The organism is Rhodococcus sp. D-6 (assembly GCF_040256695.1).
Lineage (GTDB): Bacteria > Actinomycetota > Actinomycetes > Mycobacteriales > Mycobacteriaceae > Rhodococcus > Rhodococcus pyridinivorans.
The window spans coordinates 4760847-4991532 of sequence record NZ_CP132970.1 but is presented as its reverse complement, the minus strand read 5'-3'; the positions used below and the strand labels follow the sequence as shown (position 1 = coordinate 4991532).

Annotated in this window: 209 protein-coding genes, 4 tRNA genes, 3 rRNA genes, 1 other RNA gene, 5 pseudogenes and 1 riboswitch (2 of these 223 only partly in view); of the genes and pseudogenes, 82 read left to right on the top strand and 140 right to left on the bottom strand. The window is 67.5% G+C overall.

From position 1 onward, the window contains the following. On the bottom strand, positions 1 to 51 hold the 5' end (the start) of the coding sequence (locus RBB84_RS23510; RefSeq protein WP_006550489.1) for a PaaI family thioesterase. 513 nt of this gene lie to the left of the window's left edge; only the first 51 of its 564 coding nucleotides appear in the window; the start codon lies at positions 49 to 51; its stop codon lies off the left edge, out of view. Between the two features lie 93 nt (positions 52 to 144). On the opposite strand from RBB84_RS23510, the gene disA reads away from it, so the two are divergent. Further along, positions 145 to 1227, top strand: a complete 1083-nt coding sequence (gene disA / locus RBB84_RS23505) for a DNA integrity scanning diadenylate cyclase DisA (RefSeq protein ID WP_006550490.1) — start codon at positions 145 to 147, stop codon at positions 1225 to 1227. A 23-nt stretch (positions 1228 to 1250) separates the two neighbouring features. Here disA and RBB84_RS23500 read toward each other — a convergent pair whose 3' ends face one another. Both RBB84_RS23500 and RBB84_RS23495 read right to left on the bottom strand, forming a co-directional pair. Continuing rightward, the gene (locus tag RBB84_RS23500; RefSeq protein ID WP_064256751.1) at positions 1251 to 1997 is read right to left on the bottom strand and encodes a lipase chaperone; all 747 of its coding nucleotides are present in this window, start codon (positions 1995 to 1997) and stop codon (positions 1251 to 1253) included. A gap of 101 nt (positions 1998 to 2098) precedes the next feature. Continuing rightward, complete coding sequence (locus RBB84_RS23495; RefSeq protein ID WP_019290184.1) at positions 2099 to 2728, bottom strand: carbonic anhydrase; 630 nt, start codon at positions 2726 to 2728, stop codon at positions 2099 to 2101. A gap of 93 nt (positions 2729 to 2821) precedes the next feature. Between RBB84_RS23495 and RBB84_RS23490 the strand changes: the two genes are divergently transcribed. Further along, positions 2822 to 3706 (top strand): A/G-specific adenine glycosylase, encoded by an 885-nt coding sequence (locus RBB84_RS23490; RefSeq protein WP_064256750.1) that lies wholly within the window; start codon positions 2822 to 2824, stop codon positions 3704 to 3706. Here RBB84_RS23490 and RBB84_RS23485 read toward each other — a convergent pair. Continuing rightward, a complete protein-coding gene (locus tag RBB84_RS23485; RefSeq protein WP_064256749.1) occupies positions 3703 to 4458 on the bottom strand; it encodes an alpha/beta hydrolase in 756 nt (251 codons plus the stop codon). The genes RBB84_RS23490 and RBB84_RS23485 overlap by 4 nt on opposite strands. A gap of 33 nt (positions 4459 to 4491) precedes the next feature. Between RBB84_RS23485 and RBB84_RS23480 the strand changes: the two genes are divergently transcribed. Both RBB84_RS23480 and RBB84_RS23475 read left to right on the top strand, forming a co-directional pair. Next, positions 4492 to 4797, top strand: a complete 306-nt coding sequence (locus RBB84_RS23480; RefSeq protein ID WP_006550495.1) for an antibiotic biosynthesis monooxygenase — start codon at positions 4492 to 4494, stop codon at positions 4795 to 4797. Position 4798: 1 nt separating this feature from the next. Further along, a complete protein-coding gene (locus RBB84_RS23475) occupies positions 4799 to 5329 on the top strand; it encodes a DUF1990 domain-containing protein (protein ID WP_006550496.1) in 531 nt (176 codons plus the stop codon). Here the strand turns inward: RBB84_RS23475 and RBB84_RS23470 are convergent. The 4 genes from RBB84_RS23470 to RBB84_RS23455 form a co-directional block, all read right to left on the bottom strand. Continuing rightward, a complete protein-coding gene (locus RBB84_RS23470; RefSeq protein ID WP_024102852.1) occupies positions 5319 to 6005 on the bottom strand; it encodes a DsbA family oxidoreductase in 687 nt (228 codons plus the stop codon). The two genes, RBB84_RS23475 and RBB84_RS23470, sit on opposite strands and share 11 nt — an antisense overlap. 59 nt (positions 6006 to 6064) lie before the next feature. Next, positions 6065 to 6505 carry an OsmC family protein gene (locus RBB84_RS23465; RefSeq protein WP_006550498.1) on the bottom strand — a complete coding sequence of 147 codons (441 nt, stop codon included), beginning with the start codon at positions 6503 to 6505 and terminating at the stop codon, positions 6065 to 6067. A 302-nt stretch (positions 6506 to 6807) separates the two neighbouring features. Continuing rightward, positions 6808 to 6969 carry a hypothetical protein gene (locus RBB84_RS23460; RefSeq protein ID WP_156666115.1) on the bottom strand — a complete coding sequence of 54 codons (162 nt, stop codon included), beginning with the start codon at positions 6967 to 6969 and terminating at the stop codon, positions 6808 to 6810. A 27-nt stretch (positions 6970 to 6996) separates the two neighbouring features. After that, the gene (locus RBB84_RS23455; protein WP_156666114.1) at positions 6997 to 7239 is read right to left on the bottom strand and encodes a hypothetical protein; all 243 of its coding nucleotides are present in this window, start codon (positions 7237 to 7239) and stop codon (positions 6997 to 6999) included. Positions 7240 to 7358: 119 nt separating this feature from the next. On the opposite strand from RBB84_RS23455, the gene RBB84_RS23450 reads away from it, so the two are divergent. Then, positions 7359 to 7985 carry a TetR family transcriptional regulator gene (locus RBB84_RS23450; protein WP_064256747.1) on the top strand — a complete coding sequence of 209 codons (627 nt, stop codon included), beginning with the start codon at positions 7359 to 7361 and terminating at the stop codon, positions 7983 to 7985. Positions 7986 to 8047: 62 nt separating this feature from the next. Here the strand turns inward: RBB84_RS23450 and RBB84_RS23445 are convergent, their stop codons facing one another. From RBB84_RS23445 to dacB, 21 genes are all read right to left on the bottom strand, one after another. Continuing rightward, positions 8048 to 8692 carry an MBL fold metallo-hydrolase gene (locus RBB84_RS23445; RefSeq protein WP_064256746.1) on the bottom strand — a complete coding sequence of 215 codons (645 nt, stop codon included), beginning with the start codon at positions 8690 to 8692 and terminating at the stop codon, positions 8048 to 8050. 178 nt (positions 8693 to 8870) lie between these two features. After that, a complete protein-coding gene (locus RBB84_RS23440) occupies positions 8871 to 11414 on the bottom strand; it encodes an ATP-dependent Clp protease ATP-binding subunit (protein ID WP_064256745.1) in 2544 nt (847 codons plus the stop codon). Positions 11415 to 11684: 270 nt separating this feature from the next. Further along, a complete protein-coding gene (locus RBB84_RS23435; RefSeq protein WP_033096931.1) occupies positions 11685 to 13115 on the bottom strand; it encodes a phospholipase D-like domain-containing protein in 1431 nt (476 codons plus the stop codon). A gap of 149 nt (positions 13116 to 13264) precedes the next feature. Beyond that, entirely contained in the window at positions 13265 to 13624 is a 360-nt protein-coding gene (locus tag RBB84_RS23430) for an Lsr2 family protein (protein WP_064256744.1), read from the bottom strand. Between the two features lie 94 nt (positions 13625 to 13718). After that, positions 13719 to 15230, bottom strand: a complete 1512-nt coding sequence (gene lysS, locus RBB84_RS23425) for a lysine--tRNA ligase (RefSeq protein ID WP_019290193.1) — start codon at positions 15228 to 15230, stop codon at positions 13719 to 13721. 53 nt (positions 15231 to 15283) lie between these two features. Further along, positions 15284 to 15769: a rhodanese-like domain-containing protein gene (locus RBB84_RS23420; RefSeq protein WP_064256743.1), complete on the bottom strand. Its 486-nt coding sequence runs from the start codon at positions 15767 to 15769 to the stop codon at positions 15284 to 15286. A 93-nt stretch (positions 15770 to 15862) separates the two neighbouring features. Then, the gene (locus RBB84_RS23415) at positions 15863 to 16696 is read right to left on the bottom strand and encodes a type III pantothenate kinase (RefSeq protein ID WP_064256742.1); all 834 of its coding nucleotides are present in this window, start codon (positions 16694 to 16696) and stop codon (positions 15863 to 15865) included. 2 nt (positions 16697 to 16698) lie between these two features. Continuing rightward, the gene (panD, locus tag RBB84_RS23410) at positions 16699 to 17136 is read right to left on the bottom strand and encodes an aspartate 1-decarboxylase (protein WP_006550510.1); all 438 of its coding nucleotides are present in this window, start codon (positions 17134 to 17136) and stop codon (positions 16699 to 16701) included. A gap of 44 nt (positions 17137 to 17180) precedes the next feature. After that, complete coding sequence (gene panC / locus RBB84_RS23405) at positions 17181 to 18119, bottom strand: pantoate--beta-alanine ligase (protein ID WP_006550511.1); 939 nt, start codon at positions 18117 to 18119, stop codon at positions 17181 to 17183. Continuing rightward, positions 18112 to 19047, bottom strand: coding sequence for a DUF2520 domain-containing protein (locus tag RBB84_RS23400; protein ID WP_024102843.1), 936 nt, complete (start codon positions 19045 to 19047; stop codon positions 18112 to 18114). Before RBB84_RS23400 ends, panC begins: the two co-directional genes overlap by 8 nt. Before the next feature lie 159 nt (positions 19048 to 19206). Continuing rightward, entirely contained in the window at positions 19207 to 20343 is a 1137-nt protein-coding gene (locus tag RBB84_RS23395; protein WP_231912056.1) for a DUF6779 domain-containing protein, read from the bottom strand. Positions 20344 to 20417: 74 nt separating this feature from the next. Continuing rightward, complete coding sequence (locus tag RBB84_RS23390; protein WP_019290198.1) at positions 20418 to 20894, bottom strand: DUF3180 domain-containing protein; 477 nt, start codon at positions 20892 to 20894, stop codon at positions 20418 to 20420. Further along, positions 20888 to 21430 carry a 2-amino-4-hydroxy-6-hydroxymethyldihydropteridine diphosphokinase gene (folK, locus tag RBB84_RS23385; protein WP_024102841.1) on the bottom strand — a complete coding sequence of 181 codons (543 nt, stop codon included), beginning with the start codon at positions 21428 to 21430 and terminating at the stop codon, positions 20888 to 20890. The genes RBB84_RS23390 and folK overlap by 7 nt, the downstream gene beginning before the upstream one ends. Beyond that, on the bottom strand, positions 21430 to 21810 hold the full coding sequence (gene folB, locus RBB84_RS23380; protein ID WP_064256740.1) for a dihydroneopterin aldolase: 381 nt from the start codon (positions 21808 to 21810) through the stop codon (positions 21430 to 21432). The genes folK and folB overlap by 1 nt, the downstream gene beginning before the upstream one ends. Then, positions 21807 to 22628, bottom strand: coding sequence for a dihydropteroate synthase (gene folP, locus RBB84_RS23375; RefSeq protein WP_197481870.1), 822 nt, complete (start codon positions 22626 to 22628; stop codon positions 21807 to 21809). The genes folB and folP overlap by 4 nt, the downstream gene beginning before the upstream one ends. 32 nt (positions 22629 to 22660) lie before the next feature. Continuing rightward, on the bottom strand, positions 22661 to 23296 hold the full coding sequence (gene folE / locus RBB84_RS23370; RefSeq protein ID WP_231912058.1) for a GTP cyclohydrolase I FolE: 636 nt from the start codon (positions 23294 to 23296) through the stop codon (positions 22661 to 22663). Positions 23297 to 23396: 100 nt separating this feature from the next. Continuing rightward, complete coding sequence (ftsH, locus tag RBB84_RS23365; RefSeq protein ID WP_064256738.1) at positions 23397 to 25955, bottom strand: ATP-dependent zinc metalloprotease FtsH; 2559 nt, start codon at positions 25953 to 25955, stop codon at positions 23397 to 23399. Between the two features lie 251 nt (positions 25956 to 26206). After that, on the bottom strand, positions 26207 to 26761 hold the full coding sequence (gene hpt, locus RBB84_RS23360; protein WP_006550520.1) for a hypoxanthine phosphoribosyltransferase: 555 nt from the start codon (positions 26759 to 26761) through the stop codon (positions 26207 to 26209). Positions 26762 to 26773: 12 nt separating this feature from the next. Next, complete coding sequence (tilS, locus tag RBB84_RS23355) at positions 26774 to 27823, bottom strand: tRNA lysidine(34) synthetase TilS (RefSeq protein ID WP_064256737.1); 1050 nt, start codon at positions 27821 to 27823, stop codon at positions 26774 to 26776. After that, entirely contained in the window at positions 27799 to 28848 is a 1050-nt protein-coding gene (locus RBB84_RS23350) for a zinc-dependent metalloprotease (protein ID WP_033096982.1), read from the bottom strand. The genes tilS and RBB84_RS23350 overlap by 25 nt, the downstream gene beginning before the upstream one ends. Then, positions 28845 to 30188 carry a D-alanyl-D-alanine carboxypeptidase/D-alanyl-D-alanine-endopeptidase gene (dacB, locus tag RBB84_RS23345; protein WP_019290202.1) on the bottom strand — a complete coding sequence of 448 codons (1344 nt, stop codon included), beginning with the start codon at positions 30186 to 30188 and terminating at the stop codon, positions 28845 to 28847. The genes RBB84_RS23350 and dacB overlap by 4 nt, the downstream gene beginning before the upstream one ends. Before the next feature lie 262 nt (positions 30189 to 30450). Here dacB and RBB84_RS23340 point away from each other — a divergent pair, with 262 nt between their 5' ends. Next, positions 30451 to 30942 (top strand): inorganic diphosphatase, encoded by a 492-nt coding sequence (locus tag RBB84_RS23340; protein ID WP_006550524.1) that lies wholly within the window; start codon positions 30451 to 30453, stop codon positions 30940 to 30942. Between the two features lie 68 nt (positions 30943 to 31010). Here the strand turns inward: RBB84_RS23340 and RBB84_RS23335 are convergent, their stop codons facing one another. Beyond that, on the bottom strand, positions 31011 to 31841 hold the full coding sequence (locus tag RBB84_RS23335) for a crotonase/enoyl-CoA hydratase family protein (RefSeq protein WP_033096936.1): 831 nt from the start codon (positions 31839 to 31841) through the stop codon (positions 31011 to 31013). 117 nt (positions 31842 to 31958) lie between these two features. Here RBB84_RS23335 and RBB84_RS23330 point away from each other — a divergent pair, with 117 nt between their 5' ends. From RBB84_RS23330 to RBB84_RS23320, 3 genes are all read left to right on the top strand, one after another. Further along, on the top strand, positions 31959 to 33026 hold the full coding sequence (locus RBB84_RS23330) for a transposase (protein ID WP_231912055.1): 1068 nt from the start codon (positions 31959 to 31961) through the stop codon (positions 33024 to 33026). A gap of 245 nt (positions 33027 to 33271) precedes the next feature. Then, positions 33272 to 33745 (top strand): YbaK/EbsC family protein, encoded by a 474-nt coding sequence (locus RBB84_RS23325; RefSeq protein ID WP_064256736.1) that lies wholly within the window; start codon positions 33272 to 33274, stop codon positions 33743 to 33745. Between the two features lie 218 nt (positions 33746 to 33963). Continuing rightward, on the top strand, positions 33964 to 34494 hold the full coding sequence (locus tag RBB84_RS23320) for a winged helix-turn-helix domain-containing protein (protein WP_064256735.1): 531 nt from the start codon (positions 33964 to 33966) through the stop codon (positions 34492 to 34494). Positions 34495 to 34556: 62 nt separating this feature from the next. Here RBB84_RS23320 and RBB84_RS23315 read toward each other — a convergent pair whose 3' ends face one another. Both RBB84_RS23315 and RBB84_RS23310 read right to left on the bottom strand, forming a co-directional pair. Beyond that, the gene (locus RBB84_RS23315; protein WP_082921070.1) at positions 34557 to 35174 is read right to left on the bottom strand and encodes an LLM class flavin-dependent oxidoreductase; all 618 of its coding nucleotides are present in this window, start codon (positions 35172 to 35174) and stop codon (positions 34557 to 34559) included. A 208-nt stretch (positions 35175 to 35382) separates the two neighbouring features. Then, positions 35383 to 36696: an aminotransferase class V-fold PLP-dependent enzyme gene (locus RBB84_RS23310; RefSeq protein ID WP_039957820.1), complete on the bottom strand. Its 1314-nt coding sequence runs from the start codon at positions 36694 to 36696 to the stop codon at positions 35383 to 35385. 68 nt (positions 36697 to 36764) lie between these two features. Continuing rightward, positions 36765 to 36882: riboswitch (SAM riboswitch) on the bottom strand. A gap of 165 nt (positions 36883 to 37047) precedes the next feature. On the opposite strand from RBB84_RS23310, the gene RBB84_RS23305 reads away from it, so the two are divergent. After that, positions 37048 to 40953, top strand: a complete 3906-nt coding sequence (locus tag RBB84_RS23305) for a Pls/PosA family non-ribosomal peptide synthetase (RefSeq protein WP_350246922.1) — start codon at positions 37048 to 37050, stop codon at positions 40951 to 40953. Continuing rightward, entirely contained in the window at positions 40920 to 42299 is a 1380-nt protein-coding gene (locus tag RBB84_RS23300; protein WP_024102830.1) for a M1 family metallopeptidase, read from the top strand. Before RBB84_RS23305 ends, RBB84_RS23300 begins: the two co-directional genes overlap by 34 nt. On the opposite strand, the gene RBB84_RS23295 is transcribed toward RBB84_RS23300, so the two are convergent. From RBB84_RS23295 to RBB84_RS23265, 7 genes are all read right to left on the bottom strand, one after another. Beyond that, positions 42296 to 42853 (bottom strand): putative immunity protein, encoded by a 558-nt coding sequence (locus RBB84_RS23295; protein ID WP_231912054.1) that lies wholly within the window; start codon positions 42851 to 42853, stop codon positions 42296 to 42298. The genes RBB84_RS23300 and RBB84_RS23295 overlap by 4 nt on opposite strands. A gap of 116 nt (positions 42854 to 42969) precedes the next feature. Next, positions 42970 to 43086 (bottom strand): 5S ribosomal RNA (gene rrf, locus RBB84_RS23290). 109 nt (positions 43087 to 43195) lie between these two features. Beyond that, a 23S ribosomal RNA gene (locus RBB84_RS23285) occupies positions 43196 to 46331 on the bottom strand. A 302-nt stretch (positions 46332 to 46633) separates the two neighbouring features. Continuing rightward, a 16S ribosomal RNA gene (locus RBB84_RS23280) occupies positions 46634 to 48155 on the bottom strand. Together the 16S, 23S and 5S rRNA genes form the textbook arrangement of a ribosomal RNA operon. Positions 48156 to 48650: 495 nt before the next feature. Beyond that, complete coding sequence (locus RBB84_RS23275) at positions 48651 to 48848, bottom strand: hypothetical protein (protein ID WP_006552400.1); 198 nt, start codon at positions 48846 to 48848, stop codon at positions 48651 to 48653. A 265-nt stretch (positions 48849 to 49113) separates the two neighbouring features. Then, positions 49114 to 49189, bottom strand: a tRNA-Thr gene (locus RBB84_RS23270). Between the two features lie 62 nt (positions 49190 to 49251). Continuing rightward, positions 49252 to 50439 (bottom strand): DNA polymerase III subunit delta', encoded by a 1188-nt coding sequence (locus RBB84_RS23265; protein WP_064256725.1) that lies wholly within the window; start codon positions 50437 to 50439, stop codon positions 49252 to 49254. A gap of 91 nt (positions 50440 to 50530) precedes the next feature. Between RBB84_RS23265 and RBB84_RS23260 the strand changes: the two genes are divergently transcribed. Then, positions 50531 to 50923 carry a VOC family protein gene (locus tag RBB84_RS23260; protein WP_064256732.1) on the top strand — a complete coding sequence of 131 codons (393 nt, stop codon included), beginning with the start codon at positions 50531 to 50533 and terminating at the stop codon, positions 50921 to 50923. On the opposite strand, the gene RBB84_RS23255 is transcribed toward RBB84_RS23260, so the two are convergent. The 4 genes from RBB84_RS23255 to RBB84_RS23240 form a co-directional block, all read right to left on the bottom strand. Beyond that, positions 50860 to 51594, bottom strand: coding sequence for a helix-turn-helix domain-containing protein (locus RBB84_RS23255; RefSeq protein WP_064256724.1), 735 nt, complete (start codon positions 51592 to 51594; stop codon positions 50860 to 50862). The genes RBB84_RS23260 and RBB84_RS23255 overlap by 64 nt on opposite strands. 35 nt (positions 51595 to 51629) lie before the next feature. Then, complete coding sequence (topA, locus tag RBB84_RS23250) at positions 51630 to 54614, bottom strand: type I DNA topoisomerase (RefSeq protein WP_064256723.1); 2985 nt, start codon at positions 54612 to 54614, stop codon at positions 51630 to 51632. Positions 54615 to 54707: 93 nt separating this feature from the next. Next, positions 54708 to 55313: a hypothetical protein gene (locus RBB84_RS23245; RefSeq protein ID WP_064256722.1), complete on the bottom strand. Its 606-nt coding sequence runs from the start codon at positions 55311 to 55313 to the stop codon at positions 54708 to 54710. 162 nt (positions 55314 to 55475) lie between these two features. Continuing rightward, positions 55476 to 55679 carry a cold-shock protein gene (locus tag RBB84_RS23240; protein WP_003935252.1) on the bottom strand — a complete coding sequence of 68 codons (204 nt, stop codon included), beginning with the start codon at positions 55677 to 55679 and terminating at the stop codon, positions 55476 to 55478. A gap of 435 nt (positions 55680 to 56114) precedes the next feature. On the opposite strand from RBB84_RS23240, the gene RBB84_RS23235 reads away from it, so the two are divergent. After that, on the top strand, positions 56115 to 58463 hold the full coding sequence (locus RBB84_RS23235) for a DEAD/DEAH box helicase (RefSeq protein WP_064256721.1): 2349 nt from the start codon (positions 56115 to 56117) through the stop codon (positions 58461 to 58463). 164 nt (positions 58464 to 58627) lie between these two features. On the opposite strand, the gene RBB84_RS23230 is transcribed toward RBB84_RS23235, so the two are convergent. From RBB84_RS23230 to ssd, 7 genes are all read right to left on the bottom strand, one after another. Then, positions 58628 to 58987: an Rv3654c family TadE-like protein gene (locus RBB84_RS23230; protein ID WP_064256720.1), complete on the bottom strand. Its 360-nt coding sequence runs from the start codon at positions 58985 to 58987 to the stop codon at positions 58628 to 58630. After that, on the bottom strand, positions 58984 to 59358 hold the full coding sequence (locus RBB84_RS23225) for a TadE family type IV pilus minor pilin (protein WP_350246916.1): 375 nt from the start codon (positions 59356 to 59358) through the stop codon (positions 58984 to 58986). Before RBB84_RS23225 ends, RBB84_RS23230 begins: the two co-directional genes overlap by 4 nt. A gap of 9 nt (positions 59359 to 59367) precedes the next feature. Next, on the bottom strand, positions 59368 to 59505 hold the full coding sequence (locus RBB84_RS23220; protein WP_228045087.1) for a DUF4244 domain-containing protein: 138 nt from the start codon (positions 59503 to 59505) through the stop codon (positions 59368 to 59370). Between the two features lie 127 nt (positions 59506 to 59632). Next, positions 59633 to 60208 (bottom strand): type II secretion system F family protein, encoded by a 576-nt coding sequence (locus tag RBB84_RS23215; RefSeq protein WP_041803541.1) that lies wholly within the window; start codon positions 60206 to 60208, stop codon positions 59633 to 59635. Continuing rightward, positions 60205 to 61002 (bottom strand): type II secretion system F family protein, encoded by a 798-nt coding sequence (locus RBB84_RS23210; RefSeq protein ID WP_064256719.1) that lies wholly within the window; start codon positions 61000 to 61002, stop codon positions 60205 to 60207. The genes RBB84_RS23215 and RBB84_RS23210 overlap by 4 nt, the downstream gene beginning before the upstream one ends. Next, entirely contained in the window at positions 60999 to 62171 is a 1173-nt protein-coding gene (locus RBB84_RS23205) for a TadA family conjugal transfer-associated ATPase (RefSeq protein ID WP_024102820.1), read from the bottom strand. The genes RBB84_RS23210 and RBB84_RS23205 overlap by 4 nt, the downstream gene beginning before the upstream one ends. Beyond that, a complete protein-coding gene (gene ssd / locus RBB84_RS23200; protein WP_064061132.1) occupies positions 62168 to 63238 on the bottom strand; it encodes a septum site-determining protein Ssd in 1071 nt (356 codons plus the stop codon). The genes RBB84_RS23205 and ssd overlap by 4 nt, the downstream gene beginning before the upstream one ends. 364 nt (positions 63239 to 63602) lie before the next feature. Here ssd and RBB84_RS23195 point away from each other — a divergent pair, with 364 nt between their 5' ends. Continuing rightward, a complete protein-coding gene (locus RBB84_RS23195) occupies positions 63603 to 64436 on the top strand; it encodes an HAD-IB family hydrolase (RefSeq protein WP_041803954.1) in 834 nt (277 codons plus the stop codon). 448 nt (positions 64437 to 64884) lie between these two features. On the opposite strand, the gene RBB84_RS23190 is transcribed toward RBB84_RS23195, so the two are convergent. After that, positions 64885 to 65634: a hypothetical protein gene (locus RBB84_RS23190; protein ID WP_033097956.1), complete on the bottom strand. Its 750-nt coding sequence runs from the start codon at positions 65632 to 65634 to the stop codon at positions 64885 to 64887. Between the two features lie 198 nt (positions 65635 to 65832). Between RBB84_RS23190 and acs the strand changes: the two genes are divergently transcribed. Continuing rightward, positions 65833 to 67764, top strand: a complete 1932-nt coding sequence (gene acs, locus RBB84_RS23185; RefSeq protein ID WP_064256718.1) for an acetate--CoA ligase — start codon at positions 65833 to 65835, stop codon at positions 67762 to 67764. 55 nt (positions 67765 to 67819) lie between these two features. Here acs and RBB84_RS23180 read toward each other — a convergent pair whose 3' ends face one another. Beyond that, positions 67820 to 69190: an MFS transporter gene (locus RBB84_RS23180; protein ID WP_006552417.1), complete on the bottom strand. Its 1371-nt coding sequence runs from the start codon at positions 69188 to 69190 to the stop codon at positions 67820 to 67822. 200 nt (positions 69191 to 69390) lie between these two features. Between RBB84_RS23180 and nhaA the strand changes: the two genes are divergently transcribed. From nhaA to RBB84_RS23165, 3 genes are read left to right on the top strand one after another with little or no spacing between them, the layout of a single operon-like run. Then, on the top strand, positions 69391 to 70617 hold the full coding sequence (gene nhaA / locus RBB84_RS23175) for a Na+/H+ antiporter NhaA (RefSeq protein ID WP_041803540.1): 1227 nt from the start codon (positions 69391 to 69393) through the stop codon (positions 70615 to 70617). Then, complete coding sequence (locus RBB84_RS23170) at positions 70617 to 71132, top strand: phage holin family protein (RefSeq protein WP_006552419.1); 516 nt, start codon at positions 70617 to 70619, stop codon at positions 71130 to 71132. Before nhaA ends, RBB84_RS23170 begins: the two co-directional genes overlap by 1 nt. Before the next feature lie 16 nt (positions 71133 to 71148). Beyond that, a complete protein-coding gene (locus RBB84_RS23165; RefSeq protein ID WP_024102813.1) occupies positions 71149 to 72084 on the top strand; it encodes an alpha/beta hydrolase in 936 nt (311 codons plus the stop codon). 27 nt (positions 72085 to 72111) lie between these two features. Here RBB84_RS23165 and RBB84_RS23160 read toward each other — a convergent pair whose 3' ends face one another. From RBB84_RS23160 to nth, 4 genes are read right to left on the bottom strand one after another with little or no spacing between them, the layout of a single operon-like run. After that, the gene (locus RBB84_RS23160) at positions 72112 to 73299 is read right to left on the bottom strand and encodes a MarP family serine protease (RefSeq protein ID WP_006552421.1); all 1188 of its coding nucleotides are present in this window, start codon (positions 73297 to 73299) and stop codon (positions 72112 to 72114) included. After that, the gene (locus RBB84_RS23155) at positions 73296 to 73994 is read right to left on the bottom strand and encodes a CoA pyrophosphatase (protein ID WP_006552422.1); all 699 of its coding nucleotides are present in this window, start codon (positions 73992 to 73994) and stop codon (positions 73296 to 73298) included. Before RBB84_RS23155 ends, RBB84_RS23160 begins: the two co-directional genes overlap by 4 nt. After that, complete coding sequence (locus RBB84_RS23150) at positions 73991 to 74662, bottom strand: TlpA disulfide reductase family protein (RefSeq protein ID WP_006552423.1); 672 nt, start codon at positions 74660 to 74662, stop codon at positions 73991 to 73993. The genes RBB84_RS23155 and RBB84_RS23150 overlap by 4 nt, the downstream gene beginning before the upstream one ends. A 4-nt stretch (positions 74663 to 74666) precedes the next feature. Continuing rightward, entirely contained in the window at positions 74667 to 75461 is a 795-nt protein-coding gene (nth, locus tag RBB84_RS23145) for an endonuclease III (protein ID WP_064256717.1), read from the bottom strand. A 72-nt stretch (positions 75462 to 75533) separates the two neighbouring features. Here nth and RBB84_RS23140 point away from each other — a divergent pair, with 72 nt between their 5' ends. Together RBB84_RS23140 and RBB84_RS23135 are read left to right on the top strand one after the other, a co-directional pair. Then, the gene (locus RBB84_RS23140) at positions 75534 to 75806 is read left to right on the top strand and encodes a hypothetical protein (RefSeq protein WP_033097906.1); all 273 of its coding nucleotides are present in this window, start codon (positions 75534 to 75536) and stop codon (positions 75804 to 75806) included. A gap of 191 nt (positions 75807 to 75997) precedes the next feature. Then, the gene (locus RBB84_RS23135) at positions 75998 to 76672 is read left to right on the top strand and encodes a Crp/Fnr family transcriptional regulator (protein ID WP_016934470.1); all 675 of its coding nucleotides are present in this window, start codon (positions 75998 to 76000) and stop codon (positions 76670 to 76672) included. Positions 76673 to 76793: 121 nt separating this feature from the next. Here RBB84_RS23135 and RBB84_RS23130 read toward each other — a convergent pair whose 3' ends face one another. The 3 genes from RBB84_RS23130 to RBB84_RS23120 are packed head-to-tail and all read right to left on the bottom strand — an operon-like array spanning position 76794 to position 78273. Then, a complete protein-coding gene (locus RBB84_RS23130) occupies positions 76794 to 77582 on the bottom strand; it encodes an MBL fold metallo-hydrolase (RefSeq protein WP_064256715.1) in 789 nt (262 codons plus the stop codon). 58 nt (positions 77583 to 77640) lie between these two features. Next, positions 77641 to 78105, bottom strand: coding sequence for a RidA family protein (locus RBB84_RS23125; RefSeq protein WP_064256714.1), 465 nt, complete (start codon positions 78103 to 78105; stop codon positions 77641 to 77643). Between the two features lie 3 nt (positions 78106 to 78108). Then, the gene (locus RBB84_RS23120; RefSeq protein ID WP_006552429.1) at positions 78109 to 78273 is read right to left on the bottom strand and encodes a DUF4177 domain-containing protein; all 165 of its coding nucleotides are present in this window, start codon (positions 78271 to 78273) and stop codon (positions 78109 to 78111) included. 53 nt (positions 78274 to 78326) lie between these two features. On the opposite strand from RBB84_RS23120, the gene RBB84_RS23115 reads away from it, so the two are divergent. Both RBB84_RS23115 and RBB84_RS23110 read left to right on the top strand, forming a co-directional pair. After that, on the top strand, positions 78327 to 79340 hold the full coding sequence (locus RBB84_RS23115) for an ArsA-related P-loop ATPase (RefSeq protein WP_037217256.1): 1014 nt from the start codon (positions 78327 to 78329) through the stop codon (positions 79338 to 79340). Next, a complete protein-coding gene (locus tag RBB84_RS23110; protein ID WP_006552431.1) occupies positions 79337 to 80467 on the top strand; it encodes an ArsA family ATPase in 1131 nt (376 codons plus the stop codon). The genes RBB84_RS23115 and RBB84_RS23110 overlap by 4 nt, the downstream gene beginning before the upstream one ends. A gap of 49 nt (positions 80468 to 80516) precedes the next feature. Here RBB84_RS23110 and RBB84_RS23105 read toward each other — a convergent pair whose 3' ends face one another. Further along, positions 80517 to 80840: a WhiB family transcriptional regulator gene (locus RBB84_RS23105; RefSeq protein WP_006552432.1), complete on the bottom strand. Its 324-nt coding sequence runs from the start codon at positions 80838 to 80840 to the stop codon at positions 80517 to 80519. A gap of 293 nt (positions 80841 to 81133) precedes the next feature. On the opposite strand from RBB84_RS23105, the gene RBB84_RS23100 reads away from it, so the two are divergent. After that, positions 81134 to 83560, top strand: a complete 2427-nt coding sequence (locus tag RBB84_RS23100; RefSeq protein WP_064256713.1) for a transglycosylase domain-containing protein — start codon at positions 81134 to 81136, stop codon at positions 83558 to 83560. 23 nt (positions 83561 to 83583) lie between these two features. Here RBB84_RS23100 and RBB84_RS23095 read toward each other — a convergent pair whose 3' ends face one another. After that, complete coding sequence (locus RBB84_RS23095) at positions 83584 to 84060, bottom strand: GatB/YqeY domain-containing protein (protein WP_006552434.1); 477 nt, start codon at positions 84058 to 84060, stop codon at positions 83584 to 83586. Between the two features lie 66 nt (positions 84061 to 84126). Here RBB84_RS23095 and RBB84_RS23090 point away from each other — a divergent pair, with 66 nt between their 5' ends. The 4 genes from RBB84_RS23090 (at position 84127) to RBB84_RS23075 (ending at position 88215) form a co-directional block, all read left to right on the top strand. Then, entirely contained in the window at positions 84127 to 85080 is a 954-nt protein-coding gene (locus tag RBB84_RS23090; protein WP_006552435.1) for a metallophosphoesterase, read from the top strand. 54 nt (positions 85081 to 85134) lie between these two features. Further along, positions 85135 to 85208: transfer RNA gene (locus tag RBB84_RS23085), tRNA-Pro, on the top strand. Positions 85209 to 85539: 331 nt separating this feature from the next. Further along, positions 85540 to 86061, top strand: coding sequence for a YdcF family protein (locus RBB84_RS23080; RefSeq protein ID WP_064256712.1), 522 nt, complete (start codon positions 85540 to 85542; stop codon positions 86059 to 86061). A 135-nt stretch (positions 86062 to 86196) separates the two neighbouring features. Further along, positions 86197 to 88215, top strand: coding sequence for a TerD family protein (locus RBB84_RS23075; RefSeq protein WP_064256731.1), 2019 nt, complete (start codon positions 86197 to 86199; stop codon positions 88213 to 88215). Between the two features lie 19 nt (positions 88216 to 88234). Here the strand turns inward: RBB84_RS23075 and RBB84_RS23070 are convergent, their stop codons facing one another. The 12 genes from RBB84_RS23070 to RBB84_RS23015 all read right to left on the bottom strand — a co-directional run bounded on the left by RBB84_RS23070 (position 88235) and on the right by RBB84_RS23015 (position 100963). Next, on the bottom strand, positions 88235 to 89983 hold the full coding sequence (locus tag RBB84_RS23070; RefSeq protein ID WP_064256711.1) for a cholesterol oxidase substrate-binding domain-containing protein: 1749 nt from the start codon (positions 89981 to 89983) through the stop codon (positions 88235 to 88237). 76 nt (positions 89984 to 90059) lie between these two features. Continuing rightward, positions 90060 to 90893: a metal-dependent hydrolase gene (locus RBB84_RS23065; RefSeq protein WP_024102807.1), complete on the bottom strand. Its 834-nt coding sequence runs from the start codon at positions 90891 to 90893 to the stop codon at positions 90060 to 90062. A 331-nt stretch (positions 90894 to 91224) separates the two neighbouring features. Next, the gene (locus RBB84_RS23060; RefSeq protein ID WP_019290231.1) at positions 91225 to 92685 is read right to left on the bottom strand and encodes a catalase; all 1461 of its coding nucleotides are present in this window, start codon (positions 92683 to 92685) and stop codon (positions 91225 to 91227) included. 94 nt (positions 92686 to 92779) lie between these two features. Continuing rightward, on the bottom strand, positions 92780 to 93214 hold the full coding sequence (locus RBB84_RS23055) for a Fur family transcriptional regulator (protein WP_024102806.1): 435 nt from the start codon (positions 93212 to 93214) through the stop codon (positions 92780 to 92782). A 186-nt stretch (positions 93215 to 93400) separates the two neighbouring features. Then, the gene (locus RBB84_RS23050; protein WP_064256710.1) at positions 93401 to 93610 is read right to left on the bottom strand and encodes an SDR family NAD(P)-dependent oxidoreductase; all 210 of its coding nucleotides are present in this window, start codon (positions 93608 to 93610) and stop codon (positions 93401 to 93403) included. Positions 93611 to 93715: 105 nt separating this feature from the next. Continuing rightward, positions 93716 to 94348 (bottom strand): hypothetical protein, encoded by a 633-nt coding sequence (locus RBB84_RS23045; RefSeq protein ID WP_024102804.1) that lies wholly within the window; start codon positions 94346 to 94348, stop codon positions 93716 to 93718. Continuing rightward, positions 94341 to 96053 carry a GMC family oxidoreductase gene (locus RBB84_RS23040; RefSeq protein ID WP_064256730.1) on the bottom strand — a complete coding sequence of 571 codons (1713 nt, stop codon included), beginning with the start codon at positions 96051 to 96053 and terminating at the stop codon, positions 94341 to 94343. The genes RBB84_RS23045 and RBB84_RS23040 overlap by 8 nt, the downstream gene beginning before the upstream one ends. Positions 96054 to 96079: 26 nt before the next feature. Then, positions 96080 to 97585 carry an NAD(P)/FAD-dependent oxidoreductase gene (locus RBB84_RS23035; protein ID WP_064256709.1) on the bottom strand — a complete coding sequence of 502 codons (1506 nt, stop codon included), beginning with the start codon at positions 97583 to 97585 and terminating at the stop codon, positions 96080 to 96082. Beyond that, positions 97582 to 98160, bottom strand: a complete 579-nt coding sequence (locus RBB84_RS23030) for a TetR/AcrR family transcriptional regulator (RefSeq protein WP_064061142.1) — start codon at positions 98158 to 98160, stop codon at positions 97582 to 97584. The genes RBB84_RS23035 and RBB84_RS23030 overlap by 4 nt, the downstream gene beginning before the upstream one ends. 143 nt (positions 98161 to 98303) lie before the next feature. Continuing rightward, a complete protein-coding gene (locus RBB84_RS23025; protein WP_016693204.1) occupies positions 98304 to 99287 on the bottom strand; it encodes an aspartate-semialdehyde dehydrogenase in 984 nt (327 codons plus the stop codon). A gap of 80 nt (positions 99288 to 99367) precedes the next feature. Continuing rightward, complete coding sequence (locus RBB84_RS23020; protein WP_064256708.1) at positions 99368 to 100633, bottom strand: aspartate kinase; 1266 nt, start codon at positions 100631 to 100633, stop codon at positions 99368 to 99370. Between the two features lie 78 nt (positions 100634 to 100711). After that, complete coding sequence (locus RBB84_RS23015; protein WP_064256707.1) at positions 100712 to 100963, bottom strand: DUF4185 domain-containing protein; 252 nt, start codon at positions 100961 to 100963, stop codon at positions 100712 to 100714. Positions 100964 to 101428: 465 nt separating this feature from the next. On the opposite strand from RBB84_RS23015, the gene leuA reads away from it, so the two are divergent. Both leuA and RBB84_RS23005 read left to right on the top strand, forming a co-directional pair. Then, the gene (leuA, locus tag RBB84_RS23010) at positions 101429 to 103240 is read left to right on the top strand and encodes a 2-isopropylmalate synthase (protein WP_064256706.1); all 1812 of its coding nucleotides are present in this window, start codon (positions 101429 to 101431) and stop codon (positions 103238 to 103240) included. 233 nt (positions 103241 to 103473) lie between these two features. Then, entirely contained in the window at positions 103474 to 103848 is a 375-nt protein-coding gene (locus RBB84_RS23005; RefSeq protein ID WP_006552449.1) for an SHOCT domain-containing protein, read from the top strand. A 22-nt stretch (positions 103849 to 103870) separates the two neighbouring features. On the opposite strand, the gene RBB84_RS23000 is transcribed toward RBB84_RS23005, so the two are convergent. Then, a complete protein-coding gene (locus tag RBB84_RS23000; RefSeq protein ID WP_064256705.1) occupies positions 103871 to 104767 on the bottom strand; it encodes a LysR family transcriptional regulator in 897 nt (298 codons plus the stop codon). 72 nt (positions 104768 to 104839) lie between these two features. On the opposite strand from RBB84_RS23000, the gene RBB84_RS22995 reads away from it, so the two are divergent. From RBB84_RS22995 to RBB84_RS22985, 3 genes are read left to right on the top strand one after another with little or no spacing between them, the layout of a single operon-like run. Next, the gene (locus tag RBB84_RS22995) at positions 104840 to 105877 is read left to right on the top strand and encodes an EamA family transporter (RefSeq protein WP_064256704.1); all 1038 of its coding nucleotides are present in this window, start codon (positions 104840 to 104842) and stop codon (positions 105875 to 105877) included. After that, positions 105772 to 107025: a Mur ligase family protein gene (locus RBB84_RS22990; protein WP_024102795.1), complete on the top strand. Its 1254-nt coding sequence runs from the start codon at positions 105772 to 105774 to the stop codon at positions 107023 to 107025. Before RBB84_RS22995 ends, RBB84_RS22990 begins: the two co-directional genes overlap by 106 nt. Continuing rightward, positions 107018 to 107728 carry a glutamine amidotransferase gene (locus tag RBB84_RS22985; protein ID WP_006552453.1) on the top strand — a complete coding sequence of 237 codons (711 nt, stop codon included), beginning with the start codon at positions 107018 to 107020 and terminating at the stop codon, positions 107726 to 107728. The genes RBB84_RS22990 and RBB84_RS22985 overlap by 8 nt, the downstream gene beginning before the upstream one ends. A gap of 4 nt (positions 107729 to 107732) precedes the next feature. On the opposite strand, the gene RBB84_RS22980 is transcribed toward RBB84_RS22985, so the two are convergent. The 4 genes and pseudogenes from RBB84_RS22980 to RBB84_RS22965 all read right to left on the bottom strand — a co-directional run bounded on the left by RBB84_RS22980 (position 107733) and on the right by RBB84_RS22965 (position 109529). After that, on the bottom strand, positions 107733 to 107984 hold the full coding sequence (locus RBB84_RS22980; RefSeq protein ID WP_033097918.1) for a hypothetical protein: 252 nt from the start codon (positions 107982 to 107984) through the stop codon (positions 107733 to 107735). Continuing rightward, a pseudogene (locus tag RBB84_RS22975) lies at positions 107876 to 108187 on the bottom strand (alpha/beta fold hydrolase); the annotation flags it as partial. The pseudogene RBB84_RS22975 and the gene RBB84_RS22980, both read right to left, overlap by 109 nt. A 215-nt stretch (positions 108188 to 108402) precedes the next feature. Continuing rightward, entirely contained in the window at positions 108403 to 108873 is a 471-nt protein-coding gene (locus RBB84_RS22970; protein ID WP_064256703.1) for a rhodanese-like domain-containing protein, read from the bottom strand. Further along, positions 108870 to 109529 (bottom strand): TetR/AcrR family transcriptional regulator, encoded by a 660-nt coding sequence (locus RBB84_RS22965; protein ID WP_024102792.1) that lies wholly within the window; start codon positions 109527 to 109529, stop codon positions 108870 to 108872. The genes RBB84_RS22970 and RBB84_RS22965 overlap by 4 nt, the downstream gene beginning before the upstream one ends. Before the next feature lie 232 nt (positions 109530 to 109761). On the opposite strand from RBB84_RS22965, the gene RBB84_RS22960 reads away from it, so the two are divergent. Further along, positions 109762 to 110697, top strand: coding sequence for a metal-dependent hydrolase (locus tag RBB84_RS22960; RefSeq protein ID WP_064256702.1), 936 nt, complete (start codon positions 109762 to 109764; stop codon positions 110695 to 110697). Then, the gene (locus RBB84_RS22955) at positions 110697 to 111845 is read left to right on the top strand and encodes a hypothetical protein (RefSeq protein ID WP_064256701.1); all 1149 of its coding nucleotides are present in this window, start codon (positions 110697 to 110699) and stop codon (positions 111843 to 111845) included. Before RBB84_RS22960 ends, RBB84_RS22955 begins: the two co-directional genes overlap by 1 nt. 210 nt (positions 111846 to 112055) lie before the next feature. On the opposite strand, the gene fadD5 is transcribed toward RBB84_RS22955, so the two are convergent. The 3 genes from fadD5 to RBB84_RS22940 form a co-directional block, all read right to left on the bottom strand. Beyond that, the gene (gene fadD5 / locus RBB84_RS22950; RefSeq protein ID WP_064256700.1) at positions 112056 to 113654 is read right to left on the bottom strand and encodes a fatty-acid--CoA ligase FadD5; all 1599 of its coding nucleotides are present in this window, start codon (positions 113652 to 113654) and stop codon (positions 112056 to 112058) included. A gap of 306 nt (positions 113655 to 113960) precedes the next feature. Beyond that, a complete protein-coding gene (locus tag RBB84_RS22945; RefSeq protein ID WP_064256699.1) occupies positions 113961 to 114740 on the bottom strand; it encodes an enoyl-CoA hydratase in 780 nt (259 codons plus the stop codon). Further along, entirely contained in the window at positions 114737 to 115726 is a 990-nt protein-coding gene (locus RBB84_RS22940; protein WP_082921068.1) for a nitronate monooxygenase family protein, read from the bottom strand. Before RBB84_RS22940 ends, RBB84_RS22945 begins: the two co-directional genes overlap by 4 nt. Before the next feature lie 254 nt (positions 115727 to 115980). On the opposite strand from RBB84_RS22940, the gene RBB84_RS22935 reads away from it, so the two are divergent. The 3 genes from RBB84_RS22935 to RBB84_RS22925 are packed head-to-tail and all read left to right on the top strand — an operon-like array spanning position 115981 to position 118504. Next, the gene (locus RBB84_RS22935) at positions 115981 to 117258 is read left to right on the top strand and encodes a TetR/AcrR family transcriptional regulator (protein WP_064256698.1); all 1278 of its coding nucleotides are present in this window, start codon (positions 115981 to 115983) and stop codon (positions 117256 to 117258) included. Next, on the top strand, positions 117255 to 118031 hold the full coding sequence (locus tag RBB84_RS22930) for a zinc-binding dehydrogenase (protein WP_064256697.1): 777 nt from the start codon (positions 117255 to 117257) through the stop codon (positions 118029 to 118031). The genes RBB84_RS22935 and RBB84_RS22930 overlap by 4 nt, the downstream gene beginning before the upstream one ends. Beyond that, positions 118028 to 118504 carry a DUF4334 domain-containing protein gene (locus RBB84_RS22925; protein WP_064256696.1) on the top strand — a complete coding sequence of 159 codons (477 nt, stop codon included), beginning with the start codon at positions 118028 to 118030 and terminating at the stop codon, positions 118502 to 118504. Before RBB84_RS22930 ends, RBB84_RS22925 begins: the two co-directional genes overlap by 4 nt. Before the next feature lie 66 nt (positions 118505 to 118570). Here RBB84_RS22925 and RBB84_RS22920 read toward each other — a convergent pair whose 3' ends face one another. Together RBB84_RS22920 and RBB84_RS22915 are read right to left on the bottom strand one after the other, a co-directional pair. Further along, the gene (locus tag RBB84_RS22920; RefSeq protein ID WP_064256695.1) at positions 118571 to 119428 is read right to left on the bottom strand and encodes an oxygenase MpaB family protein; all 858 of its coding nucleotides are present in this window, start codon (positions 119426 to 119428) and stop codon (positions 118571 to 118573) included. Between the two features lie 80 nt (positions 119429 to 119508). Continuing rightward, positions 119509 to 120129, bottom strand: a complete 621-nt coding sequence (locus tag RBB84_RS22915) for a GntR family transcriptional regulator (RefSeq protein WP_231912052.1) — start codon at positions 120127 to 120129, stop codon at positions 119509 to 119511. 259 nt (positions 120130 to 120388) lie between these two features. On the opposite strand from RBB84_RS22915, the gene RBB84_RS22910 reads away from it, so the two are divergent. Beyond that, positions 120389 to 121924 carry an aldehyde dehydrogenase family protein gene (locus tag RBB84_RS22910; protein ID WP_064256693.1) on the top strand — a complete coding sequence of 512 codons (1536 nt, stop codon included), beginning with the start codon at positions 120389 to 120391 and terminating at the stop codon, positions 121922 to 121924. A 4-nt stretch (positions 121925 to 121928) separates the two neighbouring features. After that, positions 121929 to 122894, top strand: a complete 966-nt coding sequence (locus tag RBB84_RS22905; RefSeq protein ID WP_064256692.1) for an oxygenase MpaB family protein — start codon at positions 121929 to 121931, stop codon at positions 122892 to 122894. 98 nt (positions 122895 to 122992) lie between these two features. Here RBB84_RS22905 and RBB84_RS22900 read toward each other — a convergent pair whose 3' ends face one another. From RBB84_RS22900 to RBB84_RS22880, 5 genes are all read right to left on the bottom strand, one after another. Further along, positions 122993 to 124489 (bottom strand): MFS transporter, encoded by a 1497-nt coding sequence (locus RBB84_RS22900; RefSeq protein ID WP_228044831.1) that lies wholly within the window; start codon positions 124487 to 124489, stop codon positions 122993 to 122995. 96 nt (positions 124490 to 124585) lie between these two features. Continuing rightward, positions 124586 to 125185, bottom strand: coding sequence for a TetR family transcriptional regulator (locus tag RBB84_RS22895; RefSeq protein WP_006552470.1), 600 nt, complete (start codon positions 125183 to 125185; stop codon positions 124586 to 124588). Next, a complete protein-coding gene (gene recR / locus RBB84_RS22890; RefSeq protein WP_016693177.1) occupies positions 125182 to 125790 on the bottom strand; it encodes a recombination mediator RecR in 609 nt (202 codons plus the stop codon). Before recR ends, RBB84_RS22895 begins: the two co-directional genes overlap by 4 nt. A gap of 9 nt (positions 125791 to 125799) precedes the next feature. Continuing rightward, positions 125800 to 126123, bottom strand: coding sequence for a YbaB/EbfC family nucleoid-associated protein (locus RBB84_RS22885; RefSeq protein WP_019290262.1), 324 nt, complete (start codon positions 126121 to 126123; stop codon positions 125800 to 125802). Between the two features lie 104 nt (positions 126124 to 126227). Next, positions 126228 to 126662, bottom strand: a complete 435-nt coding sequence (locus tag RBB84_RS22880; protein WP_026061346.1) for an SRPBCC family protein — start codon at positions 126660 to 126662, stop codon at positions 126228 to 126230. A 148-nt stretch (positions 126663 to 126810) separates the two neighbouring features. Here RBB84_RS22880 and RBB84_RS22875 point away from each other — a divergent pair, with 148 nt between their 5' ends. Both RBB84_RS22875 and RBB84_RS22870 read left to right on the top strand, forming a co-directional pair. Further along, positions 126811 to 128271, top strand: a complete 1461-nt coding sequence (locus RBB84_RS22875) for an FAD-binding oxidoreductase (RefSeq protein WP_064256691.1) — start codon at positions 126811 to 126813, stop codon at positions 128269 to 128271. Beyond that, positions 128268 to 129575 (top strand): class I SAM-dependent methyltransferase, encoded by a 1308-nt coding sequence (locus tag RBB84_RS22870; protein ID WP_064256690.1) that lies wholly within the window; start codon positions 128268 to 128270, stop codon positions 129573 to 129575. Before RBB84_RS22875 ends, RBB84_RS22870 begins: the two co-directional genes overlap by 4 nt. Positions 129576 to 129668: 93 nt before the next feature. Here RBB84_RS22870 and RBB84_RS22865 read toward each other — a convergent pair whose 3' ends face one another. The 4 genes and pseudogenes from RBB84_RS22865 to RBB84_RS22850 all read right to left on the bottom strand — a co-directional run. Further along, on the bottom strand, positions 129669 to 131804 hold the full coding sequence (locus tag RBB84_RS22865; RefSeq protein ID WP_037217286.1) for a 3-hydroxyacyl-CoA dehydrogenase NAD-binding domain-containing protein: 2136 nt from the start codon (positions 131802 to 131804) through the stop codon (positions 129669 to 129671). 35 nt (positions 131805 to 131839) lie between these two features. Next, on the bottom strand, positions 131840 to 133054 hold the full coding sequence (locus RBB84_RS22860) for an acetyl-CoA C-acetyltransferase (RefSeq protein ID WP_006552477.1): 1215 nt from the start codon (positions 133052 to 133054) through the stop codon (positions 131840 to 131842). A gap of 322 nt (positions 133055 to 133376) precedes the next feature. Beyond that, positions 133377 to 133583 (bottom strand): annotated as a pseudogene (locus RBB84_RS22855) (HAD family hydrolase); the annotation flags it as partial. Positions 133584 to 133654: 71 nt separating this feature from the next. Beyond that, positions 133655 to 134607: pseudogene (locus RBB84_RS22850) on the bottom strand (FAD-dependent oxidoreductase); the annotation flags it as partial. A gap of 64 nt (positions 134608 to 134671) precedes the next feature. On the opposite strand from RBB84_RS22850, the gene RBB84_RS22845 reads away from it, so the two are divergent. Next, entirely contained in the window at positions 134672 to 135388 is a 717-nt protein-coding gene (locus RBB84_RS22845; RefSeq protein ID WP_064256689.1) for a GntR family transcriptional regulator, read from the top strand. A gap of 8 nt (positions 135389 to 135396) precedes the next feature. On the opposite strand, the gene RBB84_RS22840 is transcribed toward RBB84_RS22845, so the two are convergent. The 3 genes from RBB84_RS22840 to RBB84_RS22830 all read right to left on the bottom strand — a co-directional run bounded on the left by RBB84_RS22840 (position 135397) and on the right by RBB84_RS22830 (position 138741). Further along, a complete protein-coding gene (locus RBB84_RS22840) occupies positions 135397 to 136047 on the bottom strand; it encodes a response regulator transcription factor (RefSeq protein ID WP_024102773.1) in 651 nt (216 codons plus the stop codon). Then, the gene (locus RBB84_RS22835; protein WP_064256688.1) at positions 136044 to 137975 is read right to left on the bottom strand and encodes a histidine kinase; all 1932 of its coding nucleotides are present in this window, start codon (positions 137973 to 137975) and stop codon (positions 136044 to 136046) included. Before RBB84_RS22835 ends, RBB84_RS22840 begins: the two co-directional genes overlap by 4 nt. A 70-nt stretch (positions 137976 to 138045) precedes the next feature. Further along, the gene (locus RBB84_RS22830; protein WP_019290270.1) at positions 138046 to 138741 is read right to left on the bottom strand and encodes a hypothetical protein; all 696 of its coding nucleotides are present in this window, start codon (positions 138739 to 138741) and stop codon (positions 138046 to 138048) included. A gap of 624 nt (positions 138742 to 139365) precedes the next feature. Here RBB84_RS22830 and RBB84_RS22825 point away from each other — a divergent pair. Continuing rightward, on the top strand, positions 139366 to 140964 hold the full coding sequence (locus RBB84_RS22825) for an FUSC family protein (RefSeq protein ID WP_064256687.1): 1599 nt from the start codon (positions 139366 to 139368) through the stop codon (positions 140962 to 140964). A 40-nt stretch (positions 140965 to 141004) separates the two neighbouring features. On the opposite strand, the gene RBB84_RS22820 is transcribed toward RBB84_RS22825, so the two are convergent. Further along, a complete protein-coding gene (locus RBB84_RS22820) occupies positions 141005 to 142591 on the bottom strand; it encodes a hypothetical protein (RefSeq protein ID WP_024102770.1) in 1587 nt (528 codons plus the stop codon). Positions 142592 to 142918: 327 nt separating this feature from the next. Here RBB84_RS22820 and RBB84_RS22815 point away from each other — a divergent pair, with 327 nt between their 5' ends. Next, entirely contained in the window at positions 142919 to 144391 is a 1473-nt protein-coding gene (locus RBB84_RS22815) for an MFS transporter (protein WP_082921067.1), read from the top strand. On the opposite strand, the gene RBB84_RS22810 is transcribed toward RBB84_RS22815, so the two are convergent. Beyond that, positions 144378 to 146030: a helix-turn-helix domain-containing protein gene (locus RBB84_RS22810; protein WP_064256686.1), complete on the bottom strand. Its 1653-nt coding sequence runs from the start codon at positions 146028 to 146030 to the stop codon at positions 144378 to 144380. The genes RBB84_RS22815 and RBB84_RS22810 overlap by 14 nt on opposite strands. Before the next feature lie 328 nt (positions 146031 to 146358). On the opposite strand from RBB84_RS22810, the gene RBB84_RS22805 reads away from it, so the two are divergent. The 8 genes from RBB84_RS22805 (at position 146359) to RBB84_RS22770 (ending at position 153125) form a co-directional block, all read left to right on the top strand. After that, positions 146359 to 146808, top strand: coding sequence for a heme-binding protein (locus RBB84_RS22805; protein WP_006552488.1), 450 nt, complete (start codon positions 146359 to 146361; stop codon positions 146806 to 146808). 40 nt (positions 146809 to 146848) lie between these two features. Next, the gene (locus tag RBB84_RS22800) at positions 146849 to 147568 is read left to right on the top strand and encodes an iron-containing redox enzyme family protein (protein ID WP_006552489.1); all 720 of its coding nucleotides are present in this window, start codon (positions 146849 to 146851) and stop codon (positions 147566 to 147568) included. Between the two features lie 84 nt (positions 147569 to 147652). Next, positions 147653 to 148039 carry a Rieske 2Fe-2S domain-containing protein gene (locus tag RBB84_RS22795; RefSeq protein WP_050993526.1) on the top strand — a complete coding sequence of 129 codons (387 nt, stop codon included), beginning with the start codon at positions 147653 to 147655 and terminating at the stop codon, positions 148037 to 148039. After that, complete coding sequence (locus RBB84_RS22790; protein WP_064256727.1) at positions 148036 to 149262, top strand: FAD-dependent oxidoreductase; 1227 nt, start codon at positions 148036 to 148038, stop codon at positions 149260 to 149262. The genes RBB84_RS22795 and RBB84_RS22790 overlap by 4 nt, the downstream gene beginning before the upstream one ends. Then, complete coding sequence (locus RBB84_RS22785) at positions 149259 to 150713, top strand: aldehyde dehydrogenase family protein (protein ID WP_064256685.1); 1455 nt, start codon at positions 149259 to 149261, stop codon at positions 150711 to 150713. Before RBB84_RS22790 ends, RBB84_RS22785 begins: the two co-directional genes overlap by 4 nt. A gap of 39 nt (positions 150714 to 150752) precedes the next feature. Beyond that, on the top strand, positions 150753 to 151109 hold the full coding sequence (locus RBB84_RS22780; protein ID WP_006552493.1) for a non-heme iron oxygenase ferredoxin subunit: 357 nt from the start codon (positions 150753 to 150755) through the stop codon (positions 151107 to 151109). After that, positions 151106 to 152704, top strand: a complete 1599-nt coding sequence (locus RBB84_RS22775; protein ID WP_064256684.1) for a gamma-glutamyltransferase — start codon at positions 151106 to 151108, stop codon at positions 152702 to 152704. Before RBB84_RS22780 ends, RBB84_RS22775 begins: the two co-directional genes overlap by 4 nt. Further along, entirely contained in the window at positions 152694 to 153125 is a 432-nt protein-coding gene (locus RBB84_RS22770; RefSeq protein ID WP_082921066.1) for a RidA family protein, read from the top strand. Before RBB84_RS22775 ends, RBB84_RS22770 begins: the two co-directional genes overlap by 11 nt. A gap of 99 nt (positions 153126 to 153224) precedes the next feature. On the opposite strand, the gene RBB84_RS22765 is transcribed toward RBB84_RS22770, so the two are convergent. Together RBB84_RS22765 and RBB84_RS22760 are read right to left on the bottom strand one after the other, a co-directional pair. Then, positions 153225 to 153803 carry a DUF2231 domain-containing protein gene (locus tag RBB84_RS22765; protein ID WP_064256682.1) on the bottom strand — a complete coding sequence of 193 codons (579 nt, stop codon included), beginning with the start codon at positions 153801 to 153803 and terminating at the stop codon, positions 153225 to 153227. A gap of 71 nt (positions 153804 to 153874) precedes the next feature. Then, a complete protein-coding gene (locus RBB84_RS22760; protein ID WP_350246898.1) occupies positions 153875 to 156127 on the bottom strand; it encodes a DNA polymerase III subunit gamma and tau in 2253 nt (750 codons plus the stop codon). 131 nt (positions 156128 to 156258) lie between these two features. Between RBB84_RS22760 and RBB84_RS22755 the strand changes: the two genes are divergently transcribed. Beyond that, positions 156259 to 156903, top strand: coding sequence for a PadR family transcriptional regulator (locus RBB84_RS22755; RefSeq protein ID WP_006552498.1), 645 nt, complete (start codon positions 156259 to 156261; stop codon positions 156901 to 156903). Positions 156904 to 156907: 4 nt separating this feature from the next. Here the strand turns inward: RBB84_RS22755 and RBB84_RS22750 are convergent, their stop codons facing one another. Then, the gene (locus RBB84_RS22750; protein ID WP_006552499.1) at positions 156908 to 157597 is read right to left on the bottom strand and encodes a GntR family transcriptional regulator; all 690 of its coding nucleotides are present in this window, start codon (positions 157595 to 157597) and stop codon (positions 156908 to 156910) included. A 124-nt stretch (positions 157598 to 157721) separates the two neighbouring features. Here RBB84_RS22750 and RBB84_RS22745 point away from each other — a divergent pair, with 124 nt between their 5' ends. Genes RBB84_RS22745 through RBB84_RS22735 form a run of 3 tightly spaced genes read left to right on the top strand, consistent with a single transcriptional unit; the run spans position 157722 to position 160629 of the window. Beyond that, a complete protein-coding gene (locus RBB84_RS22745) occupies positions 157722 to 158618 on the top strand; it encodes a rhodanese-like domain-containing protein (RefSeq protein ID WP_024102759.1) in 897 nt (298 codons plus the stop codon). 59 nt (positions 158619 to 158677) lie between these two features. Beyond that, positions 158678 to 159523 carry a hydroxyethylthiazole kinase gene (gene thiM, locus RBB84_RS22740; protein ID WP_064256681.1) on the top strand — a complete coding sequence of 282 codons (846 nt, stop codon included), beginning with the start codon at positions 158678 to 158680 and terminating at the stop codon, positions 159521 to 159523. Then, positions 159523 to 160629 (top strand): LLM class flavin-dependent oxidoreductase, encoded by a 1107-nt coding sequence (locus RBB84_RS22735; protein WP_064256680.1) that lies wholly within the window; start codon positions 159523 to 159525, stop codon positions 160627 to 160629. The genes thiM and RBB84_RS22735 overlap by 1 nt, the downstream gene beginning before the upstream one ends. A 21-nt stretch (positions 160630 to 160650) precedes the next feature. Here RBB84_RS22735 and RBB84_RS22730 read toward each other — a convergent pair whose 3' ends face one another. The 5 genes from RBB84_RS22730 to ffs all read right to left on the bottom strand — a co-directional run bounded on the left by RBB84_RS22730 (position 160651) and on the right by ffs (position 165193). Next, a complete protein-coding gene (locus RBB84_RS22730) occupies positions 160651 to 161427 on the bottom strand; it encodes a trypsin-like peptidase domain-containing protein (protein ID WP_006552503.1) in 777 nt (258 codons plus the stop codon). Further along, positions 161424 to 161996: an HhH-GPD-type base excision DNA repair protein gene (locus RBB84_RS22725; RefSeq protein WP_006552504.1), complete on the bottom strand. Its 573-nt coding sequence runs from the start codon at positions 161994 to 161996 to the stop codon at positions 161424 to 161426. The genes RBB84_RS22730 and RBB84_RS22725 overlap by 4 nt, the downstream gene beginning before the upstream one ends. Positions 161997 to 162018: 22 nt before the next feature. Beyond that, the gene (locus tag RBB84_RS22720; RefSeq protein ID WP_231912051.1) at positions 162019 to 163368 is read right to left on the bottom strand and encodes a hypothetical protein; all 1350 of its coding nucleotides are present in this window, start codon (positions 163366 to 163368) and stop codon (positions 162019 to 162021) included. A gap of 390 nt (positions 163369 to 163758) precedes the next feature. Further along, complete coding sequence (locus tag RBB84_RS22715) at positions 163759 to 165051, bottom strand: aminotransferase class I/II-fold pyridoxal phosphate-dependent enzyme (protein ID WP_006552506.1); 1293 nt, start codon at positions 165049 to 165051, stop codon at positions 163759 to 163761. Between the two features lie 47 nt (positions 165052 to 165098). Further along, positions 165099 to 165193: signal recognition particle sRNA small type (gene ffs, locus RBB84_RS22710), an RNA gene on the bottom strand. 117 nt (positions 165194 to 165310) lie between these two features. Between ffs and RBB84_RS22705 the strand changes: the two genes are divergently transcribed. Continuing rightward, positions 165311 to 165398, top strand: a tRNA-Ser gene (locus tag RBB84_RS22705). An 85-nt stretch (positions 165399 to 165483) separates the two neighbouring features. After that, positions 165484 to 165747: a hypothetical protein gene (locus tag RBB84_RS22700; RefSeq protein WP_006552507.1), complete on the top strand. Its 264-nt coding sequence runs from the start codon at positions 165484 to 165486 to the stop codon at positions 165745 to 165747. Positions 165748 to 165770: 23 nt separating this feature from the next. Here RBB84_RS22700 and RBB84_RS22695 read toward each other — a convergent pair whose 3' ends face one another. Then, the gene (locus RBB84_RS22695) at positions 165771 to 166814 is read right to left on the bottom strand and encodes a DUF1524 domain-containing protein (RefSeq protein ID WP_082921069.1); all 1044 of its coding nucleotides are present in this window, start codon (positions 166812 to 166814) and stop codon (positions 165771 to 165773) included. Between the two features lie 138 nt (positions 166815 to 166952). Here RBB84_RS22695 and RBB84_RS22690 point away from each other — a divergent pair, with 138 nt between their 5' ends. Together RBB84_RS22690 and RBB84_RS22685 are read left to right on the top strand one after the other, a co-directional pair. Beyond that, positions 166953 to 167618, top strand: a complete 666-nt coding sequence (locus tag RBB84_RS22690; protein ID WP_064256677.1) for a YoaK family protein — start codon at positions 166953 to 166955, stop codon at positions 167616 to 167618. A gap of 53 nt (positions 167619 to 167671) precedes the next feature. Then, on the top strand, positions 167672 to 168256 hold the full coding sequence (locus tag RBB84_RS22685; RefSeq protein ID WP_024102753.1) for a TetR/AcrR family transcriptional regulator: 585 nt from the start codon (positions 167672 to 167674) through the stop codon (positions 168254 to 168256). Positions 168257 to 168309: 53 nt separating this feature from the next. Here the strand turns inward: RBB84_RS22685 and RBB84_RS22680 are convergent, their stop codons facing one another. Both RBB84_RS22680 and RBB84_RS22675 read right to left on the bottom strand, forming a co-directional pair. Further along, on the bottom strand, positions 168310 to 169047 hold the full coding sequence (locus RBB84_RS22680; RefSeq protein ID WP_064256676.1) for a 3-hydroxybutyrate dehydrogenase: 738 nt from the start codon (positions 169045 to 169047) through the stop codon (positions 168310 to 168312). Continuing rightward, the gene (locus RBB84_RS22675; RefSeq protein WP_064256675.1) at positions 169044 to 170432 is read right to left on the bottom strand and encodes an MFS transporter; all 1389 of its coding nucleotides are present in this window, start codon (positions 170430 to 170432) and stop codon (positions 169044 to 169046) included. The genes RBB84_RS22680 and RBB84_RS22675 overlap by 4 nt, the downstream gene beginning before the upstream one ends. Before the next feature lie 123 nt (positions 170433 to 170555). Between RBB84_RS22675 and RBB84_RS22670 the strand changes: the two genes are divergently transcribed. From RBB84_RS22670 to RBB84_RS22645, 6 genes are all read left to right on the top strand, one after another. Beyond that, the gene (locus tag RBB84_RS22670; protein ID WP_006552513.1) at positions 170556 to 171455 is read left to right on the top strand and encodes a LysR family transcriptional regulator; all 900 of its coding nucleotides are present in this window, start codon (positions 170556 to 170558) and stop codon (positions 171453 to 171455) included. A gap of 9 nt (positions 171456 to 171464) precedes the next feature. Continuing rightward, positions 171465 to 172397 (top strand): tRNA glutamyl-Q(34) synthetase GluQRS, encoded by a 933-nt coding sequence (gluQRS, locus tag RBB84_RS22665; RefSeq protein ID WP_033097942.1) that lies wholly within the window; start codon positions 171465 to 171467, stop codon positions 172395 to 172397. Between the two features lie 86 nt (positions 172398 to 172483). Next, positions 172484 to 173410: a hypothetical protein gene (locus RBB84_RS22660; protein WP_006552514.1), complete on the top strand. Its 927-nt coding sequence runs from the start codon at positions 172484 to 172486 to the stop codon at positions 173408 to 173410. A gap of 110 nt (positions 173411 to 173520) precedes the next feature. Continuing rightward, positions 173521 to 174273 (top strand): RDD family protein, encoded by a 753-nt coding sequence (locus RBB84_RS22655; RefSeq protein ID WP_064256674.1) that lies wholly within the window; start codon positions 173521 to 173523, stop codon positions 174271 to 174273. A 235-nt stretch (positions 174274 to 174508) separates the two neighbouring features. Continuing rightward, a complete protein-coding gene (locus RBB84_RS22650) occupies positions 174509 to 175330 on the top strand; it encodes a hypothetical protein (protein WP_350246893.1) in 822 nt (273 codons plus the stop codon). A 305-nt stretch (positions 175331 to 175635) separates the two neighbouring features. After that, the gene (locus RBB84_RS22645) at positions 175636 to 176295 is read left to right on the top strand and encodes a hypothetical protein (protein ID WP_350246891.1); all 660 of its coding nucleotides are present in this window, start codon (positions 175636 to 175638) and stop codon (positions 176293 to 176295) included. 188 nt (positions 176296 to 176483) lie between these two features. Here the strand turns inward: RBB84_RS22645 and RBB84_RS22640 are convergent, their stop codons facing one another. Further along, complete coding sequence (locus tag RBB84_RS22640; protein ID WP_064257808.1) at positions 176484 to 177329, bottom strand: hypothetical protein; 846 nt, start codon at positions 177327 to 177329, stop codon at positions 176484 to 176486. Then, complete coding sequence (locus tag RBB84_RS22635; RefSeq protein WP_064257809.1) at positions 177326 to 178000, bottom strand: NYN domain-containing protein; 675 nt, start codon at positions 177998 to 178000, stop codon at positions 177326 to 177328. The genes RBB84_RS22640 and RBB84_RS22635 overlap by 4 nt, the downstream gene beginning before the upstream one ends. 855 nt (positions 178001 to 178855) lie before the next feature. Here RBB84_RS22635 and RBB84_RS22630 point away from each other — a divergent pair. Further along, complete coding sequence (locus RBB84_RS22630; protein ID WP_350246889.1) at positions 178856 to 180865, top strand: DUF499 domain-containing protein; 2010 nt, start codon at positions 178856 to 178858, stop codon at positions 180863 to 180865. Positions 180866 to 181104: 239 nt separating this feature from the next. Here RBB84_RS22630 and RBB84_RS22625 read toward each other — a convergent pair whose 3' ends face one another. The 7 genes and pseudogenes from RBB84_RS22625 to RBB84_RS22595 all read right to left on the bottom strand — a co-directional run bounded on the left by RBB84_RS22625 (position 181105) and on the right by RBB84_RS22595 (position 188563). Continuing rightward, the gene (locus RBB84_RS22625; RefSeq protein ID WP_350246887.1) at positions 181105 to 181611 is read right to left on the bottom strand and encodes a hypothetical protein; all 507 of its coding nucleotides are present in this window, start codon (positions 181609 to 181611) and stop codon (positions 181105 to 181107) included. A 35-nt stretch (positions 181612 to 181646) separates the two neighbouring features. Further along, entirely contained in the window at positions 181647 to 182006 is a 360-nt protein-coding gene (locus RBB84_RS22620; protein WP_039584627.1) for a hypothetical protein, read from the bottom strand. A 213-nt stretch (positions 182007 to 182219) separates the two neighbouring features. Further along, a complete protein-coding gene (locus tag RBB84_RS22615; RefSeq protein ID WP_350246885.1) occupies positions 182220 to 183233 on the bottom strand; it encodes a hypothetical protein in 1014 nt (337 codons plus the stop codon). Continuing rightward, positions 183230 to 184344: pseudogene (locus RBB84_RS22610) on the bottom strand (tyrosine-type recombinase/integrase). The gene RBB84_RS22615 and the pseudogene RBB84_RS22610 overlap by 4 nt, the downstream one beginning before the upstream one ends. A gap of 335 nt (positions 184345 to 184679) precedes the next feature. Further along, positions 184680 to 186014 carry a hypothetical protein gene (locus tag RBB84_RS22605; RefSeq protein ID WP_331712479.1) on the bottom strand — a complete coding sequence of 445 codons (1335 nt, stop codon included), beginning with the start codon at positions 186012 to 186014 and terminating at the stop codon, positions 184680 to 184682. Positions 186015 to 186362: 348 nt separating this feature from the next. Further along, on the bottom strand, positions 186363 to 187142 hold the full coding sequence (locus tag RBB84_RS22600) for a hypothetical protein (protein ID WP_156666234.1): 780 nt from the start codon (positions 187140 to 187142) through the stop codon (positions 186363 to 186365). Positions 187143 to 187612: 470 nt separating this feature from the next. Beyond that, positions 187613 to 188563, bottom strand: coding sequence for a hypothetical protein (locus RBB84_RS22595; RefSeq protein WP_156666235.1), 951 nt, complete (start codon positions 188561 to 188563; stop codon positions 187613 to 187615). 927 nt (positions 188564 to 189490) lie between these two features. Between RBB84_RS22595 and RBB84_RS22590 the strand changes: the two genes are divergently transcribed. The 3 genes from RBB84_RS22590 to RBB84_RS22580 all read left to right on the top strand — a co-directional run bounded on the left by RBB84_RS22590 (position 189491) and on the right by RBB84_RS22580 (position 193170). Continuing rightward, complete coding sequence (locus RBB84_RS22590; RefSeq protein ID WP_231912115.1) at positions 189491 to 190891, top strand: glycosyltransferase 87 family protein; 1401 nt, start codon at positions 189491 to 189493, stop codon at positions 190889 to 190891. A 5-nt stretch (positions 190892 to 190896) separates the two neighbouring features. Further along, positions 190897 to 192150, top strand: a complete 1254-nt coding sequence (locus RBB84_RS22585) for a glycosyltransferase family 87 protein (protein ID WP_156666236.1) — start codon at positions 190897 to 190899, stop codon at positions 192148 to 192150. Positions 192151 to 192315: 165 nt separating this feature from the next. After that, positions 192316 to 193170 carry a class I SAM-dependent methyltransferase gene (locus tag RBB84_RS22580; RefSeq protein ID WP_033098618.1) on the top strand — a complete coding sequence of 285 codons (855 nt, stop codon included), beginning with the start codon at positions 192316 to 192318 and terminating at the stop codon, positions 193168 to 193170. 19 nt (positions 193171 to 193189) lie between these two features. Here RBB84_RS22580 and RBB84_RS22575 read toward each other — a convergent pair whose 3' ends face one another. Both RBB84_RS22575 and RBB84_RS22570 read right to left on the bottom strand, forming a co-directional pair. After that, entirely contained in the window at positions 193190 to 195079 is a 1890-nt protein-coding gene (locus RBB84_RS22575) for a glycosyltransferase (protein ID WP_064257467.1), read from the bottom strand. 314 nt (positions 195080 to 195393) lie between these two features. Further along, positions 195394 to 195642: a hypothetical protein gene (locus RBB84_RS22570; RefSeq protein ID WP_064257468.1), complete on the bottom strand. Its 249-nt coding sequence runs from the start codon at positions 195640 to 195642 to the stop codon at positions 195394 to 195396. Between the two features lie 307 nt (positions 195643 to 195949). Between RBB84_RS22570 and RBB84_RS22565 the strand changes: the two genes are divergently transcribed. Next, complete coding sequence (locus RBB84_RS22565; protein ID WP_350246883.1) at positions 195950 to 196852, top strand: hypothetical protein; 903 nt, start codon at positions 195950 to 195952, stop codon at positions 196850 to 196852. Positions 196853 to 196887: 35 nt separating this feature from the next. On the opposite strand, the gene RBB84_RS22560 is transcribed toward RBB84_RS22565, so the two are convergent. Then, entirely contained in the window at positions 196888 to 198141 is a 1254-nt protein-coding gene (locus RBB84_RS22560; RefSeq protein ID WP_350246341.1) for an IS256 family transposase, read from the bottom strand. Positions 198142 to 198311: 170 nt separating this feature from the next. On the opposite strand from RBB84_RS22560, the gene RBB84_RS22555 reads away from it, so the two are divergent. After that, positions 198312 to 198956 (top strand): hypothetical protein, encoded by a 645-nt coding sequence (locus RBB84_RS22555; RefSeq protein WP_197481930.1) that lies wholly within the window; start codon positions 198312 to 198314, stop codon positions 198954 to 198956. A gap of 69 nt (positions 198957 to 199025) precedes the next feature. Here RBB84_RS22555 and RBB84_RS22550 read toward each other — a convergent pair whose 3' ends face one another. Beyond that, entirely contained in the window at positions 199026 to 199817 is a 792-nt protein-coding gene (locus tag RBB84_RS22550) for a hypothetical protein (protein ID WP_350246881.1), read from the bottom strand. 431 nt (positions 199818 to 200248) lie between these two features. Between RBB84_RS22550 and RBB84_RS22545 the strand changes: the two genes are divergently transcribed. After that, positions 200249 to 201028, top strand: coding sequence for a hypothetical protein (locus RBB84_RS22545; RefSeq protein WP_156666238.1), 780 nt, complete (start codon positions 200249 to 200251; stop codon positions 201026 to 201028). A gap of 805 nt (positions 201029 to 201833) precedes the next feature. On the opposite strand, the pseudogene RBB84_RS22540 reads toward RBB84_RS22545, so the two are convergent. After that, positions 201834 to 202865 (bottom strand): annotated as a pseudogene (locus RBB84_RS22540) (hypothetical protein). Between the two features lie 5 nt (positions 202866 to 202870). Next, positions 202871 to 204049, bottom strand: a complete 1179-nt coding sequence (locus RBB84_RS22535; protein ID WP_350247715.1) for a tyrosine-type recombinase/integrase — start codon at positions 204047 to 204049, stop codon at positions 202871 to 202873. Between the two features lie 547 nt (positions 204050 to 204596). Here RBB84_RS22535 and RBB84_RS22530 point away from each other — a divergent pair. Continuing rightward, the gene (locus RBB84_RS22530) at positions 204597 to 205268 is read left to right on the top strand and encodes a queuosine precursor transporter (RefSeq protein WP_228045077.1); all 672 of its coding nucleotides are present in this window, start codon (positions 204597 to 204599) and stop codon (positions 205266 to 205268) included. A gap of 19 nt (positions 205269 to 205287) precedes the next feature. On the opposite strand, the gene tgt is transcribed toward RBB84_RS22530, so the two are convergent. The 3 genes from tgt to RBB84_RS22515 all read right to left on the bottom strand — a co-directional run bounded on the left by tgt (position 205288) and on the right by RBB84_RS22515 (position 210686). After that, positions 205288 to 206547 (bottom strand): tRNA guanosine(34) transglycosylase Tgt, encoded by a 1260-nt coding sequence (gene tgt, locus RBB84_RS22525; RefSeq protein WP_197481899.1) that lies wholly within the window; start codon positions 206545 to 206547, stop codon positions 205288 to 205290. Beyond that, positions 206544 to 207704 (bottom strand): MFS transporter, encoded by a 1161-nt coding sequence (locus RBB84_RS22520; RefSeq protein WP_230792121.1) that lies wholly within the window; start codon positions 207702 to 207704, stop codon positions 206544 to 206546. Before RBB84_RS22520 ends, tgt begins: the two co-directional genes overlap by 4 nt. Positions 207705 to 207944: 240 nt before the next feature. Next, positions 207945 to 210686, bottom strand: a complete 2742-nt coding sequence (locus RBB84_RS22515) for a calcium-translocating P-type ATPase, PMCA-type (protein ID WP_019290301.1) — start codon at positions 210684 to 210686, stop codon at positions 207945 to 207947. Between the two features lie 148 nt (positions 210687 to 210834). Between RBB84_RS22515 and RBB84_RS22510 the strand changes: the two genes are divergently transcribed. Continuing rightward, positions 210835 to 211254, top strand: coding sequence for a pyridoxamine 5'-phosphate oxidase family protein (locus RBB84_RS22510; RefSeq protein ID WP_006552520.1), 420 nt, complete (start codon positions 210835 to 210837; stop codon positions 211252 to 211254). 36 nt (positions 211255 to 211290) lie between these two features. Further along, a complete protein-coding gene (locus RBB84_RS22505) occupies positions 211291 to 212157 on the top strand; it encodes a cation diffusion facilitator family transporter (RefSeq protein ID WP_170318520.1) in 867 nt (288 codons plus the stop codon). A gap of 4 nt (positions 212158 to 212161) precedes the next feature. Here RBB84_RS22505 and RBB84_RS22500 read toward each other — a convergent pair whose 3' ends face one another. Then, on the bottom strand, positions 212162 to 212764 hold the full coding sequence (locus RBB84_RS22500; RefSeq protein ID WP_006552522.1) for a LysE/ArgO family amino acid transporter: 603 nt from the start codon (positions 212762 to 212764) through the stop codon (positions 212162 to 212164). A gap of 72 nt (positions 212765 to 212836) precedes the next feature. On the opposite strand from RBB84_RS22500, the gene RBB84_RS22495 reads away from it, so the two are divergent. After that, the gene (locus RBB84_RS22495) at positions 212837 to 213718 is read left to right on the top strand and encodes a LysR family transcriptional regulator ArgP (protein ID WP_024102747.1); all 882 of its coding nucleotides are present in this window, start codon (positions 212837 to 212839) and stop codon (positions 213716 to 213718) included. A gap of 80 nt (positions 213719 to 213798) precedes the next feature. On the opposite strand, the gene RBB84_RS22490 is transcribed toward RBB84_RS22495, so the two are convergent. The 6 genes from RBB84_RS22490 to RBB84_RS22465 all read right to left on the bottom strand — a co-directional run bounded on the left by RBB84_RS22490 (position 213799) and on the right by RBB84_RS22465 (position 222273). Then, positions 213799 to 214836 (bottom strand): helix-turn-helix domain-containing protein, encoded by a 1038-nt coding sequence (locus tag RBB84_RS22490; RefSeq protein ID WP_039958153.1) that lies wholly within the window; start codon positions 214834 to 214836, stop codon positions 213799 to 213801. 170 nt (positions 214837 to 215006) lie between these two features. Next, on the bottom strand, positions 215007 to 216896 hold the full coding sequence (locus RBB84_RS22485) for an ABC transporter ATP-binding protein (RefSeq protein ID WP_064257243.1): 1890 nt from the start codon (positions 216894 to 216896) through the stop codon (positions 215007 to 215009). After that, a complete protein-coding gene (locus tag RBB84_RS22480; RefSeq protein WP_006552526.1) occupies positions 216893 to 218620 on the bottom strand; it encodes an ABC transporter ATP-binding protein in 1728 nt (575 codons plus the stop codon). Before RBB84_RS22480 ends, RBB84_RS22485 begins: the two co-directional genes overlap by 4 nt. Before the next feature lie 94 nt (positions 218621 to 218714). After that, complete coding sequence (locus RBB84_RS22475; protein WP_064257244.1) at positions 218715 to 221051, bottom strand: MMPL family transporter; 2337 nt, start codon at positions 221049 to 221051, stop codon at positions 218715 to 218717. Positions 221052 to 221118: 67 nt separating this feature from the next. Continuing rightward, positions 221119 to 221712, bottom strand: a complete 594-nt coding sequence (locus RBB84_RS22470; protein WP_006552528.1) for a TetR family transcriptional regulator — start codon at positions 221710 to 221712, stop codon at positions 221119 to 221121. Positions 221713 to 221808: 96 nt separating this feature from the next. Then, positions 221809 to 222273: an Rrf2 family transcriptional regulator gene (locus tag RBB84_RS22465; protein ID WP_006552529.1), complete on the bottom strand. Its 465-nt coding sequence runs from the start codon at positions 222271 to 222273 to the stop codon at positions 221809 to 221811. A gap of 197 nt (positions 222274 to 222470) precedes the next feature. On the opposite strand from RBB84_RS22465, the gene RBB84_RS22460 reads away from it, so the two are divergent. Beyond that, on the top strand, positions 222471 to 223418 hold the full coding sequence (locus RBB84_RS22460; protein WP_064257245.1) for a sterol desaturase family protein: 948 nt from the start codon (positions 222471 to 222473) through the stop codon (positions 223416 to 223418). Here the strand turns inward: RBB84_RS22460 and RBB84_RS22455 are convergent. Both RBB84_RS22455 and RBB84_RS22450 read right to left on the bottom strand, forming a co-directional pair. Next, the gene (locus tag RBB84_RS22455) at positions 223399 to 224085 is read right to left on the bottom strand and encodes a YceI family protein (protein WP_006552531.1); all 687 of its coding nucleotides are present in this window, start codon (positions 224083 to 224085) and stop codon (positions 223399 to 223401) included. The genes RBB84_RS22460 and RBB84_RS22455 overlap by 20 nt on opposite strands. 38 nt (positions 224086 to 224123) lie before the next feature. Next, positions 224124 to 225665, bottom strand: coding sequence for an MFS transporter (locus RBB84_RS22450; RefSeq protein ID WP_156666169.1), 1542 nt, complete (start codon positions 225663 to 225665; stop codon positions 224124 to 224126). 98 nt (positions 225666 to 225763) lie between these two features. On the opposite strand from RBB84_RS22450, the gene RBB84_RS22445 reads away from it, so the two are divergent. Next, positions 225764 to 226306, top strand: a complete 543-nt coding sequence (locus RBB84_RS22445; protein ID WP_064257246.1) for a TetR/AcrR family transcriptional regulator — start codon at positions 225764 to 225766, stop codon at positions 226304 to 226306. A 63-nt stretch (positions 226307 to 226369) separates the two neighbouring features. On the opposite strand, the gene RBB84_RS22440 is transcribed toward RBB84_RS22445, so the two are convergent. After that, the gene (locus tag RBB84_RS22440) at positions 226370 to 226864 is read right to left on the bottom strand and encodes a metallophosphoesterase (protein WP_006552534.1); all 495 of its coding nucleotides are present in this window, start codon (positions 226862 to 226864) and stop codon (positions 226370 to 226372) included. A gap of 77 nt (positions 226865 to 226941) precedes the next feature. Between RBB84_RS22440 and RBB84_RS22435 the strand changes: the two genes are divergently transcribed. Further along, a complete protein-coding gene (locus RBB84_RS22435; RefSeq protein WP_006552535.1) occupies positions 226942 to 227739 on the top strand; it encodes an SDR family oxidoreductase in 798 nt (265 codons plus the stop codon). 69 nt (positions 227740 to 227808) lie between these two features. Further along, positions 227809 to 228429 (top strand): hypothetical protein, encoded by a 621-nt coding sequence (locus RBB84_RS22430; protein ID WP_350246877.1) that lies wholly within the window; start codon positions 227809 to 227811, stop codon positions 228427 to 228429. On the opposite strand, the gene RBB84_RS22425 is transcribed toward RBB84_RS22430, so the two are convergent. From RBB84_RS22425 to RBB84_RS22410, 4 genes are all read right to left on the bottom strand, one after another. Continuing rightward, the gene (locus tag RBB84_RS22425) at positions 228383 to 229036 is read right to left on the bottom strand and encodes an alpha/beta hydrolase (RefSeq protein ID WP_231912097.1); all 654 of its coding nucleotides are present in this window, start codon (positions 229034 to 229036) and stop codon (positions 228383 to 228385) included. The genes RBB84_RS22430 and RBB84_RS22425 overlap by 47 nt on opposite strands. A gap of 401 nt (positions 229037 to 229437) precedes the next feature. Continuing rightward, positions 229438 to 229528, bottom strand: a tRNA-Ser gene (locus tag RBB84_RS22420). A 46-nt stretch (positions 229529 to 229574) separates the two neighbouring features. Then, complete coding sequence (locus RBB84_RS22415; RefSeq protein ID WP_006552538.1) at positions 229575 to 230051, bottom strand: nucleoside deaminase; 477 nt, start codon at positions 230049 to 230051, stop codon at positions 229575 to 229577. Further along, on the bottom strand, positions 230052 to 230612 hold the full coding sequence (locus RBB84_RS22410) for a tRNA adenosine deaminase-associated protein (protein WP_024102735.1): 561 nt from the start codon (positions 230610 to 230612) through the stop codon (positions 230052 to 230054). A gap of 66 nt (positions 230613 to 230678) precedes the next feature. Between RBB84_RS22410 and RBB84_RS22405 the strand changes: the two genes are divergently transcribed. Then, positions 230679 to 230686 carry the beginning of a prephenate dehydrogenase gene (locus RBB84_RS22405; protein WP_019290313.1) on the top strand. 937 nt of this gene lie beyond the right edge of the window, so only the first 8 of its 945 coding nucleotides appear in the window; it begins with the start codon at positions 230679 to 230681; its stop codon lies beyond the right edge, outside the window.

Sequence of the window (230686 nt, the reverse complement as noted above, 5' to 3'; positions counted from 1 at the left end):
CGGCAGATCGGGAACGACGAGGTCGTCGGGCAAAGTCCAGGTGCTGCGCATAAGCAAGTAATGTAGTTGCGCGGTCGGGGCGCCGATCCACGAGTCCGCGCATTGTGACGACGACCGCAGACCGCACAGGGGAAGGAAGTCCAGATGACCGAGTCGGCGCCGGCATCGACGCTGAGCGACACCATCGCTCGTCTGGCGCCCGGCACCGCGCTACGCGACGGTCTCGAACGCATCCTCCGCGGCCGCACGGGCGGCCTGATCGTCCTCGGTTTCGACGACAAGGTCGCCGAGCTGTGCGACGGCGGTTTCGAACTCGACGTCGAGTTCGCCCCCACCCGACTTCGGGAGCTGTCGAAGATGGACGGCGCCGTGGTCGTGTCCACCGACGGTTCGCGCATCGTGCGTGCCAACGTGCAACTCGTGCCCGATCCGAGCATCCCCACCGTGGAGTCCGGCACCCGGCACCGCGCCGCGGAACGCACCGCAATCCAGACCGGATATCCGGTGGTTTCGGTCAGCCAGTCGATGAGCATCGTCAGCGTGTACGTCGACGGTCGCCGCCACGTCATCAACGACTCCGCGACCATCCTGTCCCGGGCCAACCAGGCCGTCGCGACACTCGAGCGCTACAAGGCCCGCCTCGACGAGGTGACCCGGCAGTTGTCCGTGGTCGAGATCGAGGACATCGTCACGCTGCGCGACGCGCTCACCGTGGCGCAGCGGCTCGAGATGATGCACCGCCTGTCCGTGGAGATCGAGCAGGACGTGCTCGAACTCGGGACCGACGGTCGCCAGCTGGCCCTCCAGCTCGAAGAACTCGTCGGCGACAACCAGCTCGCCCGGCAGCTCATCGTGCGGGACTATCTTGCGGGCGAGCACGTCCCCACCCAGCAGGAGGTCGAGCAGGCGCTCGAGCGTCTCGCACACCTGACCGACGTCGACCTGCTCGACCTGACGAGCCTCGCCCGCGCCTTCGGCTATTCGGGCACCATCGAGGCCCTCGACACCTCGATGAGTCCCCGCGGTTATCGCGTGCTCCATCGGGTGCCGCGCCTGCAGGCCCGGCAGATCAACCGGCTCGTAGGTGCGTTCGGCACACTGCAGGGCCTGCTCGCGGCCACCGCTGCCGATCTGCAGGCGGTCGACGGGGTCGGCGCCCTGTGGGCCCGGTACATCCGCGAGGGACTGTCGCGGCTCGCCGAAGCCGCGATCAACCACTACGACTGAACAACTACCGGACGAGCAGCAGGTCAGGGCGTGATGTTGAACGGCTCGGGCGCGCTGCGCAGGCCGCCGAGCTGCCCGACCACGGTGTATGCGCCGGGACCGACCGGTTCGCGCGGCGCCTGGCAGCCGGGCTCGGAGGTCGTCGCCGACCACTTGACGGAATAGGCGGCCTGGTCGCCCGGAGCGAGCGACCGGATGTCGGCGGTCGATTCGGGGAAGCAGTCGGTGTTCGCCCAGAGTCGCTCGTTGCCGTCGAGGCTGTAGACGAGCACCTGCTGAAGGCCCGCACCGAGGTCGCGTTCGCACTGCGACGTGCCGATGTTGGTGATGACGATCGTGAAATCGGGTTCGGAACCGACCCTGTAGTTCGGCTCGTCCGCCGTCACCCGCACGGCGAGCGACTGATCGGAGCACTGCCCCGGCGGAACCGTAGCAGCGGAGGTGGTGGCGGACGTGGACGTGTTGTCCTCGTCGTCCGCGTCCTCCGAGGCCGAATCCCCTGCACTACGCGTCCCGGACGAACCCGAGGATCCACCGCTCCGGGTGGTGCTCGCGGACGCCGCGTCGGCGGACGCATCGGCCGCCGTCGTGGTGGCGGAGGTCGTCACCTCCGCTGCTGCGGGTTCGGGATTCTGATCGGGGTCGTCGCCGCCGGTCAGCGCCACTACGAGCCAGATGACCAGAGCCAGCACGACCACCGAGACTCCGATCGCGAGAATGCGTCGTCGCCAGTAGATCTCGGGGGGCAGAGGACCGGTCGGTTCAAGCACGCCCCCCACGGTATGTGTCACAGGCTGCGCACGGCTACACCGCCGTCGGCGTGTCGCTGTGACCTGCAGTCACATCGTTGTGACCGCAGGTGCACCCGTCTTCAGTTGTCGGAGACCTCGCCGATGTCTCCGAAGTGGCCCCGCAGACTCACCTTGCCGTCCTCGAGCTTGTAGGTGACCCCCACGATGGCGCAGCGGCCGTCGGCGATGCGGTCGGCGATGATCCGCGAACGATCCGTGAGCAGCTTGCCCGTCTCGACGACGTGGCGCCCCTCGAGTTCGTCGACGGTGGACAGACCCTCGGCCCTGCCCATGAGGATCGAGGGAGCGACACGCTCGACGAGGCTGCGGATGTGGCCGCCCGGCACCGTGCCCTTGTCGAGGGCATCGATGGTCGCCGCCACGGCACCACAGCTGTCGTGACCGAGGATGACGATGAGCGGAACGTTGAGGATGTCGACTGCGTACTCGATGGAACCGAGGACGGAACTGTCGATGACGTGACCCGCGGTGCGGACCACGAACATGTCGCCGAGCCCCTGGTCGAAGATGATCTCTGCGGCGACGCGGGAGTCTCCGCAGCCGAACAGCACGGCGGTGGGGTGCTGGCCGTTGACGAGTTCGGCGCGACGATCGATTCCCTGGCTCGGGTGCAGCGGCGTGTCGCTGACGAAACGATGATTACCCTCGGTCAGGGCTTTCCAGGCGGAGATGGGATTGGAGTTCGGCATGCGTACATTATTCACCTGCGCACATGTCCGATTTCGTTCGACATCTCCTCAGCGGATCCCCACACCCGACCCCGTGACCGGAGGAGACCCGAGATGTCCGTGGACGCACCGTCGTTGCTGCGCTGGTATGCCGCGCAGGCGCGCGACCTGCCGTGGCGCCGCGACGGGGTGACGGGCTGGCAGATCCTCATGTCCGAGGTCATGCTGCAGCAGACGCCGGTCGCCCGGGTCGCTCCGATCTGGGAGGAGTGGGTGCGGCGCTGGCCCGTGCCGTCCGCGATGGCCGCCTCGAGCCAGGCCGAGGTGCTGCGGGCGTGGGGCAAGCTCGGCTATCCGCGCCGCGCGCTGCGCCTGCACGAGTGCGCCGGCGTACTCGCCGCCGAGCACGACAACCGGGTTCCCGAGGACGTCGACGTCCTGCTGACCCTGCCCGGCGTCGGCGCCTACACCGCCCGCGCCGTGGCGTGCTTCGCATACGGGCAGCGTGTGCCGGTGGTGGACACGAACGTGCGTCGTGTCGTCGCCCGCGCCGTCCACGGTCGGGCGGAGCCAGGAAACCCTTCGACCACAAGGGATCTCGCCGACGTCGAGGCTATCCTTCCGCGTCAGCGTGCACGTGCGGCGACCTTCTCCGCCGCGCTGATGGAACTCGGTGCGACCGTGTGCACCGCTCGCACGCCCGACTGCGGACGCTGCCCGCTGCCCGAGTGCGCATGGGTACAGGCCGGGCGGCCCGCCCACGACGGACCACCCCGGAAGGTGCAGAAGTTCGCCGGCACCGACCGGCAGGTGCGCGGCCGGTTGATGGCGGTGCTGCGCGAGAGCAGCGTCCCGGTGGAGCGTCCCGTCCTCGACAGCGTGTGGACCACGGATCCGGGTCAGCGCGACCGCGCCCTGCATTCACTGCTCGTGGACGGTCTCGTCGAGCAGACCGACGACGGCCGGTTCGCGCTCGCCGGCGAGGGGTCGGTGTCCTAGAGTCGACTGCCCGACAGCGACTGCGTCGTCAGGAAGCGCTCCACGGCGGCACGGAACTCGTCGGGCCGGTCGTCGTGCACGAGATGCCCGGCGCCGTCGACGAGGACGTGGTCGGTGCCGGGTCGCGTCGCCATCCGCCGCATCTGCCCCTCGGGGGTGATGGTGAACTCGCCTTCGAGCAGCAGCGCGGGCACGCGGATCGAGTTCCACTCGTCCCAGAAGTGCCGCGACCCCCACTCTTCCGAGATGTCGCGGAAGGTCTCGACCTCGCCGTGCAGATACCAGCCGTCATCGCGGCGGACGAACGAGTCGAGGAAGTAGCGACCCGCGACGGGCCCGAAGAAGTCGAACACCGCATCCCCGGTGGGGAACGGTTGCGGCCACTGCGCGATCATCGCCGCCCAGTTCGCGGCCGTGCGTCCCCGGAAGTCGGGCGCCATGTCCTCGAGCACCAGCGCGGTGACCCGCTCGGGATGGGTCGCAGCGAAGCACCACGCGTGCAGGGCACCCATCGAATGCCCGATCACGACGAGCGGTTCGGTGATCCCGGTGAGATGGGTTTCGAGATCGGCGACGAACGCCTCGGTGGTGAGTTCGTCGGGAGCGGGACGACCGTGACCGGCGGCGTCGAAGGTGTACACGTGTCCGTGTTCGCGCAGCCACGGCACGTGACGACGCCACGTGCGGGCGCTGCCCATGAGACCGTGCAACAGCAGGATGGGTCGTCCGGTTCCGCCCTCGTCGTGCAACACAATCGACCAAGTTAGCGGAGTAGGCTCTCGCGCATGGCAGTCGTGAAGATCAACGCAATCGAAGTTCCCGAAGGCGCCGGCCCCGAGCTGGAGAAGCGATTCGCCAATCGGGCGCACACCGTCGACAACTCCCCCGGCTTCCTGGGCTTCCAGCTGCTCCGCCCCACCGCGGGCGAGAACCGGTACTTCGTGGTGACTCAGTGGGAGTCCGAGGAGGACTTCGCCGCGTGGCGCGACGGCGACGCACGTGCTGCCCACGCGGGTGAGGCGAAGAAGCCCGTCGCGACCGGCGCATCGCTGCTCGAGTTCGAGGTCGTCCTCGACGTCAAGAAGTCCTGAGATGTCCGCGTCCGGCGGGTCCGGGCGTGAGTTCACCTATGCGGAGGTGGGAGCGAGCCTGCGTGCCTTCCGGGACGAGGCACCGCTCCCCTCCGGTTATCGACATCTGAGGGTCGAGAGCGAACTGGGCCGCGGCGACACCGTGTTCGAGGTCGCCGCGGCCCAGTTGTTCTCGTGGGACATGCACCGCGGCGCGGGCATACGGATCCCGCCCGGCACGCCCCTCGCAGTACCCGGCGTCGAAGTGGATCTCGGCTTCGGTCTCGGACCGGTGCGCGCGTCGGCGCGGTGCCGCGTGATCGAGATCGTCGACACCCCGGACATACGCGGGTTCACCTACGGCACACTCCCCGGTCATCCCGCCAGCGGCGAGGAGACCTTCGTCGTCGAGCGCACCGTGGACGGACGGGTGCGGGGAACGGTGCTCGCGTTCTCCCGCCCCGCCCGCTGGTACACGAAGCTGGCCGGTCCCGTCGGGCACCTGCTCCAGCAGCAGATCGCGCGACGTTATCTCGCGGCACTCACAGCTTGACCGTCACATCGTCGACGGCCCTGCGCAGGAACTGACGGAAGACGTCCACAGGCTGCGCACCCGACACCGCGACGGCGCGGTTGGCCACGAAGAACGGCACCCCCTGCACGCCGATCCGTCGCGCGTCGAAGAGATCGGCGGTCACGGCGTCGGCCGCCGCTTCACCGGCGGGATCGTCGCCGTCGAGCGCCGCGCGCGTCGACTCCGGATCGAGCCCGACCTCGGCGGCGACCTTCACGAGGACATCCACATCGTCGATCACCTCGCCGTCGACGAAATGCGCACGGAACAACGCTTCGAGCACCTCGTCGCGCTTGTCGCCCGCCAGATGCACGAGTCGGTGCGCATCGAAGGTGTTGGCGGCGACGACGTTGTCGAAGTCGATCTCGAGTCCAACGTCGGCAGCGGTGTCCGAGACCTGCGCGAACATCTGCCTGACCTGCTCGGCCGGCATCCCCTTCATCGCGACGAGCGCCTCCACCTCGGGGACCCGTCGCCCGACCGGCGTGTCGGGCGAGAGCTGGTACGACCTCCAGGTGACCTCGATCCGGTCGCGGTCGTCGAAGGACTCGAGGGCCTCCGCGAAGCGCCGCTTGCCGATGTAGCACCAGGGGCAGGCGATGTCGGACCAGATCTCGATGTGAGCGGTGGGGAGAAGTACGTCAGGCATGCTCATATTCGATTACAACCCGGCCCTGACGTGCTCTGTTCCCGGCCGATCGGTCCACGAACCCGTCAGCTCTCGAGCGCGGCGTCCAGGGAGATCTCGACGCCGGTGAGTGCCTTGCTCACAGGGCATCCGGCTTTCGCGTCCTCCGCGGCCTTGACGAAGCCGTCGGCGTCGAGGCCGTCGACCTCGCCCCGCACCTTCAACCGGATTCCGGTGAGTCGAAATCCGCCCGCCGGATCGGGCCCCAGCGAGACGTCGGCGGTGACCTCGAGGCTCTGCGGCGTGCCGCCCGCCTCCGCGATCAGCGCGGACAACTGCATCGCGAAGCACGACGAGTGTGCGGCGGCGATGAGCTCCTCGGGGCTGGTGGTGCCGTCCGCGTTCTCCGCCGAGCGTTTCGGGAACGACACGTCGAACGTGCCACGGCCCGAGCTGGTGAGCTCCACCTGACCGGAGCCCTTCTGCAGATCCCCGTTCCATGCGGTCCGTGCGGTACGAGTGGGCATGACCTCTCCTTCTCTGGGTGCGACAGCACTGCATGCGACAGTGCTTCACGAAGACAGTGCTTCACGAACCACACTTGCAGAGTCGTCGTGGTGGCGAGGGCCGTTCGCGCCAGAGCGTTCCTGATGTCCGGATCAGGCCGATCGCGCCCTGAGTTCGCGGTCGCGCTCACGGATCGACTGCACGGCTCCGTCCCGTTCGTAAGGCCGCACCTCGAGCCGCCGCTTCACCTCGGCGATCTCCCGCATACGCTCGGCGTGACCACGCCGGGCGGCGCGTCCGGCGCCTCCGGGCACCAGGACATTCAGGCGGTCGCGTAGGAGGTTGCGCGCGAACCACACCGGGTGCTCATCGGCATCCGCACGATCGCCCGCGCGGCGAGATCGAGCTTGTCGTAATCGACCCGGAACGGCACGCCGTCGAGGGTGGCGATGAACGCTGCCATCTCGGGCGCGGAATCGTCCACGGTCTCGATGCCGTGTTCGAGTGCCTGCTAGAACTGCGTGCGGATGCGGAGCCGGTCGCGGCGTATCGCGGCGACCAGATCGTCGGCCACGGGATCGCAGGTGTGCGCGAACTTGGCGAACGCCCGGGACTGGGCCCTGGTGGGCCGCACCGAGTCGCCGACGAGCAACGACATCGCCAGACGCGGGCCGCCTTCTCGCAGGATCGGCTTCGGTGCGAGTCGATCGGTTCGGTCGTGCAGGTGGGCAGTCGACGATGCATCGATCGTCACGTTCCCTCCTCGTCCGGATTCGGGGACCGACCATGACGAGGATTCCACAATTAGTACACACTTAATTCCGGAATTGGTCGATTCCGGAAGTCTGGTCGTGTTGTGCCACACTCGACGATGTGTCCGAGCCCGAAGCCACCCGCGCGTATCGCGGCGTCGCCCCGGCCGACCGGCGCGCCGAACGCCGCAAGCGTCTCCAGAACGCGGTGATCGACGTCGTCGCCGACGAGGGCTGGTCGGCGACGACGGTACGGAAGGTCGCGGCCACCGCGGGAGTCGGCCCCCGCTTCTTCTACGAGAGCTTCACCGACATGACCGACCTCGTCACCACCGCCTACGACGAGCTCGGTGCGACCCTGCTCGAACGCGCCGTCGACGCCATCGCGGCGGCCCCCGACGAGCTGCACGCCAAGGCACGCGCCGCGGTGGGAGCGATCGTCGGCGCCGTCGAACGCAACCCCCAGCAGGGTCGCTTCCTCATCTCCGACGCGCCCCCGCTCGCCGAGCGGAAGAGCGCGTTCATCCGGTCCGCCGCCGACGAACTCGCCAAGCAGAGCGACGCGATGGGCACCCGCCTCGACTCCCGGCAGGCCGAACTGCGTGCGGTGGTCGTCATGGCCGGCGCCGTCGAGCTCGTCCGCGGCTGGCTCGACGGCACGCTCGACATCCGTCCCGACGAACTCACCGAGATCGTCGCCAGCACCCTGTCGACACTCACCGCGCACATGCCGACCATCGGCAGATAAGCAGGCGGCAAGGTCGGCCGCGACCCGCGGCAGGGCAGATCGGCCGGAAAGAAGATCTCTGCTCAGCCCTGCACCGCGGCAGACAACCCGCTCAGAGCCTGGTCGACGTGGGCGGGCCACTCCCGGGCGTCGATCCGATGCACGCCCGCCTCCCCCGCGAACGCACTCGAGACCACCACATCGGGTTCCGTCTTCGCCAGCAGGCGCAGACTGTCGGCGAGCACACGGGCGTCGCTCATCCCCTCGATGTAGCCGGCCCGCCACGTCCCCGAAGCACCGCGGTACAGCGTGTCGCCGGTGAACAGGTAGCGGGTCCCGTCCGCGCCGGGCACCAGATAGCAGGTGCTGCCCACCGTGTGCCCGGGCGTCGGAACGATCTCCACCCCGTTGTCGTCCACATGACGTTCCGTCAGGGGGACGTCGATGCGGGCGTGCCGGCCGACCACGTCGGCCTCCGCCGCTGCCGCGTGGAGTCTCGCCCCGAAGCGCTCGGCGATTCTGCCGAGCATCGGACCGGCCTCGTCCTGGTGGGACAGGTACTGGTCGGTGATCCCCCCGAGGCGGTCCAGTTCGTCGAAATCGGCCTCACCCGCGACCGAGTAGAAGAGCACGTTGTTCGTCCCGGTCCACAGATAGGCGTGCGTCCTCAGCCCCGGGAACGGATTGTCCTCCTGCGTCTCCCACAGATCGGGCAGTACTTGCCGCATCGCGATACCTCCTGGTCGTCGTCCGGTCACCACCACCGTGCAACCTCGAGCCGACTGGAGGTCAAGTGCGTCGGACGACGAGAGGGGCGACACCCTCTCGGGTGCCGCCCCTCTCGGTACAGCAGGTGCCTGCTCCCACAGGCAGCAACACGTGCCTGCTCCCACAGGCAGCGGACGCTTATCCGGCTTCGGACTCGCCCTCGCTGGACTTGGCCAGCGCGACCGCCGGGGTGTCCGGGACCTCGGCCGGCTTCTCGCTCGGCGTGAACGTGAACTTCGCGTTCTCGCCGGCACCCTCGCCGTCCCAGCCCTCGACGTCGACGAGGACGATCTGGCCTGCGCCGACCTCGCCGAACAGGATCTTCTCGGAGAGCTGATCCTCGATCTCGCGCTGGATCGTGCGACGCAGCGGACGTGCGCCGAGCACCGGGTCGAAGCCGCGCTTGGCGAGCAGCGACTTCGCCTTCTCGGTGAGCTCGATACCCATGTCCTTGTTCTTCAGCTGCGCCTCCACACGTCCGATCATCAGGTCGACCATCTGGATGATCTGATCCTGCGTGAGCTGGTGGAAGACGATGATGTCGTCGATACGGTTGAGGAACTCGGGCCGGAAGTGCTTCTTCAGCTCGTCGTGGACCTTGTTCTTCATCCGCTCGTAGTTCGACGCCTCGCCCGTTCCGGCCGAGAAGCCGAGCCCGACGGCCTTCGAGATATCGGCGGTGCCCAGGTTCGACGTGAAGATCAGCACGGTGTTCTTGAAGTCGACCGTGCGTCCCTGGCCGTCGGTGAGGCGACCGTCCTCGAGGACCTGCAGGAGGGTGTTGTAGATCTCCTGGTGGGCCTTCTCGATCTCGTCGAACAGAACCACGGAGAACGGCTTGCGGCGCACCTTCTCGGTGAGCTGGCCGCCCTCTTCGTAGCCGACGTAGCCGGGAGGAGCACCGAACAGGCGCGAGGCGGTGAAGCGGTCGTGGAACTCGCCCATGTCGATCTGGATGAGCGCGTCGTCCTCGCCGAACAGGAAGTTCGCGAGCGCCTTGGACAGCTCCGTCTTACCCACACCGGACGGGCCGGCGAAGATGAACGAACCGGACGGACGCTTCGGGTCCTTCAGGCCGGCACGCGTACGACGGATTGCCTTGGCGACGGCCTTGACGGCGTCCTCCTGGCCGATGATCCGCTTGTGCAGCTCGTCCTCCATGCGGAGCAGACGCGTGGTCTCCTCCTCGGTGAGCTTGAACACCGGGATACCGGTCCAGTTGGCGAGGACCTCGGCGATCTGCTCCTCGTCGACCTCGGCGATGACGTCGAGATCGCCCGCACGCCACTGCTTCTCGCGCTCGGCACGCTGCGCGACGAGCTGCTTCTCCTTGTCGCGCAGGCTCGCGGCCTTCTCGAAGTCCTGCGCGTCGATCGCCGATTCCTTCTCGCGACGGGCGTCGGCGATCTTGTCGTCGAACTCGCGCAGGTCCGGCGGCGCGGTCATGCGACGGATGCGCATGCGGGCACCGGCCTCGTCGATGAGGTCGATCGCCTTGTCCGGCAGGAAGCGGTCGTTGATGTAGCGGTCGGCGAGAGTGGCCGACGCGACGAGCGCCTTGTCGGTGATCGAGACGCGGTGGTGCGCCTCGTAGCGGTCGCGCAGACCCTTCAGGATCTCGATGGTGTGCTCCACCGTCGGCTCCCCGACCTGCACCGGCTGGAAGCGGCGCTCGAGAGCGGCGTCCTTCTCGATGTACTTGCGGTACTCGTCGAGGGTCGTCGCACCGATGGTCTGCAGCTCACCGCGGGCGAGCTTGGGCTTGAGGATCGACGCAGCGTCGATCGCGCCCTCGGCGGCACCGGCACCGACGAGCGTGTGCAGCTCGTCGATGAACAGGATGATGTCGCCGCGGCTGTTGATCTCCTTGAGGACCTTCTTCAGGCGTTCCTCGAAATCGCCGCGGTAACGGCTGCCGGCGACGAGCGAGCCCAGGTCGAGCGTGTAGAGCTGCTTGTCCTTGAGGGTCTCGGGGACTTCACCGTTGACGATGGCCTGCGCGAGGCCCTCGACGACGGCGGTCTTGCCGACACCCGGCTCGCCGATGAGCACCGGGTTGTTCTTCGTACGACGCGACAGCACCTGCATGACGCGCTCGATCTCCTTCGCCCGGCCGATGACCGGGTCGAGCTTGCCTTCGAGAGCTGCCTGCGTGAGGTTGCGGCCGAACTGGTCCAGGACGAGCGACGTGGACGGAGTGCCGGTCTCGCCACGGCTCGTGCCGGATTCTGCGGGCTCCTTGCCCTGGTAACCGGACAGCAGCTGGATGACCTGCTGACGCACCCGGTTGAGGTCGGCGCCGAGCTTGACGAGCACCTGCGCCGCCACGCCCTCACCCTCGCGGATGAGACCGAGCAGGATGTGTTCGGTACCGATGTAGTTGTGTCCGAGCTGGAGCGCTTCGCGAAGGCTCAGCTCGAGGACCTTCTTGGCACGAGGAGTGAAGGGAATGTGCCCCGAGGGCGCCTGCTGACCCTGGCCGATGATCTCTTCGACCTGGCTGCGCACACCTTCGAGGGAGATACCCAACGACTCGAGCGACTTCGCCGCCACACCCTCACCCTCGTGGATGAGGCCGAGGAGGATGTGCTCCGTGCCGATGTAGTTGTGGTTGAGCATCCTGGCCTCTTCTTGAGCCAGGACAACGACGCGCCGCGCGCGATCGGTGAACCTTTCGAACATCGCACTCCCTCACACTCTCCGGCCGCCGGTCCGGTACGCCGATCGTCCCGCACCCTGCTGCCGCTCTTAAGCTCCGGCACTCGAGTCGTTCGTCGGAACCTTTCAGAGGTTCCAAGCTCCCACTCCACACTCTAGTGGCCGTGGTATCGACTCGCTTTCCCTCTACCCTTCGGAAGGCGGCGAGAAAACCCGGTTTCAGAAGTCAACGCTGCACGTGGCGGATACGTTTCCGCAAGCTGTACGCCACAAGCGAACAAAGGCTGTGGGGGATCAACGGGCGAAGAATCGCTCGATCCTGCGTCCGAAGCTCCGCGAGGCGCGTTCGGGATCGGCCAGAGCACTTTCTGCGAGGACACTGTCCTCGTCCGACACCGTACCCGGTTCGAACGGCCGCAGCGAACGTCCCGGACCGCGCAACCGTTCGATGACGGAGATGAGCGAACCACCGTCCTTCGTGGCCTCCGCGATCACCTCGGGGTCGACGTCGAGATGTTCCGCCACCAGGATGTTGCGCAGCTCGACGGCGGCGCGGCCGACCGCGTCCCCGGGTTCGGCGGACTCGATGGCCAGGTCGCATTCGGTGTCGAAGCCCATCGAACGGTTGTTCAGGTTCGACGACCCGATCCGCAGCAACGTCTCGTCCATGACGACGACCTTCGCGTGCACGTAGATCGGCTCCCCGCCGGCGGTGACGGGATAGTAGGCGGCGAAACGGCCGTGCACGTCGGCCTCCCACAGCATGTGCAGCAGGGCCCGCCGGGCACCGTCCATGGCCTTGCGTTCGAGCCAGCCGTCGGCGTTGCGTGGGATCACCACCACGATCTCGGGGCCGTCCGGTTCCTGCAGTCGCTCGGCGAGAGCCTCCGCGATCCTGCGCGAAGCGAGGTACTGGCTCTCGAGGTAGAGAGTGTGCCGCGCCTTCTCGATCACCGACAGGTACAGCGCCTCGATCTCGTGGACGCCGTCCTTCCCGTCGTAGGCGGGCAGCGTGCGCGCGATGCCCACGTCCACGCCGCGGAGGGTCGGCTCGAGATCGTCGGGCCAGATCGGCTCCGGCTCCGGCACGGGATCGAGCTCCTCCCCCGTGGCCGCCTTCCACCGGGCGCGGGCCTGGTCACCGAGGGCCCGCGCGGCGTCGCCGTCGACGGCGGTCGTCACGTCGTGCCACGGTCCGTAGCGTTTACCGCTCGGCTCCCGCCGGTATTTGCTCCGGTCCGGATGATCCGGGGTGTCCCAGCGGTCGACGGTCATATCGATACCGCCACAGAAAGCGATGCTGTCGTCGACAACGAGAATTTTCTGATGGTGCGCCGCGCCCACGGGATGCGCCCCGTCGATTTCGAAGTGCAGGCTCGGGTCGGTGAGCCAATCGAGCACGAACACCGGCGTCATTCCGCGTGCGAGGGCACTGAACGCACCGATGTTCCACTTGAGCAGATAAATATCGAGACCGGGTCGACGTTCGGGAAGCCATTCGAGGAATTCACCGAGTTTGTTCGGTCCCTCGAGAGTTGCACCCTCGGGTTCGAACTTGATCCGGGTGTCGAAATCCCACCCGATCAGCATGATGCGTTTTTCCGCCCGGAGCATCGCCGCCTTGGCGTGACGGAAATAGTCGGCGGCGTCGACTATGCAGGTCAACCTCTCCGCTCGCGCAATTCGCCAGCAGGTGGAACCCGGTTCGAGCACGGTCTCGGCCATGAGCGGATGCTACTCCCCGACCGCATCGTGCCGGGTCGTCCGCACGATCGACGTGTGTGACGGGCGCCACTGTGTCACAACCCAACCCGTCCACCGACGACTGTGGGGCGCCGTCCACGGATGGACGACGCCCCACGAACGAGGATTCGTCAGTGCGCTTTGTTGTACGCCTCGACGATCTCCGCAGAGATTCGGCCACGGGCCGACACCGGCAGATCGTTGTTCCGTGCCCATTCACGGATAGCGGCCGTCTGTTCGCGACCGGCACTTCCGGATCCGCTCTTGCGCGCAGCCGGCGCAGTTCCGGCAGCGGTCTTGTTCCGCTTGCGGCCGCCGACCTTACGAGCGTGTTCGATCCAGAATTCCAACTGCTCGCGCAGCCGTGCCGCATTGTCCTCGGAAAGGTCGATCTCGTACGTCACTCCGTCGAGACCGAACTCCACCGATTCGTCCGCCGCCGACTCCTGATCCACATCGTCGATCAGGGTGACAGTGACTTTTTTCGCCATGTGGTGTAAATCCTCTCAAATGCGCTTCCCCCGCGGGACGGGCACCACACTACCCGCCGATTAACGCATCGCAATATGGAGCGGCGAAATCCGATTAACGGGTGTTCGGTCGAACAATCGGGAACAAGATTGTTTCGCGGATTCCCAGACCGGTAAGTGCCATCAGCAGACGGTCGATTCCCATTCCGGTACCGGTGGTCGGCGGCATTCCCTGTTCCATCGCGGCGAGGAAGTCCTCGTCGAGAGCCATTGCCTCGTCGTCCCCTTCCGAGGCCAGACGCGCCTGGTCGACGAAACGCTCGCGCTGGATCACCGGATCGACGAGTTCCGAGTAACCCGTGGCGAGTTCGAAACCTCGGACGTACAGATCCCATTTCTCGGTGACCCCGCGCACCGTGCGGTGATCGCGTGTCAACGGCGACGTCTCCACGGGGAAATCACGCACGAAGGTCGGCTCGTGCAGCTGGTCGCCGCACATGTGCTCCCAGAGCTCCTCGACGAGCTTGCCGTGACCCCAGCCCTTGCCCTCGGGAATCTCCAGACCGACACGATCCGCGAGAGCCGTCAATTCCTCCAGTGTGGTGTCGGGGGTCACGTCCGTGCCGATCGCCTCGGACAGCGAGGGATACATTTCGAGAGTTTTCCATTCACCCCCGAAGTCGTATTCCGTACCGTCGGCGAGCGTCACCACATGGGTGCCGAAGACCCCGAACGCGACCTCCTGGATGATCTCGCGGATCATCCGCGCCGAATCATCGTAGGTTCCGTACGCCTCGTACGTTTCGAGCATCGAGAATTCCGGCGAGTGCGTCGAGTCGGCACCCTCGTTACGGAAATTGCGGTTGATCTCGAAGACCTTCTCGATACCGCCGACGACGCAGCGCTTGAGGAACAGTTCCGGCGCGATACGCAGGTACAGATCGATGTCGAGTGCGTTCGAGTGCGTCACGAACGGGCGGGCCGCCGCACCGCCGTGCAGGGTCTGCAGCATGGGCGTCTCGACCTCGAGGAAGCCGCGACGCTCGAGCGCGTTGCGCAGCTCGCGCACCACCGCGACACGCATGCGTGCATTGCGACGTGCTTCGGGACGCACGATGAGGTCGACGTAGCGCTGACGCACCCGCGCCTCTTCGTTCATCTCCTTGTGCGCGACCGGCAGCGGACGCAGCGCCTTCGACGCCATGGTCCACGAGTCGGCCATGACGCTGAGCTCACCCCGACGGGAGCTGATGACCTCGCCGTGCACGAACACGATGTCGCCGAGGTCGACCTCGGACTTCCAGGCGGCGAGCGCCTCCTCGCCGACGCCGGCGAGGCTGAGCATGACCTGCAGCTGGGTGCCGTCGCCCTCCTGCAACGTCGCGAAGCACAGCTTGCCGGTGTTGCGCGAGAACATCACACGGCCGGCAACGCCCACGACGGTGCCGGTGGCGGTGTCGGGCTCGAGGTCGGGATACTCGGCGCGGATCTCCGCGAGCGTATGGGTGCGCGGGATCTCGACGGGATAGGCCTCCGAACCCTGTGCCAGGAGCCGTTCGCGCTTCTCGCGGCGAACCCGCATCTGCTCGGGGGTGTCGTCGGGCTGCTGAACGGTGGCATCACTCACGGGTAACCAGACTATCGGACACCCGAGGTCACCATTCCTGCAGATGCGCGCTTTCAGTGAGCGGTGACCCGCGCCACGTCCTGCGCGACGTGCTGGGCCTCGGCGACTGCGCCGACCAGGCGGGCCGCGCGGATGGCGTCGTAGCCTCCGACGAGGTGGGTGACCCGGCGCAAACCCTGCGCGTGCAGTTCGGTGACCACACCGTGCGAGCTCGCGCCGTCCGACGAGACGAGGATCCATTCGACGTCGCGGTCGACGGCGAGGGCGAGACGGCCCGGGCCGCCCGGATCGAGTCGCTCGGCGACGAGATCGGCGGAGATGGCCAGTGCACCGGGAAGTGTTCCCTGAGCGGCACGCTCGGCGTTCGAGCGGATGTCGACGATGACGGCGCCGCGGGCGACCGCTGCGGACAGTTCGGTGGGGTACGTGCGCTCGACGGCGAGCCGGTGGAAGGCGACCGGAGCAGTAGCGGTAACCGTAGAAGCGGCCACCGGAGCAGCGGCGGAAACAGAAGTGGTGGAAAGAAGCGCAGCGCGCATGAGAAAACTCCCAGGAATGTGTTATCGGTCGAGGCGGCGGTCAGCCCCGACAACACTCCTGGGTGCTCATGCAACGGATCACGAGGAACATCTTTACACAGAATGACGCTCAGCGGAACCCGCAGTTCCGCGTGCCGCTCGTCTCACCTGGTTCCGCTCGTACACCAGACGCAGCCCCTCGAGGGTCAGATCCGGCTCGTGGTGCTCGAGGGTGCGCGACTCCGGCATGATCAGCGGCGCACTGTCGCCGGTGCCGATGACGGCCACGTCGTCGCCGTCGAAACCGGGCACCTCGGCGCAGATGCGCCGCACGATGCCGTCGACCATCCCGGCGAACCCGAAGACGGCCCCGGACTGCATGCACTCGACGGTGTTCTTTCCCAGAACACCTCGGGGACGGAGCAATTCGACCTTCCGCAGCGCCGCCGACCGCGACGCCAGCGCATCCATCGAGATCTCCACACCCGGAGCGATGGACCCGCCGAGGAACTCCCCCTTGCCCGACACGACGTCGACGCACGTGGAGGTCCCGAAATCCACGACGATGCACGGGGATCCGTAGAAGTGGTAGGCCGCCAGACTGTTGACGATGCGGTCGGCGCCGACCTCCTTCGGGTTGTCCACGAGCAGCGGCACTCCCGTGCGCACCCCCGGCTCCACCACTACGTGCGGCACCGACGACCAGTAGCGGTCGAGCATGACGCGCACCTCACGTAGCACCGACGGCACGGTCGACAACGCCGCCACCCCGGTGACCTGCTCAGCAGATTCGCCGAGCAGACCGCGGAACAGCAGGGCGATCTCGTCAGCGGTCATCCTGGGGTCGGTACGGACGCGCCAGTCGCGCAGCAGCCGCGCGTGCGAGCCGCTGCCCGCGAACACCCCCAGGACGATATTGGTGTTGCGGACGTCGACGGTGAGGAGCACCTCTAGACCAGGGACGGGGAGTCGAGAGTCGACAGCATCCGCGGCGTGATCAGGCCCGAGCCCTCGGGAGCGTGGGCGGGATCGTTGCCGAGCTCGACCTGGCGGTTGTCGGCGTCGACGAACACCACGCGCGGGTCGTAGTCCTTGCACTCCTGCTCGTTCATCACGCCGTAGGCGATGAGGATGACGAGATCGCCGGGGCTGACGAGACGTGCTGCGGCACCGTTGATCCCGATGACGCCCGATCCACGCTCACCGGCGATGACGTACGTCTCGAGCCGGGCGCCGTTGTCGATGTCGACGATGCAGACCTGCTCGCCCTCGAGCAGATCCGCGGCGTCCATCAGATCCTGGTCGACGGTCACCGAACCGACATAATGCAGATCCGCGTGGGTGACGGTGGCGCGGTGGATCTTCGACTTCATCATGGTGCGGAACATGCTCGTCCTCGGCTTCTTTCTCGTTTCCAAATTCGATCGGTGGGTCAGCGGTTCGTCAGGTTGTCTTCGGCGTCGGGATCCACCGGACCGGTGGCTCGTTCGAGGAAGCCGGTGCCGACGGCGACCCCGACGTTGTCGATGAGGCGTGTGGAGCCGAGTCGTGCGGCGACGAGCAGTCGGCCGTCGCCGCGTTCGGGTGCCGGCCCCAGATCGGCGCCGCGCACCTCGAGATAGTCCACCTCGATCTGCGGACTCTGCGCGAGCACGTCGCGTGCCGTGGACAAGATCGCCTCGGCTCCGCCCGCTGCGGCGTGTGCGCCGGCGACGAGCGCCGCAGACAGCGTGGTCGCGATCTCGCGCTGCTCGGGGTCGAGATAGCGGTTGCGGGAGGACAGCGCGAGCCCGTCCTGTTCGCGCACGGTGGGAACGCCGAGGATGCGGATGTCGAGATTCAGGTCGGCGACCATCTGACGGATCAGGGTGAGCTGCTGGTAGTCCTTCTCACCGAAGAACGCCGTGTTGGGACCGACGATGTTGAACAGCTTCGCGACGACCGTCAGCATGCCCGCGAAATGACCGGGACGCGCAGCACCTTCGAGCTCCGACCCGAGTGGACCCGGGTGGATCGTGGTGCGCGGGCCCTGCGGGTACATCGCCGAGACCGTCGGCACGAAGGCGAGTTCGACGCCCGCTTCGCGGAGCAGTTCGAAGTCGGCGTCGAGAGTGCGCGGGTAGGCGTCGAGATCTTCGTTCTTCCCGAACTGCAGCGGGTTGACGAAGATCGACACGACCACGACGGCCCCGGTGAGCTTGGCCTGGCGCACGAGTTCGAGGTGACCGGTGTGCAGCGCACCCATCGTCGGTACGAGTGCGACGGTGCGGCCGACGCCGCGCAGAGCCCGGGTGACCTTGGTCAGGCCTGCGGGATCGTGGTGAACGGTCAGTTCACCTCGCACGTATCCGCGCTGTCCTGCTTCACTCACCGTATTCAGCTCCTTCGAGAATTGCCATCAGTTCCGGCTTCGACCCGGTCCGTTGCGCCGATCGCAGCGACAGCGCGCGGTACCCGGCGGCGATCAGCGGGTCGACGGCCTCGAGCGCACGCAGGTGCGCGGCCACGGCGTCGGCATCGCCGCGCGCGACCGGCCCGGTGAGGGCCGAGGGCCCGCGCCGCAGCACGTTGTCGAGCGCTGCGGAGAGCAACGGCTGCAACACCCGTTCGGCGACTCCACCGGGGGCGTCGTCGACGAGTTGCTGGCCGAGCAGCTCCTCCCCCTGCAGGGCGCTGCGCAGTGCCTCGACGGCGTCGGCGACCAGCGTGACCAGGTGGTTGCTGCCGTGCGCGAGCGCAGCGTGGTAGGTCATGCGCATGGACTCGGGGACGCGGACCGGCTCGCCGCCGATCTCGAGGACGAGGGACTGCGCGATGGCGTAGCCGATCTCGTCGGCGGCCGTGATGCCGAAGCACGCGGAGGAGAGCCGGTCGATGTCCTCGTCGTGGCCGGTGAAGGTCATCGCGGGATGGATCGCGAGCGGCACGGCGCCCTGCTCGGTCAGCGGCTCGAGGATCGCGGTGCCGTGAGCACCGGAGACGTGGACGACGATCGTGCCGGCGGCGACCGAACCGGTGGCTGCGAGGCCCTTGACCAGGGACGACAGTTCGGTGTCGGGAACGGCGAGAAGAAGGAGATTGCAGCGGCCGGCAACCTCGTCGACCGGCAGGATCTGCGAATCCGGCAGGCGCGTGGCGGCACGGTGCCGCGAGACGTCGGAGACGGCCGAGCAGGCCACGACGACATGACCAACGCGTTCGAAAGCTGCGCCGAGTGCAGTGCCGACCCGTCCGGCGGACACGATTCCTACCGACAGGCGCGCAGGCGCGGGTGCGTTGGTGATCCCGAAGGAATTCACGGGAGTCCTCTCGTTCGTTCCAGTCCCGCTCAGCGGGTACCGGACGTTCCGCTCGACAATAGCGCGCGTTTTCCGGGGCTCGCCACGGTCGGGCCGAGTGATCTGCGCCTCATCGTCCGAGGTGGGGCGGGTGCGACCTGCCGCGCGATCGCCCCGCGATCAGCGCTCGGCCGACAACGACGCGAGGATCTCCGCAACCGTCCGGCCCTCACCGTCGGCGCGACGGCGCCGGGAGCGACGTCCGGACGATTCGTGGTCGTCCTCGTCGTCCTCCTGGGTCGTTTCCGCAGCTCCAGCGGCCTTCGCGGCGGTGTCCTTCCCCTCCGCGGGGTCATCGCCCTTCGTCTTCGCTCCGGCCCCGTCTGCGTCCGTTTGCGGGTCGGGATCGGATCCGGACTCGTGCTTGCCGGGCTTCTGCGGCTCCGGCTTCCCGTCCGCCGCCTTCTCGGCGCTCGCGACCTTCGCGTCCCCGGTCTTCGGGTCCTCGGTCTTCGGGTCCCCTGTCTTCGTGTGTCCGACCTTCTGATCCTCGACTTCCGCGTCCTCGATCTCGGCGTCCTCGACGTCCGGTCCTACGGCCGCTTTTCCAGCCGTCGCCTTCTCGACCGTGACCTTCCCGGTAGCGGACTTCCCCGTCGCAGAATCAACCTTCGCCTGTTTCTCGGCACGCGGTTCTTCGACATCACCCTTCGCGGACGTCTTCTCCGACGCCTCCGCCGCCCGCATGGCCGCCTCGACCGACTCGGTCTCCGCGGTGACCGGCTCGTCGTCGGGAGAGGCGAAGGCCGGTCCCGACGGACGCGGAGCGGACACCCGCGCCGCCTCGCTCAGTCCACGCAGCTTCTCCGCCTGGCCCTCGAGGGCGACGACATCGTCGGGGAGCCGGCCGTCGAACAACATCTCGAGCGTGCGGCGCAGGGTGGCCAGCTCGGTGCGCAGGGCCGCCATCTCCCCGGCGTCGAGCTTCAGATCGGCACGGACCTTCTCCTCGACGGTCAGCTCGTACTCGCGCCGCGCCGCGATCTCCCGTTGCAACTGCAGTTCGTAGACCGTCTTCAGGTCGTCGGCCTTCGCCCGATCGAGCGCCGATTCCCGGCGGTACTTGTTCATCGCGATGGCTCCGACAGTGGCAGCCCACAGGGCGACGACCACCGCGACACGCAGCAATTGCACGCTCTCACTGAAGATCAACAGCAGCGAGGCGATCATCGCCAGAGCGAGCAGACCGGCCACGATCATCGAGCCGGTACTGCGCCACGGACGGCGATTCCTGTCTGGTCGCGCCGAGGTTGCCATGACCATCAGGGTACTTGGGTGGGTCCTCGGATCGGAGCCGGACGACACGCCCTTCCCCACCCCGAAATCCGATGTCAGAGCGCCGGTTCGTTCGGTTCGTCGGGGTCTTCCGGTGTCCGGCAACAGTATTCGAGCCACAACGCGGCCGCCGCCAGCGCTATGCCGGCGAGGGCTCCGACGAGCACCCCCGACGTGTCGTCGGTGGCGGCCTGCACGACGCCGCGTTGCGGTACGAGATACAGCAGGAAACCGGCCCACACTCCGGCGCTCGCGGCACCCACCAGTGCGGACGCCTTGGCGAGCGCGACCGCGCGGGCGGCGGTGATGGGATGCAACCTGCCGGGGCCCTCACCGATCTCGTGCTTGCCGACCCGCGACCGGATCATGAACGCCAGGATCACCTCGATGACCGCGACGGGATACAGCGAGGCTCCCGCGTAGACGGGGATGGGCGGCAGCGAACCGTACATTGTGCGGACGAGCAACCACGCGACGATCGCTGCCAGCACGGCCAGCGCCAGCAGATCTCGGATCCGGGTCTGTTTCAGCACTCGGCGTGTCCCTGGGTCTTCGGCCCGGCCAGCGCCAGGTCGGTGCGGTGCACACCTTCCCGTTCGGCGGCGTCGAGTTCGTCTAGCCAGTCGCCGATGCCCAGCCGCCGGCCCTCGGCGGTGAGCACGGCCTCGGGTTCGACGTCGAGCCACGGGACGAGCACGAACGCCCGCTGGTGTGCGCGCGGGTGCGGCAGGATCAGTTCCCGATCGTCGCTGCGCACCTCACCCTCGCCGCTGACGCAGGTCACGACGTCGACGTCGAGGCTGCGCGGACCCCAGCGCTGGATCCGGACGCGTTCGGCGGCCTCCTCGAGTTCCTGGCCGAACCGCAGCCAGTCGCGCGGACCGAAGGCGGCATCCTCCGCGACGACGACCGCGTTCAGGAAATCCTCCTGTTCGACGCCGCCCCACGGTGCCGTCGAGTACACCGCCGAGACGGCGACGGCCCGCTCGCCCAATGCGTCGACGACCGACCGCAGGTGCGCGAGCCGGTCGCCGATGTTCGATCCGATGGACAGCACGGCACGACTCATCAGGCGCTCCCCGTCGCATCGCTGCGGGAGCGGTCGATCACCACGGTGACGTCGCCGAAGGTCAGCGGGATCGGCGCCGACGGCTTGTGGAGCGTGACCTCCACCCGGGCGACACGCGGGTCGGTGAGCACCTCGTCGGCGATCTCCCCCGCGACCGTCTCGATGAGATCGCGGCCCGGACCGGCGATGATCGCCGCGGCTCGCTCGGCGAGTTCGCCGTAGTGCAGCGTGTCGGCCAGCTCGTCGGATGCCGCAGCCGGCGCGAGATCGAGCCACACGACGATGTCGACGACGAAGTCCTGACCGTCCCGCTTCTCGTGCTCGAAGACGCCGTGGTTGCCGCGGACCGTCAGTCCCCGTAGTTCGATGCGGTCGCTCACGCGTGCACTCCTTCCGCGCTGCCGCGCTGCCAGGCACGCACCACCGCGAGCGCGTCGCGGGATGCCTGCACGTCGTGGACGCGTACGCCCCATGCGCCGTGTGTGGCGGCGAGCGCCGAGACGACCGCCGTGGCGACCTCACGACCCGCGGGCGGGCGGACCGTGCCGTCGGGCGCCGCGAGCAGCGATCCGAGGAATCGCTTCCGGGACGCCCCGATGAGCACCGGGAAACCCAGTTCGGTGAGTTCGGGCAGGCGCTGCAGCAACTGCCAGTTGTGGTCGGGTTCCTTCACGAAACCCAAACCGGGATCGAGCACGATCTTGTCGGAGTCCACGCCTGCGGCCACCGCGATGTCGACCTGCGTGAGCAGCTCCTCGCGGACCTCGCGGACGACGTCCTCGTAGTGCGTCGAACCGCCCGCGTGGACGAACTCGCCGAGGGGACGCCAGTGCATGAGGATCCACGGCACCCCGGCCTCGGCGACCACCGCGGCCATGTCGGCGTCGGCGCGCCCACCCGAGACGTCGTTGATCATGGTCACCCCGGCCTCCACGGCCGCCTCGGCGACCGAGGCGCGCATCGTGTCGACGCTCGTGGGGATGCCTGCCTCCGCCAGAGCGGCGATGACCGGCGCCACGCGGGACGCCTCGACCTCCGGGTCGACGCGCACGGCCCCGGGCCGGGTGGACTCGCCACCCACGTCGACGATGTCGACGCCGAGCTCGCGCAGCTCGAAGCCGCGGGCTATCGCGGTCTCGCAGTCCAGATAGCGACCGCCGTCGGAGAAGGAATCACTGGTGACGTTCAGTACGCCCATCACGACAGGCCACTGTTCGGCGGGGAAGACGGTCACCGGCGCAGGATCAGGTCCAGGGCCTCGGCACGCGACGCCGAACTGGTCTGGAACAGCCCGCGCACGGCGGAGGTGGTGGTGCTGGCACCGGGCTTGCGGATGCCGCGCATCGCCATGCACAGGTGCTCCGCCTCGACCACGACGATCACGCCGCGCGGCTGCAGCTTGCGCATCATGGCGTCGGCGATCTGGCTGGTGAGGCGTTCCTGGACCTGCGGACGCTTGGCGTAGAGGTCGACGACACGCGCCAGCTTCGACAGACCCGTGACGCGGCCCGTGGGGCCCGGGATGTATCCGACGTGGGCGACGCCGTGGAACGACACGAGGTGGTGTTCGCACGTCGAGTACATCGGGATGTCTCGCACGAGGACGAGTTCCTGATGACCTTCGTCGAAGGTCGTGTCGAGGACCTCGTCCGGGTCGGTGAACAGTCCCCCGAACACCTCGCGGTAGGCACGAGCCACCCGGGCGGGAGTGTCGCGCAGGCCCTCGCGGTCCGGATCCTCACCCACCGCGATCAGCAGTTCACGCACGGCCGCTTCGGCTCGGGCCTGGTCGAATGTACGACCCGCGTCCACGCTCAATTCGTGGGTCGTCACATCCTCCGGGTCGGAACCCGTATCCGACTTCAGGTGGTTCACCGACACCCGCTCGCCCTCCACTCTTCACTCACTCGTCTCCATCGGAACCGACGGCCCCGATGCGCGCCCCGTACCGACTCACCGACACGGATCAGTGCCGGCCGGCCGGGCCTTCCCATCGCTGTGTGGGAGGGGGTTCGGGAGCGCCGTAACCATCGCGCGGTTGCGAGTCTCCCACGTGGTTCTCACCACGGTGCGCATCTGCCGCACCGTCTTCGCCGGAGTCCGACGGACGGTCGGCGTCCTGCGGCTCCTGCGGACGCCCGAAACTCTGCGTTTCCTGGGCCTGTTGTCCGTAGCTGGGCTGTCCGTAGCTCTGGGGGTTCTGCCCCTGAGGGCCCTGCGGATATCCGTATCCCTGAGGCTGTCCGGGGCCCTGCGGCCCGTGACCCTGCTGTTCCTGCGGGGTCTGCTCGCGCGGCGGCCAGCCGGGAGCCGACCATCCGGCGGGAGCACCGTAGTCCGGACGCGTCGCGTGCCGCGGACCACCCGGATACGGAGCCGTCGGCTGGAAGCCCGGAAGCGGCTCGGAGGCCGGGACCGGCTGCGACTGCTGTTGGGGTTTCGACTGCTGTTGGGGCTGGGGGTAGCCGTTCGCCGGCTGGTACTGCGGCTGCGCGCCGGGCTGGTAGCCGGCGGGAGCGGGCGCCTCGCCCTGGCCCGGATACTGCGGGTGCTGATGCGCCGGCTTCGTCAGCGACGGCGGTTCCGGCGGCCACGGCTCGCCACGCTCGGCCGCGAGCTCGGCGGGCGTCTTGATCGGCGGCTTGTCGGACGGGACCCGATCACCGAAATCGTTGAAGGTCGTGATCCGCGGACGCTTCTTCACGTCGGCCAGGATCCGGTCGAGATCCTTGCGGGTCAGCGTCTCGTGCTCGAGCAGCTCGCCCGCCAACACGTCGAGGGCGTCGCGGTACTCGTTGAGGATCGCCCACGCCTCGGTGTGCGCGGCCTCGATGAGGTTGCGGACCTCCTCGTCGATCTCGCGTGCCACTTCGTGCGAGTAGTCGGACTGCACACCCATCGACCGGCCGAGGAAGGGGTCGCCCTGCTCCTGGCCGTAGCGGACGGCGCCGAGCTTCGCGCTCATGCCGTACTCGGTGACCATCGCGCGCGCGATCTTCGTGGCCTGGTCGATGTCGGACGAGGCGCCGGTGGTGGGCTCGCGGAAGACGAGTTCCTCCGCGGCACGACCGCCCATCGCCATGACGAGGCGCGCGATCATCTCCGAACGCGTCATCAGGCCCTTGTCGTCCTCGGGCACCGTCATCGCGTGACCGCCGGTGCGGCCGCGGGCGAGGATGGTGACCTTGTAAACCGGCTCGATGTCGGGCATCGCCCACGCGGCGAGGGTGTGACCACCCTCGTGGTAGGCCGTGATCTTCTTCTCGTGCTCGCTGATGATGCGGCTCTTGCGGCGGGGACCGCCGATGACACGGTCGACCGATTCCTCGAGGATCGCCTCGGTGATCACCGTGCCGTTCTCACGGGCGGTAAGCAGCGCGGCCTCGTTGACGACGTTCGCGAGGTCGGCACCGGACATGCCCACCGTGCGCTTGGCGAGCGCACCGAGATCCGCGTTGGGATCGATCGGCTTGCCCTTCGAGTGCACGGCGAGGATCGCCCGGCGACCGGCGAGGTCGGGGTTCGTCACCGGGATCTGACGGTCGAAACGGCCGGGACGCAGCAGTGCCGGGTCGAGGATGTCGGGGCGGTTCGTCGCGGCCATCACGATGATGCCGGAGCGGTCGCCGAAGCCGTCCATCTCGACGAGCAGCTGGTTGAGGGTCTGCTCACGCTCGTCGTGACCACCGCCGAGGCCGGCGCCGCGCTGGCGGCCGACCGCGTCGATCTCATCGACGAAGATGATGCAGGGAGCGCTCTGCTTGGCCTGCTCGAACAGATCGCGCACGCGGGAGGCGCCGACACCGACGAACATCTCGACGAAGTCCGAACCGGAGATCGTGAAGAACGGGACGCCCGCCTCGCCGGCGACGGCACGCGCGAGGAGGGTCTTACCGGTGCCGGGAGGACCGTAGAGCAGTACGCCCTTGGGGATCTTCGCGCCGAGCGCTTGGTAGCGCGCCGGGTTCTGCAGGAAGTCCTTGATCTCGTAGAGCTCCTCGACGGCCTCGTTGGCGCCGGCGACATCGGCGAAGGTCGTCTTGGGCATGTCCTTCGACAGCTGCTTGGCCTTCGACTTGCCGAAGCCCATCATGCCGCCGCGACCACCGCCCTGCATGCGGCTCATCACGAAGAAGAACACGCCGAGCAGGATGATCATCGGCAGGACGAAGATGAGGATCGAGGTCAGCCAGCTCTCCTGGGTGACGCTCGTGTCGTACTTCTGCGCGCCCGACGCGGCGACCAGGTCGAAGATCTGTTCGGAGGCCGACGCGGGGTACTTCGCGATGATCTCGGTGCTGCCCTCGGTCGCGTCGTTGCCGTTCTCGAGCCACAGACGCACCTGCTGTTCGCGGTCGTCGATGCGGGCTTCGCTGACGTTCTGCGATTCGAGTTGGGACACCGCGACGGACGTGTCCACCTGGGTGAAACCGCGCGTGTCGTCGCCGAAGTAACTGAAGGCGTAGATCACCAGCAGAATGCCGGCGACGATCGCCAGATTACGGAACACTGTCTTGCGGTTCATACAGGTTCGGCCCGAGCGGCCGGTCCTTTCGATCGAGTTCGTCGGGGTCTCGCAGTCGCGGCGCTTCGCGCCCGGGGTGGCCGCACGCCGCGACGGTCACTGACCAAGCAACGCAAGGTTACCGCGTAGCAACGAGCGGTCGCCCCGGCACCGGCCGGAGCCGACACCGGGAAGACGTCGTAATCGACAACGATCGGGACGGAACCGGAGTTCCCCGAGCCGGGGACCTCACGACGCGGCTCGACCGGAGGTCAGCTGCTGTAGACCTTGGGATCCAGCGTGCCGATGTAGGGCAGGTCGCGGTAGCGCTCGTCGTAGTCGAGTCCGTAGCCGACGACGAACTCGTCCGGGATGTCGAATCCGACGTCCTTGACCTCGACGTCGATCTTCACGGCCTCCGGCTTGCGGAGCAGCGTGACGACCTCGAGCGACGCGGGGTTGCGCGTCGAGAGGTTCTTGAGCAGCCACGACAGCGTCAGACCCGAGTCGATGATGTCCTCGACGATGAGGACGTTGCGACCGGCGATGTCCTTGTCGAGGTCCTTGAGGATGCGCACGACACCCGAGGACGAGGTCGACGACCCGTACGAACTTACGGCCATGAACTCCATCTGCGTCGGGATCGGCAGAGCGCGCGCGAAGTCGGTCATGAAGAAGATGGCGCCCTTGAGCACCCCGATGAGCAGCAGATCGCCTTCCGGCGCACCCACCGGGTAACGCTCGGCGACCGACTGCGCCAGCTCTGCGGTCCGCTCCTTGATCTGTTCTTCGGAGATCAGCACCGACGCTATGTCGTTCTCGTACACCGGGGTCCTTCCCTACCTTCTGCTGCCGGTCGCCCGGACCTTCGCCCGGTCGACGTACTCCACGGCAAGCGTGCCACGCCGACGCGACACCACCAACCTCGTCCCCGTCCGCGGGCCCCGTCCGACCGCGACCGGGCCCTGTCCGCGCCACGCCGCTACCAGATCGTCGACCGTCCGCAGCATCGTCTCGTTCGGCGTGACGGTGTGATCGATCAGCCACGATCGGAGGGCTCTGCGTCGTACTGCGGCGGGAGCCGCCGCGAGAGTGTCGGTGTCGAGCAGGTCGTCCTCGCGCCGCGCTGTCGCGAGCAGGTCGCCGGCCCAGACATCGAGGGCGTGGCCGTCGTCCTGCAGTTGCCCGGCCGTGCGCGCGAGGGCTTCGGCGACGCCCCCACCGAGCACGTCCTCGAGCAGCGGCAGTACCTCACGGCGCAGACGCACCCGCGTGAACCGGTCGTCGGTGTTGTGCGGATCCTCGTACGGGCGGTAGCCGAGTTCGTCGCACGCCCGGCGGGTCGTGTCGCGGCGCACGCCGAGCAGCGGCCGGCCCCACGGCGGGTCGAAGAGTGCCATCCCGCGGATCGAACGCAGCCCCGATCCGCGGCCGAGACCGAGCAGCACCGTCTCGGCCTGGTCGTCGAGGGTGTGCCCGAGCAACACGGTCCGGTCGTCGCGGTTCTCGTCGAGCGCCCGGTAGCGGGCCACGCGCGCGGCGGCCTCGAGGCCTCCCCCACCGGTGACGTCCACACCGACCACCATGACGGTCGCGCAGCCGCGGGCCCGGGCGAACTCCGCGGCCCGCGCGGCGACGACCTCGGAACCGGACTGGAGGCGATGATCGACGACGACGGCGTGCACCGCCTCGGTCTCCGCGACGGCGGCGGCGGTCAGGGCGGCGGAATCGGCCCCGCCCGACAACGCGACGGTCACCGCGTCGGCCGGGTGCGCGCCCAGCCAGGCCCGCACGGCGAGGCGCACCTCGTGGATCGCCGGGGCTTCGGGCAGCAGCGGACGATCGTTGGACGGTGAAGCCACGATCAGCTCAGCACCCGCGCGATCCACGCATCGGGATGGTCGATCTCCGTCAGGGTGGGCAGGGCGTCCGGACCGGACCACACGGCGTTGAAGTCGTCCGTGCCGACCTTCGCAACGACGGCGTCGACGAACTTCTTGCCGTGCACGTACTGGGCCATCTTGGCGTCCATGCCGAGGACGAGCCGGATGAGGCGATGCACCGGGCTGCTGTTGCGGTGCCGCCGGTTGTCGAACGCCCGCCGGATCCGCGCGACCGACGGGACCACGGCCGGGCCGACACCGTCCATCACATGATCGGCGTGGCCTTCGAGCAGCGTTCCGAGCGCGAGGATCCGATCGAACGACTCGCGCTGAGACTGTGCCTGCAGCGCCCGCACGACACCGAGCATGCCCCGCTCCGACATCGCCTTGTCGCCGGGAGTGCGCAGGTCCTTCACCGCCGACACCACGCGGGTCGCGACGTCGCCCATCGGTTCGTCGACCGCGGTGGCGAGGTCGGCGGCGGCCTCGCGCATCAGCTCGGCCATCCACGGTGCCTGTGCGAACTGCACGCGGTGGGTCACCTCGTGCAGGCACACCCACAGCCGGAAGTCGGCGGGCGGCACCTTCAGGGCGCGTTCGACCGCGACGACGTTGGGCGCGACGAGCAGCAGCGAACGGGAGAACGGGTCGTACTGTCCGAGCACCGCGGACGACAGGTAGGCGAGCATCGCGCCGGCCTGCGCGCCCGCCGGTTTGCCCACCCAGCGGAGGGAGGAGCCTGCCGGATCCTCGCCCGAGGTCGCGGTGAGGTCGGCCATCGACGCCGCGGCCGCACGTACCCAGCCCGGCCGGTCGACGACCTGCGCGGGCGGCGGCTCGGTTCCGTCGTCGAGACGCGTGTGCTCGCGCACCGGTCCCTCGGCGCGCGCGGCGGCCGAGAACAACTCGTCCTGCACCGCATCGCGGGTGTACCGCGACATCGCGGGTTCGGAGCGGGTGAGGCGCACGCCGACCCCGGCCGCGAACGACCAGTCGATCGCGTCGCCGAGTGCCCGCTCCTTGCCGGTCATCGGCAACCGCACTCACGCAGTACCGACGCCACGGCGTCGAGGGCGGGCCGAGCCTCGCTCGGGGACCGGCCGTTGGACAGCAGAGCGAACGACAGCACGCGGCCGTCGGAGTCGACGGTGTATCCCGTGAGTCCGTTGACCTCGGTCAGAGTGCCGGTCTTCGCCCGCACCCATCCGGCTCCGGCACGGGTCGTGGTGCCGTAGCGGTCGGCGAGCGTGCCGGTCGCTCCGGCGACGGGAAGATAGTCGAGCATGGGCCGCAGCTCCGTCCTGTTCGGTCCGGCCGCCTCGGAGATCACGCGATCGAGCGTGCGAGCGGGGATCCGGTTCTCGACCGAGAGCCCGCTGACGTCGCGCAACGTCACACCGGTGACGTCCAGACCCGCTTGCTGCAGGGTACCGGTCACCGCCTTCGTCGTGCCCTCGAACGAGTGCTCGTTGCCCGTCGCGACGGCGACCTCCCGTCCGATGGTCTCCGCGAGGACGTTGTCGGATCGGCGCAGCATCTGACCGAGACGCACAGTGAGTGGCGCCGACTGGACCGACGCCATGGGCGCCGCACCGGGTGAGGCGGATCCGAGCGCTACCCGCGCGGGGTCGGCACCGAGCGCCGTCGCCAGTGCACGACCGGCGTCCAGGGCGGGCGTAGCGCTGCGAGGCGATTCGTCCTCGAGTGGGTTCGACCGGGCGCCGTCGAGCATCACCGGTTCGATGGGTGCGACGTAACCGTCGCCGACGTCCTGGGGAAACCAGCCCGGCGCGAGCGGATCCCCGCTGTACAGACTCGTGTCGACGAGGACCGTCTCGACCGTCGTGCCGCTGCGCCGGATCTGTTCGGCGAGGTCGGCGATGCGGGGACCACCGGGGTAGAAGCTCTCCTCGCCGGGCGGCATCGCCGAGAGGGTGGGGTCGCCACCCGCGATGAGGACGATCTCCCCCGGCTTCGAACCCTCGACGACACGCGTGGTGATCCGATGATCGGAGGGCAGCACGAGCATGGCGGCCGCGGCGGTGAGGATCTTCGTGGTGGAGGCCGGGATCAGCGCGCGATCGGCGTCCTTCGACCACAGCACCGTGCCGGTCGTGGGGTCGGTGATCGACCCGGCGAAGTCACCGAGGCCGGGATTGTTCACCGCCTGGTCGAGTGCCGCCGCCAGCGAGGTCGGGTCGGGCGTCGGAGCGTCGGGCGAGACCGCGGCGACCGCGGGGGTCGCGATCACCGGTGCCGGTGCGGGGAGCACGACCGCGCCGGCGGACGCCCGCACGTCGTAGATCGCGAAGGCTCCGCCCACGACGAGAGCGAGGAAACCCGCTCCCCAGATCCCGAAGAGGATCTTCATGTTCCGTCGTCGCCTGGTTGCCAGTGAACCCTGCTTCTTGTTGCCGCCCTGCCCCGTCAACACGCCTCCGCTGCATCCTGCACACACTGGTCGACCAGCTACCCGCACTTCCCGCTGCCGGCCGCACACTGCTGTGACGCACTCGGGGCCCCGGTACCTGCACCTCCAGCCTAGCGCCGCGACCGTTATCCTCTCTGCGGACCATCACCGCAGATACGGATGTCGTATCCGCCGGAAAAACACCGACGAAGTGAGGCAAGGCGTGGAGTTCGAGGTCACCATCGAGATCCCCAAGGGACAGCGGAACAAGTACGAGGTCGATCACGAGACCGGACGCGTCAAGCTCGATCGTTACCTGTACACCTCGTTCGGCTACCCGGCCGACTACGGCTACATCGAGAACACCCTCGGTGAGGACGGCGATCCGCTCGACTGCATGGTCCTGCTGCCCGAGTCGGTCTTCCCCGGCGTGATCGTCGAGGCCCGCCCCGTCGGCATGTTCAAGATGGTCGACGAGGCCGGTGGCGACGACAAGATCCTGGCCGTCCCGGCCGGCGACCCGCGGTGGGATCACGTCCAGGACATCAGCGACGTCTCGCAGTTCGAGCTCGACGCCATCAAGCACTTCTTCGTGCACTACAAGGATCTCGAGCCGGGCAAGCACGTCGAGGCCGCCGACTGGGTCGGTCGCGCCGAGGCCGAGGCCGAGGTGACCGCGTCGGTCGAGCGCCTGAAGAACAACGGCGGGCACTGACACCGAGCCTGTACAACGCGGATCCCCCGGACGATGCGATCGTCCGGGGGATCCGTCGTCTGCGGGGTCTATTCGCCCTTGAACTGCGGCGGGCGCTTCTCGAAGACGGCGGTGATCGCCTCGGTGAGGTCCTCCGACGGCAGGAACGCCGCGTTCCACGCCGCGACGTAGCGGAGGCTGTCGTCGACCTGCGGCGAGCGCGTGTGGTCGAGGACGTTCTTGATGCCCTGGACGACGAGCGGCGGGTTGGCGGCGATCTCCGCGGCGGTCGCGTGAGCGGCGGCCAGCACTGCATCGGCGTCGTCGTGGACGTCGTTGACGAGACCGATCTTCTCGGCGCGGGCGGCGTCGATGTCCTTGCCCGTGAGCGCGAGCTCGCGGACGTGACCGTCGCCGATGATGAGCGGAAGCCGGGCGAGGGTGCCGACGTCGGCGACCATTCCGACCTTGACCTCGCGGACGCTGAACTTCGCGTCGGCGCTCGCGTAGCGGATGTCGGCGGCGGAGATGAGGTCGACCGCTCCGCCGATGCACCAGCCCTGGACCGCGGCGACGACCGGCTTGCGGCAGTCGGCGACGGCCGTGATGGCCGCCTGCATGTTCTTGATCAACGTGTGGAAGTCCGTGCGCGGCTTCGCGAGCGCCTTGCCGGAGACGACGGCGCCGAGGCTGCCGCCCATGGCGACGAGGTCGAGGCCGTAGGAGAAGTTCCGGCCGGAACCGGCGAGGACGACGGCGCGGACCTCGGGGTCGGCGTCGAGCTCACCGAAGAGGACGGGCAATTCCGCCCAGAAGTCGGGGCCCATGGCGTTGCCCTTGCCGGGGCCGATGAGCGTGACCTGTGCGACGTGATCCTTGCGTTCGACGGTGAACGCTTTCCAAGGCGAGAGATCGGACATTGTGTGTTCGGCGGCTCTCGGCCCTCACAAGGGTGAGAACCGCCGTCCTCCTTCCAGGGTCGGGCTTGTGATGGTGACGACGGAATCTGTCGGTGGGCGTCGATAGCGTGCCCGGGCATGGGGGTCGAGGTTGTGCGTTACAACTTCCGGTTGCGTGCGGGCAGCAACGCCGAACGCGCGCTGCTCGACGAATGGCATCGCTGCAGGTTCCTGTGGAACGAAGCCGTGCACCTCCAGAAGACGAGCGCACGACCCACTTCCGGGAAGCTGAGCAAACAGCTGACCGAGACGCGCAGACGATCGGCGTGGTTGCGGGCCGGCTCCCAGGTCGCTCAACAACAGACGTTGCGGACCTACGCTCGTGCGCTCGACTCGTCGTTCGCGGTGAAAGGACGCAACCGCCCGAAGTTCAAGTCCCGGAAGGCAACGTCGCCGACTCTCGAGTACACCCGTCGCAGCTTCCGGATCCAGGAAGGCCGATTGCGCTTGCCGAAGGGCGTCACAATTCCGGTGGTGTGGTCGCGGAAACTGCCATCCGAACCGTCGAGTGTGCGCATCACCCGCGACTCGGTCGGAGATTGGTACGCGTCGTTCGTCGTCACCCGCAGCACCGAACCTCCGGCTCCGGCGCCGCCTGGTTCGGCGATCGGTGTCGATTGGGGAGTGACCCACACGGCGACCACCACCGACGAGCGGTTCGACCTGCCGCACCGGGGTCATCGCAAGCGTTGCGCGGCGGAGCCGGCGAAGGCGCAACGAACCATGGCTCGCCGACGCAGACCCAAGGGAAGCCGACCGTCCAGCGGATACCGGCGAGCCCGCAAACGTGCGTCGCAGGTGCAGAAGAAGGCCGCTCGGCGGAACCAGCGCGAGGCACGGATGTGGGCGCGCGGGGTGGTCGCACACCACGCACTGATCGCCGTGGAGGATTTCCGCCCCCAGTTCCTCGCCCGATCCACGATGGCGAGGAAAGCGGCGGACGCCGCGATCGGCGCTGCGAAGCGCGAACTCGTCGAGCAGGGCACGCGGGCCGGCCGGAAGGTGGTGCTGGTACGGCCCGCATACACGACGATGACGTGTTCGAGATGTTTCGCGAGAGCCAAGCAACGCCTCGAACTCGGCGAACGAACCTTCCGATGCTCGGCCTGCGACTACAGCGCATGCCGGGACCGGAACGCTGCCTGAGTGATTCTGGCTGTGGCGGAGCGTGGCCACACCGGTGTCGACGACGTCAGACAGGCGGATCACCTCCTGGGTGGTTCGGTTGCGGTCCGAGCCGGGAATCTCCTGCCTTCTGGCAGGAGAGGCGTTAATACCGAAGGGTAACTTGTTTACGTACGGACTGTATCGATCCACCCCACGACACGACACGACGACGACGCGTCCTCGGAACCGCGCCCATCCGGCGGCGATTTTCCTACTCTTGATCCATGACCAGGTCGCTGCATCCGAATGCCCACCGCGTCTCGGACACGCTCATCGCCCGCGGCCATCACGGTCTGATCGTCCAGCAGCCGGAGACCGTGCACACCGCTGAGCAGGCCGCCGCCGCGGTCGGTGTCGAGGTGGGCGCAATCGTGAAGTCGCTCGTCTTCCTGCTCGACGACGACCCGATCCTGCTGCTGGTGTCGGGGGCGCATCGCGTGTCGGTCGACCGGACCGGCGAGCGGCTCGGCGGCGAACTCGTGCCGGCCTCCTCCGACCTGGTCACGGAGGTCACCGGCCAGCCGCTCGGTGGCGTCGCACCGCTCGGTCATCCCACGAACCTGCCCACCTACATCGACCGTGCGCTGCAGTTCCACCCGGATCTGTGGGCGTCGGGTGGATGCCCGAACACACTGTTCCGGACCGTCTATTCGGAGCTCATGCGCATCACCGCGGCGATCGACGTCGACGTGGACTGAGACCGTCCACCTACCGGTACACCGGCATCTCCATCCGGGTACACTTTCCGTCGTGACAGTCCGAGCGTGGAGCCGCAGGCATGTCGACCTGTGTCGTACCCGCTCGTGCCTCTGTGCGTTCTGAGATCCGCACCATCCCTTCCTCTTTTCCGGCGCCGCACTGCTGCGGGTAGTTGCCTGCCCGGCGCCGCTCACCTTCCGACCAGCGGAGCCCTTCCATGACCACGTCCTCCATCGAGAACCCGGCCGGCAGCTCGGTCGATTCCCCCGAACTCGTTCTCATCGTGCAGATCTCGGACACGAACGCCGGGTCGGCGGGCGATCTCGCCGCCCTCGCCGATGCTCTGCGGGAGACCGCGCTCGATCTGCTCCCGGGTGCGCGCACCCACACTCTTCTCAGCCCCGGCCCGACCCCTCTGGTCATCGATCTGCCGGCCCGCGGGCTGGTGCTCGACAATCAGCGGGTCGAGTTGAGTCACAGCGAATTCGAGATCCTCGCGCACCTGGTGCGTCGGCCCCGCGTCGTGGTGTCCCGCGCGGCATTGAGGCCGCTCGGCGCCGGATACTCGGAGAACGACGACTTCGACACCGACCACGGCAACCGCAGTGTCGACGTCCATGTCTCCCGGATCCGTTCCAAGCTGGGACGTTTCGGCAACATCATCACCACTGTCCGCGGGTCGGGCTACCGGTTCGATCCCGATCCGCGCGTACACGTCGTCGAATCACTCGACCGCCGTACGGCGTGAACGCATGCGAAGGAGGGGCAGGAGTCGAAACTCCTGCCCCTCCTTCGCGATACGGATGCGTGTCAGGAAGCGCGCACGGATGTCCGAGCGCCCTCACCGAACCGGCGCAGGACCTCGACGACGGTCGGCGAGACCTCGACGAGGCCGCGCGACTCCAGCCACGGCAGCGTTCCGTCGACGAGATACTCGACGGTGAACGGCGCGGCGAGCGGGATCAGCGTGACGCCGTCGGCGACCTGCACGGCATGGATGTCCGCGATCAGCCCGGCGAGACCGTGCGGCGTTCCGACATAGGACAGCGTGCCGGCCTCCCCGCGAGTCGATTCCGGGCGGGTGCGCCGGGTGCGGGCGGTGCGGGCATCGGAGGCGAGGACGATCTCGACGTCGACGAGCACCGTGACCGAATCGGGATCGCGGCCCTCCTCGGCGGCCTCTGCACGGATGCGGTCGCGCAGTTTCCCGGCTTCACGCAGGTCGGCGGCACGCACCCGCACGACGTTGGATACATCGGCGCTGAGGTCGAGCGGCGGGTCGCCGACACGTCCCAGGGTCAGGTCGGCCCAGTAGTCGGGCCCGGAGTGACCGGTGAGTTCGACGGCGACGCGCAACGGCCGGATCGCGGCGGACTCGACGACGGCCGGGTCTGCGGATACAGGGATGACGGTGGATGAGACGGACATGGGATACCTCTCGGTACGGGCCGCGGAGCGGCACGGAGGGATCGGCCTGTGAGCCGGAAGACTGTGAGGGAGAAGACCTTCAGTCCGGACAGATTCCCGATGCCGTACGGCAGAGGTCGACATGGCGACGGCACCAGCGTGCCGCAGCGATCGTCCTCGTCCGTCCCATGCGAATTACCCTACTGATCCTATGGGGAATTGTCGACCGCTAGACGCACGGAGATGCGTCGCCGTCGGTCGCCCCGAGGCCGGGACGCGTCTCCGGCGAGGGGTTCCACACGCCGGCGGTCTTCGCGTGCACCCACGTCGGCCCGTTCTCGACCAGCAACCGGAGCGCTCCGAGGAGCCGCTCGACATCGTCGGACGAGCTGCCGAGTCCGAGCGACGCCCGGACGGCTCCGCCGGCACGACCGACCCGCGCGAGCAGCGGGTGGGCGCAGAAGCGTCCGTCACGGACGCCGATGCCGTACTCGGCGGACAGATAGGAGGCGACGTGGCCGGGCTCGTAGCCGTCGACCGTGAAGGTGACGATCCCGACGCTGTCGGCCGAATCGTTCCACAGCCGAAGCACTTCCACGCCGTCGATGGCCTGCAGACCGTCGACGAGCAGGGCGCACAGGGCTTCCTCGTGACGGATCACCGCGTCGGCGTCGAAACCGGCGAGCGCATCGCACGCGGCGGCAAGGGCGGCGACGCCGAGCACGTTGGGGGTGCCGGCCTCGTGACGCGCAGGGGCGCAGGACCATTCGGTGTGATCGAGGCGCACCTCGCGCACCGCGCCGCCACCGGCGAGGTACGGCTCGGCGGCGTCGAGCCAGTCTCGGCGGCCGACGAGCACTCCCGCACCGAACGGCGCGTACAGCTTGTGGCCGGAGAAGGCGAGGTAGTCCACACCGAGCTCGACGAGATCGACACGGCGATGGGGCACGAGCTGCGCACCGTCGACGAGGATCCGGGCACCGGAAGCGTGTGCGAGCTCGGCGAGTTCGGCGATCGGCAGGACCTCACCGGTGACGTTGGAAGCACCGGTGACGGCGAGCAGGGCCGCGGGTGCGCGCTGCAGTTCGACCGCGAGACGCCATACCGTCTCGGAGACGGTGTCCGCAGCCTCGACGATGCGAGAGTTCTTCCAGGGCAGCAGATTCGCATGGTGCTCGATGTCGAGCACCACGACATCGCCGGGCACCGCACTCGCGAGCAGGTTCAGCGAATCGGTGGTGTTGCGCGTGAAGACAACGACCTGGTCGTCGGCCGCGCCGACGAAGCGCGACACGGAGGAGCGGGCGTCCTCGTAGGCGGTGGTGCTGATCCGCGAAGCGTATCCGGCGCCGCGGTGCACGCTCGCATAGAAGGGCAGCAGCTCGGTGATGCGGTCGGTGACGGCGGACAGCGCCGGTGCGCTCGCCGCGTAGTCGAAGTTCGCATAGGTGCAGGTACCCCCCTGGACGAGCGGAACCTGCACGTCACAGCCGGAAACGGTGGCAAAGGGAGCGATGCAGGTGGTGGTGGCTACAGCAGTCATGACAAATCCCTTGTGTACTCGGGGACCCGCCGGTGACGCCTACGACGGAGAATTCTCGTCGCCGGCGGAGTCCGCGCTTGCCGTGTCCGGTAGTGGATTCACGGCCCGGTCGTCACCCGGAGCACCCCACCGCGGTTGGAGGGTTGCCGACCAGCTAGCCGGGGCTTGACGCTGGTACTCATGACCTGGCGAAGAGAATGGCAGGACGACCGGGCCGTGTCAACCCCGCACAGCTCCGCGTCGCCCGGCACCGCACGACGCCGACACGCGTTCTGCGCGCCGAACGTTCACCTGCCGTCCACCCGGACGTGAGATAACCGGAAGCACCATCGAGCAGAAGGACCCGCGGAATTGCCAGCCATAACCTCGACCCCCGTCGGCCGGTCCCCCATCCCCGACGAGTTCCTCCGCGCGTCGCACGCTCCACCCGCCCGCACCCTCGTCGACCTGCTGCGGAGCACTGCCGAAGCACATCCCGACGCCCCCGCGATCGACGACGGCGCGACGGTCCTCGAATACGCCGAACTGGTCGAGGCGGTGATCGCCGGTGCGTATGCGCTGAACGACGCGGGCGTCGGGGCCGGCGACAGGGTCGGGGTCCGCATGACCTCCGGGCGCAGCGACCTGTATGTGACGATTCTCTCCATTCTCGCCGCGGGCGCCGCGTACGTCCCCGTCGACGCCGACGATCCCGACGAGCGGGCCGAACTCGTGTTCTCGGAAGCGCAGGTCACCGCCATCGTCACGGACGAGGGCATCGGACCGGGCACGGCCGCGCCGTCGGGCACCCCGGTGGTGCGAGGCCCGAACCTCGATGACGACGCGTGGATCATCTTCACCTCCGGTTCAACCGGAACACCGAAGGGTGTCGCCGTCACCCACCGCAATGCGGCGGCCTTCGTCGACGCGGAAGCGCGAATGTTCTGCCAAGGGGAGCCGCTCGGTCCCGGCGACCGGGTCCTGGCCGGGCTGTCCGTGGCGTTCGACGCCTCGTGCGAGGAGATGTGGCTCGCCTGGCGGCACGGCGCCTGCCTGGTTCCGGCGCCCCGCGCGCTCGTCCGCTCCGGCATGGACCTCGGGCCGTGGCTCGTCTCGCGCAACATCAACGTCGTCTCCACGGTGCCCACCCTCGCGGCGATGTGGCCGGCCGAAGCCCTCGAGGCGGTGCGTCTGCTCATCTTCGGTGGCGAGGCCTGCCCACCCGATCTCGTCGAACGTCTCGCGGTTCCGGGACGCGAGGTGTGGAACACCTACGGCCCCACCGAGGCGACGGTCGTGGCCTGCGCGTCGCTGATGGACGGCACCGGACCGGTCCGCATCGGCCTGCCCCTCGACGGATGGGATCTCGCCGTCGTGGACGCCGACGGCAACCCCGTCGAGGAGGGCGCGACCGGTGAACTCGTCATCGGTGGTGTCGGCCTCGCGCGCTACCTCGATCCGGCGAAGGACGCCGAGAAGTACGCTCCGATGCCCACGCTCGGCTGGGACCGCGCCTACCGCAGCAGTGATCTCGTGACGCTCGACCGCGCCGGTCTGCTGTTCCAGGGACGCGCCGACGACCAGGTCAAGATCGGTGGCCGCCGCATCGAACTCGGCGAGGTCGACAACGCACTGCAGAACCTGCCCGGCGTGGCGGGCGGTGCGTGCGCGGTCCGCAAGACGGCCGCGGGACATTCGATCCTCGTGGGATACCTCGCCTCCACCGATCCGGACTTCGACATCGCGTCGGCCCACGACCTGCTGTCCGAACAACTCCCGGCCGCGCTCGTCCCCCGACTCGCGCTCGTCGACGAACTGCCCACCCGCACGTCCGGCAAGGTCGACCGCAACGCTCTGCCGTGGCCGCTGCCCGGCGCCGATGCCGACTCGGTGGAAGCACTCGGTCTCGATCCCACCGCCGAATGGGTCGCCGAACTGTGGACCGACATCCTCGGCGCCCGGATCGAGGGCGTCGACGACGACTTCTTCGAACTCGGGGGTGGTTCCCTCGCGGCGGCGCAACTCGTCACGGCGCTGCGGAGCCGGTATCCGGAGATGACCGTCGCAGAACTGTACGACCACCCGAGGCTCGGATCGCTCGCCGTCTACCTCGACGAACTCGCGCCGACGGAAGCGGCGACACCGCGAGAGGTGACCCCGGTGCCGCGGCTCGCCCAGCTCGGGCAGATCGCCGTGACCGCCGTCCTCACCACCCTCACCGGACTGCAGTGGGTGACCTGGCTGGCGATCCTGAACAACGTCGTCGCGCTCGTCGTGGACGTGCCGTGGACCGTCACCCTGTCGTGGTGGTGGGTCGCGCTCGGTGTCCTGCTGTTCCTCACGCCCGTCGGGCGCATGGCGATCTCCGTCGCGGGTTCGCGTCTGCTCCTGCGCGGCATAGAGCCCGGAAGCTACCCACGCGGCGGGAGCGTCCACCTCCGGCTGTGGACGGCCCTGCGACTGTCCGAGGCCGTGGGTGCCGTGAACATCTCGAGCGCTCCCTGGATGCGGCAGTACGCGCGGGCGCTGGGAGCGAAGGTCGGCCGCGACGTCGACCTGCACAGTCTTCCACCGGTCACCGGTCTCCTCGAACTCGGCGACGGGTGTGCCGTCGAGCCGGAGGTGGACCTCGGCGGCTACTGGGTGGACGGCGACGTCGTCCACATCGGAAGCATCCGGATCGGTGCCGGCGCCACGGTGGGCGCCCGCTCGTTCCTGGCCCCCGGCGCGCGGATCGGTAAGGACGCCGAAGTGGAGGCCGGATCCGCGGTGTTCGGTCGCGTGAAGGCCGGGCAGAACTGGTCGGGCTCCCCCGCCCGCAAGGCCGGCAAGGCCGACCGGCCGTGGCCCGCCGCGACACCGCCGCGGGGCGGCAGGTGGGTGCCGGTCTACGCGCTGTCGTCGATCCTGCTCGGCGGCCTGCCCGTCGTCTCGATCGCCGGCGGGGTCGCGCTGCTCGTGTGGTGGGTGCACGACACCCCCACCGTCTCCGACGCCGTGGTGCACTCCCTGGCGATGCTGCCCGTCGCGGCGCTGCTGACGATGTTCGTCTTCGCCCTGCTCACCCTGACGGCCGTGCGACTGCTTGCCGTCGGGATGACCGAGGGCTGGCATCCCGTGCGCAGCCGCGTGGGCTGGCAGGTGTGGTTCACCGAGCGCCTCATGGACTCCTCGCGCACCTTCCTGTTCCCGCTCTACGCGTCGATGCTCACCCCGATCTGGCTCCGATTGCTCGGCGCCGACATCGGTAAGGACGTCGAGGCGTCGACCGTGCTGATGGTTCCCAAGTTCACCAAGGTCGCCGATGGAGCGTTCCTCGCCGACGACACGATGGTCGCCTCCTACGAACTCGGCGGCGGGTGGCTGTACATCTCGCATGCGAAGGTCGGCAAGCGTGCCTTCCTCGGCAACTCGGGTATGGCGGCGCCGGGTCGGCGCGTCCCGAAGCACGGGCTCGTCGCGGTGCTCTCCGCGGCTCCGGAGAAGGCGAAATCCGGCTCGTCGTGGCTGGGCAGTCCCCCGGTGCGCCTGCGGCGCGCAAGCGGTGACAGCGACGCGAGCCGCACCTTCGCACCGCCGCTGAAACTGAAGATCGCGCGCGGCGCGGTGGAGACCTTCCGGCTCGTGCCCATGGTCGTCACCTACGGCATCGGGCTCGGTGTGCTCTTCGCACTCAACACCCTCGCCGTGCACTGGGGCTATCTCGCCGCTGCGCTGCTGGGCGGTCTCGTGCTCATGGTGGCCGGAGCCGTGGCGTGCCTCGTGACCGTGATCGCGAAATGGCTCGTCGTCGGTCGGATCGGACGCGTCGAGCACCCGCTGTGGAGTTCGTTCGTGTGGCGCAACGAGGTCTCCGACACCTTCGTGGAGACCGTGGCGGCACCGTGGTTCGCCCGGGCCGCGGCGGGCACCGCCGTGATGAACCTGTGGCTGCGCGCGCTGGGGTCGAGGATCGGGCGCGGTGTGTGGTGCGAGAGCTACTGGCTGCCCGAGGCCGACCTGGTGTCCCTGGGCGACGGTGCGACCGTCGAACGCGGTTGCGTTGTACAGACCCACCTGTTCCATGATCGGATCATGTCCATGGACACCGTGACCCTCGGCGCCGGCGCCACGCTCGGCCCCCAATGCGTCGCGTTGCCCGCCTCGGGCATCGGCGACGGTGCCACCGTCGGCCCGGCCTCGCTGGTGATGCGCGGCGACGTCGTCCCGCCGTCCACTCGCTGGCAGGGCAATCCGATCACGCCGTGGACCACGCCGAACGACTGGTCGCCGCGGTGAAGCCCATCAAGGCCGCCAAGCCCGTCGCGCCGGTCGCCGCGGACCGGCCGCTCGACCCTTATCTGCCCGAGAGCGGGAACCGCGGCTACCGGGCCTCCCGCTACGAACTCGAACTCACCTACAAGGTCGTGTCCAATCGGCTCGACGGCCGGGCGAAGATCATCGCCACGACTACGGACGTGCGCGCCAAGTATTCGCTCGATCTCGCGCAGTCGATGCGAGTCACGAAGGTGACCGTCAACGGGCGACGTCCCGCCAAGTTCGCGCATCGTGGCGGCAAGCTCACCGTCACCCCCGCCGAGAAACTCCCTGCCGGGGCGGTCCTCGTCTTCGGTGTGCAGTACTCGGGAACCCCCACCCCACTGCGGACCATGTGGGGTGAGGTCGGCTGGGAAGAACTCGACGAGGGTTCGCTCGTCGCGAGTCAGCCCAACGGCGCACCCACCTGGTTCCCCTGCGACGACCATCCCGGTTCGAAAGCCACCTACCGCATCGCGGTCACCACCGACGCTCCGTTCGTCGCGATCGCGAACGGCACCCTCGTGCACAAGACCACGAAGGCGAGTCGCACCACCCGCGTCTACGAGCAACCCGAACCCATGGCGACCTATCTCGCCACGGTCCAGACCGGGCACTACGAGATACGCACCCTCTCAAACGAACCCGTGCCCCAGTACGGCATCCATCCGCCTCGGTTGCGCGCGGCGTTCGATCGGGACTTCGCTCGCCAGACCGAGATGCTCGAGTTGTTCACGCGCCTGTTCGGCCCGTACCCGTTCGCGCACTACACCGCTCTGGTGACCGACGACGACCTCGAGATCCCTCTCGAAGCACAGGGATTGTCGATCTTCGGCGCGAACTTCTGCGACGGCACCGGCCGCGAGGAACGGCTCGTCGCACACGAGTTGGCGCACCAGTGGTTCGGCAACAGCCTCACGCTGAACCGTTGGTGCGACATCTGGCTCCACGAAGGATTCGCGTGCTACGCGGAGTGGTTGTGGTCGGAGAACTCGGGCGGCAGGTCGGCGCATGCACATGCGCTCGACGCCCACCGGGGTCTGGCCCGAAAGCCGCAGGACATCCTGCTCGAGGATCCGGGCCCGAAGGACATGTTCGACGACCGCATCTACAAGCGCGGAGCACTGACTTTGCACGCCCTGCGAGTGCAGCTCGGCGACGAGCCGTTCTTCACCCTCCTACGGACGTGGACCGCGGAACACCGGCACGGCAACGTGACGACGGCGCAGTTCAAGGATCTCGCCGCACGTTTCTCGGACGTCTCGCTCCGGTCGCTGTGGGAGGCGTGGTTGAGCACGCGAGAGCTTCCCCCGGCACCGACCGCCTAGTTCCGAGGGCGCAGAGATGCATCCAGTGCGCTCATCAACTGTCCGACACGACTTCTCGAGGTAGGGGCGATCGGATATCTGGACAGGACGTCGACCACCACGGGGGTCGCACGGCGCCGGGCGTCGTCGAGCGAGTCCTCAGCTGCCGTCGGGTCTCCGCCCGCACGGAGTTCGGCGATGCGAGCGACACTCGCAGCGGTACGCAGGATGTGCCCGACCTGAGTGGCCTTCGCGATCGGGTGCAGATAGGCAGCCGCGGCGGCATCGCCGGCACACCGCGCGGCGAGGGAAGCCGCTTCCGTCGGTGCATCCTTCGCAGCTCGGTGGGCATCCAGGGCGGCGACGCGCTGGAGTCTCGTTCGTCGCGCACCGTCGACGAATTCTCGCGCCGCATCGAGTGCTGAACGCGGACGACGGTCCTCGGGCACGGATTCCTCGAAGACGGGAAGCACGTCCTGTGCACTCTCCGCCACGTATCGGACGACCGCCCGCAGTTCGTCCACGGTGAGTTCGAAATCACCGGTCACGCTTGTCGCCGGCCCGTTCCGTCCCACGTATCCGAGCATAGCCCGACCGAATGTCCGCGTACGAGAAAAGGGGACCCGCGAAAGCGGCTCCCCTCCTCAAAGCCGAAGACCCCCAACAATGTTGGGGGTCTTCGGTAACGGGTGTTCGGCGGTGTCCTACTCTCCCACACCCTGTCGAGTGCAGTACCATCGGCGCAGACAGGCTTAGCTTCCGGGTTCGGAATGGGACCGGGCGTTTCCCTGTCGCTATGACCGCCGTAACTCTATGAAACAATAGTCCACGCAGATTCCTCGAATCACCTGCTGCTGCAGGATTTTCGGATCTGTGTGTGTTGTTTCAGATACCGCACAGTGGACGCGTAACATCTTCGTGGTAAGTCCTCGGCCTATTAGTACCGGTCACCTCCACCCATTGCTGGGCTTCCAGTTCCGGCCTATCAACCCGGTGGTCTGCCGGGGGCCTTACCCCCTCGAGGGGGTGAGAAACCTCATCTTGGAACAGGCTTCCCGCTTAGATGCTTTCAGCGGTTATCCCTTCCGAACGTAGCCAACCAGCCATGCCCCTGGCGGGACAACTGGCACACCAGAGGTTCGTCCGTCCCGGTCCTCTCGTACTAGGGACAGCCTTCCTCAAGTTTCTAACGCGCGCGGCGGATAGAGACCGAACTGTCTCACGACGTTCTAAACCCAGCTCGCGTGCCGCTTTAATGGGCGAACAGCCCAACCCTTGGGACCTACTCCAGCCCCAGGATGCGACGAGCCGACATCGAGGTGCCAAACCATCCCGTCGATATGGACTCTTGGGGAAGATCAGCCTGTTATCCCCGGGGTACCTTTTATCCGTTGAGCGACACCGCTTCCACATGCCGGTGCCGGATCACTAGTCCCGACTTTCGTCCCTGCTCGACCTGTCAGTCTCACAGTCAAGCTCCCTTGTGCACTTGCACTCGACACCTGATTGCCAACCAGGCTGAGGGAACCTTTGGGCGCCTCCGTTACATTTTGGGAGGCAACCGCCCCAGTTAAACTACCCACCAGGCACTGTCCCTGAACCAGATCATGGTCCGAGGTTAGAGGTCCAATACGATCAGAGTGGTATTTCAACAACGACTCCACCCATACTGGCGTATGAGCTTCACAGTCTCCCACCTATCCTACACAAACCGAACCGAACACCAATACCAAGCTATAGTGAAGGTCCCGGGGTCTTTTCGTCCTGCCGCGCGTAACGAGCATCTTTACTCGTAATGCAATTTCGCCGAGTCTGTGGTCGAGACAGCAGAGAAGTCGTTACGCCATTCGTGCAGGTCGGAACTTACCCGACAAGGAATTTCGCTACCTTAGGATGGTTATAGTTACCACCGCCGTTTACTGGGGCTTAAATTCTCAGCTTCGCGGAGTAAACCCCGCTAACCGGTCCTCTTAACCTTCCAGCACCGGGCAGGCGTCAGTCCGTATACATCGTCTTACGACTTCGCACGGACCTGTGTTTTTAGTAAACAGTCGCTTCTCTCTGGTCTCTGCGACCACCCCCAGCTCGGACCGCAAGGGCCGTCACCGGGCGTGGTCCCCCTTCTCCCGAAGTTACGGGGGCATTTTGCCGAGTTCCTTAACCACAGTTCTCTCGATCGCCTCGGTATTCTCTACCTGACCACCTGTGTCGGTTTGGGGTACGGGCCGTGTACCAACTCACTAGAGGCTTTTCTCGGCAGCATAGGATCACTGAATTCCCCTCAACGGGTACGCATCACCTCTCAGGCTGTGTGAATGGCGGATTTGCCTACCATTCGCCCTACCGGCTTACACCAGGTACTCCATCACCTGGCCCAGCTACCTTCCTGCGTCACCCCATCGCTTGACTACTACAATCAGGGTCCCGTGCAGCCATCCCCACAGTTCCCGAAGGAACAGCGGAAACTTTTGGACGGTTAGCACAACTGATTCGCCATTGGGCGCGGATACACGGGTACGGGAATATCAACCCGTTGTCCATCGACTACGCCTGTCGGCCTCGCCTTAGGTCCCGACTCACCCTGGGCGGATTAACCTGGCCCAGGAACCCTTGGTCATCCGGCGGACGAGTTTCTCACTCGTCTTTCGCTACTCATGCCTGCATTCTCACTCGCACAGCCTCCACACCTGGATCACTCCGGCGCTTCCACGGCTGCACGACGCTCCCCTACCCACCCACACCACTGCACACGTTCCCGCAGGAACGAATGGGTGTTGTGTGAGTGCCGCGGCTTCGGCGGTGTACTTGAGCCCCGCTACATTGTCGGCGCAGAACCACTTGACCAGTGAGCTATTACGCACTCTTTCAAGGGTGGCTGCTTCTAAGCCAACCTCCTGGTTGTCTCAGCGATCCCACATCCTTTTCCACTTAGTACACGCTTAGGGGCCTTAGCCGGCGATCTGGGCTGTTTCCCTCTCGACTACGAAGCTTATCCCCCGCAGTCTCACTGCCGCGCTCTCACTCACCGGCATTCGGAGTTTGGCTGATTTCGGTAAGCTTGTGGGCCCCCTAGACCATCCAGTAGCTCTACCTCCGGTGAGAAACACGCGACGCTGCACCTAAATGCATTTCGGGGAGAACCAGCTATCACGGAGTTTGATTGGCCTTTCACCCCTACCCACAACTCATCCCCTCAGTTTTCAACCTAAGTGGGTTCGGGCCTCCACGACGTCTTACCATCGCTTCACCCTGGCCATGGGTAGATCACTCCGCTTCGGGTCTAGAACATGCCACTCATGCGCCCTATTCGGACTCGCTTTCGCTACGACTACCCCACACGGGTTAACCTCGCGACATGCCACTAACTCGCAGGCTCATTCTTCAAAAGGCACGCCATCACCCACCACGAACTGAATCGTGCATCGGCTCTGACGGATTGTAAGCGCACGGTTTCAGGTACTATTTCACTCCCCTCCCGGGGTACTTTTCACCTTTCCCTCACGGTACTAGTCCGCTATCGGTCACCAGGGAGTATTCAGGCTTATCGGGTGGTCCCGACAGATTCACACCGGATTTCACGGGCCCGGTGCTACTCGGGTATTCGAATCGACAGTCATCGTGTTTTCGTCTACGGGATTCTCACCCTCTACGACAGGCCGTTCCAGACCACTTCGACTAACACGACGATTTCTCACTGTCGGCCGGCATGGCAGCGCCGACACAACGAACCCCACAACCCCGAATACACAACCCCTGCCAGGTATCACATGTACTCGGTTTAGCCTCATCCGCTTTCGCTCGCCACTACTCACGGAATCACATGTTGTTTTCTCTTCCTGTGGGTACTGAGATGTTTCACTTCCCCACGTTCCCTCCACACACCCTATATATTCAGATGCGGGTAACACGACATCACTCGTGCTGGGTTTCCCCATTCGGAAATCCTCGGATCACAGCTCGGTTGACAGCTCCCCGAGGCATATCGCAGCCTCCCACGTCCTTCATCGGCTCCTGGTGCCAAGGCATCCACCGTACGCTCATAAACACTTACAACAAAGATGCTCGCGTCCACTGTGCAGTTCTCAAACAACACACAACACCGAATACTCACCCCACCGAAGTGGACTTTTCTTCGACATCGTCGCTGATCAAACACATTGCGTGTTCTCTCAGGACCCAACAGTGCACCGATATAACTTTCTTCCTGCCGGCACTCGGGCCCGCAGTAGTGAAGAAAATGCTTGTCAGCGTTCCACCCATGAGCACCACCGGATTACCTGTGAATCCGTAATGGCTCTGCCTGCATGCGTTTACCGTCCCCGACTACTCGGGGTGCATGAGGAGTTGCTCCTTAGAAAGGAGGTGATCCAGCCGCACCTTCCGGTACGGCTACCTTGTTACGACTTCGTCCCAATCGCCGATCCCACCTTCGACGGCTCCCTCCCACAAGGGGTTAGGCCACCGGCTTCGGGTGTTACCGACTTTCATGACGTGACGGGCGGTGTGTACAAGGCCCGGGAACGTATTCACCGCAGCGTTGCTGATCTGCGATTACTAGCGACTCCGACTTCACGGGGTCGAGTTGCAGACCCCGATCCGAACTGAGACCGGCTTTAAGGGATTCGCTCCACCTCACGGTATCGCAGCCCTCTGTACCGACCATTGTAGCATGTGTGAAGCCCTGGACATAAGGGGCATGATGACTTGACGTCGTCCCCACCTTCCTCCGAGTTGACCCCGGCAGTCTCCTGCGAGTCCCCACCATCACGTGCTGGCAACACAGGACAAGGGTTGCGCTCGTTGCGGGACTTAACCCAACATCTCACGACACGAGCTGACGACAGCCATGCACCACCTGTCTACCGGCCACAAGGGAAACCACATCTCTGCAGTCGTCCGGTACATGTCAAACCCAGGTAAGGTTCTTCGCGTTGCATCGAATTAATCCACATGCTCCGCCGCTTGTGCGGGCCCCCGTCAATTCCTTTGAGTTTTAGCCTTGCGGCCGTACTCCCCAGGCGGGGCGCTTAATGCGTTGGCTACGGCACGGATCCCGTGGAAGGAAACCCACACCTAGCGCCCACCGTTTACGGCGTGGACTACCAGGGTATCTAATCCTGTTCGCTACCCACGCTTTCGCTCCTCAGCGTCAGTTACTGCCCAGAGACCCGCCTTCGCCACCGGTGTTCCTCCTGATATCTGCGCATTTCACCGCTACACCAGGAATTCCAGTCTCCCCTGCAGTACTCGAGTCTGCCCGTATCGCCTGCAAGCCCGCAGTTGAGCTGCGGGATTTCACAGACGACGCGACAAACCGCCTACGAGCTCTTTACGCCCAGTAATTCCGGACAACGCTCGCACCCTACGTATTACCGCGGCTGCTGGCACGTAGTTGGCCGGTGCTTCTTCTCCCACTACCGTCACTTGCGCTTCGTCATGGGTGAAAGAGGTTTACAACCCGAAGGCCGTCATCCCTCACGCGGCGTCGCTGCATCAGGCTTGCGCCCATTGTGCAATATTCCCCACTGCTGCCTCCCGTAGGAGTCTGGGCCGTGTCTCAGTCCCAGTGTGGCCGGTCGCCCTCTCAGGCCGGCTACCCGTCGTCGCCTTGGTAGGCCATTACCCCACCAACAAGCTGATAGGCCGCGGGCTCATCCTGCACCGAAAAACTTTCCACCCCAGAACATGCATCCCGAGGTCATATCCGGTATTAGACCCAGTTTCCCAGGCTTATCCCAGAGTGCAGGGCAGATCACCCACGTGTTACTCACCCGTTCGCCACTAATCCACCCAGCAAGCTGGGCTTCATCGTTCGACTTGCATGTGTTAAGCACGCCGCCAGCGTTCGTCCTGAGCCAGGATCAAACTCTCCGTTGAAGACTCACAATCACCCCCAAAAGGGGCAATCAGTCAAAGACAAAAGAGTCAAATCACTAGCAAAAAAACTCAAACTAGCTCAAACACTGACCATCCCAGACGGAAGAATGAGACGATCAGCAAATACCCACCCCATCCAAACTGATGGAGCGGAGTACCAAAAATATTTGGCACTGACATTCATCGGCACACTGTTGAGTTCTCAAAGAACACGCACACACCATCGCTCCCGAACCTTCCGATTCGTTCACTCCGGGGTGACTGTTCATCCGAGGGCCTTCCGGCTCTCGGGCACGGCTCCAAACCTTACCAGAAGGTTTCGAACCAGTGAAATCTGCAGGCGCCTTCGTCCAACCTCGTTGTCCCGTTCCTCTCGGCCCGGGTCGGTGTCCGTGTCGCTCTGACCTGGAATAAGTTACGCGAACATCTCCGAGAACACCAAATCGCCAGGTCAGAGCTGGTTTATCGACTTACGAAGCGTCGTTGTGAGGGTGTTCAGGGGACCCAGTACTTCGCCGCGAGGTGCTGGACGATCGGATCGTCCTCGCCGGCCTGCTCCAGCATCGCGAGGTCGCTGCGGAGATCCATGAGGCGAGGGTCGTCCCCTTCGGCGTCGCCGATCGGCCGGCCTCCGTCCTCGGCGCGCTGCCGCAGGATCTTCTCCCGAACCCGGTCCTTCAACGACTCAGCCATGAGAGAAGCATGCTGCGCGGTGACCGGGTTGTCGAGGATTTCGGCGCCGTGTCCGAGACCGCTCTCGTGCGCGCCGATGGTCGCGGTCGCTTCGCGTCAACGGTCCTTGTCCCGGAAGACCCGGACGGCCATGGGCAGCACCACGGCGAGAGCACCGATGATCAGGACGAAGGAGAACAGTTCCATCAACATGTCTCCATCATCCGTGCGAATCGCACACCGCGCAGAAACGTCGAAGGCCCCTCACCGTGGTGAGGGGCCTTCGTGGAGCTGCCTGTCGGAATCGAACCGACGACCTTTTCATTACGAGTGAAATGCTCTACCGACTGAGCTAAGGCAGCGAGCCTTTCGGCGTCCGAAGTCTAGCGGACTACCCCCACCCCGATGCAAACCGGCACTTCGGCTACCGGAACGCCGAGCTCAACCGGGCTGCAAGCGCCGCGAGAGCGAAGCGGGGTTTGACGTTCTGGGCGAGCGCCTCCCGGCAGTCGAGGATGGCTTCGATGCACTCGAGCAGCGACTCCGGCCGGGTCCTCGCCGCGAGGTCGGCCGCACGATCCGACATGTCCGGATGGTTGAGCGTGACCCGCGATCCGAAGGCGTGCACCAGTGCGTCCCGGTAGAGACCGGCGAGATCGATCAGGGCTCGGTCCATGATGTCGCGCTCGGTTCGCGTCTTCCGCGACTTCTGAGTGCGTTCGAGTTCCTTGAGGACCCCGGCCGAACCGCGAAGCGCACCCGCGGCACCCTTGCCGGTACCGCCGGCACCGAGCGCGGTCTTCAGCTCTTCGGTCTCGCGCTCGTCGCGCTCCGCACTGATCTCCTTCGCCTCGGTCTCGGCGCTGCGGCCGAGGTCGTCGGCTGCGGAGTAGGTGGTGGCGGGGCGCAGGACCGCGCCGGCGACAGCGAGGGCACGTGCCCGGTTGTCGCGGGCGCCCTCGTCGGTGGCCAACCGTCGGGCCCGGCCGACGTGGCCTGCGCTGACGGATGCGGCCCACTGCGCCGTCTTCGGATCGATGCGGTCGGTGGCCTCGAGGACGCGCGCGATGGCGTCGGCGCTGGGAGTGACCAACCCGATGTGACGGCAGCGCGAGCGCAGCGTCACCGAGATGTCCTCTGGATCGACCGACGGCGCACACAGGAGGAAGACCGTTCGCTGCGGAGGTTCCTCGACCACCTTCAGCAGCGCGTTCGCGGCGCCTTCGGTGAGACGGTCGGCGTCCTCGATCACCACGACCTGCCATCGGCCCGTGCTGGGACGCCGCGACGCGACCTGCACGATGTCGCGCATCGACTTGACGCTGATCGTCAGTCCCTCGGGCACGACCCGCCGTACGTCGCCGTGGGTGCCGGCCATCGTGGTGGTGCAGGCGTGGCATCGCCCGCAGCCGGAAGTTTCCTCGTCGGTGCACTGCAGGGCGGCGGCGAAACACAGCGCCGCGACCGAGCGACCGGACCCGGGAGGACCGGTGAACAGCCACGAGTGCGTCATCGCCGACCCGGTGTCGCCCCGACGGGCAGCTACCGCGGCCGCGACGAGTTCGGTCTCGACATCGCGTTGACCGACGAGACGATCGAAGACCCCGGGCATGCGCTCAGCCTAACGACCGGGTCCGACGGGTCCGGATCACGTGTCCGAAACGTTCAAGACGGCCGCACGTGCTCGGTCCTACCGTCGGGCCATGACCATTCATTTCTCCGCAGTGGGGCTCGTCGTCGCCGATCTCGATCGGTCCTTCGCGTGCTATCGAGTGCTCGGCCTCGACCTGCCCACCGAAGCAGCCGAGGTACCGCACTTCGAGGTCACTCTCCCCGGTGGTCTGCGCCTGATGTGGGACACCGTCGAGTCCGTCAGCAGCTTCGATCCGGAGTTCGAGCCGTCGTCCGGAGGCGGGGCGGCGCTCGCCTTCGACTGTGGCTCCCCCGACGCGGTCGACGAGACACTTGCGGCGTTGATCGAGGCCGGGTGCACGTCGACGAAGGCACCTTGGGACGCATTCTGGGGACAGCGCTACGCGAGCGCGATGGATCCGGACGGCCACAGTCTCGACCTGTTCGCCGCGCTCCCGGGATGACTCCGGACGAGTTCACCGAGGGTGACACCCGACAGCGCACGAACCTCCCGGGCCAGATGCGCCTGGTCGCTGTACCCGCAGTCGGCTGCGACACGGGCGAAGTCGTCACCGGCCCGGGCACGCGCGACCGCCCGACGGAAGCGCAGCACCCGCGACAACGTCTTCGGTCCGTATCCGTAGGCCCGAGCCGAGCGACGACGCAGCGTCCTGTCGCTCCAGCCGAGGGTCGCGGCGACCTCCGTGACGGCCGCACCGGCGGCCAGCGCCCGCGCGAGGTCGGCCATCGGATCGTGTTCGTCGACCGCGCCCCGCACGGCGTCGACAAGCGCAGCGACGGGATCGTCCTCGGCTCGAGCCGCGAGGAGACGCACACGACGTGACGGCCACAGATCGTCGAGCGGAACCCGTCGATCGGTCAGCTCGCTCGCGTCGACGCCGAAGAACGGCGGTCCCAGGCCGGGTTCGAACCGGACGGCCGTCAGCGGTCGATCCGCCACCAGATCGGAGAACTGGGACGTCGTGTCCGGGCCGGCGACGAGGAAGCCGTCGGCGTGCCGAATGAGGTCCATGCAGCCGTCCGGCAGCACGTGGGTTCCGCCCACGCGGGCACCGGACGGCCCGGACCGCCACAGTGTGACGCCGAGGATTCCCGACGGCAGTTCGCGGTACACACCGTGAGGCTATCCGCGTACCCCGACGGGAACCGTCAGTCCGTCGTCTTCTTCGCGGCAGCCTTCTTCGTCGTCTTCTTCGCCGCCGTCTTCTTGGCGGTGGTCTTCTTGGCGGCAGTCTTCTTCGCCGCCGTCTTCTTCGCCGCCGTCTTCTTCGCCGCCGTCTTCTTCGCGGTCTTCTTGGCCGGACCGCGTGCCCGACGGTCGGCGAGCAGTTCGGACGCCCGCTCGTCGGTGATGGACTCGACCTCGTCGCCCTTGCGCAGGCTCGCGTTCGTCTCACCGTCGGTGACGTACGGGCCGAACCGGCCGTCCTTGATCACCATCTGCTTGCCGCTGACCGGGTCGGTGCCCAGCTCGCGCAGCGGCGGCGTGGCGGCGGCCTGCCGGCCGCGGCGCTTCGGCTCCGCGTAGATCTTCAGCGCCTCGTCGAGCGTGATCGTGAAGATCTGCTCCTCGTTGGCGAGCGACCGCGAGTCGCTGCCCTTCTTCAGGTACGGACCGTAGCGGCCGTTCTGGGCGGTGATCTCGTCGCCGGACTCCGGATCGACACCCACCACGCGCGGCAGCGACAGCAGTTTCAGGGCGTCTTCCAGGGTGACCGTGGACAGGTCCATCGTCTTGAACAACGAACCCGTGCGCGGCTTCGGACCGGTCTTCTTCGCGGGAGCCTTCTTCGCCGCCTTCTTGGCGACGGCCTTCTTGGTGGCGGTCTTCGTGCCGCCCTCTCCCTCCGAGCCGAGTTCATCGACGGGGATGGGCGTGACGTCCGGCTCCGGTTCGGGCTCGGGTTCCGGATCGGGGATCAGCTCGGTCACGTAGGGACCGAAGCGACCCTCCCGCGCGACGATCTCGTAGCCGGTCGACGGATCGACACCGAGGACACGTCCCTCCTGCGGCGTCGAGAAGAGTTTCTCGGCGTATTCGAGGGTGAGCTCGTCCGGCGGCAGGTCGTCGGGCAGGTTCGCGCGCTGCGAGGTCGGCTCGGCGTCGGGGTTGTTCGGGTCGGTGACCATCCGTTCGAGGTACGGACCGAAGCGGCCCACACGCACGTGGATCTCGCGACCCTCGGAGTCGTCGAACAGGCGGATGGAGTTGATCTCGCGGGCGTCGATGTCCTCGAGGTTCTCCCCCACCAGCTTCTTCAGGCCGCCCTTGCGCGCGACCGACTCCTCGTGACCGTCGTCGCTGCCGAAGTAGAACCGCGTCAGCCAGTCGGTGCGCTGCCGGTGACCGGAGGCGATCTCGTCGAGATCGTCCTCCATCCCGGCCGTGAAGTCGTAGTCGACGAGCTGGGCGAAGTGCGCCTCGAGCAGGCCGATGACGGCGAACGCCACCCACGACGGGACGAGCGCGCTGCCACGCTTGTAGACGTAGCCGCGGTCGAGGATGGTCTTGATGATCGACGCGTAGGTCGAGGGCCGGCCGATCCCGAGCTCTTCGAGCGTCTTGATCAGGCTCGCCTCGGTGTACCGGGCCGGCGGGTTGGTGGAGTGACCGTCCGGATCGAGCTTCGTCGCGGTGACCGAGGCACCCTCGGACAGGTTCGGCAGGCGCGACTCCGCGTCGTCCGACTGACCACCGGCCTCCTCGTCGACACTCTCGACGTATGCCTTGAGGAAGCCCGGGAACGTGATGGTGCGGCCCGACGACGAGAAGGTGCACTCCTCGCCGGTGCCCGCGGTGCCGGTGATGCGCAGCGTCAGCGTGGTGCCCCGCGCGTCGGCCATCTGGGAGGCGACGGTGCGCTGCCAGATGAGCTCGTAGAGCTTGAACTCGTCGCCGTCGAGGCGCGCGTGCAGCTCGCCGGGGGTCGCGAAGACGTCGCCGGCGGGACGGATCGCCTCGTGTGCTTCCTGCGCGTTCTTGACCTTGCGGGTGTACTGGCGCGGCGTCGGATGGACGAACTCGGCACCGTACAGCTGGGTGGCCTGTGCGCGGGCCGCCGCGATCGCCGACTCGGACAGCGTCGTCGAGTCGGTACGCATGTAGGTGATGTAGCCGTTCTCGTACAGACGCTGCGCGGTGCGCATGGTGCGCTCGGACGAGAACCGCAGCTTGCGGCCCGCCTCCTGCTGCAGCGTCGACGTCATGAACGGCGCGTAGGGCTTGCGGGTGTACGGCTTGCTCTCGGCCGACGACACCGTCAACGCGACACCGGCGAGTGCCTCCGCGAGGCGGCGGGCGCGGTCCTCGTCGAGGACGACGACACCGTTCGACTTCAGGTTCCCGTCGGGCCCGAAGTCGCGACCCGAGGCGACACGCGAACCGTCGACGTTGACCAGGCGGGCACCGAACGACCGGGGGCTCGCGTCGGCGCCGGCGTCCATCGTGGCCGCGATGTCCCAGTACTCGGCGGACTTGAACGCCATGCGCTCGCGTTCGCGCTGCACGATCACGCGGGTCGCCACCGACTGCACACGACCCGCCGACAGACGGGGCATGACCTTCTTCCACAGCACGGGACTGACCTCGTAACCGTAGAGACGGTCGAGGATGCGGCGGGTCTCCTGCGCGTCGACCAGGTCGTTGTCGAGGTCGCGGGTGTTCTCGGCGGCCGCGCGGATAGCGGGCTCGGTGATCTCGTGGAAGACCATGCGCCGGACCGGCACCTTGGGCTTCAGGGTCTCGAGCAGGTGCCAGGCGATGGCCTCGCCCTCGCGGTCGGGGTCGGTGGCGAGGTAGAGCTCGTCGGCGTCCTTGAGCAGGCTCTTCAGCTCCGAGACCTTGGTCTTCTTGTCGGCGCTGACGACGTAGAGGGGTTCGAAGTCGTGATCGACGTCGACACCGAGGCGCGCCCACGACTCGCCCTTGTACTTGGCGGGGACGTCCGCGGCACCGCGCGGCAGGTCGCGGATGTGACCGACCGATGCCTCGACGACGTAGTCGCGGCCGAGGTAGGGGGCGATCTTCCTCGCCTTGGTCGGGGACTCGACGATCACGAGCCGACGCGTGCCCGACGAACCGCCCGCAGTGCTCTTCTCCCGTGCTGCCACCGTGCCGCCCGCACCTTCCCTCATTGCCGACATGTCGCCTTGTTCGAAGACATGTATACCGACCCGTTCCCCAGACGCGGCCACACACAGGGTCGCACATCCTCGGGGAACGGCTCTTCACAAGTGATGATCACCCGGTTCCACGTGCGGCCAGATCCGTCGTGCCGCGTCGGCGTCCGGAGGTGCACCGATGTTCTCGACGAGCCTCGTCAGACGCCTCCGGCCGGAGATCCTCAACTCCGGTCCACCGGTGCCGTGCGTACCGATCAGGGTCGGTGCGATGCCGGCGCGCATGAGCGCCTGCGCCAGAACTGCATGAGTGTCGGGAGCCGTCGCATCCAGACCGAGAACATACTGTGCTCCCTCGACCTCCATGCGACCGGACGCGAGGAACCACGCCCGCTGGGCCCGCGAGGACGGGACCCAGCCGGTCGGGACCGTCTTGCCGTCGTCGCTGCTCCACTGGGTCGCGAGCGGGATGAGAGCGGGGTCGACGGATGTGCTGACGGTGAACAGCTCGCCGTCGACGGCGATGTCCGCCTCGACTCCCGTGTCGGTCACGAGCTGCCCGATCGCACGGGCGCGCCATTCGGCGTCGACCTCCACGGTCAGCACGGCGCCGTCGTCGGTGAGACGCGCACGTCCGTGTGCCGCGAGCAGGCCGCTCAGGTCGGCCAGGGCCGGCGGCATCGTGTCGGCCCCGAAGAAGGACAGTTGACTCACGGGTCCTCCTCTCCCGGCTCCGTGAGCGCGACGAGGCGGTGAGGTCCCACGACCGGTTCGCGCACACGTCCCGGAAATGCATCGTCCCCCATCACCTGAGGCGACGGGGGACGATCGGGCGAGGTGGTTGACCTTGCCCGGTTGCTCGCTCGAGCGGGTGGATCAGAGTGCGCGCACGCCGGTGGCCTGCGGGCCCTTGGTGCCCTGACCGACCTCGAACTCGACTCGCTGGTTCTCCTCGAGGGTGCGGAAGCCGGAACCCTGGATCTCGGAGTAGTGAACGAACACGTCGGCGGAGCCGTCCTCAGGAGCGATGAAGCCGAAGCCCTTCTCCGCGTTGAACCACTTCACAGTGCCCTGTGCCATGCTTTTCCTTCTCTTTCTAACACCGGATTCGACGAACCGCCGGGTACGCGATCCGCCAGGTCCCGGTTCCGACCGCTGTACTTCTCGAGTCCCCCGTTGGAAGAGCTAAAGCACCGCGCTCGCAACCATCGATCCTGCGAGCGTGCACTTTTCCAAGTCTACGAACACAGAAGCTGCGACCGGGTGTCAGTCAACCACGTTCTGGGCACGCGCAACAGTAGGAATGGGCACAAACGTGCCAATTCCCTGATCTTGTTCATGTCTCGGTAGCATTACCCACGGGTAGCTGTTGCTCCCATGTTACGGGAGGCCACTGTGGCCCCACTCGTCCCGGACCCGGGTCTCCCGCATCCGACACAGCCTCGCCGTATCCGACACATTCCTATCCGACAGACGTTTTCGACAGACACCTCGTCCGACCCAGCGGAGTACTGCGTGACCGGCTCGCCCTTCCTCCACAACGGCGACGCCACCGCCCCCACCTACGGTCGCGAGCTGCTCGACCGGCTGCTCGCCGGCACCCCGACGGGCGAGTCACCGCTGACCCACGTCGCAGAGATCCCGGCCCGGCCCGCCCACCACAGCGACTGGCCGCAGTGGGCGCACGAGGACGTCGTCCGGGCCTTCCGCGACCAGGGCGTCGAGCGTCCCTGGCACCACCAGGCGAGCGCCGCCGACATCGCGGCCGGCGGGGAGAACGTGGTGGTGTCCACCGGCACCGCGTCGGGCAAGTCGGTCGCCTACCAGCTGCCCATCCTGAGCGCGCTCGCCGACGACCCGCAGGCCACCGCTCTCTACCTGTCGCCCACCAAGGCCCTCGGCGCCGACCAGCTGCGCGCGGTCACCGAACTGACCTCCGACATCGACGGCCTGTCGACCGTGTGCGCGTGTGCCTACGACGGCGACACCTCCACCGAGATCCGGCAGTGGACGCGCCGGCACTCGCGCTGGATCTTCACCAATCCCGACATGCTGCACCTGTCGCTGTTGCCCGCCCACGCACGATGGGCCCGGCTGTGGCGCCGCCTGCGGTACGTCGTCGTCGACGAATGCCACTCCTACCGGGGTGTGTTCGGCTCGCACGTCGCCCTGATCCTGCGTCGGCTCCGGCGCGTGGCCCGCCGGTACGGCGCCGATCCCGTCTTCGTCCTCGCCTCCGCGACGACCGCGGAACCGGGGGCAGCGGCGTCCCGGCTCATCGGAGCACCCTGCCGCGAGATCACCGAGGACGGCTCGCCGCACGGACCCCGCACGATCGCGATGTGGGAGCCGCCCCTGCTGCGCGAACTCACGGGCGAACACGGCGCCCCGGTGCGGCGGGCCGCCGGGACCGAGGCCGCGCGCCTTCTCGCCGACCTCGTCGTCGAGGGTGCCCGCACCCTGGCGTTCGTCCGGTCGCGTCACGGCGCCGAGCTCACGGCCATGGGTGCACGTCGGCTTCTCGCCGAGGCGGCACCGGATCTCGTCGACCGGGTGGCGGCCTACCGGGCGGGCTACCTCGCCGAGGACCGGCGCGACCTCGAGGCCGCGCTCTCCGACGGCCGTCTGCTCGGCGTCGCCAGCACCAACGCCCTCGAACTCGGCGTGGACATCGCCGGTCTGGACGCGGTGATCGTCGCCGGATTCCCGGGCACGGTCGCGTCCTTCCGTCAGCAGGGCGGTCGCGCCGGTCGCCGCGGGCAGGGTTCGCTCGTCGTGCTGGTCGCGCGGGACGATCCGCTCGACACCTATCTCGTGCACCATCCGCAGGCACTGCTCGACCGGCCGGTCGAGGCGACGGTCACCGATCCGAACAATCCGTACGTGCTCGGGCCCCAACTTCTCTGCGCCGCATCGGAACTGCCGATCAGCGATGCCGAGGTCGAGGAGTTCGGCGCGCTCGACGTCCTCACGGACCTCGCGGAGCAGGGACTGATCCGCCGCCGCCCGCACGGCTGGTTCGTCACCCCGGGAACGCAACCGCACGGCGATGTCGAGATCCGCGGCGGGATCGGCCGCCAGGTCTCGATCGTCGAGGGTGACACCGGTCGCATGCTCGGCACCGTCGACGCCGCCCGCGCCCCCGCGACCGTCCATCCCGGAGCTGTGCACCTGCACCAGGGTGAGACCGTCGTCGTCGACGAGTTGTATCTCGAGGATGGCATCGCCCTCGTGCACGCCGAGGACCCGGAATGGTCGACGAGCGCACGCGAGATCACCGACATCTGTTGCATCTCCGTCGACGAACACCGCGAGTTCGGACCCGTCACCGTCGCGTCCGTGGGGGTCGAGGTGACGCACCGGGTGGTCGGCTATCTGCGCCGCCTGCCGTCCGGAGAGGTGCTCGACCAGATTCCCCTCGACATGCCCGAGCACACGCTCGACACCCGCGCGGTGATGTACACGATCGACCCCGACCTGCTCGACCGGATCGGGGTGACCCCCGATCGCGTGCCCGGGGCACTCCACGCCGCCGAGCACGCCGCGATCGGCCTGCTCCCCCTGCTCGCGACGTGCGATCGGGGCGACATCGGCGGCGTCTCCACCGATCTGCACCCCGACACCGGGCTGCCCACCGTCTTCGTCTACGACGGACAGCCCGGCGGTGCCGGATTCGCCGAACGCGGATACCACCGGATCACCAAGTGGCTCACCGCGACCCGCGATGCGGTCGCGGCCTGCGAATGTGCCGCCGGATGCCCGTCGTGCGTGTACTCCCCCAAGTGCGGGAACGGCAACGATCCGCTCGACAAGGCCGGGGCGGTCGCCGTCCTCGATGCCGTCCTCGCTGCGATCGAGGGGTGACGGCGATTCAGGCCACCGGCGCGCCTACTCGGCCGGATCCGGGACGGGAACGGCTGCCAGCAGCCGCTTCGTGTACGGGTCGGGCGGCAACCGCTGGATGCGAGCACAGGCAAGCAACGAGCGCCAATGCGCTGGATACGGCCGCGAGCGACCGCCGACGGGCCTCATCGGGCAGGACCGGCTCGCGCGACGGCCGTCGCCTCCTTGCCGCCGAAGAGAGCCGACACCTCAGCGGTGACCTCGACGAGCGCATCCCACTCTTCGATCTCGCAGCGCCGCAATCGCACTCGCATCCGTGTGGTGATCGCATCGCTCGCCTCGCAAGCCTCCACGACCCCGCGGTCCAGTGCCGAGGCGACCGCCACCGCCGCCAGGTCGGCCGCCGCCTGCGCACGATGACGTGCGACGACGACCGACCCGACGTGCAGCAACGTGGCCGTGATCGCGATGAGGCCGGCCATCACGGCGCAGCCGATCACACTCGCGCTCCCGTCGTCGCCGAGGAGGGACGGGCCCGACCTCATCGCGTTCCTTCCGGCTCGCGCACCGCCACCGCCTCGGCCGTGAGGGTCAGCAACGGGAGCAGCGGACTCTCCGCGGTCACGACCGCCACGATCAGATCTCCTTCCTCGCGTACCGCCACGCGTGCGTCCGGAGGCGCGACTCGCGTGGCCACATCGACCGCCCTCGCTTGATCTCCCCGCGCGGCGAGGCGGGCGGCTTCACGGGCGGCGTCATGGCACCGCACCTGGTACGCGATGCCCAGCACCGCGCCGAGGCACAGCACGAGCACCGTGACCAGGCTTGCGACGGCGAGAGTCGCTTCGACGGTGACCCCGCCTTCGTCCTCACGAACGAAGGCGCGTAACCAGCGTCGTCCGAGCATCTTTCGCATGCGTCGGTATCACACCGCCGTGTTCAGGGCACGCTCGACGATGCCCGTCAGCGCGGACACGATCGAATCGCCGGTCACCACGGTGTACAGCACCGCCCCGAAAGCCGCCGCCGCAATGGTCCCGATCGCATATTCCGCCGTCGACATGCCGTCGTCCTGCACGACGAGCCCGCCGAGGCGACCGCGCAGACCGTGTGCGAACGCTTCGGTCACTGTTCGTTTCCCCATCTTCCGTCCCTCCCATCCGAGCGGCGCGGACCGTCCGCGCCGACGTTCACATCAGCCCCGCACCCAGGACGTCCCGCGCCAGGCCGACGACGACCGGCACGATGCCCAGGCACACGAAGGCAGGCAGAAAGCACAGACCGAGCGGCCCGCTCACGAGTACTCCGGCCCGATCGATCTCGGCGGCGACCCGGTCCTCCGTCTCGGCGCGATGCCGGACCGCGAGTTCGGCGACGGTGTCCGACAGGGGCGCACCGGATTTCGCGGATCGTCGTGCCGCGCGGGCGAAATCGTCCAGCGCGTCGACCGCTCCCGAACCTCCCCACGCATCGGCCGGATCGGCTCCGAGCGCCAATCGGTCGGCACCTCTCCGCAACGCCGCCGCGAGGTCGGGTGGAGCGGATTCCGCGACGACCCGCGCCGCAGAACCGGCGGGCATCCCTGCGCGCAGGCACGCCGCGAAGAGATCGAAGGCAGCGGGAAACGCGTGCGGGTCGGTCTCGGGTTCAGTTGTATCCGACGCGGCAGCAAGGGTTCTCGTGGAGAACAAGCGGGTGGTTCCACGAGGGGTCGGTGCGACGACGAGAGAGGCCGCTCCCAGCAACACCGCCCACGTCGCGCTCATGCCCTCACCCGTGCCGCGATCCGGTCCGTCCACAGCAGACCCACACAGACCAGCGCAGTGCCGACCACGAGCATGACGCCGCCGAGCCCACCGGCGAGGAGGATGCCGAGCGGAGCAGCGCCCATGAGTTGCCCGAGACCCACCCCGAGCACCGGCAGTCCCGCCAGAACCGTCGCCGTGGCCCGAGCACCGGCAAGTCCGGCCTCCGTACGGGCACGGATCCGCATACGCGCGGCCAGATCGATACGCGCGGCCCCGAGCAGTTCGGCGAGGGCGAGACCGTGGCGGTCGGAGACGGCCCACGCATCGGCGACACGACCCAGACTGTCGGCGACACCATTCGAGGATGCTGTGGCCGAACGTAGTCCGTGTGCCGCCGACCCGCCGAGTCGCGCCCGGGCCGCAGCGACCCGGAAGGCATCGGCGACGGACCCGGCCGTCTCCCGGGCCGCCGTCTCGCACGCGTCGGCGGGATGCGTCCCCACCCGCAGATCGGCGATCACGGTGTCGAGTCCCGACAGCAACATCCGTCGTTGCCGATCGAGCTCCGCAGCGCGGCGCCGGGCTCGGCGACGCCACACCGCGGTCGTCGCGACGGTCGCGCCGGCCACAGCCGGTGTGATTCCCGCCCACACCACAACCGTCGCGAGCACGACGACCATCACCCCGACGACTAGGGCGCGCGGTATCGGGCGCGGCGCCGCGCCGGGCACCCCGCGTCGCAGTCGACGGCGGGCCGAGGACGACGGCAGGACGAACAGCGCCGCCGCGAGGCACAGGATCGTCGCGTTCACGGCGCATCCCGTCGACGCAGGATCCGCTCGAGGGCGTCCATGCCGTGCTCGTCGCCCCTGTCGTGGGTCCATGCCGGTGTGACGATCACGCCTGCGACGGGGTCCCGCTCGACCACGCCGATCCCCACGAGACGTCGCGCTCCGTCGCTGCCGCGGTGGACGTGCAGGATCACCTGCACCGCGGCGACGAGCTGGCTGTGCAGCGCCGCTCGATCGAGGCCGCCGAGTGCGGCGAGAGCCTCGAGTCGCGCGGGCACCTCGTCGGGCGAATTGGCGTGCACGGTCCCTGCGCCGCCGTCGTGACCCGTGTTCAGCGCGGTCAGAAGATCGACGACCTCGGCGCCTCTCACCTCGCCGATGACGATGCGGTCCGGTCGCATCCGCAGCGCCTGCCGCACGAGATCGCGGACGGTGACCTCGCCGACGCCCTCCACGTTGGGTGCCCGTGCCACGAGGCGCACCACGTGCGGGTGGGCCGGGACCAGTTCGGCGGCGTCCTCGACACAGACGATGCGTTCGGTCGGATCCACCGCGCCGAGCAGCGCCGCGAGCATCGTCGTCTTGCCCGCACCCGTGCCGCCGACGACGAGGAAGGCCAGGCGCGCGCGGACGATGCGCAGCAGCAACCGATAGGCGACCTCGGAGACCGCACCGCGATCCCGCAGTGCTTCGAGTCCCTGGGTCGTGGGCCGCAGGACCCGCAGTGACAGGCACGTCCCGGCCTGCGCGACCGGGGAGAGCACCGCGTGCAGCCGGACACCGAACTCACCGTGCCCGGGCAACCTGCCGTCGACCCACATCTGGGCGTCGTCGAGCCGACGCCCGGCGAACAGCGCCAATCGCTGCGCGAGTCGTCTGACCGCGGCCTCGTCGGGGAAGGTGACCTCGGTCAGGTGCAGCCCGTTGCCACGATCCACCCAGACGCGATCGGGCGCGGTGACGAGCACGTCGGTCACGGCCGGGTCTGCCAGCAGATCCTCGAGCGGGCCCGCACCGGTCAGTTCGGTCTGCAGATGCCGCAGTGCCGCAAGCAGATCGGAGTCTCCGAGTACTCCACCGGATTCCGCGCGCAGGGCTGCGGCGACGCGGGTCGGAGTGAGCTCCCCGGTCTCGTCGGCCAGCCGGTCGCGGACCCGCGAAAGGAGGTCGTCCCCGAGGGTCCCGGTCATGCCGCACGTCCCGGGCCGGCGCGGTCGGCCCCGACGGCCGCCAGCACGTCGTGCGCCGCACCGAGCAACGGCGAGCGTGACCGCAGCCGCAGGCCCCCGCGTTCGAGCATCTCGCTCAAGCCCGGCTCGGGACGCATCGAGGTGAGCACGTCCAGGCCCACCGCGTCGGACACGTCGACGGCTCGCAAGCCACCGGGTGCGGGCCCGCGGACGACGACTCCGGCCGGTTCACCCCGCGCCGCGAGCGTGCGGGCGACCCGGGCAGCGGAGAGCACCGCACCGATCCGGGCCGGCACGACGACCACGGTGAGGTCGGCCAGTGCGATCACCGCGTCGGCGACCGGGTCGAAGCTGCGCCCCACATCGCAGACGACGGTTGCTCCCGCTCCGCGCACCCCGTCGACGACCGACTCTGCGGCGACGGCGGTGAGCCGATCGGTGTTCTCGCGGTCGGTGGACAGGACGCCCACCCCGGATGCCCATACGGGTACGGCGTCGCGCAGGGCACGCGCGGAGACCCGTCCACCGTCGACGGTGAGACCGGACCACCGCACTCCCGGACACTCCTCGAGACCGGTCAGGACGTCGAGTCCCGCGCCGAACGGATCGGCGTCGACGAGCAGGGTGTCGCGTCGTTCGTCGTTCCCCGCGGCCCAGGCGAGTGCGGCGGCGAAGGTCGACGCGCCCGCTCCCCCGCATCCTCCGACGACCGCGAGGACGGTGCCGGCACCCGTCGAGGGCTCGTCAGCGGCGGCGACGATCGAGAGCAGTTCCACCTCCTCGGACGGGAGGGCGAGGACGTGTTCGGCGCCGACGGTCGCGGCGGCCTGCCAGTCCGCCAGGCCGGCCGTCCCGCTGCACACGAGGATCACGCCGGGGCGGCGGGGATATCCGGCCGCGCATGCCGCTGCGGCGGACGCATCGAGGACGACGATCGCCGCGTCGGTCCACGCCCTGCGGGGCACCGGCACGGACATCTCGTGCAGTGTGCGGTCGGCCGCCGCGACCACACGATGGAGGTCGGCGACCAGCGCGGGATCGTCGACCAGTCCGAGGATGTCGTTCATGCCCGACAGGCTGCCCCGCTACGGGGTCGTGAGTGTCGCGGAAACGGCCTCGGAAGCCCCGCCTGTGGATGGATCAGGGACCTGTGGACAACCCGGCCGTGCGCCCCCTCGTCGCACCTGTGCGCAGGTCGGCGGGTGTAGAAGACAGTACGGAGACGTGTGGAAAAGGCCTCGGACAAAGCGACAGCCCTCGCCAGGGGGGAGGAGGCGAGGGCCGTCTGCGTTCAGCCCCGGGGGGTCGGGCTGAACACAACCCGAGTATCGACCCGGGCATTCGCGATAGTACACCGCTAGGCGTGACTGCTTGCAACTTCAAACACCGGCGCGGCGCGCCCCTATTGTGGTGATCGTGACCGATACGTCCGTGAATCCGTCCCGACCGGCCCCGTCGACGGGGGGCTCACCGGACTCGGCTCGCATCGCAGCGTTCTTCGATCTCGACAAGACCGTCATCGCCAAGTCGAGCGTGCTGGCGTTCACCCGGCCGTTCTTCGAGGAGGGTCTCCTCAGCCGCCGGGCCGTGCTGCAGAGCACCTACGCCCAGCTCCTCTACCTGTTGTCGGCGGCCGATCAGGCCCGGGTGGACCGGATGCGAGAACACATCGCGCACATGTGCAATGGATGGGATGTCGAGCAGGTCGGATCGATCGTCGAGAAGACCCTGCAGGACGTCGTGACACCGCTCGTCTACGCGGAGGCGAAGGATCTGATCGCCGATCACCGGGCCCGCGGTCACGACGTGATCATCGTGTCCGCATCCGGCCAGGAAGTGGTGACTCCGATCGCCCGGACACTCGGTGCCTCCCACAGCACGGGGAGCCGGATGCGGATCGTCGACGGCCGCTACGCCGGCGAGCTCGAGTTCTACTGCTTCGGGGAGGCGAAGGCGGTCGCGATCCGCGAGCTCGCCGAGCAGTACGGTTACGATCTCTCCCGCAGCTACGCGTACTCCGATTCGGCCACCGACCTGCCGATGTTGCTGGAGGTCGGCAATCCGCGCGCGGTCAACCCCGACCGCCCGCTGCGCCGGGAAGCAAACGAAAACGGTTGGCCTGTTCTCACTTTCGCCCGGCCCGTACCGCTCGGACGTCGTGCCCGTCCGTCGCCGCGCGCCCTGGCGACGCTCGCCGCGACCCTCGGAGCGACCGCACTGATACTGGGTGCCACCCGCCGACTGGCCAAGCGCCGGATGCGTTGACACTCAGGGTCACTCGCCGCGGAATCGAGAACAAACATTGCCGTCGGGGGCTTGCCGACATCTCGCGGACGGGGTAGAAAGGAGTTACGGAAGGACGGAAGGCCAAGACCGAATCGGAAGAGAAGATTCGATCTCCCGACTGTTCTTCCCAGCACGGACACCGAGTACCCACGCGAAGCCGATGCCACTATAAGGGCACGAGTGTTGTGGGCCTGCGAGTTCCGGATTTTCGAAGACGAGTACCCCGCACCCGTTGCGAGGACGAATCGACGATACCCGGATCATCGCCGAGGCCGTTGAATCACAACCCATTTCAGCACGCATGGTAACTCGGACCGCCCGTGCTAGCGGGTGGCGGAATCGATCTCGATCGATATGCCACCCGCTTTCGCGTGCAGGGGGTTTCGCGTACAGGCCGCGATTCGGCCGGCGAAGCCCCGCCCGGCACTCAGCCGGCGAACGCCTCGGCGATCGAGCCGGCCTCACGAGCCCCGGCCTCGAGCGACCCACAGCAGAAGAGCACCCAGCCGCCGACGCCCTCCACGGTTCCCGCCCCGAATCCGGCGACCCCGTCGCGGTACGCCTGCAACCGGCGCATCCAGTGGACCTCCGGTACGCCCAGATTGCGCGTATCGAGTCCGGACGCGACGCACACGAGCCGGGACGCGGCCCGCGCCACGATGCCGTCGGCGACACCGAAGGGCTTCAGGACGGACAGTTCACCGTGCACGACCGCAGCGAGAACGGGCGCCGGGGCGTTCGTCCCCCCGGTGACGAGTTGCGCGAGCCCGTCGAGACGCTCGGCGACCCCCGGCTCCGTCCGCGGACGACCCAGCTCCTCGGCGTCCTCCACGAGATCCGCGGCAGCGAGAAGGTGCAGGCGGGCGAGTGCCTGAAGCGGGGCACGTCGCCACGTCGCGACCATGTTGTCGAGCGCGTCGCCGTCGAGCGACTGCGCGACCCGCAGCGCTCCGGCCAGGATCGGATCGCCGCTCTCCCCCGGCTGCGGAAGTTCCATCGACCCGCCGTCGATCGACGCCGAGGCTCGGGCGGCCCGCACCGATGCCTCCGCGGCGGTGTTCGCCCAACCACGCCGATTGGTTCGATGACGATGCACCTCCGCGAGCGCGTCGCGGGCACGGTCGGCGGCGTCGCGTACGCCGGGAAGGTCGACGAGAGGCTGAAGAGGGTCGGTCACGCCGACGACGGTACCGGCGCGCACGCGGTGGACGGACGAGAGGTTCACCGATCGTGCCCGAATGCCGTTCGTCGCGCGAATTCGACCGATGAGCGAAAGTGACGGGGTTGCATATCGATGCAACGGTGCGGCGCCGGTCACAGATGATTACGCTCACAAGAGCCCGAATGGAACCATCCCGGAAAGAGGCCCCGCACCATGACGAGCGCAGCCCAGGAGCACGAATCGAAGGCGTACCCGCCGAGCCCGGAGTTCACCGCCACGGCCAACGCCGGTCCGGAACTGCAGGCCGCGGCCGACGCCGATCGGCTCGGATTCTGGGACGAACAGGCGAAACGACTCGACTGGGCGGAGCCCTGGATGGAAGTGCTCGACTGGTCGAACGCTCCGTTCGCGAAGTGGTTCGTCGGCGGCAAGCTCAACGTCGCCTACAACTGCGTCGACCGGCACGTCGAGGCCGGTAACGGCGATCGGGTCGCCATCCACTTCGAGGGCGAGCCCGGCGACAGCCGGTCGCTGACCTACAACGACCTCCTCGCCGAGGTCTCCCGCGCCGCGAACACCTTCACCGAGCTCGGCCTGGTCGCCGGCGATCGCGTCGCGATCTACATGCCGATGATCCCCGAGGCCATCGTCACCATGCTCGCGTGCGCGCGCCTCGGCCTGACCCACTCGGTGGTGTTCGGCGGCTTCTCGTCGTCGGCGCTGCGGTCGCGCATCGACGATGCGCAGGCCAAGCTGCTCGTCACCGTGGACGGGCAGTGGCGGCGCGGCCAGGCCGCGCCGCTCAAGAACGCCGCCGACGAGGCCGTCGCCGACGCAAAGTCGATCGAGCACGTGCTGGTCGTCGCGCGCACCGGCATCGACGTGGAGTGGACCGAAGGGCGAGACCTGTGGTGGCACGAGACCGTCGAGAAGGCCTCCCCCGAGCACGAAGCGCAGCCGTTCGACTCCGAGCACCCGCTGTTCATCCTGTACACCTCGGGCACCACGGGTAAGCCCAAGGGCATCATCCACAGCTCGGGTGGCTACCTGACCCAGGCGTCGTACACCCACCACTACGTCTTCGACCACAAGCCGGGCAAGGACGTCTACTGGTGCACCGCCGACATCGGCTGGGTCACCGGCCACAGCTACATCGTCTACGGCCCGCTGAGCAACGGCGTCACCCAGGTCGTCTACGAGGGCACCCCCAACTCGCCGAACGAGCACCGGCACTTCGAGATCATCGAAAAGTACGGGGTGTCGATCTACTACACCGCCCCGACGCTGATCCGCACGTTCATGAAGTGGGGTCGCGAGATTCCCGACGCCCACGACCTGTCGTCGATCCGTCTGCTCGGCAGCGTCGGCGAGCCGATCAACCCGGAGGCATGGCGCTGGTACCGCGAGGTCATCGGCGCGGATTCGGCCCCGATCGTCGACACCTGGTGGCAGACCGAGACCGGCGCGATCATGATCTCGCCGCTGCCCGGCATCACCGCCACCAAGCCCGGCTCGGCGATGGCGCCGCTGCCCGGCATCTCCGCGAAGATCGTCGACGACGAGGCCACCCCGCTCGGCGCGGGCGGTAACGGCTACCTGGTGCTCGATCAGCCGTGGCCGGCGATGCTGCGCGGCATCTGGGGCGACGAGCAGCGTTACCGCGAGACCTACTGGTCGCGCTACGCCGAGCAGGGCTGGTACTTCGCCGGCGACGGTGCGCGTTACGACGACGACGGAGCGCTGTGGGTGCTCGGCCGCGTCGACGATGTCATGAACGTCTCCGGTCACCGCATCTCCACCTCGGAGGTCGAGTCGGCGCTCGTGTCGCACCCGTCTATCGCCGAGGCCGCGGTCGTCGGCGCGGCGGACGAGACCACCGGTCAGGGCATCGTCGCGTTCGTGATCCTGCGCGAGCACGTCGAGAACACCGGCGACACGCTCATCAAGGAACTGCGCGATCACGTGGCGGTGGAGATCTCCCCGATCGCCAAGCCCCGTCAGATCACCGTTGTGCCGGAACTGCCGAAGACCCGGTCGGGCAAGATCATGCGCCGCCTGCTGCGCGACGTCGCCGAGGGCCGCGAGCTCGGCGACACCTCGACGCTCGTCGATCCGGCCGTCTTCGACGCGATCCGCGGCAAGTAGCCGAACGACGAAGGCCCCTTCCGGATCCGGAAGGGGCCTTTCGCGGTCGGTACGACTACACCTCGTCGAGCGACCGGTCGCGGGTCTCCTTGACGACGAGCAGCGCGACGAAGGTCGTCGCCGCGGCGATCAGCAGGTAGATGCCCACCCAGCCGACGCCGTAGCTCGTGGCCAGCCACGTCGCGATGAAGGGGGCCACCGCGGCACCGAGGATGCTCGACACGTTGTACGAGATTCCGGAACCCGTGTAGCGGACGTTGGTCGGGAACAGCTCGGGCAGGATCGCACTCTGCGGCCCGAAAGTCAGACCCATGAGCAGCATGCCGACGATGAGGAAGAACAGCATGCGTCCGGAGCTCATGCCGTCGCTCGACAGCAGGAACTGGAAGCACAGGCCGAACACCATGATCGCGCCCGTGACGACCAGCAGGGTCGAGCGGCGACCGTAGCGGTCGGCGAGCCACCCGGCGACGGGAACCGCCGCGGCGAAGAACAGCACCGCGACCAGCTGCAGCACGAGGAAGTCCGCGTACTGGAAACCGGCACCGTGGCCACCTTCCTCGGGGGTCTTGCCCGTTCCGAAGCTCAAAACCCAGGTGGTCATGATGTAGAAGAGCGTGTACGTCGCGAGCATGACGAAGGTGCCGATGATCAGCTCACGCCAGCTGTTCTTGAACACCTCGGCGAGAGGCGTCTTGACCTTCTTGCCCTCGGCGACGGCCTTGGCGAAGACCGGCGTCTCTTCGAGCTTGAGCCGCACGTACAGCCCGATGATCACCATGATCGCGCTGAGCAGGAACGGAATGCGCCAGCCCCATTCGAGGAAGGCGCTCGACAGGTCGGGATCGCCGTTGTCGTGGCCGAGCGCCAGCGTGATGATCAGGAACAGGCCGTTGGCGCCGATGAAGCCGATGGGTGCGCCGAGCTGCGGCCACATCGCCGCCCAGGCGCGCTTGCCGGGTTCGGCCGTCTCGGTGGCGAGCAGCGCCGCACCCGACCACTCCCCACCGAGACCCAGGCCCTGGCAGAAGCGCATGAGCGCCAGCAACGCCGGTGCGATGAGCCCGGCCTGGTGATAGGTCGGCAGCAGGCCGATGAGGAAGGTCGCGATGCCCATCGTCAGGAGCGAGCCGACGAGCGTGACCTTGCGGCCGATGCGGTCGCCGAAGTGCCCGAAGACGACGGATCCGACCGGGCGGGCGACGAAAGCGATACCGAAGGTCGCGAGGGAGGCGAGCAGCGCGGTCGTGCTGTTGCCCTGCGGGAAGAACAGGTGCGGGAAGACCGAGACGGCGGCTGTCGCATAGATGTAGAAGTCGTAGAACTCGATGGACGTGCCGACCATGCTGGCGACGACGATGCGCCGGCGCGGAACGCCTGCGACGAGCGAGGAACCCCCGTCCTCGACTCCGACCGATGTGCTCACTGAACCATCCCCACTACTCCACTCACATTCTGAGACCAGATCCCACTTACTAGGAAAGTGAACACCCGAGTTTCCGCCCACCGCAAATCGGACACCCCTACGGACGCCCTCCGTCCGGCGTTAGACTCTTCCCCGGTGTGCCGGGAAGTCTGGTCGGCGACGGTTCGCCCGTGCCCGTATCCGCCCAGCGAAAGACGCCCGTGTCCGACACCTCCTCACCCACCTGGACCGCACCTCTGGGTCGCTTCCTCCGCACCGAGACGGTCGGCGGTTCACTGCTGCTCATCGCCGCAGCGATAGCGCTGATCTGGGTCAACTCCCCCTTCGGCGACTCCTATCTCGCTCTGCGGGACTTCGAGATCGGCCCGGAGTTCCTGCACCTGCACCTCTCGGTCGGCGACTGGGCCAAGGACGGCCTGCTCGCCGTCTTCTTCTTCGTCGCGGGCCTCGAACTCAAGCGCGAACTCGTCACAGGCGAACTCGCCGATCGCAGGAAGGCGATCCTGCCCGTGATCGCCGCATGCGGCGGCGTGATCCTTCCTGCCGTCATCGCAGCCGTCGTGGGCTGGGGTGCGCCGGGAATGGACCGGGGTTGGGCGATCCCCGTCGCGACCGACATCGCCTTCGCTCTCGGCGTGCTCGCCCTCACCGGTTCGCGCATCCCCACCAGCGCCCGGGTGTTCCTGTTGAGCCTGGCGGTCGTCGACGACCTCATCGGCATCGCGCTCATCGCGATCCTGTTCACCTCGGGACTCGCCGTCGCGTGGCTGCTCGCCACAGTGGCCGCAGCGGCGGCGTACTGGTTCGCGCAGCAGAAGCGCATCACCACGCCGTGGTTGTATGTGCCGCTCGCACTGTTCACCTGGTACGCCATGCACAACGCAGGCATCCACGCGACCGTCGCCGGGGTCCTCCTCGGCCTGCTCACCCGTGTCCGCACCGATCCCGGGGAGGACTACGCACCCGCCGAGCGGCTGGTCCACCACATCCAACCGTGGTCCGCCGGTCTGTGCGTCCCGCTGTTCGCCCTGTTCGCATCCGGTGTACCCATCGGTGCGGAGATGCTCGGCCAGGTGTTCACCGATCCTGTCGGCCAGTCCGTCGTCCTCGGACTGCTCCTCGGCAAGACCGTCGGGATCTTCGGCGCCACCTGGATCTCGATCCGGCTCGGTCTCGCCACCCGCCCGACCGGGCTGATGTGGGGAGACGTGCTCGCGCTCGCCGTGATCGGCGGCATCGGGTTCACGGTGAGCCTGCTCATCGCCGAACTTTCGCTCGGCGACATCCACGGTGGCGAGCCCGCCGAGATCGCCAAGGCCGCCGTGCTGGTGACATCATTGATCGCCTCTGTCCTCGGGTCGGCGCTACTGTTACGGCGTGGGCGCGCCCACCGCCAACGGAACGAACCAACCGAAGGGGTCGAGTAGTGAGCGTGACGAACGCGAATCGTCCGGAGAACGGAGTCCCGTCGAGCATTTCGGGCATCCCGTTGACGAAGGTGGACGCTCCGACACCCCGCGATGCCAGTGTGGGCGAACTGGTACGCGACGCAGCGACACAGCTGTCCACACTGTTCCGCGCCGAAGTCCAGCTCGCCAAGGCCGAGGTGACCGGCGAGGTCAAGAAGGGCGTGCAGGGCAGCCTGTTCTTCATCCTCGCGCTCGCCGTGCTGACCTTCAGTTCCTTCTTCTTCTTCTTCTTTCTCGCCGAACTCCTCGATGTCTGGGTGGCGCGCTGGCTCGCCTTCCTCATCGTCTTCCTGATCATGCTGGTGGTGACGGGCCTGCTGGCCCTGATCGGCTATATGCGGGTCCGGAAGCTGCGCGCACCGAACAAGACCATCGACTCGCTCAAGCAGACCGCGTCGATCCTCCCGAGCAGCCAGGACGGACACGATGCGGACGGCCCGCGCCACGCCGCGCCGCGCCGCGTCACCCGCTGACGAACCGGAACAGCCAGTGCCCGTCCCCGACCCGTCCACGGTCCGGTATCCCGGACCGTGGACGCATCGAGACATCCACGCCAACGGCATCCGCTTCCATGCCGTCGAAGCCGGTCCGCACGACCCGGACACACCTCTCGTGGTGTTCGTGCACGGCTTCGCCGACCTGTGGTGGTCGTGGCGTCACCAGCTCACCGCCTTCGCCGATCTCGGCTACCGGGCGGTCGCGGTGGACCTGCGTGGTTACGGCGACACGGACAAGCCGCCCCGCGGATACGACGGCTGGACGCTCTCGAACGACATCGCGGGACTGATCCGCGCGCTCGGGCACACCGAGGCGGTCCTCGTGGGCCATGCCGACGGGGGCCTCGTGTGCTGGGCGACCGCGGTGATCCATCCGCATGTCGTGCGGGCCATCGCGGTCGTCGACTCCCCGCACCCCATCTCGCTGCGCGACGCGACCCTGCGCGACCGCGCGCAACGCAAGGCTCTGGTGCCGACCTTCCTCGCCTACCAGCTGCCGTGGCGTCCCGAACGGAAGCTGGTTCGCGACAACGGCCTGGAGATCGAACGGCTGATGCGTGTGCGGTGCGGCCCGGACTGGCGACGCACCGACGAGTTCGCCGATGTCGTCGACCGGCTGCGCACCGCGATCCGCATCCCGGGCACGGCGCACCTGACCCTCGAATACCAGCGCTGGGCGTTCCGCAGCCAGTGGCGTCCCGACGGTCGCCGCTTCATGAAGGCCATGGACGTCGAGCTCACCCTGCCGATCCTGCAGCTGCACGGCGCGCTGGATCCCTACGTGCTCGCCGCGACCCTCCGACGCTGCGTGCGGCACGCCCCCGGACGGATCCTGAAATTCGTCGACGGGGCCGGCCACTACGCCCATCAGGAGAAGCCCGAAGCGGTGACGGCACTGCTCGCCGACTTCGTCCGCGGACTCGACTGATCTGCCCGTCCGCCGGACGGGCAGACATCAGACGATGCAGGCGCCGGTCGCAACCGGCTGATTCACCCCGGCCATCTCCAGCTGCCGGCTCACCTCTGCACCGGTGAGAACGAAACCGGTGTCGGTGTTGTCGACCGCCGCGCCGAAGACCATGCCGAGGACATCGCCGGACGGATCGACCAGCGGACCCCCCGAGTTGCCCTGCCGGATCGTGCCGCGCACCGTGTACACCTCGCGTTCGACGGTGCCGCCGCGGTAGATGTCCGGGCCCTGCAGGTCGAGCGTCTCGCGGATCCGCGCCGCGCTCGCCGTGTACGGACCGCCGCCCGGGTAGCCGAGCACGATCGCGTCGTCACCCGACTCCGCCGGCTCCGGGGCGAAATCCAGCGGCTGCGCGGTCAGTCCCGGCACCGCGAGGATCGCGACGTCCACCTCCGGATCGAACAGCACGACGGTCGCTTCGAGCGGGCCGCCGTCCGTATCGACGGTCACCGCTGCGGTTCCGGCCACGACGTGCGCGTTCGTCATCACCCGTTCGGGGGCCACGACGAAACCGGATCCTTCCAGTGCCTTCTGGCAGCTGGGTGCGACACCGTTGATGCGCAGCACGCTCGTCTGCAGCCGGGCCGGGACCGATCCTTCGAGGAGACCGCCGTCGGGTGCCTCCACCTCGGCGATCGGGGTACGCCCGAACGGCCCGATCACCTCGGGCAGACCCGAGGTGTCGAGCAACGCCGAGAACTCGTTGGGGATCGCACGCATCCAGTCGGGGGCGACGTCGTCGACGGTCCCGAGCACCTGGGATCCCCGCACGGCTGCGGAGACGGCGGGCTGGGTCGTGGCGGTCAGCGGGATGGCGAGCAGCCACGCGGCGACGAGCACCGCGACCGATTGCAGACCGGCACCGACGACGCTGTCGACCGCCCGCGCACCCGGACTGTGGATGCCGCTGCGCGCGGCACGTCCGAGCACCATGCCGGCCACCTCGCCGATCACCACCAGCACCACGATCAGAGCGATGCCGGCGAGGATTCGCATGCGCGCATCGTCGATGTGCACGAGCACGTGCGGGGCGATGAGGATGCCCGCGACCGCACCGAGCAGCACACCCAGGAAGGCCAGCGCCGAGGCGACGGCGCCCTGCCGGAGCCCGGAGGACGCGGCGATCAGGACGATCACCACGATGATCAGATCGATCCAGCCCGATCCGGTCATGATTCGACCACCCCCGTCTCCAGTTCGGCGAGTACGACGTCGAGATCACGGACGTCATGGTGATCCCACTCGATCTCCCACCCCGATACCGCGAACAGACCCGCGAGCACACCCGCGGTGAAACCCCAGACCAGCATCCCGTCCACCTGGAAGGCCGGGCCCTGATAGCCCAGACGGTGCCGGACCTGGAAACGGTTGTCGGGGTCGAGCAACTCGTGCAGCGACACCCGGACCACGCGGGTCGCCTCCTTCGGATCGACCACTCCGACCGGGCTCGGGGTCTCCCAGTAGGCGACCACGGGAGTCACGTCGAAGCCGGAAGGCGGGATGAACAGTTCGGGGAGCACGGCGAGCGGCCGGATCCCGGACGGATCCAGGCCGGTCTCCTCCTCCGCTTCACGAAGTGCGGTGTGGATGGCGCCGTAGTCCTCGGGATCGGCGGCGCCTCCGGGAAAGGCCACCTGCCCGCTGTGCTGCCGCAGCGTCGCGGCGCGCTGGGTGAGCAGGACGTCGGCGTCGGCGGGAAGTCCGCCGCGGGCCATCGGATCGGCCTCCGGCGACCCGCCGAACAACACCAGCACCGAGGCCTGCCGCACCCGCGCGTCGCGCGGGGCGCGACGGTTCAGGATCGGGTTGAGACCGTGCGGGTCGGTCGGCGACACCGAGGCGACACGCCGGAGCCATTCGGGGATCATGCGGCCACCCCCAGATGCTCCTCGACGACCGAGGCGACCTCGTCGGCCGACCGGAACGGGATGGGGAGCACGGCGGCGACCGACCCGTCGGCGCGGAGCAGCACCGTCACGGGAAGGACGGCGGGCGCGCCGACCGCGGCCTGTACGCGACCCGAGCCGTCCTGCACACCCGGCAGGTGCACGTCGTAGTCGGCGAGCCGGCCGAGGGCGTTCGACTCGTTCGGGTCGGTGTGGACGGTGACGACGGTGACCTCCTCGCCCACCCGGGCGGCGTAGTCCTGGAGGACCGGCAGTTCCTCGGCGCAGGGAGCGCACCACCAGGCCCACAGGTTCACCACGGCGGGCTTTCCGGCGAGGGCGGCCGCGAGGTCGACGGAGGATCCGTCGCTCACGCACTCGAAGACCAGACCGGCGAGCGGACCGGCGGGAGCGGGCGTGGACCCGCCCGGCTGCGGGCACGGATCGAGTGCGGCGGTCTCCCGCAGCGGAGCGAGGGCCTGCGCGCCGTCCTGGGGCCGGCGGTCCACGGGTGCGGTCGAGGGTGCGGCCGGTCCCGGGCCGGTCGCCGGCGGAGGGTCGCTGCGGTCGCGCGGCCAGATGGCGACGATCAATGCGATGACGACGACGAGAGCTGCCAGGCTCCAGCGGCCTGCTGTGGAAGGACGCACTCCGTCACCGCCCGGCCAGCTCGAGCAGGTGCTCGGTCTCCGGTCCCTTCACCAGCGTGGCCGCGGTCTGCGGATCGGTGGGCCCGGTCCCGTAGGAGGGGCAGTCCTTCGCGAGGACACACACCCCGCATGCCGGCTTGCGTGCGTGGCACACGCGCCGACCGTGGAAGATCACGCGATGGGACAGCAGCGTCCATTCCTTGCGCTCGATGAGCACACCCACCGCGTGCTCGATCTTGACCGGGTCGGTCTCGTCGGTCCATCCCCAGCGACGCACGAGCCGCTGGAAGTGGGTGTCGACCGTGATACCCGGCACATCGAAGGCGTTACCGAGGATGACATTGGCGGTCTTGCGGCCGATGCCGGGCAGCGCGACGAGATCCTTCAGCCGGGCCGGAACCTCGCCGTCGTGCCGCGCGAGCAGGGCCTGGCCGAGACCGATGAGCGAGTTGGCCTTGTTGCGGTAGAAGCCGGTCGAGCGGATGTACTCCTCGAGCTCGGCGCGGTCCGCCTCCGCGTACGCGCGGGCGTCGGGATACCGGGCGAACAGAGCGGGGGTCACCTGGTTGACCCGCACATCCGTGCACTGCGCCGACAGGATCGTGGCGACGGCGAGCTCGAGCGGATTCGTGAAGTCCAGTTCGCAGTAGACGTGCGGAAAAGCCTCGGCGAGGCGCCGGTTCATCCGTCGCGCGCGACGGACGAGGGCCAGTCGCGACTCCGGTCCGCGAGCCTTTCCGTTCACTCGGCGCGGGGCCGTCTCGGGGCTCTCGGACTGGGAGGCATGCACCTGATCCACTCTACGTAAACACTCTCCCCAGGATCCGGCCCCGTGTCTCTTCCGAGACCTTGCGGGTGTTTACTTCCGGGTATGCAAGCTCTTGCTGTCGTCCTCTTCCCGGTGCTGCTCATGTTGTTCGCACTGTCCATGGAACGTGTCGAAGCGCGCTTGAGCCGGTTGTCCGTCCGTGAGCAGGAAGTGGAAGAGTTCCTCGACAAAGCGGACCAGGCCGATGTCGCGGCACTCGCTCGTGAAGGTTTCCCGGGGGCTTTGGCCCGCTTCCAGCGTCGCCGCCGCCGCGGACCGAGCACCGACGGAGCGGACGATTCGGACGGTCATCTGCGCGCGCGCCGCGCCAGCTGAACGACTACTTGCCGGTAGCCTCGAGGTACCGATGATCGGGTTCGTCGATCGTTTCCGTGGTATCGGTCACTCACTCGTGCAGCGCGCACGATAGACTGGGCGCTCGTACGCCTGACAGGTGACCTGCCCAGGAAGTCCGTCGACGTGCAGACCCGGCAGTAGATGACGAATCATTCCCAAAAGGAGCGCACGTGGACGAGGTCCTGGCCAGAGCAGGCATCTTCCAAGGAGTCGAGCCCTCGGCGGTTGCGGCGCTGATCAAAGAGCTTCAGCCTGTAGATTTCCCGCGCGGCCATGTCATCTTCAACGAGGGTGAGCCCGGCGACCGGCTGTACATCATCGTTTCCGGCAAGGTGAAGCTCGGACGTCGTTCGCCCGACGGTCGCGAGAACCTCCTGACGATCATGGGCCCGTCCGACATGTTCGGCGAGCTGTCGATCTTCGACCCGGGTCCGCGCACCTCCACCGCCACCACCGTCACCGAGGTGCGAGCCGTGAGCATGGACCGCGAGGCGCTCAAGGCGTGGATCGACCAGCGCCCCGAGATCGCCGAGCAGCTCCTCCGCGTGCTGGCCCGTCGTCTGCGTCGCACCAACAACAGCCTCGCCGACCTGATCTTCACCGACGTCCCCGGTCGTGTCGCCAAGGCACTGCTCCAGCTCGCCCAGCGTTTCGGCACCCAGGAGGCCGGCGCCCTGCGTGTCACGCACGACCTGACGCAGGAAGAGATCGCGCAGCTCGTCGGCGCGTCCCGCGAGACCGTGAACAAGGCCCTCGCCGACTTCGCGCACCGCGGCTGGCTGCGTCTCGAGGGCAAGAGCGTGCTGATCTCCGACTCGGAGCGTCTGGCGCGTCGCGCTCGCTGACCCACGGACATACGAAAGGCCGGGACGCTCGCCGCGTCCCGGCCTTTCGTATGCGTATCCCAGCCGTAGCTGCTTCGACCCAGCCGTAGCTGCTTCGACCCAGCCGTCCGGCTGCTTCGACTCAACCGTGGCTGCGCAGGTACTCCAACTGCACGTTGACGGACTTCTCCGCCGCACCCCACAACGAGGGGTCGACGTCGGCGTAGACGTGCTCGACGACCTGCCGTGCGGAGGCTTCGGCGCCGAGGGTGCGCAGCGCACCGCGCACCTGCTCGAGCCGACCCTCCCGGTGCGCGAGGTACTCCCGCGCGATCGTCTCGAGGTCGGGCAGCTCGGGGCCGTGCCCGGGCAGCACCGTGTAGCCACCGCCGAGACCGATGAGCGACCTCAACGACCGCAGGTAGTCGCCGAGGTCGCCGTCGGAGTCGTCGAGCACGGTCGTGCCGCGGCCGAGGATGGTGTCGGCAGTGAGCACACTGCGGTCCTGCTCGATCACGAACGACAGCGAATCGGCGGTGTGCCCCGGGGTCGCGACGACCCGGATGCGCAGACCCGCCGCCTCGACGACGTCACCGCCGGACAGTTGCTGCCCACCGCCGTGGCGGTGTTCCGGCAGCACTGCGTGCACCGGGCATTCCGCGAGTTGCGAGAAACGCTCGGCACCCTCGGTGTGGTCGAAGTGGCGGTGACTGATGAGGGTCGCCGCCACCGGCACCTGCGCGATCCGCTCGAGATGGCCTTCGTCGAGGGGACCCGGATCGACCACGACGCACTCGTCGCTGCCGGGGGCCCGGAGGATCCAGGTGTTCGTTCCCTCGAGGGACATGATCGAGGGGTTCTCGGCCAGGATCACCGCGGCGTTCTCGGTGACCTGGCGCAGCTGCGCGTAGGCGGGGTGGACCAGCGCCATCACATGTGCCTCTCGTGTCGGATCCGTCGGGAGCCGCCTCCGATCGGGGAGGGTGGCGTCAGCGTACTTCCACCATCAGCTCGACCTCGACGGGAGCGCCGAGGGGAAGTTCGGCGACGCCGACGGCCGATCGGGCGTGCGCGCCGACCTCACCGAAGATCTCCCCGAGCAGTTCCGACGCGCCGTTGATGACGCCGGGCTGTCCGGTGAAGCCCTCGGCGGACGCCACGAAGCCGACGACCTTCACGACGCTCGCGATGTTGTCGAGTCCGACGAGACCGTCGACTGCGGCGAGCGCGTTGAGCGCGGCGGTGCGGGCCGCGGTCTTCGCCTCCTCCGCTGACACCTCGGCACCCACCTTGCCGGTGTGCGTCAGCTTCCCGTCGGCCAGCGGCAGCTGACCGGAGGTGTAGACGACGTCGCCATTGCGGACGGCGGGTACGTAGGCCGCCACCGGGGCGGCGACCGGCGGCAGGGTGATGCCGAGTTCGGTCAGGCGATCGCTCCAGGTGTTGTGCGACACCGATCAGCCCTTCGGACGCTTGAGGTAGGCGACGTGCTGCTCACCGGTGGGGCCGGGCAGGACGGTGACGAGCTCCCAGCCGTCGGCACCCCACTGGTCGAGGATCTGCTTGGTCGCGTGCGTGAGCAGCGGCACGGTTGCGTATTCCCATGTGGTGGTTTCACTCATATCCTGACCTTATCCGGCACCGTTCACCGTCCACGACTTATAGGCTCGTGATCGTGGCATCTCCGACATCACATTCCGGCGAATGGCCGGCAGGCGCCGCCCAGGCGCGACTGCACTTCGTGTCCGGCAAGGGTGGCACCGGGAAGTCCACCGTGGCCGCGGCGCTCGCACTGGCGCTCGCCGCCGGAGGCCGCAAGGTCCTGCTCGTCGAGACCGAGGGACGTCAGGGCATCGCGCAGCTGTTCGACGTGCCGCCGCTCCCGCCGGTCGAGACGAAAATCGCGACCGCGCCGGGTGGCGGTGAGGTATCGGCTCTCGCGATCGACATCGAGGCGGCCTTCCTCGAATACCTCGACATGTTCTACAACCTCGGATTCGCAGGTCGCGCGATGCGACGGATGGGAGCGATCGAGTTCGTGACCACGCTCGCGCCGGGTCTGCGCGACGTCATCCTCACCGGCAAGATCAAGGAGACCGTGGTACGGACAGACGCGTCGGGCGCACCCGTCTACGACGCGGTCGTCGTCGACTCCCCGCCCACCGGCCGCATCGGCAGCTTCCTCGACGTCACCAAGGCCATGGCCGATCTCGCGAAGTCCGGTCCGATCCGGTCGCAGAGCGAGGGTGTGGTCCGGCTGCTGCACTCCGACCAGACCGTCGTCCATCTGGTGACCCTACTCGAGGCTCTGCCCGTGCAGGAGACGGCCGACGCGGTGGAGGAACTCGAGGCCGCCGATCTCCGGATGGGGACGGTCATCGTCAACCGCACCGCTCCCGAGCACCTGCCCGAGGAACTCGTCGACGACGTCGCCGCCGGCCGCATCGCCGGGCCCGCGATCCGGACGACGCTGGAGAAGGTGTCCATCAAGCTCTCCGACGACGATTTCGCCGGCCTGCTGACCGAGACCATCGAGCACGCCGCGGTACTCCAGGCGCAACAGGTGAGCGCCGCTCAACTCGACGAAGTGAAGGTGGCACGCATGTCCCTACCGGCCCTCGCCGACGGTGTCGATCTCGGTGGCCTCTACGAACTCGCCGACGTTCTCGCCGAGCAGGGTGTCCGATGAACGCACCGATCCGGAAGGTCCTCGACGTCGCCCGCATCCTGGACGACCGCTCGTCCCGGGTGATCGTGTGCTGCGGGTCGGGAGGTGTCGGCAAGACGACCACCGCCGCGGCGCTCGCGTTGCGCGCGGCCGAGCGGGGCCGTAGCGTCGTGGTGCTCACGATCGACCCGGCGCGGCGACTGGCACAAGCCCTCGGGGTCGCCTCGCTCGACAATTCACCGCAGAAGGTGGAGCTCGGGCCGGAGGCGAAGGGCGAGCTGCACGCGATGATGCTCAACATGCGTCGCACCTTCGACGACATGGTGCTCGAGCACTCGACGCCGGAGAAGGCCCAGCAGATCCTCGACAACCCCTTCTATCAGACCGTGGCGTCGTCTTTCTCCGGCACGCAGGAGTACATGGCGATGGAGAAGCTCGGTCAGCTCGCGCAGAGCGACGAGTGGGATCTCATCATTGTCGACACCCCGCCGTCCCGGAACGCGCTCGACTTCCTCGACGCTCCCCAGCGGCTCGGGGCCTTCCTCGACGGGCGGATGATCCGGATCTTCACGGCACCCGGGCGTGGCTTCGGCCGCCTGGTGACCGGCGCGATGGGGCTCGCGCTCAAGGCGGTCTCGACGATCGTCGGGAGCCAGATGCTGTCGGATGCGTCGGCCTTCGTGCAGTCGCTGGACTCGATGTTCGGGGGCTTCCGCGAGCGCGCCAACCGCACCTACCGGTTGCTGCAGCAGCCGGGAACCCACTTCATGGTGGTCGCGGCACCCGAACCCGATGCCCTGCGCGAGGCGTCGTTCTTCGTCGAACGACTGTCGGGCGATCGCATGCCGCTGTCGGGCCTGGTGCTCAACCGCACCCATCCGACACTGTCGGCGTTGCCGTCCGATCACGCCCTCGCCGCGGCGGACCAGCTCGCCGAGGAGGAGGGCGTGGACGCGAAGGCCGCTGAGGCCGTTCTCCGCATCCACGCGCACCGGGCCGTGATCGCCAAGCGGGAGCTGCGGTTGCTACGCAACTTCACCGCGGCGAACCCTGCCGTCCCCGTGGTCGGGGTGCCCTCGCTGCCCTTCGAGGTCTCGGATCTCGAGGCGCTGCGGGCGGTGGGCGAGCAATTGACCCGCGAGGCGTGATGTCTCGCGGGTCATGATCTCGGCGGTTCGTGTACCGGTGAGGTGGTGACTAGACCGCGCTCTGGTGCTGTCGCTGCGCCTGGAAGAAATCGGCCCAGGACTCGACCTCGGGATGCTGCTTGAGGAGAGCACGACGCTGCCGCTCCGTCATGCCTCCCCACACGCCGAACTCGACACGGTTGTCGAGGGCGTCCGCCCCGCACTCGAGCATCACCGGGCAGTGCCGGCAGATCACCGCAGCCTTGCGCTGCGCTGCGCCACGCACGAACAGTTCATCTGGATCGACTTCGCGGCAGCGAGCCTTGGAGACCCAAGCGATACGCGCTTCGGCCTGGTCGACGTCGAGTCGGGTCGTCGGGGTGGTCATGTGCATTCAGTTGCCCCTTTACTTTCCGAACGCCGGTTCGCGGTGTTCGAGGTCTGCGCCGTCCGTGTGCCGCAACGGCGCAAAACCTGCCCGTCAAGGTGTTATCTGCGTCACACTGATGTCTCAATCTAGGTAAACTGATGCCCACGCGCAAGGCGAACGAAACCTTTTCTGGTACGCACGTACAAAGTCCCACGTCGGAGGCGTTTTCACCTCGCCCGTCGTGCCACGCCCGCTCCCTGGAAACGGCCGGCCGGTCCCTCGCCACGTAGTGTGTAGGCGTGTCGATCCGAAGAACGGTGGCGAAGCTCGCTGGTTGCACGGCCCTCGGCGGCGTTCTCGTAGCAGGGATGCTCTTCCCGGCCGCGGGTGGTTTCGGGTACGTCTCGAACCGAGCCGCGGACACCGTCGACAACAGTTCCGCAGAGCTCGTCGAAGGTGTCGTCCCAGCCGTGACGACCATGGTCGACAAGGCGGGCGAGCCGATCGCGTGGCTCTACGACCAGCGTCGCTTCGAGGTGCCCAGCGACCAGATCTCCAACGAGATGAAACTGGCGATCGTCTCGATCGAGGACAAGCGGTTCCCCGAGCACCAGGGCGTCGACTGGCAGGGCACCATCCGCGCGTTCCTCACCAACACCACGAGCGGTCAGGTCGAGCAGGGCGCCTCCACGATCGACCAGCAGTACGTCAAGAACTACCTGCTCCACGTGATCGCGAAGACCGACGCCGAACGCCGCGCGGCGATCGAGACGACGCCGGCCCGCAAGATCCGTGAGATCCGCATGGCGCTGACCCTCGACGATCAGCTCACCAAGGACGAGATCCTCACCCGCTATCTGAACCTCGTCCCCTTCGGCAACGGTTCGTTCGGCATCCAGGACGCCGCCCAGACCTACTTCGGCATCGACGCCAAGGACCTGAACATCCCGCAGGCCGCGATGCTCGCGGGCATGGTGCAGTCCAGCTCGGCGCTGAACCCGTACACCAATCCCGACGGCGTGCTCGCCCGTCGCAACATCGTGCTCGACACGATGATCGACAACATCCCGGAGCGCGCCGACGAGATCCGCGCCGCGAAGGAACTGCCGCTCGGCGTGCTGCCCGAGCCCAACACGCTCCCCCGCGGCTGCATCGCTGCCGACGACCGCGGTTACTTCTGCGAGTACGCGCTGCAGTATCTCGAGAACTCGGGCCTGTCGCGCGAGCAGATCGACCGGGGCGGATATCTCATCCGCACGACCCTCGACCCCGAGGTCCAGAACTCCGTCAAAGAGTCGCTCGACCGGTTCACCAGCCCCACCGTCGACGACGTGGCCTCGGTGATGAACGTGATCGAGCCGGGCCAGGATTCGCACAAGGTCCTCGCCATGGGGTCGAGCCGCAAGTTCGGTCTCGACGCCGAGGCCAAGGAGACGGTCCAGCCGCAGCCCTACTCGCTGGCCGGTCACGGCGCCGGGTCGATCTTCAAGATCTTCACCGTCGCCGCCGCCATGGAACAGGGTCTCGGCACCTCTGCCGTGCTCGACGTCCCGTCCCGCTACAACGCCCGCGGTCTGGGCGACGGCGGTGCCCGCGGCTGCCCGGCCAACTACTACTGCGTCGAGAACGCCGCGCCGTATCCGTCGCGACTGTCGGTGACCGACGCGCTGGCACAGTCACCGAACACGGCGTTCGTCAAGCTCATCGAGGCCACCGGCGTCGACGCGGTTGTCGACATGTCGGTGCGCCTGGGTCTGCGGTCGTACCTGCAGCCCCGCACCTCCGGCTTCGGCGACCAGTCGATGGCCGAGATGCAGAAGAACCAGCACCTCGGCTCGTACACGCTCGGCCCGACGTGGATCAACGCGCTCGAGCTGTCGAACGTCGCGGCGACGCTGGCGTCGAGCGGCAAGTGGTGCCCGCCCACCCCGATCGAGGGGGTGTTCGACCGCGAGGGCAAGCCCGTGCCGATCACGCAGCAGGCGTGCGAGCAGGCCGTCGAGCCCGGTCTGGCCGACACCCTGACGACGGCGATGAGCAAGGACACCGCCGCCGGCGGTACCGCTTCGGGTGCCGCGGGGTCGGTGGGCTGGAACCTGCCGGTCGCGGCGAAGACCGGTACTACCGAGTCGCACATGTCCTCGGCATTCCTCGGCTTCACCAACCGGTTCGCCGGCGTGGTCTACACCTACGGCGACTCCCCCACTCCCGGCCAGATCTGCTCGGGTCCGGTCCGCCCCTGCTACGACGGCAATCTCTTCGGCGGTACCGAACCGGCGCGGACATGGTTCTCAGCGATGCTGCCGGTGGCGAACAAGTTCGGCTCCATCGAACTGCCCGCCCCCGATCCCCGGTACGTCCGCGGCGCGGGCAACGCCCAGGTTCCGGACGTGACGGGCCTGTCGAAGGACCGCGCGGTCCAGCGACTGCAGGACGCCGGATTCTCGGTCTCGGAGGCGACGATCGCCGGTGAGGAACGCGCCGGAACGGTGACGGGTACGTCCCCGAGCGGCTCGGCCGTCCCGGGATCGACGGTCACGCTGTTCATCAGCGACGGATCGGTCCGCGTCGCTCCCACCACGAGCGCCACCCCGGCCCGCCCGCGCGACCGCGAGGTGCCCGACACGACCCGCCGGTCGACGCCCGCGCCCATCCCGGGACGTGAGCTCGAGCAGAGCGAGTCGAGTCCGCCGGCGGAGGAGGAGTCCACTCCCACGACGACACCGAGCCGCCCCGACAACTGAGCCGCAGGGCTTCCACCGTCGGTTTACAGGCGTGAACGCACGGCTGCGGACAGGCGCTTGCCGTCGGCCTTGCCTGCCGCGATCTCAGTGGCGGCCTTCATCACCTGGCCCATGTTCTTCGGACCCGGCCGCGTGCCGAGTTCCTCCGCAACGCGCGCGAGGGCGGTGTCGACGACGTCGACGAGTTCGGCATCGGTGAGCGGGGTGGGCAGGTACTCGTCGATGATCCGTGCCTCGGCGTGCTCCTTGGCCGCGAGCTCTCCGCGTCCGTTCTCGGTGTAGACCTCGGCGGCCTCGCCGCGCTTCTTCGATTCCTTCGCGAGGACCTGGAGCACCTCGTCGTCGGACAGCTCACGCGCCTCCTTGCCGGACACCGCCTCGTTCCGGATCGCCGCGAGCAGCATCCTGAGGGTCTCGGTCCGCAGCTTGTCCTTGTCCTTCATCGCTGCGGTCAGGTCGGTCCGCAGCCTGGATTCGAGGGAGGATGTGGTGTCGCTCATGCCGGAAACGCTACGCGGGGCAGGCGAACCACGTGCGAGGACCACGCACGGCGGTACGCTGGAGAAGTGCCTGACCTGTCTGCAATTCGCCGCGTAACCCTCGGTGCTGCCGGCGCCGCCGCTCTCGGCCTCGGTTACGCCACGCTGATCGAACGGAACGCGTTCACCCTTCGCGAGGTCACGGTGCCGGTGCTCGCGCCCGGCGCGTCGACACTGCGGGTCCTGCACATCAGCGACCTGCACATGACTCCCAATCAGAAGCTGAAACAGAACTGGTTGCGCGAACTCGATGGCCTCGAGCCCGATCTCGTCGTGAACACGGGCGACAACCTGTCGCACCCGAAGGCCGTTCCTGCCGTCGTCCAGGCCCTCGGCGGACTCCTCGCCCGCCCGGGTCTGTTCGTCTTCGGGAGCAACGACTACTTCGCTCCCGTGCTGAAGAATCCGCTGGCCTACTTCGACAAGGACCACGACCGCGTCTACGGGCCTCCGCTCCCGTGGGGCGACCTGCGTGCGGCGTTCACCGAACGTGGCTGGCAGGACATGACGCACGTGCGCCGCGACATCGAGATCGGCGGCGTGCGCATCGCCGTCGGCGGTGTCGACGACCCGCATCTCGACCGCGACCGGTACGAGACGATCGCAGGTGCGGCCGATCCCTCGGCCGATCTGCGACTGGGCATGACTCACTCCCCCGAGCCGCGGGTGCTCGATCGCTTCGCCGAGGACGGCTACGACCTCGTTCTCGCGGGCCACACCCACGGCGGCCAGCTGTGCCTGCCGTTCTACGGCGCGCTGGTGACCAACTGCGGGATCGACCGGTCGCGGGTGAAGGGCGCGTCGCGCTGGGGTGCCCACATGCGACTGCACGTCTCCGCGGGTATCGGCACGTCGCCGTTCGCTCCCGCCCGGTTCTTCTGCCGTCCGGAGGCCACCCTGCTGACCCTCGTTCCGGCCTCGCGCGACACCGCGCAGCAGGCCAGCGGTGATTCGGCAGAGCGCGCCGGGTTACGTCGCTGACCAGCCGATTTAATCTTCTGCGGACTCGTGTTGTAAGCTGACCGAGGTTCAATACGGGGTGTGGCGCAGCTTGGTAGCGCGCTTCGTTCGGGACGAAGAGGTCGTGGGTTCGAATCCCGCCACCCCGACTCGTGGAAGAACTCGTCAGGGCACTTTCTCCTCACGGAGAAGGTGCCCTGACCGCATTCCGGGGCACCTTGTTCACCTCTCCGGAAAAGGACGTCCCCTCCCGTCACAAAAGATTCTTCAAGTCGGTTTTTAGGGATTGAAACAGACTTGAATACCCTAAACTGAAAGGCGGCACCGCACTCGCGAGACGCCTCGGCTCTGGTCGGGCGGGAACGGACTCGGCGGATGACGCGACGACACAGGGCCTCCCGGCAGGACGCACCGGAGAATTCCGGAGGTTCCACACTCACCAGACCACGCCCCCGGCGACGACGGTGGCTCGCCGTCCTCGTGCTCGTCGCGTGCGCGATCATCGCCGCGGGCCTTCCCGTCTACGTGGCCCCGCAGATCGAGATCGAGAACCTCAGCCCGTATCGCCGGGCGGACGCGATCTTCGTTCTCGGCGGTGCGATCTACGAGCGCTATCCCTACGCGCTCGAACTCGCACTCGAAGGCTTCGCACCCGAGGTCGTGGTGTCGAATCCCAACGGCGCGAAGGACGTCTGGCTGACGGACCTGTGCGACCACCCGCGCTACGAATTCCCCGTCACGTGCTTCGAACCGGACCCGCCGACCACGCGCGGTGAGGCCATGGAACTGCGTCGTCTCTCGGAGCAGCGCGGCTGGAACAGCGTCATCGTCGTGACGTTCGTGCCGCACGTCTCCCGCGCGCGCTTCATCCTCGACCGATGCTTCGACGGCGAACTCATCATGGCCGCCAGCCCGGCCGACATCGCCCTGTCGTACTGGGCATGGGCGTACGCCTATCAGACCGCCGGCTACATGCGGGCCTTCTCGCACACGGGGTGCTGAGCGAGCCTGCTGCGGCGCATCCGGGTCCTGACGAGCTACTCGCGTGCACCGTGAAACATCGGAGCCGTTCCCTTCGATGTGTCCGTAGCGCTCGATATCGCGCGCACGACCGACACTGGAACGAAGGTGCCCCCGATGGATTTCCCGGTTCTCGTCAAGGGGCAGAACATGCCGCTTCCGACAGACGTCTCGCAAGTCGACATCGTCCTGGGCTGGACGGAAGCGGACACCGAGGTCGACGCCTCGGCGCTGCTCCTCGCCGATTCGGGCAAGGTGAGGTCCGACGCGGATTTCGTCTTCTACAACCAGCCGGAATCGGCCGACGGTTCCGTCCGGTTCCTGGGGAACGGAGCGACGGAGGAAGGCGCGCAGGCACGCATCAGCATCGATCTCGCGACGGTGCCCGACGATGTACGCACGATCGCCTTGGCAGGCAGCCTCTACGACGGCACCTTCGGCGACCTCGGGAAGCTGACCCTACGGGTCGTGGATCCGACAGGTCGCCCCGTGGCCGAGTACATCACTGCGGACGCGAACACCGAATCCGCATTCGTGTTCGGCGAGGTCTACCGCCGGGACGGCGCATGGAAGGTCCGTGCGATCGGACAGGGATGGGCCTCCGGTCTGGCCGGACTGGCACAGGACTACGGCGTGGAGGTGGACGACGCCGCCGAGGACGACGATCGGACGCCTCCCTCGACGACTTCGGTCTCCGCAGACGAGGAAATCGCCGTTCCTCCGCAGACTCCCGAGCCCGCTCCTGCCGCGACGACCGCCACTCCCGCACGAAAGCAGTCCGGCGTACGTACGACCAAACGAACCGCCCGGAAGCCGAAACCGATCACCTTCTCCCAAGCCGAGCAGGAGAGCTGGCAACCCGCGCGCCTCTTCTCCGTAGCCGGAATCGGTGCGGGTGACGAACAGGAACGTCGAGCGACTTCCGCGCTCGTCGCGACCATGCAGGCAGTGCCCCTGTTCGCTCGTGCCGTGTGCCTTCGTCTCGGTGCTCCCGCCGGCGCTTTCGAGGGTTACCTGGAGGTGCCGTACGAGCGAGGTGAATCGCGGGTGGTACCCGATGCGGTACTCAAGGTCGCGCGAGGAAGCCGACGGTGGACGGCCCTGGTCGAGGTGAAGACGGGCAACGGCAAACTCAAGCGTGAACAGCTCGAGAACTACCTCGATGTCGCGCGTCGCAAGAAGTACGACGTCGTCGTCAGCATCTCCAACGACATTCCCGCCGCTGCGGGGGAACTGCCCGTCGCAGTGGACCGGCGCAAGCTCACCAAGGTCTCGCTTCGGCACCTCGCATGGGCGGAGATCGCTCACGAAGCACGCATGGTGCTGTCCCACGGCGAACTGGAGAGCGACCTCCAGGACTGGATCCTGCGTGAGTTCCTCCGCTATATCGATCACCCGCGCAGTGGGGTCTCGGAATTCGTCGATATGGGACGTCATTGGGTTGCTGTTCGCGACGCCGTTACGGCGGGCACACTCCGCGCCGGCGACTCCAAGGCGCTCACTGTTGCGGGCACCTGGGTCGCGTTGGCTCGCCACTTGGCGCTCCGGTTCACCGCAGAACTCGGGGTCCCGGTGACGCATGTGCTGCCGCGCCGCTTCGCGACCGATCCGGACGCACGGAACGCCCACGTCGCCGACCGGCTCGCGACCGACGGAGTCTTCGAAGCGGTGCTGCGGATCCCGGATACCGCAGGTGATCTCGTGGTCTCGGCGGACCTGCGTACCAACAAGGTCCGTTGTCGCACGACCGTCGATGCGCCTGATGAAGGCACGTCACGCAAGCGCGTGTCGTGGCTGGTCAAACAGTTGAAGGCCGCGCCCGGAAACGTGCAACTCGAAGCGGTGTTCTCCGAGCGCGGCAACGAAGCATGTGAACATCTCGACACCGTGCGTACCGATCCTCGAGTCCTCACCGAGGGTCGCGTCGGCGACATCGTGTCCTTCACTCTCGAGCAGACGTTCCCGCTGGGCAGTCGCCGCTCGTCCGGTACCGCGACGGGCTTCATCACGAGCGTGACGTCGTCGGCCGACGCCTTCTACGGCGAGGTGGTGCAGCCGCTACGGGTATGGGTTCCCGCCGCTCCCCAGCAGACGGCGCAACCGGGACCGTTACCGATGGACTCCGACGAGGACTGATTTCATCGTTCGTCGACGGTCAGGGCAGCAACCGGTCGAGGAACCGGTTGCTGAACACCCGGTGCGGGTCGTACTGCTCGAAAGCCGCGAGCGCGGCGTCCCAACCTTGCCCGGGCGGTAGGCCGGTGCGGTACATGGCCGGCACCGTCTCACCGAGGAAATCGGGGTCGCGGTAGCCGCCCTCGTCGTCGAACGCCCAACCCTTCGACCACTCGGACCGGAAGGTCGCGTAATCGCCCGAGTAGTGGGCGGCCATCCACTGCTCCATCTCGCGGAAGAAGGCCGGCATCCCGGCCGTTCCGGGGATGGAGACGACGTTCATCCAGATCGCGGTGTCCCAGTCGGGCCGGTCGGGGCGGGGACGCACCGGCGACAGGTCGGGCACACCGGCGGCGTCGACGAGCACCTCGTCGGCGTCGTCGACCTTGCACAGACGTACCTCGAACGGCATGTTCACGGGGTACTGCCCGAGCGAGGCGTAGTGCGTCATCCGCTCGTGCAGCCACGTCGTGAACTCGTTGATGACGCGGGCGATGTTGTCGCGTCTCGTCACGACGACACCGCCACCGGCAACCACACGCAGGGTCGCGGCGCGCAGGTAGAACAGCAGGTCCTTGGACCAGCCCCACAGATCTTTCGTGCCGGTCGCTGCGAGTCCCGCTGCCACCGCACCGAACTGCGACGCACCGAAGGTCGGTGTGACGCCCTGGGCGCCACGCACGACCTGTCCCAGCAGGTCGGTGAGTTCCTCGGGCAGACTGTCCGAGAAGTAGTAGTTGTACGGATCCTGCACCTCGCGGGAGGCGGCGGGCTTCTCCGGGGAGACCGACCAGATCTTGAGCCAGGGTGTCTCGGTGAAGGGGAACCAGATCGCCTCGACCCGCCCGTGCTCCTCGACGTAGCGCTCGAAAGTGCGCCCCGGCGAGCCGGGCGGGGCGAACAGTTCGCGCCACGGGATGTCGGTGAAGCTCTGGCAGCGCACCCGGTAGTTCGCTCCGGCCTGCAGCGTCACCGAAGTGACGAAGGTGCGTCCGAGGTGGGCGAGCAGGGGTCTGATCTCCGGTTCGGCGCGGCGGAACTCGCGGAGTTCGTAGGCAGCGGCCGACGGGTTCCACACCACGGCGGTCAGAGCCAGGACGAGATTGGACAGGGAGCCGAACGACTGGCCGGGGATCACCGTCTCCCCCGCCGCCGGGTAGGTGGCTCCGTGGGCACCGATCGACAGTGCCCCCGCGATGGAGATGTCGCCGATGGCGGGCGAGTTGGCCCAGCCCAGTCCGTTCGCTTCGAGCGTGGTGAGGATGGATTCGATGCTCGCGCCCCCTCCGGCCGTCACGCGCGGAGGTGCGGCGTCCGCGTCGACGACGACCTGGTTCAGCTGCGACATGGTGTCGACCAGCACGACGTTCTCGATGTCCTGCCCGGCCTCGAGGGTGAGCGGACTCCAGCTGTGCATCGATCCGCGGGGACGGATGCGGAAGCCGTGGGCGTGCGCCCAGTTCGCGAGGCGGACGACGTCGTCGGCGGTGCGCGCGGTCGCGGTCCACACCGCGTCGAACCGGATGGTCTTCGCCCAGTTGACGAACTGTTGCTGCGAGAGCGGGATGTCGGCCGGGAAGTCCGGCGGCGCCGGGATCGTGGCTGCCGGGTCGCCGAGCGGTACCGCACCCGCGAGCGTCCATCCCGTGCTTGCAAGGACGGCTGCTCCGGCGGCTGCTCCGAGAAGACCGCGACGGCTGAGGGTGGGACCAGAGGCTCGAGCGCTCACGAGGGCGGGTTCCGTTCTGTTCTGCGGGCGCGGACTCCGCGAAAATAGAACAAGTTCTCTCTATTCTCCAGTACCGCTACCGGTGTGCGGCGCCCTCGCTCCAGAACGACAGACCCGACGCCTCCAACGTGCCGAGGATGTGTTCGGGAGCGCCGTCGACCGACCAGACCGCCATCGCGACCGCCGCCACGGTGAGGGCCGGACCGAGGATGCCGAGCTCGAACGGGCCACCCGCACGGATGGACAACGCCGACGGCAGCTTGATCTCCCACCAGCGCGACCCGCGCCAGGGCACGAACGGAGCGAGGAAGGGGATTCCCTCCTTGGTGATGGCGTCGCCGAGACAGTGCGTCGCGCATCCGAGGGCCACCGCGACCCCCAGGCCCGTCGACGCAACCTCCTGCGGGAACCACGTCCACGACAGGATCGACAGCACTGCCGCGCTCAGGGTGACGACCACCCACCCGCGCTTCTTCGCCCACGACCCGAACAACCCGCGCAGTGCGAGACCGAGAGTGACGAACAGGACCCCGATGATCGCTTCCCTGCCGAAGCTCGCGACGAGTGCCGAGACTCCGGCTCCGAGCAGTGCCGCGAACAGCGCGGTGTGCGTCATGGTGCGGTGCCCGCCGCGCCGCTTCCGGTCGCGGCTGCCCTTGGTGAGCGAGTAGTAGCCGAGCGAGACCGCGTCGATGCCCCTGGCGAAGGTCTGGCTCACGGGCCCGAACGACCTCGCGACCGTCGACTGTGCCGTGTCGAGATCCGGAAGCAGGGCCGCCCCCGAACACACCGCCGCGAAGGCGAAGGTCTCCGCGGTGGACGCGGGTGCACCCCAGTCGGTAGGAAGCAGATCTGCGACGACGAGCCCCACCAGCGCCCCGGATACTGCATGGGTAGGACCCATCACCATGTCGGACAACACCTTTCGACGAACGAGCGCGAACCCGACCCGGCGTGACGACGCCGGCCCCGGATCTCCAACCTAACAACCACAGCCGACACACCTGTCACACGCGTGTTCGAACAGCCGATATGCTCGGCAGACGCCGGCAGGGCCGCCCACCGGAGAGGTGGACGGCCCTGGCGTCTGTGCCGGATTCCTCGTTTGCGAGGAAGATGGAGTTGTCGTCGTCGGATGGAGGGAGAGCGACATGGACACCACGCTGATCGTGCTGGCGCTGGCAGCCCTGATCTACTGGTGGGGACTGCTCTGATCCCGCCGCATCTCCCCCGGTGACGGGTCAGGCTCCGGCGCGCACGCCCGCCTCGACCCGCTTGCCGAGCTCCTCGTCGACGTTGCGCCAGTACTCGAAGATCCGCTCGTAGAGCGCCTCCGAGGTACCGCCGAGGACGTGTCCGACGATGTTGTTCACGAGGCGTTCGCGCTCCGCGTCGTCCATCACGTCGCGGACGAGGGTGCCCGCCTGACCGAAGTCGTCGTCCTCTGGGTGCTGCACGTAGCCCGCGCGCACGGCCTCGGTTCCGAAGTTCCACAGACCTTCGTCGCCGGCCCGCTCGGGATCGGCATGCGGACCACCGAAGCTGTTCGGTGCGTAGACCGGGGTCTGCGGATCGTTGAAGGTGAAGGCCATGTTGCCCTCCTTGCTGTAGGAGTCGACACGGGCGGCCTTCGCGGAGTTCACCGGCAGCTGTGCGTGGTTGACGCCGATGCGGTAGCGGTGGGCGTCGGCGTAGGAGAACACGCGGCCGAGCAGCATCTTGTCGGGCGAGAAACCGATGCCCGGCACGACGTTCGACGGGGCGAACGCGGCCTGCTCGATCTCTGCGAAGAAGTTGCGCGGGTTGCGGTTCAGGGTCATCGTGCCGACCTTGATCAACGGGTAGTCCTTTTGCGACCACACCTTGGTCAGGTCGAACGGGTTGAACCGGTAGTTCTCCGCCTCCGCGACCGGCATGATCTGCACGTGGAGCGTCCAACTCGGGAACTCGCCACGCTCGATCGCCTTGTAGAGGTCGGCGCGGTGGTAGTCGGGATCCGAGCCGGCGAGGCGGTCGGCCTCGTCCTGGGTGAGGAACTCGATGCCCTGGTCGGTCTTGAAGTGGTATTTCACCCAGAAGCGCTCACCGTCGGCGTTGATCCATTGGTAGGTATGCGAACCGAAGCCGTCCATGTGGCGCCACGTGCGCGGCAGGCCACGGTCGCCCATCAGCCAGGTGACCTGGTGTGCGGTCTCGGGGCGCAGGGTCCAGAAGTCCCACTGCATCGTGTGGTCGCGCAGGCCGGAGCCGGGCAGGCGCTTCTGCGAGTGGATGAAGTCGGGAAACTTGATCGGGTCCTTGATGAAGAAGATCGGCGTGTTGTTGCCGACCAGGTCGTAGTTCCCGTCCTCGGTGTAGAACTTCAAAGCGAAACCGCGCGGGTCGCGCCAGGTGTCGGGGCTGCCCTGTTCACCGGCGACCGTCGAGAAGCGTGCCAGCATCTCGGTTTTCACGCCCGGCCGGAACAGCTTGGCCTTCGTGTAGGCGGAGACGTCCTCGGTGACGACGAGCTCACCGAACGCGCCGGCGCCCTTGGCGTGCACGACGCGCTCGGGCACCCGCTCGCGGTTGAAGTGCGCGAGCTTCTCGACCAGGTAGTGGTCGTGGAGCAGGATCGGCCCCTGGGTGCCCGCGGTGAGCGACTCGTTGTCGCTGGCGACGGGGATACCGACGTTGTTCGTGGTGTAACGGGCATTCGTCATGGTGACCTCCGTATACGGATGTTCCGGGTCTCGGGACACGAAGCCGGTGGTTCGGCCCGCGGAGGGGCCGGACCACCGGTGAAGCGAGTGGGCGCTAGTCGGCGCGGCAATCGGGGCACAGGCCCCAGAAGGTGACCTCTGCTTCGTCGATGACGAAGCCGTGGTCGTCGGACGGCGTCAGGCAGGGCGCGGCCCCGACCACGCAATCGATGTCGACGACCGTGCCGCATGCGCGGCACACGAGGTGGTGGTGGTTGTCGCCGATGCGGGTCTCGTACCGTGCGGGTGATCCGGCCGGTTCGATCCGGCGGAGCAACCCGTTCCCCACGCATGCCTTGAGTACGTCGTACACGGCCTGCGTCGACACCGAGCCGAGTTCGTCGCGCACGTGGGCGGCGATTCCGTCCGCATCGGAATGCGGATGCTCGGCAACGGTTCTCAGTACGGCAACGCGGGGAGCGGTCACCCGCAGACCCACGGAGCGCAGTTGCTCCTTGGGGTCGAAGTGATGCTCGTGTCCTTGTTGCATGACACCAAGTATGCCCCTTTTCTGGAATAAGTCAAGAAAAGGATCGGTGCGGTGCCCGTCACGCCCACTTCGGGTCTCCGATCGGATCAGAGGTCGGTGTGGTCGGCGCCCGCCGGCGCCCGGCGCGCCTCGGTCGTCTCTCCGCACGGCCGGATACTCACCGAGTGTCGAATCGGAAAGTGCGAGCTAGTCTTTCGTCAGGTAATCGGTCCGCACGTATCCCGGTTCGATCAGATTCACCCCGATACCGAGATCGGCGACCTCCGCGGCGAGCGCTTCCGTCAGGGCCTCGAGCGCGAACTTGCCCGCACTGTAGAGCCCCCAGCCCGGGAAGGTCGTGAGCCCCAGGATCGACGAGACGTTGACGATGTGCCCGCGACGGTTGCTCCTGAACACCGGAAACGCCGCCCCATCACGTTCAGCACCCCGAAGATCTGCACGTCGAACATCGCGTGTGCGTCGGCATCGGCGATCTCCTCGACGGCGGAGAGACCGGCTGACCTACATACGCGACACGACTCGCGACGCGCCCGTGGACATCCGTCCGGAGGTGATGACGATGCCGTGGTGGGTGCCGGGGCGAAGCCAGCGGCTCAGCGTCGGTCCCTCCGCCGCGACGGTCACCCGCGCGTAACGGAACTTCCCCCGCAGCCGGGCGGTGGCGCGTTCGACGGCGCCGCCGGGGATCGGCTGCGCGAAGGTCAGTCCACCTGCGATCGGCAGTTCCGGGCCCTTCGGCGCGGCCGAGGTGGCCACGCTCCATCGGGCGCCGGTCGCGGAGAAATCGCCGAGGACGTCGCCGTCGAACTTCGCGAGCACCTTCGGCAGCTTCCAGTGTTCGCGACCACCGTGCACCGACGGCTCGGAGTCGACGGCGATGAACGGCACCGCCATCGCCGGGATCAGGTCGCGGCGCAGCACCGGGCTGGCCAGCACCTCGCGGTACGGCCCGACCGGCGAGTCGAGGTAGTCGACCATCATCGCGAGGGTGATGGGCAGGGTCGCGCCGGTCGGCCCGTACTGGGAGGCGTCCGGGGTGCTGCGATGCCACCACAGGGTGGCCCGCACGGAGGCCGGCCATGGCGGTGGCGGCGAGACCGGATAGTCGGTGCGTTCGTCCTCGCTCTCAGGCACTGTCCAGAGCACGGGCGCTCTCCTTCCGAACGGGGGTGATGGGCAGTCGCAGCGCCGCCGGGGCCTCGACGGGCACGGCCGGACGCACGGGCTGCACGGGCTGCACGGGTTCGTAGGCCGACCCGAGCGGAGGCCGGTTGTCCTTTTCCCCCTTGTTCGGCCACAGCGCCAGCGCACGTTCGGCCTGCGCGGTGATCGTGAGGGACGGGTTCACGCCGAGGTTGGCGCTCACCGCGGAGCCGTCGACGACGTGCAGACCCTTGTGCCCGTAGACACGCAGGTACGGGTCGACGGTGCCGGTACGCGGCGAATCGCCGATCGCGCACCCGCCGAGGAAGTGCGCGGTCATCGGGATGTCGAACAGGTCGGCGATCGAACCACCGGCGTCGCCGTCGATCTTGTCGGCGACGCGGCGGACCGCTTCGTGGCCCACCGGAATCCACTCGGGCGGCGGAGTGCCCGGCCCCTGCTTGCTGGTCAGGCCCCGGCCGATCGGCGTGCGCCGGGTCGCGAGCTCGAGAGAGTTGTCGTCGGTCTGCATCACGAGAGCGATGACCGTGCGCTCGGACCAGTTCCGGACCGACAGCGAGCGGAGGAAGGCGGCGGGATTCTTCGCGGCGACACCGAAGAACTTCAGCAGTCGCGGCATCCGCGTGCCACCGTCGATGAGCAGCGCCTGGAGCAGACCGATCAGGTTGCTGCCCTTGCCGTACCGCACCGGTTCGATGTGGGTGTGGTCGTCCGGGTGGAAGGACGACGTGATGGCCACGCCCTTCGTGTAGTCGACGACGCGATCCTGCGCGGTCGCGGCGAGCACCGCCTCGGAGTTGGTGCGCACCACGGTGCCGAGGGCCGGAGACAGGTTCGGCAGGTCGCCGGTCTCGCGGCTCGCGAGCAGCAGGCGCGCCGTACCGTAGGTACCGGCCGCGATCACCACCTGGTCGGCGGTGAAGACCTTGCGGCGCTTCCTGATGCCGTTCGTGCTGCGGGTGTGGACCTCATACCCACCACCGGTACGGGGCACCACACGGGTCACCGTCGTGAGGGCGTGGATGTGCGCGCCGGCCTTCTCCGCGAGGTAGAGGTAGTTCTTGACGAGCGTGTTCTTCGCTCCCACACGGCAACCCGTCATGCAGCTTCCGCACTCCGTGCAGCCGGTGCGGTCGGGGCCGGCTCCACCGAAGAACGGGTCGGGCACCGTCCTGCCGGGCTCGTCGAAGAACACACCGACCGGGGTGGTCGTGTAGGTGTGGCCGACACCCATCTCGTCGGCGACCTGGCGCATCACCTCGTCCGCGGGCGTGATGCTGGGATTGGGGCGGACGCCGAGCATCCGTGCCGCCTGGTCGTAGTACGGCGTCAGTTCCGCTTCCCAATCGGTGATGTGACCCCACTGCGGGTCGCGGAAGAAGGGCGTCGGCGGCTTGTACAGGGTGTTGGCGTAGTTCAGCGACCCGCCGCCCACACCGGCTCCCGCCATGACGAGCACGTTGGGCAGCAGGTGCATGCGCTGCACCCCGTAGCATCCCACCTGCGGCGCCCACAGGTACTTGCGCAGCCGCCAGCTCGTCTCGGGCAGCTCGTCGTCCTCGAAACGCCGTCCGGCCTCGAGAACTCCTATCTTGTATCCCTTCTCGGTGGCGCGCAGTGCTGCGACGCTGCCGCCGAATCCGGATCCGATGACGAGGACGTCGTAATGGGTCATGCGCCCGCCCCTGCCGTCGCTCTGCTTCATGCGCCCGCCCCTGCCGTCGCTCGGTGTTCCGTGTAGCTCTCCGGGTCGAACTGCTTGGTCCGCGCCCGGTACTGCCACGTGAAGGTCGGCCACATCACGGAATTGCGGCCCTTCTCGTCGATGTACCAGCTGCTGCAGCCACCCTGGTTCCAGACCGTGTTGTTCAGCGCCGGGTCGAGATCGGCGGTGTAGCGGCGCACCGCGTCGTCGCGCACCTCCACGGCCGAGATGCCGTGACGCTCCATCGTGCGCAGCGCGTCGGAGATGTAGTTGGCCTGGGATTCGAGCATGTACACGATCGAGCTGTGGCCGAGATTGGTGTTGGGGCCGTACATGAGGAACAGATTGGGGAAGCCGGGCACGGTGATGCCGAGATAGGCCGAGGGGCTGCCGTCCCAGGTCTCGGCGAGGGTGCGGCCGTCGCCACCGCGGATATGGTGCGCGACCGGCGGTTCCGTCGGCGTGAAACCGGTACCGAAGATGATGGTGTCGACCGGGTACTCGGTGCCCTTGTCGTCGACGACACCGTTCTCGGTGACCGCTGCCAGACCGGAGGACACCACGTCCACCTTCGGGCGGGTGATGGCCGGGAACCAGTCGTTGGACAACAGGATTCGCTTGCAGGTGATCGCGAAATCGGGGGTCAGGCGCTTGCGCAGCTCAGGATCGCGCACGTTCTTGCGCAGCACCTGGCGTGCCCGGACCTCGAACAGCGGCAGGAGGTACTTGCGGGCGAAGGGCTTCGTCATGCCGACGACGTAGATCTCCCTCTGCCCGTACACGAATCCGCGCATGAGCTTCTGGGCCAGGGAGAAGCGCCGGTAGAGCGTGCGGACCGACCGCGCGATGACGTGGTCGTGCTTGGGCATCACCCAGGAGGCCGTGCGCTGGAACAGCGTGAGATGTTCGACGCGGTCGACGATCGCCGGCACGAACTGGATGGCCGACGCGCCGGTACCGATGACGGCGACACGCTCACCCGTGAGGTCGTGGTCGTGATCCCACTCGGCGGAATGGAACTTCTTGCCGCGGAACAACTCCAGGCCGGAAACTTTCGGATAGGTAGGTGTGGAGAGGGCGCCGGTCGCGGCGACGAGCACGTCGGCCGTCAGGTCGCCACGGGAGGTGGAGATCCGCCACACGGCACGCTCGGCGTCCCACTGCGCCGCGCGCAGTTCGCACCCGAACATCGTCCGGTCGGTCACGCCCTGCTCACGTGCAACACGGCGGAGGTACGCGTAGATCTCCTCCTGGGTGCCGTACGCTCGCGACCAGTCGGGTTCGGGCGCGAAGGAGAACGAGTACAGCGCGCTCGGAACATCGCATGCGGCACCGGGATAGGTGTTCACGCGCCAGGTTCCGCCGACGTCGTCACCGCGCTCGAGGACGAGGACGTCGGCGTCGGGGTTCTCGCGCAACAGCGTTGCGGTCATACCGATGCCACCGAAGCCCGCGCCGACGACGAGCGTGTGCACGTGGTCGGGAAGCAGTGCGAGACTCATTTCATCACCAGCGCCTTCCAGACCGGGAGCAGGCGCTCCCGGAATTCTCGATCGGATTCGGGGGTACGCATCAGGGCCGAGACGGCGAAGCCCCGGGCGATCTCGATGCTGAGGTCGATGTGGTCGGGCGAGACCCGGTCGCCCATGATCTCCAGGCAACCCGTGCGGAGCGCGTCCGACACCTTGCGTTCGAGCGGGATCATCGCCTCGTGCAGGGACGGATCGGTCCGCGCCGCGACCCACAGTTCGAGCGCTGCGGCGAAGAGCGGGCCGGAGAAGGCATCCATGAGCGTTTCGAAGCCGTGCTCCGGATCGGGTCGTGTCTCGAGGATCTCCTGCAGCCGCCTGTCGACGAGGTGCCCGACCGCCGCGACGACAAGGCTCTCCTTCGTCGGGAAGTGGTGGAGCTGGGCGCCTCGCGAGACTCCGGCACGTTTGGCGATGCCCTGCGTGCTGGTTCCCGAATAGCCATGCTCGACGAGCGAGTCGACCGCGGCGTCGAGCAGCTTGGCTCGCGTCGCGGCTGTGCGTTGCGCCTGGGTGCGACCACCGTTCGGCGCAGTGTCCTGGATCACGCATCGCAGCGTAACGGGAAAACAACAAACAGTCCAGACTGCTTGTAAATATTTCTCGGGTATACCGGATCAGGCCCGAAACGCGACGGAGCGGGTGGACCCGAAGAGGTCCACCCGCTCCGTCGAGAAGGTCGGAAGGTCGCCTAGACGAGCAGCTCAGCGATCTGGATGGTGTTGAGAGCAGCACCCTTGCGCAGATTGTCGCCCGAGACGAAGAGCGCGAGACCGCGGCCTTCAGGAGCACCCGGATCCTGACGGATGCGGCCCACGAGCGAGACGTCGTCGCCCGCTGCGGCGAGCGGGGTCGGCACGTCGACGAGGCGGACGCCCGGAGCGTTCGCGAGCAGCTCCTGCGCACGCTCGACCGACAGCGGCCGCTCGAACTCGGCGTTGATCGACAGCGAGTGGCCGGTCACGACGGGAACGCGCACGCACGTGCCCGACACGAGCAGGTCCGGCAGGCCGAGGATCTTGCGCGACTCGTTGCGCAGCTTCTGGTCCTCGTCGGTCTCACCCGTTCCGTCGTCGACGATCGAGCCGGCGAGCGGCACGACGTTGAACGCGATGGGCGCGACGTACTTGTTCGGGGCCGGGAAGTCGACGGCGTCGCCCGCGTGGACGAGCTTGTCGGCCTCGTCGGCGACGGCACGCACCTGGCCGACGAGTTCCTCGACGCCCGCCAGTCCGCTACCGGAGACCGCCTGGTAGCTCGACACGATCAGGCGCTGGAGTCCGGCCTCGTCGTGCAGTGCCTTGAGCACCGGCATCGCGGCCATCGTGGTGCAGTTCGGGTTGGCGATGATGCCCTTCGGTGGGTTCTTCACCTGCTCCGGGTTGACCTCGCTGACGACGAGCGGAACCTCGGGGTCCTTGCGCCATGCCGACGAGTTGTCGACGACGATCGCACCGGCGGCCGCGAAGCGCGGAGCCTGTTCCTTGGAGAGGGTGCCACCGGCCGAGAACAGCGCGATGTCGATGCCCTTCAGATCCTCGTCGGAGGTCGCCGCGACGTCCTCGACCACGATCTCCTCACCGCGGAACGGTAGCTTCTTGCCGGCCGAGCGGGCCGACGCGAAGAACCGAACCGTGTCGGCCGGGAAGTTGCGCTCCTCGAGCAGGGTGCGCATGACGATACCGACCTGCCCCGTGGCGCCTACGACCGCAATGGTCTTGCCCGTCGCTTCGCTCGCCTGATTGGTGGTCACGATTACCGCCCCGTTCCTGCGTGCACGACGGCCTCTTCTTCGCCGCCGAGCTCGAATGCCGCGTGCAGAGCGCGCACGGCGTCGTCGAGTTCGTTGTCATCCACGAGCACGGAGATGCGGATCTCCGACGTCGAGATCAGGTCGATGTTGATGCCGGCGTCGGCGAGAGCCTCGCAGAACTTGGCCGTGACGCCGGGGTGGCTCTTCATGCCGGCACCGACGAGGGAGACCTTGCCGATGTGGTCGTCGAAGAGGACCTGGGTGAAGCCGATGTCGCCCTGCTGCTTGGTGAGGAGCTCGACCGCGCGCGGGCCGTCACTCTTCGGGCAGGTGAAGGTGATGTCGGTCTTGCCGGTCTCGACCTTCGAGATGTTCTGCAGCACCATGTCGATGTTGATCTCGGCGTCGGCGACGGCGCGGAACACCTTGGCGGCGTAACCGGGGGTGTCGGGGATACCGACGACGGTGATCTTCGCTTCGCTGCGATCGTGCGCAACGCCGGTGATCAGGGCCTCTTCCACAGGGATGTCCTCCATCGATCCGGACACCATGGTGCCGGGCTTGGTGGTGTACGACGAACGAACGTGCACGGGCACGTTGTAGCGGCGGGCGTACTCCACGCACCGCAGCATGAGAACCTTCGCGCCGCACGCGGCGAGCTCGAGCATCTCCTCGAAGGAGACCTTCTCGAGGCGCTGCGCGTCCTTGACGATGCGCGGGTCCGCGGAGAACACGCCGTCGACGTCGGTGTAGATCTCGCAGACGTCCGCGTTCAACGCGGCGGCGAGTGCGACGGCGGTCGTGTCCGAACCGCCACGACCGAGAGTCGTGATGTCCTTGCTGTCCTGGCTCACACCCTGGAAGCCGGCGACCAGCACGATGCTGCCCTCGTCGAGGGCGGTGCGCACACGGCCGGGGGTGACGTCGATGATCTTCGCCTTGCCGTGGCTGCCCGTGGTGATCACGCCCGCCTGGGAACCGGTGAACGACCGGGCCTCGGCGCCGAGCGAGTGGATCGCCATCGCGACGAGGGAGTTGGAGATGCGCTCACCGGAGGTGAGGAGCATGTCCATTTCGCGGGCCGGCGGGGCCGGGCACACCTGCTGTGCGAGATCGAGGAGTTCGTCGGTCGTGTCTCCCATAGCCGAGACGACGACCACGACGTCGTTGCCCGCCTTCTTGGTCTCGACGATCCTTTCAGCGACGCGCCGGATCCGCTCGGCCGTCGCGACCGAGGATCCTCCGTACTTCTGGACGACGAGTGCCACGCTGGCCAACCTCCGGGTCTCGGGAACAAGTCCAGTGGCCCAGCTTACCGACCGCGGCTTCCATCGACCCGGGGCGTCTCAGGAAAGTGTCGTGCGCAACAGGATGACGTTGTAGTCGCCCCACCGCGAGACGGTGAAGTAGAGATCCGTATCCGTGGACCACGGGTGGATGAACGGAGCGTAGAGACCACCGATCTCGCGGTGGAGGACCAGCACGCGGGCCTCGCTCCACGGCCCCTCGGGTCTCGCGGACGTTCTCATCTCGATCGTGCCGTTCGCCTCGTTGCCGTAGAGCATGACGAACTCACCGCCCAGGAACTGCACCGACATCTCCCCGACGGCGGGTGGCACGTCCGGTGTGGCAGCTGCTGCACCGTTCGCGGGAGTGCCCCGAGCCGCGGTCCTGATGATCCCGTGCCGGTGATCCCGTGCCGAAGGATCCGGAGCCCGAACCCGAGCCGGGGAGTTCCCGAGTCGCAGGGTTGGGCGTGCGCCGCGGGGGCGGAGACCGCTATGAGTCCGAGTGCGAGCAGTGCAAGTACCGCTGTCAGGCACGTTCGTATCGATCGGGTCACGACATCACCGCCGCCCGGTCACACGGGACGCATGCGTGTGGGAGGTGCCACTTGGTCGAGGTGGGGTATGGCGCGATACACTGCTGGGCATGCAGCGCGTGCTTCTCCTCGGCCGCCGCGGCGGGATCTGACCAGACCGGCTTCCCGTCGCGGGGTTTCGACGCGCCGGTCGATATTCGATCTGGGCCCACAGGTCCCCTTTTCTCTTTGGAGTTACGTCATGTCACCCGCCGACGCTTTCACCTCCGGCTCGCGCACCATCACGCCGCCGAGCAAGCCGGCCCCGGCCGACCAGCCGTCGTGGAACGAGCAGAAGAACTCGTCGATGCCGACCTACCGGTACCGGCCGTTCGCCGAGGAAGTCGAGTCGATCGCGCTGCCCGACCGCACCTGGCCCGACAAGATCATCGATCGCGCCCCGGCGTGGTGCGCCGTGGACCTGCGCGACGGCAACCAGGCGCTGATCGACCCGATGAGCCCCGCCCGTAAGCGGCGCATGTTCGATCTGCTCGTACGCATGGGCTACAAGGAGATCGAGGTCGGTTTCCCGTCCGCGAGCCAGACCGATTTCGATTTCGTCCGCGAGATCATCGAGGACGGCGCGATTCCCGACGATGTCACCATCCAGGTGCTGACGCAGTCCCGCCCCGAACTGATCAAGCGCACCTTCGAGGCGTGCGCCGGGGCGCAGAACGTGATCGTGCACTTCTACAACTCCACGTCGATCCTGCAGCGTCGCGTGGTGTTCCGCGCCGACAAGGAGACCGTCGAGAAGATCGCGACCGACGCCGCGGAGTTGGTGCTCGAAGAGGCGAAGAACCACCCCGACACCAACTGGCGCTGGGAGTACTCCCCCGAGTCGTACACCGGAACCGAGCTGTCGTACGCCAAGGATGTCTGCGACGCGGTCGTCGAGACCTTGGGCGCGACCCCCGAGAACCCGGTGATCATCAACCTGCCTGCCACCGTCGAGATGGCCACCCCCAACGTCTACGCCGACTCGATCGAGTGGATGCACCGCAACCTGGCGAAGCGCGACTCGATCATCCTGTCGCTGCACCCGCACAACGACCGCGGCACGGGTGTCGCCGCGGCCGAGCTGGGCTACCAGGCCGGTGCCGACCGCATCGAGGGCTGCCTCTTCGGCAACGGTGAGCGCACCGGCAACGTCTGCCTGGTGACCCTGGGCATGAATATGTTCAGCCGTGGCGTCGACCCGCAGATCGACTTCTCGAACATCGACGAGATCCGCCGCACGGTCGAGTACTGCAACCAGCTGCCCGTCCACGAGCGCCACCCCTACGGTGGCGACCTGGTCTACACCGCCTTCTCCGGCAGCCACCAGGACGCGATCAACAAGGGCATCGACGCGATGAAGGTCGACGCCGAAGCCGCCGGTGTCGACGTCGACGACCACACCTGGGCCGTGCCCTACCTGCCGATCGACCCGAAGGACGTCGGCCGCACCTACGAGGCCGTGATCCGCGTGAACTCGCAGTCCGGCAAGGGCGGCATCGCGTACATCATGAAGCACGACCACGGACTGAACCTGCCGCGTCGCCTGCAGATCGAGTTCTCGCAGGCCGTGCAGAAGGTCACCGACGGTGATGGTGGCGAGGTCAGCCCCAAGGAGATGTGGGACATCTTCCACGAGGAGTACCTGGCCCCGGTCTCGCCGCTCGAGCGTATCCGGCAGAAGGTCACCGCGGCCGAGACCGACGACGGTGAGGACAGCATCGCCGCCGTGCTGAAGGTCGACGGCGTGGAGAAGGAGATCTCCGGCAGCGGCAACGGCCCGCTGGCGGCCTTCGTCGACGCCCTCGAGTCGCTGGGTTACCAGGTGGCCGTTCGCGGTTACGCCGAGCACGCCATGTCCGCCGGCGACGACGCCAACGCCGCGGCCTACGTCGAGGCCGACGTCACGCGTCCCGACGGCACGACCGTCCTGGTGTGGGGCGTGGGCATCGCCCCGTCGATCACCACGGCGTCGCTGCGCGCGATGGTCTCCGCGGTGAACCGCTCGCACCGCTGATCCGTCTCCGAACCGAATGCGGTGGACCCATGAGGGTCCACCGCATTCGTCGTTTTCGGGGATTTTCACCCCGACAATTCATCTCGCAGATACCGTTTCGGGCAATTACCGCACTCTCCGGAAAGATACAGTTCCGAATGTTCGACGAGAACGAACCCGTTCACGGGTGATATCCGTCGAATTCCGCAATTTCCGTCCCGCAGAGTCGTTCTGCTCGAACCCGGAGTGTGCGTATGGAGTTCATGGACATCATCTGGTACATCATCGTCTGCTTCGCATTCATCGCGTACCTCATCATGCTGTGGATGATCATCGGGGATCTGTTCCGCAACCGCGAACAGTCCGGCTGGGTCAAGGCGATCTGGATCGTCTTCCTGTTCGTCTTCCCGTGGCTCACGGGCCTGATCTATCTGATCGTCCACGGCACCGGAATGGCAGAGCGCTCCGCGAAGGAGGCCGCGCAGTACAAGGCCGTGCAGGACGACTACATCCGCTCGGTCGCCGGCAAGTCGCCCGCCGAACACATAGCCGACGCGAAGAAGCTGCTCGACGAGGGTGTCATCGACCAGGCCGAGTTCGACGCACTGAAGGCCAAGGCACTCGCCTGATCCCACGCGACCACCCGTTCGTTCACATCGACAGCTTCCGTGCCGCTGCGGTCCGGAAGCTGTCGAGCACGGCACCCACGGCTGGCCGTCGCGCCGCTCCCGGGCGGGTGACGAGCTCGTAGATCCGCGCCGCACGTACACCGGCCAGCGGCAGGCGCACCAAGGCGGGATGCAGAACCGAGTACCGCGGCAGCAGGGCCACCCCGTGCCCCGCCGCGACGAGTTCCTCGATGACACGGAAGTCGTTGATGCGGTGCACAACCCGAGCACGGATGCCCGTCACCGCCGCGACGGAGAGCAACACGTCGTCGACGGGGAATCCACCCCGCACGCTGATCCAGCGCTCCCCCACCAGTTCGTCGACCTGCACGCGGTCCTGCGCCGCGAGCCGGTGCCCGGGAGGGAGGACGACATCGATCGGTTCGCGCATGAGCGTCTCGACGTGGACACGCGGCCCGGACAGCGGAGCCGAACGCTCGTCGCGGTGGGTGAGCACCACGTCGTAGTCGGCGAGCAGTGCGGGCGCGGCCGAGGCCGGGACGTCCTCGTCGCTCACGTCCAACTCGACGCCGATCGCCCCGGCCGCCTCGAGCACGGCCGGCAGCAGGAGTGCTGCCCCGGAGGGGAACGACGCCACGCGCACCCGTCCGCGGGGCGACCGCGCATAGGCGGTCATCTCGTCGGTGGCCCGGTCGAGGGCGTCGAGCACCTCGTCGGCGCGCACCACGAGCGCACGACCCGCGTCGGTGAACCGCAGGCGTCGGCCGTCGGGTTCGAGTAGAGGCACTCCCGCCTCCCGGGCGAGCACCTTGAGCTGCTGCGAGACGGCTGACGGTGTCATCGACAACGCTGCGGCTGTCGCAGCCACGGTTCCGCGGTCGGCGAGTTCGCGCAGTATCCGCAATCGCACGACGTCCATGTAGTAAAACTACACGCTTTCTTCAGAAACATTCGCTTGTACTGATTGTTTCCTGCGCAAAGAATTGACGGCATGTCGTTCCGGGACCGTCTGCTCGCGTTCACCGTCGTGGTGCTCTGGGGATGCAACTTCCTCGCGATCAGACTGGGCCTCGACCACTTCCCGCCGTTCTTCTTCGCCGGACTGCGCTTCGCGATCATCGCCGTCCCGGTCCTGCTGTTCGTCCCGCGACCCACCGTTCCCCTGCGCTGGCTCCTGCTCTACGGCGCCGGGTTCGGCTTCGCCCAGTTCGCCTTCCTGTTCTGGGCGATGGAGGCCGGTCTACCCACGGGCCTCGCGTCGCTCGTACTGCAGTCGTCCGCGCCCTTCACGGTCCTGCTCGCCGTATTGTTCCTGCGCGAACGGCTCGACGGCGTCCGCCTCGCCGGTCTCGTCGTCGCCGTGTCCGGCATGGTGATCGTCGCCGTAGGGCAGGGCGCCGCGGACGCGAGCCTGATCCCCATGACCCTCGCCGTGCTCGCCGGTCTGTCGTGGGCGGTCGGCAACATCGCGACCCGCAAGGCGGGCGCTGCCGACCCCATGCGCCTGATGCTGTGGATGTGCGTCGTGCCCGTGCTCCCCTTCTTCGGAATCTCCTGGTTCGTCGAGGGCCCGCAGGCGTGGTCGACCCTCGATACCGTCGTCACCACCGTGGACGGGGGCCTGGCGCTGGCCGGACTCACCTACGTCGTCCTGGCGGGCACGATCGCCGGCACCGGCATCTACGCCTCGCTGCTGTCGCGCTATCCCGCCGGGGCCGTCGCGCCGCTCTCCCTCATGGTGCCGGTCGTCGGGTTCACCGTCGCGTGGATCACGCTCGGCGAGCGACCGGCACCGTCCTCCCTGATCGGCGGTGTGATCGTCATCGTCGGAGCCCTCGCCGCCCAGGGCGGACACCGCAGTGTGACGAGCAGGACGCTCCTCCGGCGACACAACGCTCCCGCGCCTGTGGAACACTCGCCGACGTGGGAACCAGCACAGGAATCACCGCACGTGGACGGCTCGCATTGCGCGCAGCCCGAGCCGCCGCGTGGGCGTCCCAGAAGGCCGGACGCGGTAAGGGCTCGATGATCGGAGGGCTCGTCGCCCTGAAGATCGACCCGGCACTGATGAAGCAGCTCGGCCACGGCCGGCAGACCGTGCTCGTCACCGGGACGAACGGCAAGTCCACAACGACCCGTATGACGGCCGCCGCGCTCGAGACGATCGATTCGGTCGTCACCCAGGCGGACGGCGCGAACATGGACGCCGGGATCGTCGCCGCGCTCGCCACCGATCTCCGGGCGCCGCTCGCCGCGATCGAGGTCGACGAACTCCACACCCCGCACGTCGCCGACGCCCTCGAGCCCCGCGCGATCGTGCTGCTCAACCTCACCCGCGACCAGCTCGACCGGGTCGGCGAGATCAACATGATCGAGCGGAAGCTGCGTGAGGGCCTGAAGCGGCATCCCGACGCCGTGATCGTCGCGAACTGCGACGACGTGCTCGTCACGTCCGCCGCCTACGACAACCCGAACGTCGTGTGGGTCGCCGCCGGCGCCGGCTGGGCCAACGACTCGGTGAGCTGCCCGCGCACGGGCGAGCCGATCGCCCGCGAAGGCGACCACTGGTACAGCACCGGCTCCGACTTCGCCCGGCCGACACCGGACTGGTGGGTCGACGACGAGAACCTGTACGGACCGGACGGCCTCGTCCTCCCGCTGAAGCTGACCCTCCCCGGTCGCGCCAACCGGGGCAACGCCGCCCAGGCGGTCGCGGCCGCCGTCGCCCTCGGTGCCGATCCGGCGAAGGCCGTCGCTGCCGCCTCGGTCGTCGAAGAGGTCGCCGGTCGCTACAAGACGGTGCAGGTCGGACCGCATTCGGTGCACATGCTGCTCGCTAAGAACCCCGCCGGCTGGCAGGAGGCCCTGTCGATGATCGACCCGACCGTCGACGGCCTGGTGATCGCCGTCAACGGTCAGGTGCCCGACGGTGAAGACCTGTCGTGGCTGTGGGACGTCCGCTTCGAACACTTCGAAGGCGTGCAGGTGGTGGCAGCCGGAGAACGCGGCACCGATCTCGCCGTCCGCCTGACCTACGCGGGTGTCGAGCACACGCTGGTGCCGGATCCGCTGAAGGCCATCGCCTCGTGCCCTCCCGGCCGCGTGGAGGTGCTCGCCAACTACACCGCGTTCCGCGATCTCAACACCGCCATCGCCAGGAGAGCTGCCCATGTCTGAGTCGACCGTCCGCATCGGACTCGTCCTGCCCGACGTGATGGGCACCTACGGCGACGGAGGCAACGCCCTGGTGCTGCGCCAGCGCCTGCGGATGCGCGGTCACGACGCCGAGATCGTCGAGATCGGACTGAACGATCCCGTCCCCGAGTCCCTCGATCTCTACACCCTCGGTGGTGCCGAGGACGCCGCGCAGCGACTGGCCACGCGGCACCTGCAGCGTTATCCGGGTCTGCAGCGCGCCGCCGAACGCGGAGCGCCCGTGCTGGCCATCTGTGCCGCGATCCAGGTGCTCGGCCACTGGTACGAGACGTCCTCGGGCGAACGCGTCGACGGTGTCGGCATCCTCGACGCGACCACCTCGCCGCAGCAGACCCGCGCGATCGGCGAGATCGTCATCCGCCCCACCCTCTCCGGCCTCACCCAGCCGCTGACGGGATTCGAGAACCACCGCGGCGGAACGACTCTCGGGTCCGATGCCACCGGACTCGGCCGCGTCGACCGCGGTGTCGGCAACGGCGTGGGCGACGGACTCGAAGGTGCCGTGCAGGGTTCGGTGATCGGCACCTATCTGCACGGTCCCGTGCTCGCCCGCAATCCCGAGCTCGCCGATCATCTCCTGATGCGCGCTCTGGGAGTCGACTCGCTGCCGCCGCTGGATCTGCCCGAGGTCGATCTGCTGCGGCAGGAACGGTTGCGCGCCTGAGTGATCAACCGTGCGCGGCGATGTGTTCGAGGACCAGCCGCGCGAGCTTCTCCGGCTCCTCGTCGGGAATCCAGTGGCTCGTACCGACGAGCGTTTCCCGTCGGTACGGCCCACTGACGTAGTGGGCCGTCGCGTCGACCCCGGCGGATCCGATCGCCCGCTGGTGAAGAACGAGCGCATGAACGCCGTCGGATGCGGAACGGACACCGCCGTCACGGTGCGGACGAGATCGGGACGATGCGCCGCGAGCACCCACGCGACGGCGGCTCCCCAGTCGTGGCCGACAACGTGCGCGCGACCACCGGGTACCGACTCGATGAGCGCCGCGACGTCGCCGACGAGCAGGTCGAGGCCGTAGTCACGGCGGCGGGGTGGTGGGGCGCCGGGCGAGTAGCCGCGCTGATCCGGGGCGAAGGTGCGAACCCCGCGGCGTGCAAGTGGGGCGCGACCGCCTCCCAGACGCCCTGTGCAACCCCTGCTGCAGTCGCGGCGATCGGCCGCGAAACCTCCCCTGAACAGGGGTTCGGCCCGGTGATTCGCTTTACGCGTTCTCCGGGCCGGATCTCTGCTTCACGAGCTTCTCTCTGTCGTCCGCGGACGTCTTATAAGCTCGATTCGCACCTTCGATGTTAGCTACGTCACAGTGCGAACGCAAGTCTTTTCCGCGACCCGGTTCAGACCGAGGCGAGGGGGAATCCCAGAGTCGCCCAGTCGTGCAGGCCCCCGCGGTAGTAGGCGAGCGCGGACGCGGGATATCCGGCATCGATCAGCTTCCGGATCGCATCGGGCGACTGAGGGCACTGGGGACCGTTGCAGAAGACGATCGTTGTCCGGGCGGTGTCGAGCTCGCCCTTCCTCTCGACGATGTCGTCGTGCGGGATGTTCATGGCACCGGGGAGGCTCACGCCGCTCCGGGAATCGGGCACCCGCGTGTCCACGAGCGCAGCGCCCCGGTCGAGCAGTTCGATCACCTCGAGTTCACCGACGGTCGCCACGCCCGCGGCCACCTGCAGTGGCTGCACCTCACCCCAGGTCGTCTCCACCACCATGCGGTCGGCTTCACCCTCCGCCGGGCGGGGAATGTTCTGCGGGTCGCCGTCGCGTGTGCGATCGGCACGCCTGATCTGCTGCTCGTCGCTCGTCACGAACCGGACTCTACGGGAGAGCGGTCACCCTCCGCGGGGTTGTCGGGATCCCACCCGCGCTGGGCGAGGATCGCCGTCCCCATCCATCGCCGCAGGTAGCGGCGCAGATCGTCGTCGGAGCGTGGCGGCGTTCCCGGTGAGACGAAGAACGACTGCATCGTGCGCAGCACGTATTCGACCAACTCTGCGAGGGAGTCGTCGTCGTAGCCGTGTTTCTCCCAGTCGACGTCGAAACGCTTGATCATCGCCATGCCGAACATCCACGCCTCCTCCGAGGCGATCTCCTCGGGATGCGGGTTCGAGTAGGTGCTCGACAGCAGGATGCCGAGGTGCGGGGTGCGACGCACCTCCGCGAGCGTGTAGACCACGCCTTCGGTCATGGCCTCGACCGGATCGTCGAGGCCCGCGACCTGCCGGGTCAGTCGTTCCAGGAACCCTTCGACCGATGCGATGGCGGCCGCGCGCATGAGGGCGTCGGCGCTCGGGAAGTAGCGGTAGACCGTCTGGCGGATCACGCCGAGGGACTGGGCGACGTCGGCGATGCTGATCTCCGCGCCGGTCCGGTCGATCAGGTCGACGGCAGCGGCAACGATCCGCTGCGACGCCTCTTCGTCGCTGGCGGGAGGACTCCCGCCCCACCCACGTCTACGTGCCACTTCGCGCTTCCTCGAACCGTCGCCTGGAGAAGGCCCGACGGTAACACGGCCGACCTCGGTGGATGTGGTCCGAAACGGGCTCCCGTGAGTGGATGGGACTCCTATCATACACATGACGCATTTCGTGTATGGTCACGCCGATCGGGGCCTCCCGGCTCTTCCGAGGTCCTCCCGACCGTGTCCCAACCAGGTCCACAACCAGCCCGGTGTCGACGAGACGAGGTACCGCCCCATGACGAACCTGCAGGTCCGCAAGATGCGCTTCGCATTCGCGGATTACGACGTGCCGTTCCTGTGGAACGAGGAGAACCCGGCCTTCTCGAGCATGGCCAACGCCGTCTCGTTCCTCGCGATCGGTTTCGAGAAGATGATCGTGAACATGATCCGCGAGATCACCCCGCGCATCACCGATCCCGAGGTCCTCGAAGAGGCCAACGCCTTCATGTACCAGGAGGGGCAGCACTCCACCGCCCACCGGCAACACGTGAAGGGTCTGATCAAGAGCTATCCGGGACTACAGGAGACGCTCGACGACGTCATCGGCGCCTTCGACAAGCTCACCGCCGAGACCTCCGCCGAATACCGACTCGCGTACACCGCGGACCTCGAGGCGACCTTCACTCCGGTCTTCAAGCTCATGCTCGACAACGACGCGGCGCTCTTCCGTCCCGGCGACGACCGGGTCGCGTCGTTGTTCATCTGGCATTTCGTCGAGGAGGTCGAACACCGCAGTTCGGCGCTCATCATCTTCGACGCGGTGGTCGGCAGCGATCTGTACCGCATGCGGCAGGCCCCCTCGGTGTTCAAGCACGTGCTCGACGTCATCGCCATCGCGTGCGAGGGCTTCAACAAGCATGTGCCGCTGGAGGAACGGAAGATCGACGCGATGTCGATGTTCGCGTCGCACCGCCGTAAGCAGAACCTGCGGCGCCGGTTGCCGTTCCTGCAGTACCAGGATCACGGCCCGATGCCGCGCGCCTTCGACGTCCTGCCGCTCGGCGAACAGCTCGTCGCGCTGGTGGGCATCATCCGCAGCCAGATGCCCAAGCACAATCCCGACCACGAGAAGCTGCCGGCCCTCGCCGACGTGTGGTTCCGTCGATTCGACGAAGGCTACGACGTCTCGCACTGGTACACGGCGGAAACCGTGGGCGGGAGGAACAACTGATGTCGGACCTGTGCTCGCCCACCTTCGAGGACCTCTCGACCCGCCTCGGATTCTCGTGCGACGAAGCCGGGGGGATCTTCGAACTGCGCAGTCCGTTCGCGCTGGAGAACTGGACGCTGCCCGTCCTCGAGGCGACCATCGTGCTCGGGGCGGTGCTGATGCTCGTGTACGCGATCGTCCGGTTGCGGCGCACCGGTGACGCCACGAACCTCGTCGTCTGGCTCGGCACCCTCGCGTTCCTGTTCATCATCGAACCGCTGCTGTACTTCCCCGACGCCTTCGGCGTGGAGGACTACCTCGACACGATGTTCGCGCACAACGTGTTCACCGTCGAGTTCATGTGGGGACGCCTGCCGCTGTACATCATCGCGATCTACCCGATGATGGCGACGATCGCGTTCGACATCGTTCGGATGCTCGGGGTGTTCCGGCAGTACGGCACCGTCGTCGGCGCCGTCTGCGTGGGCTTCGTCCACCACGCCTTCTACGAGATCTTCGATCACCTCGGACCGCAGCTGCGGTGGTGGGAGTGGTCGCTCGACAACCCGATCAACCAGCCCTTCTTCGACTCCGTTCCGCTCCCGAGCGTCGTGGTCTTCGCTGCCCTGTGGCCGATGTCGCTCGCATTCTGCGCGCAGTTCTTCGTCGGCCGGCACATCGACGCCGGTCGCACCTTCGGCGGGCTCGAACTGACCTGGCGCACGATCACCGTCGGGCTTCTCGCGTCCGTGGGTGTGGTGATCCTCCCTGCGCCGGCGACCGTCATCGGCATGGGCAGCACGACGGTTCGGGCAACGATCTACGCGGCCGAACTCGTGACCCTGTCGATCGTGGCGATCTACGTGCTCTCACGCCAGTGGTCCCGGCTGCGGAGTACACCCACGGATCGGCCCTATTCGAACGACCTCGTCCGCTGGTACGCCGTCGCCTATCTCGTCGTGATGACCGTGCTGTGGATCGGTGCTCTGCCCGACTGGTTCTCCGCCGTCGACGGGGTCACCGAGGCAGGCGACCCGATCGGTAGCCTGTGGTACACAGTCGCATGCTTCGCGGTCGCAATCGCCTGTGTCGCTGCGACCTTCACCGTCCCGCGCAGGGCCGATACGAGCCCGGACGACACCGCGTCGAAGACGCTCACCGAGGCCTGACGAATTCGGTGGTGCCCGACGTTCCGCTACGACGGAAGCCGGCCCGCGCTACCGCGCGTCGGCTCCGTCGAGCAACCACCGGTCGTCGACCCTCTTCAACGTGATGACGAAGCGGGTCGCGTCGGTGCGTCCCTCCGGCACGACGACGAACGAGGACACGGACCGCAGTGGTCCGGTCCCCGTTCGTTCGTACGAGGAGTGAGCCGGGGATCAGCCCTGGGCGACGGCGGGGAGACCGCCGCGGAGCTCACCCTTGACGACCTTGCCGCTCGCGTTGCGCGGCAGGGCGTCGACGATCACGACCTCCTTGGGGTGCTTGTACCGTGCGAGGTGCTCGTCCAGGTACGGCTGGAGCTCGTCGAGGGTGAGGTCGTCGCTGCCGGGCTTCAGCGCGACGACGGCGACGGGCACCTCGCCCCACTTCGCGTCGGGGCGACCGATGACCGCGGCCTCGAGCACCTTGGGGTGCCCGAACAGGACGTTCTCCACCTCGGCGCAGTAGATGTTCTCGCCACCCGAGATGATCATGTCCTTCTTGCGGTCGACGACGTAGACGAAGCCCTCCTCGTCGACGCGCACGAGGTCGCCGGAATGGAACCATCCGCCGTAGAATGCCTCGCTGGTAGCGGTGGGGTTGTTCCAGTACTCGCGCATCATGGTGGGACCGCGGTAGACGATCTCGCCGACCTCACCGGGAGCGACGTCGTTCATCTCGTCGTCGACCACACGCGCCTGGATTGTGGGGATGACCCGGCCCACGGAGCCGAGTTTGCGAATGGCGTCGTCGCCGTCGAGCACGCAGGTGATGGGCGACATCTCGGTCTGGCCGAAGACCGCCACGTTGAAGGCATCGGGGAAGGTCTCCGCCATGGCCCGCAGGATCGTGTCGGAGCTCGGCGCCGCACCCCAGGAGATGTTGCGCAGCTTCAACTTCCGCGGCTCGGCCTGCTGCGCGGCGCACATCGCCTGCCACTGCACCGGCACGAGAAACAGGCTGGTGACGTTCTCGGCCTCGAGCACGTCGAGCAGTTCCTCCGGGTCGAAGGCGCCGACCGGGTGGATAACGGTGGGCGTGCCGAGCATCAGGCTCGGCGCGATCGAGCCGAGGGCCGCGATGTGGAACATCGGCGACGCGCAGAAACCGATGCCCGATTCGTCGAACAGACGGAAGGCCCGGATGCAGGTGAGCGACTGCGCTTCGAGATTGGAATGGGTGAGCACGGCGCCCTTGGGCCGGCCCGTCGTGCCCGAGGTGTACATGATGAGCGCGGGCGTGTCGTTCGGGATCTCCACCGGCGGGTGGGGTTCGCCCTCTTCGGCGACGAGTGCCTCGTAGGAGAGCGAGTCGCCTTCCGGCTCGACTCCGACCGTGATGGACAGTTCGATGCCCTCCGCCTGGCCACGCGCGGCGGCGGCGAGCGGGACGAGCGGCCCCTCCGCGACGATCGCCGTGGCGCCGGAATCGCCCACGAGGAAGGCGACCTCGGGTGCGGTGAGGCGGAAGTTCACCGGCACGGCGATGGCACCGAGGGCGTTGGCCGCGAGCACGATCTCGACGTACTCCGGACGGTTGAGCATGAGGATGATGATGCGGTCGCCGAAGCCGATGCCGCGACGCGAGAGTGCATCGGCGAGCTTCTCGACACGCGTGTCCAGCTGCGACCAGGTGATGGTCTCGCCGCGGAATCGGAAGGCCGTGCGATGGGGAATCATCAGGGCGTGGCGCGCCACCTGATTGTTCCAGTTGTTGCTACGGAAGCGGGTGGCGTCGGAGCCGACCGCTTCGGAAACGACAGAGGGGGGAACCATCGATGATCCTCTCGTGACGTGGCGGGAGTGCGGGCACGGCCTGTTCCGAGCCGTCGATGCGTGAGGCACATTACAGACCCGGAACGGTTTGGGCCAGAGCTTTTGTTAACGGAGATTCCACGAATGCGGACCGCCTCGCTCCAGGCGTCGTCGCCGAGCGAGAACGGGTGAAAGAGGCAGAAAACACTGGTCGAGCGTTGGTTTCACCGGACGGGAGCGGGTGTTCGACGAGCACGTCGGTCCCTGCTCCCGTTCGGAAAGTTCCTTGTCGATCCTCCGAGAACCATGTCGGGAAGGATCGTCCCGTCAGGCGAAGCGAGCGGGACGCTTGTCCAGCATCGCCATGGCACCCTCCGCGAAGTCGGCTGAGCCGAGGAGCTCGACCTGACCGTCCTTCTCCCGCGCGAGCGCCGCGTCGAGTTCGCCGAGCGTCGAGGCGTTGAGGGCACGCTTCGTCAGTTCCAGGGCACGTCGCGGACCGGATGCGGTCCGCGAGGCGACGGCGTCGACGTGCGCGGTGAGTTCGGTGTCGGGCAGGGTGCGGGCGACCAACCCGAACCGGTCGGCGTCCTGCGCGGACACCCGTTCGCCGAGCAGTGCCATCTCGGCGGCCCGGGCCCGCCCGATCGCGGCGGGAACCAGCAGGCTCGCGCCGCCGTCGGGCATCAGTCCGATGTTGACGAAGGCGAGCAGGAAGTACGCGCTCTCGGCCGCGTAGGTGAGATCGGCCGCGAGGGCGATCGAGACACCGACGCCCGCCGCGGGACCGTTGACTGCCGCGATGACGGGCACCGGGACGGATGCGATCGTCCGGACCAGTTCGTTGGCGGTGTCCATGACGACACCGGGGTCCTGCGGATCAGCTGCTCCCGCAGCCAGATCCGCACCCGTGCAGAACGCCGATCCCTCACCGGTGACGACGATCGTACGGACGCGTTCGTCGTCGCCGGCCGCCTTCACCGCGTCGCTCAGCGTCTTCATCGTGGTCAGGTCGATCGCGTTCATCCGGCGCGGACGCGTGATGGTCAGTCGCAGGATGCCGTCGGCGAGTTCGGACCGCAGACTCTCGGTGGTGGTCGAGGTCATGCGCGCACCGCCCGATCTGCACCGGCGATGTCGTTCAGGCGACCCGTGATGATGGCCTCCGCCTCGGCGACCATGCGGTCGACCAGTTCTCCGACGGTGGGGATGTCGTGGATGAGCCCCTGACTCTGCCCGGCCGTCCAGATGCCGGCGTCGAGTTCGCCGTCCTCGAAGACCTTGCGGCCTCGGGCGCCGGCGACCAGGTGGGCGATGTCGCCGAATTCGGCTCCGCGCGATTCGATCTCGACAACCTCTTCGCTCACCGCGTTGGTGGCGACACGAGCGGTGTTGCGCAGCGTGCGGAAGATGAGCTTCGTGTCGAGTTCGGTGTTGCGGACGATCTGCTCCTTGACTTCGTGGGCCACGGGCGATTCGACCGTGCACATGAAGCGGGTGCCCATGTTGACACCGTCGGCGCCGAGCGCCAGCGCCGCCACGAGCCCGCGGGAATCGGCGATGCCGCCCGACGCGATGACGGGGATGCCGAGCTTGCTCGTCGCGGCGGGGATGAGGATCAGGCCCGGGACGTCGTCCTCACCCGGGTGCCCGGCGCACTCGAAGCCGTCGATGCTCACGGCGTCCACGCCGATGCGCTCGGCCTTGACCGCGTGCCGCACGCTCGTGCACTTGTGGATCACCTTGATGCCGGCGTCCTTGAAGTGCGGCAGGTGGTCGGCCGGGTTGAAGCCGGCGGTCTCGACGATCTTCACGCCCGAGTCGATGATCGCCTGGCGGTACTCGGCGTACGGCGGCGGATTGATCGACGGCAGGATCGTGAGGTTGACGCCGAACGGCTTGTCGGTGAGTTCGCGCGTCCGTTCGATCTCGCGGACGAGATCCTCCGGGGTGGGCTGGGTCAGTGCGGTGATGAAGCCGAGCGCCCCCGCCTCCGCCACGGCGGCCACGAGTTCGGCGCGGCCGACCCACATCATGCCTCCCTGGACGATGGGATGCTCCACCCCGAAAATTTCGGTGAATCGGGTTCTCACGAGTCCTCCTCGGTCCTTCGAAAAGTGCCGCTGTCGTGACGGTTCCGTATGCGCCCAGCGGTGACGCAGCTGAAGAATTGGTGCTAACTTTGCGGTCTGGGTGCTGGTTTGTCAATACGTTCTGCCCTGCAGTTTTGGCAATTCTTACCCAAAAGTAGTGTTTCTCCGCAGGGGGTTCGACTGTTACCTTTGAGGACGACGAACATTCACCGCGACATCGCGGCCGGAAACAGGATCCACGACGAGGAGGCAGGGTGCCCGAACAAGCGCAGGTCGGGGCACGCACAGCCGCGAAGACCGGCACCCCGACCCCTACCGTGCGGCGCCGGCCGAAGAACCGTAAGGCACAGATCGCCACGGTCGCGGCCGAAGCGTTCAGCGAACGCGGCTACCACGGCGTGAGCATCGACGAGATCGCCACTGCCGTCGGCATCTCCGGTCCCGCCCTGTACCGGCACTTCCCGAACAAGTACGCCCTGTTCCACCACGCCGTGGTCACCCTCGCCGACGCTCTCGGCGCCGCCCTCGCGGAGTTCGACGAGCAGAGCGGAACGAACGGCACCGGACTCGACGCCGCCGAGGAGCTCGAACGCAAACTCCTCGCACTCATCCGCACCACGATCGAGAACCGCCGGACGGGCGGGTTGTACCGCTGGGAACGCCGCTACCTCACGGGTGAGGACCACAGCGAGATCCGCTCGAAGATGCGGGCACTCAACCGCCATCTCGCCCGCACGGTCGCGCGGCTGAGGCCCGATCTCACCGACGACGACTACGTGCTGCTCAGCAGCGCGATGCTCAGCGTCATCGGCTCCATCACCACCCACCGCGTCCCGCTGTCCAACCGGCGCCTGCAGCAGCTGCTGCTCGACGCGTGCACAGCGGTCGCCGCGACCGACCTGGTGCCCGACGTCGACGAACCCGCACCGCTTCCCGAGCCGGGCGGGCTGTCCGTGGCGAACAAGCGCGAGGTCCTCCTGCACGAGGCCGTGCTGCTCTTCGACGCCCGGGGCTATCACGAGGTGAGCATCGAGGAGATCGGTGCTGCGGCAGGTATCAATGCGTCCGGCGTCTACCGTCACTTCGCGAGCAAGGCCGATCTGCTCGCCGCCGCCTTCCACCGGGCCGGTGATCGCGTCGCGATGCTCATCGGCGAGGCACTCGCCGACTCGACGACCTCCGCGCAGGCCCTCGACGTCCTCACCGAGGCGTACGTCCGGATGTCGTTCGAGAACAGCGAACTGATGTCGGTGTACTTCGCCGAGGTCGGCAACCTGCCCGCGCACCACCGCAGCGACCTGCGGAACATCCAGCGGCTCAACATCGAGGAATGGGCCCGTCTGGTCGGGGAGCTACGCCCCGAGCTGCCCGCCGTCGAATGCCGTTTCCTCGTGCACGCCGCGCTCAACCTCGTGCTCGACACCGGCAACCTCGTGCACTTTCTGCCCACCCCCTCCCGGCAGCGCAGGGTGCAGCAGCTGATGCTCTCGGTGCTGCTCGGCGACACCGGTTCGCAGGAGGCGGTGGGATGACCCGCACCGCGACCGCGGCGGTACTCCGCGAGTACGGCGCACCGCTGCGGCTCGAGACGGTGACCGTGCCCGAACTACGCGACGACGAAGTGCTCGTACAGATCCACGGGGTCGGGATCTGCCACACCGACCTCACCGCCGCCACGGGAGGCGTTCCCGTCCCGAGGCCCGTCGTACCGGGACACGAGGGTGCCGGAGTCGTCACGGAACAGGGTTCGACGATCGTCGTCTTCGATCTCGGCGCCGTCGGCACGGCCGCGGTGATGACAGCACGGATTTCCTTGTGCGAGAACATTATCGTCGTCGCCCCCGATCCACGACGGCACGGGCTCGCGCGATCGCTCGGGGCCACCGAGGTCCTCTCCCCCGACGATCACGACGACCTCGGACGCCATCTGCGTCACCTCATCGGCGGTGGTGCCGACTATGCGGTGGAGTCCGTGGGCGCCGAATCCGTGATCCGGCAGGCACTGTCGTCGCTGACCAGCCCCGGTGTCTGCGCCACCCTCGGGCTCCGTGCCGGCCGCAATCCCGTCTCGATCGACCAGACCCATCTGTTGTCCGGTCGCACCCTGACCGGAGTCATCGAGGGCGACGTCGATCCCCACCGGTTCCTTCCCGAACTGGCCGCGCTGTGGCGCGACGGGCACTTTCCCGTCGACGAACTCGTGCAGACCTTCGATTTCACGAAACTCGACGACGCTCTCGCCGCTGTCGCCTCCGGCGAGATCATCAGAGCCGTACTCACCTTCGACATCCGGGGGAACACATGAACGTCGTCCAGCGACTCGAGGAACTGCGCGCCCGCACCGACCGGATCGATCCTCGCGAACTCGATGCCCTCTGGGAGCATCTCGCTCCGGCACGCCTCGACGATCTCGTCGGATACCGGTGGAAGGGTTTCAGTTTCGACACCGGGCACCGCACCCATACGCTGCTCGGCAGGTCGCGGTGGTACGGAAAGACGTTCGCGTCGGTGTCCGAGGTCCAGCCGCTCGTGTGCTACGGCGAGGACGGCGAGTTGTTCTCCGACACGAAGACCGGACGCGGCGAAGCGAGCCTGTGGGAGATCGTCTTCCGCGGTGAGGTGACGGCGACGATGGTCTACGACGGCATGCCGGTCTTCGACCACTTCAAGAAGGTCGACGACGACACCGTCGTCGGGGTGATGAACGGCAAGGGCTCGCTGGTGTTCGACGACGGCGAGCACTACCGGTTCGGTCTCGAACGCGACACCGCCGTGTGATCGTCGGACGGGAAACGCACAGTGGCCGGACGCGCGTCCGGCCACTCGGCGTTCTCGGCGGAGAGCTCAGATGACGTGTCCGTGCGCCTTCATTCGGCGGCGCATGTCGTTGAGGTAGTAGGTGGCCGACAGCTGTCGGATCGGCCTGGGCACCGCGCGGTAGATCGGCGGGACCACCTTCCAGAACAGGTCGAAGCGCCGCTGGTCGCGCGGGCTCCACGGCAGCGCGAATTCGTCGCGCATGCGTTGCGGGAGAAGACCGATCGTCATGAAGCGCTGCAGCGGCACGAGGGCGCGAACGGGAAGCGGGGCGTCACCGCCGGTGAGGAGATCGCGGGTGAACGAACGCACCTTCCGGTCGACCTCGAAGGTCGCGATCATCTCGTCCCAGTACCTGTCGAATTCCTCCCGCGTCTTCGGCCACATGTCGTCCTCGACCTGCAGGGCCGTGCCGTAGACCGCGGACTGGCGGTAGATGCATTCGATGTCGGCATCGGTGACAGGCCCGAACATCCGCCGGTACATGTCGACACCGTTACGGTACAGCGTTGCGGCGACCCACAACTGGAGTTCGGGATCGAAGGCGTTGTAGGTCTCCGAGCGCACCGGGACGTGCGCCTTGTTGACCATCCGGACGATCTGCTTCTTCTCCTCGGGAGTACCGAGCGTGACCGCGTAGACGTAGGTCATCGTGGTGCGCAACCGGTCGAGCGGCCGCTGCAGGGTGGTGCTGTGATCGGCGACGCCGTGCCCGACACCGCGCGATGCCAGCTGCAGGAGGACCGTCGCGCCGGCGCCGAACAGGAGCATCGACTCTCCGACGAAGTCGGCCAGTTCGACCGAGCCCGCCGGAAGCGGAGCGGGGGTCGCCACCGGTTCGTCGGTGGTGACGGTGGGGACGCGCTCTTCGGCGTGGGTCGTCATCGGAGGTCTCCTGATGGTGAAAGCACTGGTGCAGCACTGTCATACAAATTGCGCACACCCGTACTCAGATATGCAAGTGCCTATCCGGGAGGCGAATCGACACCCGCCCGCTCGCGGTGGGCGACCAGACGCGCGGCCGCGTCCTCGAACTGCACCAGCGTCTGCGCGATCACCTCGCTGTGGTCCTGCGCGGCGATCGCCTCGATCAGCTTCGTGTGCGATCGGATGGCGAGCGTTCCCCACTCGGCGTCGCGCGCGTAGAGGCGGTACGGAATCGTGCGCGCGGCGGTGTTGAGGAACCACGCGAGCTTGGGGCTGTCGGCGATGCGGTTGAGCTCACGATGGAAGTCGAACTCCGCGTCGGCGATCCGCTCGATGTCGGGTGTCACTCCCTCCGGGGCAACGACGAGCCTGCGCAGCCTCTCGCTGAGTTCGGACAGACGCTCGAGGTCGGCCGGCGTAGCACGGTCGACCGCTCGGAGCGCGAGCTCGACGGCGATCTGCCCCTGCAGCCAGAAGATGTCGTCGATGTCGCCGCGCGTGAGGGGCGAGACCCGGTAGCCGCGGTTCGGGGCGGATTCGACCATCCCCTCCCCGCGCAGCGTCAGCAGCGCCTCCCGGACCGGGGTGACGCTGACGCCGAGTTCGACGGCGGTCTCGTCGAGCCGGATGAAGTCGCCCGGACGCAACACGCCGGACATGATCGAGCCGCGGAGGTGACCGGCCACCTCATCGGAAAGCTGCGGACGGCGCCGTACGGCCCCCTCCGAACGTCGGGATGCCGCAGCGTGATCCGCCGCTGTCCCGGGGCTACGTGTCGGTGCCGCCATCGTGTCTCCTGTAGGAATCCGGACAACTGCGCACGGGGGTTGTCCAATTGTCCCGCGAACGCCTAATGTGATGTCCACTACAGCTATCACATCAAATATATGTGATGTGGTTCACCAGGAAGTGTCGAACATGACCCAGAACCTCACCAGTCCGAAGAACGCGAAGAGCAGCTCGGACAAGGCATCCACGGCAGCGAGCACCGACACCTTCGCCAGCCTCGACCCCCGGAACGGCGAGGTGATCGCCGAGTATCCGGTCGCCGACGAGGCCGCCGTGGGCGCGGCCGTCGAGCGCGCCCGCGTCGCCGCGCGCTGGTGGGAGGCGCAGGGCTTCCGCGGCCGCCGCGACTGGCTCCTCGAGTTCAAGAAGGCCATCGCATCCGACGCGACCTCGCTCGCATCGGTGGTGGCGAAGGAGACCGGTAAGCCCTTCGGCGACGCCTTCCTCGAAGTCATGCTGGCGGTCGAGCACCTCGACTGGGCGGCCAAGAACGCCAAGAAGGTGCTCAGGCCCCGCAAGGTGCCCTCGGGCGTCGCGAGCTTCAACCAGGCCGCAACCCTCGAGTACAAGCCCCTCGGTGTCATCGGCGTGATCGGCCCCTGGAACTACCCCGTGTACACCCCGATGGGTTCGATCGCCTACTCGCTGGCCGCCGGCAACGCCGTCGTCTTCAAGCCGAGCGAGCTCACCCCCGGTGTTGCGAAGTGGCTCGAGGACAAGTGGAACTCGATCGCCCCCACCCAGCCGGTCTTCCAGGTCATCACCGGTCTCGGTGAGACGGGTTCGGCGCTCGTGCGTTCGGGTGTCGACAAGGTCGCCTTCACCGGCTCCGGCCCCACCGCCCGCAAGGTCATGGCGGTGTGCGCCGAGTCGCTCACCCCGCTCGTCGCCGAATGCGGCGGCAAGGACGCGATGATTGTCGCGGCCGACGCGAACATCGACGAGGCCGTCGAGTTCGCCGCCTTCGGCGCCTTCGGCAACGCCGGCCAGACCTGCGCGGGCGTCGAGCGCATCTACGTCGAGGAGCCTGTCTACCGCGAGTTCCTCGACAAGCTCACCGCCACCGTCCGGCGCGCGAAGCCGGGCGGCGACGAGGACTCCACCTACGGCCCTATGACGCTTCCGCGCCAGGTCGACATCGTGCGCAGTCACATCGAGGACGCCCTGAAGTCCGGTGGCAAGGCCGTCCTCGGCGGACTCGATTCGGTGCAGGAGCGCATCGTCGAGCCCGTCATCCTCACCGACGTGCCCGAGACCTCGGCCGCGGTGTGCGAGGAGACCTTCGGCCCGACGGTCGTCGTCAACAAGGTTCGCGACCTCGACGAGGCCGTCGAACGCGCGAACGGCACGAACTACGGTCTCGGTGCGTCGATCTTCACGCGCAACAAGAAGAAAGGCCGTCAGCTCGCCGAGCGCCTGCGCAACGGCATGGTGTCGGTCAACTCGGTGCTCGGCTTCGCCGCCATCGCCTCGTTGCCCTTCGGCGGCATCGGCGAGTCCGGCTTCGGCCGCATCCACGGCGCCGACGGCCTGCGCGAGTTCAGCCGTCCCAAGTCGGTCACGGTGGCGAAGTTCAGCTCGCCGCTCAAACTCATGAGCCTCGAGCGTCCGGAGCGCGACCTGAAAATCGCGCGAGCGATGCTCCAGTTCATGCACGGAAGGTGAGCCGATGACGACCACTCCCCCGCGCACTCGCAGCCGAAAGACCGCCGTCGTCGCGAAGCCCGAGGCACGCATCGAGAAGGCCGGTACGTTCCCACCCCCGAACAGGGACCCGCACCCGAAGCGTGGGCGGATGGGCTGGGTCGAGGTGATCGAGGAGCTCGACCCGGTCACACAGCACCAGGACATCGTGCGGATCACCGCCGGTTACGAGTTCCCGTGGGACTACCAGCGGTCGCTCGAGTTCGCCCTCTTCCGCACGTACTGCGTGCCCAGCATCTCGGAGTTGCTCGCCCGCACCGGCGAGTTCGAGAAGCGGCCGCAGAAGCGGTACGACGACACGGCGCTGCTGATGGCCGAGCTGGTCGAGCACGGCTACGACGCCGAGCGGGGACGCGAGTCGCTGCGCAACATCAACCGGATGCACGGCAAGTACTCGATCGACAACGACGACATGCTGTACGTCCTGTCGACCTTCGTGTACGACCCGCTCGACTGGATCGACCGCTACGGGTGGCGTCGCCTGCACCCGAAGGAGCGGCTGGCGTCGTTCTACTTCTACCGCCAGGTGGGCATCCGGATGGGCATCAAGGACATCCCGGAGTCGTTCCAGGAGTTCCACCGGTTCAAGCTCGAATACGAGCGCGAGAAGTTCACCTACAGCGACGACAACCACGCCATCGGCACCTACACGCTGCGCCTGTTCCAGTCGTGGTACCCGAAGGTGCTGAACAAGGGCATCGAGAAGGTCGTTTTCGCGCTGATCGACGACCGCATGGCGTCGGCGTTCGGTTTCCCGAAGAGCTCACCGCAGGTGACGGAGATCGTCGAGGGCGCGCTGCGGGCACGGTCGGCGTTCGTGCGGCGACTGCCGAAGCGACGCGTGTCGCTGTCGGCGGGCAACGCCACCAACCGGACGTATCCGGGTTACCCCCTCGGTTACCGTCCGAACGATCTGGGCGTCGAACACTGACGCACCGACAGACCTGGGGGACAGGAGGGGCGGCCCCGCATTCCGGTTTCACCACCGGGGTGCGGGGCCGTAACTGTTCCGGGAGGAGCGGGCCGGGGTCAGTTCTCGACGGGCCGCAGGGCCTGCTTCGACGGGAGTGCGAAGCCCGAGACGAAGACGACCACGGCGCAACCGGCGCACACGAGGTAGGCGATCACGAAGCCCGCGGTGCCGATGCCGAGCCCGCCCCCGAGGGTGTGAGCCGCGAGCACCGAGGCGACGACCGCGCTGCAGACGGTACTGCCCACGGTGCGGAGCAGGACGTTGACGCCGTTCGCCGCGGCGTTCTGCGACAGCGGCACCGCGCCGAGGAGGAGCACCGGCAGCGTGCAGTACACGAGCGACGTGCCGATCGCCGCGACGAAGATGGCGGCGACGACGAGCCACAGCGGCTTGCCGGGCACCGCGTGGACGCTGTAGCCGGCGAGCAGGAAGACCGCTCCGGTCATGATCGTGATCTTGGGTCCGAAACGTTCGGTGATCCGGGAGGCCACGATCGCGAAGATCATCATCGCGAAGCTCGCGGCGAGCTGGCAGGCCGCGGCCTGGAGGATGGTCAGGTCGTATCCGGCTCCGTGCCCGGACGGCGCCTGCAGCAACTGTGTGGTGATGAGGGTGTTGCCGTAGAAGGCGAACCCGACGAGCAGTGCCGACAGGTGCGGCGCGAGGACGGAACGGCGGGCCGAGACACGCAGGTCGACGAGCGGGTTGCGGTTGCGCAGCTGCTGCACTCCCCAGAGCACGAACAGCAGCACCGACGCGGCGAACGAGAGCAGCACCGCGGGGCTCGTCCAGCCCCACGTGCTGCCCTGGGTGATGGGCACGAGCAGGCACACCAGGGCGGCGGACAGGCCGGCGGCGCCCACGGCGTCGAAGCGACCGCCGGTGCGGGTGTCCGATTCCGGGATGACGATCCACGCCGCGAGGGCGACACCGGCGCCGATGGCGGCGGTGGTCCAGAAGAGCAGGTGCCAATCGGCGAACTGGACGATGGCGGCAGCGAACGGGATACCGACCGCGGTGCCGATGCCGAGGGTGGAACTGAGCATCGCGATCGAGCGCTCCACGTGCTCACGGGGCAGGACCTCGCGAAGGATCGCCATGCCGATCGGCAGCACCGCCGCGCCGGCGCCCTGCAGGCCACGGGCGACGATGAGCAGTCCGATGTCCGAGGTCAGCGCGCAGATCAACGAGCCGAGTGTCATAAGCGAGAACGCGATGAGGAGCATCCGCTTCTTGCCGATCATGTCGGCGAGACGGCCGAAGATGGGCGTCATCACCGCACCGACCAGCAGGGTGCTCGTCACCAGCCACGAGACGGCGGTGGTTCCGGCGCCGGTGAAGCCCGGCATGCTCGGCAGGAGCGGCACCATAACGGTCTGCATGATGGCCTGGAAGACGGCGCCGACCGCGAGAACCGGGAAGACGAGATGCCGCAGGTTGCGCGTCTTCTTCTCCGCCGGTCCGCTCACCTTCGTCGTTCCGGACGCTGAGCGCGTCGGCGCGGAGGCGGACCTACCCGCCACGTGCAGGCGCAGGGGGAGCGAGATCGACATCGACACCCCCTCTCGCCAAACAGGTAAATAGCCGTTCACCACATTAGGTGAACGGCTATTTACCCTCAAGAGTAGTGACCAAGGTCATTCGTGCCGCTAAGAACCGTCTCCGTCGAGCAACCGCTGAACCAGCGGCGCGTACATGGCCACGACTTCCTCGACCGTGCCGGTCGCGCGCTCCTGCATCATGCGGCGCCGCATGATCGCCAACCCCATCACCGCCGACATCGCCAGCTCGGCCCGGAGACGGGCATCCGACCCCGGCAGCCGCGCGGCGAGCGCGTCGACCATCTGCGCGGAGTAGTTGTCGCGGAGCATGCGGTTGCTCTCCTCGCTGCCCCCGCTCATGAACAGGATGTTCATCGACAATGGCTTGTAGGGTTCGAGCGGGCGGGCGAGCATCGCGACCATCCGCTCCCCCAGGCTCTCGAGCGGCCCGTCGAACAGCACCTGCGCGCCGTACTGGAAGTCGACGAGCTCCTCGTACAACTGCTCCTTCGAGCCGAAGTACTTGATGATCAGCGGTGCGCTGACCCCCGCTTCCTCCGCGATGTCCTTGAGCGTGATGTCGCGGTAGGGGCGCGTCGCGAACGCCTTCCCCGCAGCCTCGATGATCAGCTTCCGGGTCTCGTCGGAAGTCCGGCGACGCTTCTCGGGCTCACCCCGGTGCGATGCCTCCGTGCTGCGCACGGTCACATCGCCCGCCTCCCCGACAACGCCCGTCCGAGCGTCAGCTCGTCGGCGAACTCGAGATCGCCGCCCATCGGCAGACCCGACGCGAGGCGGGTGACGCTCAGCCCCGGGAAGTCGCGCAGCATGCGCACCAGATAGGTGGCCGTCGCCTCGCCCTCCGTATTGGGGTCGGTCGCGATGATCACCTCGGAGACGTCGACGCCGTCCTCCTGGTTGCCGATGCGGGTGAGCAGTTCGCGGATGTGCAGCTGGTCGGGGCCGACGCCGTTGAGCGGGTCGAGCGCACCACCGAGGACGTGATAGCGCCCCCTGAACTCACGGGTGCGTTCGATCGCCTGCACGTCCTTCGGTTCCTCGACCACGCAGATCACCGTGCGGTCGCGGCGAGGATCGGAGCAGATGCGGCAACGCTGCTGGTCGGAGACCGTTCCACAGACCTCGCAGAACTGCACGCCGTCGCGGATCCGCTGCAACGCCGCCTGCAGGCGGTCGATCTCGGGCGGCTCGACCGAGAGCAGGTGGAACGCGATGCGCTGGGCACTCTTCGGGCCGACGCCCGGAAGCTTGCCCAGCTCGTCGATGAGGTCCTGTACCGGTCCTTCGTACAACGCCGACCTCTAGAAACCGGGCAGGCCGGGGATTCCGCCGCCGAGCCCACCCGCGAGCGGACCGAGCTTCTCGGCCGCGATCTCCTGGGCCTTCGCCGAGGCGTCGGCGATCGCACCGACCACGAGATCCTGCAGGGTCTCGACGTCCTCGGGGTCGACGACCTTCGGATCGATCTTCACGGACACGACCTCGCCCGTGCCCTTCACCGTCGCCGTCACGAGGCCACCGCCGGCCTGGCCGGTCACCTCCGCCTGCGCCATCTCGTTCTGCGCAGCGACGAGTTGCTGCTGCATCTGCTGGGCCTGAGCGAGGAGTTGCTGCATGTCGGGCATTCCACCACCGGGTTGCACGGCACGTCCTTTCTGCACGTTTGTGATGCCAGCCTAGTCGCCGCGCATCGGGGTCGACACAGACGCCGAGGTCGACGGAACCGGGCTCAGTCGACTTCCTTCTTCAGGTTCTCGAGCACCTGCTGCTGGATCTTCTTCAGGCCGAGCGGCGCGAACGTCTTCTCGAAGAAGCCCTTGACGCCACCGGCACCCTTCCACTGAGTGAGCACGACGACCGTCGAACCCGTCCCGTTCGGCACGACGCTGTAGGTCGTCACGAGCGTCGAGTTCGCGTCCGTCTCCGTGACGGTACTGCCCTTCACCGACACGGTGGCCTGCACGTCGCGCTGACGCTTCTCCGTGGCCTGGAGGATCCAGTGCACGACGGTGCCGTCGCCGCGACCGCCGGAGATCACGCGGTAGTCGCGGTAGTGCTCGGTGAGGATGCGCGGGCGCACGGTCTCGTAGTCGGCCAGGGCGGTGAGCACCGCCTCGGGAGCTGCCGCCAACTGGATCGAACTGCTTGCGCTGACCTGTGCCATGAACGACTCCTTCTGCTTCTTCCGCGCTGATGCGGGCTCGAATGTGCCTGTGACGACAGCATCCATCCTGCCCTGCGCGTTCCGGGACGGATGCGACCGCCGGGTCTATTGTGGACGTGCCACTGATGCGCCGCTCCGAAGGAGTCGAATGCAGATGCCGAGATCGTCAGGTGTGAAGGTCCCGTACGGGGAGGCGGTACACCGCCAGGGTGTAGACCGCCTGCTGCGCTCGTACAGCGCGATTCCGGCCGACGCGCCCGTGCGACTCGCGAAGAAGACGTCGAACCTCTTCCGGGCACGCGCCGCCGTGAACGCGCCGGGGCTCGACGTCTCCGGCCTCGGCGGTGTCATCTCCGTCGACCCGCAGGCCCGCACCGCCGACGTCGCCGGCATGTGCACCTACGAGGACCTCGTCGACGCGACCCTGCCCTACGGCCTCGCACCGTTGGTCGTCCCGCAGCTGAAGACCATCACGCTCGGCGGCGCCGTCACCGGGCTCGGCATCGAGTCGACGTCCTTCCGCAACGGTCTCCCCCACGAGTCGGTGCTCGAGATGGACATCCTCACCGGGTCCGGCGAGATCGTCACGGCCCGCCCCGAGGGTGAGCACGCCGACCTGTTCCACGGCTTCCCCAACTCGTACGGTTCGCTCGGATACGCCACGCGCCTGCGGATCGAACTCGAACCGGTGAAGCGTTTCGTCGCGCTGCGTCACCTGCGTTTCGACACGATCGCCGATCTGCAGTCCGCTCTCGCGCGGATCGTCGACGAGCGGACCTGGGACGGCACGCCGGTCGACTACCTCGACGGCGTCGTCTTCTCCGCGACCGAGAGCTACCTGACGATCGGCACGCAGACCGACGAGCCGGGCCCCGTCAGCGATTACACCGGGCAGGACATCTACTACCGGTCGATCCAGCACGTCTCCGTCAACCGCCCCAAGGAGGATCGGCTCACGATCCGCGACTATCTGTGGCGGTGGGACACCGACTGGTTCTGGTGCTCACGAGCTTTCGGTGCCCAGAACCCGAAGATCCGCCGGCTGTGGCCGAAGCAGTTGCTGCGCAGCAGCTTCTACTGGAAGCTCATCGCACTCGACCACAAGTACTCGGTGGCCGACCGGATCGAGGCACGCAAGGGCAATCCGCCCCGCGAGCGCGTCGTGCAGGACATCGAGGTCCCGCTCGAACGCACGCAGGAATTCGTCGAGTGGTTCCTCGACGAAATTCCCATCGAGCCGATCTGGTTGTGCCCCTTGAAGTTGCGCGACATCGAGTCGTCCCCGGACGCCGGCCGGCCGAGCACCTCGGACGCCCAGCGTCCCTGGCCGCTGTACCCGCTCGAGCCGAAGCGCGCCTATGTGAACGTCGGGTTCTGGTCGTCCGTTCCCATCGTGCCCGGCGCCGAGGAGGGCGCCGCCAACCGGCTGATCGAGAAGAAGGTCGCCGAACTCGACGGGCACAAATCGCTCTACTCGGACTCCTACTACTCGAAAGACGAGTTCGAGAAGCTCTATTACGGCGGCGGTGAATACCCCGCTCTCAAGCAGAAATACGACCCTCGGTCCCGTCTACTGGACCTGTTTTCGAAGGCGGTGCAACGAAAGTGACCATATTCAAGACCGAGAACGATCGGTCCACCGAGGACAAGCTCGCACTCGCCCAGATCGTGGAGATCGTGACCGGCGGCGACATGCCGTTGCGCTTCACGGCCTACGACGGATCGGCGGCCGGTCCCGAGGACTCTCCCTATGGTCTACATCTCGCGTCGCCCAAGGGCGCGACGTACATCGCCACGGCCCCCGGCGATCTGGGTATGGCACGGGCGTACATCTCGGGCGATCTCCAGGCGAAGGGAGTGCATCCCGGCAACCCCTACGAGTTGCTCGCCTCGCTCGGCGACCTGCACTTCGAGCGTCCCCCGGCACGTATCCTCGCGCAGATCGCCCGGTCGCTCGGCACCGAACTGCTCAAGCCGATCGCACCGCCGCCGCAGGAGCACCTGCCGCGCTGGCGCCGCATCGCCGAGGGTCTGCGGCACTCGAAATCGCGCGACGCCGAGGTCATCCATCACCACTACGACGTGTCCAACGAGTTCTACGAGTACGTTCTCGGCCCCTCGATGACGTACACCTGCGCCGTCTTCGAATCCGAGAATCAGAGCCTCGAGGACGCCCAAGAGAACAAGTACCGTCTGGTCTTCGAGAAGCTGCGGCTGAAGCCGGGCGACCGCCTGCTCGACATCGGTTGCGGCTGGGGCGGGATGGTGCGTTACGCCGCTCGGCGCGGTGTGAAGGCCCTCGGCGTGACGCTCTCCAAGGAGCAGGCCGAATGGGCGCAGAAGGCCATCGTCGAGGAGGGCCTGAGCGACCTGGCGGAGGTCCGGCACTCCGACTACCGCGACGTGCCCGAGGAAGGATTCGACGCCATCTCGTCGATCGGCCTGACCGAGCACATCGGTGTCGCCAACTATCCGGCCTACTTCCGGTTCCTCCACGGCAAGCTGCGGGTGGGCGGTCTGCTGCTCAACCACTGCATCACCCGGCCGACCAACAACACCCGCGCCAAGGCCGGCGGGTTCATCGACCGGTACGTCTTCCCCGACGGGGAGCTCACCGGTTCGGGTCGCATCATCACCGAGGCGCAGAACATCGGCTTCGAGGTGATGCATGAGGAGAACCTGCGCGAGCACTACGCCCTGACGCTGAAGGGCTGGTGCGAGTACCTCGAGAAGCACTGGCAGGCCTGCGTCGCCGAGGTCGGTGAGGGCACGGCCCGCCTGTGGGGCCTGTACATGGCAGGCTCGCGCCTCGGCTTCGAACGCAACGTGGTCCAGCTGCACCAGGTGCTCGCGGTCAAGCTCGGCGACGACAAGAAGCCGCAGACGCCGCTGCGCCCCTGGTGGGTCGTCTAGCCGACCTCATCGGCACGAAAACAGAAGAGCGCGAACGGGAAGGGCTCCCGACGCCGTGGCGTCGGGAGCCCTTCCGTGCAACCGTCGTGTGCGTCAGCTGCGCAGCGACGCCGGCGGGTTGAAACGCTCGCCGTACTTGGCGGCGAGTTCCTCGGCGCGCTTGACGAAGCCTTCCTTGCCACCCGGGTAGCCGACGATGTACTGAGCGACACCACCGGTCCAGGCCGGGAAGCCGATGCCGAAGATCGAGCCGATGTTGGCGTCGGCGGTGGTCTCGAGAACACCCTCGTCGAAGCACTTCTGGGTCTCGATCGCCTCGGCGAAGAGCATGCGGTCGATCAGATCCTGCAGCGGCACATCGAGGGTCGCCTCGGTCTTGAAGTGATCGCGCACACCCTGCCAGATGCCCTGACGCTTGCCGTTCTCGTCGTACTCGTAGAAGCCGGCCTTCTCGAGACGACCCGGACGACCCTGCTCGACCATCCAGTCGACCACGTCGAGTGCGGGATGACGCGTGGTGCCGAGCTTGGTGTCGCCCTGCTTGGCGGCCTCCTCGGATTCCTTCGCGATCTTCTGCATGAGCTTCATGTTCAGCTCGTCGGTCAGCTGCAGCGGCGGAGCCGGGTAACCCGCCTGCGAACCGGCCTGCTCGATGGTCGCGGGCTCGATGCCCTCGCCCAGCATGGCGATGGCCTCGTTGACGAAGGTGCCGATCACACGCGAGGTGAAGAAGCCGCGACTGTCGTTGACGACGATCGGAGTCTTGCGGATCGCGAGCGTGTAGTCGAACACGCGGGCCAGGGCCTCGTCGGAGGTCTTCTCACCCTTGATGATCTCGACCAGAGGCATCTTGTCGACCGGCGAGAAGAAGTGGATACCGATGAAGTCCTCGGGACGCTTGACGCCGGTCGCGAGACCGGTGATGGGCAGCGTCGAGGTGTTCGAGCCGAGCAGCGCGTCGGGATCGACGATGTCTTCGATCTCCTGGAACACCTTGTGCTTGAGCTCGGTGTTCTCGAACACTGCCTCGATGACGAAGTCGACGCCCGCGAAGTCGGCGGGGTCGGCCGTCGGCGTGATGCGGTCGAGCAGAGCCTTCGACTTCTCCTCGGTCGTCTTGCCACGCGAGAGAGCCTTCGTCTCGATCTTCTCCGAGTAGTTCTTGCCACGCTCGGCGGCCTCGAGGGTGACGTCCTTGAGGACGACCTCGTAACCGGCCTTGGCGGAGACGTAGGCGATGCCGGCGCCCATCATGCCCGCACCGAGAACGCCGATCTTCTTGATCTCGCGCTTCGGCACGTCCTTCGGACGCGAAGCGCCCGAGTTGATGGACTGCATGTCGAAGAAGAACGCCTGGATCATGTTCTTCGCGACCTGGCCGGTGGCGAGTTCGACGAAGTACCGCGACTCGATGGTCGACGCATTGTCGAAGTCCACCTGCGAGCCCTCGACGGCGGCGGCCATGATGGCGCGCGGAGCCGGCATCGGGGCGCCCTTGATCTGCTTGCGCAGGTTCGCGGGGAAGGCCGGAAGGTTCGCGGCGAAGGCCGGGCTGGAAGGGGTGCCGCCGGGGATCTTGTAGCCCTTGACATCCCACGGCTGGATGCCGCCCTCGGGGTTGGCCTTGATCCATTCCTTGGCGGCCGGAACGAGTTCCTCGACGCTACCCACGACGTCGTGGACCAGGCCGATCTCCTTGGCCTTGACCGCGTTGTACTTGTTGCCCTGCAGCAGAACCGAGAGCAGCGCCGTCTGGATGCCGAGCAGGCGCACGGTGCGGGTGATGCCACCGCCACCGGGGAGCAGGCCGAGGCTGACCTCGGGCAGACCGATCTGCACGCCCTTGACATCGGCAGCGATGCGGCGATGCGTCGCGAGGGCGATTTCGAGGCCGCCACCGAGAGCCGCGCCGTTGATGGCGGCGACGACGGGCTTACCGAGGGTCTCGAGACGACGCAGGTCGGCCTTGATGCCCTGAACCTCGTCGAACGCGACCTGCGCGTCGTCGGGGCCGATCGCGATGATGTTGCGCAGGTCGCCGCCGGCGAAGAAGGTCTTCTTCGCGGAGGTGATCACCACACCGGTGATGGAGTCCTGCTCCTCGTACAGACGGTCGACGGTGGCCTTCATCGACGCCTTGTACAGCTCGTTCATCGTGTTGGCGCCCTGGTTCGGATCGTCGAGTGTCAGCACAACGATGCCGTCGGCGTCCTTATCCCAGGAAATCATGTTGTCGCTCACTGTTTTTCGAATTCCTTCCGGTGTCAGACGCGCTCGATGATGGTGGCCACACCCATGCCGCCACCGATGCACAGGGTGACGAGGGCGCGCTTGGCTCCGCGGCGCTCGAGCTCGTCGATCATGGTGCCGGTGATCATGGCGCCGGTGGCGCCGAGCGGGTGGCCCATCGCGATGGCGCCGCCGTTGACGTTGAGCTTCTCGTCCGGGATGTTCAGGTCCTTCTGGAACTTCAGGACGACGGAGGCGAACGCCTCGTTGATCTCGAACAGGTCGATGTCGTCGACTGTCAGGCCCGCCGAAGCGAGAACCTTGTGCGCGGCCGGCGTGGGGCCGGTGAGCATGATCGTCGAGTCGGCACCGGAGGTGGCCGTGGCGACGACGCGGGCACGCGGGGTCAGACCGAGGTCCTTGCCGGCCTGCTCGGAACCGACGAGCACGAGTGCCGCGCCGTCGACGATGCCCGAGCTGTTGCCGCCGTGGTGGACGTGATCGATCTTCTCGACGAAGTGGTACTTCTGCTGCGCCACGGCGTCGAAGCCGCCCATCTCACCGATGGTCGCGAACGACGGCTGCAGCTTGGCCAGACCCTCGAGGGTCGTGTCCGGACGCATGTGCTCGTCCTGATCGAGGATGGTCAGGCCGTTCTGGTCCTTGACCGGCACGACCGACTTGGAGAAGTAGCCGCCCGACCAGGCTGCCGCCGCGAGCTGCTGCGAACGCAGTGCGTAGGCGTCGACGTCCTCGCGGGTGAAGCCCTCGATGGTCGCGATGAGATCGGCGGAGATGCCCTGGGGAACCAGGTAGCTGTCGTAGTTGGTGGCGGGATCGAGCATCCACGCGCCACCGTCGGAGCCCATGGAGACACGCGACATGGACTCGACGCCGCCGGCGAGAACGAGCTCGTCCCAGCCGGAGCGGACCTTCTGCGCAGCCATGTTGACGGCCTCGAGGCCCGACGCGCAGAACCGGTTGATCTGCACGCCGCCCGTGGTGGCCGGCAGGTTCGCGATGGTGACAGCGGTGCGGGCGATGTCGGCACCCTGATCGCCGACGGGGCTGACGACACCGAGGATCAGGTCGGAGATACGGTTCTCGTCGAGATCGGGGAATCGAACACGCAGCTCGTCGATCAGGCCCGTAACCAGGGAGATCGGCTTGACGGAGTGCAAAGAGCCCGTCTTCTTGCCTCGGCCGCGTGGTGTTCGGATGGCTTCATAGATGAATGCCTCGGTGGTCACAGTGCGCAGGTTCCTTCCCGTGCTTGCGGAGCGACAGCACCCACGGCCCTGCAGAGGGCCGCCGTGCCCAACCTCTCCTACGATAGAAGCGGGCACCCCTCGGCCGTAAGGACCGAAGCGATCGGTGTCCGTGACCGAACCGAACGTCCGCAAACCCCTTACGGGACCACCGCCGCCCGCAGGCGCGGCGCCGCATACAGGACTTCTCGCAGCGCATCGAGGGGGACGGGGGTGCCGACGAGCCCGCGAGCACGAGGCGCCCGCCCACATCGAGGCGCGACACCAGCGACGCGATCGCATCCGCCGAACCCGAGAAGTCGAGACGGACGTCGTCGGTACCCGTGCGCAGCAGGGCGGTGAGGATCATGTCGGGGTAGGGGCATCCGCGACCGGCGTCGGCGGGTGTGAGAGCGAGGTCGGCGAGGTCGTGCCAGCCGAGTACATCGAGCAGCCTGGCCTGGGTGAATCGGCTGGATCCTGTGGTGAGTACGACTTTCACGCCGGCCTCACGCAGCTGCGTGATCGCCTTGCCGGTGCCCGTGCCGGGGGCGGCGGCGACGTCGCCCTGGTCGACGAATCGGGGCGTCCGGTTCCGGGATGTCAGAGGCCGAGCAGGTCGGCGGTCTCCTCGCCGAGATAGAGGCCGAGGGTCATACCGCGGCCACCCGGGCCGGCGACGACCCATACGTCTTCGTCGGCCTTCGCTCGGTGCACGAGCGCGTGGGGTCGATGCACTGGCTGTACACACCGGCCCAGCGCCGGACGACGCGCGGCAGTCGGCGGCCGAGGAACTCCTCCGTCACTGCGACGAGGTGGTCGTAGAGTTCTTCGTCGACGTCGAAGTCGAAGTCGAACGGTTCGTCGTAGGCGTGGGTGTCGCCGACGGTGAGGCCGCCGTGCAGACGCTGGACGCACAGCAACTGCATGCGATGCTGCGCGGCGACGGGTCGTTGCTCCTCGGAGGCGGTGAGCTCGTCGAGGGCGGTACCGGCGAATCCCGGGTAGTAGCGCAGGCTGTCGCCGTCGGCGATCGACGTGGTGAGGTCTTCGCCGAGCGGTGCGGTCTGCATCGTCTGCAGCCGGACCCTGCGCAATGGCAGGTCGCGGGCGAGGCCACCGAGTGTCGCGCCGGGACAGACGAGAACGAGGTCGGTCTCGTGCACGGTGCCGTGGTCGTCGCGCACCTGCACGGTCCCGCGGGCCGTGCGGGAGACGTCCCGGGCCTCTGTGGACAGCAGGAACCGGTAGCGGCCCGAGATGGCGAGATGTTGCCGGATCGCCGGGAGCGCGATGCGGGATTCGACGGCAGCGTCCGTGCTGCAGTGCAGTGCCGCGAGGAAGTTACCGCGTAGCGCGGGGTTACGGCGGCGCGTCTCGTCCGCATCGAGCAGGGCGAATCCCCGTCGCTGCGCGTCGTCGCGTGCGACCGCTTCCTCCGCGACGGCGATCTCGGCGGCGGTGCGCGGCAGCGTCAGCGAACCGTTCGCGCGGAAACCGACGTCGGGAACGCGGGCGCCGAGGTCCTCCCACAGCTCGCGGGACCGCAGAGTTAGGGCCGGTTCGTCGAACTCCCGGTGAAACAGTTGGTGTAGACCGGAATTCGGTTACGCTGGATGTGTGGCCACCGTCGTTCGCGAAGCGCGCACCCTCAAGCACCAGATCGTGCGCCGCCAGGTGGAGTGCCTCCTCGACCAGCTCAGCGTGGGAGATCAGGTCCCCTCCGAACGCGATCTCGCCACCCGGTTCGACGTCGCCCGCGAAACCGTCCGCCAGGCACTGCGAGAACTGCTCGTCGACGGCCGCATCGAACGGCGGGGCCGCAGCACCGTCGTCGCCGGCCCGAAGATCGTCCAGCCCCTCGTCATCGGTTCCTATACCGAAGCCGCCCTGCTCGAAGGGCGCAGCGCTGGGCGTGTGCTCGTCGCGTGGACCGACCTCGTCGCCGACGACGAACTGGCCTACCGCCTCGGTCTCGAACCCGGCGATCCCGTCCTCGAACTCGAACGTGTCCTGCTCACCGACGGAGTGCATGTCGGACTCGAACGCACGCGCCTTCCCGCACACCGCTTTCCGGATCTGCGCCGGACGCTCGATCCGTCGTCGTCGCTGTACGCCGCGATCCGTTCCTACGGGATCACGTTCGCGCGGGCGGTCGAGCGGATCGAGACCACGCTGCCGGATGCGCGCGAGGCGGCGCTGCTCGACGCCGACACCCGCACACCGATGCTGCTGCTCGAGCGGATCTCCTACGACGAGAACGACGTCCCGATCGAGCACCGCCGGTCGCTCTACCGCGGCGACCGGATGTCGTTCGTCACGACCGTCACTCCCTGAGCAGCAGGTCAGTCGACGCCCAGGCCTGCTTCCCGCGCACGGACGATCGCGCTCGCCCGGTCGGCTGCACCGATCTTGCCGAGGATATTGGACACGTGGTTGCGCACCGTCTTCTGGCTGAGCACGAGTCGGCGGGAGATCGCGGCGTTGTCGAGTCCGCGGGCCACGAGGTCGAGGATCTCCCGCTCCCGTTCGGTCAGATCCGGGAAGACCGCCGACGTGTTGCGGGAGGTCGCGACCGCCGCAAGGGCTTTCGCCGCGACCGCCGCACCGACGATCATCTCACCGTCGGCCACGGCCCGGATCGCCCGTTCGACCCCCGACGGATCGGCCCCCTTGACGAGATAACCCGAGGCACCGGCACGGATGGAGGCGACGAGGATGTCCTCGTCCTCGTGCATCGTGACCATCAGGATGCGGGTGCCCGGCGACTTCCGGAGGATGCTGCGGGTCGCGTCGATCCCCGATCCGTCGCCGAGTTCGATGTCCATGAGCACGACGTCGACATCGCCGGTCACGACCTCGAGCGCCTCCCCCACCGAACTCGCCTGGCACACGACGTCGATCCCGTCGAGGGTGCCCAGCAGTGCCGCCATACCGAGGCGGAAGACGGGATGGTCGTCGACGACCGCAACGCGTATCGCTCCGTTGTCGCTCATGATTCGGACCAGGGTAGCCGCGCCCGCACCACGACACCGCGCGGGTCGCCGGGTTCGATGGCCACCGTTCCGCCGACCTCCCGGGCCCGTTCCCGCATGCTCTGCGTCCCCACACCGACTCGTGCGTCGGTCGCGAGTCCTCGTCCGTCGTCGACGATGTCGAGGGCCAGCACGTCGCCCTCCGCCGCGACCCGCACCGTGCATTCGTCGGCACCGGAATGCCGTCGCGCGTTGATGATCGCCTCGGAGGCGATGCCGTAGGCGGCCCACGCGATCGGCCCGGACATCCCGGCGGGGAGGTCGGACCGCAGGTCGACGCGGAATCCCGCGCGGGCGTGGGTGATCACGAGTTCGTCGAGAGCGGCGGTGAGGCCGAGTTCGTCGAGAACCGGGGGCAGCAGACTGCGCGAGAGCTCGCGGACACCGTCGACCTGCCGATCGAGTTCGCGGAGCAGTTCGTCGACGAGTCCGGCCGCGGCGTCCGGGTCGGTGGTGACGAGATTGCGTGCGCCCTGCAGGCCGAGCCGCACCCCGGCGAGCGACGGGCCGAGACCGTCGTGCAGTTCGCGGCGGATGGTGCGGCGTTCCTCGAGTCTCACCTCGGTGAGGCGGCGACGTGCGTCTTCGAGGTCCTCCGCCGACCGCAGGACGACGAGCCCGGCGTCGACGACGGTCGCGAGTTCGGTGAGCGCCCGCCGGCTGCGTGCCCCGAGCGATTCGCCCGGAGGTGCGGTGACGGCGAGGGTGGCGTCGCCGTTACCGACCGGAACCTCCTCGACGGGTCCGGTCGCGGTCCCCCAGCGTGCGATCACGTCGCCGCCGCGGCGCACCTCGACCGATTCGAGACGCAGTGCGGTACCGATTCCGGCGGCGAGTTCGCCCAACAGCAGGTCGGGCGAATCGGCACCGGCGAAGTGCCGCCCGAGGATCCGGACGGCGCGTGCCGGGTCGACGCCGTCGCCGTAGACGAGGCGGTGCACCTTCCGGCCGAGCCACATCCGCACCGGCTGCACGGCCAGGGCGACGGCGGTGGCGGCGACCGCCTGGGCGAAGACCGATTCGTTCGGGAGCACCAGCGACACCGCGACCGTCACCGCGAGATAGCAGGTGACGAGCACGGCGGTGAGACTGCCGGCGAGCGCGGCGCGACCCACCGCGAGGTCGATGCCCCAGAGTCGTTGGCGCAGCACGACGGCGAGGATCGCGACGGGATAGAAGGCCTGCGTCGCGAGGTGGATCAGCGGTGTGAGCATCCACGGCACGTCCGGGACCGCCAACGGGATGTACGAGGCCGTCATCAGGGCACTGCCGAGCGCGAGCCATCCCGTCCCGGATCGTTCGCCCGCCGAGGCGTGACGGCGACGCCACTCGACGTGCCCGGAGGTCAGGAAACCCACGGCCACAACGGGTCCGACGAACCAGATGTCGGCGATGTCGGTGAAGGTGCGCGCCCAGAAGAACCAGGCGATCGTCAGGACGCCGACGCCGATCCCGGCCCGCACCACGGGATCGGCCGGACGGTCGCGGACGAGCCACGGCACCACCAGGAACAACGCGAGTGTCCCGGGGATCCAGGTGGTGTTCTGCAGCGGACCGAGGAATCCGACGGGCAGTTCGGGGCGGACGAGGGCAAGCTGGGTCCAGCTGTAGGACATCGCTGCCACACCGACGCCGATCGACGCGACGGCCAGCAGGATCGGCACGGCGTGGACCCGGCGGGCGAGGATCACCCCGGCGACCGTCCCGTAGACGGCGGCTCCGACGACGTCGACGAGGAAGAACAGCTGGTCGGAATCGAGCGCGGGTCGTGCCGCGACGAACACGACGACGGCCGCAACGGCGAGCAGCCAGGAGGCGACGGCCACGACGGCGGCGGGTACCGGAGCCCCGGTACCCGCCGATCCGTTCGTCGTGACTGTGTCCTTCATGGTGCGGTGAGTATGCACCACTGTGTCCTTGATGCGGCAGGTATACGCCGCTGGGCCGCTCGCAGTGGCACTAACGTGCACGCCGGTCCGCGAGGGCGAAGCCGACTCCGGCCACCAGCACCCACACCGGGCCGGTGAAGCCGGCCATGTACTGCAGTGGGGAGATGCCGAGGAGCAGTGTCAGGCCACCGAGAACGATGCTCGCCCAACCGATCCAGCGGGGCGCCGCGCGGTGATGCAGGACCGCGACCGCGACCGCGACGCCGCTGACACCGGCACCGACCCACAGCCATGGGATGGTGCCCATCCAATGCGAGGCGAAGACCGCCACCTCGGGCACCATCTGATCGGTGTTGCCGAGGCCGAACAGCAACTCGGTGTCGAGTCCGGTGCCCATGAGGGTCGCGACCGAGGTGAGCACGAGACCGAATGCCGCGACCGTCGGCACGAGGCTGAATTCCGGAGTGCCTGCGCGCAGTCGGCGCTGCAGTCCGGCGGCGAAGACGAGCAGCAGCGTCGTCGACACCATCAGCGTCAGGTGCATGACGAGCATGGGCGTGCGCTGCCCGGCGAACTCGGTCATGATCGCCACCGCGTTGCCGGCGGTGCGCTCGTTGTATGCCGCGCTCATCGCCATGCTCGCCTGGATGCCCACGACGCCGGCGAGGCCGGCGACCGCACCCGTCCACGCCCAGAGCGAACCGGGGCCACGACGATCGGGAGCGATCGGCGCGAGGGGTTCGGTCTCGGTGCCGAGAGTGTTCATGAAGGTCCCTTCGGATCGGTGCGACGCCCTGCGCGTCGTGGAAGGAACGATCCGGTGCCCGGTGTCCCGGGTGGAAGGGACGACTGTCCCGATCTTCCGGGATCGCCGCCGGCGTCCCTCGTCGGGCAGACGTCGTGCACCTACCACAACCGAGGGGAGGTTGTGTGCGATTCTCCCGACGGAAACGCACACAACCTCCCCCACGACCGAGGATGCCGACGCGGATATTTCCGTGGGCTGCCGGATCCGCGTCGCCCCGAATTCACTCAGGGATTTCGGGTGCGGCGCTCGTCCGCCGAATGAAGAGCGGCGACGGACGCGAAGGCCGCAGCCAGTACCAGTAACAACAACACAACATTGAGTGCCATGGAATGTCCTTTCACGGGGCCGGGTGAATTTCTCCCGACTTCGAAACAGGCGCTCCCCTCTTCTATCCTATTTACGAGAAATATGCGAGTCGACGCATTTTCCACCGGCGAATTCGATACGTTCGCAATTCGCACGCCGCGGAATTCCGGGTCGGATATTCCGTGGGGAAATGCGGCGGATCAGCCCAGTGACCTGCGCCTCATGCGCGCCTGCCGGCGGTAAGCAGTGCCCCGTCGGTTCCTAGGGTGGTACGACGTGGCGGAAGCGAGCGGAGATCATCGGGTCGTCGACCTTCCGCTGCCCACCCCCGCCCCGTTGCGGACGGCGATGCTGTCGGTTCCCCGGCAGGGACGCCGGTGGCCCGGCGCCGCGCGCGCAGCCGCCACGGTCGCGGTGCCCGGTCTCGTGGGCGTCGCTCTCGGATTCGGCGCCGTCTCCGCCATCGCCACACTCGGCGCTTTCGCCGTCGTCTACGGCGAGCAACGCCCCTATCGCGTCCGTGCCCGAGCGGTCGCCGTCATCGGGACGGTGCTCGTGACACTGGCGACGATCGGCGCCCTAGCAGGTTCGGTCGTCCACCACGAACTGGCCGCGGGCGGGTCGGCGTGGTGGTACCTGGTGGTCGTCGCGGCGATGACCGCGACCGTCGCGGTGTGCGCCTTCGTCGTCGACGCCCTGCGGATGGGTGCGCCCGGCGCCTTCCTGATGTTGCTGTCCCTCGAGATCGCATCCGCTCTCCCCGCGCTGGGAGTGTCCGTCCCGACGGTCTCGGCGTGGACCGCGATCGGCGCCGGAACGGCCGTCGTGGCCTCCATGTCCGGTGCCCCGTTCCGGCCGCGAACCCCGGAACGCACCGCCGTGGCCGCGGCGGTCGCTGCCGTCGACGCGGTCTTCGAGGAGAACTCACCCGGCAATCGCCGCGCCGCGGTCCACGATCTGCACGCGGCCTGGCAGTGCCTGCACGACGCCGGACTCATCGATTCGGGGCATCCGCTGGAGCAGACGCTGCGCGCGGCGCACCTCCGATGCGCGGAGACACTGGACGAGCGTCCGCGGGACGAGGCAGTTCCCGAGGACGATCTGCGACTGCGGACCCCGCTGCGACGCCCCTCCGTGCGGTACCGCCTCGCGCGCGCCGCGCACCTGCGCAGCCGGTCGGCGACGATCGCGGTGCGCCTGCTCGTCGCGGGACCTCTCGCCGGGACGATCGCCATCGCGCTGGGCGTCGGACGTCCCGACTGGGCGGTCATCACGGCCGCGATGATCCTGCATCAGGGACCGGATCGGATCCTCGGCTCCTACCGGGCGGCGCACCGCTTCCTCGGCACCGTGCTCGGACTCGTCCTGGTGGCCTGCCTGACGCCTTTCCATCCCGGTGGTGTCGCCCTCGTCGTGGTGCTGGCCGCGGTGATGGCCGGCACGGAAATGTTCCTGGTGCGGAACTACGGCCTGGCGATGGTCTTCATCACCCCGCTCGTCGTCGTCCTCGGCGGGTTGGGTGCCCCCGGCGATCTGGTGACGGTCGCGCGCGACCGCTTCCTCGAGACCGTTGTCGGCGTCCTCGTCGCGCTCGCGGTGCTGTGGGGCGTACTTCCCCGGGCCCACCGTCGCGTCCTCGACTTCGCCGACGGCCGCGTCCGCGACGCCGTCACGAGGATCGCCGCGTCGACGGACGCGCGCGAGCTGCCCGAACTGCGCCGCGACCTCAAGTTCGACCTGCACGCCTCCACCACCGCGGCCGTCATCGCCGCGCACACCGAGCCGGCGTGGACCCGGGAACGCTGGACCGAGCATCGCCGTCTCCACGAACTCGGCTACCGGATCCTGACCCTGCCGGAACGACCGGGCCCCTGAAGCAGGGACCCGGTCGCTTCCGTCGGAACACGCGCCCTCGTCAGAACACCAGGACTGCGAAGACGGTCGAGAGGATCAGTCCCGCCATCACCGGCAGGAAACACTTGCGGGCGAGATCGAGCACGGGCACCCGGGCGAAACCGGCCACCGCAACCAGCGAGGACCACGCGATGATGACGCCGCCACCGGACCAGATGTTGCCCATCTGACCGATCGCCGCGAGCGTCGAGGGGTCGACATCGACGGCAGGGCCGAGGGCACCCGACAGCGCACCGGTGAGGGGCAGTCCGCTGAATCCGGATCCGTCGAGTCCGGCGACGAGGCCGATGAGCAGGATGCCGAAGGACGTGATGAAGGCGTTCTGCGGAAGGTGCGCCTGCACCGTGGTCACCAGGTCGAACAGGATCGCCGGGCCTGCGGCGTCTGCGGAGATGCCGAGGATCGGTCCCGCGAACTCCGGATTGCCGATGAAGAAGAAACCGGCGATCGGGAGGACGCAGCCCATGGCCTTGAAGGCGAAGACCAGGCCGTCGACGAGGTGATCCGAGGTGGTCTCGAGGAAACCTCCGCGGTCGGTCGACGCTGCGGCGGCGAACAGGATCAGCGCTGCGATCCCACCCACGATCGCGGCGGCGTCACCACCCTGCAGCGGCGGCACGACCTCGGTGAACTTGCCCAGCATCAGGTAGACGATGAACGCGAGGTAGGCGAGCGGCACGAGCATCGCGAACGCTTTCGCGGTACCGCGGCGCTCCTTCTCCGCCTCGGCGTCGGGGTCGGGGTCGGCGATCGGGTCGGACGGTGCCACGAGCACCGCCGTGGCCGTCGCCGCCTGCTCTCCGCCACCGCCGCTGGGGCCGCCGGCGGGTTCCGGCCGACGCGGAGGACGGGAGCCGCCCCCGCCGCCCGAGGAGTCGTCGCCACGGGTCTCGCCGATGCCGCGATCCGCTTCGGCCTCCCACTCGACGAGGAGGTCGGGTGACGGCGCACGCCAGTGCCGCTTCTGCACGAGGTAGGTGATGAGCAGAGCCGTGCCGCCGACGATCAGGGACAGGACCATGGCCTTGTCCGCGACGGCGTCGGCCTCGACGCCGGCCGCCGATGCGGAGATACCGGGCGCCACCTTGATGATGTAGTCCGAGGACAGCGCCATGCCCTGACCGCAGATCGCGATGACCATGCCCACCGACAGCGGGGACATGCCCGCGCGGATCGCGACGGGGATGAGCACCGCGCCGACGAGGGGCACGGCCGGGGTGGGCCAGAAGAACAGGGAGATCACGTAGGTGACCGCGGCGAGGACGAGGAAGCTGCTGGTGCCCGCACGCATGACCCGCCGGAACGGCGCGACCATCATCCGGTCGGCGCCGAGCTGGCGCAGCGCGCCGAGCATGGCCGTGACCATCGCGATGATGAGGAAGATGTTGAACAGTTCCTTCGCCGCGACGAGGCTCGCGTTGAAGATGGCCGACAGTCCCGTGACGATGCTGCCGGAGAACGTCAGTGCGGTCAGGAAGGTTGCGACGACTGCAGGAACGACGATGTTCTTCCGCAGGGCCATGGTGGCCAGGATGACGAGGATGCCGGCCAGGTAGACCCAGTGGGCGGCGGTGAGTTGTACGTCCAAGGCGATTCCTTCGACAGGGGGGTGGAACGAGTCGGGCTGTGTTCGTGGACGGTGAATGGGAACTCGATGTATTGGGGGAACTTTCCGCTACGGCCCGTGCTCGGTCAACGAGAACGGTGCACAGTGCCCGCCACGCTAGCTGTGCACTGTGTTCCACTTTTGCGATTTCGTGACGACGGAGCGCTCGGATGTGAAATATTGCTACGAACATGTGTCGCGCGCCCCGCGCCGCCCTCACGACGTCGTCGAATGTGCACCCTGCACCGGTTCCCCCGGATCCGATGTGCACCTTCACTCCGCGATGGCGATGCATCCGACGGTAGCGCAGTGCGAAAGTGGTTCGACGGTACGAACCGTGCCGCGCAGTTCCCCGAGGTTCCGGAGAGTTCGATGACCACTCGCACCGATACACCGGCAGCGCCGGCAGCCGAGACGGATACGGGCACTCCCCTGGCCCTGTCCGCCCTGCTCGCCGGAACCCTCGTCGGGACACTGAGCAACAACATCATCAATGTCCCACTGCCACAGATACTTTCCGACTTCGACGCAAGCCTCGAAGACGGCGCACTACTGGCCGTCGGCTTCCTTCTCACTTTTGCTGCGGCAATGCCCCTTGCAGGGTACATCGGCGACCGATACGGTCGCCGTCGCGTCTACTGCGGCGCCCTGCTCGGCACCGCGATCTGTGCTGCCGGAGCGGCGACGGCGCCGACCCTCGAGATCCTCGTGGTCTGGCGCGCCCTCGGCGGAGTCGCGGCGGCCGCATTCGCGCCTGCGGTCATGGGATTGATCGCGTGGTTGTTCGGCGCGCACAGACGCGCACGCGCGGTGAGCGCGTGGGCCACTGTGAACGGACTCGGCCAGGCCGTCGGCCCCACCCTCGGCGGTTTCGTTGCGGGACATTGGGGTTGGCGATGGGTATTCGTCCCGATGATCCCGATTGCACTGATCGGACTGGCCGGAACGCTGCGGTGGATCCCGATCTTCCCCGGCCGCAGGATGACCCTCGACGTGCCCGGTTCGATCGCACTGACGCTCGGCTCCGCCGGAGTCGTGCTGGGACTGAGCATGTTCGGACAAGCGGGTGTTCCCACGTCCGTCGCGGGGATCGCCCTGGCCGTCTCGATCGTCGTACTGGTCGGTTTCGTCGTGCACTGCCTGCGCACGGACGTACCGTTCGTCGACGTCCGACTGCTGGTCGAGAGCAGGTTCGCGCGGAGCGCAGCCGCCGCCTTCGCGCAGATGTTCTGTCTGGGCGCGGCTCTGCTGGCGGTGCCGCTGCGGTTGCACGAGACGGGTGCGTCGACGGCCACGGCCGGGGCGATCCTGTTCGCGCTGCCCGCGGTCATGGCGGTCCTCGCACCGGTCGTCGGCCGCACCGTCGACCGCGTCGGCGCACGCCGGATACTGCGGGCGGGACTGGTGGTGCTCCTCGTCGGCCAGAGCGCGCTCGCCGTCGTCCTCTCGGCGGACGAACCGCGCCTGTGGCTCGTCGCGACCGTCCTCGCGATCACCGGCGCCGGCATCGCCGCCGTGCAGACCCCCGCGGCCGCCGGCTCGACGCGTTCTCCGGCGGGCGAGCGCGGGACGGGGCTGGGAGTGTTCAACCTGATCCGTTTCGGCGGCTCGGCCGTCGGGGCGGCGTGGGTGACCGTCGCGCTCGGTTCGTGGCCGGTGGGACCGCTCTTCACGGTGTGCGCCGTGGTCGTGTGCGCGGGGTTCGCCGCGTCGTTCCTGGGGGCCGACCCCGAGGATCACGCACCGACCGGCTCCGAGTCGACCGCTCTCAGCGGTAGTTGATCTCGTTCTCGACCGAGGTGCGCAGCCGGTCGAGGAGCTCGAGGCGGACGGCGAGCCAGGCCGTGAACTGGTTCTCCGGCAGCCGGACGTCCATCCCCATCGCGCGGGAGATCCGGTCCAGCTTCGACAGCATCGTGTTGCGGTGCACCGACAGCTCCCGCGCCGCCGCGTTGACATTCCCGCCGGCCGCGAGATAGGCCAACAGGGTGTCGTACAGGTCGGTGCCGGGCTTGAGCGTCCCGAACACGTCGCCGACGAACCTGCGGCTGCGATCGGTCTCGGCGACCAGCTCGAGCACACCGTAACCCCGCAGGTCGCGGTAGGCCACCGAACCCGACATGCCGAGCCGCTGCCCGATGCCGAGCGCCACGCGGGCCTGCCGGTAGCTCTCCCGGATCTGGTCCGCGCCGACGGCCGGAGCGCCGTGGGCGACGGGCACCGGGCGCACGCGCCGGCGGGACAGGTCCTGCGACACCGCGTCGGCGTATTCGGCGATCTCGAGTTCGACGTCGCGCGGGTCGCGGTAGCGGAGCGACCGCACCACCACCAGGACGTCGCCGATCACCGTGACATACGAACGCACCGACGGATGAGGCAGGACGCTGGCCGCGTACCGGGCCAACCGCAACAGTCCACCGGATTCGTCGCCACCCGGACCGGCCGGGTTCTCCCCGTAACCGGGCGCGACGAAGACCGCGAACGACGAGGTGAGATCGATGTCGTGGTACTCGGCGCGGGCCTGCATGTCGTGCTGGCTGGTGAAACTGCCGTGCACCAGCGCCTGCACGAAATCACCGCGGGCCCGCTCCTCGGCCTCGTCGACGCTGCGTTGCCGCAGCATCTCCGACCCGATGATCGCCGTCGCCTGTTCGGTGACGACCGCGTGCTGGGCCAGCTCGTGCGGGCCGGGAGACGCGCCCGAGGCGAGCACCACCACCCAGCCCTCGAACCGTTTGCCGAGCCGGATGGTGCTCGCCGTGCACGTCCAGGGTGCGCCTCCGACGACCTCCTCCAGCACGCGGGTGTCGTGGTGCGCGTGACGATCCGCGGCCGTCACCGTCGACAACTGCTTGTGCAGGATCTCCGAGATCTCTTCCGCCCGAGCGGCATCCACGCCGTGGAAGGCGACGGCCTGACCGCGCGCGTCGAGTGCGATCGCCGGATGCTGCGCGAGCGCCGAGACCTCCTTGACGAGCAGGTTCAGTCCCGCTCCGCGGTGCAGGAGACCGGCGAGCGTCGAGTGCACGTGCGCGGAATAGCGCATGACGTGCACTTCCTGCATCAGCGACCGCTCGGCGAGCAACCGGTTGAGTGCCGCGAATCCGACGGGCAGGTCGAGTTCGATCACCACCAACCCCGCCGGCCAGGACATTCCGGCGGGCACCGCGCCGTCGACGACCAGCGCCGCCGCATCGCGGGCCGCGAGTGCGGACAGGGCGTGCGCACTGTCGGCGAGCGCCTCCGGCCGCATGTACACGGCGACACCGGTGAGATCGTCGAATCGGCCGACGACCTCGCCGAACGGCAGCACCCAGGTGAGCGCCCGGTCGAGATCGGCCTCCCGATCCACGACCCGGGCGCCCTCCATGAGCGGTTCGTCGAGCAGTCCTCGGATTGTCAGACGCGGGCTCGATTCCATGGGGACCTGCTTCCATCGGGAGCATCGGCGGGCCGTGAGGGGGTGGACCCGTCGACACCGTGGCGGTGTGCACTTTCTACACCAGTTACCAGAGTCATGCGTCCCAGACACATGTGCACTGTGTACACCGAATCCCGAAAACAACGGTGATCCTGACCGTCCCCATCGGCGCGCAGCCCTGTTAGAAATGAGCCACGCCGGACACACCGCTCCACCGCTCCGGCACCCGCCGACACTTCAGCGACGCGGCATCGGCGGGACGCACACGGATCCCGACGCGGACCAGGAATCGTCCGACTCTCCGACCCGACTTCGAAAGTGGAGACCAATGCATCGAATCCACCGCATCACCCTCGACGACGCACTCCCCCTGCTGGCCGCCGGCCGCGCGAAGGCCGAGGAGATCGGCGTGAAGCAGACCCTCTGTGTCTGCGACGAGAGCGCGAACGTCATTGCTCTGCACCGGCTTCCCGGCGCCCGCCTCACCGGCGTCGAGATCGCCATGGCGAAGGCGTTCACCGCCGCCGGCCACGAGCGCGCCACCCACCTGTTCAACGAGGGTCCCAACGGACCCGCCCTCCCCGGCAACGAAGCGTTCGGCATCAGCCACATGCTCCCCGGGAAGTTCGCGATCTTCGTCGGCGGCTTCCCCCTCGTCTACGACGGACAGATCGTCGGCGCCGTCGGCATCAGCGGCGGCAACGGCGAGCAGGACAAGGCGGTCGGCGCCGCCATGATCGCCGAATTCGAAGCCCTGACCTCCGCGATCAACGCCTGATCGTATCCCCCGCACGACCTCCTCATCGAAAGGCATCATCATGACCGAACTGCTCGGACGCGACGAATTCCGCGCCGCACTCGAAGACGCCATCAAGGGACGCGAGGCGAAGAACGCATCGTTCAGCAAGGCGTGGGCCGAGGGCAAGCTCGAGAAGCACCACTTCGCCCGGTGGGCCGAGAACCACTACCACTACGTCGGCCCCTTCGCCGACTACCTGGCGAACATCTACTCCAACACCCCCGATCACTTCACCGACGCCAAGGACTTCACCCTCCAGAACATGTACGAGGAGGAGCTGGCCGACATCCGGCACACCGACCTGCTCATCAAGTTCGCCGAGGCGTGCGGCACCACCAAGGAGCGCGTCGAGGATCCGAACAACATGAACGCGGTCACCCGCGGACTGCAGGCCTGGTGCTACGCGGTGTCCCAGCGCGAACACTTCGTCGTCGCCACCGCGGCCCTGGTCGTGGGCCTCGAATCCCAGGTGCCGAGCATCTACAAGAAGCAGATCGTCCCGCTCCGCGAGGTGTACGGCTTCACCGAGGACGAAATCGAGTTCTTCGACCTGCACATCACCTCGGACGTCGTGCACGGTGAGCGCGGCTACCAGATCGTCCTGGACTGCGCCGACACCCCGCAGCTGCAGCAGCGCTGCCTGCAGCTCGTCCGCTGGGGAGCGGAGATGCGTTTCTCGTACACGAAGGGCCTGTACGACACGTACGTCGCCCCCGATCTGGAGCTGGCGTCCGCCTGATCCGATGCGCGGGAGCGGAAGTCGCTCGCGGCTTCCGCTCCCGTTCTCGCACACGAGCGAAGGAGAAGCATGTCCACCGAAATCATGGGCAGCGGGACCGCCGGCACCGACACCGCCGCGGAGTCCCCGACCTGGGTCGCCGTCGCCACGGTGAAAGAGGTGACCCGCCGCCGCAAACTCCGCGTGGAGGTCGACGGCCTCGCGATCGCACTGTTCCATGCGAACGACCGCATCTACGCCTTCGCCGACCTGTGCATCCACCAGGACCGTTCGCTCGTGAAGGGCACGCTCCTCCACGGCCGGGTCATCTGCCCCGGCCACCAGTGGCGCTTCGACCTCGAGACCGGATACGAAGAGGACCAGGACCTCTGCCAGCCGGTCTATCCCGTCCTCGTGCGCGACGAGACCGTCCTCGTCGACCCCACCCCGCGTCCGGCACCGGCCGCATCCGGAAAGGAGTGCACGGCATGACCGTTCGCACCGTAGTCACAGTGGGCGCCGGCCAGGTCGCCGCCGTCGCCGCACGCACCCTGCGCCGCCGCGGCTTCGACGGACGCATCGTGCTGCTCGGCGACGAGCAGCACGCCCCCTACCAGCGTCCGCCCCTGTCGAAGGAATTCCTCGCCGGTCGCGAAGGGGTCGACTCCCTCGCACTGCTGACCCGGAAATGGCTCGACGCCAACGACATCGACATCCGAACGGGCGTCTCGGTACAGCGCGTCGACACCGCGACCCGCACCGTCGAGTTCGACGGCGGCGAGATCGCCGCCGACGCGATCGTCCTCGCCACGGGCGGACGCCCCCGCACCCTCGCCACCACCGGATCCCGGCCCGATCTCGTCCACTACCTGCGCACCCTCGACGACGCGACCGCCCTCGCAGCCCGCCTGACCCCGGGTTCGAGTCTCGCGATCGTCGGCGGCGGCTTCATCGGACTCGAGATCGCCGCGACCGCCCGATCTCTCGGCGTGACGGTGACGGTCCTCGAACAGGCCGAACACCTGCTCGGAGGCATCCTCGGCGAGCAGGTCGGCCGGCACTGCGTCGATCTGCACCGCCGCAACGGTGTCGACCTGCGCACCGGCACGGGCGTCGCCTCGGTGACCACCTCCGACCGCGGTGTGCGGATCGAGACCACCACCGGCGGGATCGTCGAGGCCGACGCCGTGGTCGTCGGCATCGGCATCGTCCCCAACACCGACATCGCGGCGGCCAGCGGACTCGCCGTCGACGGCGGGATCGTGGTCGACGCCACCGGGCGCACCTCGGTCGAGAACATCTACGCGGCAGGCGATGTCGCGAAGCGGTTCTCCCCGCGCGAAGGCCGGCACGTGCGCGTCGAACACTTCGACAACGCGAACCGCCAGGCGGCGGTGGTCGCCGACACGATCGTCGGGCGGCAGTCGCTCTCCGACGACCCGCACTGGTTCTGGTCCGATCAGTACGACTCCAACATCCAGTTCGCCGGATCGACTTCCGGAACAACCGAACTCGTCGTCCGCGGTGACACCGACAGCGGAGAGTTCTCGGTCTTCTACCTCGTCGGCGACGTTCTGACCGCCGCCTTCGCGATGGACCGCGGCGAGGACATCATGGCGGCCCGCGAACTCATCGGCCGCAGGGTCGACGCAGCGCTGCTCGCCGACGAGGACACCGATCTGTGGGAGATGTACGAGGAGGTCGAGCCCGCATGACGATCACCGGACTGAACCACATCGACGGCAACTGGGTACCGGCCGCCTCCGGCGCGGTCTTCGAACGCCGCAACCCCTCCGACGAGACCGATCTGATCGGCACCTTCCCGGACTCCGACGCCATCGACGTCCGCAACGCCGTCGACGCCCTCGACAAGGCCGCACCCGAATGGGCCGCCACCCCGCCCGAGCGTCGCGCCGCGATCCTCGAGGCAGCCGCCGACCATCTCGCCGCACGCTCGGCCGAACTCGTCGACGAACTGATCCGCGAGGAGGGCAAGACCCGCGCCGAGGCGTCGATGGAGGTGAGCCGCACCCCCATGAACCTGCGCTTCTACGCAGGTGAGGCACTACGCGCCACCGGTGCGACCTTCCCGGGGCCGGGCTCCACGACCGTCTACACCGTGCGCGAACCGATCGGGATCGTCGGTGCGATCACGCCGTGGAACTTCCCGCTCAACATCCCCTCCCGCAAGCTCGGGCCTGCGCTCGCCGCCGGCAACACGGTGCTGTTCAAGCCGTCCGAGATCACCCCGCTGATGGGACAGCGACTCGTCGAGGCCCTGCTCGCCGGTGGTCTGCCGGCCGGTGCGATCGCACTCGTCCAGGGCGACGGCAAGGCCGGTGCGGCGGTGTCCGGCGACGAGCGGATCGCCGCGGTGACCTTCACCGGGTCCACCGAGGTCGGACGTGCCATCCACCGCAGCGTCGGCCCCGACCGGCGCGTACAGCTGGAGATGGGCGGCAAGAACCCCGTCGTCGTCCTGGACGACGCCGATCTCGACGCGGCGGCCGCACTGATCGTCAAGGGCGCCTTCGGGTTGTCGGGCCAGGCGTGCACCGGCACCAGCCGTGTCGTTGCCGTCGACGCGATCCACGACGAGCTGCTCGAGAAGGTCGCCGAACGCACTCGCGCACTGCGGGTGGGACCGGGTTCGGGTGCCGCCGTCGACGTCGGCCCGCTCGCGAGTCGCGGTCAGCTCGACAAGTTCCTCGAGTACGTCACCATCGGCACGGACGAAGGCGCACGGCTGGTGTGCGGCGGCGTGCGATGCGAGGACGATGCGCTGCGAGACGGATTCTTCGTGCGGCCCACGGTCTTCGCGGACACCGCACCGGGCATGCGCCTGCTTACCGACGAGATCTTCGGCCCGGTCCTGGCCTTCCAGCGCGCCGGCTCCTTCGACGAGGCCCTCGCCCTGGCGAACGACACCGCCTTCGGACTCAGCGCCTCCGTCGTCACCCGGAGCCTGTCCGCCGCACAACGATTCATCGCAGGGTCGCGGACCGGGCTCGTGAAGGTCAACCAGCCCACCACGGGAATGGCCATGAACGCACCGTTCGGCGGTTACAAGCAGTCGAGCACGCAGACCTTCAAGGAACAGGCCGGCCCCACGCTCATGCAGTTCTACCAGACCGAGAAGACCGTCTACCTCTCCCCCGACGCCTGACCGGCGACACCGACCCTCGACAAGCCTGGAGGAAAGACCATGGAGTTCAAGCGAGTGGCCCGATCCGGGCAGGTGCCCGAAGGCATCGTCCGCCGGTTCTACGCCGAGGACTACGAGTTCGCCATCTCCCGACTGGACGGCAAGGCGTACGCCACGTCCAACTACTGCTCACACCTCGACTGCCTGCTGTCGTCCGGCAAGCTCGTCCAGGACGGTATCGGATGCTCCTGCCACGGAAGCGCGTTCGACCTCGAGACCGGCGAGCCGATCTGCCCGCCGGCCACCGAGCCCATCAAGACCTATCCGTGCGAGGAGCGCGACGGGGAGATCTTCGTCGGGATCGACCCCGCCGAGCCGCCGGAAGGACCCCGTCGACGTCGGATGCGGTCGGCATGACCCGGCGCGCGACACGACCGGCGACGCTCGCGACCGGAGGCATGGTCGCGTCCAGTCATCCGCTCGCGAGCCTCGCCGGGGTCCGTGTCCTCGAGGACGGTGGCAACGCCGTCGACGCTGCCCTGGCGATGGCAGCGGTCACGTGGCTGACCCTGCCCGGGCAGTGCGGCATCGGCGGCGACGCGTTCGCCGTGGTCCGCGAGCCCGACGGGTCGGTGTGGACCGTCAACGGCAGCGGTTACGGACCCGACGGCGGCACACCGGATTTCTACCGGGACCGGGGACTCGACGCGATCCCGCTCGACGGGGCGCTCGCCGTCGCCGTCCCCGGCGCGCCCGCCGCGCTGGCCGCACTGCACCGGCGGGGAGCGAGCAGGTCGCTGCCCGAACTGTGGGCGCCGGCAGCCCGGATCGCCGAGAGCGGCCTGCCGTGCTCGGCGAAGACCCGGACCGATGTGCAGACCGCCCTGAATGCGATCCGCGGCGACGCCGGACTCGCCTCGGTGTACACGCCGGGCGACCGCGTCCCGCACCTCGGCGACGTGCTTCCCCAGCCCGATCTCGCCCGCACGATCCGTGCCCTGGCCGAGGATCCGGCATCGTTCTACACCGGCACGCTCGCCGAACGCTGCGTGGCTGCGCTGCAGGGGGGCGGAGCACCGTTCAGCGGCGACGAATGGCAGGCCGGGGCGTCAGTGGACGCGGAGGCGGCGCTCACCGGCAGCTATGCCGGTCACGTCGTGCACCAGACCCCGCTCCCCACACCGGGATGGATGGTGCTGCACCAGGCCGCCCTGTGCGACGACGCGCTCGGCACCCACCCTGTGCTCGGCGCGGCATCGATCGACCGGATGGCCCGCGCGGCCACCGTCGCCTTCGAAGACAGGCTCCGCTGGTGCTCGTCGGACAACGACGGGGTCGCACGGGTGCTCGATCCCGCGAACATCGCAGCCGGTCGCGCACGGATCGACGGGCGTGCACCGGCCGAGGCGTTCGCCGTCTCCGCCGGGGACACGACGTCGTTCGTCGCCGTGGACTCCGAGGGGCGGGCGGTGTCGTTCATCCACTCGCTGGCGTTCACCTTCGGAGCGAAGCTCACCGTGCCCGGCACCGGCATCGTGCTCAACAACCGGCTCGGTCGCGGTGCCTACCTGATCGACGGGCATCCGAACGAGGTGGCGCCGCGCCGCAAGCCCCTGCACACACTCAACGCGTGGATCGTCACCGACTCGGCGGGTGAGCTGCGGCATGTGGGCAACACGCCCGGTGGCGACGGCCAGGTGCAGTGGAACATGCAGTTGCTGTCGCACCTGCTCGACCACGGTCTCGACCCCCAGGAGGCGGTCTCGGCGCCGCGCTTCACCGTCTTCCCGGGATCGGACGCCAACGTGCTCGGCGAACCGACCGCGTTGCGGATCGAAGGCGACGTCGCCGACGGCGTGTGCGACGAACTGCGCGAACTCGGTCACCGGGTGGAGGTGCTCGAACCGCTGGGTGCCGAGGGCAGCGCGCAGGTGATCTCGATCGACGACCGCGGCGTGCTCTTCGGCGGCAGCGATCCACGACAGGAGGGGGTGGCTCTGGGTGCCCACTGATGTAGCCGCTGTCGCCCCGCGTCCGCAGGGGCGGTACGTCCCGGCCGTGCTGGCCGGCGACACCGTCCGCACGGCGGGCATGACACCGCGTCGTGACGGCGAACTGATCCTCACCGGACGGGTCGGCGCGGAGGTCACCGTCGAACAGGCCCGGGCCGCCGCGGTCGTCGCGGTGGGCAACGCGCTGGCGGCGATCCGCGCGACGCTGCCGGAGGGCACGTCGTTCCGGCCGGTCGAGATGGTCGTCTACGTCGCGAGCGCGCCCGGTTTCGTCGATCTGTCGGTGGTCGCGGACGGCGCGTCGGACGTGATCGAACGCGAACTCGGTGTGGACGCGCTACCGGCACGCACCGCAGTCGGCGTCCACACCCTGCCCGGTGGGGCGCCGCTCGAGATCGCGCTGACCGCCGTGTGCCGGTAGACGGAGGTCCACAACCGAGAAACGAGGCTCACAACCCTGGTGGTCGACCATCAGGGTTGTGAGCCTCCTCTGTGGGTTGTGAACCTCGGCGACGAACGCTCAGCGCTTCGCGCCGATGTCCTCGAGTTCGGCTGCAAGATCGACGCTCTCGGACGGTCGCTGCCATCGATACACTCCCCCGCCCTGGGCGTAGGAGAGGTGACCGCCGAGGGCACCACCGACACCGACGGCGCCGAGACCGATCAGGGTCCACACCGTCCCCGCCCGGTCGCGGCGGGCACGTCGCGCGCGATAGGACGTCGCCATGCAGATCACCCCGATTGCGTTGGACACGGCGTGCACCGCGCCGACCCTGCGCTGAGGGACCTCCTCCAGCGTGGAGAAGTCGGCATATCCGGTGACGATCGTCGGGACGGCCGCGCCCAGTCCCAACGCGACGAGTCGCCGGGAGGCGGTGCGCTGCCCGGGCAACGCGTCCAGCGCCGCAGCAGAGATCCACGATCCGATCGGGACGGTGACGAGAAGCGGATGGACGGGGTGTCCGAGCCAGGAACCTCGGAGCAGGTCGTCGACGACGGAGCCGTCGAGGACTCGCCGTATGCGCTGCGCGATGCGCTCGGCGGGCCGATCCACAGCGTCGAAGGATTCGACGGCGCGCAGGAGTTCGTGCAGGTTCATGATGAGGCGATACCCGTCGGCAGCAGATACGAATCGCCGACGCGGTCGATGCGACCTGGGACTCGGTACGACTACTTCTCGTCGAGCGGTTTCGCTCCCAGCACATCCTTGAGCAGCTCGATCGCGACTTCCTCCGGATCGCGGCGCGTCGACGGGTCGCCGGGCGTGGCGGCCTCGGCGAACATCTCCTCGACGTCCGCCTCCGTCATCTGCGACGGGTCGGGCGGCGGCGCGTCGTAGCCCGAGCCCGGATCGTCGGGAAGGTCGGGGGCTTCGGGCGGCGGAATGTCGTCGACGCTCTCCACGGACGGACGCGTGAACGTCGGAGCAGCCGACGGTGCGGCCGCCGGTCGCTGCGGCGCGGCGGGGGCTTCGGCGGGTGCGGGCGGCGCGGCATTCTTCGCCTGGCTCGGCCGGGAGAAACGCGGTTGACCCGCCGGGCGCGAATTCTTTTCGGGCGCCGGGGTTCTGGCAGGTGCCTCCGCAGCAGCGGATCCGTGGACGCAGGTGACCTCGAACTCTCCACCGAAGACCGCCTTCAGCGCATCGGCGATGACCGTGGCGTTGCGCGCGTCGGCGAGTCGCTTCGCGAGCGGAGCGGAGTCGTGCACGAGCACGACGCGGGTGCCGTCGACCGATCGGACGGTGGCGCCCGAGAGCATCACCTCGACGGTGCGGCTGCGTTCGCGGACCTTCGCGCGCACTTCCGACCACACACCCCGCATCTGGGTTGCGTCGGGACCGCCTGCCGCGCGGGCGGGTTCGGGCTCGGGCTCGGGCTCGGGCTCGGGAGCAACCGGATCCTCGGGAGCGGGCGGCGGAACCTCCTGTGCGGCAACCTCGTCGGGCACACTCTGCGGCTGTGGAGCCTCCGGGACGACGGGAGGTTGCGCGGCGGCGGGAGGCGGTGTCGGGGCAGGTGCCGGCTGGGCCGGTTCGGGCTGCACCGGTGCCTGCTGGGCAGGGGATTGCTGGGCAGCTTCCGGCTGCGGCTGAGCGGCCTCGCGGGGCTGAGCAGTCTCGTTGGACGGTGCGGCAGGCGCCGCCTCCGCTGCCCGGCGCTGGGAGGGACGCTGGAAACGTGCCGCGGGTTCGTCGGGCGAGATGGGCGGTGCGGCAGGCGCGGCGGGTACTGCCACCGGCTTCGGCGCGACACCTCCCGCCGGGGCTGCGACGATGCCCTGCTCGAGTCGTTCGAGGCGTTGCAGGACAGCGGTTTCCGCGTCGGACGCCGCGGGGAGCAGCATGCGCGCGCACATCACCTCGAGCAGCAGACGCGGCGACGTCGCACCGCGCATCTCGCCGAGCCCGGCGTGCACGATCTCGGCGTAGCGGGTGAGGGTGGCCGGGCCCAGGCGGGTCGCTTCGTCGCGCATCCGCTCGAGGACGTCGCCGGGTGCGTCGACGAGTCCGCGCTCGGCGGCGTCGGGGACGGACTTCATGAGGATGAGATCGCGGAGCCGTTCGAGAAGGTCGACGGCGAAGCGACGCGGGTCGTGCCCGGCGTCCATGACCTTCTCGACGGTGCCGAACAGCGCCGCGCCGTCGCCGGCCGCGAGCGAATCGACGGCCTCGTCGATGAGAGCGACGTCGGTGACGCCGAGCAGCGACAGGGCGCGCTCGTAGGTGACGCCCTCGGGGCCGGCACCGGCGAGGAGCTGGTCCATCACCGACAGCGAGTCGCGGGGGGATCCACCGCCGGCACGGATGACCAGCGGATAGACCGCGTCCTCGACCGGCACGTTCTCCTGGCCACAGATCTGCTCGAGCAGACCCCGCATCGCCGTGGGAGCGAGGAGCCGGAAGGGATAGTGATGCGTGCGCGACCGGATGGTGGGCAGCACCTTCTCGGGCTCGGTGGTCGCGAAGACGAAGATGAGGTGCTCCGGCGGCTCCTCCACGATCTTGAGCAGGGCGTTGAAGCCCTGCGTGGTGACCATGTGCGCCTCGTCGATGATGAAGATGCGGTAGCGCGATTCGGCTGGAGCGTAGAACGCGCGGTCGCGGAGTTCGCGGGTGTCGTCGACACCGCCGTGGCTCGCGGCGTCGAGTTCGGTGACGTCGAGGTTGCCTCCACCGCCCGGGCCGAGCGACACGCACGACCGGCACGTTCCGCACGGAGTGGACGTGGGGCCGGTCTCGCAGTTGAGCGAGCGGGCGAGGATGCGCGCCGAGGACGTCTTGCCGCATCCACGAGGACCCGAGAACAGGTAAGCGTGGTTGATGCGGCCCGTGTCGAGCGCCGTGCTGAGGGGCACGGTGACGTGCTCCTGCCCCACCACCTCCGCGAAGGTCGCAGGTCGATACTTCCGGTACAGAGCCACGCGCCGAGCGTACCGGCGGCTCCCGACATGCACGGCGGTCGGTCCGTTGACATCTGTGGCCGAGACCACTGTTGCGTTAACGATATATCGAGATCTATCGTGACCGTATCGACATAGAAGGAGACGCACAGATGCGAACCCACGAACATCCCCGCGGCCGTCGCCGCGCCATGCACGATCGAAATCTTCCCGGCGGCCCGTTCCGCGCCGACGGCCCCCGCCGTCGCGGACACCACCCGCACGACGAACCCGGCTTCCGCCCGCACCGCGGTGGCGGCGGACGGGGACACGGCGGCCCGCGAGGAGGACGACGCGGCCGAGCACAGCGAGGCGACGTCCGCGCGGCCGTGCTGCGCCTGCTCGGCACCGAACCGATGCACGGCTACCAGCTCATGGAAGCGATCGCCGAACGGACAGGCGGCGCCTGGCGCCCCAGCCCCGGCGCGATCTACCCGACGATCTCCCAGCTCGAGGACGAAGGACTCGTCACCGTCGAGAAGGAGGGCGGACGCAAGCTCGTCTCACTGACGGATGCGGGCCGCACGTACATCGACGATCCGGAAAACGAGCTCCTCGACCCCTTCGCCGCTCACGATCCCGATTCCGACGCCCCCGACCTGCGACTCGCACTGCGCGAACTGCAGGTCGCGACGCGGTCGGTCGCGATGAGCGGTTCCGACGCCGAGGTCGCCGCGGCACACGCGGTCCTCACCGGAGCCAAGAAGTCGCTGTACCGGATCCTCGCCGGCGACATCGACACGTCCGATCAGGAGTGAAGGCTCAGCCGCGGGCGAAGAGGCGGATGCGCTGCTCGCGGCTGCGCTCGAGATGAGCACGCATGTGTTCGCGGGCCGCGGACTCGTTCCGCGCCCGCAAGGCGTCGAGGATCTGCGCGTGCTCCCGGTTGAGCAGATCGGGCTCGCCGTAGTTGGACGGCGGCCCGGAGTCGTAGATCCGCAGCTGGGTGGTCAGACGCACGAGCAATGTCGTGATCGTCGTGTTGTGCGCGGCCTGCCACAGCGCCTCGTGGAACCGGAAGTTCCCGATGCGCACCGCGCCGTCGTCGGTGGCTGAGCAGCACGAATCGTGCAGTCGCTCGAGCCGCGCCATGTCGAGATCGGTGTGCCGGATCGCCGCGGCGCCGGCCGCCTCGGATTCGAGCGCGACGCGCGCCGCATAGATCTCGATGACGTCCTCGGGGGTGCCCGAACGCACCCGGAAGCCGCGACTGGCCCGTTCGAGCAGACCGTCGTGCGCGAGCCAGTTGAGCGCCTCGCGGATGGGGGTGCGGGACGCCCCGTAGGTCTCGCTGAGCTGGGTCTCGTGCAGAGCGGCGCCGCGTGGGAACTTCCCCGCGAGGATGTCCGAGCGCAGGCGCAGGTACTGCTTGGAGGTCTGGTCGTCGCGCCCGGTGGGCGATTCGACGAGAAGAGAGCTCTCCAGCTCGGCCGTCGCGTCCTGCTCGGTCATCTACACCCTCCGTAGGCATGCCGTTTACGTGCGCCGATTATGCCACCGTGGACTTACGAATACTTGCGTATACGTTATTCGTCGTTTAGCGTCGCTCCTCGAACACGACGAGAGGACCCAACGCGTGACCGAGGCGGCTTTCCGGGACGAACAGGTGCTGATCAGCGCCGAAGAGCTCGCGAGCGACCCCGGCGCCCACACGGTCCTGCACGCCACGGTCACCTTTCCGAAGCCCCGTTTCGACGGCGACTACCGTCCGGAATCCGGCTACGCGACCTGGCGCGCCGCGCACATCCCGGGCTCCGTGCACGCCGACCTGCTCGGCGGATTCAGCGCCCCCGGCACCGACCTGCATTTCTCCCGCCCCGCCCCGGACGACCTCGCGGCCGCCCTGACCGAACTCGGCGTGACCCCCGACACCGACCTCGTGATCTACGACGACGGCGGCATGACCTGGGCGTCCCGGTTGTGGTGGATGCTGCGCAACATCGGTGTCTCCGCCCGCGTCCTCGACGGCGGCTTCGCCCGCTGGACCGCGCTCGACCTGCCCGTGGAAACCGGCGACGCCGCCGAGCGCACTGCCACCACATCCCGGACCGGGCTGCCCGACCACGGCCTGTGGCGCGATCGCGACGACGTGCTCGCCGTGGTGTCCGGTGACGCACCGGGCACCCTCGTCTGTGCGCTCGACGCCGAGCAGTTCGCAGGCACCGCCACCACTCGTTACACGCGCCGCGGGCACATCGGCGGGAGCCGGAACCTGCCGGCCAAGAGCCTGCTCGCCGACGGCGTCCTGCGGAGCACCGATCGGATCGCCGAGCTGGCCGAGCAGGCCCTCGCCGATACCTCCCGGCCCCTGATCCTCTACTGCGGTGGCGGCGTCTCGGCCTGCCTGGTGGCGCTCGCACTGGTCCGGACGGGCCACGACGACATCGCCGTCTACGACGGATCCCTCGAGGAGTGGACCGCCGACCCCGCACTCCCCATGCGGACACTCGGAGAAGGGAAGGGCGACGCATGATGCGATGTCCGCGATCCTGACCCGCTTCGTCCCCTCCCCTCCTCCCGACAGGATCTCCCGTGACCACGACCCCCACCATCGACGATCTCGCCGTCACCCTCGACGCCCTGCGCGCGCAGACGCCGCTGGTGCACTCGCTGACCAACATCGTCTCGGCCAACTTCCTCACCAACGTGCTGCTCGCCGCGGGCGCCAGCAACGCGCACATCGACAACGCCCACGAGGCAGGTGATTTCGCGCGCATCGCCGGTGGAGTGCTCGTCAACCTCGGCACCCCCTTCGACGAGACCTCGGTGGCCTTCACCCGCGCGGCCGAGGCCGCGCACGACGCCGGCACCCCGTGGGTCCTCGACCCCGTGGGAGTGGGCGGACTGGCGTGGCGCACCTCGCTCGCCGCCGACCTGCTGAAGTTCCGTCCCACCGCGATCCGCGGCAACGCCTCCGAGATCATCGCGCTGGCCGGTCTGGGTGGTGACACGCGCGGCGTCGACAGCGCCGACGAGGCCGCAGCCGCCGTGCCCGCGGCGCTCGCGCTGCTCGACCGCGCCGACGCCGTATCGGCCTCCGGTCCCGTCGACTACCTCGTCGGACGCAACCGCGACGGCGGGATCGTCGGACTGCGCATCGCCGGTGGCAGCGCGATGCTGCCGCGCGTGACCTCCACCGGATGCTCCCTCGGCGGACTCGTCGCGGCCTATCTCGCGGTTGCGGAGACCCCTCTCGTCGGCCTCGCGGCGGCCCACGCGCACGTCGCCGTGGCGTCCGAGATCGCCGAGGAGAACTCCACCGGCCCCGGTTCGTTCGCCGTCGCCTATCTCGACGCCCTGTTCGCCGTGGACGCCGACATGCTGCGCGCCCGCGCCCGCGTCGAACCGTTCGAACTCCCCTCGAAGGACACGAAGTAATGCCCATCAAGACCTTCTGGTATCTCACCCAGGCCGACGGCGACTACCCCTGGAGCCCCGGCGGGTTGTACCCGGTGGACGGGCAGCGGCAGATCGAACTCGCGAAGACCATCGACGACGGCGGCTTCGAAGGTGCGCTCGTCGCCACCTGGCCGAACGACCCCTTCATCTCGGCGACCTGGGCTGCGGCGCACACCAGCCGGATGAAGTTCCTCGTCGCGATCTACGCGAACATGACGCCCGCGCGACTGCTCGCCGAGAAGGCCCTCACCTTCGACGCGTTCAGCGGTGGTCGCCTGATGATCAACTCGGTCAACGGCCGGGAGAACATCCTCACCAAGTACGACATGAACGTCGAGCACGACCGCCGGTACGAGCTCGGCGAGAAGTACTGGGCGGAGTTCCGGCGTATCTATGCCGAGGGCACCGCGTCGAACTTCCCGAACACCCCGCTGCGCATCGATGCTCCTGCGGACCACTCGGTGCCGCTGTGGGGAACGGGCGACTCCCCCGCCGGTCTGCAGAACGCCGGCAAGGTGCTCGACGCCTACCTGATCATGCTGCGCGAGACCTCGTTCGTCGCGGAGAAGTTCACCGCCGCACGCGAATCCGCTGCAGCAGAGGGTCGCGAGTACACCGACTTCGGCGCCCTGTCCGGCGTCATCGTGCGTCCGAACCGGGAGGAGGCACTCGAGCGGTTCCGGTCGCTGTTCGAGAAGGCCGGCATCGAGCAGATCCAGGACGTGCTCGACAACGCGGTTCGGCGCCGCACGCACGGCAAGCAGGATCTGAAGACCTTCACCGCGCGCGACGCGCAGCGGCAGGGCTGGGTCGACACCATCAATGCCGGCAAGCTGCCCGAACCCGAGGACCTGTATCTCGGCGACGGCCTCTACGCGGGCATCACCGCGTGGTCACCGCTGGACATCTTCGCCACGGGATCGTCGGCCGTCTACTACGTCGGCGACCCGGACGAGATCACCGGCCACGTGCGCACCCTGCGCGACGCGACCGGACCGACCTCCCTCATCCTCGCCGGATGGCCGCTCATCGACGAGGCGAAAAACGTTGCCGAACACCTGATTCCGCGTTTCGAGAAGCTCTGACGGTAACGCGGGCGGGATCGGTCAGGGGGTGTCGACGAGACGGAACCCCGAGCCGATCCCGTCGCGCGCGTCGATCTCGGCGAGGATCCGGTCGGCCCGCTGGTAGGCGGCGAACCTCGTGTCGGGAACCTGCCGGTCGTCGGAGACCGCGGTCTGCGGGAACCGGTAACCCACCGACAGTCCCATCCATTCGCCCGTCTCGGTACGCACGAGCGGCCCGCCGGAATCGCCCGGTCGCATGAGCAGCGGCGAGGACATCAGGTTCCCGTCCACCCGCACATCGCCGGTCGCGCAGGCCACCGACGTGCTCCGCCCTGCCGCGCAATGTGTTCCGGCCGGCAGCTCGCCTTCGCCGAACGCCGCGACCGATTCGAGCACGACTCGCTCTCCCCGGTCGTTGGGCACCGACGTGTTCGATCCCCGCACGCGGGTCTCGTCGAGCAGGACCACCGCGTAGTCGGCGATCTCGTCGGTGGGAAATCCCAGCTGATCGACCGAACCCGTACTCGCGACGTCCGTTTCGGTTCCGATCGGCCCGCGGTGCTGCTCCTCGACCTTCCAGACGGGCGACGATCCCGTCTGATAGCAGTGCCCCGCCGTGATCGCGACGAGCCGACCCGCGTCGTCGTGACCGACCGCCGCCACGGAACACCAACCCGGTGTCGGCTCCGCGGAGAACACGATCCCGTCGCCGGGCCGGAGGACGACCCGGTCGTCTCCCCCGCCGGCCGAGGCCACGCCCACGGTTCCCCCGGCGAAGGCGACGGCGGCGCCGCACACCGCTGCGACGCGTCTCATGACTTCTTCGCTACCTTCATCGACTTCTTGAACTCGCGCACCTCGCGCAGCGACTGCTCGTCGACGACGTCGGCGATCGACCGGCGCGCATCCTCGTGCCCGTAGTCGCCGGCGGCCTCGCGCCATCCCTCGGGCCGCACACCCATCTGCTTGCCGAGCAGCGCCAGGAAGATACGTGCCTTCTGGTCGCCGTAGCCCGGCAGCTTCTTCAGCCGCCGCAGCACTTCCTTGCCGTCCGGGTCGCCGGACGTCCACAGTGCGGAGGCGTCGCCGTCGTAGTCCTCGACGATCGCCGCGCACAGCGCCTGGATCCGCTGTCCCATCGACTTGGGGAACCGGTGGACGGCCGGTTGCTGCGCGCACACCGCGACGAACTCGTCGGGGTCGGCCGACGCGATGCGGTACACGTCGAGACCGCCGAGACGGTCGGCGAGCTTCTTCGGTCCCGCGAACGCGACCTCCATCGCCACCTGCTGGTCGAGCAGCATGCCGATGAGAAGCGCCAGCGGGTTCTCGGCCAGCAGTGCGTCGGCGTCGGGATCTCCGACCAGGTTCAGCGTCGAGGACATGCAGACGATCATGCCCTGCGCGTCAGGGGCGGCGCCACACGACCACCGCGATCACGATGCCCAGGGTGAGCGCGATCGACGTGGTCAGAGCATGCAGCCAGTGCGGGAACAGCGTCGGTTGCGAGGTGTCCGGAACGGCGGCCAGGGCGGCGAACAACGCCACGACGGCGATGACCGACGCCGCCGCGGACCAGCCCTTGGCCAAGCGGGTATGCCTCGCACCGCGCAACTCGGCACTGCGCAGCAGGGCGTGCTCGACGATGTCCACGGCCTCGGACAGTTCCGCGTCGAGTTCGGCCAACTCGTCGGCGACCCGGCCGGCCATGAGTGCTCGCAGCTGGGTGGGTTGCGTCCACGAGTGGAACCGGTCGTCGTGAATCGATTCCTTGCGCAGCAGGGCCCGTTCCATCCGGCGCGCCTGCATGATCGCGATGTCGTCGAGGACCGTGGCCAGCCGATCGCCGCCGAGCCCGTCGGGGTGGCGCAGATGCTCCATGGTCGTCCAGTAGTCGGCGGAGGCCCGGGCCCGCACCGCCACCCACGGGATGAGCCCGTAGATCATCTCGCGGGTGCCGTGCCCGACATAGTCGCTGCCGAGGGCGGTGGCCTCGAGGTCGAACAGCACCGCACCGGAGTCCTCCCGCACGGCGATGGTGGCTCCCGGCTGCACGGGCCGGTCCACGAGCGGAACCCGGTCCCACTTCCACAACACACCCCAGGACCGTGCCGCCGTGCGGGCCTCCGGTCCGATGCGCGGGCCGTCGACGAGCGAGCGGACGCGTTCGCCGCCGCTCGAGACCACTTCCACGACCATGCCCTCGGCGACCTCGCGATCGCCGACTCCCCGGTGGCGGTGGACGACGAGTTCGTGCAGGGGCTGATAGGTCGTCGGCGCACACAACCGCCTGTTCAGTCCGGGAAACACGTCGTTCAGGCAGGCGTCGGCGGTCAGTTCGAAGGGCGCGAGGAACTCGCCGAGCACCGGGCGCAGACCGGCGCCGTCGCGGTCCTGCAGCGGGTCGCTGCGCCAGTCGACGAGCGGCGACCCGTGGTCCGACAGCGATTCCAGCGCCAGGACGAGACCGTGGCCGGGGACGTCCCACAGCGACACGCACGTCGCGGGGTGTCCCACATACGGTCGGGTCGTGTCCGGCGCCTCACGCAGCGACCCCGTCGACGCACCGAACGAGATCTCCGGTCGTGTCGGGTCGACGACGTGCCGGAACGCGAGCAGGCACGGCGGACGCACACCGTGGTCCGTCTCGGGCTGCTCGGCGATGCGTGCCGGCAGGAAGGGCTCCACCTTCTCGACGGGTGGGACCCGCGGGGGCGTCTCGGGCGCCGCCTCGATGTCGAGCGCCAGTAGGAACACCTTCAGTACACCGAGACACCCCGTGACAGATCCGACGGCCGATACGCCGACTCCGGAATTCACGAGAGCGCGGTTTTCCATCACACTCACCACTTCCGAACCCGCCGCACGGTATGCGGCGACCCTGACCAGCGAGTATGTCAGGTCGGTAGGGGAAAGCAAGTCGTGGTGACGGCGGGCACCGAGAATGCCCCGACCAGGGCCGATCCGAGTTGTCCACCGCCCGTCCACGTGTTGTGCACAACTTTATCCACAGGCTGGGAACAAACTCACACGCGGAGTGCAGATTCTTGTCGACGGAGGTACGCAACAAAGAATCGAGGCTCGCAACGCCGGCAGTGACTGCCGATGTTGCGAGCCTCGTCCTCGCGTTGCGTACCTACCCACGCACTACTTGTCGGCGAGCGCCTTCTCCGCTGCGGCCAGCAGCACGCAGGTCGCGACACCGTCCATGGCCTTCTCGAGCTCACCGAGCGAAGGGAAGCTCGGTGCGAGGCGGATGTTCTTGTCCTCGGGGTCCTTCTTGTACGGGAACGCCGAACCGGCACCCGTCAGCGCGATACCCGCCTCCTTCGCCAGGGCGATGACGCGGGCCGCCGTGCCCTCGACGACATCGAGGCTGATGAAGTAGCCGCCCTCGGGCTCGGTCCACGACGCGACCTTCGACGTGCCGAGACGCTCCTCGAGGATGCGGCGCACGAGCGCGAACTTCGGCGCGAGGATCTCGCGGTGCGTGGCCATGTGGGCACGCACACCCTCGGCGTCGCGGAAGAAGCGCAGGTGACGCAGCTGGTTGACCTTGTCGGGACCGATGGTCTTGATGCCCAGGTACTTCTGGTACCAGGTGAGGTTCTCGGTGGAGCTGCCGAAGAAGCTCACGCCCGAACCGGCGAAGGTGATCTTCGAGGTGGACGCCAACGCGAACACGCGGTTCGGGTGACCGGCCTGCGCGGCCAGACCGAGGATGTCGATCGCGGGCGCGAGGTGCTCGGTGAGCGGGTGCACCGCGTAGGCATTGTCCCAGAAGATGCGGAAGTCGGGAGCGGCCGTCGGCATCGACACCAACTCGCGGGCGACCTCCTCGGAGTACACCGCGCCGGTGGGGTTCGAGTAGGTCGGCACAGCCCACATGCCCTTGATCTGCGGGTCGTTCGCGACGAGATCGGCGATGAACCGCACGTCGGGGCCGTCCTCGCGCAGCGGCACGGGGATCATCTCGATGCCGAGCGACTCGGTGATCGCGAAGTGCCGGTCGTAGCCGGGCGCCGGGCACAGGAACTTGACGACCGACTCCTGCGACCACGGGCGCGGCGAGTCGACGGTGCCGTGCAGCAACGACCAGACGACGAGATCGTGCATGATCTCGAGGCTCGCGTTATTTCCTGCGACGAGGTTCTCGACCGGGATGTTCAGCAGCTCGGCGAAGATCGCGCGCAGCTCGGGCAGGCCGGTGAGGCCGCCGTAGTTGCGGGTGTCGGTGCCGCTGCCGTCGCGGAAGTCGTCGGCACCCGGCAGCGACAGCAACTCCGCGGAGAGGTCGAGCTGCTCGGGCGAGGGCTTGCCGCGGGTCAGGTCCAGCGTCAGCTTCTCCGACTTCAACCGTTCGTAGTTGGCGGACTGGCGCTCGTGCTCTGCAACGAGTTCCTCATGGCTCATCAACCCGTACTGGGTCTGCGTAGGCATGCGGAGGGACCTTTCACCGTGCACGGTGACACGGGCATCGGCGGAAATTAAGAGGACCCCGCGCACCCGGCAGAGCCCGTTGACCCTTGCTGCCTTCCGGCCCTGGGGGAGTTCACAGGATGCGCGCCGCGCGGGATCCATCGGCAAGTGTAGAGGAACGAGCGCCCCGGCGGCGAACCCGCCCCCGCAGCACCCCTGGAATCAGGGTGCGACGTGCCCGTTTGGCAAGTTGGGGTCTCCATTCGGTATGCTTCCCCACGGAGGATTCGCCTAGTGGCCTATGGCGCTCGCCTGGAACGCGGGTTGGGTTAACGCCCTCAGGGGTTCAAATCCCCTATCCTCCGCCACGGAACCCCGTGGGGCGCACAGCGTCCCACGGGGTTTCTGCTTTTCCGGTCCCCGTGTTCGCGTACCGGGCCGATCTCGGGCACGATGCGTCTCGTGACCGCGGACGACAATTTCCCGCTCGGCGGCGACGCCGACCACGAGCAGGCTTCGGTCTGGGTGGAGATGCTGGACCGGGAGATCGACGAGGTGTCCGCAGCCATCGAGAAGACCGAACAGAAGGCCCTCGCCGAACACCGGGTGGGGGCCGTGGACCGGGCGCGCCGGTTCGACGCCGAGGTCGAGCGGCTGGGCGCCCAGCTCCGCGAGCTGCACCGCATGCGCCGCAATCTCACCCACCGCTTCAGCTGACCGAGAGATCACGGCGGTGTGTGCTACTCGCAGGCGACGCCGTCCCCGTCACCGTCCATCTTCGGCCGGTAGCCGGGCTCTCCCCCATACAGCGGTGCGGCTCCCGCGGACCGGGCCGCCGCGCAGTTCTTGTAATACACCTCCGCCGGAGCAGGGGCCGGCTCGGCGGGGGCGGGCGCAGGTGCAGGAGCCGGCGAGGGTGCCGGCGCAGGTGCGGGCGCCTGGCGCGTCGTCGTGGTGGGCGCGGGTGCAGCTGCGGGAGCCCCACCTCCGCATTCGGTGAGGACCCGCGCCATCGCGTCGTGCTCGGCCTGCGTCACCCACAGGCCGTAGATCGCCTTGACCTCGATCTGCCGCGCGACATACGTGCAGCGGTACGCGCGGTTCGGCGGCAGCCAGGTGGCGGCGTCGCCGTCGCTCTTCTGCTGGTTGGTCGGCCCGTCCACGGCCTGGAGGTTGCGCGGGTCGTTGGCGAAATCGGCCCGGGTGCCCGCGTCGAGTTGCTGCGCGCCCTTCTGCCACGCGTCCGACAACGCGACGACGTGGTCGATCTGCACCGCGGTCGAGGTGTCCTGCCCGCGGGTGAACGCGATCGTCGTACCGGTGTACAAGTCGTTCAGGGTTCCCGACGCGACGACGCAGTCGCGGGTACCGGGCCGGTAGACGATATCGACGAGGTCGCGTCGCAGGATGTCGTTGCGGGTGTCGCAGCCGTTGCCCCCGAACTCCACCGACACGTCGTCGCTCCACGCCTGGCCGAACAGGTCGCGGCTGTACCCGGTCTTGGGCGCGCGCCCCTTGATCGGCAGGGTCGCCAGCCGGGCCAGGGCCTCCGACGAATCCGCCGACGCTGCCGGGTTCGGTGCGGTCGTCGAGGTGGAGCGCGTCGTGGTGGGGGACGGTGTCGTCGTGGGGGTTTCGGAGCTCGGCACCGGGGACTGTTCGGAAGTCGCCGCCGGAGCGACGGAAGTGTCCTCGGTGGTCGAATCACAACCGGTGAGGGTCAGACCCGCGACCGTCGCGACGACGAGCAGGGACAGCCGGGACGACAAGCGGGGCAAGGACATCGAGGGAACTCCTGAGAACGACGGCGCCGGACGGCTCCCCTTGTCCATCGCGCCCACAACGCCCGGTCGTTACACCGCGTAAGTATCCGCGAGCCGACGTCGTCGGCATCCGGCGGGAACGGTTCCTACTATCGTCTGGTGGTCGGTTACGGCAGGCAGTTGCAGGGACTCGCGATCGCGTTGTCCTCTCTCGCAGGGTTCATCGATGCCCTCGGTTTCATCACCCTGGGCGGCGTCTTCGTGTCGTTCATGAGCGGCAACTCCACGCGCTTCGCGGTCGGGACGGCCGACGGTGCGTGGCAGACGGTCACCCTCATCGGCGGTGTGCTCGCGCTGTTCGTGCTCGGAGTGATTCTCGGCAGCGTGGTAGCGGAACTGACCGACCGAGACCGGCGGACCCGCAAGACCGCCGTCCTCGCGACGGTGACCGTGTTGCTGACGATCGCCGCCGCGGCCGTCTTCGTGGACTGGACGCCGGTCGCCGTGATCGCGATGACCTTGGCCATGGGAACGGAGAACTCGGTGTTCCGGCGGCACGGGGAGACGACCGTCGCCCTGACCTACATGACGGGTGCGCTGGTCAAGATCGGGCAGCGGATCGCGGCGGCGTTCTTCGGTGGTCCGCGCTGGAGCTGGCTGCCCTATCTGGGCCTGTGGGGCGGCCTGGTGACGGGCGCCGTTCTCGGCGCGCTCGCCCACCGGGTGCTGGGGCTGCACGCCCTGTGGGTCGCAGCGGCGTTCGCAGCCGCGCTGACGGTGTCGGTCCGTTTCCTCTCAGATCGCGAGCTCACCGACGGGGTGTGATTCCCGCCTCCCCGTACGTTCGTATGGTGGAGAGCTCGGCTACGGTGCTCCCCATGCGCACGCGCCCCTACATCACCACCAGCCCCACCAGGCTTGCTGCGGCCCTGCTCGACGTGGCCGCACGCAACGGTCTCGACGCGGCGAGTGTGCGGGAGGTGGCCAACGAGGCAGGGGTCTCGATCGGGGCGGTGCAGCACCATTTCCCAACCAAGGACGAGATGCTCGCGTACTCGTTCCGCACGCTCTCGGACCGGGTGCTGAACCGGCTGACGAACGTCGATCCCGACATCGATCCGGCGCGCACCCTGTTCTCCGCGCTCAGCCAGCTGCTCCCCCTCGACGAGGAACGTGGCAGCGAGGTGCACGTGATGTCGGCGTTCGCCGTGCGGGCGGTCACCTCCCCCACGCTGAGCGCCATCCGCACCGCCACCCTGTTCACGATCCGCACGGGCATAGCGCGCGTATTGATCCGCGCCGGTACACCCGACCCGGAGACCCGGGCCGCTCTGCTGCTCTCGGCCGCGAACGGGCTCGCACTCGACGCGGCGGCGAGCCCCGAGCTCTACCCGCGCGAGTATCTGACCCACGCTCTGCACGCCCAGGTCCAACTCGTCCTCGACGGCGCCGACGCGCACTGACCCGCGCCCCGGAATCCGGGACGCGGGTCGGTGATTGCAGTCGGACCGTCCTGTCAGTGGGCCGACCAGCCGCCGTCCATCGTGTACGACGCGCCGGTGACCATCCCGGCTTCGTCGGAGGCCAGCCACGACACGAGCGAGGCCACCTCCTCCGGCTCGACCAGCCGGGTCACCGCCTGATCGGTGAGCAACACATCCGAGAGCACGCGATCCTCCGGGATGTCGTGCGCGCGGGCCTGTTCCGAGATCTGCTTCTCCACCAGCGGGGTGCGGACGTAACCCGGATTGACGCAGTTGCTCGTCACGCCACGGGGACCGCCTTCGAGCGCGACGACCTTGGAGAACCCCTCGAGGCCGTGCTTGGCGGTGACGTACCCGGCCTTGAACGCCGACGCCCGCAGCCCATGCACCGACGAGATGTTCACGATCCGGCCGAAGCCCCGCTCGTACATGCCGGGCAGCGCGGCCTTCACGAGCAGGAACGGCGCCTCGACCATGAGCGTCTGGATGCGGCGGAAGTCGGCGAGGGCGAAGTCCTCCACCGGCCGCACCACCTGGATGCCGGCGTTGTTGACGAGGATGTCGACGTCGAGGCGGAGACCGTCGAGGCCGTCGGTGTCGAGCAGGTCGACACCCCACGCCTCTCCCCCGATCTCGTGGGCGAGCGTCTTCGCGGCGACCTCGTCGACGTCGGTGACGGTCACGCGGACTCCCTGCCGGGCGAGGGCGCGGGCGCAGGCCGCCCCGATCCCGCCGACACCACCGGTCACGAGTGCGGTGCGGGCCCTCATGCCGAGATCCTGGCGTTCTCGGCGGCCTTCTTCTGGGCGACCGTTTCCGCGTCCGCGGCGTCGATGTCGCGCAGCGAGATGCCCTTCGTCTCCCGGGCCACGATCACCGCGACGATCGTGATCAGCGACGAGCCGAGCAGATAGAAGGAGATCGGGACCGACGACTCGAAGCGGCTGAGCAGACTCGCGGCGATGATCGGGGCGAGCGACCCTGCGACGATCGAGGTGACCTGGTAGCCGAGGGAGACGCCCGAGTAGCGCATGCGGGTCGGGAACATCTCCGCCATGATCGCCGGCTGCCCCGCATACATGAACGAGTGGAAGACGAGTCCGATGACGATCGCCGAGATGATCCACGCACTGTTGCCGGTGTCCATCATCGGGAAGGCGAGGAAGCCCCAGGCACCGGCGGTGACGGCACCGATCATGTAGACGGGACGGCGTCCCAGCGTGTCCGACAGTCGTCCGACCATCGGGATGATCACGAAGTGCACGGCGTGCGCGGCGAGCATCCACCACAGGATGTGGCTGGTGTCGGCACCGACGATGATCTTCAGATAGGTGATCGAGAAGGTGACGACGAGGTAGTACATGACGTTCTCGGCGAACCGCAGGCCCATGGCCGTGAACACGCCGCGCGGGTAGCGCTCGAGCACCTCGAAGACGTTGAACGACGTCTCCTTCAGCTTGTCGGCCTCCTGCTGCGCCTCGAGGAAGATCGGGGCGTCGGTGACCTTGGTGCGGATGTAGTAGCCGATCAGCACGATGACGGCCGAGAGCCAGAACGCGACTCGCCAGCCCCACGACAGGAAGGCCGATTCGGGCAACGTGGTGGTGAGGACGAGCAGGACGATCGTCGCGAGGAGATTGCCCATCGGCACACCGGCCTGCGGCCACGACGACCAGAATCCGCGCGAGCGATCGGGGCTGTGTTCGGCGACCAGCAGTACCGCGCCGCCCCACTCGCCGCCGACCGCGAAGCCCTGGATGAACCGGAGCGTCACGAGCAGTGCCGGCGCCCAGTACCCGATGGCACCGAAGGTCGGCAGGCAGCCCATCAGGAAGGTCGCGACGCCGACCATGATGATGCTGGTCTGCAGCAGCTGCTTGCGTCCGAACCGGTCACCGAAGTGGCCGAAGACGATCCCACCGAGCGGCCGGGCGACGAAGCCCACGGCGTAGGTGACGAACGCCGCGATGATCGCGTCGAGTTCGTTGCCGCCGTCGGGGAAGAAGACTTTGGCGAAGACGAGGGTCGCGGCGGTGCCGTAGAGGAAGAACTCGTACCACTCGACGACGGTGCCCGCCATGGACGCACCGACGACCCTGCGCAATGCCGACGGTGAACTCTCCGGTCCATCCGTTCGTGCCTGTTCGACGCTCATGCCTGCACCCTCCCGGGACGCTGTGTGACGGGGAACACTTCCAAACACATATGCCGAGTATCGGTACGCACATTTGCATCCACAATGACGCGATTCGCAGATGCGATCTGCGAAACTGCACACATGAGCGTGCCCTCGGCCGATGACCTCCTCGTCCTGCTCGCCGTCGGGCGCAGTGGCAGGTTCACCAGCGCCGCCGACGACCTGGGCGTCAACCACACCACGATCTCCCGGCGGATCGCCGCGCTCGAGCGCAGCCTCGGCGGTCGCGTGCTCACGCGGTCGGCGGCGGGATGGGAACTGACCGACCGCGGTCGCGAGGCGCTCGAGGCCGCCGAACGCATCGAGGCCGCGGTCGGAAGTCTGCGGAACCCCCGGGGTGAGCGCCGCCTCGAGGGCGTCGTGCGTATCTCCGCCACCGACGGCTTCAGCGCCTACATCGCCGCCCCGGCCGGCGCGCTCGTGCGGCAACGCCATCCGGGTATCTCCGTCGAGATCGTCGCGACCACCCGTCGCGCCTCACAGCAGCGGTCCGGCATGGACATCGAGGTGGTCGTGGGACGCCCGCAGGTGCATCGGGCCGAAGCGCACCGTCTCGCCGACTACAACCTGGGCCTGTATGCCTCGCGCGATTATCTCGCCACGCACGGCTCCCCGTCGTCGGTCCGCGACCTGCGTGAGCACACCCTCGTGTACTTCATCGATTCGATGCTGCAGGTCGACGATCTCGACGTCGCGCGGCGCATCGCCCCCGACATGCAGGATTCGATCAGCTCGACGAACGTGTTCGTGCACGTCGAAGCGACCCGCGCCGCCGGAGGACTCGGTCTGCTGCCGTGCTTCATGGCCGATCGGCACCCCGATCTCGTCCGGGTCCTGCCCGGCGAGGTCGAGGCGCGTCTGGCCTACTGGCTCGTCGCACGCTCGGAGACGCTGCGGCAGCCGGAGGTCGCGGCCGCGGTCGCGGCGATCCGGGAGGTCGTGCACGCCCAGCGAGCGGTACTCCTGGGGGTCGCTCGATAGAGTGCACGGGTGTCACTTTCGGACGAGGACGAAGCAGGAGCGGGTCGCTTCGCACCGAGTCCCTCCGGCGACCTGCACTTGGGCAATCTGCGCACCGCCGTCCTGGCGTGGTTGTTCGCGCGGTCGACCAACCGTCGGTTCCTGGTCCGCGTCGAGGATCTCGACCGGGTGCGTCCCGGCGCGGAGCAACGCCAGCTCGCGGATCTCGCGGCGATCGGTCTCGACTGGGACGGCCGGGTGGTCCACCAGTCCCGCCGCCGGCGCCTGTACGACGAGGCGATCGCGCGGCTCGAGCAGGCCGGTCTGACCTACGAGTGCTACTGCACCCGACGCGAGATCCTCGAGGCCACCTCCGCACCCCACGCCCCTGCGGGCGCCTATCCGGGCACCTGCCGCAACCTCACCGACGAGCAGCGGGCCGAGCGCCGGGCCTCCGGCCGCGCCCCCGCGATCCGGTTGCGGGCGACCGAGGAGTGGTTCACCGTCCACGACCTGCTGCACGGAGATTTCACGGGCATCGTCGACGATCTCGTGTTGCGCCGCAACGACGGAACCCCCGCGTACAACCTCGCAGTGGTGGTGGACGACGCCGACCAGGGCATCGATCAGGTGGTACGCGGAGACGACCTGCTCACTTCCGCGCCCCGGCAGGCCTGTCTCGCACACCTTCTCGGACTGTCGGAACCCGTTTACGCGCACGTGCCGCTCGCGCTCGGCAAGGAGGGTAAGCGACTGGCCAAACGGGACGGCGCGGTGACACTGGCCGATCAGCTCGCGCTCGGTCACACGGCCGCCGACGTGCTGGGCACGATCGCCGTGTCGCTGCGACTCGCCGACCCCGGCGAGCCCGTGTCGCCGGAACTGTTGCTGGACCGCTGGAATCCCGTGAGACTCCCCCGCGATCCGTGGGTGTTCACCCCGTCGGAGGAAGGCATCCGATAGGACACGATGCGGACATAGCGGATGCGGACCCGAGGTGATGTCCGTACTCTCTCGGAAGTGTCCGATCCCGGAGACGAGAGGCAGCCATGACCACCGGTGGTTACGACCCGAATCAGGATCCGAAGAACCCGGGTGGTTATCCGCCACCCGGAAGCTATCCGCCGCCCTCGGGCGGTGGCACTCCCCCGCCGGGTGGGAACTATCCGCCGCCCGGCAACTACCCCCCTCCGGGGAACTACCCCCCGCCCTCGGGTGGCAACTACCCGCCGCCGGGTGGGTCCTACCCGCCGCCGGGGAACTATCCGCCTCCCCCGTCGGGTGGTGACTACCCGCCCCCTCCGGGTGCGTACGGCGCCGGGAGCTTCGGTGGTCCGCCTCCGAATCAGCTGAATGTCGGCGACGCGATCTCCTACGGCTGGTCGAAGTTCAGCGGTAACGCCGGCGTGTGGATCGTCTTCATGCTCGCCGCGTTCGTCATCCAGGGCCTGATCAGCGGCATCTTCAACGGGTTCGACTTCACCGGTGAGGCGACGGACTTCACCTTCCTGAGCGCCATCGGCAGCATCGTCTCGGCGATCGTCGGATACCTGATCCAGGCCGCCTTCGTGCGCGGTGCGCTGGCCGAAACCGACGGGCAGCGCCCCGCTTTCGGGACGTTCCTCCAGATCGGCCCGATCGGTGCGGTCATCCTCGCAGGTCTGCTCGTGGGCATCGGCACGTCGATCGGTCTCGTGCTGTGCATCCTCCCGGGCCTGGTGTTCGCGTTCTTCGCGTGGTGGACGATGCAGTTCGTCATCGATCGCAATCAGGATGCCGTCACCGCGATCAAGTCGAGCTTCAATGCCGTCAAATCGAATGCGGGAACGCTGGTGTTGCTCGCCCTCGCACTGCTCGGCATCAATCTCCTCGGTGCCCTGTTGTGCCTGATCGGCCTGCTGGTCACCGTGCCGGTGTCGATCATCGCCGTCACGTACGCCTACCGGGTCACCACGGGTGGTCCCGTAGCGGCCTGACACAACCCCGGCGGGACCCTCCCGTCGCATCCGTAGGCATATCTACCGACGCGCCACGGCACGCTGTACCGTGGCGCGTTGCCATGCCGATCGCGACAAGGGAGACATAAGTGACCACTGGTGGCTATCCACCCCCTCAGCAGGATCCTCGGGCGACGGGCGGTCATCCCGGCGCCCCCTCGTACGGCGCCACCCCGCCCGATTACACCCAGCAGTTCCCGCAGTACGGCGCGCCCCAGAACGGTGGCCCCCAGTACGGCGCTCCTCAGTACGGAACCCCGCAGAACGGAACGCCCCAATTCGGTGCGCCCCAGTTCGGCGCTCCTCAGTACGGTGCACCCCCGTACGGGGCGCCGCAGGACGGTGGGTTCGGCGGCCCGGGATTCCCCGGCCCGGATCCGAATTTCGGTGCCGGCACCCCGGGGGAACTGCTCCCGCGTCTCGGCGCCCGCATCATCGACGGCCTCATCGTTGGTATCCCCATGGGGATCCTGAGCGCGATCATGATCCTCGCGAGCGGTGGAAGCGGTTTCGTGGACTTCTTCATGACGGTCGTCAGCGGTGTCGTCGCCTTCGGCTACTGGACGTACATGGAGTCCGCTCGGGGCGCGACGATCGGCAAGAAGCTCCTCGGCTTGTCGGTCGCCGGCCCTGCCGGTGGTAACCCCACCCTCGAGCAGGCCGCCAAGCGCAACGCCTTCGTCGCGCTGCAGATCCTCACCGGCGTCCCGCTGCTGGGCTTCCTCACCGGTCTGCTTTCGCTCGCCGCATACATCGGTATCGCGGTCACCATCGAGCAGGACGGCAACAAGCAGGGTTTCCACGACAAGTTCGCCGGCGGCACCCGGGTACGTAAGTCCTGATCTCCCGTGCGCTCCGGGTCCCGTCCTCGTCAGGACGGGACCCGTTCGTCGCATATGGGGTGTTCGGAGGGGGTGCTCTCGTGAACTTTGATGGAGGTACGACGACGGCAGGGGTTGATCTCCTGGTACGCACATCGGTTCCTGCCATTCGTAACGTACGTATCGTGATACGTACGTTACGAATGATGTTACGATCCCTGGATACGGTACGTCATCGGGTCGGGAGGGCGGGGTCATGGCTGAGGAAGCCAGAGGGGGACGGCGCCGCGAATACGCCACCGACGCCGACCGGGTACGGGCCTGGCGGCAGCGCCAGAAAGACAAGGCCCGCGCCCAGCAACAACAGGATGCGCTGCCGACCGATCCGACCTCGGCGATCGGCACCCTCACCGACGCGGTACCACTGCTGCGCCGCGAAGCCCAGGCGATGCTCGAGACGCTGACGACGATCGCGTCGTCGATCACCACCGCGACCGATCTGCTCGCCGATCCGGCGGCGATCGATGCACAGCTGCGGCGCGTGCAGGCCGAGGCCGACAAGGTCCGGGCCGACGCCGCAGCCGAGATCGCGGCACTACGGGACGAACTCGACACCGCGCGCACCGAACGCGCCGACGCCGATGCCGCCGCCACTGCCGCGGACGCCGAGGCCACCGAGGCCCTCGCCCAGCTCACCGCAGCCCGGGCCGACCACGCCGCGGCACAGGACCGCTGGCAGCAGCAGCTCGATCAGGCCGCCTCGACCCACCGAGAGCAGATCGCCGGCCTCGAGCACCGGATCGAGCTGCTCACCGGGCAACTCGACGAGCACCGCGAGCGGCTGACCCGAGCGATCGCCGAGAAAGACGCCGCGGCGGCCACCGCAGCCGACCACACCCGGCGGCTCGAAGCCGAACTCACCGCCGCCCGCACCGCGGCGGCAGCCGAACGCGACCGCGCCGAGACCGCCCGCGCCGACGCCGCCGCCGCACACGCGCAAGCCGAAGCCGCCCGCGAACGTGTCGCCGAACTGCGCGCCGAACTCCAGGACCTGCGCACGCCCCCGGCCGGCCCGTGAACCCCCAGCCGGGGTCCCTGTCCTGCCGGCTGCCAGAGCTGCGGACCTCGAGGTTCGAAGGGGTCGACCTGTCATACTGGATTCGGCCATCCCCGCCGTACCCCTTGCGGCGGGGATGCTTTCTGCACTCAGGCACTCACTCATCGCCGACCAGGGCCGCGACGTCGTAGACACCCCCTGGGGTTTCGTCTGCCCACCTGAACCCGGGGCCCTGCGGGATCGCATCCGTCCAAAGTCGATGCGTGGTCGAATCGTCTCGGGTGGCGTGCATGATGAGAGGCCACCGACACGCACCGAGGGGAACGATGTTCACCGCACTACGCGGCCGATTCCGCACACGATCGACCACAGCCCACGCGCCGACCACCGCATCGCACCGGAGCGGCACACCCGCGCAGACGACGGCCGACGCGGCAGCGCACACCCACGCCCAGACTCGGATCGAGACCTTGGACAGCTACCTCGGCTCGCTCACCGAACAGGACCGCGCCGAGTACATCGCCGCAGCGAAAGACCTCCAGGATGCGATGAACGAGACCGGCACCGAGGATTTCCGCGCCTGCTCCCGAGGTGGACGGCGACCGGGTGACGACCGTGTCCCGGACGGAATCCGCTCACTTCAGCAGCTACGGGCACTTGCTCGCACGATCCGCACCTCGAGCCGGCCGGACCCGACGGAAATCCTCCACTGCGACGAACGCAGGCACGTCCGCTGCGACTCCACGCACCGATCCGGGAAGCAACGACGACACCGACCCGGACCCGGCGAGGCAGCAGAAGCCATGAACCGCGCCGGCGGCGAAGCCGCGGCCACCGTGTTGGTGATCGCCGGTCGCAGCATCGCCATCGACACCGCGGTCGCCAAGGCCCACGGCTATCCGGCAGTGACCGTGGCCCGCTACGACCTGCCCGGACCCGGAGCACTTAAGGAGATCACCGCCGACGAGATCGCCCGTTACTCATAAATTGAGATCCCGGATCAGCCACGCCCCCAACGCGACTGGTTCATCCGCAGCGCCGTCGACGGTGAGGATCTCGGAGCGCCCACGGCTCGGACGGGGTCCCGCTCGCGGCACCGCAAGAGCCTCCCAACCCGTCGGCTGGTCGAAGTCGGTCGAACGTCTGATCGCATCGCGGCGAGTAGGAGGCGATGTCAGTCCCAAGATGTGGACTCTGCCCGGGGCCACACCCGATTTTTCATCGCGTCGATGGCATCGGCGATCTCCGCCTCCCTGGTGGTCCACTGGTCGTCGCAATAGAGCTCTGCCAGCCGCGCGCACAACAGGGTAGTGGCGTGCGTGAGCAGGTCCAAGGCAACACACGCTTGGGCGACGGTGGTGGGCTCGTCGTGGGGGTAGTCGATCCGGTCTGGCGAGGCGTGCACATCGACCGCAGAGGCAGGAAGCCGACCGGTTTCGGTGTCGGTCACTGCGCGAACGGATCGGATCAGCTCGTCCACGACCGAGCGTCCACTCCCTTCCCGCGAGTCCTTCATCGGGTACTCAACTGGTGGTGCGGGTGGGTGTGTGTCCACGCCGAGGATCTGCGCGATGTGGTCGCTCAGCATGTTCTCGGCGCGTAGTGAGTCGACGGCCAAGATGCTGCCGGCATCGACGAGTGGGGAGGTCACCAGCCGGGTCAGGGTGCGCAGGTCGGCCGCGGCGGCGGCCAGTACCGCCCACGTCGATCTGTGGTGGCAGCGAGTCATCAAGGAGGAAGCGTCGGACACAGTGGCGCAGACCTGGCCGAACAGGGCGGTGCTGCAGGTGACCTCCAGGTCGGGTTCGGGCAGCAGCGGCGCAGGGTGGCCGGTCAATCGGGTGCGTGCTTCACTGCGCAGTGCCTTGAGCGGAGCATCCAAGGATGCCTGCACGGCGGCAACGGTGGCAGCGACGATGCGGGCGGTGCGGTCGATACGGCGGTCGGCGGTGGGCTGGCGGGGAAGCTGCGCGACGAATGCGTCGAGCAACGTCCCCACCGGACGGTGCGAGACGCTCATGCGGCGTCTCCGAATTCTCCCGTGGCGATGCATCGTTCGTAGGTGGCGCGGCCGAGTCGATGGGTCCAGGTGCGCATGTCCGGCAGGAAGATTCCGCCGCGTTGTCCCCAGCATGCGGACTCGAAGCGGACGTCGGCGGCGATCACTCGTCGTACCGCGGGCAGCAAGTCCCGGTCACCGGTGAACGCAACGATCGCATCGGCATGTCCGGAGCGGGCCGCATCGTCCATGGCGAACGCCAGGGTGGTGTCGACTTCCTTCTGCCGGAATCCGCCGTCGGGCAGGTACTGCAGAGGCCGCAGGTGAACGGTTACCTCGCCGCTGGTTTCGACCTGGTGTTTCCAGGTGAGCATCCGATGATGGTCGAGCGGTCGACGAGCCGGGTCGTGGAGGCCGTCGAAGACGTGCACGGTGCCGAGCTCACTGGGCCGGCGTCGCAGCGCCAGGATCTCTCGGGCGGTGGTGAGGGGGTCCGGGGTGCGAGATCCCACGCGCCAACCGAAGGCTGTGCGCGCCGAGCGGATGACGTACCCCATGTCGAGGAAGACATCGACACGGTCCGGGACATCGGGAGCGGATCCGCTCGGCCGATCCTGAAGGGCGGGGGTGGGCACCAGGCGCAGCTGGGGACGGGTGTTGAGGGCATGACGGGACGACGGGGAAATGTTCATGATGGTAGTCCTCGATCCGAATGGTGTTGCGGAACTTGGTGGTTGCGGCGCCGGCAATCACGACGCTAGCGCACCCCGCCCCGGTTCGCCAGAAAGCGAAAGCGGCTGGGAAGCAACATATCTAAAGCGATTTTCGTTTTTGGCAACTGTTTTTGTGTTAGGAGCAGAATTGCACGTCAAGTTGTAATTCTTATGGTGCTTTTCGTGCTAGAAAGCTCCATATAAAAAGAAAATTCGGCGACCAGCAGCGACGCTCTCCGCCGAGTCGGCTGTAGCGCCGCGACAGCAGGGGTCGACCCGCGGCGTATGACGGCTCACCGACCCCGTCGAAAGCGATAACCCTCCCGCTGAATGTGATGTTGGTCACATTCGATGGTTGGGGGTCAGTTCGACGTCTAACGCGTTGGCTACGCGAAGCCGAGACCCCAGGATTTCCAGCCGGCATCCGCCTTCGACGGACACGTCGACCCCATCGGTCTGGGGTCTGCAGGCTCTCGAAGTGGAATAGGGCCTCTACCCGTGCCGCCGAAGCCAGAACGTGTCGTGAATGTGCGCCCCATTGAGATCGGGGTCCGGCCCGAGGTCAGCTCATATCCGGATCAATGCCTGTTCATCGGGCGGGTGTGGTCCCAGCGATGTCGTTGGGGAGTTGACTGGCCATGCCCGCATGGTGAGAAGCCCTTCGCCGTCTCGTACGCCAGTTCTCGGGTGGGCACGGACGCGACTCTGTCGGTGGTGATGAGCGTGCCATTGAAGATGACGTGGGTGTCGCCCCGGGCAGAATGCGCGCAACGTCTCGGCACATCGGCCGCATGCGCGGCGAGCACGGCGATGTCCTCGTAGGAGTGGTGGCGGTTGTTCGAAACCCCGGACAGCACCGCCCTGGCAAAGATCAACGCCACCGCCAAGGCCATGGTGGCGTTCTACGTCAAGAACAGCAGCGACTTTCCCCGCGAGGTCCGCGAACTCGACTACGAAGAACGCATCCGCCGCTCCTATCCGATCCACCCGGAGCTGTTCGACCGCCTCTACCAAGACTGGTCCACCCTCGAACGCTTCCAGCGCACCCGCGGTGTCCTGCGGCTGATGAACGTCATCGTCGGTCAGCTCTGGCGCGAGAACGACACCGCCCCGCTGATCATGCCCGGATCGATCCCGCTACGCGCCGACAAGGTCGTCACCGAACTGACCCAGTACCTCGACGACCAGTGGAAGGCTCTGATCGACACCGACGTCGACGGACCGAACTCCGCTCCCGCCCAGGTCGACAACACCAACCAGCTGCTCGGCCAACGCCTGACCACCCAACGCCTGGCCCGCACCGTGTTCATGGGCGCGACCCCGACCTTGACCTCCGCGCACAAGGGCTTGGACAAGCAGCGGATCTTCCTCGGCACCGCCCTGCCCGGGGATGTGCCGGGCAACTTCCATTCGGCGCTGAACCATCTGGCGAATACTGCTACCTACTTCTACAACTCGGGGTCACTGTACTGGTACGACACCCAAGCCAATACCACCCGCACCGCCCGCGACCACGCCGAACGCCTTCACAAGGAGGACGTCTGGGCCGAAGTCGTGCGCCGACTGCAAGAGCACCGCAAGACCGCCTCGGACGGATTTGCCGGCGTGCATGTCGCACCCGACTCGTCGGCGGACGTACCGGACGTACCGGAGGTGCGGTTGGTGATCGTGCCGCCCGCGCATCTACACAACCGCAAAGCTAAGGCCGACTCCCCGGCAGCGATCTGGGCGAAAGACGTCACCGAACACCGCGGCAGCGCTGCCCGCACCCACCGCAACATGGTCGCTTTCCTTGCCGCCGACGACGCCCGCTGGGCCGAACTCGCCAGCGCGGTCCGGGACTTTCTGGCCTGGTCCTACATCCGCGACAACGCCGACAAGGACCTGAATTTGACTGCCGCGCAACGCCAGCAGGCCGTCGACCGGGTCGCCACCCACGATCAGGCCGTCGCCGACCGGTTGCTGCAGACCTATCACTGGGTGCTCGCTCCCACCCAGCGTGAGGCCACCAAGCCCCTCGAGATCGAAGCGTTCAAGGCCGACGGCACCACCACCGATCTGGCTGCCCGCGCCGCCGCCAAGCTGCGCAACGAATCGCTGCTGACCCTGCAGCGCAGCGCCGGCCTGATTCGACACGACCTGTCCGGCACCCTCAAGGCCGCCTGGGACCGCGAAGGCCACATCAGCTTCGGTCAATTGTGGAACTACTACACCACCTACCCGTACCTGGCGAGGCTGCGCGATCGCACCGTCCTCGAGGACGGAGTGCAGTCGGTACCTCGCGAGATGTTCTGGCAGCAGACCGGATTTGCCCTGGCCGTGGACTGGGACGGACAGAACTATCTCGGACTGGTCCTGCCGTCCGATCAAGTCAGCGTGCCGCAGATTACCGATGCGTTGCTGTTGGTCCAGCCTGAGCGAGCCGAAGCGCAACGCGAACGCGAACTCGCCGAATACGAGGCAACCCAGGGCGAAGGCGCCTCTCAGCACGAAAGCGACTCCCCCGCGGGCGACGACGACACCTCTCCTGCCCCCGATGGGACGGTTCAGAGCACCACGGCCACACGCACGGATAGCCGCAGTGAAACTGGAGGTACCACTCCGGTGGCGAAAACCCGATTCTTCGGGTCCACCGCCTTGCACCCGGACTTCTACGCCCGCGACTTCAACAAGATCACCAACGAGATCATCCAACACCTCGCCGCCGCAGACGGTGTTCACCTCGAAGTCCGGGTCGAGATCACCGCCACCACGCCGAACGGATTCGAGGAGAACAAAATCCGCACGGTCAGCGAGAACGCCACCGTCCTCAAATTCGACCAGGCTGGATTCAAAACTGACTGATCAATCGTCTACGGCGATGCTGTCGAGGTAGCGCTGAACTAGTACAGGAGTAGTACTGGAACGGTACAAAAGTGGTACAGTACGTGGTGCCCGAGACAGTAGTCGAGGGAAGCGGTTCGTGTAGGAGGTCTCCGGAGCGTAAGTACCCCTCGGGGCAGCTCCACCAGGTGGTTTCCAGCCTTGCGTGCCCATCCCACGTAACGAAGGCCCTCTCCATCCGGGGAGGGCCTTCGCGTATCTCAGAGGGTGATGACCTCGATGCGATGCTCGATCTTGCGGCGGATGGACCCACCCCGGCCCCATGCCCACGCATGAACATCGGGAAGCCACAGCAACGGATTGTTCGGACGATCGTGAAGGTACTCGAACGGGGCCTGCGGACCTACCGCCTGCCGGATCACCCGATTGTCTTCTCGATCTTGATCGCACGACTCGATGACCACACGACTTGCCGACAGCTCCACCAAATCGTGAGCCGCCGCAGTGAGCGTGAGGTCCCGCGCCTCACGTTCGGACAGCTTGCGTGACTTGACCACATACAGGCGACTGTCGGCATTCAGCTTCGCGACCTCGGTCACGATCTTGGGTGCTGTCTTTCTGTCCACGGACTTCATGTGGATTCGACTGCTCCCTTTGGGGCACAGCTCTCTCATCCGTTTGCGCATCTCGTCGACGCCGGACGGTACGACGGTCACGGCGCAGAGGAGGTAGTCGTCGCGCTTGGACTCGTCAACGAAGACATGCACGGCCCGCCCCCACATCCTCGGCAGGTGCGGTCACGTCAGGCTCCTTCTGTGGAGGAACCGCACACGATGTCGCGGATGACCGCGAGTTTTTCCTGAGCGTCGGACGAGCCCACGGAACGCAGCATCGCATCCCCACGTTCACTGGGAGTCAGGACGGCGCTCACCACATCGGCGATGGGGGTGCCGAGCAGGTAGAGGCGGACTTCGTCGTCCTGATTGGGTGGCAACTCGGCAGGAAGGTGCCCGATCCCGTGGGAGGCCAGGGCCCGGCTGATGGCGGACCGGACGTGGATCCCCAGCCGTCCCGCGTCCTGGATCCGCTTCAGCGTTTCCATCGTCGTGGTGTAGACGCCGGCGTCCACGACCGCCGCTCGCAACTCGCTATAACTGTCCATGTTTTAGACCTAATGATTAAACAACAATCTCAACTAATCCTATGATAGCGGAAGCTGGCGGGGTGGCACTGGTGTGCTGTCTGACGATCCCTAACCAGCACGCTTTTAGAGCGAACCGAGGTCATGTCGCAAGGCAGACCGATTGTGGTCTTCGCATGCATTACTTGTATTGCTTGCCTGAATCTCCCGGCCGATCCTGCCCGTAGCTGCCGATTACAGCCCCTCCAACAGTCCCATCAAGTCCTCGAGGAGCGCGTCGGCGCGGGCTTCGATCTCGTCGAAGACGTCGGTGAGGCTTTCGAGGGTCTCGTGGTCACGGCGGCGAGCCTGGGCGCCGCGATCGTAGTAGTCGGGGTCGAGGACGATATCGGGCTCGATCCAGGAGTCGGTGTGGTCCTGTGGAGTAACAGACAGCGCCTTGCGCGCCGGGGACTGGCCGGACAGATGCGCCCGTACCAATGCCGATACCGATTGTGGGGTCATCGATTGCGCGTGCGGGAGGTGTCCCCAGCGGTCGATCGGACACAGCAACGGTTGCCGGGCCTGCTCGGCATCGAGCGGATCCGCGATGATGTCGACGGGGTCGGTAAGGTGGTGGCGCAGCAGGTGCGTGCCGGGGTGCTGGTCGAGGAAAGTCTGGATCTCCGCCCACCGCCGATAGATCGCGGCAGCCGGGTTGCCCCCGGTCTCGGGATCCTGTGCGAGACGGAAGCGTTCGCCGGCCCGGGTCGTGGCCACCAGAGTGTTGCCGTCGAGGCGGATGTCGCGGCGGCGCAGCCGGGTGAGGTCGGTGAAGCTCATGCCGGTGGCGGAGAGGACCAGGAGCAGGGCGTCGCGGCGGCCGAACAGTCCGCTCGGCCACCCTTCGGTGGGCAGCTCGGCCGCCCGCTGCACCAGAAGGCGACCGATCCGGTCGAGACGCGAAGTGCGGGTGGTGTCGAGGTGGCGGCGCACCGTCTCGGTCCGCCCCGGCGGCGGGTAGCCGTGGCGGGTGTGGACGGCGTTGATCGCCGACAGGCGGCGCCGCTGCGTCGCGACCGCGGCGGGGTGCTCGTGCAGGAACAGCGCGAGGGTCTCCGGGGTGGCGGGGATGGGCCGGTGGTCGGCGGCGGCGCACCAGTCGGCGAACAGCGCCCAGTCGTGCCGGTAGCGGGCCGGGATGCGCAGGCCGAGGTCGGCATCGTGAACCTCGTTGCGGCGGATGCCTTCTCGTGCGGTGCTGGTCATCGCGGCCACAACCCGAGATTCGTGACAGCGTTCCCGATGAGCGGGGCGTGTTCGCGGGCGTAGGCCTCCAACATGGCGGGGGTGCTGTGCCCGGTCTGGCGCATGATCGCGTGCGCACTGGCGCCGTTGCGGAAGGCCTGGGTGACGAACCCGGCCCGTAGCGAATGCCCACCGAGCTGCTGGACGATCTCCGGGTCGTAGCCGGCCCGGGTGGCGCGGCGACGGATGGCCTTGTGCACCGCCGCCCCCGACAGGGCGGTGTCCGAGAGATTGCCGTTCTTCCGGATCGATCGCAGCCACGGTGATGCCGGCACCATGCGCGGCCGCACACCGCGACACACATGTGCCTCGAACGGCTCGGCGGTGCGGAGCAGGCGGATGACGGCGGGGCGGCCACCGGCGTCGAAGGCGGCAACCACCTGCGCCCACCGCAGCCACGCACAGGGCGGACAACTCACATTCGAGTGGGTGAACGGCAGCGCCCGGACACTCCCCCGCCCTTCCTGATCCGTCTTGGTCTTACGTAGACGGACGTGTAAGCCGTCGAGCCGATGCAGGGACACGTCGCTACAGGTGAGCGCGACGAGTTCACTGCGGCGGAACGCCCCCGCGAAGCCGAGCAGCAGGATCGCACTGTCGCGGCGTTCGAGGACCTCGTCGGCCCAGCCGGTGCTGTCCGCTCGCATCTTGTCGACGATGGTGAGGATGTCGGCGGTGAACAGCGGCGCTCGCGGACTGCGGGGCCGCTCCCCTGCCGCGGAGTAGTCGCGGCGGATCCCGGACAGGGTCGCGGTGACCAGCTCATCCGTCCCGGGGGCGGGATGGCCGGCGCGGCGATGGTGGAAGCCGATCCCGGCGACCCAGCGGGCCAGCGTGGCCGGGGAGTAGGCCCGCTCCCCGCCTCCGTCACCGTCGCGGCGGCATCGAGGAGGTAGGCGGCGACGGTGAGCGGATGCGCCGGCAACGCCGCATGCCCTTCCTGCCGGCACCAAGCGGTGAAGCGGGCCCAATCGGCGGCGTAGTTGCGCCGCGTCGACTCGGACCGTGACCGCGAGACGGTCCCTGCCACCTTCGTGAGGGCCTCGGCTGACAGGGCCGGGACGGACGGCACGGCAGGGTCCCCGGAAGTCGGTACAGGCGGCGAAGAGTCGTCCGGGCGAAAGCCGACACGGGTCCGTGCTCGACGGCAATGAGCGGCGTATGTGTCGGCTCGAACGGCGCCCGCCCTGACGCCTCTGGTGAATCCTCAGGGTGGGCTTTTCTCGCCGTAACTCATCGGCCCATCGGTGAGTAACGCCATGACAGGAAGATCTCAGAGGCACCGGTGTTCGGGGTGGTGACGTGGACCGAGCCGCCGAAAGCCCGCGTAGTCTTCCGTTCGTAAGTCGCCGGCATCCTGCGCGAACAACCAGAAGTGAGCTTGACATCTGTGTTCGCCCGTCCGATTCAGTGCGGTTCGGTGAAGAATTTGTCGCCGCGGTCGTCGTCGGTCCCGCGGAGGTCGGGAGGAGGTAGTAAGGTATCGGCGAAGCGGTACGAACAGCCGATGTCGTCGACCGATGCGATGCCCCAGTTGTCGCGGAACCACGCCACGCAGGTCGTGGCGATCAGGTCCAGATCGCGGCTGAAGAAATAGCCGTCGGTGCAGTCGTCGAAGTGGTTGTCGAAATACCAGCGATCGAGCACGACGCCGGCGGTCGAGTAGTCGGCGAGCAGCAGGTGTCCGAGCTCGACGGTCGAGCGGCGCAACAACATCACGTCGTTGTCGAGTACCTGGATCTGCGCGCACACCACCTGCTCGTCCTCACCCCCGTCGCTGTAGTCGCGTGGTCCGAGGTCGAGAACGAAACCCACCGGCTTGTCCGTCATTGACTCGACCAGCCAGCCGGCCATTTCGGACCAGTGCTCCTCGAGGTGCTGCGGTTCCGGCCCGACGGACCAGGTGTGGCCACAGTGCCGGCACCGGTAATCCGGCAGCGCACCGTCGTCGCCAGGGGTGCATCCGGCTGCGATCGTGCCCGGAGGCGGCGGCGTGGGCGGCATCCCCCACATCAACCGAAGCGCCTGATGACGGCTGCATTCCGGACACGGTGGGCGCTGGACGAACAGGATGTCCATCACGGTCGGCCCGTACGGCTCGTGCAGCTGCGCATGGCACCGAGCGCAGACCCGCACCGCCAGACCCGGCCGCGGGAACATTCCCATATCTGCGGCATCCTCGTCGTTGCAGAGGTGCACCTCGAGAACACTCGGTGACTCGTGCCCTGAGACTGCGGCAGAAGGGCCGGTATCGCAGCACAGACACTGCGCGGCTCCGACGATGTCCACACCCGCGTCATCGTGCTGGAGGCGGGTAGCGGCGCAGCCGGTGGTGTCACGAAGCTGCCACGGCGTCGGTTCGCTGCGTTCGGCATCGTAAGCAGCCATCCACCGTTGTGCATAGTCCGGATCGAGGGTGGCCGGTGCGGTCGGCATCGGCTCGCCCATGCGCTGTTCGATGGCGGGCACCGAGATGCCGTCCGTCTCGGCACCGGCGCTGTCTTCGGTGTCGCATCCGCGGTCGGCCGAACTCGATGTCAGAGTCTCGATGTTGAGGATCATCGGCTCGCGAGCGGGCACAACGATGATGACCGTGTCGCCGGACTCGTACTGCGCCGGCATCTCCCAGAGCGGATGGGCAGCGTCAGCGATGTGATCGAGTGCGAAGTACGAATCGAGAGCATCTCGGCGAGGCGACAACCGGCACAGGTGGACCCGGGGTGCTCGTGTGTGCGCGTCCATACCGACGAGCATGTCACCAGTGGGCGACAGCATCACCCGAGCGAGAGAAGCGTACGAGCATGCCGGAGTGGACAATCTGGACCCTTATCGGTCTCCAAGCACTCGGGAATGCAACGGCGCGAGAGCTCCATGCGCTGATCGAATACCCAGGGGTACGGATGCAGGCCTGTCCGCCCCGGTGCTCCTACATCATGCGTAAGTGCGGATACTCTCGCTGCGCTGCGCCGATGTGGGCTGCTGCCGGTCAACGCTGGGCACTGCCGAGTGCGGATGGTTGGAACGAGAAGTGACCGGCAAGATAGGGCATCTACTGGAGGGAGATGAGAGTGCAGTAGCCGCGCCCCTGTCCTACACCTCGGGGAAGGACGGGCCGTAGGTCAGCACAACGCGTAGCGACCGGGCCAGGCTTTCCCAGTGGTCGTAGTTCTTCGGGCGCTTTTCGAGAATCAGGACCGGTTTCACCCTGGCTGTGCTGGCCAGTCGATGGGTATAGTCCAGGACTTGCCCCAACCCGAGACGAATCTGCTGGTCCTGCTTGACGCCGCCCAGGCTCTTGACTTCTCCCACGTAGAGCGTCTTTTCCTTGGTCCAGCCGATGTCGAAGGCCGGTGCGCCTGGAGCCGGACGCAGGGCGAGAATGCCGTGGCTCGTCAGATGCTCTTGGAGCTTTTTCACCGTGTCTTGGTGGGCGACGGTACCGGCGTCGAGTTTGTCGAGGTCCTCCTTCAAGATCGTCGCAGGGTGGGTGGACCCGCGATGAACCACCAGCGGACCACCGAACACGCCGTTACCGGGTGCAGGCAGGACGACAGTGGTCCCCTTCGATGAGCCGAGACGTCGGCAGGGTGCCGGCTTCCTCTTGAGCAGGTTGGCGAATCCGGCGGAGTCGACCACATGCACGTGCGGGTGACGCAGAGCCCGGGCTTCTTGGACTGCGAGCAGCTTTCGGCTGTAGACCTGATCTGGGTCGGCCACGACATTCGCGTTCAGCTCGCCGTATACGAGCAGAGTCAGCGAGTGGGAGAAGTCCTGCACGACGGCGTCCGCACCGCGGCCGAGTGCCAAAGTTCTGCACTCTTTTTTGGTGTGGTGGATCCCGTTGATCCTCACCCTTCCGGTGAAGGTCACATGGTGCCCCCGCAGGGATCTGACCCAGCCGTCACAGTCATGTATCGACATCGTTCTCCTCATGGTCACATGTCCACTCCACGATGCACGATACGGCCGTTCCAGACCGACACAGAAGCGAATCAGGCTGCAGAACAGCGTGTTTCAGCGACTTGTGGTGGTCTTCCATCTCGATCTGATGCCGGTGTCGTCGACCGATCCGTTGACCACCGCAGGGATGTGCTTCCAACGCCGCCGACCATGCGCCCTCTACTTCGGACCCGACCGATGCCAGCGACTACGCGGAGTCCCTTCCCGACAGAACCACACCGGCGCATTCGACACCACCATCAACGGCCATGGGGCCCGATGGCTCCATCTGCCAGGGGCCAGCCGGATGGGACCCGGCGACTGCCTTACGGGAACGGTTGATTGCTCTCGCCCAGGACTCACCCAACCAATTCCGCGAAGGCGCACCAATCCCTAGGGGTTCAACACACCGGATCATCGGTGTCGTTGCTGCGGGTAGCGTTCAGCGACGCGAGTTGCGCGGTGCCGGTATACGGTGCCGACGATCCCAGATCCGATTCACCCTCGGAATACAGGTGAACGTTGATGTAGCCGGGATCGTTCGTCCGTCGTGATACCGCATCCCGGGCATGGTCTGCGAGACGTTCCGAGTGGTAGTCGATGCTCAGGCAACTGTGGGGTCCGGTCGCGTTCGTGCCCACCACTCGGCTGTCCTCGACCGCATCCTCGGGCAGCAGTTGCCGGGCGGCATCCAGGGCCACATCCTCAGTCACCGCTGTAGCGAACACCAGATCAGCGCTCCACAACTCGTGCCCGGCCCGGCCACCTCCATCGGAATAGTCCTCGAGGCACAGCACGGTATCGGCGTCAAACTGGAAGGCGTATCCCTGACCGAAGGTGAACTCCCCCAGCCGAGAGGTGCATTTGGACAGCGGCAACGCTTCGAAGCGTCCCTGGTACCAAGGCAGGGTCGAGGCGATACCGCGCATCCCGTTCTCGTCGACCGGCCCCGAGGACAGGGCTCGTTCGACAGGTGCGGGCTCTGCGGAGGCGCTCACCTGGGGGCAGAAGGCGGTGCGCAGATAGCTGTACAGTCTCGACGCCGACGTTGGCGGCGCTCCCTGGTCGACGTCGGCGTCGATCACCTGTTCCCAGCTGCGGTATCCGCTGGCCACCTCCGCGCAGGTCTGTGCCATTACCACCGCGAAATCCTGCCGCTGGGCGAATGTGGTGGCTCGGCCGTCGAGTCCGTAGCCGGCGCCGTCGGCGCGGGCACCGAGTTCACACACCAGCGCATCGCTCACCCCCGCTGCCGCCAGTCGGGTCTCGACACTGCCGTCCGACGCCTCGACGGGCAGCCCCTCGTCATCGCCACACGGCTGTCTCTTCTGCGGCGTGGTTTCCGAGGTCATCGTCGCGCCGGCCGAGGTTGAGGTCTCAGGCAGAGACCGGGAACCGGTCTCGTCACTCGGACCACAGGACACGAGCACCGTCGTCAGTACGCCGCACGCGACCAGTGAAGCCGAATCCTTCGTAATCACGGGTGTCCTCCGAGTTGTTGCGCTATCGAAAATTTCACCGAGTGAATCCTCCGGAAGACGTGACAATGACGTGTCCGGTCGCGTAGACAACACACGACGCCTTGTGCATACGTATTTACACGTATTCATCGTGGTCTTGGGCGGACGAAAGCCGATATTTTACGAGGTGGTCACCGTTTTCCTGATGGCCGGGCGGTGACGACGGGCGGCCACTGATGTAAGAAGATCTGCCACGGGGTCGGTTGTGTCACCGTGGCAGATCTTCTCAGGGGCAGTGGAGTTTTCGGGAAGAACCCTCCGATCTTCCCGGTGGACTCCGGTCAGACCACGGTGTCGATCAGGTCTGCGCTGCCGGTCGACAGGGTCTGCAGGACGACGTTGAAGTTCTCGATGAAAGCACTCAGGATCTCGGTCATCGTTTTCTCCTCGTGTCGATTCGGACCCGGCCCGATCCGGTCCGGGTCGCCCTGGCGTTTCCTGGGCTGGTTATCTATTACCCGCCGCAACAGATGCATAACCTTCCCCCCATAGAAAATGGGTGATCTGTTTCACATCAGTTTCGTAGAGAGCCAGAATTGACCGAGTCAGCATGCCTTTCTTTCTCAACCGGCGACGAAGAGCAGGACGCAACCTTCTGCATCTCCAAGGACGCTTACCCCTGCCAGGAGCGCTGCGGTTGTCCGAAGCTTTCGACAGCACGACCCCGGATAGGGACTGCTCATGGCTTCGGCAGGTGTGTTGGAGTCTGAGCCGAGGACTGTACCGGCCTAGGTTCGGATCATGCGGAGAGGACACCGAGTGCAGCATCGACAATACGGGCACGGACCGGCAGGAGATGAACACCTGCCTCGCTGGTGGCCGGCCGGGGCGATGGTCGTTGCCGCGCTGGCCTTTCTCGCCCACGATCGGTTGCTCGGCTGGCACGATCACTACGGGTTGTTCGGCAATGCTGTCGATACGGTGGTTTATCGCCATGGCGGGATGACGGTGCGGACCTCCGAGCCGCTGTACAACTTCGTGTTGTTCGATCTGCTGCCCTTCACCTACCCACCCTTCGCGGCACTGGTGTTCGTGCCGCTGTCGATGCTTACGGTTGCGGGCACGATGATCGCGGTGCACCTGACGAATTTCGTGCTGCTGTATCTGACGGTGTGGTTGAGCTGGCGTGCTCTCGGCTATCAGGACACCACGCGCCTGCGCATCGTCAGCGGCGCGCTGGCGGTGGCGTGTACCTGGCTCGAACCGGTCCGGATGACCATCTGGCTCGGGCAGATCAACCTGCTGCTACTGGTACTGGTGCTGTGGGATCTGTCCCGGCCCGAGGCCAGCCGGTTGCGGGGCATCGGGGTGGGTGTCGCCGCCGGACTGAAATTGACCCCGGCTTTTTTCATCGTCTACCTGGCGGTGGTGCGGCAGTGGCGCGCTGCGGTCGTCGCGGCCGGTACCTTCGCCGCCACCATCGTGGTCGGCTTCGTGGTGATCTTCACCGATGCCTGGACCTACTTCACCGACGCGATCATCCGGTCGGACCGGATCGGGTTGATCTCGTCCCCGGCGAATCAGTCGATCCGCGGGATCCTCGCGCGCACCCTGCACACCGACGAGCCGTCGATGTGGCTGTGGCTGATATGCGCTGCGGTGGTTGCGGCCGCCGGACTGAGTGCAGCGGCCCTGGCGCAGCGCCACGGTGAACAGTTGCTGGCGCTGACCCTGTGTGGTCTGACCGCGCCGATGGTCTCCCCGTTCTCGTGGGGACATCATTGGGTGTGGACGGTGCCGCTGCTGGTGCTGTGCCTGGACCGAGCGCGGCGCCGACGCCGCTGGTGGGGTTATCTTCTCCCCGTAGCTGCGGCGTTGCCGCTGGTGGCGTGGTACCGCTCCTATCCGGACGGAGTGGTGGCCATCGGCATCTTCATGACCCCCGCCGAACCGGTGCTGCGCACCGTCGCGCAGTGCGCCTATCCCCTCATCTTCGCTGTCGCGTTGACAGCCGTGCTTCTCGCCTACGGTCGGCGCACCCCACCGGCCGGCGCGGCGGTCTGTGACGCCGGCAGTACCGACAGGCCCGCCGCGCCGCGCAGCACACCCCCGATCCTCCCGTCATCCCCCGCACGCAGCAGTGGGCACCAGGACACCGACACCACCACGTCAGAAACCCGCCGCGACCGCGGGCACGACCCCGCCCCGCCCGTATCGTGACCGGCATGTCCGTCCTGCCTCGTCTGCTCGGCGCGATCGAACCTCGCACCGCCCGCTCGCTGCCTCAGGCGGCCACCTACGCGCTGTGGCCGCTGGCGGTGCTGATCGTGCTGCAACGACTCTGGTGGGCGCTGTCGGAGCCGTTCCCCTCCGGCCGGTTCCTGACCGTGTACGACGCCTCGTTCGCCTTTATCACCCCTCACCTCGCCGAGCACAGCGATCCGGCCGCACTCAGCCCCGGTGCCGCAATGCTCAGCGCGCCTCTGGCGGTGATGACACCCGAGACGGCCTGGTGGTGGTGGCAGGGCTGTTCCGTCGGAGCACTGCTCACAGCCTGGTGCCTGGCGCTGCGGGTGCTGCACCTTCCGATGCGCTCGCCGGCGACGCCGGTGCTGCTGGGTGGAATGTTCCTGTGCGGTCCGGTGACTTCCACCCTGCTCACCGCCGATCTCGGCGCGTTCGTCCTGCTCGCCCTCACCCTCTGGCTGCTTCTGGCGGTGCGCCACCGCGAGGTGGTCGCGGCGATCACGCTCGGGGCTGTCGTGGCGTTGATGCCGGTCTTCGCGGCGTTGCTGATCGTGCCGCTGCTGCAGCGCCGCTGGGTCCAACCCCTCCTCGCCGCCGCAGTCGCCACCGCACTCGCCGTGCCAGTGTGGATCCGCACCGGCGAGTTCGGGTTCTCCGCCCTCGATTCCACCCCCGGCTCATCCCGGTCGGTGTTCGCCGTGGCCGACTATCTGAATCTGCCCACCGCGGTGGCGATCCTGCTCGCCGCGACGATCGTCGCCGGCGCGGTCGCGGCCCTGGTGCTGCTGTATCTGCGGCGCGAGGAGCAACCGTTGACGGTGTTGACGGCAAATGGGATCGTCTTGCTCGCCAGTTGCCTGCTCACGCCGATCGCCACCGCGGCTTATTCCCTTACGTTGGTGCCGCTGGTCGCCAGCGTGGTACTGGCCGGTTCGGTGCTGCGTAGTTGGCCGGCTTGGCTGGCCGTCTATGCCTTCGGCACCGACGAGAACTGGTCCTCGGCCCACTTCTTCGCATTCGGCACCCACCTCGAGATGCTGCGCCCCACCCTCGGCTGGATGCTGCTGCTGGCCACCAGTCTCACCATGCTGGCGACCGGGCATCGCACTCCTGTCGGCCCGATCCCTGACCGGACGATGAAGACTTCCCCACTCGAGTGGGACTCCTCGGGAGGCGAACACGACTCCCCGACGACCGGATCCTCGTCGGCTCCGGGACCCGGCGCATATTGATCACCGTCGCAGCACCCGAGCCGAGATCGTTCAGCGCCCAACGATCCCCGCACGGGACTACGCTCCCTGGCCGTCATGGGCTACGTACAAGATCGTCTCGTTTGCGGAGCAGAGGGTGATCTGTCTACGTTCGGGGCACTGCCGAGCAACGATCTTGGAGGCATGATGCGCAGACGGTGGCGAACGATGGCACGCGGCAAGCTGCAGCGAGCGCTGGCCGAAGTCGTCGATGCCTCTGCCCAACGCTCCTGTGAACTCCAGGACAGACACCACGACCGGGTGCTCGCCGAATTGACCACCACGACCGCCCAACTCGCGGCAGTCCTCGAGGAGCTCAAACACACACGATCCGAGGTGAGCGATCTCAAGGACCGTCTCGCCGACTTCGAACAACGCCAACGCCGCGATCTGACCTACGCCATGGACCGCACCGCCACCGACACCGCCGCCGCGTTCGCCGTCGCGAACATGCCGACCGCCACCATCTGCGATCACCCCCATCAGACGCTGCGTTTCGCTCTCGAACAGGTGCGTATACCCGGCCTGGCCCTCGAGTTCGGAGTCGCGTCGGGCACCACCTTGTCAATCATCGCCGAGGCGCTGGGAGACGACCATCCGATCTTCGGATTCGACGTGTTCACCGGACTTCCGGAGACCTGGCGCAGCGGCTTTCCCGCCGGCGAGTTCGCCCAACAGCACCTACCCGAGGTGCCCGGCACCGAACTGGTATCCGGACTGTTCGGCGACACCCTGCCCGAATTCCTCGAGACGCATCCCGGCGACGTCGCCTTCGCGCACCTCGATGCCGACCTGTACTCGTCGACGACGACGGTATTCGATCTGCTCGGCGCTCGACTCGTGCCGGGCACCGTGCTTGTGTTCGACGAGTTCTTCAACTACCCGGGATGGCCCGAACACGAATTCCGGGCGTGGACGGAATATGTCGAACGCACCGGCATCAACTTCGAGTACCTGGCCTACACGCGCAACAACGAGCAGGTCGTGGTGCGGCTGCGATAGAGCGCCCCCGCTCGTGGCGCTACTGCTCGTACAGGCGTGCCCAGTTCTGCCGGTCGGACAACTGCGGCAAGGCGTCGCGGTATCTGCTCTGTACTTGAGCACCTTCTGCGCGCAGACGCCGCAGCACCGAGGTCATGCGCCGGGTCAGCTGCCGCGCGGCGTACATATCGCGCGTACGCACTCGCACCCCCGACTGGGAGGCATCGGTGACCACGGCATGGTCGAACAACGACACATGCCACCAATGCGCCTCACCCGCAGGGATGCTCACCACGCCGTGCTGAGTGCGGCCTAGCCACTGGTAGGCAGCCCGCTTGGCCCGCACCAGATCCAGGCGCTTCTTGTCGGGCCGAGGCCCCGCCTTGCGCACGACCACATCTGCCCGGCGAACCCCCGGAACAGCATGCGCCGGATGCTTGATCGTCTCGGGAAACCGCATCCGCTCCTCGCGGATCGACTTCAACGCCATTTGACCACCATCGGCAAGCACATCGGGTCCGGCCAAGAAGTCCTCGATACCCCGCAAGGTGGTGTGCGCCAAACCGTACTGCATGGACACGATGTACTCGGTGATCTCCCGGGTGAGCACCTTGCCCAACTCCGCAGTGTCGAAGTCGCTGTGCAGCGCCGCGACGATCAGCGAGTTACGGACGCTGAAATACTTCGCCCAGTCGTCGCGGTCCTTCCAATGAAAATCGGCATGCCATACCCCGGCATTGGGCAAGGTCACCGTGACGAACCCGGCAGCGCGCGCCCGGATCCCGTATTCGATGTCGTCCCACTGGAAGAACATCGGCAGCGGCAGTCCGATCCGGGTGATCACCTCGGCCGGAATCAGGCACGACCACCACGCGTTGTAGCCGGCGTCAACTCTTCTGTCCTGCTGCTTCTTGACCATGTCGGCGTCGTGCAGCGAATTCTGCGCCCACCGCCCGGCCTTGAGTTTGGTCAGATCCGCTTCCTCCGCACTGACATGCAGATTCCGCGGATTCATCAGATACAACATCTGAGCGCCCACGAGTGTCGGTTCCGAGGTGACATTGGCGAACGCGTTCATGCGCAGCACCGACTCGGGTTCGCAGAGGATATCGTCGTCCATCAAGATCACGTTTGCGTGTTCATTGATCGCCGACGCCTCGTACATACCCCGGGTGAAACCGCCGGCACCACCCAGATTCGGTTGCCGGATGTAGATCAGCTTTTCACCGAGTCGCTCGGCGACCTCGACGAACAATCTCTGCTCGGACACATGGTCGGTGCCTTGATCGACGACATAGACCGCATCGATACCAGCGACCATCACCGGGTCGGCTGCAATGGCGGCGAGGGTCTGCGCGCAGTCCGCAGCCCGATTGAACGTGCAGATCGTGATGGCCGCGGGCCGGATCGTCGACGGCGAATCGACCGTCCATTCAAGGTCTCGGATCGTCAGCGGACCGTCGACAGCAACGAACTCCACCCACAACGCCCCGCCGTCGAGGAAGCAGTCCAATGCCGCTGACAGCGACGTCACCGACGAACCTTCGATCTGCACACTGCTCACCGTGCGGGCATGACCCTCGGCATCGGAGGCTCGCAGCAGGACCGTTGCCTGCCCCACAGCCTCGAAACAGAAGCCGACGCGAACCTCCCGTACGGTGGTCCACTTCTGGTAATAGCTGGCAGCGAACCGACCGAAGTAGGTGTTGGTGTCGACCCGCGCACCCTTCTCCAGGTTCAACACGAACCGCTCACGGTGTGCCTTGCCACCGCGAATGCGGGCATACAGGTCGTCGTCGACCCGAAGAGTCGGCGCGGCGAATACTCCGCGTGCCACCACCAGGCGTGCCGACGCCTCGTGTTCTACGAGCACGGCCCGTTCCGGCTCCGCATTCCCGATCGGCGGTTTCCCCGCTGCGGACATGGTCATGACGCTCCTAGCCGTTCGACGATCACCCGCAAACCCCTCCATGGGTGCGTGTCGTCAGGGAGAGTATCAACTGTGGACTCCGCGACGCCCGGTACAGCAAGTCCGCTCTACGCAGAATCTCCGGAAGCCGCAGTTCACACAGGGCTGATATACATCGGCACCAACACAGATCCAGTGCGCACTGCGCACGACGAAGGCATCCCGATAGCGCGGTGTCAGAAAGCCTACTTCCGCTAAACGTCAGCGCCGTGGCGGGTCAGCCACCGCAGCACCATGCGTTCGGGGTTTGACGGTGTCCTCGTGGCCGACGAGCATCACAGATAGCCGCGGCGCACCCCGAAGCCGCCGTCACCGGGAACGGCCCGCAACGCAGTCTCCACCATGTCGAGTCCCTGCGGGTCGTCGAGCAGGACGCGAGCATCGTCGAGTGTCCGGATCTCCTGCTCGTGGAGGATCGTCGCGTACTGCAGTACGGCTTCGGCCTTGAGGATGTCCCTGCGCGGTGAGGTGCGCTGCCGGTTGTTCGTCACCGCCAGCAAGGTTTCGACGGTGTCATCCTCCACGAAGGCGACCGTGGACGATGGTTCCTCAAGGGGTATAGGCGGCGCGCACATTACTCTTTCCTGCCTACTCGGGACCTACGAGCGAGACCCTCGTACCCTCCACGCCGACACAGGTGGAAGCCGCCAGCCGATAGCGGCTCTTATGTCAACCCTGGGACGGGCTTGGTGTAATTCGGGCCTGTGACACGTCATCTCCCTCCAGGAGGGCGAAGTCCGGATGATGGACCAATATTTGAGTCCGTAGGACGGTTGATGTCGGCGCTGGCGGATAGCCTCTCTTTCTCGGAGGTGGAGATACAAAGTGGGTATGTCAGCGGCCGATCGCGCGAAGCTGCTTAGCAGATGGATTCAGCCCTCAAGCGATAAGGAGAAGGAACAACAAGAACGCGCGGAAGGGATGGTGCGAAACGCCATCACTACCGGCGACACGTTTGACGGCACAAACTTCGTCATCTATACAAAGGGCAGCTATGCCAACAACACCAATGTCCGCCGTGACTCCGACGTCGACGTCGTAGTGGAACTTCAAGACTGCTGCTACTACGACTACAAGTCAGGAGTAAGGGGGATAGAGCCTCCACCGCGTCCCTATCAGGGTTCGTGGACTCCCGACAGTTGGCGCAAGGCCGTGGTCGACGCACTTGAGGCCTTTTTCGGGGCGGGCTCTGTGGATACCAGCGGCCGCGTGGCCATCAATATCGGCGCGGTCGAGGGAAGTCGTCCCAGCGCTGATGTCGTCCCGAGCATCGCATATCGACGCTACGCGAATCCGGAGCGAACGAAGTGGCATGAAGGGACTTGCGTCTTCCCTGCGGACGGCGACAGCAAGATCGTGAACTGGCCGAAGCAACAGCTGGAGAATGGTCGGGCTTTGAACGTGGAGACCAACCATCGGTACAAGAGGTATGTCCGGGTGTTGAAGAATGCAGAGAACTACCTGGCGGCAGAAGAGATCATCGACGATCTTCCGTCGTACTTCATGGAGTGCCTGATCTTCAACGTGCCCGCTGCGACACTCGCCACCGGTGATCTCGATCAAGGTTTCCGTGCCACATTGGTTCGCTTGTGGGATCTCCTCAAGGCCGAGGAGAGTCAGCGCCAGATGGTTGAACCCAATCGGATGAAGTGGCTCTTCACCAACGACAAAAAGTGGTCGATCCAGGACGGAAAGAACCTTGTCTTGGCGACGTGGAAGGTCAAGCCCCGATAGGTGGTGTAGGACGGTGATCCTTTTTCCTGTCCTGACTATGCAGCAGGAATCGCGGCGGCAGGCTCTGTAACCACCTCCCCGCAGGACTCCGGCTCCGCACCAACAGCACGACAACGAGCCAGCACCTCGAGCCCGAGATACCGCCGGCCCTCCGCCCATTCATCGGTCTGCTCAGCCAGAACAGCACCGACCAGCCTGACGACGGCGTCACGGTTGGGGAAGATCCCCACCGCATCGGTCCGACGCCGGATTTCTCGATTGAGACGCTCGGCCGGATTGTTCGACCACACCTGAGTCCACACATCCTTGGGAAACGCACTGAACGACAACAGATCCGGTCGAGCATTACCCAGATGCTCCGCCACCGCCGGGAGCCGGTCCTCGGTGTACTCGACGAGACGATCGAACTGAGCATCGACCGCATCGGCGGTCGGCTGGTCGTAGACCGAATGCAACATCGCCTTGACCGCCGGCCACATGCTCTTCGGACACACACTCATCAGGTTCGCCGCGTAATGGGTCCGGCACCGCTGCCACGCCGCACCGGGCAGGTTCGCCGCGATCGCATCGACCAGACCACGGTGCGCATCGGAGGTGACCAACCGGACCCCGCTCAGACCTCGAGCGACCAGGTCGGCGAAGAAGGTGTTCCATGCAGGCCCGGTCTCGCTGGTGGCCACATGCAAGCCCAGCACTTCGCGGTGCCCGTCGGCGTTGACTCCGGTGGCGACCATCGCGACTGCGTTCACGACCTGCTTGTTCTCGCGGACTTTCATCGTCAATGCGTCGGCGGCGACGAACGTGAACGGGCCCGCGTGATCGAGGCGGCGTTGCCGGAAGGCGGCGACCTGCTCGTCGAGGTCCTCGGCCATGCGTGAGACCTGGGATTTCGACAGTGCGTTGATGCCGAGGGTTTTGACCAGCTTGTCCATCCGGCGGGTGGAGACCCCGGCCAGGTAGCAGTCGGCGACCACGGTGATCAATGCCGCTTCGGCGCGTTTACGGCGTTCGAGGAGCCATTCGGGAAAATACGTTCCGGATCGGAGTTTGGGGACCGCGACGTCGATGGTGCCGACGCGGGTGTCGAGCGGGCGGTGCCGGTAGCCGTTGCGCTGGTTGACTCGTTCGGTGGACTGTTGGCCCCATTCGGCGCCGCAGACCGCGTCGGCTTCGGCGGAGAGCAGGGCGTTGATGATGGTTTGCAGCAGTTCGCGCATCAGATCGGGCGACGCGTCGGTCAGGGCTTGGTGCAATACGCCTGCAGGGTCGACAATGTGGGGTGCGGTCATCGTGATGACTCCGTTCGAGGATTCTGTGGAAGGTTGACTCGAAGGATCACGCGGTGACCGTTTCACGTCCAGCAGCAACACACTGCCGGTTGTGGTCCCGGTCATCGGGTTACACCACTCTATGGGGCACTACTACGTGGAATCATCTCGGATATGAAAGCTGACACAACGTGCGCCCTACCGCTCTGGTCCGATTCACCGTAGTCGGTGTCGGAATCGTTTACTCTCTCATCCTTACCTGGGCGGGAAGTCCTCTCGACGGCGTTACCAGGCTCATTGCCGGTTGGCTTCCCGCAGTCGCATCGGCAGTTGTTGTCGCGTGGGATCTATGGGTGTGGCGCTGGCCGTTGGTGCACCGACTGACCCATAGGCCCCGCATCGACGGGCTGTGGGAAATCACACTCACTCCGACGAAGGAAAGTCGTATCCCGGAAGGCGGCAACCGGGGTCCTATACCTGGGTACGTGGTAATCACCCAGTCGTACTGGGCCCTTCATGTTCGGCAGCTGACAGCAGAAAGCGGAAGCGCCAGCAAGTCGTTTTTTTGGGACCAGGCACCGGGCGACGACGTGGACAGGCTCAGCTTTCTCTACCAGAACGATCCCCGTCCCGAACATCGGGAACGCAGCCATCGGCATCTGGGGTCGTGCTCGCTCAACACCACTCGGCTCCTCCCCGAATTGATCCACGGCACCTACTTCACCGATCGATACACCCAAGGGGAGATGGAACTCCGCCTGGTGGACAGAACGAAGGGATACACGTCGTTTCGGGAAGCTGCAGACCATACTGAACAACTGCGTCGCCGGCAGTGATCCACCTCGAACGTGAGAAGCCAGACCGAATGCCTGACGAGGCTGCTCAAGTCGTGGGTGCGCTCAGACCTACAAGTCGAACCCGGAGACTGGGGCTTGCGTGACCGGCCAGATCGGCTCGGTGGAGAACTCCGGATCAAGCACTCGATAAACGTTCCGGACCCTTCTGAACTGGAAGTATCGTCCAGAGACTTTGTTATCGACCTCTATCGCCCGGATGTGGTGGAGTTGCCGCACCGCACGCGTCCAGGTATCCGGCGACAGCCCGTATCGGTTCCTCTGTTCGGTGGTCAGGAATCGCGGAAAAGAACTGTCCGTATCGTCGCCCGGGGTGTCCAATATCGCGAGCAAGATAGCCAGGTCCCGGCCCGACATCGCCGACATCCAATGTTGCTTCCACAGACCTAAGGGGACGGAGACGTAGTCGCGGGAGGGCTTCTCGTAGTCCTCCCCGGTCAGGTTGCTGTCCAGCAGACGGAAGCTGGTTGTGCGGCCCCGTGCCCGGTCGACGTCCAGATACCTGTGGCGATGCAGCCATGCGAAGGCGTCGGATATCCGACGAGCACCTGCCGTCTCGGGGTCGGGAAGATTCAACAGCGCCGCCCATACGCGTGCCGGTGTGGTTTTTTCATAAACGTACGGTGCTCCACCTGCGATGAGAACCGCCGTCAGGTACAGCTTCAGCCGTACCTCACCTCCTCGCCCGCCCTGAACCAGGCGAGCAATCGGGGGGTGGGGATCCGGCGAGTCGTCCCGCAGGAACGAACGAGGTAGCTGCACACCCTTCGTGCGCTTGGACGTGGATACCAGATAGTTCATCGCCTCCCGAGCAGCCGCATCGGGCCCCTGCCGCGTCACCATCCCGAGCATCTCCCAAGTCATCTACGTTTGCAGCGGGTCGTGCTGCCTTCATGAGGTCCTCTGAGCTACCGGTGCTGCCTGTTCTCCGTTCCATATCATATATGCACAAGAACGTACTGGGCACGCTACCATCCATAGCTTAATCCGCCGCAAAGTCATACGAACATCTGCTGTAGATACTTTCTTTATCCGCACCAAAGGTGGTAGTGGGTCGGTTGCAAAAGGGATCGATCCCGTCGATGATGTAGATCAACTACTCCTCGAAACCGGAGGAGCAAGGCTCAAGTTCAGCCCCCGTACGGAGCTGAACTGAAGAGGAGGTTCTAAAAAGAAAAGGACCCCTGGAGCATCAGCGCCAGGGGTTACCTTCAATGTTTTCGCGAGGTATCAAGCCCTCGCCTCTGCTTAAGAGAGTAGCAAAAGGTCTTCACATGATTCAAGAGACTATCGATTCCATCGCAACGCATGTCACTGATGCCAGGTTCGGCACCTATCGGGCGAACTGCAACAACGACCCCCGCAAGGCGCTTGAACTGTATAGATGGAACATCGAGATGAGCGGAGCCCTCCAAGAGGCCCTTGGCATCGCCGAGGTCTTCCTGCGCAACGCCATCGACGCCCAACTCCGAATCTGGAACGCCTCCCAACCTCCTCGGACCGATCCTCGCGACAAGAGCGTGACCATCTACAGCGAGGAATGGGTTAGGGCGCCTGCCGGCCCCCTCTGGGCCATCCTCAACCCCTGGGCTCGTGGTAGGAAGTACCGCCACTCGACCTATGTGGACGCCAAACAACGCGCAGAGAACGATCGTCGCGCGCGTCCACCGGGGCACCGTCGACACGGCGTCCCGGTAGATCACGATGACGTGGTCGCACACATCACCTTCGGAACGTGGAACAAGATTCTTCCTGCTAAGGACACACGCGATCCTTCAGGAATCGGCCCCCAAGCCCAGCGTCAGTTGTGGTTCGGAGGTGTCGAGAAAGCTTTCCCACACCACTCCGATCCTCTCGTCGTCAAGTACTGGGTGGATCGGCTGCACAGTCTGCGCAATCGCGTTGCTCATCTCGAGCCTCTATGCGACACCGATGTCATGAGCTATCACCGGACCGTGGCTCGCCTGCTTCGTGCAATCGACCCGTCGCTCGCGGAGTGGTACTCAGGCATCAGTCGAGTTCCCGAGGTATGGAGTCGTCGACCAGCTCCGTAGGGACAAGGCGACAATCACCCTGAACGTCGGTGCGCAATGTGGTCACCCACATCGGGGACCGGCTTGAAGAGTCCGTACCGTCACGAGTTGTGGGGTCCACGTCGTATCTGTGAGTGGACCCCATCCTCTATTGATCCCCTTCGGATGACAATGAACCCTACGCGTAAGATGATCTTCATCTTCGTTTACCAGACCCAGGTGGTCCGACGGGAATCGCTCGGACACTTACGCTGGGTCCTTCGCTAAGCGGTCGCACAACGGACCTGGTAGCAGCATCTTCAAGTTCTATGGGGTTTTCCACTTTCCGCGGGCCGCGAGGTCCCAGCGGTTCCCACGCGTCTGCATCCTCACGCTCATGCTCGATCTGGAGCCCAGTGCCGGGGCAATCTTCCTTGGCGCCGGGAGGGTAGTGACCGTGCAGCTTCCCGGTCACCAACTTCATGGGCACGGTTCGCCCACACACCGGACATACACGGTCAACCCGTCGGCTTCGACGCTTTCCATGATGTTCCGGCTGCTGCTGGGACGGTTCATCGTATTGAGAACTATCGGCATGTTGTGTAGCGCTCGATCCCCGACTCTCGGCCGAATTAGGTTCCTTCACCAGTAGGTTTTCTCGAAGCTGACGCACCTCCGCCAACGCACTTTCGAGCACCGCTTCGAGAGCCTGGAGGCGTTCTTCTAGGGACGGTGCCTTATTCCCGAGCGAGGTGTGCTGCACTGACATCTCCTACAAAGACTTGCTTCGCTGAAAAGACGATGAAACAGCATAGAGGCGCTGCCTGACGTCGCTCCCTCCTCAAGGTTAAGGCGAACCATCGATTGCAGTCTCTTCCAACACAGTCAGGAGATCGTTGAACAAGGCGTCAGCCCTTTCCTCGATCTCATCGAACACGTCGGTAAGATCATTAAGTTTCTGTTGGTCACGCCGACGGGCATCCACACCACGTTCGTAATAGTCTGGATCAAGAACGATCTCGGGTTCGACCCCCGCCTCGACGGTGGCACGCAGCATCACTGGCATCTTGGTGCGATTCGGGGCGCGACCGGACAGGTGCGCTCGCACCAGTACCGACACCTACTGCGGCGTCATCGATTGCCCGTGTGGAAGATGTCCCCAGCGGTCGATCGGACACAGCAGCGGTTGCCGGGCCTGCTCCTCGTCGAGCGGATCGACGATGATCTCGACCGGGTCCGTGAGGTGATGGCGCAGCAGATGCGTACCCGGGTGCTGGTCGAGGAACGCCTGGATCTGCACCCACCGCCGGTGAATCGCGGCAGCCGGGTTGTCCCCCGTTTCCGGATCCGGTGGGAGACGGAATCGTTCGCCGGCCCGGGTGATGACCACCAGGGTGTCTCCATCGAGGCGAATGTCGCGGCGGCGCAGCCCGGTGATGTCGGTGAAGGTCATCCCAGTGGCGGCGAGGACCAGCAGGAGCGCGTCGCGGCGGCCGAATAGTCCGCTCGGCCAGCCGGTGCTGGGCAGCTCGACCGCCCGCTGCATCAGAAGGCGCCCGAGCCGGTCGAGACGCGAGGCGCGGGTGGTGTCGAGGTGCCGGCGCACCGTCTCGGTCCGTCCCGGGGCGGGGTAGCCGTGCCCGGTGTGCACGGCGTTGATCGCCGAGAGTCGGCGCCGCTGCGTCGCGACCGCGGCCGGGTGCTCACGCAGAAACAGCGCCAGGGCCTCAGGCGTAGCGGGGATGGGCCGGTGGTCGGCGGCAGCGCACCAATCCGCGAACAGCGCCCAATCGTGCCGGTAGCGGGCCGAGATCCGCAAGCCGAGGTCGGCATCGTGAACAACGTTGTGGGAGGAGGATTCGCGGCCAGTGTGGTTCATCGCGGTCACAATCCGAGATTCGTCACAGCGTTCCCGATGAGCGGGGCGTGTTCGCGGGCGTAGGTTTCGAGCATGGCGGGGGTGCTGTGCCCGGTCTGGCGCATGATCGCGTGCGCGCTGGCGCCGTTGCGGAAGGCCTGGGTGACGAACCCGGCCCGCAACGAATGCCCACCGAGCTGTTGCACGATCTCGGGGTCGTAGCCGGCCTGTTCGGCGCGGCGCCGGATTGCCTGGTGCACCGCCGCTCCCGACAAGGGCGTGTCGGAGAGGTTGCCGTTCTTGCGGATCGACCGCAACAACGGCGATGCCGGGACCATGCGGGGACGCACACCGCGGCACACGTGCGCTGCGAACGGTTCGGCGGTGCGCAGCAGGCGGATGACGGCGGGCCGGCCCCCGGCGTCGAAGGCAGCGACGACCTGCGCCCACCGCAGCCACGCACAGGGCGGACAACTCGTGTGCGAGTGGGTGAACGGCAACGCCCGGACACTCCCCCGCCCCTCCTGATCGGTCTTCGATTTCCGGAGCTTGATGTGCAGGCCGTCGAGCCGGTGCAGCGAGACGTCACTGCAGGTCAGCGCGACGAGTTCGCTGCGCCGGAATGCGCCGGCGAAGCCGAGCAGCAAGATGGCGGCGTCGCGGCGTTCGAGGACTTCGTCGACCCAGCTGCCGGTATCGGCGCGCATCTTCTCGACGATGGTGACGATGTCGGCGGTCAGCAACGGCGCCCTCGGCGTGCGGGGCCGCTCCCCCGCCGCGGCATAGTCCCGGCGGATCCCGGACAAGGTGGCGGTGACCAGCTCGTCCGCCCCGGGCGCGGGGTGGCCGGCGCGGCGGTGGTGGAAGCCGATCCCGGCCACCCAGCGGGCCAGGGTGGCCGGGGAGTAGACCCGCTCCCCCGCCTCGGTCACCGTCGCGGCGGCGCCCAAGAGGTAGGCGGCGACGGTAAGCGGATGCGCCGGCAACGCGGCGTGACCTTCGCGCGCGCACCAGGCGGTGAACCGGGCCCAGTCCGCGGCATAGTTCCGGCGCGTCGACTCCGAACGCGACCGCCCCGCTGTCCCGGCCACCTGCGTGAGCGTCTCGGCCGGCAACACCGGAACGGACGGCGCGGCTGGGTCCGAGGAGGTCGGGGCAGGCACGGAAACGTCGTCCGGACGGCGGCTGAGCAGGTCATCGGGCACGAACACGGAGCCTACCGTCCCGTTCGGACAGGTTTCCACGGGAAAACGCGCTCAGCAGGGGCTTCGACGGTGACGGTGCGCTAATGGCAATTAGCGGTCTTGACGCCTTAAGAAACCTTGAGTGATTAAGACCCAATCACGGTTATCTGCCCGATTCATCCCATTTGTAGGTTTTACGATTCAGTGTCGGTTTCCAGATTTCGTGTCGGTAGGGCGTCCTCGTCACCGCGTTTCCCCAGTTCAAGGGCAGGAGCATAGTGAGACAGAACCGGGATTCTTACGGATTTCGACAAGATCGTGAGAATCATTGAGTGACACGAACATGAAAAACCCCAGGTCAGCATGCTGCGCCACCGACAAGTTCGGCGAGGACCTACACCCATTTTCTTGTGGAGATACAGCAACGATCAGCGAGAAAACCGGACAGGCGCATGTACAGACGGTCCGCAACTTCGTGATCACCCCGCGGAGATGCTTGGATGTCCGGGTGACCGAGCACGGATCGAACACCTCCCCCGCCCTCTTCGACCACGCCGCCTTCGCGCGCGTGGGACGCAGCCCGTACACGGGGATCGTCGTGCTGTTCACCGCGGTGCTGATGATCTCCAACATCTCCGCGACGAAGGGCATCGCGTTCTTCACCGGCTCCGAACTCACCGTCGGGCCGCTGCAGATCCTGCCGATCATCACCGACGGCGGGTTCTTCCTGTTCCCCCTCGCCTACATCCTCGGCGACGTGCTCAGCGAGGTGTACGGCTTCGCGGCCACCCGCCGCGCCGTCTTCTACGGCTTCGGGGCGGTCGCGCTGTCCGCGCTGTGCTTCTGGATCACGCAGCAGCTGCCCCCGGCCGACTTCTACGCCGGTCAGGAGTCCTTCGAGAACGTCCTCGGTGTGGTGCCCCGGATGCTGATCGCCGGGCTCGCCGGGTACGCGGTCGGGCAGTTGCTCAACTCGTACGTGCTCGTCCGCATCAAGGAACGCACCCGGGAGAAGCACCTGTGGGCGCGGCTGATCGGGTCGACCGTCGTCGGCGAGTTCGCCGACACCCTCATCTTCTGCTCGATCGCCGCAGGGGCCATCGGCATCACGACCTGGGCCGACTTCGTCAACTTCGTGATCGTCGGGTTCCTGTGGAAGACGCTGGTCGAGATCGTCGTGCTCCCGGTGACCTACCGCGTGATCGCGTACGTCAAGAAGCGCGAACCCTCCTACGCCTGACGACTCACGCCCTGACGACTCAGGCCCGACACCGGCTCGCGTAGAACCGGCCGAGCGTCTCGGCCTTGAACTCGGCAAGCGTGCCGTTCTCCATGTTCGCCCGGATGTCGTCGACGAGGCGCACCGTGAACCGTTCGTTGTGGATCGTGCACAACGTCGAGGCGAGCATCTCCTTCGCCTTGAACAGGTGGTGGATGTACGCGCGCGTGTAGTTCCGGCAGGTGTAGCAGTCGCAGTTCTCGTCGATCGGCGTGAAGTCGCGCCGGTGACGGCTGGTGTTGATGTTGAACCGGCCCTCGGGGTGGTAGATCGCGGCGTTGCGCGCGACCCGCGACGGATTGACGCAGTCGAAGGTGTCGACGCCGTGCTCGACCGCGACGAAGATGTCGTCGGGTTCGCTGATGCCCAACAGGTGTCGCGGCTTGTGCTCGGGCAGCTCCTCGGTGCACCACCGCACGATCGTGCCGAGATTGTGCTTCTCGAGCGCACCGCCGATGCCGTACCCGTCGAATCCGCGGCCGGTCTCGCCGACGATGGACTCGAGGCCCCGGCATGCCTGTCGTCGCAGGTCCTCGTACTGCGCGCCCTGCACGACGCCGAACAACGCCTGGTAGGGGCGGCGAGCGCGTTCGGCGGTGAGCTTCTCGTGCTCGGCGATGCACCGCACCGCCCACGCCTGGGTCCGTTCGAGGGAGCGTTCCTGGTAGCCGCGGGTGTTCATGAGGGTCGTGAGCTCATCGAAGGCGAACATGATGTCGGCGCCGAGCTCGTGCTGGATACGCATCGACACCTCGGGGGTGAACCGGTGCCGCGACCCGTCGAGGTGCGATTTGAAGGTCACCCCGTCGTCGTCGACGTGGGCGAGCCGCTCCTTGCCCTTGGCGATGACGTCGTCGTTCTGGACACCGACCGACTCCATCGCGATGACCTTCTTGAACCCGGCTCCGAGCGACATGACCTGGAAGCCGCCGCTGTCGGTGAAGGTCGGACCGGGCCAGTTCATGAACTTCCCGAGCCCGCCGGCCTCGTCGACGATGTCGGAGCCGGGCTGCAGGTAGAGGTGGTAGGCGTTGGCGAGCAGCGCCTGCGAGCCGAGCTCGGCCATCGTCTCGGGCAGCACCGCCTTGACGGTCGCCTTCGTGCCCACCGGGACGAAGGCCGGGGTGCGGATGTCTCCGTGCGGGGTGTGGATCGTGCCCGTGCGGCCGAGTCCGTTGTCGAGACGCGCTCCGACCGTGAAGAAGGGATCGGGCGGGGTCGGAATGCTGGAATCGGTCACTTCCGTATCCAATCACGTCGGGAAGGTGCAGCCTTCTCGCGGCGGCGGACGGAGATCGCGAACACGGCGACACCGGCGAGCGCCAGCAGCACACCGACCGCGGCGGGAGCGGTGTAGCCGAACCCGGCCGCGATCACGACCCCGCCGATCCACGCACCGAACGCGTTGGCCAGGTTGAACGCGGCGTGGTGCAGCGACGCCGCGAGCGTCTGGGCGTCCTCGGCGACGTCCATCAACCGCACCTGCAGGGCCGGGCCCACCGCGGCGCATCCGACACCCAGGCCGAAGACCATCACGAAGGCGGTCCACGGGTTGTGGGCTGCGGCGACGAACAGCGCGAGCAGCACCGCGAGCGAGGTGATCGACGCGTAGACGCCGGGGATCACACCGCGGTCGGCGACGCGACCACCGATGGCATTGCCGACGACCATGCCCACGCCGAAGAGCATCAGCGCGACCGGCACCAGCGATCTCGACACTCCGGCGACGTCGGTCAGCGTGGTGCTGATGTAGGTGTACACCGCGAACACACCACCGAAGCCGATGACGGCCACGGCGAGCGTGAGCCAGACGGTGCTGCTCTTCAACGCCCCGAGTTCGACCCGCACGCTGGTCGTCGGTATCGACAGTGTCGGCACCCAGGCGGCGAGAGCGACGACGGTGGCCACTCCGATCACCGCGACCAGCACGAACGCCGCGCGCCAGCCCAGCGCCATGCCGAGCCACGAGGCAGCGGGCACCCCGACGACGTTCGCCACCGACAGCCCCATCATCACCAGCGACACCGCCCGCGCGCGGCGACCGGGTCCGGCGAGGTGCGCCGCGACCAGTGCGGCGACCCCGAAGTACGCGCCGTGCGGCAGGCCGGCGACGAAGCGGGAGACGACGAGCAGACCGTAGTTCGGGGCCAGCACCGTGGCGGCGTTCCCGAGGGTGAACGCGACCATCAGCGCGACCAGCAGTGTCTTGCGCGGCACGCGGGCGGCGATCGTCGCGATGAGCGGGGCACCGACGACGACACCGGCCGCGTAGGCGGAGACGACGTGGCCCGCGGTGGGTTCGGAGACCCCGATGCTCGTCGCGATCTCGGGGAGCAACCCCATGGCGACGAACTCGGTGGTTCCGATCCCGAACCCACCGAGGGCGAGCGCCCACATCACGAGCGTGCGCGCGGGATGTCCGGAGTCGGTGTGGGCAGGATCGTCGAGTGGGCGGCCGGAAGCCGTGGTGGTCATCGGTGAGGAAACCTTCGATCTGTCGAGGGTCCCGGAGCCGGAGGTCGTGCGGGCCGGGACGCGGGCGCGCTGGGGGAGCGACGCGGGGGCAGCCTCCATTCTGGGGCAGTCCGGCCTCACACTTCTCCCCGCGGCGACGTGAGTTCCGCCATCTCCCGATCGTCAGGTGAGGAAGGTCGTATCCGCCCGCTCGGCCCTGCGCGCCTCGATCCTCCTGGCGACGAACTTGCCGATCTCGTCCACCCACAGCACGGACGAGCCGACGGCGACCGCGAGCAGCCACTGCTCGGAGGTGAGCGAGGTGGTGTCCATGAATCCCTGCAGGGCGCCGAGTTGCACGACGCAGATCTGAAGGACGACGACGGCGCCGATCGCGATCCAGATGGTGTGGTTGGTGAACGTCTGCGCCGAGAACACCGATCCGAGATCCGAGCGCACGTTGAACAGGTTGAACACCTGGTAGAAGACGAATGTCGTGAACGCGAGGGTGGTGGCGAACAACGGGTCGGATGCACTGTCGGGGAACAGTTCCGGCCCGAAGTGCAGGACCGCGATCGTGCCCACCGTCATCACGATGCCGAGGCCGAGGATGCGCTGGACCCGGGAGCGTTCGAGCAGCGCCTCGTTCGCGGGCCGCGGTCGTCGCCGCATCGCGTCGGGGGCGGTCGGGTCGACACCGAGCGCGAGCGCCGGCGGTCCGTCCATGATGATGTTCACCCACAGGATCTGCAGTGCGCTGAAGGGCGCGCCACCCGCGAGGCCGAGCACACCGGCCGTCAGGAAGATCAGGACGAAGCCCCACGCCGTGGTGAGCTGGAACTTCACGAATTTGATGATGTTGTCGTAGATTCCGCGTCCCTCGGCCACGGCGGCGACGATGGTCGCGAAGTTGTCGTCGGTGAGGATCATGTCCGCGGCGCCCTTGGAGACGTCGGTTCCCGTGATGCCCATGGCCACACCGATGTCGGATTGTTCGAGCGCGGGAGCGTCGTTGACGCCGTCGCCCGTCATCGCGACGATCTGCCCGTCGGCCTGCAGCGCTTCGACGAACCTGATCTTGTGTTGGGGCGCCACGCGGGCGAGGACACCGAATTCCTTTGCCCTCCGGCGCAGTTCGTCGTCGGTGAGTTTGTCGAGATCCGCACCGGAGGCAGCCGACCCGCGGATTCCGAGTTCCTCGGCGATCGCGGAGGCCGTCACCAGATGGTCGCCGGTGATCATGTGCACCGAGATGCCCGCCTCGTGGGCGACGGCGATCGCATCCTCGGCTTCGGTCCGCGGCGGGTCGACGATGCCGACGATCGCGTGGATCGTCAGGTCGGCCACCTTCTCCTGCAGGGCATCGGTGTCGCCGCGGGGAACGGCGTCGAGGTCGCGCCCGGCGATCATGAGAGTTCGCAGACCTTCCGACGCGAGCGCCTCCACGGCCCGGTGGATCCTCGCGCGACCGTCGTCGTCGAGTGGAATCGGACCGTCGGGACCGGCGATCGAGGTGGCACGGTCGAGGAGCACACCCGGTGCACCTTTCACGAAACAGCGGTATCCGCCGTTCGGCAGGGTGTGGAAGGTGGCCATGTACTTGTAGTCCGAGTCGAACGGCACCTCCGCGATGCGGTTCAGCGCGGCCCGCGCACCCTCGACGTCGATGCCGCCCTTCTCGGCGAGCACCACGAGGGCGCCCTCGGTGGGATCGCCGACCAGTATTCCGTTGCGCACGGTCGCGTCGTTGCACAGTCCCATCCCGAGCAGTGCGTCCGTGAAGTCCGGTGCGGGCAGGCCGTCGCCGACAAGGATCTTGCCGTCGGTTCCGTACCCGGTGCCGGTGACGCGGAAGGCACGACCCGCGACGAGCAGTCGCTGCACCGTCATCTCGTTGAGGGTGAGGGTGCCGGTCTTGTCGGTGCAGATGTGGGTGGTGCTGCCGAGTGTCTCGACCGCGGCGAGTCGTTTGACGATCGCGCCGCGGGCCGCGAGGCGTGAGGCTCCCATCGCGAGGGTGAAGGCGACGACGGCCGTGAGCCCTTCGGGGATCGTCGCGACCGCCAGCGACACCGCGGTGACGAGGAGATCCGACCAGGTCTGCCCCCGCAGCAGTCCGAGGACGAACACCAGCGCCACCGTCACGATCGCGATGATCGTCAGGGCCTGGGCGAGCTGGCCGATGCGTCGTTGCAGCGGCGTCTGTTCGACGCCTGCCGATCCGAGAAGGGTTGCGATGGCTCCCATCTCGGTGCGCATGCCCGTTCCGGTGACGATCATCGCGGCACGTCCGCGTGTGACCTCGGTGTTCATGAACAGCATGTCGGTGCGGTCGCCGAGGGGTGCGTCGGGATCGTCGACGACGTCGACCTGTTTGTCGACGGGCTGGGATTCGCCGGTGAGGGCGGCCTCGGCGACCTGCAGCCGGACGGCGGTGACGAGTCGGCCGTCGGCCGGGACGGTGTCGCCGGCCTCGAGGAGCACCACGTCTCCGGGGACGAGTTCGGCGCGCGGCACCTCCGTCCCGCGACCGTCGCGCAGCACCCGGCTGGTGGACACCGACATCTTCTTCAACGCAGCGAGGCTGCTCTCGGCCCGGGATTCCTGCACGTAGTTCAGCACGGTGTTGAGCGCGATCACCGCGAAGATGACGACGGGGGTCTCCCACTCACGGGAGACGGTGGCGCTGACCACCGCCGCGACGACCAGAACGAGGGTCATCCTGTCGGCCAGCAGCGACAGCACGCGTCGCCAGGTCGGCACCTTCTTCGCCTCGTCGAGCAGGTTCGGGCCGTACTCGCCGCGGCGTCGTTCGACCTCGTCCGCGCTCAGTCCTCGTTGCGGATCGACCTCGAACGCCTCGGCGACGTCGGTCGCGGCGCGGGTGTGCCAACTCGAGGTGGTCGCGGGAGCCTGTGCGGACATCGGCACTCCTCGTTCGGGCTGCTCTCGGCGGATCGGGCGAACACGGTCCTGACGGCCGGTTTCACCGTAACCGGCGGAGCGTTCCACTGCGCCGGAAGCCGGTTCGTGATGTGCTGGATACGGCAGCGGAACCGGAGGAGTGAACGCGATGCGCGACAACCCGAACACCGACGATCCTGTCGTCCCCCTCGACGAGGACCAGTGCTGGGACCTGCTCGCGACGGGCAAGGTGGGCCGCCTCGTCACCGTCGTCGGCGGACGACCGGAGATCTATCCCGTCAACTACGTCACCGACGATCGCACGGTGTACTTCCGCAGCGGTGAGGGCAGCAAGCTCTCCGAACTGGCGGTGCACCCGCAGGTGGCCTTCGAGGTGGACGAGATCCGCGAGGACTCCGCATGGAGCGTCGTGCTGCACGGACACGCCCGGATCCTGCGGAGCTTCGACGACGCGGCGCGGATCGACGCCCTCGGACTGTCGCCGTGGGTTCCCACCCCGAAGTACGACTACGTCGCGCTGACGGCCACCGACCTCACCGGGATGCAACTCACGCTCGTCAAGCGCTGACCGGTGGTGCCCTCTGCGCAGCAGCACCGCCTGTTGATGCGGTTCATGCTGCTGTCGGTGGCGACCGCGCTCGCGACGATGCTGCTGAAGGCATCGGCGGCGTGGATCACCGGATCCGTGGGTCTGTTGTCGGACGCACTCGAATCCGGGGTCAACCTCGTCGCGGCGCTCGTCGGTCTCGCGGCGCTACGTCTCGCCGCGAAGCCGGCCGATGCGAACCACGATTTCGGGCACGGGAAGGCCGAGTACCTCTCCGCCGCGGTCGAGGGCACCATGGTCTTCGCCGCCGCGACGGTGATCCTGTGGACCTCGGTCGAGCGCCTGATCTCACCGCAGCCGGTGACCGAGGTCGGACTCGGTCTCCTCCTGTCGGCCGGATCGTCGGCGCTCAATCTCGTGGTCGGTCTGCTGCTCATCCGGCAGGGTCGGGCACACCGGTCGATCACGCTGGTCGCCGACGGGAAACACCTGCTGACGGACGTGTGGACGTCGGCGGGCGTGCTCGTCGGCGTTGCGCTGGTCGCGCTGTCCGGGTGGGACGTGCTCGACCCGATCGTGGCGATCCTCGTCGCCCTGAACATCCTGCGGATCGGTTTCGGCCTCGTGCGGCAGGCGGTCGTCGGCATGCTCGACGCGGTTCTTCCCCCGGAGGACGTGACGGCGGTGAACGCCGTCCTCGACCGCTATCGGGAACCGGGGGTGGTGACGATCCTGCCGCCGCGCACCCGCGAGTCGGGACGTCAGCGCTTCGTCTACCTCGTCGTGCGGGTGCCGGGCGACTGGACGGTGCGGGCCGGGCACGACCTGCTCGACCGCATCGAGGCCGATCTCGCCGAGGCGCTGCCCGGTGTCGTGGTGTTCAGCCATCTCGAGCCCGACCGCGCCCCCACGGGACGCAGATGAGTGATCAGGACGAGGCGACGAGTCCGGCACCGAGGCCGAGCATCAGGACCGCGACGCCACCGTCGAGGATGCGCCACGAGGACGGCTTGGCGAACCAGGCGCGCAGATAGCGGGCCCCGTACCCGAGGGCGGCGAACCACACGACGCTCGCGGTGATCGCCCCGGCACCGAACCACCACCGGCCGGGGTTTCCGTAGTGGTTGGCCACCGAACCGAGCATGAGCACGGTGTCGAGATAGGTGTGCGGGTTGAGCCAGGTCAGCGCCAGACAGGTCAGCAGGGCCGCGCCGATGGTGACGGCACCGCCCGGGGCAGCGGACAGTGCCGACGGCTTCAGCGCGCGACGTGCCGCGAAGAGTCCGTAGCAGATGAGGAAAGCGGCACCCGCCCAACGGATCACGTCGATCGCGCCGGGAGCGCGGTCGAGGATCGTCGCGATCCCGGCGATGCCCGCGGTGATGAGCACGGCGTCGGAGATCACGCAGATCGCGATCACAGGCAGCACGAATCGTCGCGCGATCGCCATGCGCAGGACGAAGGCATTCTGCGCACCGATGGCGGCGATGAGGGACAGACCTGTGACGAATCCGGCGACGACGAGTGACATGGCATCGACGCTAGGAATCCTGTCGAGATAAGAACAGTTGATTTTGCTGTACCTGCATTAGAGTTTCTTAATGTGGATCTCGACTTCGCTCAACTTCGCACTTTTGCAACGGTATTGGACGAGGGCACTTTCGAGGGTGCGGCGGCTGTTCTTCGCGTCACACCGTCCGCGGTGAGCCAACGCATCAAGTCGCTCGAACAACACGTCGGTCAGGTACTGCTGCGACGGACCCGGCCCGTCAGCGCGACCGCGGCCGGCGAAGTGGTGATGCGGCTCGCCCGGCAGGTCGCGCGGCTGGAGCAGGACGCCTCCGAGGAACTCGGTCTCGGCGCCGACACCGGGAGTTACGCCACGATCCCGCTCGTCGTCAACGCCGACTCGATGTCCACCTGGATGCTGCGCGCCCTGGCCCGGATGCCCGTGCGCTACCGAGCCCTGTTCGAACTGCACCGCGAGGACGAGTTCCACTCCACGGATCTGCTGCGCGACGGAACCGCCATGGCAGCGGTCACCTCCGTCCCCGAACCCGTGCAGGGCTGCACGTCCGAGAAGCTCGGCGCCATGCGCTATCACGCGATGGCGAGCGTGGACTTCGCCGAACGCTGGTTCCCCGAGGGCATGACCCCCACCGAACTGCGGGAGGCCCCGATGCTCACCTTCGACCGCAAGGACGACATGCAGGATCGCTTCGTCCGCAAGCGGACCCGGCGGCGGCTGAATCCGCCGCGCAACTACGTTCCGGGCGCCCTCGAATTCGTCGAGGCCGCGCGGCTGGGGTTGGGCTGGGCCATGCTCCCCGACGCGATGGTCGCCGACACGACCGATCTCGTGAGCCTGGCCCCGGACGACCCGATCGCCGTGCCGCTGTACTGGCAGCGGTGGCGGCTGGACTCCCCCGTGCTCGACGCGCTGACCGATGCGGTCCGTCGCACCGCGCGCGAAGTGCTGCACTGACCTCCCGGAATCCGACCTTCCGAAACGGGAGCGGCCTGACGCCCCACCTCGGTCAGCGGCATGCGCCAGACCTTGTCGTCTCACCGCGCCTGCATCGCGCCGATCGGGTCGACATACATCACCCGCGACGCCGCACCGAGCGCCGCCGCCGACCGCAGATCGTCATCGGCTTCCGAGAACCGCAGTGGCACATCGTTGTACGACGACTGCTGCCGGTAACCGTCGGACACGTCCTCGCGCTCCCGTCCATGTCGGGTGAACAGCTCACCACCGACGGTCACCACGTCGGGATTGACGACGTCGCGCACCAGCGCGACCGCACGGCCGAGGAGCACCGCCTGGTTCGGCGACGGGTCGGTGCCATCGGCGCTCCCCGGTTCGAGTACAGCACAGAACGATTCGATGTCGTCGGCCGAGGACCGTGCGAGGCCGTCCACGAGCCACGCCATCGAGATCGATTCCTCCGCACACAGATACAGCCAGCTCTCGGGTCGTCGCCGGAAGGCGCTCTCGCACCGGCGGTATTCGACCTCCGCGACCGCCTCCACGTACGGAACGACCGTGTACGGCGTGGGCACGATCGCCCGGAACAACACGTCCACGGGCGCTTCGCACCAGCCCAGTCGCGGGTGGTCGAGCGCCCCTCGGTGCTCGTCGTACAGACCACCCACCGCGAGCCCTGCCCACAGCGGCTGCCTGCCCCGCTGGTGGGACTCGTGCACCCGCAGCGCCGCACCGATCGCGGCGAAGACGTCGAACACCGACGCCGGTGTCGCGAAGGTCGTCCGGTGCAGTTCCCGTCCGAGCAGGTCGCCGGAAACCACCCGGGTCTCCCGCTCCCCCAGATGGATACCGGCGAGGAAACCCCGTTCGGTGTCCACCTCCACCGGCACGTGCGGCCGTCCCACCCGTCCCCGCGGAGCGAGATCGGGGCGGTCGCGCAGCAACCCGTGCTCGAGCAACGACGTCACCGCCCGGTTGACCGTCGACGCCGACAGGCCCGTGAAATCGGCGAGCATCGTGCGCGTCGCCGGTCCCCCACGTCGCAGATGCTGCATGATCCGCCCCGCCGGTGTGGTCTCGTCGACCCGGAAGACCCCCGGTCGTCCAGATCGCACGGAGACCCCCGGTCGTCCAGATCGCACGGAGACCCCCGGTCGCGCAGAGCGCAGGAGATCGAAAGGTGACCGTACCGCTGTTGTCCGCACCTCCGTCATGGCCAGAAGTGTCCCGTCCCGCCCGCGAGGACGGAATGTTTTGTATCAGGCCGCGCCGAAGTCTCCCGCGTTCACTCCACGAGTGCCTTGAACTGCGCGTCGTACAGCCTCGCGTACGCACCGGCCGCCTCGAGCAGCCCCTCGTGGGTGCCCTGTTCGACGATCCGTCCGTCCTCCATCACCACGATGCGGTCGGCGTTCCGGATGGTCGACAGGCGGTGAGCGATGACGAAGCTGGTGCGGTCGTCGCGCAATCGCGCGGTGGCCTGCTGGACGAGCAGTTCGGTGCGGGTGTCGACCGAGCTCGTCGCCTCGTCGAGGATGAGGATCGACGGCTTGGACACGAACGCCCGCGCGATCGTGATGAGCTGACGCTCACCGGCGCTGAGGTTGCCGTCGTTCTCCTCGTCGATGATCGTGTCGTAGCCGTCGGGTAGGGCCCGCACGAAACGGTCGACGTAACTCATCCTGGCCGCGGACATGATCTGGTTCTCGGTGGCGTACGGATTGCCGTAGGCGATGTTCTCGCGGATGGTGCCGCCGAACAGCCAGGTGTCCTGCAGGACGATGCCGATGCGCGAGCGCAGTTCGTCGCGGGACATCGAACGGATGTCCACGCCGTCGACGAGGATCCGGCCCGCGTCGACCTCGTAGAAGCGCAGGATCAGGTTGATGAGGGTGGTCTTGCCGGCGCCCGTGGGTCCGACGATCGCGATCATCTGACCCGGTTCGGCCCGCAACGACAGGTTCTCGATGAGCGGCCGATCGGGGGTGTACGAGAAGGCGACGTTCTCGAACTCGACGAGTCCGTGCCGGCTCCACGGCATCGTCGGCGCCGCGACCTCCGGTTCCTCCTCCGGTTCGTCGAGCACCGCGAACACCCGCTCGGCCGACGCCGACGCCGACTGCAGGAGGTTGACCATCGCGCCGATCTGCGCGAGCGGCTGCACGAGCTGACGCGAGTACTGGATCATCGCCTGGATCTCACCGAGCGTCGCGGTGCCCGACGCGATCCGCAGACCACCGAGCACGGCGATGACGACATAGCCGACGTTGCCGAGGAAGGTCACGAACGGCATCACCAGTCCGGACACGAACTGCGCGCGGTAGGAGGCCTGGTACAGCGACTCGTTGGTGTCGGTGAAGCGTCGCTGCACCTCCGCGGTCCGGCTGTAGGCGGTGATGAGCTCGTGCCCGGTGAAGGCTTCCTCGATCTGCCCGTTGAGCTTGCCGGTCGTCTCCCACTGCGAGAGGAAGTGCTTGCGCGAGCGACGCGCGATCACTGCCGTCGCCACGACCGACGCCGGGACGGTCAGGATCGCGACGAGCGCGAGCATCGGCGAGATGAACAGCATCATCACCACGAGACCGAGCAGCGTCAGCACCGCGAGGACGAGCTGGGAGATGGACTCCTGCATGCCCGCCGCGACGTTGTCGATGTCGTTGGTGACGCGGCTGAGCAGGTCGCCGCGCGAATGCGTGTCGAAGTACCGCAGCGGCAACCGGTGGATCTTGCGTTCGATCCGCGACCGCATGTCGCGCACGACGCGCTGCACGATCTCGTTGAGGCCGTAGGCGGCGACCCAGATCAGACCGGACGAGAGCAGGTACAGCGCCAGGACGATGACGAGGATCCGGCCGAGGGCCGAGAAGTCGATGCCGAGTCCGGGCACCACGTCCATCCCCGAGACCATGTCGGCGAACTGGTCGCGGCCCTCGGCGCGCAGACCGGCGACGGCTTCTTCCTTGGTCTGTCCGGCGGGGAACTGCATGCCCACCACCCCGTCGAAGATGACGTCGGTGCCGCGGCCGAGCACGAAGGGCGCCACCGACATGCTCACGACGCCGAGGAAGGCGGAGAGCAGCACCGAGTAGACGGCGTAGCGGTGCGGGTGGAGCAGGCCGAGCACCCGGCGGACGGTGCGCAGACGCGACGGTGCCGCCGCTTCCGGAGTCGTCATATCGTGGCCATCCTCTGCGACTCGACGATCTCCGAGTACGTCCGGCACCGGCCGAGCAGACCGAGATGCGTCCCGGAATCGACCATGACGCCGTTGTCGAGGACGACGATGCGGTCGGCGTCCTGCACGGTGGAGACCCGCTGCGCGACGATGAGCACGCACGCGTCGCGCGTCTCGGGTTCGAGCGCCGCGCGCAGGCGGGCGTCGGTCGCCGGGTCGAGTGCGGAGAAGGCGTCGTCGAACAGGTAGATGGCGGGCCGGCGGACGAGGGCGCGAGCGATCGCGAGGCGCTGCCGCTGCCCGCCGGAGACCGTGGTGCCGCCCTGGGAGAGGACCGTGTTCAGTCCGTCCTCGGTCTTGTGGACGAAGTCGGCGGCCTGCGCGACCTCGAGGGCGTGCCACAGTTCGTCGTCGGTGGCGTCGGCGCGTCCGTACCGGAGGTTGTCGGCGATGGTGCCGGAGAACAGGTAGGCCTTTTGCGGCACGACGGCGATGCGCGAGCGCAGCACGTCGGTGTCGAGCGCCCGGACGTCGACACCCGCGACGAGCACCTGCCCGGCGGTGACGTCGATGAGCCGCGGCACGAGGCGCATCATGGTGCTCTTGCCCGATCCGGTGCCGCCGATGATCGCGGTGGTGGAACCGGGGTCGGCGCGGAACGACACCCCGCTGAGCACGGGAGCGTCGGCACCGGGATACGAGAAACCGGCATTGCGGAGTTCGAGGGTGACGCGGGTCGGGAGTTCGCGGACCGGTTCGGCGGGCGAAGACACCGTCGGTTCGGTGTCGAGCACGTCGAGGATGCGCTCGGCGCAGACCGCGGCGCGCGGAGCCATGATCGCGACGAACGACGTCATGAGCACGGCCATGAGGATCTGGGCGATGTAGGTGATCATCGCGGTGATGGAGCCGACCTGCATCGCACCGGAGTCGATACGGTGGGCGCCCACCCACAGGACGCCGACGGTGCTCACATTCGAGATCAGCAGCACCGCCGGGTACAGCACGGAGTTCACGCGGCCGACGCGCAAGGCGGTGGCGGTGAGGTCGTCGTTGGCGCCGTCGAAGCGGGCCTTCTCGGTTTCGTCGCGCACGAATGCCCTGATCACGCGGATGCCGGTGATCTGCTCGCGCAACACCCGATTCACAGAGTCGATGCGCTTCTGCATGACCCGGAAGCCGGGCAGCATGAGCGCGATGAGCGCGGCCATGGTGAAGATCAGCACCGGGACGGCGACGACCAGCACGAGCGAGGTGCCGGGGTCCTGGCGGATCGCCATGATGACGCCACCGATCCCCATGATCGGGGAGGTCACGACGATGGTGCAGGTCATCAGCACGAGCATCTGAACCTGCTGCACGTCGTTGGTGTTGCGGGTGATCAGCGACGGGGCACCGAACGTCCCGAACTCGCGCGCCGAGAACCGCCCCACATTCCGGACGAGCGCGAGCCGCACGTCGCGGCCGAAGCCCATCGCGGCGCGCGCCGCGAAGTAGACGGCACCGGTCGCGGCGCCGACCTCGACGGCGCTGATGACGAGCATCAGCAGACCGGTCCGGACGATGTAATCGATGTCCCCGGTCGCCACGCCGTTGTCGATGATGTCGGCGTTGAGACTCGGGAGCAGCAACATGCCCCCGGTCGCGACCAGCTGCAGGAGTACGACCCCCGCGAGGGCACCCCGATAGGGCGCCATGAAGCGGCGCAACAGCCGTAGCAACATGGGCATTACGCTACCTGCGACTCCCTGCAGCAATCTTCACGATCCATCCGGGCGGCCACGCACCGCGTCGGGTACGTGGCCGCCCGGGGGTTCGTCACACGCGTGCGGATTCCGGTGCGGGCTCGGTGGCACCGAGCTCGCGGGTGAGCTTCTCGCCCTCGACGTCGACGTTCGGAAGGATCCGGTCGAGCCACTTCGGCAGCCACCACGCCTTGTCGCCGAGTAGCGCCATCACCGACGGGATGATGACCATGCGGACGATGAAGGCGTCGAAGAAGACCGCCGCGGCGAGTGCGAAACCGATCGACTTGATCAGCGAGTCCGGTTCGGCGATGAACGCCGCGAACACCGAGATCATGATGATCGCCGCTGCGCTCACCACGCGCGCACCGTGTGCGAAGCCGCTGCGGACGGCCTCGAGTGCGCTCGCGCCGTGGACGTAGTCCTCACGCATACGCGTCACCAGGAACACTTGGTAATCCATCGCAAGACCGAAGACGACGCCGATGAGGATGATCGGCATGAAGCTCACGATGGGCTGCGGGTTGGCGATCAGGCCGCCCCAGCCCTCCTGGAAGACCGCGACGGTGGCACCGAAGGTCGCCAGGACGCTGAGCAGGAAGCCGAGGGTTGCGGTGAGCGGCACCAGGATCGAGCGGAACACCAGCATCAGCAGGATGAAGGCGAGGCCGACGACGACCGCGAGGTACGGAGCCAGTGCGCTCTGGAGGCTGTCGGAGACGTCGCCCTCGAGCGCGGTCTGGCCGGTCACGCCGTAGGACAGGCCGAACTCCTCGTTCAGCTCGGTCTCGCCGTCGCGGATGCTCTGGACGAGGTCCATCGTCGCGGGATCGGTCGGGCCGCTGCGCGGAGTGACGAGGATCTGGGCGGTGTCTCCCGCCTCGTTCACCGCGACGATCTGGGCGTTGACGACCTCGTCGTTCTCGTACAGCTTGCCGACGACGGCACCGAACGCGACTGGGGCCTCCACGTCGGCGTTCTGGGTGTCGACGACGACGACCAGCGGGCCGTTGCGTCCGGGACCGAATCCCTCGTCGACCAGGTCGTAGGCCTTGCGGGCGCTGGTCGCCGGGTCGGCGGTGGCCTCCGACGGAAGGGCGAGGTTCAGTCCGGTGGCGGGCAGCGCGAGCGCACCGAGGAGGACCACACCGGCGATGAGCGGGATGGCCGGGCGTCGCGTGATCAGGCCGACGAACTTGGCGCCCGCCTTGGGGGTGTCGTCGTTGGAACCGCGCTTGTTCAGGAACGGGATGCGGCCGGCGAAGGCCTTCTCCCCGAACAGTCCGAGCACGGCGGGCAGCAGCGACACGGCGATGAGCACGGCCATGAGCACCGTGAACGCGGCAGCGTAACCCATGACCGACAGGAACGGGATGCCGACGACGCTCAGCGCCATGAGGGCGATGATGACCGTCAGGCCGGCGAAGACGACCGCGGAACCGGCGGTGCCCACGGCACGGCCGGCGGCCTCGGTGCGATCAGAGGTGATGGTGAGTTCGTGCCGGAAGCGCGAGACGATGAACAGCGAGTAGTCGATCGCCACGGCCAGACCGATCATGACCGCCAGCGTCGGGGTCATCGAGCTGAGGTCGGCGAAGCCGGAGGCGATGGTGATGCCGAGGCTGCCGATGCCGACGCCGACGAGTGCGGTGACCAGCGGAAGTCCGGCGGCGACGAGCGAGCCGAAGGTCAGGGTGAGCACGATCGCGGCGATGCCGATGCCGATGAGTTCGGCGGTGCCACCGGGCATGCCCATCTCGGCGGCAGCCGTACCGCTGACCTCGACGGTCAGGCCGGCGTCACGGCCGATCTCGGCGGCGTCGAAGATCTGGTCACGCAGGGCCTGGTCGACGTCGGTGATCTCGCCTTCGAACGGGACGGTGACGAAGCCGACGGTGCGGTCGGCGCTCAGCGGCGACAGGGCCTGAGCGTCGGACAGCGCAGCCTCTTCGGGGGTGCCCTGCTGCGCGGCGACGGCCTTCATCTGCTCGACGAGACCGGCGTCGGCGAGGACCGGGTTGACCAGCGCGCCGGCCTGTTCCTCCGGCGAGGCGGTGGCGGGGTCGACCTTGGCGGGCGGCGAGACGCGGTCGATGCCGCGGACCGCGGCGAGGACCTCGTCGACGGCGGCCAGGTTCTCGGGGTCGTCGAGCGTCTGCCCGTCGGGCGCGGCGAAGACGTAACGCGCGCTGAGCCCGTTCATCGGATCTTCGGTCGACGGGAACCGCTCCGCCATGAGGTCCTGGGTCTTCTGCGCGGGGGTGCCCGGAAGCGTGAACGCGTCCGTGGTGGGCCCGGACAGGGTTGCTGCACCGACCCCGAAGAGCACGAGCAGCGCGATCCAGAAGGACAGCACTGCGCCCTTCCGTCTGTGGGCGAACTTGCCCAGCCGGTACAGGTAGGTCGCCACGGGGCACCCTTTCTATGTCGGAAGATCCTGGTGGGGTCGGATGGTCGGAACGGGCAGAGGTCCGGAATCAGGAGAATCCGCGTCGGAGCTGGTCGAACGCCTCGCGGATGAGCTCTTCGACCGACCGGTCCGTCGTCCCGGTCGCGTGTGTCTCCATGGCCGCGCGCACGGCGCCCATGGCGGCGTAGTTCAGCAGCGAGGGGTACAGGTCGGCATCGGGGTCGGTGCCGGTGCGTTCGGCGATGATCTCGACGAGCAACTGCGACGAACGCCGCTCGACCTCGATCTGCCGGGACAACAGCACGTTGCTCTCCTCGAGCAGGGTGATGCACGCGACGATCTCGCCGAACGGCCAGTCGGGGTTCTGCACGACGTCCAGGGCCACCGTGAGCAGCGAATCCATGATGTCCTCGTCGGCGGGACGATCGCGCAGCAGGTCGATCCACTCCTCGACCCGGGTCTCGAGATACGCGAGGACGGCGTCTTCCTTGCTCGCGAAGTAGTTGTGGAAGGTGCGGGTCGAGACACCCGCGCGCGCTGCGATCGCATCGGCCGTCACGGCGGCCAGACCGTGTTCACGAGCGAGTTCGGCCGCGGCGGTCGCGAGAGCCGCACGAGTGGCCGCCTTCTTGCGGTCGCGCAGGCCGGGAGTGATGGTCACTCCATCCAGGTTACTGATTTTGCAGAGTTCTGTAAGTTTGCAGAGTCATGCAAATTTATGACATCGCCCACAGGCGTTCCCGGCCTATCGCGGGCTTCACACCCGGCGACGCTCCCAGGCGCCCGGATCCTTCGTAAGATCCTCCACGAAACCGGGGAGGTCTCCCGTGACGACATCCGCGAGCGATACCTCTTCGAGCACGGCGCGCAGGTTCACACGCACCGCGATCCACACGTCCTGCAGTCGTTCGGCCGCCCCGCTGTAGACGACGCCCTCGGGCCGCTCGCCACGCACCGACGCCAGCGGGCCCTCGACCGTGCGGATGATGTCGGCAATGGAGATCTCGGTCGCGGGTCGCGCGAGCCAGTAACCGCCCTCCGGTCCCCGCCGGCTGTTCACCAACCCACCGCGACGCAGGTCGGCGAGAACGGCCTCGAGGAACTTGTGCGGGATGGTCTGCGCCGTCGCGAGGGTCTCCGCCTTCGTCAGGCGACCGTCCTCGATCGCCGCGAGTTCGAGCAGGGTCCGCACGGCGTAGTCGACCCTCGCGGTGATGTGCATGCCATGCCTCTCGCGCTGCGTGATGTCGTCGGCCGGCCCGTCTCGACGGGACGGGTCAATTCCTACCAGCAATACCGAACCACCCGGAATCGTGAGGACGCGAGTCGCCACCCGGGTCCCGATTCGAGGGCCCTGGTGATCCAGGCCACACCAGCGGTAATGTGGACGGTTGTTCACAGCTATCGGAGGTCGTTGCGATGTGGGAAACCCTGCAGGAATCGTGGGGGTCGCTGCTCGACCCCCTCCACGATCCGGTGACCCTGGCGATTCCCGCCTTCCTCACCTTCCTGGTCCTCGAATGGATCGCGGCCCGCACCCTCGAACACGTCGAGCCGGGCCCCGACGGACGCACCCGCCCCCCGCGCGGCGGCTACGAGAAGCGGGACGCACGCGCGAGCATCTCGATGGGTCTGGTCTCCATCGTCACGAGCGCCGCATGGAAGGTGCTGGCCCTCGTCGGATATTCGGCACTGTGGGTCTACGTCGCACCCTGGCACCTGCCCGCCGACGCCTGGTACACGTGGGTGATCCTGCTCGTCGGCATCGACGTCCTCTGGTACTGGTACCACCGGATGGCGCACCGCGTCCGCCTGGTCTGGGCGACCCACCAGGCGCACCACTCGAGCGAGTACTTCAACTACGCGACCGCGCTGCGCCAGAAGTGGAACAACAGCGGCGAGATCCTCATGTGGCTGCCGCTCCCCTTGATCGGCATCCCACCGTGGATGGTTTTCGTCGGCTTCTCCGTCAGCCTCGTCTACCAGTTCTTCGTACACACCGAGCGGGTCGGCACGCTCCCCCGCCCGATCGAATTCGTGTTCAACACGCCCTCGCACCATCGGGTGCACCACGGCTCCGATCCCGACTACCTCGACCGCAACTACGCGGGCATCCTCATCATCTGGGACCGGATGTTCGGCACCTTCAAGGCCGAGGACCACCGGCCCACCTACGGGCTCACCAAGCCCGTCGGCACGTACAACATCTGGGATCTGCAGACGCACGAGTACCGGGCGATCGCCCGCGACTGGCGTACGGCCGGGACGTTCCGCGACAAGCTCGGTTACGCCTTCGGCCCGCCCGGCTGGGCGCCGAAACAGACCCACTCGGAGGAGACCGAGAACGTCAGTTCTGCTCGAACGTGACGAGGAAGTCGACGCTGCCCGCGCCGTCGACCGTCACGAATCCGAGGTTCGGCGGCTCCACGCCGTAATCGGTCCAGGTGGTGGGGATGCTCCCCGACGCCACGAGACGCTCACCCGTGCGCAGGACGTCGACGTCGACGGTCACGGGCCGTTCGGCGCCGCGCAGGGTGAGCGTGCCGGTCGCGGTGACGGAACCGATGCTGCCGTCGTCGGGCAGGGACGTCAGATCCACCGGCTCGGTGAGGGCGAACGTCGCCGTCGGGTGCGCCGCGGTGTCCATCACCCGAGTGCGAAACTGGCCGTCGCGCTGGCCACTGTCGGTGGTAATGCCCTCGACCTGCACGACGACCTCGGCGGCCTCGAGGGTGCCGTCGGTGATGGTCGCCGAACCGGAGACCTGATCGGTGCTGCCCACCACGGTGACGTCGGCCCCGCGCAGGATCTCGTGCACCGTGTAGCCGGCGGCGGTGCGGTTGGGTTCGGCACCCTCGACGACGGTCCACTCCCCGTCGAGCTCACCGGTCGCGGCTTCGGCACCTTCGGTCGAGACGGACGCGGCGGGCGCATCGTCCTCGGCGATGAACGTCCCGTATACCCATGGGGCGACGAAGAAGCCGAGCAGCGCCACGACCACGACGGCGACGAGCGCCCACACCAGTTTCCGCATCCTGCAAATTTAAACGATGCCGGATTCCGTGTGGGGTGCTACGACACAGGCGCGGCCGCAGCGTGGCTCACGCTACTGGGGCGCAACGTGAGCCACGCGATTCCGGCGGAGGCGATCATGAGGACCACCCCGATCCCGGAGGTGATCGTGACGCCGCTGTCGAACGCCGATCCTGCTGCGGCGAGCAACGCGTCGGCCCGGTCGGCGGGCAGGTTCCCGGCCACGGCGTGGGCGCCGCCGAGCGTCTCCCGAGCAACCTCCGACTGTTCGGTGCTCAGCCCGGCAGGGAGCAGGAGATGCGCAGTGTAGGACGCGGAGAGCACCGACCCGAGGATCGCCGTACCGAGCACGGCACCCATCTCGTAGGCCGTCTCCGACACCGCCGACGCGGCACCGGCCTTCGCGGGCGGGACGCTGGAGACGATGAGGTCGTTCGACAGCGTCTCCGCCGCACCGATACCCGCGCCGAGGACCGCGAACGCCACGATGATCGGGGTGAGCGCCGACGGTGAGGCGAGCAGGAACACCAGCGCGTAGCCGGTCGCCGAGAGCAGGAGCGCGCAGACGATGATCGACGACGGCTGCACCCACCGCACGACCGCGACGACCGACATCCCGGCCACGACCATCACCGCCAGTCCCGGGACCAGGCTCAGTCCGGCCTCCATCGGGCTCTGTCCGATCACGAGTTGCAGATGCTGGGACACGAAGAACAGGAAGCCCACGAGGGAGACGACGGACAGCAGGTTCACCGCGACGGCACCGGAGAAGGTGGGCACGCGGAACAGACGGACGTCGAGCATGGGGTTCGGGCGCTGCAACTGCCGGCGCACGAACGCGACGAGCGCGACCACACCGACTACGGCCGGAACGACGGCGACGGCACCGAGGCCACTGTCGGCGATCTTCTTGATCGCGAAGACGATCGGCGCAAGGGTCAGCAGTGACAGCGCGATGCTCACGATGTCGATGCGGCCCGGATTCGGGTCCTTCGACTCGGGGACGAACATCGGCGCGAGCACGAGCAGCGGGATCAGCACCGGCACGGCCAACAGGAAGACCGAGCCCCACCAGGCATGTTCGAGCAGGAATCCGCCCATGATCGGCCCGAGTGCAGCGCCCGCCGCGAAACACGAGGCCCAGATCGCGATGGCGAGACGGCGCTGAGTGGCATCGAGAAAGATGTTGCGCAGCAACGACAGCGTGGACGGCATGAGCATGGCCCCGAAGAAGCCGAGTGCACCGCGGGCGGTCACGAGCAGTTCCGCGGAAGGTGCGTAGGCCGCAGCGACCGAGACGGCGGCGAATCCGGTCGCGCCGATGAGCAACAGGCGGCGTCGCCCGATGCGGTCGCCGAGGCTGCCCATCGCCACCAGCAGACCTGCGAGCACCAGCGGGTAGATGTCGATGATCCACAACTGTTGCGCAGCGGTGGGCTGCAGAGCGGAGGAGATCCCGGGCAGCGCGAAGGCCAGGACGGTGTTGTCGACCGACACGAGCAGCACCGGAAGCATCAGTACCGCGAGCGCGACCCAGTCCCGAGGAGCCGCCTTCGTCACGGTGGGTTCCGAAACAGGCACAGATGTCGCCACGGATATCGAACTTTCGCGAGAGAGGAATCGAACCGTCGTTACTGTACCAGCTGGACGGTACAGTAACCACGTCGTACGATCGGGCCGTGCCACCTGCCCCTGCCGCCCGCGCCAAACTTCTCGACGCCTTCGTGACGATCCTGCTCGAGCAGGGCGAGCGCGCCGCGACACTCGAGTCCGTCGCCGCGGCGGCGAACGTGTCCAAAGGTGGTCTGCTCTATCACTTCCCGTCCAAGGACGCCCTCGTCGAGGCTCTCGCCGAACACCTCGAGACACTCGCAGCCGACGACGCCGAACTGATGCGCACGGCTCCCGAAGGACCGGCGACCTACTACATCCGCACCTCGGTCTTCGCCGACACCCCGCTCGACCGGGCCATCGTCGCCCTGACCCGCCTGAGCCAGACCGCGAACCCGCGCGCCCAGCAGGCGCTGCGCCGCATCCATCAGGGCTGGTTCGAGACACTGTCCGACGAGGTCACCGATCCCGCTGCGGCGCGAGCGGTGATGCTCATCGGCGACGGGCTCTACTACGGCGCCGCCATGTCGGGCGAGACAAGCACGACGCCGCCCGAGGACGTCGACGAACTCCTGAAAGTCGTGCGGAAACTGATCGGCCCGAGCGACTGAGTTCGGGGAGGTTGCGTGCGTCCGTTCGCGAAAATACGCACACAACCTCCCCTTCGATCGCCCTCACCCGAGCCGATGCAGTTCGACGTCGCGGAGCACGCCGTCGTCGATGGTCGCGGTCATGTAGGTGCAGTACGGCTGCCGACGCCGGTCGGTGGGTGAACCCGGGTTGAGCAGGCGCAATCCGCTCGGCGCGGTCGTGTCCCAGGGGATGTGCGAGTGGCCGAAGACGAGGACGTCGGTGTCGGGATAGGCCGCGGCCATCCGATTGTCGCGCCCGGTCGACGCCCCGGTCTCGTGCACCACCGCGACGCGCACACCGTCGAGGGTCACCCGCGCGACCTCCGGCAGCCGTTCCCGCAGGAGCGGACCGTCGTTGTTGCCCCAACACGCGACCAGCTGCCGGGACCGCTCTTCCAGCGCGTCGAGCAGTGTCACGTCCATCCAGTCGCCCGCGTGGATCACCACGTCCGCGCGGGCCACCTCGTCCCACACCTGCGACGGCAGGTCGCGGGCGCGCGTCGGTACGTGGGTGTCGGCGAGCAGCAGCAGTCGCATGGCCCCAGTCTGCCGTGGGGTCACGGTCTGCCGTGGGTTCGCAGTGTGCCGCGGGCGCTCATGGGTAACCACGACGCATGACCACTCCAGCTCACGACAGACTCGCCATCGTCACCGGCGCCGACTCCGGCATGGGCAAGGCGACCGCCGAACTGCTCGCCACCGAGGGGTTCGACGTCGGCATCACCTTCCACACCGACGAGGCCGGGGCCGAGGACACCCGCGCCGGGGTCGAACAGCGCGGACAGCGGTGCTTCGTGGCCCGACAGGACCTGACCAGCCCGGACACCGCCGATGTGATCGACGAACTCACCGGAAAGCTCGGCGGTCTCGGGGTGCTGGTGAACAACGCCGGCACCGGACACCGCGACGAGGTGCTCGACCTGTCCTTCGAACGGTGGCGGGAGATGCTCTCCACCGACCTCGACGGCCCGTTCCTGTGCTCCCAACGCGCCGCGCGACACATGATCGACTCCGGGGGCGGCGGCCGCATCGTCAACATCACGAGCGTCCACGAGCACATCCCCCGCTACGGCGCCTCCGCCTACTGCACGGCGAAGGCCGGCCTCGGCATGCTCACGCAGTGCCTCGCCCTCGAATGGGCCCGCTACGGCATCACGGTCAACTCGGTGGCTCCCGGTGAGATCTCCACGCCCATGACCGGCATGGACGAATCCGAGGCCTTCCACGAGGAGCGACCGGGCAACCCCACCGGACGTCCCGGGCACGTCAACGAGGTCGCCTCCGTCGTCGCCTTCCTCGCGTCCCCACGCTCGTCGTACCTGACGGGGCGCTCGATCCCCGTCGACGGCGGCCTCATGTTGATGGCCGCGCACGGACACGACATGAACGACGGGAGTTGGCGCGAACTCTGACGACGACCGGCCGCCCATCCGCTAGCGTCCACAGGCGGATCGGTGGTCGACTCGGAGTGGGGGAACTGGATGCGCACGACACCGCCTGCGGAGCGATTCAAGCCGGGAACGGCGAGGGGTTACCGAGCGACCCATCGTCCCGAGGTGTGGGGAGCGCTGATCGGCGCGGGTGGCGCGTCGGCCTTCATGCTCGTGAACGGTGCCGCTCTGGGATCACCGTGGACCTGGATCGTCATTGTCGGATGGTTCTGCGCCATCGCTTTTTTCGTCTGGGCCGTGCTCATACGACCGCGAAGTTTCGAGCAGTTGGAGCCGCCCTCGAAGCAGGCATCGACGATCTACCTCGTGTCGGTCGCGGCCATGATCGTGCTGATCGTCGGTGGCGCAAGGCTTCTCGCGTTGTTCGATCGTTCGGAACTGACGGTCGCGTGGGTGGTCTGCGTCGTCGGTGCGCACTTCGTTCCCTTCGCACGGGCCTTCGGCCGCGCGATGTTCCGGGTCATGGGCTGGGGAATGCTGGTGATCGGAATCGTCGGTCTGGCAGGCGGTCTCGCATCGCCTGCGGTGGCAGCCGTCGCCGGTGTCGCGGCGGGGCTGTGGATGTTCGCCGTGATGGTCGCCGACGCCGTCGGCCGACCTCTCGTCACCGGGCGTCGGCCCGACTCCACAGTTCCTCGAGCGCCTCGTTGACTCGTTCCGGCTGCTGGACGTGCGGGTAGAAACCGGGAACTTCGAGCAGTACTCCCCCGATCCGGTCGGCGACGACCCGCGCCGTGACCGTCAGCGGATCTCCCGCCAGCCGCTTGTACTCGTCGGGTGCGCCCGCCCAGTCACCGACGACGACGAGCTTCGGCCACGGCGCCGCCGCGAGCGACTCGAGGGGGATGTCGGCGTCCCAGCACGGTCTCTCCCGCATCGACGTCGCCGCTGCGCGTAGTCGCTTCGGGGTGGGTTCCGCCGGCGGCATGCCGACGCTCTCCGTGATGAGACACAGATAGTCCTCCGCAGTGAGCTCGGGCGGGAGCGTCACCTGGGACGCACGAGCGCGGGCGAGGTTCTCGGCGACCACCGGTTCGCTCTCCGCAACCTTCAGGCACCCGGGCTGGATCAGGCACAGCGACCGCACCAGGTCCGGCCGTTCCACCGCCGCGAGCATCGCTGCGACCGCACCGTACGAATGTCCGACGAGATGGGCGCCGTCACCGAGCAGTTCGACGATGTCGGCGGCGTCCACCTCGTAGTCGGTGCGATGGGCCCCGTCGAGATCCGGCGAGTCGCCGTGCCCGCGGCGGTCCATCAGGATCAGCCGACGTGACGCCCCCCAAGGGCCGCTGCCGACCGAATCCGTAGGTCTCGTCGTCTCCCCAGGCCAGCACCCCGTGCACGAGAACGGCCGGCGGGACGTCGGATTCGGCGGGTCCGACGATCGTCGAGCAGACGCGATTCACAGTTCCCCTTCCGATTGCGAGCATGCAGGCGCGAACCTATCGGAAGACCTGGGCGGATGCAGGTAGCCCGACCCACACTCCCTCGGGCGCTTCGTCGACTCCGCAGTCCACTCGCGATCAAGTTCGCTATCCGCCACAGCAATTGCCGCGGCGGATAGCAAAAGCCGTAGCGGATGCTTCGGACCCCGGCCTTGGCGACCTGCAGGCATGAGAAAAGCCCCTCACCTGCACTAGCAGGTAAGGGGCTCTCTGGCGGTGGCGGTGGGATTTGAACCCACGGACGGGGGTTACCCGTCACGCGCTTTCGAGGCGCGCTCCTTCGGCCGCTCGGTCACGCCACCGCTGACGACTCTAGCGGATTGCAGGCCTCATCCTGAAATCGCCTGGTCACAGCTCCGAAGCCGGCCCTCGATGTTCCCGGAAGAACGCCTCGAGCACGGCCGCGCACTCGGCTTCGAGCACACCACCGCGCACTTCCGGACGGTGCGTGAGGCGCCGATCGCGCACCACGTCCCACAGCGACCCGACGGCGCCCGTCTTCGGCTCCCACGCCCCGAAGACCACCCGCGATACCCGGGAGAGCACCAACGCTCCCGCGCACATCGTGCAGGGTTCGAGGGTCACGGCGAGGGTTGCGCCCTCGAGACGCCATCCGTCGCCGTAGACCTGCGCTGCCGCGCGCAGAGCGAGCACCTCGGCGTGCGCTGTGGGGTCGCCGGTGGCCTCGCGGGAGTTCGCCGCTCGCGCGATCTCGGTGCCGTCCGGCCCGAACACCACCGCGCCCACCGGTACGTCACCGGCGGGCGCGGCAGCGGCGGCCTCCAGCGCGACCCGGATCAATGCCTCGTCGTCGCGCAGCCCCATCTAACGGAGCTTGTCCAGGGTGTTACCCAGGACGTCGTCGAAACCGAGTCGCTGGGCGATCTCGTCGAGTTGCTCGTCGGGATACAGGTCGGTCTCCGACAGGATCACCGAGAGCACCGGCTCGGGCAGACCCATGTCGGCCAGGATGCCGAGGTCGCCTTCCTCCCACGGCTCGATGTCGTCGAGCTCGTCGGGATCGATATCGGGGATCTCGATGTTCAGCGCATCGAGGACGTCGGCGGCGATGTCGTAGTCGACGGCCATCGTCGCGTCGGACAGCAGCAACCTCGTTCCCGCAGGTGCGGGACGCACGATGATGAAGAATTCGTCGTCCACATTCAGCAGACCGAAGACTGCGCCGGAACTTCTCAGCTCCCGCAACTCGGTCACTGCGGTATCGAGACTCGTCAGTGCGGCACCGGACAACACCCGGCACTTCCAACGACCTTCCTCCCGCGTCACGGCGACGGCGAAGCCGTCGAGGTCGTCGCTCGAATTCCCGGCGGGGTTCCCGCTCTGGGTCACGGAAGGGCTCTTGTTCCCTACACGCTGTGCAGCCATGGGCGCAACGGTAGTCGGCCACGTCCGGTGAATGAAGCCCAGCACGGGATATGCCAACCTGATGAGGTGTCCTC

Bases quoted from the DNA above. Each gene is read 5' to 3' on its own strand.
- RBB84_RS22520 (WP_230792121.1), bottom strand. From the start codon at position 207,704: ATGTGGGCGCTCGCCCTCGGTGGGTTCGGGATCGGAACCACCGAGTTC.
- RBB84_RS22635 (WP_064257809.1), bottom strand. From the start codon at position 178,000: ATGAACATTTCCCCGTCGTCCCGTCATGCCCTCAACACCCGTCCCCAG.
- RBB84_RS22715 (WP_006552506.1), bottom strand. From the start codon at position 165,051: ATGCCTACGCAGACCCAGTACGGGTTGATGAGCCATGAGGAACTCGTT.
- RBB84_RS22910 (WP_064256693.1), top strand. From the start codon at position 120,389: ATGACCCAGAACCTCACCAGTCCGAAGAACGCGAAGAGCAGCTCGGAC.
- RBB84_RS23475 (WP_006550496.1), top strand. From the start codon at position 4,799: ATGTCCGCGTCCGGCGGGTCCGGGCGTGAGTTCACCTATGCGGAGGTG.
- RBB84_RS22430 (WP_350246877.1), top strand. From the start codon at position 227,809: ATGCGCACGACACCGCCTGCGGAGCGATTCAAGCCGGGAACGGCGAGG.
- RBB84_RS22945 (WP_064256699.1), bottom strand. From the start codon at position 114,740: ATGACCTCGACCACCACCGAGAGTCTGCGGTCCGAACTCGCCGACGGC.
- RBB84_RS23315 (WP_082921070.1), bottom strand. From the start codon at position 35,174: ATGTCCGTCTCATCCACCGTCATCCCTGTATCCGCAGACCCGGCCGTC.
- fadD5 (WP_064256700.1), bottom strand. From the start codon at position 113,654: ATGGTTCCCCCCTCTGTCGTTTCCGAAGCGGTCGGCTCCGACGCCACC.
- RBB84_RS23095 (WP_006552434.1), bottom strand. From the start codon at position 84,060: ATGAGCGACACCACATCCTCCCTCGAATCCAGGCTGCGGACCGACCTG.
- RBB84_RS22615 (WP_350246885.1), bottom strand. From the start codon at position 183,233: ATGACCAGCACCGCACGAGAAGGCATCCGCCGCAACGAGGTTCACGAT.
- ssd (WP_064061132.1), bottom strand. From the start codon at position 63,238: ATGAACGACATCCTCGGACTGGTCGACGATCCCGCGCTGGTCGCCGAC.
- RBB84_RS23120 (WP_006552429.1), bottom strand. From the start codon at position 78,273: ATGAGTGAAACCACCACATGGGAATACGCAACCGTGCCGCTGCTCACG.
- RBB84_RS22985 (WP_006552453.1), top strand. From the start codon at position 107,018: ATGTCTGAGTCGACCGTCCGCATCGGACTCGTCCTGCCCGACGTGATG.
- RBB84_RS22900 (WP_228044831.1), bottom strand. From the start codon at position 124,489: ATGTCGATCTCGCTCCCCCTGCGCCTGCACGTGGCGGGTAGGTCCGCC.
- RBB84_RS23335 (WP_033096936.1), bottom strand. From the start codon at position 31,841: ATGTCCGATCTCTCGCCTTGGAAAGCGTTCACCGTCGAACGCAAGGAT.
- RBB84_RS22575 (WP_064257467.1), bottom strand. From the start codon at position 195,079: ATGACCATGTCCGCAGCGGGGAAACCGCCGATCGGGAATGCGGAGCCG.
- RBB84_RS23230 (WP_064256720.1), bottom strand. From the start codon at position 58,987: ATGAGGTCGGGCCCGTCCCTCCTCGGCGACGACGGGAGCGCGAGTGTG.
- RBB84_RS23025 (WP_016693204.1), bottom strand. From the start codon at position 99,287: ATGCGCACCCTGCTCGAGGAGCGCAACTTCCCGGCCGACACGGTTCGG.
- RBB84_RS22460 (WP_064257245.1), top strand. From the start codon at position 222,471: ATGTGGGAAACCCTGCAGGAATCGTGGGGGTCGCTGCTCGACCCCCTC.
- leuA (WP_064256706.1), top strand. From the start codon at position 101,429: ATGTCACCCGCCGACGCTTTCACCTCCGGCTCGCGCACCATCACGCCG.
- disA (WP_006550490.1), top strand. From the start codon at position 145: ATGACCGAGTCGGCGCCGGCATCGACGCTGAGCGACACCATCGCTCGT.
- RBB84_RS22685 (WP_024102753.1), top strand. From the start codon at position 167,672: ATGCGCACGCGCCCCTACATCACCACCAGCCCCACCAGGCTTGCTGCG.
- RBB84_RS22565 (WP_350246883.1), top strand. From the start codon at position 195,950: ATGTCAGCGGCCGATCGCGCGAAGCTGCTTAGCAGATGGATTCAGCCC.
- RBB84_RS22500 (WP_006552522.1), bottom strand. From the start codon at position 212,764: ATGTCACTCGTCGTCGCCGGATTCGTCACAGGTCTGTCCCTCATCGCC.
- RBB84_RS22785 (WP_064256685.1), top strand. From the start codon at position 149,259: ATGACGATCACCGGACTGAACCACATCGACGGCAACTGGGTACCGGCC.
- RBB84_RS23260 (WP_064256732.1), top strand. From the start codon at position 50,531: ATGACCATTCATTTCTCCGCAGTGGGGCTCGTCGTCGCCGATCTCGAT.
- RBB84_RS22800 (WP_006552489.1), top strand. From the start codon at position 146,849: ATGACCGAACTGCTCGGACGCGACGAATTCCGCGCCGCACTCGAAGAC.
- RBB84_RS23435 (WP_033096931.1), bottom strand. From the start codon at position 13,115: ATGGCCGAGACCGTGCTCGAACCGGGTTCCACCTGCTGGCGAATTGCG.
- RBB84_RS23110 (WP_006552431.1), top strand. From the start codon at position 79,337: ATGAACGCACCGATCCGGAAGGTCCTCGACGTCGCCCGCATCCTGGAC.
- RBB84_RS23490 (WP_064256750.1), top strand. From the start codon at position 2,822: ATGTCCGTGGACGCACCGTCGTTGCTGCGCTGGTATGCCGCGCAGGCG.
- RBB84_RS22920 (WP_064256695.1), bottom strand. From the start codon at position 119,428: ATGACGACCCACGCCGAAGAGCGCGTCCCCACCGTCACCACCGACGAA.
- RBB84_RS22840 (WP_024102773.1), bottom strand. From the start codon at position 136,047: ATGAGCGACAACGGAGCGATACGCGTTGCGGTCGTCGACGACCATCCC.
- RBB84_RS22750 (WP_006552499.1), bottom strand. From the start codon at position 157,597: ATGACCGAGCAGGACGCGACGGCCGAGCTGGAGAGCTCTCTTCTCGTC.
- RBB84_RS23495 (WP_019290184.1), bottom strand. From the start codon at position 2,728: ATGCCGAACTCCAATCCCATCTCCGCCTGGAAAGCCCTGACCGAGGGT.
- RBB84_RS23035 (WP_064256709.1), bottom strand. From the start codon at position 97,585: ATGAGTCTCGCACTGCTTCCCGACCACGTGCACACGCTCGTCGTCGGC.
- RBB84_RS23040 (WP_064256730.1), bottom strand. From the start codon at position 96,053: ATGACCCATTACGACGTCCTCGTCATCGGATCCGGATTCGGCGGCAGC.
- RBB84_RS22955 (WP_064256701.1), top strand. From the start codon at position 110,697: ATGTCGGACCTGTGCTCGCCCACCTTCGAGGACCTCTCGACCCGCCTC.
- RBB84_RS23330 (WP_231912055.1), top strand. From the start codon at position 31,959: ATGGGGGTCGAGGTTGTGCGTTACAACTTCCGGTTGCGTGCGGGCAGC.
- RBB84_RS22795 (WP_050993526.1), top strand. From the start codon at position 147,653: ATGGGCAGCGGGACCGCCGGCACCGACACCGCCGCGGAGTCCCCGACC.
- RBB84_RS22440 (WP_006552534.1), bottom strand. From the start codon at position 226,864: ATGCGACTGCTGCTGCTCGCCGACACCCACGTACCGACGCGCGCCCGC.
- RBB84_RS22560 (WP_350246341.1), bottom strand. From the start codon at position 198,141: ATGACCGCACCCCACATTGTCGACCCTGCAGGCGTATTGCACCAAGCC.
- RBB84_RS22595 (WP_156666235.1), bottom strand. From the start codon at position 188,563: ATGACCTCGGAAACCACGCCGCAGAAGAGACAGCCGTGTGGCGATGAC.
- panD (WP_006550510.1), bottom strand. From the start codon at position 17,136: ATGTTCCGCACCATGATGAAGTCGAAGATCCACCGCGCCACCGTCACC.
- RBB84_RS23480 (WP_006550495.1), top strand. From the start codon at position 4,492: ATGGCAGTCGTGAAGATCAACGCAATCGAAGTTCCCGAAGGCGCCGGC.
- RBB84_RS23075 (WP_064256731.1), top strand. From the start codon at position 86,197: ATGGATTTCCCGGTTCTCGTCAAGGGGCAGAACATGCCGCTTCCGACA.
- RBB84_RS22550 (WP_350246881.1), bottom strand. From the start codon at position 199,817: ATGGTGACGCGGCAGGGGCCCGATGCGGCTGCTCGGGAGGCGATGAAC.
- RBB84_RS23275 (WP_006552400.1), bottom strand. From the start codon at position 48,848: ATGGCTGAGTCGTTGAAGGACCGGGTTCGGGAGAAGATCCTGCGGCAG.
- RBB84_RS23215 (WP_041803541.1), bottom strand. From the start codon at position 60,208: ATGAGCGCGACGTGGGCGGTGTTGCTGGGAGCGGCCTCTCTCGTCGTC.
- topA (WP_064256723.1), bottom strand. From the start codon at position 54,614: ATGAGGGAAGGTGCGGGCGGCACGGTGGCAGCACGGGAGAAGAGCACT.
- RBB84_RS22620 (WP_039584627.1), bottom strand. From the start codon at position 182,006: ATGGACAGTTATAGCGAGTTGCGAGCGGCGGTCGTGGACGCCGGCGTC.
- RBB84_RS22505 (WP_170318520.1), top strand. From the start codon at position 211,291: ATGCGGTTCATGCTGCTGTCGGTGGCGACCGCGCTCGCGACGATGCTG.
- RBB84_RS23395 (WP_231912056.1), bottom strand. From the start codon at position 20,343: ATGGCAACCTCGGCGCGACCAGACAGGAATCGCCGTCCGTGGCGCAGT.
- RBB84_RS23160 (WP_006552421.1), bottom strand. From the start codon at position 73,299: ATGACCGGATCGGGCTGGATCGATCTGATCATCGTGGTGATCGTCCTG.
- RBB84_RS22755 (WP_006552498.1), top strand. From the start codon at position 156,259: ATGCGAACCCACGAACATCCCCGCGGCCGTCGCCGCGCCATGCACGAT.
- RBB84_RS22680 (WP_064256676.1), bottom strand. From the start codon at position 169,047: ATGAGGGCCCGCACCGCACTCGTGACCGGTGGTGTCGGCGGGATCGGG.
- RBB84_RS23005 (WP_006552449.1), top strand. From the start codon at position 103,474: ATGGAGTTCATGGACATCATCTGGTACATCATCGTCTGCTTCGCATTC.
- RBB84_RS22830 (WP_019290270.1), bottom strand. From the start codon at position 138,741: ATGAACACTCTCGGCACCGAGACCGAACCCCTCGCGCCGATCGCTCCC.
- RBB84_RS23440 (WP_064256745.1), bottom strand. From the start codon at position 11,414: ATGTTCGAAAGGTTCACCGATCGCGCGCGGCGCGTCGTTGTCCTGGCT.
- RBB84_RS22585 (WP_156666236.1), top strand. From the start codon at position 190,897: ATGTCCGTCCTGCCTCGTCTGCTCGGCGCGATCGAACCTCGCACCGCC.
- dacB (WP_019290202.1), bottom strand. From the start codon at position 30,188: ATGAAGATCCTCTTCGGGATCTGGGGAGCGGGTTTCCTCGCTCTCGTC.
- RBB84_RS23420 (WP_064256743.1), bottom strand. From the start codon at position 15,769: ATGCGCGCTGCGCTTCTTTCCACCACTTCTGTTTCCGCCGCTGCTCCG.
- RBB84_RS23470 (WP_024102852.1), bottom strand. From the start codon at position 6,005: ATGAGCATGCCTGACGTACTTCTCCCCACCGCTCACATCGAGATCTGG.
- ftsH (WP_064256738.1), bottom strand. From the start codon at position 25,955: ATGAACCGCAAGACAGTGTTCCGTAATCTGGCGATCGTCGCCGGCATT.
- RBB84_RS22730 (WP_006552503.1), bottom strand. From the start codon at position 161,427: ATGAGACGCGTCGCAGCGGTGTGCGGCGCCGCCGTCGCCTTCGCCGGG.
- RBB84_RS22510 (WP_006552520.1), top strand. From the start codon at position 210,835: ATGCGCGACAACCCGAACACCGACGATCCTGTCGTCCCCCTCGACGAG.
- RBB84_RS23000 (WP_064256705.1), bottom strand. From the start codon at position 104,767: ATGGACGTCGTGCGATTGCGGATACTGCGCGAACTCGCCGACCGCGGA.
- RBB84_RS23065 (WP_024102807.1), bottom strand. From the start codon at position 90,893: ATGGTGATGGGTCCTACCCATGCAGTATCCGGGGCGCTGGTGGGGCTC.
- RBB84_RS22915 (WP_231912052.1), bottom strand. From the start codon at position 120,129: ATGTCCGGCGTGTTGCGTCCGGGCGACTTCATCCGGCTCGACGAGACC.
- RBB84_RS22660 (WP_006552514.1), top strand. From the start codon at position 172,484: ATGACCACCGGTGGTTACGACCCGAATCAGGATCCGAAGAACCCGGGT.
- RBB84_RS23220 (WP_228045087.1), bottom strand. From the start codon at position 59,505: ATGTCGACGGCGGAATATGCGATCGGGACCATTGCGGCGGCGGCTTTC.
- RBB84_RS22485 (WP_064257243.1), bottom strand. From the start codon at position 216,896: ATGACGACTCCGGAAGCGGCGGCACCGTCGCGTCTGCGCACCGTCCGC.
- RBB84_RS23015 (WP_064256707.1), bottom strand. From the start codon at position 100,963: ATGTCGGTGCAGTTCCTGGGCGGTGAGTTCGTCATGCTCTACGGCAAC.
- RBB84_RS23325 (WP_064256736.1), top strand. From the start codon at position 33,272: ATGACCAGGTCGCTGCATCCGAATGCCCACCGCGTCTCGGACACGCTC.
- RBB84_RS22960 (WP_064256702.1), top strand. From the start codon at position 109,762: ATGACGAACCTGCAGGTCCGCAAGATGCGCTTCGCATTCGCGGATTAC.
- RBB84_RS23105 (WP_006552432.1), bottom strand. From the start codon at position 80,840: ATGCACATGACCACCCCGACGACCCGACTCGACGTCGACCAGGCCGAA.
- RBB84_RS22735 (WP_064256680.1), top strand. From the start codon at position 159,523: ATGCCCATCAAGACCTTCTGGTATCTCACCCAGGCCGACGGCGACTAC.
- folK (WP_024102841.1), bottom strand. From the start codon at position 21,430: ATGAGTCGTGCCGTGCTGTCCATCGGATCGAACATCGGCGACCGGCTC.
- RBB84_RS23465 (WP_006550498.1), bottom strand. From the start codon at position 6,505: ATGCCCACTCGTACCGCACGGACCGCATGGAACGGGGATCTGCAGAAG.
- RBB84_RS23310 (WP_039957820.1), bottom strand. From the start codon at position 36,696: ATGACTGCTGTAGCCACCACCACCTGCATCGCTCCCTTTGCCACCGTT.
- RBB84_RS22670 (WP_006552513.1), top strand. From the start codon at position 170,556: ATGAGCGTGCCCTCGGCCGATGACCTCCTCGTCCTGCTCGCCGTCGGG.
- RBB84_RS22775 (WP_064256684.1), top strand. From the start codon at position 151,106: ATGACCCGGCGCGCGACACGACCGGCGACGCTCGCGACCGGAGGCATG.
- RBB84_RS22455 (WP_006552531.1), bottom strand. From the start codon at position 224,085: ATGCGGAAACTGGTGTGGGCGCTCGTCGCCGTCGTGGTCGTGGCGCTG.
- RBB84_RS22930 (WP_064256697.1), top strand. From the start codon at position 117,255: ATGACCCGCACCGCGACCGCGGCGGTACTCCGCGAGTACGGCGCACCG.
- RBB84_RS22580 (WP_033098618.1), top strand. From the start codon at position 192,316: ATGCGCAGACGGTGGCGAACGATGGCACGCGGCAAGCTGCAGCGAGCG.
- RBB84_RS22765 (WP_064256682.1), bottom strand. From the start codon at position 153,803: ATGAACCTGCACGAACTCCTGCGCGCCGTCGAATCCTTCGACGCTGTG.
- RBB84_RS22695 (WP_082921069.1), bottom strand. From the start codon at position 166,814: ATGTCCTTGCCCCGCTTGTCGTCCCGGCTGTCCCTGCTCGTCGTCGCG.
- RBB84_RS23205 (WP_024102820.1), bottom strand. From the start codon at position 62,171: ATGACCGGGACCCTCGGGGACGACCTCCTTTCGCGGGTCCGCGACCGG.
- RBB84_RS22835 (WP_064256688.1), bottom strand. From the start codon at position 137,975: ATGAAGGACACAGTCACGACGAACGGATCGGCGGGTACCGGGGCTCCG.
- RBB84_RS22675 (WP_064256675.1), bottom strand. From the start codon at position 170,432: ATGAGCGTCGAACAGGCACGAACGGATGGACCGGAGAGTTCACCGTCG.
- RBB84_RS23430 (WP_064256744.1), bottom strand. From the start codon at position 13,624: ATGGCGAAAAAAGTCACTGTCACCCTGATCGACGATGTGGATCAGGAG.
- RBB84_RS22515 (WP_019290301.1), bottom strand. From the start codon at position 210,686: ATGTCCGCACAGGCTCCCGCGACCACCTCGAGTTGGCACACCCGCGCC.
- RBB84_RS23155 (WP_006552422.1), bottom strand. From the start codon at position 73,994: ATGATCCCCGAATGGCTCCGGCGTGTCGCCTCGGTGTCGCCGACCGAC.
- RBB84_RS22790 (WP_064256727.1), top strand. From the start codon at position 148,036: ATGACCGTTCGCACCGTAGTCACAGTGGGCGCCGGCCAGGTCGCCGCC.
- RBB84_RS22925 (WP_064256696.1), top strand. From the start codon at position 118,028: ATGAACGTCGTCCAGCGACTCGAGGAACTGCGCGCCCGCACCGACCGG.
- RBB84_RS22780 (WP_006552493.1), top strand. From the start codon at position 150,753: ATGGAGTTCAAGCGAGTGGCCCGATCCGGGCAGGTGCCCGAAGGCATC.
- RBB84_RS22425 (WP_231912097.1), bottom strand. From the start codon at position 229,036: ATGGACCGCCGCGGGCACGGCGACTCGCCGGATCTCGACGGGGCCCAT.
- folP (WP_197481870.1), bottom strand. From the start codon at position 22,628: ATGGGCGTACTGAACGTCACCAGTGATTCCTTCTCCGACGGCGGTCGC.
- RBB84_RS23350 (WP_033096982.1), bottom strand. From the start codon at position 28,848: ATGACCGGCAAGGAGCGGGCACTCGGCGACGCGATCGACTGGTCGTTC.
- RBB84_RS23055 (WP_024102806.1), bottom strand. From the start codon at position 93,214: ATGCAACAAGGACACGAGCATCACTTCGACCCCAAGGAGCAACTGCGC.
- RBB84_RS23445 (WP_064256746.1), bottom strand. From the start codon at position 8,692: ATGCGGCAAGTACTGCCCGATCTGTGGGAGACGCAGGAGGACAATCCG.
- RBB84_RS22700 (WP_006552507.1), top strand. From the start codon at position 165,484: ATGCGTCTCGTGACCGCGGACGACAATTTCCCGCTCGGCGGCGACGCC.
- RBB84_RS22645 (WP_350246891.1), top strand. From the start codon at position 175,636: ATGTTCACCGCACTACGCGGCCGATTCCGCACACGATCGACCACAGCC.
- RBB84_RS23265 (WP_064256725.1), bottom strand. From the start codon at position 50,439: ATGCCCGGGGTCTTCGATCGTCTCGTCGGTCAACGCGATGTCGAGACC.
- RBB84_RS22480 (WP_006552526.1), bottom strand. From the start codon at position 218,620: ATGTTGCTACGGCTGTTGCGCCGCTTCATGGCGCCCTATCGGGGTGCC.
- RBB84_RS22885 (WP_019290262.1), bottom strand. From the start codon at position 126,123: ATGCCCGACATGCAGCAACTCCTCGCTCAGGCCCAGCAGATGCAGCAG.
- RBB84_RS23140 (WP_033097906.1), top strand. From the start codon at position 75,534: ATGCAAGCTCTTGCTGTCGTCCTCTTCCCGGTGCTGCTCATGTTGTTC.
- RBB84_RS22545 (WP_156666238.1), top strand. From the start codon at position 200,249: ATGATTCAAGAGACTATCGATTCCATCGCAACGCATGTCACTGATGCC.
- RBB84_RS22465 (WP_006552529.1), bottom strand. From the start codon at position 222,273: ATGCACATCACCGCGAGGGTCGACTACGCCGTGCGGACCCTGCTCGAA.
- RBB84_RS23130 (WP_064256715.1), bottom strand. From the start codon at position 77,582: ATGGCGCTGGTCCACCCCGCCTACGCGCAGCTGCGCCAGGTCACCGAG.
- RBB84_RS22880 (WP_026061346.1), bottom strand. From the start codon at position 126,662: ATGGCACAGGTCAGCGCAAGCAGTTCGATCCAGTTGGCGGCAGCTCCC.
- RBB84_RS22810 (WP_064256686.1), bottom strand. From the start codon at position 146,030: ATGGAATCGAGCCCGCGTCTGACAATCCGAGGACTGCTCGACGAACCG.
- acs (WP_064256718.1), top strand. From the start codon at position 65,833: ATGACGAGCGCAGCCCAGGAGCACGAATCGAAGGCGTACCCGCCGAGC.
- RBB84_RS22905 (WP_064256692.1), top strand. From the start codon at position 121,929: ATGACGACCACTCCCCCGCGCACTCGCAGCCGAAAGACCGCCGTCGTC.
- RBB84_RS23240 (WP_003935252.1), bottom strand. From the start codon at position 55,679: ATGGCACAGGGCACTGTGAAGTGGTTCAACGCGGAGAAGGGCTTCGGC.
- RBB84_RS23320 (WP_064256735.1), top strand. From the start codon at position 33,964: ATGACCACGTCCTCCATCGAGAACCCGGCCGGCAGCTCGGTCGATTCC.
- RBB84_RS22410 (WP_024102735.1), bottom strand. From the start codon at position 230,612: ATGGCTGCACAGCGTGTAGGGAACAAGAGCCCTTCCGTGACCCAGAGC.
- RBB84_RS23225 (WP_350246916.1), bottom strand. From the start codon at position 59,358: ATGCGAAAGATGCTCGGACGACGCTGGTTACGCGCCTTCGTTCGTGAG.
- RBB84_RS22725 (WP_006552504.1), bottom strand. From the start codon at position 161,996: ATGTCCTCGACGCTGAACCTGGTCGGAGATCCCGACGCCGACGCACTG.
- RBB84_RS22435 (WP_006552535.1), top strand. From the start codon at position 226,942: ATGACCACTCCAGCTCACGACAGACTCGCCATCGTCACCGGCGCCGAC.
- RBB84_RS22650 (WP_350246893.1), top strand. From the start codon at position 174,509: ATGGCTGAGGAAGCCAGAGGGGGACGGCGCCGCGAATACGCCACCGAC.
- RBB84_RS22415 (WP_006552538.1), bottom strand. From the start codon at position 230,051: ATGGGGCTGCGCGACGACGAGGCATTGATCCGGGTCGCGCTGGAGGCC.
- RBB84_RS22605 (WP_331712479.1), bottom strand. From the start codon at position 186,014: ATGGACGCGCACACACGAGCACCCCGGGTCCACCTGTGCCGGTTGTCG.
- RBB84_RS22805 (WP_006552488.1), top strand. From the start codon at position 146,359: ATGCATCGAATCCACCGCATCACCCTCGACGACGCACTCCCCCTGCTG.
- RBB84_RS22865 (WP_037217286.1), bottom strand. From the start codon at position 131,804: ATGATTTCCTGGGATAAGGACGCCGACGGCATCGTTGTGCTGACACTC.
- RBB84_RS22995 (WP_064256704.1), top strand. From the start codon at position 104,840: ATGTCGTTCCGGGACCGTCTGCTCGCGTTCACCGTCGTGGTGCTCTGG.
- RBB84_RS22875 (WP_064256691.1), top strand. From the start codon at position 126,811: ATGCAGATGCCGAGATCGTCAGGTGTGAAGGTCCCGTACGGGGAGGCG.
- RBB84_RS23060 (WP_019290231.1), bottom strand. From the start codon at position 92,685: ATGACGAATGCCCGTTACACCACGAACAACGTCGGTATCCCCGTCGCC.
- RBB84_RS22640 (WP_064257808.1), bottom strand. From the start codon at position 177,329: ATGAGCGTCTCGCACCGTCCGGTGGGGACGTTGCTCGACGCATTCGTC.